At 71.7% G+C, this 228,643-nt stretch carries 212 protein-coding genes, 3 tRNA genes, 1 pseudogene and 1 riboswitch (2 of these 217 running past the window's edge); of the genes and pseudogenes, 124 read left to right on the top strand and 92 right to left on the bottom strand.

The window, feature by feature from the left end; all coding sequences use genetic code 11:
- The 4 genes from LQK89_RS15470 to glmM all read left to right on the top strand — a co-directional run.
- On the top strand, window positions 1-2,920 hold the 3' portion of the coding sequence (locus LQK89_RS15470) for an ExeM/NucH family extracellular endonuclease (RefSeq protein WP_231049631.1). Its footprint begins 140 nt before the window's first position; 2,920 of the gene's 3,060 nt are visible here — the last part of the coding sequence; its start codon lies beyond the left edge, outside the window; the stop codon is at window positions 2,918-2,920.
- A gap of 349 nt (window positions 2,921-3,269) precedes the next feature.
- Complete coding sequence (gene rplM, locus LQK89_RS15465) at window positions 3,270-3,716, top strand: 50S ribosomal protein L13 (RefSeq protein ID WP_058743226.1); 447 nt, start codon at window positions 3,270-3,272, stop codon at window positions 3,714-3,716.
- 36 nt (window positions 3,717-3,752) lie between these two features.
- Entirely contained in the window at window positions 3,753-4,238 is a 486-nt protein-coding gene (gene rpsI / locus LQK89_RS15460) for a 30S ribosomal protein S9 (RefSeq protein ID WP_058743227.1), read from the top strand.
- Between the two features lie 22 nt (window positions 4,239-4,260).
- On the top strand, window positions 4,261-5,634 hold the full coding sequence (glmM, locus tag LQK89_RS15455; protein ID WP_174777349.1) for a phosphoglucosamine mutase: 1,374 nt from the start codon (window positions 4,261-4,263) through the stop codon (window positions 5,632-5,634).
- Between the two features lie 103 nt (window positions 5,635-5,737).
- Here the strand turns inward: glmM and coaA are convergent, their stop codons facing one another.
- Window positions 5,738-6,682: a type I pantothenate kinase gene (gene coaA, locus LQK89_RS15450; protein ID WP_114849366.1), complete on the bottom strand. Its 945-nt coding sequence runs from the start codon at window positions 6,680-6,682 to the stop codon at window positions 5,738-5,740.
- Between the two features lie 125 nt (window positions 6,683-6,807).
- The gene (locus LQK89_RS15445; protein WP_058743048.1) at window positions 6,808-7,293 is read right to left on the bottom strand and encodes a glutathione peroxidase; all 486 of its coding nucleotides are present in this window, start codon (window positions 7,291-7,293) and stop codon (window positions 6,808-6,810) included.
- A gap of 70 nt (window positions 7,294-7,363) precedes the next feature.
- Between LQK89_RS15445 and glmS the strand changes: the two genes are divergently transcribed.
- Genes glmS through tsaE form a run of 5 tightly spaced genes read left to right on the top strand, consistent with a single transcriptional unit; the run spans window position 7,364 to window position 12,446 of the window.
- Window positions 7,364-9,211: a glutamine--fructose-6-phosphate transaminase (isomerizing) gene (glmS, locus tag LQK89_RS15440; RefSeq protein WP_231049630.1), complete on the top strand. Its 1,848-nt coding sequence runs from the start codon at window positions 7,364-7,366 to the stop codon at window positions 9,209-9,211.
- A gap of 7 nt (window positions 9,212-9,218) precedes the next feature.
- Entirely contained in the window at window positions 9,219-9,599 is a 381-nt protein-coding gene (locus tag LQK89_RS15435) for a holo-ACP synthase (RefSeq protein WP_058743050.1), read from the top strand.
- The gene (alr, locus tag LQK89_RS15430; protein WP_231049629.1) at window positions 9,596-10,699 is read left to right on the top strand and encodes an alanine racemase; all 1,104 of its coding nucleotides are present in this window, start codon (window positions 9,596-9,598) and stop codon (window positions 10,697-10,699) included. The genes LQK89_RS15435 and alr (LQK89_RS15430) overlap by 4 nt, the downstream gene beginning before the upstream one ends.
- The gene (gene alr, locus LQK89_RS15425; protein WP_231049628.1) at window positions 10,696-11,895 is read left to right on the top strand and encodes an alanine racemase; all 1,200 of its coding nucleotides are present in this window, start codon (window positions 10,696-10,698) and stop codon (window positions 11,893-11,895) included. The genes alr (LQK89_RS15430) and alr (LQK89_RS15425) overlap by 4 nt, the downstream gene beginning before the upstream one ends.
- Window positions 11,892-12,446: a tRNA (adenosine(37)-N6)-threonylcarbamoyltransferase complex ATPase subunit type 1 TsaE gene (gene tsaE / locus LQK89_RS15420; protein WP_231049627.1), complete on the top strand. Its 555-nt coding sequence runs from the start codon at window positions 11,892-11,894 to the stop codon at window positions 12,444-12,446. The genes alr (LQK89_RS15425) and tsaE overlap by 4 nt, the downstream gene beginning before the upstream one ends.
- 21 nt (window positions 12,447-12,467) lie before the next feature.
- On the opposite strand, the gene LQK89_RS15415 is transcribed toward tsaE, so the two are convergent.
- Complete coding sequence (locus tag LQK89_RS15415; protein ID WP_231049626.1) at window positions 12,468-13,217, bottom strand: glycoside hydrolase family 16 protein; 750 nt, start codon at window positions 13,215-13,217, stop codon at window positions 12,468-12,470.
- A 186-nt stretch (window positions 13,218-13,403) separates the two neighbouring features.
- Between LQK89_RS15415 and tsaB the strand changes: the two genes are divergently transcribed.
- The 4 genes from tsaB to LQK89_RS18070 all read left to right on the top strand — a co-directional run bounded on the left by tsaB (window position 13,404) and on the right by LQK89_RS18070 (window position 16,513).
- Window positions 13,404-14,030, top strand: a complete 627-nt coding sequence (tsaB, locus tag LQK89_RS15410; RefSeq protein ID WP_231049625.1) for a tRNA (adenosine(37)-N6)-threonylcarbamoyltransferase complex dimerization subunit type 1 TsaB — start codon at window positions 13,404-13,406, stop codon at window positions 14,028-14,030.
- Window positions 14,027-14,575, top strand: coding sequence for a ribosomal protein S18-alanine N-acetyltransferase (gene rimI, locus LQK89_RS15405; protein ID WP_231049624.1), 549 nt, complete (start codon window positions 14,027-14,029; stop codon window positions 14,573-14,575). The genes tsaB and rimI overlap by 4 nt, the downstream gene beginning before the upstream one ends.
- A gap of 16 nt (window positions 14,576-14,591) precedes the next feature.
- The gene (gene tsaD / locus LQK89_RS15400; protein WP_442874069.1) at window positions 14,592-15,680 is read left to right on the top strand and encodes a tRNA (adenosine(37)-N6)-threonylcarbamoyltransferase complex transferase subunit TsaD; all 1,089 of its coding nucleotides are present in this window, start codon (window positions 14,592-14,594) and stop codon (window positions 15,678-15,680) included.
- 116 nt (window positions 15,681-15,796) lie between these two features.
- On the top strand, window positions 15,797-16,513 hold the full coding sequence (locus LQK89_RS18070; protein WP_269145904.1) for a DUF4190 domain-containing protein: 717 nt from the start codon (window positions 15,797-15,799) through the stop codon (window positions 16,511-16,513).
- A gap of 68 nt (window positions 16,514-16,581) precedes the next feature.
- Here LQK89_RS18070 and LQK89_RS15385 read toward each other — a convergent pair whose 3' ends face one another.
- A complete protein-coding gene (locus LQK89_RS15385) occupies window positions 16,582-17,784 on the bottom strand; it encodes a class I SAM-dependent methyltransferase (protein WP_231049622.1) in 1,203 nt (400 codons plus the stop codon).
- 158 nt (window positions 17,785-17,942) lie between these two features.
- Here LQK89_RS15385 and groES point away from each other — a divergent pair, with 158 nt between their 5' ends.
- The gene (gene groES / locus LQK89_RS15380; RefSeq protein ID WP_058743061.1) at window positions 17,943-18,239 is read left to right on the top strand and encodes a co-chaperone GroES; all 297 of its coding nucleotides are present in this window, start codon (window positions 17,943-17,945) and stop codon (window positions 18,237-18,239) included.
- A 148-nt stretch (window positions 18,240-18,387) separates the two neighbouring features.
- Window positions 18,388-19,350 (top strand): EamA family transporter RarD, encoded by a 963-nt coding sequence (rarD, locus tag LQK89_RS15375; RefSeq protein ID WP_231049621.1) that lies wholly within the window; start codon window positions 18,388-18,390, stop codon window positions 19,348-19,350.
- Window positions 19,351-19,460: 110 nt separating this feature from the next.
- Here the strand turns inward: rarD and LQK89_RS15370 are convergent, their stop codons facing one another.
- The 3 genes from LQK89_RS15370 to guaB form a co-directional block, all read right to left on the bottom strand.
- The gene (locus tag LQK89_RS15370) at window positions 19,461-20,795 is read right to left on the bottom strand and encodes an ABC transporter substrate-binding protein (RefSeq protein ID WP_141863117.1); all 1,335 of its coding nucleotides are present in this window, start codon (window positions 20,793-20,795) and stop codon (window positions 19,461-19,463) included.
- 304 nt (window positions 20,796-21,099) lie between these two features.
- On the bottom strand, window positions 21,100-21,969 hold the full coding sequence (locus tag LQK89_RS15365) for a hypothetical protein (protein ID WP_231049620.1): 870 nt from the start codon (window positions 21,967-21,969) through the stop codon (window positions 21,100-21,102).
- 179 nt (window positions 21,970-22,148) lie between these two features.
- Window positions 22,149-23,651, bottom strand: a complete 1,503-nt coding sequence (guaB, locus tag LQK89_RS15360) for an IMP dehydrogenase (protein ID WP_175326920.1) — start codon at window positions 23,649-23,651, stop codon at window positions 22,149-22,151.
- Window positions 23,652-23,981: 330 nt separating this feature from the next.
- Between guaB and LQK89_RS15355 the strand changes: the two genes are divergently transcribed.
- The 7 genes from LQK89_RS15355 (at window position 23,982) to LQK89_RS15325 (ending at window position 31,762) form a co-directional block, all read left to right on the top strand.
- On the top strand, window positions 23,982-25,511 hold the full coding sequence (locus LQK89_RS15355) for a branched-chain amino acid ABC transporter permease (protein ID WP_231049619.1): 1,530 nt from the start codon (window positions 23,982-23,984) through the stop codon (window positions 25,509-25,511).
- Window positions 25,512-25,523: 12 nt separating this feature from the next.
- On the top strand, window positions 25,524-26,510 hold the full coding sequence (locus LQK89_RS15350) for a branched-chain amino acid ABC transporter permease (RefSeq protein WP_058741288.1): 987 nt from the start codon (window positions 25,524-25,526) through the stop codon (window positions 26,508-26,510).
- On the top strand, window positions 26,503-27,390 hold the full coding sequence (locus tag LQK89_RS15345) for an ABC transporter ATP-binding protein (protein WP_231049618.1): 888 nt from the start codon (window positions 26,503-26,505) through the stop codon (window positions 27,388-27,390). Before LQK89_RS15350 ends, LQK89_RS15345 begins: the two co-directional genes overlap by 8 nt.
- Window positions 27,387-28,193: an ABC transporter ATP-binding protein gene (locus LQK89_RS15340; protein WP_058741286.1), complete on the top strand. Its 807-nt coding sequence runs from the start codon at window positions 27,387-27,389 to the stop codon at window positions 28,191-28,193. Before LQK89_RS15345 ends, LQK89_RS15340 begins: the two co-directional genes overlap by 4 nt.
- A gap of 192 nt (window positions 28,194-28,385) precedes the next feature.
- On the top strand, window positions 28,386-28,592 hold the full coding sequence (locus LQK89_RS15335; RefSeq protein WP_152999442.1) for a hypothetical protein: 207 nt from the start codon (window positions 28,386-28,388) through the stop codon (window positions 28,590-28,592).
- A 9-nt stretch (window positions 28,593-28,601) separates the two neighbouring features.
- A complete protein-coding gene (locus LQK89_RS15330; RefSeq protein WP_058741284.1) occupies window positions 28,602-29,723 on the top strand; it encodes a GuaB3 family IMP dehydrogenase-related protein in 1,122 nt (373 codons plus the stop codon).
- A 116-nt stretch (window positions 29,724-29,839) separates the two neighbouring features.
- Window positions 29,840-31,762: a glycerol-3-phosphate dehydrogenase/oxidase gene (locus LQK89_RS15325; RefSeq protein WP_231049617.1), complete on the top strand. Its 1,923-nt coding sequence runs from the start codon at window positions 29,840-29,842 to the stop codon at window positions 31,760-31,762.
- 55 nt (window positions 31,763-31,817) lie between these two features.
- Here the strand turns inward: LQK89_RS15325 and LQK89_RS15320 are convergent, their stop codons facing one another.
- Window positions 31,818-32,324 (bottom strand): hypothetical protein, encoded by a 507-nt coding sequence (locus LQK89_RS15320; RefSeq protein WP_141863113.1) that lies wholly within the window; start codon window positions 32,322-32,324, stop codon window positions 31,818-31,820.
- A 73-nt stretch (window positions 32,325-32,397) separates the two neighbouring features.
- Here LQK89_RS15320 and LQK89_RS15315 point away from each other — a divergent pair, with 73 nt between their 5' ends.
- From LQK89_RS15315 to guaA, 5 genes are read left to right on the top strand one after another with little or no spacing between them, the layout of a single operon-like run.
- Window positions 32,398-32,928, top strand: coding sequence for a cation:proton antiporter regulatory subunit (locus LQK89_RS15315; RefSeq protein ID WP_058741281.1), 531 nt, complete (start codon window positions 32,398-32,400; stop codon window positions 32,926-32,928).
- Between the two features lie 3 nt (window positions 32,929-32,931).
- Window positions 32,932-34,431: a cation:proton antiporter gene (locus LQK89_RS15310; RefSeq protein WP_231049616.1), complete on the top strand. Its 1,500-nt coding sequence runs from the start codon at window positions 32,932-32,934 to the stop codon at window positions 34,429-34,431.
- A gap of 5 nt (window positions 34,432-34,436) precedes the next feature.
- On the top strand, window positions 34,437-35,213 hold the full coding sequence (locus LQK89_RS15305) for an SURF1 family protein (protein WP_231049615.1): 777 nt from the start codon (window positions 34,437-34,439) through the stop codon (window positions 35,211-35,213).
- 10 nt (window positions 35,214-35,223) lie between these two features.
- On the top strand, window positions 35,224-35,670 hold the full coding sequence (locus LQK89_RS15300; RefSeq protein ID WP_022906980.1) for a DUF3817 domain-containing protein: 447 nt from the start codon (window positions 35,224-35,226) through the stop codon (window positions 35,668-35,670).
- The gene (gene guaA, locus LQK89_RS15295) at window positions 35,667-37,247 is read left to right on the top strand and encodes a glutamine-hydrolyzing GMP synthase (protein ID WP_231049614.1); all 1,581 of its coding nucleotides are present in this window, start codon (window positions 35,667-35,669) and stop codon (window positions 37,245-37,247) included. Before LQK89_RS15300 ends, guaA begins: the two co-directional genes overlap by 4 nt.
- A 265-nt stretch (window positions 37,248-37,512) precedes the next feature.
- Here the strand turns inward: guaA and LQK89_RS15290 are convergent, their stop codons facing one another.
- Entirely contained in the window at window positions 37,513-38,388 is an 876-nt protein-coding gene (locus tag LQK89_RS15290) for a Bax inhibitor-1/YccA family protein (RefSeq protein WP_174777366.1), read from the bottom strand.
- Between the two features lie 238 nt (window positions 38,389-38,626).
- Here LQK89_RS15290 and LQK89_RS15285 point away from each other — a divergent pair, with 238 nt between their 5' ends.
- Window positions 38,627-39,640 carry a glycerophosphodiester phosphodiesterase family protein gene (locus LQK89_RS15285; protein ID WP_231049613.1) on the top strand — a complete coding sequence of 338 codons (1,014 nt, stop codon included), beginning with the start codon at window positions 38,627-38,629 and terminating at the stop codon, window positions 39,638-39,640.
- On the opposite strand, the gene LQK89_RS15280 is transcribed toward LQK89_RS15285, so the two are convergent.
- Window positions 39,614-39,910 (bottom strand): hypothetical protein, encoded by a 297-nt coding sequence (locus LQK89_RS15280; RefSeq protein WP_231049612.1) that lies wholly within the window; start codon window positions 39,908-39,910, stop codon window positions 39,614-39,616. The genes LQK89_RS15285 and LQK89_RS15280 overlap by 27 nt on opposite strands.
- Window positions 39,911-40,073: 163 nt before the next feature.
- Here LQK89_RS15280 and LQK89_RS15275 point away from each other — a divergent pair, with 163 nt between their 5' ends.
- The gene (locus LQK89_RS15275) at window positions 40,074-42,530 is read left to right on the top strand and encodes an ATP-dependent helicase (protein ID WP_231049611.1); all 2,457 of its coding nucleotides are present in this window, start codon (window positions 40,074-40,076) and stop codon (window positions 42,528-42,530) included.
- Between the two features lie 81 nt (window positions 42,531-42,611).
- Here LQK89_RS15275 and LQK89_RS15270 read toward each other — a convergent pair whose 3' ends face one another.
- The 12 genes from LQK89_RS15270 to LQK89_RS15215 all read right to left on the bottom strand — a co-directional run bounded on the left by LQK89_RS15270 (window position 42,612) and on the right by LQK89_RS15215 (window position 51,811).
- Entirely contained in the window at window positions 42,612-43,106 is a 495-nt protein-coding gene (locus tag LQK89_RS15270; protein WP_231049610.1) for a GNAT family N-acetyltransferase, read from the bottom strand.
- Window positions 43,107-43,279: 173 nt separating this feature from the next.
- Window positions 43,280-43,915 (bottom strand): pyridoxal 5'-phosphate synthase, encoded by a 636-nt coding sequence (locus LQK89_RS15265; RefSeq protein ID WP_231049609.1) that lies wholly within the window; start codon window positions 43,913-43,915, stop codon window positions 43,280-43,282.
- A gap of 18 nt (window positions 43,916-43,933) precedes the next feature.
- Window positions 43,934-44,587 (bottom strand): NUDIX domain-containing protein, encoded by a 654-nt coding sequence (locus LQK89_RS15260; RefSeq protein ID WP_231049608.1) that lies wholly within the window; start codon window positions 44,585-44,587, stop codon window positions 43,934-43,936.
- On the bottom strand, window positions 44,584-46,155 hold the full coding sequence (locus LQK89_RS15255) for a nicotinate phosphoribosyltransferase (protein WP_231049607.1): 1,572 nt from the start codon (window positions 46,153-46,155) through the stop codon (window positions 44,584-44,586). The genes LQK89_RS15260 and LQK89_RS15255 overlap by 4 nt, the downstream gene beginning before the upstream one ends.
- Window positions 46,152-46,988: a phosphoribosyltransferase family protein gene (locus LQK89_RS15250; protein WP_144803934.1), complete on the bottom strand. Its 837-nt coding sequence runs from the start codon at window positions 46,986-46,988 to the stop codon at window positions 46,152-46,154. The genes LQK89_RS15255 and LQK89_RS15250 overlap by 4 nt, the downstream gene beginning before the upstream one ends.
- Window positions 46,989-47,015: 27 nt before the next feature.
- Complete coding sequence (locus LQK89_RS15245; RefSeq protein WP_231049606.1) at window positions 47,016-47,912, bottom strand: YrhB domain-containing protein; 897 nt, start codon at window positions 47,910-47,912, stop codon at window positions 47,016-47,018.
- Window positions 47,909-48,646 (bottom strand): hypothetical protein, encoded by a 738-nt coding sequence (locus tag LQK89_RS15240; RefSeq protein WP_231049605.1) that lies wholly within the window; start codon window positions 48,644-48,646, stop codon window positions 47,909-47,911. The genes LQK89_RS15245 and LQK89_RS15240 overlap by 4 nt, the downstream gene beginning before the upstream one ends.
- A complete protein-coding gene (locus LQK89_RS15235) occupies window positions 48,643-49,047 on the bottom strand; it encodes a hypothetical protein (RefSeq protein WP_174777374.1) in 405 nt (134 codons plus the stop codon). Before LQK89_RS15235 ends, LQK89_RS15240 begins: the two co-directional genes overlap by 4 nt.
- A complete protein-coding gene (locus LQK89_RS15230) occupies window positions 49,040-49,570 on the bottom strand; it encodes a hypothetical protein (protein ID WP_174777375.1) in 531 nt (176 codons plus the stop codon). The genes LQK89_RS15235 and LQK89_RS15230 overlap by 8 nt, the downstream gene beginning before the upstream one ends.
- On the bottom strand, window positions 49,567-51,093 hold the full coding sequence (locus LQK89_RS15225; protein WP_231049604.1) for a scabin-related ADP-ribosyltransferase: 1,527 nt from the start codon (window positions 51,091-51,093) through the stop codon (window positions 49,567-49,569). The genes LQK89_RS15230 and LQK89_RS15225 overlap by 4 nt, the downstream gene beginning before the upstream one ends.
- Window positions 51,094-51,095: 2 nt before the next feature.
- A complete protein-coding gene (locus LQK89_RS15220) occupies window positions 51,096-51,428 on the bottom strand; it encodes a DUF6507 family protein (protein WP_231049603.1) in 333 nt (110 codons plus the stop codon).
- 86 nt (window positions 51,429-51,514) lie between these two features.
- Window positions 51,515-51,811 carry a WXG100 family type VII secretion target gene (locus tag LQK89_RS15215; RefSeq protein ID WP_174777378.1) on the bottom strand — a complete coding sequence of 99 codons (297 nt, stop codon included), beginning with the start codon at window positions 51,809-51,811 and terminating at the stop codon, window positions 51,515-51,517.
- A gap of 107 nt (window positions 51,812-51,918) precedes the next feature.
- On the opposite strand from LQK89_RS15215, the gene LQK89_RS15210 reads away from it, so the two are divergent.
- Entirely contained in the window at window positions 51,919-56,334 is a 4,416-nt protein-coding gene (locus LQK89_RS15210; protein WP_231049602.1) for an FtsK/SpoIIIE domain-containing protein, read from the top strand.
- Between the two features lie 44 nt (window positions 56,335-56,378).
- Here LQK89_RS15210 and LQK89_RS15205 read toward each other — a convergent pair whose 3' ends face one another.
- The 7 genes from LQK89_RS15205 to LQK89_RS15175 all read right to left on the bottom strand — a co-directional run bounded on the left by LQK89_RS15205 (window position 56,379) and on the right by LQK89_RS15175 (window position 61,397).
- Window positions 56,379-56,642, bottom strand: coding sequence for an RNA 2'-phosphotransferase (locus tag LQK89_RS15205; protein WP_231049601.1), 264 nt, complete (start codon window positions 56,640-56,642; stop codon window positions 56,379-56,381).
- 110 nt (window positions 56,643-56,752) lie between these two features.
- Window positions 56,753-57,358, bottom strand: coding sequence for an FHA domain-containing protein (locus LQK89_RS15200; RefSeq protein WP_174777380.1), 606 nt, complete (start codon window positions 57,356-57,358; stop codon window positions 56,753-56,755).
- Window positions 57,358-57,981: a hypothetical protein gene (locus LQK89_RS15195; protein WP_231049600.1), complete on the bottom strand. Its 624-nt coding sequence runs from the start codon at window positions 57,979-57,981 to the stop codon at window positions 57,358-57,360. The genes LQK89_RS15200 and LQK89_RS15195 overlap by 1 nt, the downstream gene beginning before the upstream one ends.
- A gap of 5 nt (window positions 57,982-57,986) precedes the next feature.
- Window positions 57,987-58,826: an oxygenase MpaB family protein gene (locus tag LQK89_RS15190; RefSeq protein WP_231049599.1), complete on the bottom strand. Its 840-nt coding sequence runs from the start codon at window positions 58,824-58,826 to the stop codon at window positions 57,987-57,989.
- On the bottom strand, window positions 58,823-59,191 hold the full coding sequence (locus LQK89_RS15185; protein ID WP_231049598.1) for a hypothetical protein: 369 nt from the start codon (window positions 59,189-59,191) through the stop codon (window positions 58,823-58,825). The genes LQK89_RS15190 and LQK89_RS15185 overlap by 4 nt, the downstream gene beginning before the upstream one ends.
- Window positions 59,192-59,235: 44 nt before the next feature.
- Window positions 59,236-59,529 carry a hypothetical protein gene (locus tag LQK89_RS15180; protein WP_058741266.1) on the bottom strand — a complete coding sequence of 98 codons (294 nt, stop codon included), beginning with the start codon at window positions 59,527-59,529 and terminating at the stop codon, window positions 59,236-59,238.
- Between the two features lie 236 nt (window positions 59,530-59,765).
- Window positions 59,766-61,397 (bottom strand): RecQ family ATP-dependent DNA helicase, encoded by a 1,632-nt coding sequence (locus tag LQK89_RS15175; RefSeq protein WP_231049597.1) that lies wholly within the window; start codon window positions 61,395-61,397, stop codon window positions 59,766-59,768.
- Between the two features lie 199 nt (window positions 61,398-61,596).
- Here LQK89_RS15175 and sucC point away from each other — a divergent pair, with 199 nt between their 5' ends.
- From sucC to LQK89_RS15130, 8 genes are all read left to right on the top strand, one after another.
- Entirely contained in the window at window positions 61,597-62,766 is a 1,170-nt protein-coding gene (gene sucC, locus LQK89_RS15170; protein WP_231049596.1) for an ADP-forming succinate--CoA ligase subunit beta, read from the top strand.
- A 14-nt stretch (window positions 62,767-62,780) separates the two neighbouring features.
- A complete protein-coding gene (gene sucD / locus LQK89_RS15165; RefSeq protein WP_058741263.1) occupies window positions 62,781-63,668 on the top strand; it encodes a succinate--CoA ligase subunit alpha in 888 nt (295 codons plus the stop codon).
- 205 nt (window positions 63,669-63,873) lie between these two features.
- Complete coding sequence (locus LQK89_RS18065; RefSeq protein WP_269145903.1) at window positions 63,874-65,913, top strand: cell division protein PerM; 2,040 nt, start codon at window positions 63,874-63,876, stop codon at window positions 65,911-65,913.
- A gap of 31 nt (window positions 65,914-65,944) precedes the next feature.
- A complete protein-coding gene (gene purN / locus LQK89_RS15150) occupies window positions 65,945-66,538 on the top strand; it encodes a phosphoribosylglycinamide formyltransferase (protein ID WP_231049595.1) in 594 nt (197 codons plus the stop codon).
- Window positions 66,535-68,169, top strand: a complete 1,635-nt coding sequence (purH, locus tag LQK89_RS15145; protein WP_231049594.1) for a bifunctional phosphoribosylaminoimidazolecarboxamide formyltransferase/IMP cyclohydrolase — start codon at window positions 66,535-66,537, stop codon at window positions 68,167-68,169. The genes purN and purH overlap by 4 nt, the downstream gene beginning before the upstream one ends.
- Before the next feature lie 668 nt (window positions 68,170-68,837).
- Window positions 68,838-70,661, top strand: a complete 1,824-nt coding sequence (locus LQK89_RS15140; RefSeq protein ID WP_231049593.1) for an ABC transporter ATP-binding protein — start codon at window positions 68,838-68,840, stop codon at window positions 70,659-70,661.
- 131 nt (window positions 70,662-70,792) lie between these two features.
- On the top strand, window positions 70,793-72,601 hold the full coding sequence (locus tag LQK89_RS15135; RefSeq protein WP_231050814.1) for an ABC transporter ATP-binding protein: 1,809 nt from the start codon (window positions 70,793-70,795) through the stop codon (window positions 72,599-72,601).
- Between the two features lie 37 nt (window positions 72,602-72,638).
- Window positions 72,639-73,061: a DUF805 domain-containing protein gene (locus LQK89_RS15130; protein ID WP_174777392.1), complete on the top strand. Its 423-nt coding sequence runs from the start codon at window positions 72,639-72,641 to the stop codon at window positions 73,059-73,061.
- A 25-nt stretch (window positions 73,062-73,086) separates the two neighbouring features.
- Here LQK89_RS15130 and LQK89_RS15125 read toward each other — a convergent pair whose 3' ends face one another.
- Entirely contained in the window at window positions 73,087-73,413 is a 327-nt protein-coding gene (locus LQK89_RS15125; RefSeq protein ID WP_204622201.1) for an MGMT family protein, read from the bottom strand.
- Window positions 73,414-73,435: 22 nt separating this feature from the next.
- Window positions 73,436-73,891, bottom strand: a complete 456-nt coding sequence (locus LQK89_RS15120; RefSeq protein ID WP_058741256.1) for a GNAT family N-acetyltransferase — start codon at window positions 73,889-73,891, stop codon at window positions 73,436-73,438.
- 101 nt (window positions 73,892-73,992) lie between these two features.
- Here LQK89_RS15120 and LQK89_RS15115 point away from each other — a divergent pair, with 101 nt between their 5' ends.
- Window positions 73,993-75,243 carry an ROK family transcriptional regulator gene (locus tag LQK89_RS15115; protein ID WP_058741255.1) on the top strand — a complete coding sequence of 417 codons (1,251 nt, stop codon included), beginning with the start codon at window positions 73,993-73,995 and terminating at the stop codon, window positions 75,241-75,243.
- Between the two features lie 143 nt (window positions 75,244-75,386).
- On the opposite strand, the gene LQK89_RS15110 is transcribed toward LQK89_RS15115, so the two are convergent.
- Window positions 75,387-75,815, bottom strand: coding sequence for a hypothetical protein (locus tag LQK89_RS15110; protein ID WP_231049592.1), 429 nt, complete (start codon window positions 75,813-75,815; stop codon window positions 75,387-75,389).
- Between the two features lie 181 nt (window positions 75,816-75,996).
- Here LQK89_RS15110 and LQK89_RS15105 point away from each other — a divergent pair, with 181 nt between their 5' ends.
- From LQK89_RS15105 to LQK89_RS15065, 9 genes and pseudogenes are all read left to right on the top strand, one after another.
- Window positions 75,997-78,414, top strand: a complete 2,418-nt coding sequence (locus LQK89_RS15105) for a lamin tail domain-containing protein (RefSeq protein WP_231049591.1) — start codon at window positions 75,997-75,999, stop codon at window positions 78,412-78,414.
- Between the two features lie 84 nt (window positions 78,415-78,498).
- A complete protein-coding gene (locus LQK89_RS15100; protein ID WP_058741252.1) occupies window positions 78,499-79,341 on the top strand; it encodes a PhzF family phenazine biosynthesis protein in 843 nt (280 codons plus the stop codon).
- Window positions 79,342-79,626: 285 nt separating this feature from the next.
- Complete coding sequence (locus tag LQK89_RS15095) at window positions 79,627-80,988, top strand: extracellular solute-binding protein (RefSeq protein WP_231049590.1); 1,362 nt, start codon at window positions 79,627-79,629, stop codon at window positions 80,986-80,988.
- A 109-nt stretch (window positions 80,989-81,097) separates the two neighbouring features.
- On the top strand, window positions 81,098-82,048 hold the full coding sequence (locus LQK89_RS15090) for a carbohydrate ABC transporter permease (protein ID WP_083519854.1): 951 nt from the start codon (window positions 81,098-81,100) through the stop codon (window positions 82,046-82,048).
- 71 nt (window positions 82,049-82,119) lie between these two features.
- Window positions 82,120-82,950 (top strand): carbohydrate ABC transporter permease, encoded by an 831-nt coding sequence (locus LQK89_RS15085; protein WP_373286859.1) that lies wholly within the window; start codon window positions 82,120-82,122, stop codon window positions 82,948-82,950.
- A gap of 60 nt (window positions 82,951-83,010) precedes the next feature.
- A complete protein-coding gene (locus LQK89_RS15080; RefSeq protein WP_231049589.1) occupies window positions 83,011-86,127 on the top strand; it encodes an alpha-mannosidase in 3,117 nt (1,038 codons plus the stop codon).
- A 348-nt stretch (window positions 86,128-86,475) separates the two neighbouring features.
- Window positions 86,476-87,438 (top strand): hypothetical protein, encoded by a 963-nt coding sequence (locus tag LQK89_RS15075; RefSeq protein ID WP_058741249.1) that lies wholly within the window; start codon window positions 86,476-86,478, stop codon window positions 87,436-87,438.
- A gap of 70 nt (window positions 87,439-87,508) precedes the next feature.
- Window positions 87,509-88,249: a histidine phosphatase family protein gene (locus tag LQK89_RS15070; protein ID WP_231049588.1), complete on the top strand. Its 741-nt coding sequence runs from the start codon at window positions 87,509-87,511 to the stop codon at window positions 88,247-88,249.
- Window positions 88,239-88,373: pseudogene (locus LQK89_RS15065) on the top strand (NAD(P)H-hydrate dehydratase); the annotation flags it as partial. The gene LQK89_RS15070 and the pseudogene LQK89_RS15065, both read left to right, overlap by 11 nt.
- A gap of 255 nt (window positions 88,374-88,628) precedes the next feature.
- Here LQK89_RS15065 and LQK89_RS15060 read toward each other — a convergent pair.
- Window positions 88,629-89,066 carry a YdeI/OmpD-associated family protein gene (locus tag LQK89_RS15060; protein WP_144803967.1) on the bottom strand — a complete coding sequence of 146 codons (438 nt, stop codon included), beginning with the start codon at window positions 89,064-89,066 and terminating at the stop codon, window positions 88,629-88,631.
- A 205-nt stretch (window positions 89,067-89,271) separates the two neighbouring features.
- Here LQK89_RS15060 and LQK89_RS15055 point away from each other — a divergent pair, with 205 nt between their 5' ends.
- The 4 genes from LQK89_RS15055 to LQK89_RS15040 are packed head-to-tail and all read left to right on the top strand — an operon-like array spanning window position 89,272 to window position 93,380.
- A complete protein-coding gene (locus LQK89_RS15055; protein WP_231049587.1) occupies window positions 89,272-90,414 on the top strand; it encodes an ABC transporter substrate-binding protein in 1,143 nt (380 codons plus the stop codon).
- A 4-nt stretch (window positions 90,415-90,418) separates the two neighbouring features.
- Window positions 90,419-91,441 (top strand): ABC transporter permease, encoded by a 1,023-nt coding sequence (locus LQK89_RS15050; RefSeq protein WP_231049586.1) that lies wholly within the window; start codon window positions 90,419-90,421, stop codon window positions 91,439-91,441.
- 32 nt (window positions 91,442-91,473) lie between these two features.
- A complete protein-coding gene (locus tag LQK89_RS15045) occupies window positions 91,474-92,313 on the top strand; it encodes an ABC transporter permease (RefSeq protein WP_231049585.1) in 840 nt (279 codons plus the stop codon).
- On the top strand, window positions 92,310-93,380 hold the full coding sequence (locus LQK89_RS15040) for an ABC transporter ATP-binding protein (protein ID WP_231049584.1): 1,071 nt from the start codon (window positions 92,310-92,312) through the stop codon (window positions 93,378-93,380). Before LQK89_RS15045 ends, LQK89_RS15040 begins: the two co-directional genes overlap by 4 nt.
- Before the next feature lie 78 nt (window positions 93,381-93,458).
- Here the strand turns inward: LQK89_RS15040 and LQK89_RS15035 are convergent, their stop codons facing one another.
- Window positions 93,459-93,938, bottom strand: a complete 480-nt coding sequence (locus LQK89_RS15035) for an NUDIX hydrolase (protein ID WP_114849416.1) — start codon at window positions 93,936-93,938, stop codon at window positions 93,459-93,461.
- 58 nt (window positions 93,939-93,996) lie between these two features.
- On the opposite strand from LQK89_RS15035, the gene nagB reads away from it, so the two are divergent.
- Window positions 93,997-94,782, top strand: coding sequence for a glucosamine-6-phosphate deaminase (nagB, locus tag LQK89_RS15030; protein WP_144803979.1), 786 nt, complete (start codon window positions 93,997-93,999; stop codon window positions 94,780-94,782).
- Between the two features lie 120 nt (window positions 94,783-94,902).
- Here the strand turns inward: nagB and LQK89_RS15025 are convergent, their stop codons facing one another.
- Entirely contained in the window at window positions 94,903-96,072 is a 1,170-nt protein-coding gene (locus LQK89_RS15025; protein WP_231049583.1) for a MalY/PatB family protein, read from the bottom strand.
- Window positions 96,073-96,100: 28 nt separating this feature from the next.
- A complete protein-coding gene (locus LQK89_RS15020; RefSeq protein ID WP_144803983.1) occupies window positions 96,101-97,039 on the bottom strand; it encodes an SDR family oxidoreductase in 939 nt (312 codons plus the stop codon).
- A gap of 124 nt (window positions 97,040-97,163) precedes the next feature.
- On the opposite strand from LQK89_RS15020, the gene LQK89_RS15015 reads away from it, so the two are divergent.
- Window positions 97,164-97,994 (top strand): helix-turn-helix transcriptional regulator, encoded by an 831-nt coding sequence (locus tag LQK89_RS15015; protein WP_174777407.1) that lies wholly within the window; start codon window positions 97,164-97,166, stop codon window positions 97,992-97,994.
- 46 nt (window positions 97,995-98,040) lie between these two features.
- Here LQK89_RS15015 and nagA read toward each other — a convergent pair whose 3' ends face one another.
- From nagA to LQK89_RS14985, 6 genes are all read right to left on the bottom strand, one after another.
- Window positions 98,041-99,222: an N-acetylglucosamine-6-phosphate deacetylase gene (nagA, locus tag LQK89_RS15010; RefSeq protein WP_231049582.1), complete on the bottom strand. Its 1,182-nt coding sequence runs from the start codon at window positions 99,220-99,222 to the stop codon at window positions 98,041-98,043.
- Window positions 99,219-99,635: a YrdB family protein gene (locus LQK89_RS15005; RefSeq protein WP_231049581.1), complete on the bottom strand. Its 417-nt coding sequence runs from the start codon at window positions 99,633-99,635 to the stop codon at window positions 99,219-99,221. Before LQK89_RS15005 ends, nagA begins: the two co-directional genes overlap by 4 nt.
- A 6-nt stretch (window positions 99,636-99,641) precedes the next feature.
- On the bottom strand, window positions 99,642-100,532 hold the full coding sequence (gene purU / locus LQK89_RS15000) for a formyltetrahydrofolate deformylase (RefSeq protein WP_231049580.1): 891 nt from the start codon (window positions 100,530-100,532) through the stop codon (window positions 99,642-99,644).
- A gap of 124 nt (window positions 100,533-100,656) precedes the next feature.
- A complete protein-coding gene (locus LQK89_RS14995) occupies window positions 100,657-101,982 on the bottom strand; it encodes an MFS transporter (RefSeq protein WP_269145925.1) in 1,326 nt (441 codons plus the stop codon).
- 102 nt (window positions 101,983-102,084) lie between these two features.
- Window positions 102,085-102,504 carry a MarR family winged helix-turn-helix transcriptional regulator gene (locus LQK89_RS14990; RefSeq protein WP_174777412.1) on the bottom strand — a complete coding sequence of 140 codons (420 nt, stop codon included), beginning with the start codon at window positions 102,502-102,504 and terminating at the stop codon, window positions 102,085-102,087.
- Window positions 102,505-102,565: 61 nt separating this feature from the next.
- The gene (locus tag LQK89_RS14985; protein ID WP_231049578.1) at window positions 102,566-103,024 is read right to left on the bottom strand and encodes a MarR family winged helix-turn-helix transcriptional regulator; all 459 of its coding nucleotides are present in this window, start codon (window positions 103,022-103,024) and stop codon (window positions 102,566-102,568) included.
- A gap of 60 nt (window positions 103,025-103,084) precedes the next feature.
- On the opposite strand from LQK89_RS14985, the gene LQK89_RS14980 reads away from it, so the two are divergent.
- Window positions 103,085-103,957, top strand: coding sequence for an NAD(P)H-binding protein (locus LQK89_RS14980; protein WP_231049577.1), 873 nt, complete (start codon window positions 103,085-103,087; stop codon window positions 103,955-103,957).
- Between the two features lie 39 nt (window positions 103,958-103,996).
- Here the strand turns inward: LQK89_RS14980 and LQK89_RS14975 are convergent, their stop codons facing one another.
- On the bottom strand, window positions 103,997-104,473 hold the full coding sequence (locus tag LQK89_RS14975) for a DUF2017 family protein (RefSeq protein ID WP_231049576.1): 477 nt from the start codon (window positions 104,471-104,473) through the stop codon (window positions 103,997-103,999).
- On the bottom strand, window positions 104,470-104,769 hold the full coding sequence (clpS, locus tag LQK89_RS14970) for an ATP-dependent Clp protease adapter ClpS (protein WP_058740975.1): 300 nt from the start codon (window positions 104,767-104,769) through the stop codon (window positions 104,470-104,472). Before clpS ends, LQK89_RS14975 begins: the two co-directional genes overlap by 4 nt.
- A gap of 37 nt (window positions 104,770-104,806) precedes the next feature.
- A riboswitch (ZMP/ZTP riboswitch) is annotated at window positions 104,807-104,892 on the top strand.
- 59 nt (window positions 104,893-104,951) lie between these two features.
- Here clpS and glyA point away from each other — a divergent pair.
- The gene (gene glyA / locus LQK89_RS14965) at window positions 104,952-106,235 is read left to right on the top strand and encodes a serine hydroxymethyltransferase (RefSeq protein ID WP_331000590.1); all 1,284 of its coding nucleotides are present in this window, start codon (window positions 104,952-104,954) and stop codon (window positions 106,233-106,235) included.
- 23 nt (window positions 106,236-106,258) lie between these two features.
- Window positions 106,259-107,170, top strand: a complete 912-nt coding sequence (locus LQK89_RS14960; RefSeq protein WP_058740979.1) for a tetrahydrofolate dehydrogenase/cyclohydrolase catalytic domain-containing protein — start codon at window positions 106,259-106,261, stop codon at window positions 107,168-107,170.
- Window positions 107,171-107,314: 144 nt separating this feature from the next.
- On the opposite strand, the gene galK is transcribed toward LQK89_RS14960, so the two are convergent.
- Together galK and galT are read right to left on the bottom strand one after the other, a co-directional pair.
- Window positions 107,315-108,451: a galactokinase gene (galK, locus tag LQK89_RS14955; RefSeq protein ID WP_231049575.1), complete on the bottom strand. Its 1,137-nt coding sequence runs from the start codon at window positions 108,449-108,451 to the stop codon at window positions 107,315-107,317.
- On the bottom strand, window positions 108,448-109,545 hold the full coding sequence (gene galT, locus LQK89_RS14950; RefSeq protein WP_231049574.1) for a galactose-1-phosphate uridylyltransferase: 1,098 nt from the start codon (window positions 109,543-109,545) through the stop codon (window positions 108,448-108,450). The genes galK and galT overlap by 4 nt, the downstream gene beginning before the upstream one ends.
- A gap of 64 nt (window positions 109,546-109,609) precedes the next feature.
- Here galT and LQK89_RS14945 point away from each other — a divergent pair, with 64 nt between their 5' ends.
- Together LQK89_RS14945 and LQK89_RS14940 are read left to right on the top strand one after the other, a co-directional pair.
- Window positions 109,610-110,464 (top strand): DeoR/GlpR family DNA-binding transcription regulator, encoded by an 855-nt coding sequence (locus tag LQK89_RS14945; RefSeq protein ID WP_231049573.1) that lies wholly within the window; start codon window positions 109,610-109,612, stop codon window positions 110,462-110,464.
- Window positions 110,461-111,396: an aldose 1-epimerase family protein gene (locus tag LQK89_RS14940; protein ID WP_231049572.1), complete on the top strand. Its 936-nt coding sequence runs from the start codon at window positions 110,461-110,463 to the stop codon at window positions 111,394-111,396. The genes LQK89_RS14945 and LQK89_RS14940 overlap by 4 nt, the downstream gene beginning before the upstream one ends.
- 84 nt (window positions 111,397-111,480) lie before the next feature.
- Here the strand turns inward: LQK89_RS14940 and LQK89_RS14935 are convergent, their stop codons facing one another.
- The 3 genes from LQK89_RS14935 to LQK89_RS14925 all read right to left on the bottom strand — a co-directional run bounded on the left by LQK89_RS14935 (window position 111,481) and on the right by LQK89_RS14925 (window position 113,677).
- A complete protein-coding gene (locus LQK89_RS14935; RefSeq protein WP_231049571.1) occupies window positions 111,481-111,801 on the bottom strand; it encodes a hypothetical protein in 321 nt (106 codons plus the stop codon).
- A gap of 187 nt (window positions 111,802-111,988) precedes the next feature.
- Window positions 111,989-112,387, bottom strand: a complete 399-nt coding sequence (locus LQK89_RS14930; protein WP_231049570.1) for a hypothetical protein — start codon at window positions 112,385-112,387, stop codon at window positions 111,989-111,991.
- A gap of 222 nt (window positions 112,388-112,609) precedes the next feature.
- Window positions 112,610-113,677 (bottom strand): DUF5677 domain-containing protein, encoded by a 1,068-nt coding sequence (locus LQK89_RS14925; protein ID WP_231049569.1) that lies wholly within the window; start codon window positions 113,675-113,677, stop codon window positions 112,610-112,612.
- A gap of 248 nt (window positions 113,678-113,925) precedes the next feature.
- Here LQK89_RS14925 and LQK89_RS14920 point away from each other — a divergent pair, with 248 nt between their 5' ends.
- Entirely contained in the window at window positions 113,926-116,484 is a 2,559-nt protein-coding gene (locus LQK89_RS14920) for an NACHT domain-containing protein (RefSeq protein ID WP_231049568.1), read from the top strand.
- A gap of 595 nt (window positions 116,485-117,079) precedes the next feature.
- Here the strand turns inward: LQK89_RS14920 and LQK89_RS14915 are convergent.
- Both LQK89_RS14915 and LQK89_RS14910 read right to left on the bottom strand, forming a co-directional pair.
- Window positions 117,080-117,508: a hypothetical protein gene (locus tag LQK89_RS14915; RefSeq protein ID WP_231049567.1), complete on the bottom strand. Its 429-nt coding sequence runs from the start codon at window positions 117,506-117,508 to the stop codon at window positions 117,080-117,082.
- A gap of 46 nt (window positions 117,509-117,554) precedes the next feature.
- Window positions 117,555-117,770 (bottom strand): hypothetical protein, encoded by a 216-nt coding sequence (locus LQK89_RS14910; RefSeq protein WP_231049566.1) that lies wholly within the window; start codon window positions 117,768-117,770, stop codon window positions 117,555-117,557.
- 322 nt (window positions 117,771-118,092) lie between these two features.
- Here LQK89_RS14910 and LQK89_RS14905 point away from each other — a divergent pair, with 322 nt between their 5' ends.
- Window positions 118,093-118,509 carry a hypothetical protein gene (locus tag LQK89_RS14905; RefSeq protein ID WP_231049565.1) on the top strand — a complete coding sequence of 139 codons (417 nt, stop codon included), beginning with the start codon at window positions 118,093-118,095 and terminating at the stop codon, window positions 118,507-118,509.
- A 223-nt stretch (window positions 118,510-118,732) separates the two neighbouring features.
- Window positions 118,733-119,647, top strand: coding sequence for a site-specific integrase (locus tag LQK89_RS14900; protein WP_231049564.1), 915 nt, complete (start codon window positions 118,733-118,735; stop codon window positions 119,645-119,647).
- A 56-nt stretch (window positions 119,648-119,703) separates the two neighbouring features.
- On the opposite strand, the gene LQK89_RS14895 is transcribed toward LQK89_RS14900, so the two are convergent.
- Both LQK89_RS14895 and LQK89_RS14890 read right to left on the bottom strand, forming a co-directional pair.
- Window positions 119,704-119,776: transfer RNA gene (locus tag LQK89_RS14895), tRNA-Lys, on the bottom strand.
- Window positions 119,777-119,832: 56 nt separating this feature from the next.
- Complete coding sequence (locus LQK89_RS14890; protein WP_174777420.1) at window positions 119,833-119,994, bottom strand: hypothetical protein; 162 nt, start codon at window positions 119,992-119,994, stop codon at window positions 119,833-119,835.
- A 127-nt stretch (window positions 119,995-120,121) separates the two neighbouring features.
- On the opposite strand from LQK89_RS14890, the gene LQK89_RS14885 reads away from it, so the two are divergent.
- The 3 genes from LQK89_RS14885 to LQK89_RS14875 all read left to right on the top strand — a co-directional run bounded on the left by LQK89_RS14885 (window position 120,122) and on the right by LQK89_RS14875 (window position 122,796).
- On the top strand, window positions 120,122-120,751 hold the full coding sequence (locus LQK89_RS14885; protein ID WP_058740977.1) for a hypothetical protein: 630 nt from the start codon (window positions 120,122-120,124) through the stop codon (window positions 120,749-120,751).
- 552 nt (window positions 120,752-121,303) lie between these two features.
- On the top strand, window positions 121,304-121,903 hold the full coding sequence (sigK, locus tag LQK89_RS14880; RefSeq protein WP_058740969.1) for an ECF RNA polymerase sigma factor SigK: 600 nt from the start codon (window positions 121,304-121,306) through the stop codon (window positions 121,901-121,903).
- Entirely contained in the window at window positions 121,900-122,796 is an 897-nt protein-coding gene (locus tag LQK89_RS14875) for an anti-sigma factor (protein ID WP_231049563.1), read from the top strand. The genes sigK and LQK89_RS14875 overlap by 4 nt, the downstream gene beginning before the upstream one ends.
- A 159-nt stretch (window positions 122,797-122,955) precedes the next feature.
- On the opposite strand, the gene pstB is transcribed toward LQK89_RS14875, so the two are convergent.
- From pstB to LQK89_RS14845, 6 genes are all read right to left on the bottom strand, one after another.
- Window positions 122,956-123,735 (bottom strand): phosphate ABC transporter ATP-binding protein PstB, encoded by a 780-nt coding sequence (gene pstB, locus LQK89_RS14870; protein ID WP_144804007.1) that lies wholly within the window; start codon window positions 123,733-123,735, stop codon window positions 122,956-122,958.
- 50 nt (window positions 123,736-123,785) lie between these two features.
- Window positions 123,786-124,871, bottom strand: a complete 1,086-nt coding sequence (gene pstA, locus LQK89_RS14865) for a phosphate ABC transporter permease PstA (protein WP_058740966.1) — start codon at window positions 124,869-124,871, stop codon at window positions 123,786-123,788.
- Between the two features lie 13 nt (window positions 124,872-124,884).
- The gene (gene pstC, locus LQK89_RS14860) at window positions 124,885-125,832 is read right to left on the bottom strand and encodes a phosphate ABC transporter permease subunit PstC (RefSeq protein ID WP_058740965.1); all 948 of its coding nucleotides are present in this window, start codon (window positions 125,830-125,832) and stop codon (window positions 124,885-124,887) included.
- A 126-nt stretch (window positions 125,833-125,958) separates the two neighbouring features.
- Entirely contained in the window at window positions 125,959-127,071 is a 1,113-nt protein-coding gene (locus LQK89_RS14855; RefSeq protein ID WP_058740964.1) for a phosphate ABC transporter substrate-binding protein PstS, read from the bottom strand.
- Between the two features lie 302 nt (window positions 127,072-127,373).
- Window positions 127,374-128,321, bottom strand: a complete 948-nt coding sequence (locus tag LQK89_RS14850) for an NUDIX hydrolase (RefSeq protein WP_174777423.1) — start codon at window positions 128,319-128,321, stop codon at window positions 127,374-127,376.
- Window positions 128,318-130,483 carry an RNA degradosome polyphosphate kinase gene (locus LQK89_RS14845; protein ID WP_058740962.1) on the bottom strand — a complete coding sequence of 722 codons (2,166 nt, stop codon included), beginning with the start codon at window positions 130,481-130,483 and terminating at the stop codon, window positions 128,318-128,320. Before LQK89_RS14845 ends, LQK89_RS14850 begins: the two co-directional genes overlap by 4 nt.
- A gap of 263 nt (window positions 130,484-130,746) precedes the next feature.
- Between LQK89_RS14845 and LQK89_RS14840 the strand changes: the two genes are divergently transcribed.
- From LQK89_RS14840 to LQK89_RS14805, 8 genes are all read left to right on the top strand, one after another.
- Complete coding sequence (locus LQK89_RS14840; RefSeq protein ID WP_058740961.1) at window positions 130,747-131,028, top strand: hypothetical protein; 282 nt, start codon at window positions 130,747-130,749, stop codon at window positions 131,026-131,028.
- A 129-nt stretch (window positions 131,029-131,157) separates the two neighbouring features.
- Window positions 131,158-136,458 carry a DUF6531 domain-containing protein gene (locus tag LQK89_RS14835; RefSeq protein WP_231049562.1) on the top strand — a complete coding sequence of 1,767 codons (5,301 nt, stop codon included), beginning with the start codon at window positions 131,158-131,160 and terminating at the stop codon, window positions 136,456-136,458.
- Window positions 136,459-136,481: 23 nt separating this feature from the next.
- A complete protein-coding gene (locus LQK89_RS14830; protein WP_144804009.1) occupies window positions 136,482-136,913 on the top strand; it encodes a hypothetical protein in 432 nt (143 codons plus the stop codon).
- 114 nt (window positions 136,914-137,027) lie between these two features.
- A complete protein-coding gene (locus LQK89_RS14825) occupies window positions 137,028-137,480 on the top strand; it encodes a hypothetical protein (protein WP_231049561.1) in 453 nt (150 codons plus the stop codon).
- A 325-nt stretch (window positions 137,481-137,805) separates the two neighbouring features.
- The gene (locus tag LQK89_RS14820) at window positions 137,806-138,237 is read left to right on the top strand and encodes a hypothetical protein (protein ID WP_231049560.1); all 432 of its coding nucleotides are present in this window, start codon (window positions 137,806-137,808) and stop codon (window positions 138,235-138,237) included.
- Entirely contained in the window at window positions 138,230-138,520 is a 291-nt protein-coding gene (locus LQK89_RS14815; protein ID WP_231049559.1) for a hypothetical protein, read from the top strand. Before LQK89_RS14820 ends, LQK89_RS14815 begins: the two co-directional genes overlap by 8 nt.
- Before the next feature lie 1,075 nt (window positions 138,521-139,595).
- Window positions 139,596-139,982 (top strand): hypothetical protein, encoded by a 387-nt coding sequence (locus tag LQK89_RS14810; protein ID WP_231049558.1) that lies wholly within the window; start codon window positions 139,596-139,598, stop codon window positions 139,980-139,982.
- A gap of 92 nt (window positions 139,983-140,074) precedes the next feature.
- Window positions 140,075-140,797 (top strand): hypothetical protein, encoded by a 723-nt coding sequence (locus LQK89_RS14805; protein ID WP_231049557.1) that lies wholly within the window; start codon window positions 140,075-140,077, stop codon window positions 140,795-140,797.
- A 90-nt stretch (window positions 140,798-140,887) separates the two neighbouring features.
- On the opposite strand, the gene LQK89_RS14800 is transcribed toward LQK89_RS14805, so the two are convergent.
- Window positions 140,888-141,853, bottom strand: coding sequence for a hypothetical protein (locus tag LQK89_RS14800; protein WP_231049556.1), 966 nt, complete (start codon window positions 141,851-141,853; stop codon window positions 140,888-140,890).
- Window positions 141,854-142,115: 262 nt separating this feature from the next.
- Between LQK89_RS14800 and LQK89_RS14795 the strand changes: the two genes are divergently transcribed.
- The 3 genes from LQK89_RS14795 to LQK89_RS14785 all read left to right on the top strand — a co-directional run bounded on the left by LQK89_RS14795 (window position 142,116) and on the right by LQK89_RS14785 (window position 150,750).
- Window positions 142,116-144,896 (top strand): hypothetical protein, encoded by a 2,781-nt coding sequence (locus LQK89_RS14795; protein ID WP_231049555.1) that lies wholly within the window; start codon window positions 142,116-142,118, stop codon window positions 144,894-144,896.
- Entirely contained in the window at window positions 144,893-146,362 is a 1,470-nt protein-coding gene (locus LQK89_RS14790; protein WP_231049554.1) for an ABC transporter substrate-binding protein, read from the top strand. Before LQK89_RS14795 ends, LQK89_RS14790 begins: the two co-directional genes overlap by 4 nt.
- 107 nt (window positions 146,363-146,469) lie before the next feature.
- Window positions 146,470-150,750 (top strand): FtsK/SpoIIIE domain-containing protein, encoded by a 4,281-nt coding sequence (locus tag LQK89_RS14785; protein ID WP_231049553.1) that lies wholly within the window; start codon window positions 146,470-146,472, stop codon window positions 150,748-150,750.
- Between the two features lie 154 nt (window positions 150,751-150,904).
- Here the strand turns inward: LQK89_RS14785 and LQK89_RS14780 are convergent, their stop codons facing one another.
- From LQK89_RS14780 to LQK89_RS14770, 3 genes are read right to left on the bottom strand one after another with little or no spacing between them, the layout of a single operon-like run.
- The gene (locus LQK89_RS14780) at window positions 150,905-152,911 is read right to left on the bottom strand and encodes a serine/threonine-protein kinase (RefSeq protein WP_231049552.1); all 2,007 of its coding nucleotides are present in this window, start codon (window positions 152,909-152,911) and stop codon (window positions 150,905-150,907) included.
- Window positions 152,912-152,956: 45 nt separating this feature from the next.
- Window positions 152,957-153,853, bottom strand: a complete 897-nt coding sequence (gene mshD / locus LQK89_RS14775; protein ID WP_231049551.1) for a mycothiol synthase — start codon at window positions 153,851-153,853, stop codon at window positions 152,957-152,959.
- Entirely contained in the window at window positions 153,853-154,536 is a 684-nt protein-coding gene (locus tag LQK89_RS14770) for a winged helix-turn-helix domain-containing protein (protein ID WP_058741557.1), read from the bottom strand. The genes mshD and LQK89_RS14770 overlap by 1 nt, the downstream gene beginning before the upstream one ends.
- 154 nt (window positions 154,537-154,690) lie before the next feature.
- Here LQK89_RS14770 and LQK89_RS14765 point away from each other — a divergent pair, with 154 nt between their 5' ends.
- The 3 genes from LQK89_RS14765 to ygfZ all read left to right on the top strand — a co-directional run bounded on the left by LQK89_RS14765 (window position 154,691) and on the right by ygfZ (window position 156,775).
- Window positions 154,691-154,972 carry a hypothetical protein gene (locus LQK89_RS14765; RefSeq protein ID WP_141863002.1) on the top strand — a complete coding sequence of 94 codons (282 nt, stop codon included), beginning with the start codon at window positions 154,691-154,693 and terminating at the stop codon, window positions 154,970-154,972.
- Window positions 154,973-155,108: 136 nt separating this feature from the next.
- A complete protein-coding gene (locus tag LQK89_RS14760) occupies window positions 155,109-155,711 on the top strand; it encodes an FABP family protein (protein WP_058741555.1) in 603 nt (200 codons plus the stop codon).
- Window positions 155,711-156,775, top strand: a complete 1,065-nt coding sequence (gene ygfZ / locus LQK89_RS14755; RefSeq protein ID WP_231049550.1) for a CAF17-like 4Fe-4S cluster assembly/insertion protein YgfZ — start codon at window positions 155,711-155,713, stop codon at window positions 156,773-156,775. The genes LQK89_RS14760 and ygfZ overlap by 1 nt, the downstream gene beginning before the upstream one ends.
- Before the next feature lie 24 nt (window positions 156,776-156,799).
- Here ygfZ and LQK89_RS14750 read toward each other — a convergent pair whose 3' ends face one another.
- The gene (locus LQK89_RS14750) at window positions 156,800-157,573 is read right to left on the bottom strand and encodes a class I SAM-dependent methyltransferase (RefSeq protein WP_231049549.1); all 774 of its coding nucleotides are present in this window, start codon (window positions 157,571-157,573) and stop codon (window positions 156,800-156,802) included.
- A gap of 44 nt (window positions 157,574-157,617) precedes the next feature.
- Between LQK89_RS14750 and LQK89_RS14745 the strand changes: the two genes are divergently transcribed.
- Window positions 157,618-158,364, top strand: a complete 747-nt coding sequence (locus tag LQK89_RS14745) for a phosphoglyceromutase (protein ID WP_058741552.1) — start codon at window positions 157,618-157,620, stop codon at window positions 158,362-158,364.
- A gap of 68 nt (window positions 158,365-158,432) precedes the next feature.
- Here the strand turns inward: LQK89_RS14745 and LQK89_RS14740 are convergent, their stop codons facing one another.
- Entirely contained in the window at window positions 158,433-158,978 is a 546-nt protein-coding gene (locus LQK89_RS14740) for an AAA family ATPase (protein ID WP_114849456.1), read from the bottom strand.
- A 132-nt stretch (window positions 158,979-159,110) separates the two neighbouring features.
- Complete coding sequence (phoU, locus tag LQK89_RS14735; protein WP_058741550.1) at window positions 159,111-159,782, bottom strand: phosphate signaling complex protein PhoU; 672 nt, start codon at window positions 159,780-159,782, stop codon at window positions 159,111-159,113.
- A gap of 158 nt (window positions 159,783-159,940) precedes the next feature.
- Between phoU and LQK89_RS14730 the strand changes: the two genes are divergently transcribed.
- Window positions 159,941-161,107 carry a sensor histidine kinase gene (locus LQK89_RS14730; RefSeq protein ID WP_058741549.1) on the top strand — a complete coding sequence of 389 codons (1,167 nt, stop codon included), beginning with the start codon at window positions 159,941-159,943 and terminating at the stop codon, window positions 161,105-161,107.
- Entirely contained in the window at window positions 161,104-161,784 is a 681-nt protein-coding gene (locus LQK89_RS14725; RefSeq protein ID WP_058741548.1) for a response regulator transcription factor, read from the top strand. Before LQK89_RS14730 ends, LQK89_RS14725 begins: the two co-directional genes overlap by 4 nt.
- Window positions 161,785-161,934: 150 nt before the next feature.
- On the opposite strand, the gene LQK89_RS14720 is transcribed toward LQK89_RS14725, so the two are convergent.
- Window positions 161,935-162,537, bottom strand: a complete 603-nt coding sequence (locus tag LQK89_RS14720) for a hypothetical protein (RefSeq protein ID WP_231049548.1) — start codon at window positions 162,535-162,537, stop codon at window positions 161,935-161,937.
- Between the two features lie 159 nt (window positions 162,538-162,696).
- Here LQK89_RS14720 and LQK89_RS14715 point away from each other — a divergent pair, with 159 nt between their 5' ends.
- Genes LQK89_RS14715 through rlmB form a run of 4 tightly spaced genes read left to right on the top strand, consistent with a single transcriptional unit; the run spans window position 162,697 to window position 166,873 of the window.
- Entirely contained in the window at window positions 162,697-163,179 is a 483-nt protein-coding gene (locus LQK89_RS14715) for a CarD family transcriptional regulator (protein WP_017888066.1), read from the top strand.
- A gap of 13 nt (window positions 163,180-163,192) precedes the next feature.
- Window positions 163,193-164,395: a 2-C-methyl-D-erythritol 4-phosphate cytidylyltransferase gene (gene ispD, locus LQK89_RS14710; protein ID WP_231050811.1), complete on the top strand. Its 1,203-nt coding sequence runs from the start codon at window positions 163,193-163,195 to the stop codon at window positions 164,393-164,395.
- 29 nt (window positions 164,396-164,424) lie between these two features.
- On the top strand, window positions 164,425-165,834 hold the full coding sequence (gene cysS, locus LQK89_RS14705) for a cysteine--tRNA ligase (RefSeq protein WP_231049547.1): 1,410 nt from the start codon (window positions 164,425-164,427) through the stop codon (window positions 165,832-165,834).
- 28 nt (window positions 165,835-165,862) lie between these two features.
- A complete protein-coding gene (gene rlmB, locus LQK89_RS14700; protein WP_058740486.1) occupies window positions 165,863-166,873 on the top strand; it encodes a 23S rRNA (guanosine(2251)-2'-O)-methyltransferase RlmB in 1,011 nt (336 codons plus the stop codon).
- A gap of 286 nt (window positions 166,874-167,159) precedes the next feature.
- Here rlmB and LQK89_RS14695 read toward each other — a convergent pair whose 3' ends face one another.
- Window positions 167,160-168,458, bottom strand: a complete 1,299-nt coding sequence (locus tag LQK89_RS14695) for a DUF4032 domain-containing protein (RefSeq protein ID WP_058740491.1) — start codon at window positions 168,456-168,458, stop codon at window positions 167,160-167,162.
- A 116-nt stretch (window positions 168,459-168,574) separates the two neighbouring features.
- Window positions 168,575-169,675: an ABC transporter ATP-binding protein gene (locus LQK89_RS14690; RefSeq protein ID WP_058740485.1), complete on the bottom strand. Its 1,101-nt coding sequence runs from the start codon at window positions 169,673-169,675 to the stop codon at window positions 168,575-168,577.
- A 248-nt stretch (window positions 169,676-169,923) separates the two neighbouring features.
- Between LQK89_RS14690 and LQK89_RS14685 the strand changes: the two genes are divergently transcribed.
- Window positions 169,924-170,853, top strand: coding sequence for a DsbA family protein (locus LQK89_RS14685; RefSeq protein ID WP_231049546.1), 930 nt, complete (start codon window positions 169,924-169,926; stop codon window positions 170,851-170,853).
- Window positions 170,854-170,880: 27 nt separating this feature from the next.
- Here the strand turns inward: LQK89_RS14685 and ypfJ are convergent, their stop codons facing one another.
- The gene (gene ypfJ / locus LQK89_RS14680) at window positions 170,881-171,771 is read right to left on the bottom strand and encodes a KPN_02809 family neutral zinc metallopeptidase (protein ID WP_231049545.1); all 891 of its coding nucleotides are present in this window, start codon (window positions 171,769-171,771) and stop codon (window positions 170,881-170,883) included.
- A 60-nt stretch (window positions 171,772-171,831) separates the two neighbouring features.
- Here ypfJ and LQK89_RS14675 point away from each other — a divergent pair, with 60 nt between their 5' ends.
- The gene (locus LQK89_RS14675) at window positions 171,832-172,776 is read left to right on the top strand and encodes a 2-deoxy-5-keto-D-gluconate 6-phosphate aldolase domain-containing protein (RefSeq protein ID WP_231049544.1); all 945 of its coding nucleotides are present in this window, start codon (window positions 171,832-171,834) and stop codon (window positions 172,774-172,776) included.
- A gap of 30 nt (window positions 172,777-172,806) precedes the next feature.
- Here the strand turns inward: LQK89_RS14675 and LQK89_RS14670 are convergent, their stop codons facing one another.
- Window positions 172,807-173,613, bottom strand: coding sequence for an NAD(P)H-hydrate epimerase (locus LQK89_RS14670; protein ID WP_231049543.1), 807 nt, complete (start codon window positions 173,611-173,613; stop codon window positions 172,807-172,809).
- On the opposite strand from LQK89_RS14670, the gene LQK89_RS14665 reads away from it, so the two are divergent.
- Entirely contained in the window at window positions 173,612-174,403 is a 792-nt protein-coding gene (locus LQK89_RS14665) for an alpha/beta fold hydrolase (RefSeq protein WP_231049542.1), read from the top strand. The genes LQK89_RS14670 and LQK89_RS14665 overlap by 2 nt on opposite strands.
- A 148-nt stretch (window positions 174,404-174,551) precedes the next feature.
- A complete protein-coding gene (locus tag LQK89_RS14660) occupies window positions 174,552-175,583 on the top strand; it encodes an aldo/keto reductase (protein WP_114849466.1) in 1,032 nt (343 codons plus the stop codon).
- Window positions 175,584-175,819: 236 nt separating this feature from the next.
- Here the strand turns inward: LQK89_RS14660 and LQK89_RS14655 are convergent, their stop codons facing one another.
- The 4 genes from LQK89_RS14655 to msrB form a co-directional block, all read right to left on the bottom strand.
- Window positions 175,820-177,064, bottom strand: a complete 1,245-nt coding sequence (locus tag LQK89_RS14655; protein ID WP_231049541.1) for an ArnT family glycosyltransferase — start codon at window positions 177,062-177,064, stop codon at window positions 175,820-175,822.
- Window positions 177,064-177,213, bottom strand: a complete 150-nt coding sequence (locus LQK89_RS14650) for a hypothetical protein (RefSeq protein WP_231049540.1) — start codon at window positions 177,211-177,213, stop codon at window positions 177,064-177,066. Before LQK89_RS14650 ends, LQK89_RS14655 begins: the two co-directional genes overlap by 1 nt.
- A gap of 107 nt (window positions 177,214-177,320) precedes the next feature.
- Window positions 177,321-177,396 (bottom strand) — tRNA-Thr (locus tag LQK89_RS14645).
- A 33-nt stretch (window positions 177,397-177,429) separates the two neighbouring features.
- Window positions 177,430-177,831, bottom strand: coding sequence for a peptide-methionine (R)-S-oxide reductase MsrB (msrB, locus tag LQK89_RS14640; protein ID WP_058740477.1), 402 nt, complete (start codon window positions 177,829-177,831; stop codon window positions 177,430-177,432).
- Window positions 177,832-177,893: 62 nt separating this feature from the next.
- Between msrB and LQK89_RS14635 the strand changes: the two genes are divergently transcribed.
- The 7 genes from LQK89_RS14635 (at window position 177,894) to LQK89_RS14605 (ending at window position 183,794) form a co-directional block, all read left to right on the top strand.
- Window positions 177,894-178,361, top strand: a complete 468-nt coding sequence (locus LQK89_RS14635; RefSeq protein WP_231049539.1) for a GNAT family N-acetyltransferase — start codon at window positions 177,894-177,896, stop codon at window positions 178,359-178,361.
- Window positions 178,358-179,368, top strand: coding sequence for a DUF2332 family protein (locus LQK89_RS14630; RefSeq protein WP_231049538.1), 1,011 nt, complete (start codon window positions 178,358-178,360; stop codon window positions 179,366-179,368). Before LQK89_RS14635 ends, LQK89_RS14630 begins: the two co-directional genes overlap by 4 nt.
- Window positions 179,369-179,466: 98 nt before the next feature.
- Entirely contained in the window at window positions 179,467-179,766 is a 300-nt protein-coding gene (locus LQK89_RS14625) for a DUF3263 domain-containing protein (RefSeq protein WP_231049537.1), read from the top strand.
- On the top strand, window positions 179,763-180,359 hold the full coding sequence (locus LQK89_RS14620; protein WP_231049536.1) for a LytR C-terminal domain-containing protein: 597 nt from the start codon (window positions 179,763-179,765) through the stop codon (window positions 180,357-180,359). The genes LQK89_RS14625 and LQK89_RS14620 overlap by 4 nt, the downstream gene beginning before the upstream one ends.
- 192 nt (window positions 180,360-180,551) lie before the next feature.
- The gene (locus LQK89_RS14615; RefSeq protein WP_058740472.1) at window positions 180,552-180,755 is read left to right on the top strand and encodes a cold-shock protein; all 204 of its coding nucleotides are present in this window, start codon (window positions 180,552-180,554) and stop codon (window positions 180,753-180,755) included.
- Window positions 180,756-181,007: 252 nt separating this feature from the next.
- Window positions 181,008-182,627 (top strand): chaperonin GroEL, encoded by a 1,620-nt coding sequence (gene groL, locus LQK89_RS14610; protein WP_058740471.1) that lies wholly within the window; start codon window positions 181,008-181,010, stop codon window positions 182,625-182,627.
- A gap of 261 nt (window positions 182,628-182,888) precedes the next feature.
- Complete coding sequence (locus tag LQK89_RS14605) at window positions 182,889-183,794, top strand: endonuclease domain-containing protein (RefSeq protein WP_231049535.1); 906 nt, start codon at window positions 182,889-182,891, stop codon at window positions 183,792-183,794.
- Between the two features lie 105 nt (window positions 183,795-183,899).
- Here LQK89_RS14605 and LQK89_RS14600 read toward each other — a convergent pair whose 3' ends face one another.
- From LQK89_RS14600 to LQK89_RS14580, 5 genes are all read right to left on the bottom strand, one after another.
- Window positions 183,900-185,588 carry a sensor histidine kinase gene (locus LQK89_RS14600; protein WP_058740469.1) on the bottom strand — a complete coding sequence of 563 codons (1,689 nt, stop codon included), beginning with the start codon at window positions 185,586-185,588 and terminating at the stop codon, window positions 183,900-183,902.
- A 61-nt stretch (window positions 185,589-185,649) separates the two neighbouring features.
- Entirely contained in the window at window positions 185,650-186,345 is a 696-nt protein-coding gene (locus LQK89_RS14595; protein WP_058740468.1) for a response regulator transcription factor, read from the bottom strand.
- A gap of 55 nt (window positions 186,346-186,400) precedes the next feature.
- Window positions 186,401-188,095, bottom strand: coding sequence for a DNA repair helicase XPB (locus LQK89_RS14590; protein ID WP_231049534.1), 1,695 nt, complete (start codon window positions 188,093-188,095; stop codon window positions 186,401-186,403).
- Between the two features lie 74 nt (window positions 188,096-188,169).
- On the bottom strand, window positions 188,170-189,933 hold the full coding sequence (locus LQK89_RS14585) for a helicase-associated domain-containing protein (RefSeq protein ID WP_231049533.1): 1,764 nt from the start codon (window positions 189,931-189,933) through the stop codon (window positions 188,170-188,172).
- Between the two features lie 28 nt (window positions 189,934-189,961).
- Window positions 189,962-190,261, bottom strand: a complete 300-nt coding sequence (locus LQK89_RS14580) for a hypothetical protein (protein ID WP_058740465.1) — start codon at window positions 190,259-190,261, stop codon at window positions 189,962-189,964.
- Between the two features lie 55 nt (window positions 190,262-190,316).
- On the opposite strand from LQK89_RS14580, the gene LQK89_RS14575 reads away from it, so the two are divergent.
- Complete coding sequence (locus LQK89_RS14575; protein WP_058740464.1) at window positions 190,317-190,694, top strand: cold-shock protein; 378 nt, start codon at window positions 190,317-190,319, stop codon at window positions 190,692-190,694.
- A complete protein-coding gene (locus tag LQK89_RS14570) occupies window positions 190,694-191,350 on the top strand; it encodes a DUF3027 domain-containing protein (protein WP_231049532.1) in 657 nt (218 codons plus the stop codon). Before LQK89_RS14575 ends, LQK89_RS14570 begins: the two co-directional genes overlap by 1 nt.
- Window positions 191,351-191,473: 123 nt before the next feature.
- On the opposite strand, the gene serC is transcribed toward LQK89_RS14570, so the two are convergent.
- A complete protein-coding gene (gene serC, locus LQK89_RS14565) occupies window positions 191,474-192,592 on the bottom strand; it encodes a phosphoserine transaminase (RefSeq protein ID WP_058740463.1) in 1,119 nt (372 codons plus the stop codon).
- A 222-nt stretch (window positions 192,593-192,814) separates the two neighbouring features.
- Between serC and LQK89_RS14560 the strand changes: the two genes are divergently transcribed.
- From LQK89_RS14560 to argG, 6 genes are all read left to right on the top strand, one after another.
- Complete coding sequence (locus tag LQK89_RS14560) at window positions 192,815-193,510, top strand: metal-dependent transcriptional regulator (protein WP_231049531.1); 696 nt, start codon at window positions 192,815-192,817, stop codon at window positions 193,508-193,510.
- 301 nt (window positions 193,511-193,811) lie between these two features.
- The gene (locus LQK89_RS18125; RefSeq protein WP_331000554.1) at window positions 193,812-194,777 is read left to right on the top strand and encodes a C40 family peptidase; all 966 of its coding nucleotides are present in this window, start codon (window positions 193,812-193,814) and stop codon (window positions 194,775-194,777) included.
- Window positions 194,778-195,154: 377 nt separating this feature from the next.
- Window positions 195,155-195,649: an HNH endonuclease gene (locus LQK89_RS14550; protein WP_231049530.1), complete on the top strand. Its 495-nt coding sequence runs from the start codon at window positions 195,155-195,157 to the stop codon at window positions 195,647-195,649.
- A gap of 278 nt (window positions 195,650-195,927) precedes the next feature.
- Window positions 195,928-197,031, top strand: coding sequence for an epoxide hydrolase family protein (locus LQK89_RS14545; RefSeq protein ID WP_231049529.1), 1,104 nt, complete (start codon window positions 195,928-195,930; stop codon window positions 197,029-197,031).
- Window positions 197,032-197,044: 13 nt separating this feature from the next.
- Window positions 197,045-197,119 (top strand) — tRNA-Arg (locus LQK89_RS14540).
- Between the two features lie 95 nt (window positions 197,120-197,214).
- Entirely contained in the window at window positions 197,215-198,657 is a 1,443-nt protein-coding gene (gene argG, locus LQK89_RS14535; RefSeq protein ID WP_058740458.1) for an argininosuccinate synthase, read from the top strand.
- A 103-nt stretch (window positions 198,658-198,760) separates the two neighbouring features.
- Here the strand turns inward: argG and LQK89_RS14530 are convergent, their stop codons facing one another.
- Window positions 198,761-199,915 (bottom strand): AI-2E family transporter, encoded by a 1,155-nt coding sequence (locus LQK89_RS14530; protein WP_058740457.1) that lies wholly within the window; start codon window positions 199,913-199,915, stop codon window positions 198,761-198,763.
- Between the two features lie 343 nt (window positions 199,916-200,258).
- Between LQK89_RS14530 and LQK89_RS14525 the strand changes: the two genes are divergently transcribed.
- On the top strand, window positions 200,259-200,426 hold the full coding sequence (locus tag LQK89_RS14525; protein ID WP_231049528.1) for a hypothetical protein: 168 nt from the start codon (window positions 200,259-200,261) through the stop codon (window positions 200,424-200,426).
- A gap of 450 nt (window positions 200,427-200,876) precedes the next feature.
- A complete protein-coding gene (gene nadE / locus LQK89_RS14520) occupies window positions 200,877-201,704 on the top strand; it encodes an ammonia-dependent NAD(+) synthetase (RefSeq protein ID WP_231049527.1) in 828 nt (275 codons plus the stop codon).
- A 94-nt stretch (window positions 201,705-201,798) separates the two neighbouring features.
- Here the strand turns inward: nadE and LQK89_RS14515 are convergent, their stop codons facing one another.
- Window positions 201,799-202,248 carry a hypothetical protein gene (locus tag LQK89_RS14515; protein WP_174777459.1) on the bottom strand — a complete coding sequence of 150 codons (450 nt, stop codon included), beginning with the start codon at window positions 202,246-202,248 and terminating at the stop codon, window positions 201,799-201,801.
- A 149-nt stretch (window positions 202,249-202,397) separates the two neighbouring features.
- Between LQK89_RS14515 and LQK89_RS14510 the strand changes: the two genes are divergently transcribed.
- From LQK89_RS14510 to LQK89_RS14475, 8 genes are all read left to right on the top strand, one after another.
- On the top strand, window positions 202,398-204,389 hold the full coding sequence (locus LQK89_RS14510; RefSeq protein ID WP_231049526.1) for an MDR family MFS transporter: 1,992 nt from the start codon (window positions 202,398-202,400) through the stop codon (window positions 204,387-204,389).
- A gap of 210 nt (window positions 204,390-204,599) precedes the next feature.
- Window positions 204,600-205,940: an enolase C-terminal domain-like protein gene (locus LQK89_RS14505; RefSeq protein WP_231049525.1), complete on the top strand. Its 1,341-nt coding sequence runs from the start codon at window positions 204,600-204,602 to the stop codon at window positions 205,938-205,940.
- A gap of 75 nt (window positions 205,941-206,015) precedes the next feature.
- A complete protein-coding gene (locus LQK89_RS14500; RefSeq protein ID WP_231049524.1) occupies window positions 206,016-207,251 on the top strand; it encodes an ABC transporter substrate-binding protein in 1,236 nt (411 codons plus the stop codon).
- 107 nt (window positions 207,252-207,358) lie between these two features.
- Entirely contained in the window at window positions 207,359-208,330 is a 972-nt protein-coding gene (locus tag LQK89_RS14495) for a carbohydrate ABC transporter permease (RefSeq protein WP_175325280.1), read from the top strand.
- Window positions 208,323-209,240 carry a carbohydrate ABC transporter permease gene (locus LQK89_RS14490; protein WP_083519734.1) on the top strand — a complete coding sequence of 306 codons (918 nt, stop codon included), beginning with the start codon at window positions 208,323-208,325 and terminating at the stop codon, window positions 209,238-209,240. Before LQK89_RS14495 ends, LQK89_RS14490 begins: the two co-directional genes overlap by 8 nt.
- A gap of 34 nt (window positions 209,241-209,274) precedes the next feature.
- Window positions 209,275-210,600 carry an alpha-L-fucosidase gene (locus LQK89_RS14485; RefSeq protein ID WP_144804067.1) on the top strand — a complete coding sequence of 442 codons (1,326 nt, stop codon included), beginning with the start codon at window positions 209,275-209,277 and terminating at the stop codon, window positions 210,598-210,600.
- Window positions 210,600-210,920, top strand: coding sequence for an L-rhamnose mutarotase (locus LQK89_RS14480; RefSeq protein ID WP_058740450.1), 321 nt, complete (start codon window positions 210,600-210,602; stop codon window positions 210,918-210,920). Before LQK89_RS14485 ends, LQK89_RS14480 begins: the two co-directional genes overlap by 1 nt.
- Window positions 210,917-211,867 carry an aldo/keto reductase gene (locus LQK89_RS14475; protein ID WP_231049523.1) on the top strand — a complete coding sequence of 317 codons (951 nt, stop codon included), beginning with the start codon at window positions 210,917-210,919 and terminating at the stop codon, window positions 211,865-211,867. The genes LQK89_RS14480 and LQK89_RS14475 overlap by 4 nt, the downstream gene beginning before the upstream one ends.
- 139 nt (window positions 211,868-212,006) lie before the next feature.
- Here LQK89_RS14475 and LQK89_RS14470 read toward each other — a convergent pair whose 3' ends face one another.
- The 5 genes from LQK89_RS14470 to LQK89_RS14450 form a co-directional block, all read right to left on the bottom strand.
- A complete protein-coding gene (locus LQK89_RS14470; protein ID WP_174777466.1) occupies window positions 212,007-212,684 on the bottom strand; it encodes a FadR/GntR family transcriptional regulator in 678 nt (225 codons plus the stop codon).
- 124 nt (window positions 212,685-212,808) lie between these two features.
- Window positions 212,809-213,552 (bottom strand): SDR family NAD(P)-dependent oxidoreductase, encoded by a 744-nt coding sequence (locus LQK89_RS14465; RefSeq protein WP_058740447.1) that lies wholly within the window; start codon window positions 213,550-213,552, stop codon window positions 212,809-212,811.
- Window positions 213,552-214,406: a fumarylacetoacetate hydrolase family protein gene (locus tag LQK89_RS14460; protein ID WP_231049522.1), complete on the bottom strand. Its 855-nt coding sequence runs from the start codon at window positions 214,404-214,406 to the stop codon at window positions 213,552-213,554. Before LQK89_RS14460 ends, LQK89_RS14465 begins: the two co-directional genes overlap by 1 nt.
- 48 nt (window positions 214,407-214,454) lie before the next feature.
- Window positions 214,455-215,498, bottom strand: a complete 1,044-nt coding sequence (locus tag LQK89_RS14455; RefSeq protein WP_231049521.1) for an amidohydrolase family protein — start codon at window positions 215,496-215,498, stop codon at window positions 214,455-214,457.
- A gap of 167 nt (window positions 215,499-215,665) precedes the next feature.
- The gene (locus LQK89_RS14450) at window positions 215,666-215,929 is read right to left on the bottom strand and encodes a glutaredoxin family protein (RefSeq protein ID WP_114849559.1); all 264 of its coding nucleotides are present in this window, start codon (window positions 215,927-215,929) and stop codon (window positions 215,666-215,668) included.
- Between the two features lie 73 nt (window positions 215,930-216,002).
- Here LQK89_RS14450 and LQK89_RS14445 point away from each other — a divergent pair, with 73 nt between their 5' ends.
- Window positions 216,003-216,995: a PrsW family intramembrane metalloprotease gene (locus LQK89_RS14445; RefSeq protein ID WP_083519732.1), complete on the top strand. Its 993-nt coding sequence runs from the start codon at window positions 216,003-216,005 to the stop codon at window positions 216,993-216,995.
- Between the two features lie 41 nt (window positions 216,996-217,036).
- Here LQK89_RS14445 and LQK89_RS14440 read toward each other — a convergent pair whose 3' ends face one another.
- A complete protein-coding gene (locus tag LQK89_RS14440; protein WP_231049520.1) occupies window positions 217,037-217,759 on the bottom strand; it encodes a hypothetical protein in 723 nt (240 codons plus the stop codon).
- 322 nt (window positions 217,760-218,081) lie between these two features.
- On the opposite strand from LQK89_RS14440, the gene LQK89_RS14435 reads away from it, so the two are divergent.
- The 6 genes from LQK89_RS14435 to LQK89_RS14410 all read left to right on the top strand — a co-directional run bounded on the left by LQK89_RS14435 (window position 218,082) and on the right by LQK89_RS14410 (window position 224,373).
- Window positions 218,082-219,782: an adenosylhomocysteinase gene (locus LQK89_RS14435; RefSeq protein WP_231049519.1), complete on the top strand. Its 1,701-nt coding sequence runs from the start codon at window positions 218,082-218,084 to the stop codon at window positions 219,780-219,782.
- Entirely contained in the window at window positions 219,779-221,152 is a 1,374-nt protein-coding gene (locus LQK89_RS14430; RefSeq protein ID WP_231049518.1) for an amidohydrolase family protein, read from the top strand. The genes LQK89_RS14435 and LQK89_RS14430 overlap by 4 nt, the downstream gene beginning before the upstream one ends.
- A gap of 68 nt (window positions 221,153-221,220) precedes the next feature.
- On the top strand, window positions 221,221-221,724 hold the full coding sequence (locus tag LQK89_RS14425) for a cupin domain-containing protein (RefSeq protein ID WP_229666866.1): 504 nt from the start codon (window positions 221,221-221,223) through the stop codon (window positions 221,722-221,724).
- Window positions 221,725-221,856: 132 nt separating this feature from the next.
- Window positions 221,857-222,678 (top strand): ABC transporter substrate-binding protein, encoded by an 822-nt coding sequence (locus tag LQK89_RS14420; protein ID WP_174777475.1) that lies wholly within the window; start codon window positions 221,857-221,859, stop codon window positions 222,676-222,678.
- Window positions 222,679-222,682: 4 nt separating this feature from the next.
- Window positions 222,683-223,561 carry an amino acid ABC transporter permease gene (locus LQK89_RS14415; protein ID WP_231049517.1) on the top strand — a complete coding sequence of 293 codons (879 nt, stop codon included), beginning with the start codon at window positions 222,683-222,685 and terminating at the stop codon, window positions 223,559-223,561.
- Window positions 223,562-223,602: 41 nt separating this feature from the next.
- Complete coding sequence (locus LQK89_RS14410) at window positions 223,603-224,373, top strand: amino acid ABC transporter ATP-binding protein (RefSeq protein ID WP_442874068.1); 771 nt, start codon at window positions 223,603-223,605, stop codon at window positions 224,371-224,373.
- Window positions 224,374-224,493: 120 nt separating this feature from the next.
- Here the strand turns inward: LQK89_RS14410 and LQK89_RS14405 are convergent, their stop codons facing one another.
- A complete protein-coding gene (locus LQK89_RS14405) occupies window positions 224,494-225,459 on the bottom strand; it encodes an NAD(P)H-quinone oxidoreductase (protein WP_231049516.1) in 966 nt (321 codons plus the stop codon).
- A gap of 109 nt (window positions 225,460-225,568) precedes the next feature.
- Between LQK89_RS14405 and LQK89_RS14400 the strand changes: the two genes are divergently transcribed.
- Window positions 225,569-226,072 carry a hypothetical protein gene (locus tag LQK89_RS14400; protein WP_231049515.1) on the top strand — a complete coding sequence of 168 codons (504 nt, stop codon included), beginning with the start codon at window positions 225,569-225,571 and terminating at the stop codon, window positions 226,070-226,072.
- A 128-nt stretch (window positions 226,073-226,200) separates the two neighbouring features.
- Here the strand turns inward: LQK89_RS14400 and LQK89_RS14395 are convergent, their stop codons facing one another.
- Complete coding sequence (locus LQK89_RS14395) at window positions 226,201-227,076, bottom strand: aldo/keto reductase (RefSeq protein ID WP_141862935.1); 876 nt, start codon at window positions 227,074-227,076, stop codon at window positions 226,201-226,203.
- Window positions 227,077-227,224: 148 nt separating this feature from the next.
- On the opposite strand from LQK89_RS14395, the gene LQK89_RS14390 reads away from it, so the two are divergent.
- Window positions 227,225-227,968, top strand: a complete 744-nt coding sequence (locus tag LQK89_RS14390; protein WP_231049514.1) for a DUF6891 domain-containing protein — start codon at window positions 227,225-227,227, stop codon at window positions 227,966-227,968.
- A gap of 12 nt (window positions 227,969-227,980) precedes the next feature.
- On the opposite strand, the gene LQK89_RS14385 is transcribed toward LQK89_RS14390, so the two are convergent.
- Window positions 227,981-228,643, bottom strand: the 3' portion of a protein-coding gene (locus LQK89_RS14385) for an FAD-dependent oxidoreductase (RefSeq protein ID WP_231049513.1). The gene runs 579 nt beyond the window's last position; 663 of the gene's 1,242 nt are visible here — the last part of the coding sequence; its start codon lies beyond the right edge, outside the window; its stop codon occupies window positions 227,981-227,983.

Genomic DNA, 228,643 nt, shown 5'->3' with positions numbered 1-228,643 from the left:
CGGCAGCGCGAACCAGCCCTTCACGAACAAGTTCGTCGAGCTCGAGAACCCCACCGACGCGGCCGTCAGCGTCGACGGCTGGTCGCTGCAGTACCGCTCCGCGACGAGCACAGCGGCACCGTCCGCGACGAACGTCGGCAAGCTGTCCGGCTCCGTCCCGGCGCACGGCTCGTACCTCGTGCAGATGGGGTCGAACGGCACCGTCGGCCAGGCACTGCCGACCGCGGACGCCGTGACCGGCCTCAACCCGTCGGGCTCCTCCGGCACGCTCGTGCTCTCGGACGGCCAGACGCCGCTCGCGCTCCCCGCCGGCACGGTCGCCGCGGGGACGGCCGGCGTCGTCGACGTGCTCGGCTACGGCACCTCGAACACGTTCGAGACGGCTGCCGCGACCACGGGCACGGGCAACACCGTCCCCGACGCGCTGACCCGGACGGACGCCGCGGACACCGACGCGAACGCCCTGGACTTCTCGCTCACCGCGACGATCACCCCCCGGAACGCCGGCGGCCAGGGCGGCGGCACGACCCCGACCGACCCGGGCACCCCGACCGACCCCGGGACGCCGACGACACCGGCCGAGCAGGTCACCATCGCGCAGCTGCAGGGCACCGGCGCGTCCTCGCCCTTCGTCGGCAAGAGCGTCACCACCGACGGCGTCGTCACCGCCGTCTACGCGACCGGTGGTCTGAACGGCTACACGGTGCAGACCGCGGGGACCGGCGGTGCGCTCGACCTCGCCACCCACACCGCGTCGGACGCCGTCTTCGTGTTCTCCGCGTCGACCGTCGGCAGCGTCGCGATCGGTGACGCCGTGCGCCTCACCGGCACGGTCGCCGAGTACAACGGCCTCACCGAGCTCGAGGTGCCCTCGACCTCCGGCCTCACGAAGCTCCCCGCAGCCGGTGTCGTGCAGCCGGTCCCGGCCACGCTGACGTTCCCCCGCACCGACGCGCAGCGCGAGTCGCTCGAGAGCATGCTCGTCGCACCGCAGGGTGACTACACCGTCGCCGACAACTACACGACGAACCAGTACGGCGAGGTCACGCTCGCCACCGGGACGAAGCGGCTCGTCCAGCCGACCGAGGTCGCCCGTCCGGGCAGTGCCGAGGCTGCCGCGGTCGCCGCCGACAACGCCGCCCGCAAGGTGGTCCTCGACGACGGCGCGAGCACGAACTTCCTCAGCGCCGCGAACCAGTCGGTGCCGGTGTCGTGGCTCACCCAGGGTCCGGTGACGGTCGGTGCCGCGACGACCTTCACGAAGCCGGTGGTGCTCGACTACCGGAACGACGCGTGGAAGTTCCAGCCGACCACGCCGATCACGGGCGCAACCCCCGCAGCGGACCTGCCGGCGACGTTCTCGAACGTCCGCACCGCGGCACCCGAGCAGGTCGGCGGCGACCTCAAGCTCGCCGGCTTCAACGTGCTCAACTACTTCCCGACGACCGGCGACCAGCTCACCGGGTGCACGTACTACACCGACCGTGACGGCGACCCCGTGACCGTCCGCGGCGGCTGCGACGCCCGTGGCGCTGCGAACGCCGACGACCTCGCCCGCCAGCAGGTCAAGATCGTCAAGGCGATCAACGGCCTGGGCGCCGACGTGGTGTCGCTCGAGGAGATCGAGAACTCGGCCCGCTTCGGGCAGGATCGCGACGCGGCCGTGGCGACGCTCGTCGCCGCGCTGAACGCCGCGACCGGTCAGGACACCTGGGCGTACGTGAAGTCGCCCGCGAAGGTGCCCGCGAGCGAGGACGTCATCCGTCTCGCGCTCATCTACAAGCAGGACCGCGTCGCGCCCGTCGGCGAGTCGACGATCCTGGACGACCCGGCCTTCGTCAACGCCCGCCAGCCCGTCGCCGACGCGTTCCGCCCGGTCGGCGGCACCGCGGACGACGACTTCCTGGTGATCGCGAACCACTTCAAGTCGAAGGGCTCCGGCGCCGGGGCCGACGCCGACCAGGGCGACGGGCAGGGCGCGTCGAACCAGTCGCGCGTCCGGCAGGCCACGGCGCTCGCCGCGTTCTCGACCGCGGAGCAGGCGAAGTACGGCACGGACCGCGTGTTCATGCTCGGTGACTTCAACGCCTACAGCGAGGAGGACCCGATGGTCGTCCTGCGGGACGCCGGCTACACCGACCTCGGCCCGGCCGCGGACGCGTCGGAGTACTCCTACGTGTTCAGCGGCTTGAGCGGCTCGCTCGACCACGTGCTCGCGTCGCCCGCCGCGCTCGAGGACGTCACGGGCGTGGACATCTGGAACATCAACTCGGTCGAGTCGGTGGGCCTCGAGTACAGCCGCTACGACTACAACGTCACGGACCTGTACCGCGACGACGTGTACCGCGCGAGCGACCACGACCCGATCCTGGTCGGGTTCGACGTGACCTCCGGCGACACCACCGAGCCCGGTGACGGGGACGGTGACGGCGGCACCCCCGGCAACGGGAACGGCGGCGGCAACGGCACCGGCAGCGGCGGCGGGATCGGCACCGGAACGCCCGTCGCCCCGGACGCCGACTCGCTGACGGACGGCAACCGCGGCGGCGTCACGGGCCCGGCCTCGGCCCGCGCCGGCGAGACCATCACGGTCGGCGTCGGGACCGCCCGCGCCGGTGAGCGCATCTCGGTCTGGCTGTACTCCGAACCCGTGCTCCTCGGCACCCCCGTGGTCGCCGCCGACGGCACCGTCCGGGTCACCGTGCCGGCCGGCACCACGACCGGGGCGCACCGCCTCGCCGTGACCGCCGCGGACGGTTCACTGGTCGGTTGGACACCGATCCGCATCGACCCCGCCACGGGCGCACTCGCCTTCACCGGCACGGAGCTCTCCGGCGGGATCGCGGCAGCGCTGCTCCTGCTCGCCGCCGGCACCGGCGTGCTCGTCGCTCGCCGTCGTCGGACGGCACGCGCCGCCTGACACGTCGCGCTCGAGCCCCACAGGGACGTCCCCGCTGTCGACCGACAGCGGGGACGTCGTCCGTCGCGGGGGCGCGCACGGGTCCGCCCCGGATGCGGTGGGCAGCGCGGGTCACGACGCGACCGAGCGGCGGACGGGAGGCGCGTGGCGGGCCCGCCCCGTGCCTCCAGGCCGACGCGTGGTTGCCGTGGTGAGCCGCGTCGGGTAGGCTCTCTCCTTGGTCTGTGCGCCCCGTGCGCCGGACAGTCAGATGAGCCCTCCACCGGGCAGTTCCGCGTGCATCGCACGAGGAACACCCACCGGAGCGGGATTCACGGACTCCTCACCTCGACACGAAAGCAGCACTCCTGTGACTCGTACGTTCTCCCCGAAGCCGGCAGACGTCCAGCACGACTGGATCGTCATCGACGCGACTGACGTCGTCCTCGGCCGCCTCGCCACCCACGCTGCGGCGCTCCTGCGCGGCAAGCACAAGGCCACCTTCGCCCAGCACATGGACATGGGTGACCACGTCATCATCATCAACGCGGACAAGGTCGCCCTCACCGGCTCCAAGCTCGCGAAGAAGGTCTACTACCGTCACTCGGGCTACCCGGGCGGCCTCACCGCGACCTCCTACCCGGAGATGCTCGAGAAGCACCCGACCCGCGCCGTCGAGAAGGCGATCCGCGGCATGCTGCCGAAGAACACCCTCGGCCGTGAGCAGCTCAAGAAGCTGAAGGTCTACGCCGGCCCGGAGCACCCGCACGCCGCGCAGCAGCCCAAGGCGTACACCTTCGACCAGGTCGCACAGTAGTTCCGGCCACGACGACTTCAAGGACTGATTCAACTCATGGCACAGATCGCTGACTCCCTCGACCAGACCCCGGAGAGCTTCACGACCGAGAGCGCGCCCGTCGCGTCCGAGGCCGCTCCCCGCCAGATCCTCAACGTCTCGGGCGGTGCCGTCGGGCGCCGCAAGGAGGCCATCGCACGCGTCCGGCTCGTCCCCGGTGGCGGCACCTTCACGGTGAACGGCCGCACGCTCGAGGACTACTTCCCGAACAAGCTGCACCAGCAGCTCATCAACGACCCGTTCAAGGTGCTCGAGCTCCTCGGCGCCTACGACGTCACCGCCCGCATCACCGGTGGTGGCCCCTCGGGCCAGGCCGGTGCGCTCCGCCTCGCCATCGCGCGTGCGCTGAACGAGATCGACCGCGAGAACAACCGCGCCACCCTCAAGAAGGCCGGCTTCCTCACCCGTGACGCCCGCGTCATCGAGCGCAAGAAGGCCGGTCTCAAGAAGGCCCGCAAGGCGTCGCAGTTCTCGAAGCGCTAGTCGCCTGGCGAACCCGATCGCAATGCCGCGTCTGTTCGGTACCGACGGTGTTCGTGGACTCGCCAACGGCGAGCTGACGGCCGCGCTGGCTCTGGGTCTCGCCCAGGCCAGCGCGGCCGTGCTCACGCACGGACACCATGCGGACGCCCGCCGGGCGTCCGGTCGACCGCGCCCGCGCGCGGTCCTGGCGCGCGACCCGCGCGTCTCCGGCGAGTTCCTCGGTGCCGCGGTCGCGGCCGGGCTCGCCTCCGCCGGCGTCGACGTGCTCGACGCCGGGGTCATCCCCACCCCCGCGGCGGCCTTCCTGGTCGCCGACATCGACGCCGACTTCGGCGTGATGATCTCCGCGTCGCACAACCCGGCGCCGGACAACGGGATCAAGTTCTTCGCCACGGGCGGCCGGAAGCTCCCGGACGAGGTCGAGGACCGCATCGAGGCGGCCATGCACGACCAGTCCGCACCGACCCCGACCGGCGGCGACGTCGGCCGGATCACGCGCTTCGCCGACGCCGAGGACCGCTACGTCGTGCACCTGCTCGGCACGCTTCCGCACCGGCTCGACGGCATCCACGTCGTGCTCGACTGCGCGAACGGTGCCGCAGCCGGGGTCTCGCCCGAGGTGTTCGTCAACGCCGGTGCCCGGGTGACGCTCATCGGCGCCGACCCGGACGGCATGAACATCAACGACGGCGTGGGCTCGACGCACATCGACAACCTCGCCGCCGCGGTGCTCGAGGCCGGAGCGGACGTCGGCATCGCGCACGACGGCGACGCCGACCGGTGCCTCGCGGTCGACGCCGCCGGCAACGCGATCGACGGCGACCAGATCATGGCGATCCTCGCGCTGTCCCTGCAGGAGCGGGGGCTGCTGGCCTCCGACACGCTCGTGGCCACCGTCATGTCGAACCTCGGACTCAAGCGGGCCATGGCGGACGCAGGCATCACGGTGCTCGAGACCGGCGTGGGTGACCGCTACGTGCTCGAGAAGATGACCGAGGGCGGGTTCTCGCTCGGCGGCGAGCAGTCCGGGCACATCATCTTCAGCGACCACGCGACCACCGGGGACGGCGTCCTGACGGGGCTGCACCTCGTCGCGGAGATGGCGCGCACGGGCAAGACCCTGCAGGAGCTCGCGTCGTGCATGACCGTGTTCCCGCAGGTGCTGCTCAACGTCCGCGGGGTCGACCGCCACGGGCTCGACGACCAGGGGGTGCAGGACGCGGTGACCGCCGCCTCTGCCGCACTCGGGGACGCCGGACGCGTGCTGCTGCGTCCGTCGGGCACCGAGCCCGTCGTGCGCGTGATGGTCGAGGCCGCCTCGCAGGACGAGGCCCAGCGCGTCGCCGAGGAACTGGCGGCCGTCGTGTCCGACCGGCTGGCGCTCGACGCCGCGTAGGGCGTCAGAGCTTCCGCGAAACGCCACGAGGGCGGTTCCTCGCAGCGGTAGTCCGCTGCGAGGAACCGCCCTCGTTGCGTCTTGCGAGCGGGCGCCCGGCGGTTCAGATCTTGCGGAGCAGCACCGACGACACCTCGTGGTTCGCGCCCTTGCGGAGCACCAGGGTCGCCCGGGAGCGGGTCGGCAGCACGTTCTCGAGCAGGTTCGGCTCGTTGATCGCCCGCCAGACGTCGGTCGCGGTGCGCACGGCGTCCTCGCGGGACAGCGAGGCGAACCGGTGGAAGAACGAGTCCGGGCTCGAGAACGCCTGCTCCTGCAGGGCGAGGAAGCGGTCGACGTACCAGGACTCGATGTCCCGGGTCTTCGCGTCGACGTAGATCGTGAAGTCGAACAGGTCGGACAGGGCGAGCCGCCCGTGCACCGGCGGCGCGAGCACGTTCAGCCCCTCGACGATGAGGACGTCCGGCTGCCGCACCACGATCTCGGCGTCGGGCACGATGTCGTAGACCAGGTGCGAGTAGTACGGCGCCCGCACCTCGGCCGCGCCGCTCTTCACCTGGCTCACGAAGCGCAGCAGCGCCCGCCGGTCGTACGACTCCGGGAAGCCCTTGCGGTCCATGATCCCGCGGCGCTCGAGCTCGGCGTTCGGGTACAGGAACCCGTCCGTCGTCACGAGCTCGACGCGCGGGGTGTCCGGCCAGCGCTTCGTCAGCTCGCGCAGCAGGCGGGCGACGGTGGACTTGCCGACCGCGACGGACCCCGCGACCCCGATCACGAAGGGCGTGCGTCCGGCGCGTTCGCCCAGGAAGCGGCTGGTCTCGGCGTGCAGGTTCCGTGCGCCGGCCGCGTAGAGCGTGAGCAGCCGGGACAGCGGCAGGTACACGTCCTGCACCTCGCGGATGTCGAGCCGGTCCCCGAGGCCGCGCAGCTGCACGATCTCGGTCTCGGTGAGCGACAGGTGCTCCTTCGGCGCGAGCTGCGACCACTCGTCACGCGGGATCTCCACGAACGGGGTCGGGTGCGCGACGGTGGCTTCCGGGATCGGCATGGGCACGAGCGTACCGACGGGAGGCGCGGATCACGTCAGCCGACCGGCCCGCGTGATCCGTGCCTCCCGTCCGGTGTGGCGGTGCGCGTCCGGCGGACGCGCGCCGGTCGGGCGGACCGAGCCCGTCAGGCGGGCAGGGCCGCCTCGATGGCGGCGACGACCTCGGGGGCGTCCGGCTTCGTCGTGGGACGGAACCGGGTGACCGTGCCGTCCGGCGCGACCAGGAACTTCTCGAAGTTCCAGCTGACCCGGCCGGCCTTGCCGGACGCGTCGGGGGTCTCCTTGAGCGCCTGGTAGAGCGGGTGTGCGCCCTTGCCGTTCACCTTGACCTTCTCGGACATCGGGAACGTGACGCCCCAGGTCGTGGAACAGTACTCGTCGATCGCCTCGGACGAGCCGAGCTCCTGCAGGAACTGGTTGCTCGGGAAGCCGAGCACCGTGAAGCCGCGCGGCCCGTACTGCCGCTGCAGTGCCTCGAGCTGTTCGTACTGCGGTGCGAGCCCGCAGCGGGACGCGACGTTCACCACGAGCACGGCCTTGTCCGCGAACTGCCCGAACGTGGTCTGCTCACCGTGCAGCGTCGTGATCGCGATGTCGTCGAAACGTCCCATGGTCCAAACGGTATCCCCAGTCCTGCGAGCGTGCAGGGTTGCTCCCCAGGCAGACCGTAGGATCGGTCGCATGTGTGGAATCGTGGGCTACGTCGGTACCAAGAGCAGCCAGGAGGTCCTCCTCGGCGGTCTCCGTCGTCTCGAGTACCGCGGCTACGACTCGGCCGGGATCGCGGTCGTCGACGGGTCGCACGACCTGGCCTCCGCGAAGAAGGCCGGCAAGCTGCAGGCCCTCGTCGACGAGCTCGCCGAGCACCCGATCGCGGACGGCGGCACGGGCATCGGGCACACCCGCTGGGCGACGCACGGCGGCCCGACCGACGGCAACGCGCACCCGCACCTGGCGGACGGCGGCAAGCTCGCGCTCATCCACAACGGCATCATCGAGAACTTCGCCCCGCTGAAGGACGAGCTCCTGGCCGAGGGCGTCACGTTCACGAGCGAGACCGACACCGAGGTCGCCGCGCATCTGGTCGGCCGGGCGTACCGCGAGACCGGTGACCTGACCTCCGCCATGCAGCAGGTCGTGCAGCGGCTCGAGGGTGCGTTCACGCTCCTCGTCGTGCACGCCGACCAGCCCGGCGTCGTCGTCGGTGCCCGCCGGAACTCGCCGCTCGTGGTGGGGCTGGGCGACGGCGAGAACTTCATGGGCTCGGACGTCGCGGCGTTCGTCGCGTACACGCAGCGTGCCCTCGCGATCGGCCAGGACGAGATCGCCACGATCCGTCCGGAGGGCGTCGAGGTCGTGCACTTCGACGGCACCCCGGCCGCCCCGGAGGAGTTCGAGGTCAGCTGGGACGCCTCGGCCGCCGACAAGGGCGGCTGGTCATCCTTCATGGCGAAGGAGATCAGCGAGGAGCCCGAGGCCGTCGCGAAGACGATCCTCGGCCGCGTGCACGACGGCGCGGTGACGCTCACCGACCTCGACCCGATCGCGGACCGCCTGGCCACCGTCGACCGCGTCATCGTCATCGCCTGCGGCACCGCCGCCTACGCCGGCATCCTCGGCAAGTACGCCATCGAGCAGTGGGCCCGCGTCCCGGTCGAGGTCGAGCTCGCCCACGAGTTCCGGTACCGCGACCCGGTCCTCGACGAGCGCACCCTCGTCGTCTCGATCAGCCAGTCCGGCGAGACCATGGACACGCTCATGGCCGTGAAGTACGCGCGGGAGCAGGGCGCGCAGGTCCTGTCGATCTGCAACACCCAGGGCGCCACCATCCCGCGTGAGTCCGACGCGGTGATCTACACGCACGCCGGGCCCGAGGTCGCAGTGGCCTCGACGAAGGCGTTCATCGCCCAGGGCGTCGCGCTCTACCTGCTCGGGCTGCACCTGGCGACCCTGCGCGGCACGCTGACGGCCGAGCAGATCGCGGAGCAGGTCGCCGAGCTCGAGGGGCTCGCGCCGAAGCTGCAGCAGACCATCGACGACGCCGCCGGGGTCAGCGAGCTGGCGAAGTGGATGGCGGACACCCGCAGCGTGCTGTTCCTCGGTCGGCACGTCGGCTACCCGATCGCGCTCGAGGGTGCGCTGAAGCTCAAGGAGCTCGCGTACATCCACGCCGAGGGCTTCGCCGCCGGTGAGCTCAAGCACGGTCCGATCGCGCTGATCGAGCCCGGTCAGATCGTCTTCGTCATCGTGCCGTCCCCCCGCGACCCGCGGTCCCTGCACCCGAAGGTCGTCTCGAACATCCAGGAGATCCGCGCCCGCGGCGCCCGGGTGATCGCGATCGCCGAGGAAGGCGACGCCGCCGTGCTCCCCTTCGCGGACGAGGTCCTGCGGATCCCGCTCGCGACGCCGCTGTTCGAGCCGCTCCTCGCGGTCGCGCCGCTGCACATGTTCGGCATGGAGCTCGCCGCGGCCAAGGGCCTCGACGTCGACCAGCCGCGCAACCTCGCGAAGTCGGTCACCGTCGAGTAGTCGCACGATGATCATCGGCATCGGGGTGGACGTCGTCGACCTGGACCGGTTCGAGCGGGTGCTCGACCGGACCCCGGCGATGCGCACGCGGCTGTTCACCCCGTCGGAGCTCCTGCGCGACGGCGAACCGCGACCGAGTGCGTCGCTCGCGGCCCGGTTCGCCGCGAAGGAGGCGCTCATCAAGGCCTTCGGGTCGAGCGCCGGGCTCAGCTGGCAGGACCTCGAGGTCGTCTCCGACGACCAGCGGAACCCGTCGCTGACGCTCCGGAGCGGGGCGCAGGACGTCGCCGACCGGCGCGGGGTGTCGAGCGTGCACCTGTCGCTGTCGCACGATGGTGGGATCGCCACGGCGTTCGTGGTCATCGAAGGGGCAGGGGACAGGGTGTGAGTGCGTTCACCGGCATCACGGTCGACCGGGAGGCCTTGATCGCCAACTACGCGACGGTCGCCGAGCGGGTGGCCCCGTCCGGCGTCATCGCGGTCGTCAAGGCGAACGGCTACGGCCACGGCGCCGTCGACGCCGCCCGGGCCTTCGTGGACGCCGGCGCGGAGTGGCTCGGCGTCGCCGACCTCGACGAGGGCATCGCGCTCCGACAGGCCGGCATCGACGAGGGCGTCCGGATCCTCGCGTGGCTGCACGCCCCGGACGAGGACTTCCGCCGCGCCGCCCGGTACGACGTCACGCCCGCGGTGTCGAGCGTCGACCAGCTCGCCGCGGCCGCCGACGCCGAGGTCCCGGTCGTGCACCTCTGCGTGGACACCGGCCTGAGCCGCAACGGCGCGGTGGAGTCCGAGTGGGCCGAGCTGTTCGCGACGGCCGGTCGGATCGCCCGCGGCGGTGGCCGGACGCGGATCGAGGGCCTCATGTCGCACCTGTCGAACGCGTCCCGCGCGGACGACCTCGACCAGGACGCCGCGTTCCAGCGCGCGCTCGACGGTCTCGCCGCGAACGGCGTCGTGCCGGAGGTCGTGCACCTCGCCGCGAGCGCTGCGAGCATCGCGGTGCCGGAGACCCGACGGGACGCCGCACGGGTCGGGCTCGCGCTGTACGGGCTGAGCCCCTTCGCCGACCGCTCGTCCGCCGACCTCGGGCTCCGGCCCGCGATGCGCGTGACGGCCGCGGTGCTCCGCACGGTGCCGGTCCGTGCGGGCGAGGGCGTCAGCTACGGCTACACCTGGCGTGCCGAGCACGACACCCGCCTGGCGGTGATCGGGCTCGGGTACGCCGACGGCTTCGACCGGGCGTCCGGCGGACACGTCTCGGTGCGGATCGGCGACCGGCGGTTCCCGGTCGTCGGACGGGTCGCGATGAACGCGATGCACATCGACGTCGGAGACGCGGACGTGCAGGTCGGCGACGAGGTCGTGCTCTGGGGCGACCCGGCCGACGGCGACCCCGCGATCGAGGAGTGGGCGGACGCGATCGGCACCATCAACTACGAGGTGGCCGCACGGGTGGGCCGCAGCGTGGAACGGAGGACGACGTGAACGCGCCGCTGCGCCGGGCCCGGATCGACCTCGACGCCTACCGGTCGAACCTCGACCTGGTCCGGGAGTGGATGGACCCGGTCGAGGTCATGGCGATCATGAAGGCCGACGCGTACGGCCACGGTCTCGAGCCGATCGCGCTCGCCGCGGTGGACGCCGGGGTCCGGTGGATCGGCGTGCTCACGGTCCCCGCTGCCCTGCGCCTGCGGGCGATCGGCGTCGGCGAGGACGTCCGGCTGTTCACGTGGCAGCACGACCCGGCACTCGACTTCCGCGACGCGATCGACTCCGCGGTGGACCTCGGCGTCTCGAACGCCGCCGAACTGCAGCGGGTCGTCGACGCGGTCGACCAGCGCCCCGCGCGCGTGCACCTCGGCGTCGACACCGGGCTGCACCGCGACGGCGCGACCGCGGAGACCTGGCCCGACCTCGTCGCGCTGGCGGTCGACGCGCAGCGTGCCGGACGCATCGAGGTCGTCGCCGCGTACACGCACCTCGCCGAGTCCTCGGACGACGACGACAGCGCCGCCGTCGCATTGTTCGACGCAGCGGTCGAGCAGGCCGAGGACCTCGGGCTCGACGTCCCGATGGAGCACGTCGCCGCGTCACTCGCCGGCCTCGAACGCAAGGAGTTCCGGAAGGACATGGTCCGGATGGGGGCGAACCTGTTCGGGATGCCCGGGGCCGACGGCGTCTCCGCGGCGGACCTCGGGCTCGAGCCCGTGATGACCCTGACGGCCTCGGTCGCGAAGACCAAGCGGGTCCCGGTCGACACCGGGGTCTCCTACGACTACACGTACCGCACGACCAGTGAGACGACCCTCGCGCTCGTGCCCGTCGGCTACGCGGACGGTGTGCCACGCCGGGCGCAGGGGCGCGTCGAGGTGTCGATCGGCGGCCGCCGGTACCCGATCGCGGGCCGGGTCGCGATGGACCAGTTCCTGGTCGACGTCGGCGACGACGAGGTCCGGGTCGGCGACCCCGTCGTGCTCTTCGGGACGGGTGAGCACGGTGAGATGACGGTCCTGGAGTTCGGTGCTGCGGTCGACTCCATCGGCGAGGAGGTCACGTGCCGCATCGGCGCCCGCGTGCCCCGCGAGTACGTCGGCCACGAGGTCGAGGGCCGCGTCGGCTCGTGGCTCCGCGGCGACCACCACCACCGCGGCGACCACCAGGTGCACGGGACGCACGCGTGACCGCCGCGCCCCGGGTGCTGCTCGACACGACGGTGTCGACGACCGACGAGATGTCCGCGCTCGGCGCCCGGCTCGCCGGCGTGCTGCGCGCGGGGGACCTCGTCGTCCTGACCGGACCGCTCGGTGCCGGGAAGACCACGATGACCCGCGGCCTCGGTGCCGCGCTCGGGGCACGGGGGCAGGTGTCGAGTCCGACGTTCGTGCTCGCCAGGACCCACCCGACGACGGCCGGCCCCGACCTGGTGCACGTCGACGCCTACCGGCTCTCCGACCCGGTCGAGCTCGACGACCTCGACCTCGACTGGGACGGTTCGATCGTCGTCGTCGAGTGGGGTCGTGGGTTCGTCGACGGGATATCGGACGACGTGCTCGACGTCGAGATCGTCCGGGCGACCGGTGGCGATGCCGGATCCTCCGGCAGCCCGGGCAGAACCGGCGCATCCGGCGTCGCCGCGTCCGACGAGCCGCTCGACCCGGACGACGTCCCCGACGAGCCGCGTCGGGTGATCGTCACCGCGACCGGCCCGCGCTGGGCCGACGTCACGCTCTGACCTCGCCCGCCGCAGCCGGGCTCAGGGCTTCCAGGAGGCGATGGACACGTAGTCGATGTACAGGTGCCCGGCCTTCCCCCAGTTCCCGGTCTGGAACATGAAGCGGTGCGGCGTGGTCGGCACGTCCCGGGTGACGGTCTGCAGGACCCGACCGTCGACCGAGTAGGTGACCGAACGCCCAGGGATCCACTGCACCGAGTACGTGTGCCAGCTCCGCCAGGACACCTTGGTCGAGAGTGCCACGGCCGAGGCCTCCTTGCCGGGCGTCATCGAGTGGTGGAAGGCGTAGGGGACCTGGTCGAAGTTCCCCTCGGGGAAGTCCATCTCGCCGTCCGCCCACACGTTCGACTTCGGCCAGACGATGAACGCCGCCCCGTTCCCGTCGCCACCCGTCGCCCGCGCCCGCACGGTGAAGGTCCCACCGACGTAGTCCCAGGCGCCGCGCTGCGTCCCGAAGGTGCCGGCGGCACCGTGCTTGCCGTCGAGCGTGACGTCGAGCACGCCCTCGTGCGCGCTGACCTGCGAGCCGGACCAGTACTTGCCGTCGCCCATCCCGTCCGGGTAGGGCTGCCACGCGTTCGCGTACCGCTTCGCGAACGGACCGTTGGCGGCCGCAGGCGTGGTGAAGTCCTCGCGGAACGTCTGCGTGAACGTCCCGGTCGGCTTCGCCGGTGTCCCCGCCTGGGCGACGGACCCGGTCGTGAGCGGCGCGGCGACGAGGACCGCGGTGAGGAGGACCGTCGCGACGGACGCCCTGGTGGTGCGCTGCATGTGCTGCTCCCTCGGGCGCGGACCGTCCCTGGGCCCGCACCGCGCAGACCGACCCGAACGGCCTGCACGGTGGATTGTCGGCTTCCGAGCGTCGACTGGGAGCGGTCGGGGATGCCCCAGTGCAGGGGCAGAACGCCCGCTGTCCGCACTTCGGGTGACCGGCCGTCGGACGCCTACGATGGACGGGTGCTCCTCGCCATCGACACGTCCGCCGGTACCTCCGTCGCCGTGGTCGACCCCGCCACCGGGCGCGCGGTCGCCGAGCGCAGCACCGACGACTCCCGTCGGCACGCCGAGGTGGTCGGCCCCTTCCTGGCCGAGGTCCTGACCGAGGCCGGCATCACCGGCGCCGACGTGACGGGCGTCGTCGCCGGCACGGGGCCCGGCCCCTTCACGGGCCTCCGCGTCGGCATCGCCGCCGCCCGCACCTTCGCCGCGGCACGCGGCGTCCCCGTCCTGCCCCTCGTCAGCCACGACGCCGTGGCCGCCGACCAGTCGGCCGACGGCCCGTTCGTCGTCCTCACGGACGCGCGCCGCCGCGAGGTCTACTGGAGCGCCTACGACGAGACCGGGACGCGGGTCGCGGGTCCTGGTCTCGCGAAGCCCGCGGACCTGGACGAGGCGATCCGTGCCTCCCGTCCGGACGCGGTGGGCTGGGACCGCGTGACGGTCGCGACCATCCCGGCCTGGAGGCTCGGGGCACTCGCCGCGGACCGGCTCGCGTCCGGCGCGCCGTTCGCGGACGACACCCCGCTCTACCTTCGCGACCCCGACGTGACGATGCCGGGATCGCCCAAGCGGGTGGTCCGATGAGCGAGCTGCCCGACGGGCTGCGGTTGCGCCGGGCGGTCCCGCAGGACCTCGACGACGTGATGTGGCTCGAGCACGCCTCGTTCCCGACCGATGCCTGGTCGGCGGCGCAGATGGCCGGCGAGCTGTGGTCCCCGCACGGGTACTACGTCGTGCTCGAGACCACCGACAGCGGGGCGCCCACCGTCATCGGTTACGCGGGGCTGTCGTCGTTGGCGGGGAACCCCGTCGCGGACGTGCAGACCATCGCGGTCGCGGCCGAGCACCGGGGGAGGGGCCTCGGCAAGGTCCTCTTCACCGAACTGCTCGACGAAGCCCGCCGTCGCGACGTCCACGAGGTCTTCCTCGAGGTCCGCGCCGACAACCCGGTGGCACAGGCGATGTACACGGCCGCCGGCTTCGAGCAGATCGCCGTCCGTCCCCGCTACTACCAGCCGGACGGCGTCGACGCGTGGGTGATGCGGGCGACGCTCCCGCAGCGCCCGGCGACGACCGCATCGACCGGCATCGGACCCATCGGACAGGAGACCCTCGGTGAGCGCGACTGAACCCCTGGTGCTCGGCATCGAGACGAGCTGCGCCACGGATGACGACACTGCACCGGGGTCGGGTCCCCTGGTGCTCGGCATCGAGACGAGCTGCGACGAGACCGGAGTGGGCATCGTCCGCGGGACCACCCTGCTCGCGAACGTCATCGCGTCGAGCATGGAGGAGCACGCCCGGTACGGCGGGGTCGTCCCGGAGGTCGCGGCCCGTGCGCACCTCGAGGCGATGACCCCGACCCTGCACGAGGCGCTCCGGCGCGCGGGCGTCACGCTCGACGAGCTCGACGCCGTCGCGGTCACCGCCGGCCCGGGCCTCGCGGGTGCCCTCATGGTCGGCGTCGGTGCGGCGAAGGCCCTCGCGGTCGCCACCGGCAAGCCGCTGTACGGCGTGAACCACCTCGTCGGGCACGTCGGCGCGGACGTGCTCCGGGCCGACGACTCCGCGATCGAGCTGCCGACCGTCGCGCTCCTGGTCTCCGGCGGGCACACGTCGCTGCTGCTCGTCCGCGACCTGGTCGGCGACGTCGAGCTGCTCGGCGAGACGATCGACGACGCCGCGGGCGAGGCGTTCGACAAGGTGGCACGGCTCCTCGGGCTGCCGTACCCCGGCGGCCCGCAGATCGACCGCGCCGCTGCCGACGGCGACCCGACGGCCATCCGGTTCCCCCGGGGCCTGACGCTGCCGAAGGACATGGCGGCGCACCGCTACGACTTCTCGTTCTCCGGGCTGAAGACCGCCGTCGCACGCTGGGTCGAGAAGTGCCGCGACGAGGGTCGCGAGGTGCCGGTCGCCGACGTCGCCGCGAGCTTCCGGGAGGCCGTGGTCGACGTGCTCCTGACGAAGGCGCTCGCCGCGTGCCGGGACACCGGCGTCGACCGACTGCTGCTCGGCGGTGGCGTCGTCGCGAACGCGCGGCTGCGGGCCGTCGCCGAGGAGCGGTGCGCGGCCGCCGGGGTCGCCCTGCGCATCCCGCCGTTCGACCTGTGCACCGACAACGGCGCGATGATCGCGGCGGTCGGGGCGCGGCTCGTCGCCGAGGGGCACGCGCCGAGCGACCTCGGGTTCGCGGCGGACTCGACGCTGCCGGTGACGACCGTCCAGGTCTGACGCCCGTCCTGGTCCGACGGAGGGTCGGGCAGCCCGGGGCGCTGAACCCGCCGCGGGTCCTTGTGGGAGGATTCAGGTCGGGCGTCGACCGACCAGGCGCCGAGAGGGGTGGACCGGTGTCCGATCAGAACCAGTGGCCGAAGCCGGACGAGTCGTCGAACGCGTCGAACTCGACCGGGTCCTCGAACCCGACGTCGAGCGCGTCCGGATCCCAGGCGCCGCAGTCCGCGCCCCAGTCGGCTCCGCAGTACCCGTACTCGGCACCCGGCCAGCAGCAGAACCCGTACGGCCAGCCGCAGCAGCAGTCGAACCCGTACGCGGCACCGCACCAGCAGCAGTCGAACCCGTACGCCCAGCCGAAGCAGCAGCCTCAGCAGCAGTCGAACCCCTACCAGCAGCCGTCCGGCGGCCAGTACGGCCAGCAGCAGGGCGGCCAGTACGGTCAGCAGCCGAGCAACCCGTACGCCCAGCAGCAGCCGCAGTCGAACCCGTACGCGGCGTCCTACGCCTCCACCGGGTACCAGCCCTACGCGCAGCGCCCGAAGACGAACACCCTCGCGGTGCTCTCGATCGTGTTCGGTCTCGGGGCGATCCCGCTGTTCTTCATGGCGATCCTGCTCGGCCCCGCCGGCGCGATCCTCGGCCACATCGCCCTCGGCAAGATCAAGCAGAACGGTGAGGGCGGCCGTGCCCTCGCCCTGACCGGCATCATCGCCGGGTGGGTGATGACCGGCTTCTGGATCCTCTGGATCATCGCGCTCGTGGTCATCGCCGGTCTCGGCAACTCGTACTCCGATCCCTACGGGTACGACTCCGGCGCCTTCGTCGGCTGACGAACCCGGACGACCACGGCGACGGGCCCCGCGCAACCACGCGGGGCCCGTCCTCGTCCGTGGCGTGCTCAGCCGGCCACGTCGACGAGCCGCTCGCACAGGATCGCCGTGTGCCGTCCCTCCAGGCGGGTGAGCACGAGCGTGACCGCGCGCCGGCCCCGCAGCCGCAGCCGCTTCCGGAACTGCGCCGGGTCGACGTCCACGCCGCGCTTCTTGATCTCGACGGTGCCCACGTCCTCCGCCGCCAGGCGTGCCGCGAGCTGCTTCACGTCGAGCGGCATCGTGTCGAGCACCCGGAAGCCCTGCGCGAACGGCGTCGCCACCGCACGGTCCGAGGTCACGTACGCGATGCCCTCGGACAGCATCCGCCCGTCGAGCGACCGGGCGAGGTCCCCGATCAGCCGCGCGCGGATCACCGCGCCGTCCGGCTCGTACAGGTAGTCGCCGACGGGGCCGACCTCGACGTCCTCGGTGTCCCCGGGCGCGGTCAGCTCCGCGGTGCCGTGTGCGCCGATGACCGTCGCGGCACGTCGGATGCCCGGGCGGGCGAGGGGGCCGGACCAGAGCACGAGCTCGACGACCTCGCGGTCGACGGAGACCCACTGCGCCTCGAGCGTGTCCGGGATGAGGTCGCGGTCGATCCCCGGCCCGAGCTTGACGCCCGTCGGGGTGGTCGTCGCGGCCGCGAAGACCGTGTCGAGCGACGGCGACCAGTCGTCCGGGTCCGCCAGCCGTCGGGTGTTCGCGTGCCCGGCGGTCCGGCGAGCCGGGTCCATCCACACGCCGTCCACCCGAGCGAGGTCGAACCCGGCCGCGTCGCCGAGCTCCACCCGGGCGTTCGGCCACGGCGCGAGGTTGTGCGTCGCGACGGCCGCCGTGACCTCGTCCCGGTCGACCGCGGTGACGTCGAGGTCGAGCGCGGCCATCGCCAGCGCGTCGCCGCCGATCCCGCAGCCGAGGTCGGCGACCCGCGTGAGTCCGGCGCCGACGAAGCGTCCGGCGTGCAACGCGGCGACCTGCAGCCGGGTCGCCTGCTCGAGTCCGGCCTCGGTGAAGAGCATGCGCCCGGCGAAGTCGCCGAACTTGCCGCGCGCCCGCTGTCGGAGTCGCGCCTGGGTGAGCACGGCGGCGACGAGTCCCGGGTCGTGGCCCTCGGCGCGGAGCCGGGAGACGACGCGGACGATCTCGCCGCCGTCGGAGATGCCGGGGGTACGGTCGAGCAGGGCCATCCCCTCGGGGGTCAGCAGCTGTGCGAGATCGGCGGCGTCCACGCCTCGATCCTCCCAGGTCGCCGAGAGGGCCGGAGCCGCCTGGCACTCGGATTGACCGAGTGCCAGACTGTCCCTAGACTCGCGTTGGCACTCTCCTGTGCGTAGTGCCAACCGGTTCCCATCTGTACCGAGTCAGTACCGAGAAAGAAGAGGTCACCGTGGCCGTCACCATCAAGCCGCTCGAGGATCGCATCGTCATCCGCCAGGTCGAGGCGGAGCAGACCACTGCTTCCGGCCTGGTCATCCCGGACACCGCGAAGGAGAAGCCCCAGGAGGGCGAGGTCGTCGCCGTGGGCCCCGGTCGCATCGACGACAACGGCAACCGCGTGCCGCTCGACGTCGCCGTCGGCGACAAGGTCATCTACTCGAAGTACGGCGGCACCGAGGTCAAGTACTCGGGCGAGGACCTGCTGGTCCTCTCGGCTCGCGACGTCCTCGCGGTCATCGAGCGCTGACACCCAGCTCCTGACGAACGCCCCGCACGGCTCCGGCCGGCGGGGCGTTCGTGCGTGCGGATCGCGTCCGGCGGGCGTCCGGTGCGCCTTCCGGCCGGGAGGCACGGTGCCGGTCCGTCGCGTCGGTCCGGCTTCCTAGGATGGTTCCGTGAGTGAACCGACCCCGACGCGCCCCGCCCGCTCCGAGGCATCCGTCGGTGTCGTCCAGGCGATCGTCGCGTACGGGCTGTGGGGACTCATGCCGCTGCTCTTCGCGGCGATGGCCCCCGCCGGCGCGTTCGAGATCGTGGCGTGGCGGATCGTCTTCGGGCTGGTCTTCTGCGCCGTCGCGATCGCCGTCACCCGCTCGTGGCTCCGCACCCGCTCCCTGCTCGCCCAGCGCGGGGTGATGCTCGTGATGGGCCTCGCGGCCGTCCTCATCCTGGTCAACTGGACCGTGTACGTCGCCGCGACGACGACGGGCCACACGGTCGAGGCCGCCCTCGGGTACTTCATCAACCCGCTCGTGACGATCGCCCTCGGGATCGTGGTGCTCCGCGAACGGCTCCGTGCCGCGCAGTGGGCCGCGGTCGGCATCAGCGTCGTGGCCGTCGTCGTCATCGCGGTCGGCTACGGCCAGGTCCCGTGGATCTCACTGACGCTGGCGTTCTCGTTCGGGTTGTACGGGCTGGTGAAGAAGCGCGTCGGCGGGACGGTCGACGCGCTGAGCGGGCTGACGATCGAGACGCTCTGGCTCCTGCCGATCGCCGTGGGCGCGCTCGTCGTGCTCGGGGTCACCGGGCTCGGCGGTGGGGTGACCTTCACGAGCGAGGGCTGGCCGCACGTCCTCGTCACGGTGCTGACCGGGCCCGCGACGGCCGTGCCGCTGCTGCTCTTCGCGTCCTCGGCGCGGCGGGTGAGTCTGTCCACGCTCGGGTTGACGCAGTACCTCGCGCCGGTGATGCAGCTGCTCGTCGGGGTCGTCGTGCAGCACGAGGCGATGCCGCCGGCGCGCTGGATCGGCTTCGGGATCGTGTGGGTGGCGCTCGTCGTGCTCACGGTCGACAGCTTCGCGGCGGCTCGGGCAGCCAGGCGCCGGACGCTCGTACCCACGGCGGCCGAGCCGGTCTGACGGGACCGACCCGTGCCTCCAGGCCGGCGCCGACCGTCCGCCGGAGTGGCGGGCGCACGCAACAGTCCCCCGCGGATGATCCGCGGGGGACTGTCGTCCTTGCAGGGGTGTTACTTCGAGACCGAGCCCTGGATGGCGCTCTGGTACACGGGCTTGTTGTCACCGTCGAACTTGTAGATGCCGATGTAGGCGCTCGACGGGTCGTTGTTCTCGTCGAACGGACCGATGCCGGACGGGCCGGTGTAGTGGATGTCCTTGCCCTCGTCGAGCAGCTTCTTGCAGTCGGCGAAGGTGGTGCACTCGGTCCCGCCGTCGGCGCCGGACACCGCGGCCATGTTCTTCTGGATGGTGCCGGAGTCGGTGCCCTTGCCCTTCACCGCGGCGAGTGCGGCGAGCGTCGTGGCGTCGTAGGACTCGGCCGCGTACGAGTAGTCCGCGAGCGGCTTGCCGGCGGTCTTCTGGTAGTAGTCCGACAGGCGCTGCTTCAGCTCGTCCTTCGGGCTCGCGCCGGGGATGGTGCCCTGTGCGCCCTCGAGGGTGCCCTTGTCGAAGTCCTTCGAGTAGTCCGCGGTGTTGCCGTCGGACATGTAGATCTTCGCCATGTCCGCGTTCTGCGACTTGAGCTCGGGGATGATCGACTTCGTCTCGTCGAAGGCGAGCACGACGATGGCGTCCGGCTTCGTGGCGAGCGCCGCGGTGACCTCGGACGAGAACGTCGTCTGTCCGGGCGGGAACTCCTGGCCCTTGCCCTTGCCGCCGTAGACGACCTGGCCGCCCGAGGCCTCGATGGCCTTCTGGACGGTGTCGCGGAGACCCGTGCCGTACGTGTCGTTGAAGACCAGGAACGCGACCTTGGCGTTGCCGTCACCCGTGACGAGCTGGCCCAGCGCCGAACCCTGCACCGAGTCCGGCGGAGCGGTCCGGTAGTAGTACGACGAGTAGCCGGAGAGCGAGGTCGCCGTGTTCGCGGGCGAGATCTCCACGATGCAGTTGCTCGTCAGCTGGTCGATGACGTTGAGCGTGACGCTCGAGGACTCGGCGCCGATCGCGACCGGGACCTTGGCGTTCACGAGCTTCGTCGCCGCCGAGCTCGACACGGTCATGTCGTTGCTGTCGCCGGAGTCCGTCGCCGGGTCGATGCTGACGTCCTTGTCGAGCACGCCGCCCGCGGCGTTGATGTCCTCGACGGCCAGGCCCACACCGGATTCGGCCGGCGGGTTCAGGTACGACAGGGTGCCGGTGAGGGGCAGGATCGTGCCGATCTTGAGCGCGTCCGTGCCCGGGGTGTCCGGTGCCTTGCAGCTCGCAGCCGGGTCCTTCTTCGCGCCGCTGGCCGAGGCGGAGGAGTCGGTGCCGGCGCTGCCGGTGGTGGAACACGCGGCGAGGAGGAGCGCTGCCGCTCCCGCCACTGCCAGTGCCGTGGTGGCACGGGTGGTTCTGGTCATCCGTGGAGCCCTTTCTCTGCGCGTGAGGCGTCCGACATCGGGTCGAGTGCCGCACCTCCGCGTGGGTTGCCGAGAAAACTAGGGCCGATGTGTTTCGCGTGTGTGTCCGTCGACCTCCCCTGGACGTTTCGTTACAGACCCGTGACTAATCTGAACGGCTGCACCGGAACCCCTGATGAGGAGTCCGTCCGGACGGTTCCGCACCCTGCCGCCGAGATCGCAAAACGCAACTTGGGCGGTTTCTCGCAGCGGTACTGCGCTGCGAGAAACCGCTGAGGTTGCGTTTTGCGGGCGGGCGGGCGGGTCACGAGCCGGTCGGGAGGCCCGTGGTGCGCAGGAGCGCCTGCAGGCGTCCCGGGGTGCGCACCTCCGGCCACCCCCAGCGGACGACCTGACGGACCTCCGGTCGGAGCAGGAGCGCCTGCTCCCGGGACTTCTCACGTCGGACGGCATCGACGCCGTCGTACTTCTCGAGGCCGTCGAACTCGCCGACGACGCCGGCCCTCGGCCACCAGAAGTCGGTGCGGAAGGGCCCGAACCGCTGTTGGAGCACGGGCGGCGGGAAGCCATCCTCGTCCAGGCGCACCCGGCTCACGGACTCGCCTGGAGAATCGGCCAGCGGGTCCGCGAACCGGAGCGCCCGCCGGGCCTTGGTCATGCCCCGCGGCGTCGGCCACGCGGCGAACGCCCGCCGCAGCTCCGGGACGCCGGTCGACCCCTCGCGGAGGACGTGGTCGAGGACGGCGACGGCGTTCTCGTAGGAGGTGCTCCGCGCCAGGTCGACCACGGTGCGGACGAGGGACGTCACCCGGCGCCCGTCGACGACCGCGATCTCGGTCGACTCGAGCGGTGCAGCGTGCCGGACGACCCTGCGGCCGGAGTGCGTCGTCCCGAGCAACGAATCGGTGACGTGCGCCCGGCCGTCCGGACGATCGACGTCGGGCAGGCCCCAGAGCAGGGCAGCAGAGCGGTGCGAGACCACGCGCCACTCACCGACGGAGGTGAGCACCGCCTCCAGTTCGATGCGTGCGCGCTGCCGGACGGAGGCCGCGCGCCAGTCGGCTGCGTCGACCGCGACCCCGTGCGTCACCCGGACGAACTCGCCGCGGCGGATGCGGTGCTGCGCGTCCCGGTCGTCCGACGTCAGCAGGATGAGGCGCGGTGGAGTGTCCATCGCTCGAGCGTCGCCGTGCCGACGGCGGCGTAGGGCGCCGGGCCGCGATCTGTGGAGAGAGCTCGCTGACCCCGCAAGACGCAACGACGGCGGTTCTCGCAGCGGAATGGCGCTGCGAGAAACCGCCGAGGTTGCGTTCCGCGGGCCGAGCGGTCGAGCCGGGCCGGGCCGGGCCGGGGTCAGCCGCGGTAGTTCGGGGCCTCGACGACCATCTTGATGTCGTGGGGGTGCGACTCCTTGAGCCCCGCGGCCGTGATGCGGACGAACTTGCCGCGGGCCTTGAGCTCGGGGACGGTGCGGCCGCCGACGTAGAACATCGACTGACGCAGGCCGCCGACGAGCTGGTAGACGGCGTTCGCCACGGAGCCACGGTAGGGGACCTGGCCCTCGATGCCCTCGGGGATGAGCTTCTCGTCCGAGGGGACGTCGGCCTGGAAGTAGCGGTCCTTCGAGTACGACGTCTTCTCGCCGCGGGTCTGCAGGGCGCCGAGGGAGCCCATCCCGCGGTAGGCCTTGTACTGCTTGCCGCCGACGAACACCAGGTCGCCGGGGGACTCGTCGGTGCCGGCGAGGAGCGAGCCGAGCATCACGGTGTCCGCACCCGCGACCAGGGCCTTGGCGATGTCGCCCGAGTACTGCAGGCCGCCGTCGGCGATGACCGGCACGCCGGCCTCCCGCGCGGCGAGTGACGCCTCGTACACGGCGGTGACCTGCGGCACGCCGACACCCGCGACGACGCGCGTGGTGCAGATCGAACCAGGGCCGACGCCGACCTTGACCGCGTCGACACCGGCGTCGATGAGCGCCTGCGCACCCTGACGCGTCGCGACGTTGCCGCCGATCACGTCGATGCCGTCGAACGAGGCGTCCGCCTTCAGGCGACGGACCATGTCGAGGACGCCCTCGCTCTCGCCGTTGGCCGTGTCGACCACGAGCACGTCGACGCCCGCGTCGCGCAGGGCCTCGGCGCGCTGCCAGGCGTCACCGAAGAAGCCGATGGCCGCGCCCACCCGCAGGCGGCCCTCGTCGTCCTTCGTGGCGTCCGGGTACTTCTCGCTCTTGTCGAAGTCCTTGACGGTGATGAGTCCGCGGAGCTTGCCGTCGGCGTCCACCAGGGGGAGCTTCTCGATCTTGTGCTGCGCGAAGATCGCCACGGCGTCCTCGGGGTCGATGCCCTCGAGCGCGGTGACGAGCGGCGCCTTGGTCATGACGTCGCGGACGAGCGTGGTGGCCATCTCGAACGGGGCGACGAAGCGCATGTCCCGGTTCGTGATGATGCCGACGAGCGTGCCGTCCGACTCGACGACCGGCAGGCCGGAGACACGGAACTGGCCGCAGATCGCGTCGACGTCGGCGACGGTCGCGTCCGGGGTCGTGGTGACCGGGTTCGTGATCATGCCGGACTCGGAGCGCTTGACCTTGTCGACGTACGCCGCCTGGTCCTCGATCGACATGTTGCGGTGCAGGATGCCGATGCCGCCCTGACGAGCCATCGCGATCGCCATCCGGGCCTCGGTCACGGTGTCCATCGCGGCGGAGAGCAGCGGGACGTTGACCGAGATGCGCTTGGTGAGCCGGGACGTCGTGGACGCCTCGCTCGGGATGACGTCGGTGTGTCCCGGCAGGAGCATGACGTCGTCGTACGTGAGTCCGATGAATCCGAACGGATCCGGCTGGTCCATGGGTCCCCTTCGTGGGCGAGGTGAAGTGGTGGGCACCGGGGCGCGTCGTCGGGTTCCCGATGGGCCATGGTAACGCGCGCGGTACACGTGCCATTCCGAAGGCCCCGCCAGGCAGACCGCACAGACACGCCCGAGCCGAGCCGCGCCCGGCCGTGTCCGGGTGCGCGGGACGATTCCTGAGAATCCTGTACCGGCCGGACGGGCGGATTGGTGCGGATCGACAGGGCATCGGTCACGAAAGCAGCACGATTTGTGCAGGAGACGTGACGGAAACACGGGGGACACAAAAAATCCCTAGGGTCCTCGACTATCCGAACGAGAGGCTCATCCGTGGGTTCCATCACTCCCCCGGGGTCAGCGCTCATGCGCCGGCTCCGCCGCGGGGCTCCAGGTCGCAGTCGCCTGGTCCTCGCCGCCGTGCTCTTCCTCGCCTTCCTCGCCACCTTCGCCGTCGACTGGGCAGTGTCGCCCGCGGCGGAGGCGGCGACGAGCACCACCAGCAGCACCAGCAGCACCAGCAGCGTCACCGCCGGCAGCGTCACCGCCGGCAGCGTCACCGCCGGCAGCGTCACCGCCGGCAGCGTCACCGCCAGCAGCAGCAGCCCGGCCAGCGCCCCAGCGAGCGCCCCGGCCAGCACCGGGCCCTGCACCGTGAGCCCCACCAACGGCTGCATCCGGGGCACCATCCTCGACTCCGAGCGGAAGCCCGCGAAGGGCATCGACGTCGACGTGTCCGGCCCCGGCGGCTTCGCGCAGACCGCGTCCACCGACGACACCGGCCGCTGGTCCGTGAGCGTGACGACGGCCGGTCAGTACACGGTGAGCGTCGACCAGGGATCGCTGCCGAAGGGCCAGTACCTGACGAACGCCGCGGACGCCGACCGCAAGGTCAACGCCACGCTGAACGCCAACGTCGGGCAGATCTTCCAGCTCTCCGACCAGCAGGGCGCGACGACCGACACCGACTCGTCGAGCCTGACGTTCGCCCGGGCCTGGCAGCAGCTCGCCTCCGGCATCCGGCTCGGCCTGCTCATCGCCCTCGCGTCGGTCGGCCTCTCGCTGATCTACGGCACGACCGGCCTGTCGAGCTTCTCGCACGGCGAGCAGGTGACCCTCGGCGGTCTGCTCGCCTACGTCTTCGCGAACCAGCTCGGGTGGAACATCTGGGTGACCGGGATCGTGGTCACGCTGCTCTGCGCGGCCACCGGCTACCTGCAGGATGCTGCGATCTGGAAGCCACTGCGCCGCAAGCGGATCAGCCTGACGCAGCTCATGATCGTGACGATCGGTCTGTCGATCGCCGCCCAGTACGCGTTCCAGTACTTCTTCGGTGCCTCGACGGTCCGCATCCAGCAGGGCAACCCGGAGACGGTCACGTTCGCCGGACTCACCCTGACGGTGCAGTCCTACGTCGCGATGGCGATCGCGCTCGTCGTGCTCGTCGGAACCGGGCTCTTCCTCGCGAAGACGCGCTTCGGCCGGGCCACCCGCGCGGTCTCGGACAACCCGGCGCTCGCCGCGGCGTCCGGCATCGACGTCGACCGGGTGATCCGGTTCGTGTGGACGCTCGCCGCCGGTCTCGCGGGCCTGTCCGGCGTGATGCTCGGCCTCGTGCTGAACGGCGTGAACTGGCAGACCGGTCTCCAGCTGCTCCTGCTCATGTTCGCGTCGGTCACGCTCGGCGGCCTCGGCACCGCGTACGGCGCCCTCGTCGGCTCGATGATCATCGGCATCGTCGTCGAGCTCACCAACCTCGTGCTCCCCGGCGACTTCAAGTACGCCACGGCGCTCGTCATCCTCATCCTCATCCTGCTGTTCCGGCCGCAGGGCATCTTCGGTCGCGCCGAGCGCATCGGCTAAGGGAGCTGCGACATGGACTACATCCTGAACCTGCTCAGCTCGCTGACGCAGGAGGCCCTCGCCCCCACCACGGCGGCGTTCGCCCTGGCCGCGATCGGCCTGAACGTGCACTTCGGCCTCACCGGCCTGATCAACATGGGCCAGGCGGCGTTCCTGCTGCTCGGCGCCTACGGCTTCGCGATCTCCATCACGAACGGCCTGCCCTTCGTCGTCGCCGTGCTGGTGGCGCTCGCCGTCGCGATCGTCTTCGCGGTGATCCTCGGCATCCCGACGCTGCGGTTGCGCGGCGACTACCTGGCGATCGTGACGATCTCCGGCGCCGAGATCATCCGCATGGTCGGCCGCTCGAGCCTGCTGACCAGCACGACCGGCGGCTCGAACGGCATCGCCGGCTCGGCGTACCGCGACCCGTTCAACGCGCTCAGCCCGCTGCCCGACGGCACCACGAGCATCCTGTGGTTCACGTACTCGAACAACGGCGTCAACGGCTGGTGGATCCGCATCGCGGCCTGGGGCCTCGTCGCCCTGTTCACCCTGGTGCTCTTCCTGCTCATGCGCAGCCCGTGGGGCCGTGTCGTGAAGGCCATCCGCGAGGACGAGGACGCCGTCCGCTCCCTCGGCAAGAACGTCTACTCGTACAAGATGCAGGCGCTCGTGTTCGGTGGCGCGCTCGGTGCGGTCGCCGGGGTGATCTACGTCCTGCCGAGTTCGGTGCAGCCGGACGCGATGGGCCGGTCGATGACCTTCTTCATCTGGACGGCGCTCATCCTCGGCGGCGCGGCGACGGTCTTCGGTCCGGTCCTCGGGGCCGTGCTCTTCTTCGTGGTCCGCCTGTTCATCCGGACCCTCGCGGGGGACTTCATCCCCGACTCGATCATGAACGCCCAGCAGGCCGAGCAGTTCTCCTACGTGCTCGTCGGCGTCGCGCTCATGCTCCTCATCGTGTTCCGTCCACAGGGACTCCTCGGCAACAAGAAGGAGCTGACGTTCAGTGTCTGAGCCGTACGCCCACAGCAAGACCGACCCGATCCTCACGGTCGACACGGTCACCCGCCACTTCGGGGGCATGACCGCGGTCGACGTCGACCACCTCGAGGTGCAGCGCGGCACCATCACGGCGCTGATCGGCCCGAACGGTGCCGGGAAGACGACCTTCTTCAACCTGCTCACCGGGTTCGACAAGCCGAGCCCGGGCGCCCGCACGACGTTCGACGGCACGACCCTGCAGAAGACCAGCGCGACCCACATCGCGAACAAGGGCATGGTCCGCACGTTCCAGCTGACGAAGGCGCTGAGCCGCCTCACCGTCATGCAGAACATGCTGCTCGGCGCCCGCGACCAGCCCGGCGAGAACTTCTTCGCCGCCCTCGTCAAGCCGCTCTGGTCGAAGCGCGAGCAGGAGATCACCGCCAAGGCCGAGGACCTGCTCGCCCGGTTCAAGCTGCTCGAGAAGAAGGACGAGTACGCGGGGTCCCTCTCCGGCGGCCAGCGGAAGCTGCTCGAGATGGCCCGGGCGCTGATGTCCGACCCGACGATGATCATGCTCGACGAGCCGATGGCCGGCGTGAACCCCGCGCTGACCCAGTCGCTGCTCGGGCACATCAAGTCCCTGCGCGACGACGGCATGACCGTGCTGTTCGTGGAGCACGACATGCACATGGTCCGGCACATCTCGGACTGGGTCGTGGTGATGGCCGAGGGCAAGGTCGTCGCCGAGGGGCCGGCCGACACCGTGATGGACGACCGCGCGGTGATCGACGCGTACCTCGGTGCGCACCACGACACGGACCTGGGCGACGACGCGCTCCTCAACGAGGAGACCTACGAGGAACTCGCCGAAGAGGTCAAGGAAGAAGACGAGCAGGAGGCGACCCGATGACCGACGCAACGAACGCAGCCGACGCGAGCCGCGCCTCCAGTCCGTCTCCGGTGGCCACCCTGGACCGCGAGCCGGTCCTCAGCGCCAAGAACCTCGTCGCGGGCTACCTGCCCGGGGTCAACATCCTGAACGGCTGCGACCTGGACTGCTACCCGGGCGAGCTCATCGGCATCATCGGCCCGAACGGCGCCGGGAAGTCGACGCTCCTCAAGGCGCTGTTCGGTCTTGTGTCCATCCGCGAGGGATCGGTCACGCTGCAGGGCGAGGACATCACGAACCTCCGGGCGAACAAGCTCGTGCAGGCCGGCGTCGGCTTCGTCCCCCAGACGAACAACGTCTTCCCCTCGCTCTCCATCGAGGAGAACCTGCAGATGGGCCTGTACCTGCGCCCGAAGAAGTTCGCGGAGCGGCTCGAGGTCATCTACGACCTGTTCCCCGTCCTCGGTCAGCGTCGCACGCAGCGGGCGGGGTCCCTGTCCGGTGGTGAGCGGCAGTCCGTCGCGATGGCGCGGGCCCTGATGATGGACCCGAAGGTGCTGCTGCTCGACGAGCCCTCCGCGGGACTGTCGCCGGTGCGCCAGGACGAGACCTTCATCCGCACCCGCAGGATCAACAAGGCCGGGGTGTCGATCATCATGGTCGAGCAGAACGCGCGACGCTGTCTGCAGATCTGCGATCGTGGGTACGTGCTCGACCAGGGGCGGAACGCGTACTCGGGCACCGGGCGGGAGCTCGCCGACGACCCGAAGGTCATCGAGCTCTACCTGGGGACGCTCGCCAAGGACGTCGACGAGGCGCGCTAGCGTCACGTCGACACACGGGTACCGCTGTGGGGGTGGTACCCGTCCCGGACGGGGTCGCGCTGGCTGCTGTCGCGCCGCGCGGCCCCGTTCCACGAACCGGTCCGGTCACGCGCGCCGTCCCGGGCCGGGCGCGTGGTGCGGAACCGGCCTGGAGGCACGACCCGCCCCCGCCACTCGGCTAGCGTGACGCGGGTGCGCACCCCCGGCCCCCTCGTGCTCGACGCCCTCGTCTGGGTGGTCTTCGCCGCGCTCTTCGTCGGCGCCGCCCTGCTCGTGAAGGTCGCCGCGGTGCTCCTCGTCGTCCTCGTCGTGCTCGCGCTCCTGCTCGGGCTCGTCCTGCGGGTGCTGCGGAACCGGCGGGCCCGACGCACCCGCCCGCGGGACGGGACCGCCCGCTAGGCTTGCCCGGTGACTGAAGTCGAGATCGGTGCAGGCAAGCGCGGCCATCGGGCGTACGCGTTCGACGACATCGCGGTGGTCCCTTCGCGGCGCACCCGCGACCCGCACGACGTGAGCGTGCAGTGGTCGATCGACGCGTTCACGTTCGCGTCGCCGATCCTGTCCGCGCCGATGGACTCCGTGTCCTCGCCGGCGACGGTCATCCAGATGGGCAAGCTCGGGATCCTCGGCGTGCTCGACCTCGAGGGCCTCTGGACCCGCTACGAGGACCCGACGCCGTTCTACGAGGAGATCAAGACCCTCACCGACGGCAACGTCACCCGTCGCATGCAGGAGATCTACTCGGAGCCGGTCAAGGCCGAGCTGATCACCGCGCGCCTGGCCGAGATCCGCGCCGCCGGGGTCCCGGTCGCCGGGTCGCTCAGCCCGCAGCGCACGCAGGAGTTCTCGCAGACCGTCGTCGACGCCGGGGTCGACCTGTTCGTCATCCGCGGCACCACGGTCTCCGCCGAGCACGTCTCCCAGAACCAGGAGCCGCTCAACCTCAAGAAGTTCATCTACGAGCTCGACGTCCCGGTGATCGTCGGCGGTGCCTCGACGTACACGTCGGCGCTGCACCTCATGCGCACCGGCGCCGCGGGCGTCCTCGTCGGCTTCGGCGGCGGTGCGGCGTCGACCACCCGTGCGGCGCTCGGCATCCACGCGCCGATGGCCACCGCGGTCGCGGACGTCGCCGGTGCCCGTCGCGACTACATGGACGAGTCCGGCGGTCGGTACGTGCACGTCATCGCGGACGGCGGTCTCGACACGGCAGGCGACATCGTCAAGGCCATCGCGGTCGGCGCGGACGCGGTCATGCTCGGCACCGCCCTGGCCCGCGCGACCGAGGCCCCCGGTGGCGGCTTCCACTGGGGTGCCGAGGCGCACCACCCGGAGCTGCCCCGCGGCCGCCGGGTCGAGGTCGGCCAGATCGCCCCGCTCGAGAACGTCCTGAACGGCCCGACCCCGTCGTGGGACGGCCGCGCCAACCTGGTCGGCGCCCTGCGTCGGTCGATGGCCACCACCGGATACTCCGACGTCAAGGAGTTCCAGCGAGTAGAAGTGGTCGTGGCGCCGTACCACCAGCAGTGACGGCGGTCCCCGTGCACCTGCGCGGGTGACGTCCCGGCGCCGACCGTGCCGGGCCTGGCCCGGCGCAGCACGCGCGCGGAGGCCGGCTCCGTGCGTGGACCCGCACGGAGGCGACGATGGCGAAGGCACCCACCAGCACGAGCACCGGCACCAGCACGGGCCCCGGACCGGACGGGCGGAACGCCGCTCCCGGGCGGGGCGTGCCGTCGAGCGGCGGCGTCGGGTTCGACCCGTCCGCGAAGCTCGGGCCGGACGAACGCGCGGCGACGATCGAGGCGCTGAAGACCAAGGAGCTCGACGTCCTGGTCGTCGGCGGCGGCATCGTCGGTGGCGGCAGCGCGCTCGACGCCGTGACCCGCGGGCTGAGCGTCGGGATCGTCGAGGCCCGCGACTGGGGATCCGGCACGTCGAGCCGCTCGTCGAAGCTCGTGCACGGCGGCATCCGCTACCTCGAGCAGCTCAACTTCGCGCTCGTCCGCGAGGCCCTGATCGAGCGCGGCCTGCTCCTGCAGCGCATCGCCCCGCACCTGGTGAAGCCGGTCCGCTTCCTGTACCCGCTCAACCACCGCGTGTGGGAGCGCTTCTACATCGGCATCGGCATGGCGATGTACGACGTCTTCAGCTGGTCCGGCGGCCGTCCCCCGGGGGTCCCGCACCACCGGCACCTCAGCCGCAAGCAGGTCCTCCGGAACATGCCCGGACTGAGGAAGGACGCTTTCATCGGCGGCATGACCTACTACGACGCGCAGGTCGACGACGCCCGCTACGTCGCGTCGCTCGTCCGGACCGCCGCCTCGTACGGGGCGCTCGCGGCCAGCCGGGTCCGGATCGAGGGGTTCATCAAGGTCGGGGAGCGGGTCGTCGGGGCGCACGCGCACGACATCCAGACGGGCGAGAAGTTCGACATCCGGGCGAAGCAGGTCGTCAACGCCACGGGCGTCTGGACCGACGACACCCAGGCGATGATCGGTACGCGCGGGCAGTTCAAGGTGCGGGCGTCGAAGGGCGTGCACCTGGTGATCCCGCGGGACCGCTTCCAGTCGAACACCGGCATGATCCTGCGCACCGAGAAGAGCGTGCTGTTCGTCATCCCGTGGGGCCGGCACTGGCTCGTCGGCACGACGGACACCGACTGGAACCTCGACAAGGCCCACCCGGCGGCCACCGCGGCGGACATCGACTACATCCTCGAGCACGTCAACAAGGTGCTCGCGGTCCCGCTCACCCGCGAGGACGTCGAGGGCGTCTACGCCGGGCTCCGGCCGCTCCTGGCGGGGGAGTCCGACCAGACCTCGCAGCTCAGCCGCGAGCACGTCGTCGCGCACACCGTCCCCGGGCTCGTCGTCGTGGCCGGCGGCAAGTGGACGACCTACCGCGTGATGGGCAAGGACGCCATCGACGAGGCCGTCGCCGCGATGGACGGCAAGATCCCGGCGTCGACGACCGAGGACATCCCGCTCGTCGGTGCCGAGGGCTACCCGGCGGCCTGGAACCGCCGCGGCCGCACCGCCCGGTCGTACGGGCTGCACAAGGTCCGCATCGAGCACCTGCTCAACCGGTACGGCACGCTCGCGACCGAGGTCCTGGCGCTCGTGAAGCAGGACCCGTCCCTCGGTGAGCCGCTGCCCCAGGCCGACGACTACATCGGCGCCGAGGTGGTCTACGCGGCCTCGCACGAGGGTGCCCTGCACCTGGAGGACGTCCTCGCCCGCCGCACCCGCATCTCGATCGAGGCCTGGGACCGCGGCGAGTCGGCGGCGCCGGTCGCGGCGAAGCTCATGGCCGACGTCCTCGGCTGGGACCAGGAGACGACCGAGAACGAGGTCGCGAACTACCTGAAGCGCGTCGCCGCGGAGCGCGAGTCGCAGCTGCAGCCCGACGACGAGTCCGCGGACCGCGTGCGGCTCGAGGCGCCGGACATCGCGTTCGGGTTCGACGAGGACGACGTGGTCGTCGGCGGCGGCCGGTCGAGCGGCGCCGAGGGCGCGAAGGCGTCGGACGAGCAGGCCGTCGGTGAGAAGACGAGCGAACCCAAGTAAGCACGAGACGGACGGGAGGCACGTGGCGGGCCCGCCACGCGCCTCCCGTCCGTCGTCAGCCTGCGGTCCGCGACCGGCGCGCGGTCCGCACCGCCGTCGCGACGAGCACCACCGGGATGCCCGCCAGCGCGACCAGGCTGACGGTGAAGAGCACCTGCCCGGACCACGCGTGCACCGCGCCGGAGACCCCGAACGCGTCGGCGACGTCCATCCCCAGGAAGAACCCGCTCTGGAACACGGCCGCTGCACCGAACGCGAGCAGCGCGAGGTGGCAGACCGCGACGACCGGGAGCGGCATGCGCTGCCGGAGCCCCACGACCGCGACGCCGACCGCCATCGCGACCCCGGTGCCCGCGCTCACGAGCACGCCCACGACGTCCTGGGTCGTGCTGAGCCCGATCGCGTCGACGCCCGCGTAGATCGAGCGGAGCGACCGACCCGGGACGGCGGCGAGCGGATCGAGCACCAGGGCGTGCACCGCGAGCAGTGCCGCGTACCCGATCACGAGCACCATCCCGCCGACGGCCGTCACCCGCGTCCACGCCGTCCGAGTCCACCCCATCCCCGCACCCTACGGCCGGAATGCCGGGAACCAGCCGGTGGTTATCATCGGGGTACTCACCAAGGGAGCCATCATGGTCGACGTCCATCGCGTCAAACTCCCCGGAGTCGGCGTGCTGCACAGCTTCTACACCGACGACGGTGGCAAGTGCGGGGTCATCACGCACCGGTCGGGGCACTCCGACCTCATCTCGTTCGCCGACGTCTCGGACGGCGCGGACAAGTCCGAGAAGGTCTCGCTGCGCCTGAGCGAGGACGAGGCGCACACCCTCGCCGAACTGCTCGGCGGCACCCGCATCACCGAGGGCCTCGACAAGCTCGACGAGATCCCCGGCCTGTCGATCGACTGGTTCAGCGTGGACTACGACGACGCGATCGCCGGCAAGCCCCTCGGCGACCTGCACGACTCCGGCTTCATCGGCCTCACCGTCGTCGCGGTCGTCCGCGGTGACAGCGCGAACCCCGCGCCCTCCTCCGACTTCGTCGTGTTCCCCGGTGACACCATCGTCGTCGCGGGTGCTCCCGAGAAGGTCGCGAAGGCGTTCTCCTTCTACCGCAGCGGACAGCTGGCGGCCGCGGCCGCCGAGGCGCCGCCCGGGAGCTAGCCGGTGCACCTGGGTGGTGAGCTGCTGACCATCGGCGGCCTGTTCATCATCGCCTACGTCCTCGGACGCCTGGGCAAGACCATCGGTCTGCCCGCCATCCCGATCTACATGGTCGTCGGGCTCATCGCGAGCCCGCACACCCCGTGGATCGGGCTGAGCGTCGAGTCCCACACGATCGAGCTGATCGCGACGTTCGGACTCGTGCTCCTGCTCTTCAACCTGGGGTTGGAGTTCGACCAGGAGGAGTTCTACGGCAACGCCGGGAAGCTCCTGGTCTCCGGCGGCACGTACGTCGCCATCAACATGGGCATCGGGTTCGCCTTCGGGTTCTCGCTCGGCTGGGGCACCCGAGAAGCCCTGATCATCGCGGGCATGACGGCGACGTCGTCGAGTGCGATCGTGACGAAGCTCCTCATCGAGCTGCGGCGCCTGGCGAACGACGAGACGCCGATGATCCTCGGCGTCACCGTGATCGAGGACGTCTTCATCGCCATCTACCTGGCGATCGTCTCCGTGGTGCTCTCCGGCGACACGAACGTCTGGGGCGTGGTCGGCAAGCTCGGACTCGCGTTCGGGTTCCTCGTCGTGATGTTCACGCTCGCCCGGTTCGCCGGCAAGTGGGTGTCGAAGATCTTCGCCACCCGCGACGACGAGCTGTTCACCGTGCTGTTCTTCGGCCTCGCCGTGATGTTCGGCGGCATCGGCGACCTGCTCGGTGTGACGGACGCCATCGGTGCGTTCGTGATCGGCCTGCTCTGCGGCGCGACCCGCTACCGGGACCGCATCGAGCAGCTCGCCCTGCCGATGCGCGACGTGTTCGCGGCCTTCTTCTTCGTGAACTTCGGGCTCGGCCTCGACGTGTCCACCTTCGGTGAGGTGCTCTGGCCCGTCCTCGGCGCGATCGGCATGACGGTCGTGCTGAACGCGGTCGCGGGGCAGATCGTCGCCCGGATGAACGGGTTCAACGTCCAGCAGGGGATCAACACCGCGGTCATCCTGGTGAACCGTGGCGAGTTCGCGCTGATCCTCGCGACGCTCTCGGCTGCCGCCGGCCTGGAGGAACGGATCACCGCGTTCGCGGGCCTGTACGTCCTCGTCATGGCCGTCCTGGGACCGCTGCTCGCCGCGAACTCGGACCGGATCGGCCGCCTCGTGGTGCGCCCCGCCCGTGTGGCGCGGCTGCGCCAGCGCCTGCGCGCGCGGCTCGGCGGCTCCGGGGCGCGCGGCTCGGGTGCCGGGATCCCGGCGGGGCCGTCGCTCGACGCGGCGATCGACACCGCGGCCGAGGCCGGCGTCGCCGACCAGGACGCGGCCGCCGCGGCTCGTCGTGCCGAACGCGACCGGCAGTTCGCGGAGGAGTTCGCCCTCGTGGAGGCGGCTGGTAGGGAAGAGCGCGACAATGGAGCGTCCGACCCGGCCACGAGCGACCCCGTCACGTCGCCGGTCGACGTCCCCACCGAGCGCCCGAAGCGCCCGGCCCGCCAGCGTGACCCGGAGTACTGATACAGATGTGGGCCGTTGCCCGACGACCGAAGTGGATCGCGCTGCTCGTGCTGGCGCTCGTGCTCGCGGGGGTGTTCGCCGGGCTGGGCAAGTGGCAGCTCGAGCGGAGCATCGCGAACGGCACCCCGCTGCCGGAGACCACCGAGACGCAGAAGCCGCTGCAGGACGTGACCCAGCCGGGGCAGGCCGCATCGGAGACGATCGCCGGGCAGAAGGTCAGCGTCACCGGTCGCTTCGTCGCCGGTGACACCACGCTGCTGACCGGCCGCTCCGGCGGCGGGACGTACCAGACCGTCGGCCACCTGGTCGACGCGGCGAGCGGCGCGAGCGTGCCCGTCGTGATCGGGTGGGCGGACGAGCGTCGCGCGGCCGAGGCCGGCGGGGAGCGCGTGGCCGACGGCGCCGAGCTCACGGTCGAGGGCCGCTACTACCCGGCCGAGTCGCCCGACCAGGACGCGTACACCAAGGGTGAGTTCTCGGCGGTGGCGCCGGCACGGTTCGTGAACACGTGGAAGGCGTTCGACGACCGGATGTACATCGGCTACGTCGTCGCCGACGGCAGCACCGCGAAGGCGGCCGACCTCGGCACCATCGCCGACCGGGCCCCCACGCGCGAGGTCCAGTTCGACTGGCTCAACCTGTTCTACGCGATCGAGTGGGTCGTCTTCGCCGGCTTCGCCGTGTTCCTCTGGTACCGCTTCGTGAAGGACGCCTGGGAACGTGAGCAGGAGGACGCTCAGGACGCCGCAGCGGCCACCGAGCCCGCTGCGGCGCACCGGTAGGATCGAGTCCATGGCTCTGACCGTCCGAACCCGCGACATCCCGAAGATCCCGGGGGCCGTCAAGTGGTACCGCGTCTCGGCGTACATCACCGGTGTGCTGCTGCTGGCCCTCGTCATCGAGGTGATCATCAAGTACACGCCGCTGCAGCTCGAGATGCAGCTCGGCAACGGGCCGTTCTTCGTGCCGAACGGCACGGCCGGCGAAGCACCGGGCACGTTCAACCTGTCGATCGCGATCCTCATCGCGCACGGCTGGCTGTACGTCCTCTACCTGTTCACGGACTTCCGCCTCTGGAGCATCATGCGCTGGAAGCCGTCGCGCTTCCTGCTCATCGCCCTCGGCGGCATCATCCCGTTCATGTCCTTCGTGGTCGAGCACCGCATGCAGCAGAAGGCCATGGACACCTACCACGAGCTGACCGCTGCCCAGCAGCGTGAGAAGGAGGCCGCTCGGTGAGCGAGACCGACCAGCGACCCGTCCTCGTCGTCGACTTCGGTGCGCAGTACGCGCAGCTGATCGCCCGACGCGTGCGCGAGGCGAACGTCTACAGCGAGATCGTCCCGCACTCCATCACCGCGGACGAGGTCAAGGCGAAGGACCCGGCGGCCATCGTGCTCTCCGGCGGCCCCTCGTCCGTCTACGAGGAAGGCGCTCCGGCGCTCGACGGCGAGATCCTCGACCTCGGTGTCCCCGTGCTCGGCATCTGCTACGGCTTCCAGGCCATGGCGAAGTCGCTCGGTGGCGAGGTCGCCCAGACCGGCCAGCGCGAGTACGGCGCGACCGACGTCACCGTGACCGGGACCGACAGCGTCCTGCTCGGCGACCAGCCGGCGTCCCAGGTCACGTGGATGTCGCACGGCGACTCCGTGGCGAAGGCGCCGGAGGGCTTCGACGTCCTCGCGTCGAGCGCCTCGACCCCGGTCGCCGCGTTCGCGTCCGACGAGCGCAAGCTCTACGGCGTGCAGTGGCACCCCGAGGTCAAGCACTCCGCGTTCGGCCAGGCCGTCCTCGAGAACTTCCTGCACCGTGCCGCCGGACTCCCGGGCGACTGGAACTCGAACAACGTCATCGAGGAGCAGGTCGCCCGCATCCGCGAGCAGGTCGGCTCCGCGCGGGTCATCGCCGGGCTCTCCGGCGGCGTCGACTCCGCCGTGGCCGCGGCCCTGGTGCACAAGGCCGTCGGCGACCAGCTCACGTGCGTCTTCGTCGACCACGGGCTCCTGCGCGCCGACGAGCGCAAGCAGGTGGAGGAGGACTACGTCGCCTCGACCGGTGTCCGGCTCGTCACGGTCGACGCGGAGCAGCAGTTCCTCGACGCCCTGGCCGGTGTGAGCGACCCGGAGCAGAAGCGCAAGATCATCGGCCGCGAGTTCATCCGCACGTTCGAGGCGGCGGCCGAGGCCCTCGTGCTCGAGGCGCGCGGAGACGACGAGGCCGGCGAGGTCAAGTTCCTCGTGCAGGGCACGCTCTACCCCGACGTCGTCGAGTCCGGCGGCGGTTCGGGCACGGCGAACATCAAGTCGCACCACAACGTCGGCGGACTGCCGGAGGACATGACCTTCGAGCTCGTCGAGCCGCTGCGCACGCTGTTCAAGGACGAGGTCCGTGCGGTCGGTCGCGAGCTCGGGCTCCCCGAGGTCATCGTCGGCCGCCAGCCGTTCCCCGGCCCGGGGCTCGGCATCCGCATCGTGGGCGAGGTCACTGCGGAGCGGCTCGACCTGCTCCGTGCCGCGGACAAGATCGCGCGCGAGGAGCTCACCGCGGCCGGCCTCGACGAGGAGATCTGGCAGTGCCCGGTCGTCCTGCTCGCTGACGTCCGCTCCGTGGGTGTCCAGGGTGACGGCCGTACCTACGGTCACCCGATCGTGCTCCGTCCGGTCTCGTCCGAGGACGCGATGACCGCCGACTGGACGCGCCTGCCGTACGACACCCTCGCGAAGATCTCGAACCGCATCACGAACGAGGTGCCCGACGTCAACCGGGTCGTGCTCGACGTCACGTCGAAGCCGCCGGGGACGATCGAGTGGGAGTGACCCCTCCCTGACCTGCCGAGGGCCCGGTGCGCGCTGCGTGCCGGGCCCTCGTGCGTGCGGGTGGGGCGCCGACCGTGCCACTTCTGTCACGCTCGGGGCCCGCCGCCGACCGGAAGCGCACACACGACGACACGCACGCGGCATGTCCTGCACGCTCGCGGCGCGCGCTGGGCCACCCGGTGCCCGCGCTGGCAGAATCCGCCCCCCGGGAACGCCGAAGGGCCCCGGCGGTGCCGGGGCCCTTCGGTCGTGGTCGAGCGGCGCGCTAGTTGCGCTGGCTGCTCGCGATGATGGCGAGGATGCGCAGGATCTCGAGGTACAGCCACACCAGGGTGACGATGAGCCCGAACGCTGCTGTCCACGCGTAGATCTTCGGGGCGCCGCGCTGGACGCCGGTCTTGATCTGGTCGAAGTCGAGGACCAGCGAGTACGCCGCCATGATCACCACGAAGATGCCGATCAGCACGCCGAGCGGGATGCCGAAGACCGTCACACCGAGGAGTCCGAACGCGGTGTTCGTCACACCGGTCCACATCAGGACGAGGTTCACGAGCGAGAACGCCATGTAGCCGACGATCGCGACGAGGAAGAAGCGCGTCGCCTTGGGCGTCGCACGGACCTTGCCGGACGTGAACAGCAGCAGCGTGACGGCGAAGACACCGAGGGTGCCGAAGACCGCCTGCGTCACGATGCCGTCGAACGCCGAGTTGTAGTAGCCGGAGATACCACCGACGAACAGCCCCTCGAAGAACGCGTACGTCAGGACCAGTCCCGGCGACGGCTTCTTCTTGAAGGTGTTCACGAGCGCGAGCACGAAGCCCACGACCGCGCCGACGATCCAGACGATCGGGGGCAGGTTCCACCCGGCGACCGCGCCGACGAGGAGCACGCCGAAGGCCAGGAGCGTCTTGACGATGGTGTCCTCGTACGACATCCGGTCCGTGTCGACGGTGTTCGCCGACGGGCGGTCGTACATGTACTGCAGCTGCTCGGGCGTCATGCCGCCCTGCTGCGGGTACTGCCCCTGCTTCGGGGTCTGTCCCCAGCCCGCCTGCTGCTGACCAGCGCCGCTGACGCCCCAGGCGCCACGCCCCTGGTCGTTGAAGGCGGGGGACTGGTCGAAACCGGGCTTGAAGGCCATGGTGTCCTCTTCCTTGGAGATTCGAGTCCTCTCAGCCTAGAGGCGCTGTGCCGCGGAAGGCTGAGGATTCGCGGCGAGCGGAAGCGGGTCCTGACGGTCCCGACAACCGAAGACTATGGGGGTGGTCTGCGAGCGCACCCCGAGCCGGCCGAACGATCGCCGATCACCTGCGACGGCTCGCAGCAGCGGCCGGTCGCGCGACACCGCCCGGTCACGGCGGGGCGGTACGGTTCGGCGCATGACCCGTGTGATCGCCCACCGCGGCGCGTCCGGCCACCGGCCCGAGCACTCCCGGAGCGCCTACGAGCTCGCCGTCGAGCTCGGTGCCGACGCCATCGAGCCGGACCTCGTGCCGACGCGGGACGGCGTGCTCGTGCTGCGCCACGAGAACGAGGTGTCCGGCACGACCGACGTCGCGGACCGTCCCGAGTTCGCGCACCTGCGGACGACGAAGACCGTCGACGGCCAGGTCGTCACCGGGTGGTTCACCGAGGACTTCACGTGGGACGAGCTCCGCACGCTCCGGGTCCGCGAGCGCCTCCCGGCCCTGCGGCCCGCGTCCGTGGCGTACGACGGGCAGGAGGGCGTGCTCCGGCTCGAGGACCTGCTCGGCATCCTCGACGCGGCACCGCGGCCGGTCGGGCTCGTCGCCGAGGTGAAGCACGCCACCTTCTTCGAGCAGGCCGGCTTCCCGATGGCGCAGCTGCTCGACGACGCACTCGGGGCCGCCGGCTGGCGCGGCGACGACCGCCTGACGGTCGAGTCGTTCGAGAAGACGGTGCTCCGGCAGCTCGGCGCGCGGGGGACCGGTGGCCGGCTCGTGTACCTCCAGGAGGCTCGTGGCAGCGCCGCGGACGAGGTCGCCGCCCACGGGTCGGCGGCTCCGTCGTGGGCGTCCGAGCGGACCGACGAGGCCCTGGCCGGCTTCGCCGCGGAGTTCCACGGGATCAGCGTCGACCTGAAGACCCTGATGGCGGGCACCGACACCGCGGCCGTGGACGACCCCCGACCGGTGCGGAGCGCGATCGTCGACCGGGCGCACGCGGCGGGGCTCGCGGTCTACACCTGGACCCTGCGGCCGGAGAACCGGTTCCTGCCGGCGCCGCTCCGCCGGGGCGGGGACGTCGCCGCACACGGGGACTGGGAGCGCTGGTTCACCTCGGTGCTGCGGACCGGCGTCGACGGTGTGTTCGCGGACCACCCTGACCTCGCGGCGCGGGCCCGGTCACTGGTCGGCGGCAGCGCGGACTGAGACGTCGGGGTGTCCCGCGGGCCCGACGTCGACCGGGTGCCCGGTACGACGCGCGGCGACCGCGGCTGCAGTGCTCGCCGCGACCCCGACGACCGCGGGGAAGCCGGGTATCGGTCCCCACAGCGGGCCCCAGGACGCGGGCGGCACGATGATGCAGAGCGCCGCGAGGGCACCGGCGAGCACCGCGTGCGCGACGACGTGCACGCCACGAGGGAGCGCGTGCCGCGCGAGCGCCCAGCCGAGCAGCCACGTGCACAGACCATCCAGCACCAGCTCCGCTCGACGAGCGCCACGGCGTCCCAGGCGGTCCACGTCCTCATGCCCGACAGCCTGGACGCTCGAGGGACGCACCCGGGTCCCCGAGGACCGCGCTGTGTCCCGCGGTCCATCGACCGCTGCGGCTGTCGGAGGGCGCGCCTAGACTGACCCGGTCATGACGATCGTGCTCGAGCCCTTCGACCAGTCCCCCGAGCCGGGCGCGGGCAACCGCGCCGGCGGGTACGACGACCCCTTCACCGCGGGTCTCAACCCCCAGCAGAAGGAAGCCGTCGAGTACCGCGGCGAGTCCCTGCTCATCGTGGCGGGCGCCGGCTCCGGCAAGACGAGCGTGCTCACCCGCCGGATCGCCCTGCTGCTCGCCAACCGCGAGGCGTGGCCGTCGCAGATCCTCGCGATCACGTTCACGAACAAGGCCGCGGCCGAGATGCGCGAGCGCGTGCAGGCCCTCGTCGGGCAGGCTGCCGAGGGCATGTGGATCTCGACGTTCCACTCGGCGTGCGTGCGGATCCTCCGTCGCGAAGCGGAGCGGTTCGGGTTCCCGCAGTCGTTCACCATCTACGACTCCGCTGACTCCCGCGCGCTCCTCAAGCGGATCATCAAGGAGCTCGAGGCGGACTCGCTCGGGCTGACCGTCGGGGCTGCGGCGTCGAAGATCTCGAAGCTCAAGAACGAGCTGCAGGACATCGACACGTACGCGCGCAACATCAACGCGAACGACCCGCAAGAGGTCATGTTCACCGAGGTGTTCCGTCGGTACACGAACGAGCTGCGTCGGGCGAACGCGTTCGACTTCGACGACCTCATCGGGCAGACGGTGTTCCTGTTCCGGGCGTTCCCCGAGGTCGCCGCGCTGTACCAGCGACGCTTCCGGTTCGTACTGGTCGACGAGTACCAGGACACGAACCACGCGCAGTACGCCCTCATCCGCGAGCTCACGCGACCGGTGCCCGTCGAGCAGGTGGACAAGCTCGAGGACGCCGGCCAGCACGTCGAGCGCATGCGGGAGGCCGACGGGTCGATCGCCCCGGCATCCCTGACGGTCGTCGGCGACTCGGACCAGTCGATCTACGCGTTCCGCGGGGCCGACATCCGCAACATCGTCGAGTTCGAGCGGGACTTCCCGAACTCGAAGGTCATCCTGCTCGAGCAGAACTACCGGTCGACGCAGACCATCCTCGACGCCGCGAACGCCGTCATCGCGAACAACTTCGACCGGCAGGCCAAGAACCTGTTCACCGACGTCGGCGCCGGCGACAAGATCATCGGGTTCACGGGCTACACCGGTCACGACGAGGCCCAGTTCGTCGCGGACGAGATCCAGCGGCTGCACGACGACGGCACGTCCTACCGCGACATGGCCGTCTTCTACCGCACGAACTCGCAGACCCGTGCGCTCGAGGAGATCTTCATCCGCGCGGCGATCCCGTACCGGGTGCTGGGCGGCACCAAGTTCTACGAGCGCGCCGAGATCAAGGACGCGATGGCGTACCTGATCACCGTCGCCAACCCGGCCGACCCGCTCTCGCTCCGCCGCATCCTCAACGTGCCGAAGCGTGGCATCGGTGCGGTGACCGAGACAGCGCTGCAGCGGTACGCCGACGAGCACGAGACGTCGATGCGCGACGCCCTGCGGCACGCGGACGAGCTCGGGTTCGGCCCGAAGGTGCGGACCGCGATCACGTCCTTCGCGGCGCTACTGGACGACGTGGCCTCGCGCGCGGCGACGCAGCCGGTCGTGGACACCCTGACGCAGCTGCTCGACGGCTCTGGGTTGCTCGAGAACCTGCGGAAGTCGCCCGACGCCCAGGACGCCGCGCGCGCCGACAACATCGACGAGCTCGTGGCCGTGACGCGGGAGTTCCAGAAGAACAACCCCGAGGGCACGCTGTCCGACTTCCTGACCGAGGTGTCCCTCGTCGCGGCGGCGGACGAGCTCGACGACTCGTCGGGCACCGTGTCGCTCATGACGCTGCACACGGCGAAGGGCCTGGAGTACGACGCGGTGTTCCTCACCGGCGTCGAGGAAGACCTGCTCCCGCACCGGATGTCGGCGAACGAACCGGGTGGTCCGAGCGAGGAACGCCGACTGTTCTACGTCGGCATCACCCGGGCCAAGAAGTCCCTCTTCCTGTCGCTGGCGATGACCCGCGCGCAGTTCGGTGACGTCAACGTGGCGATGCCGTCCCGCTTCCTGCAGGAGATCCCCGAGGGGCTCATCGAGTGGAAGCAGTCGCCCGGCATGGCGAACAGCCGCGGTGGCACCGAGCCCCGGGCCCTCAACGCCCGGCGCGGCGGTGGGCTCGGCGGCGGTCCGTCCGGCGGGGGCGGCTACCGCGGTGGTGGCGGCTTCGGTGGTGGGTCGTACGACCGTGCGGCAGCTGCGGCGAAGACCCGTCCCAAGACGGAGTGGGCGAACCGGGTGTCCGGGCAGGTCCGGGACAACGGCGACATGGAGCTCGCCCCGGGCGACCGGATCTCGCACGTCGACTTCGGTCACGGCACGGTGTCCGCGGTCACGGGCCAGGGCGCGAAGCGCATCGCGGAGATCGCGTTCGACTCCGCGGGGCGCAAGAAGCTCCTCATCAAGATCGCGCCCATCGAGAAGCTCTGACGCCGAGGCGCACCGCTCCGGGGAGCTCGACCCGAGGCGCTCGGTCCGGACGAAGCCAGCGCTGACCGCGCGGACCGCACGTCAGCGCACCATCCGGACCGCGTCCATGCCGCTCGGTCCGATCGGCACGTGCTTCGCGGCACCGTCCCGCTCGAAGCCGTTCCGGCGGTAGAAGGCCTCGGCGCGCGGGTTGCCCTCCGCGACCCAGAGGAACGCCGGCTCGGCACCGACCGCGGCGTCGAGCAACGCCTGCCCGGCGCCGGACGCGTGGTGGGCGGCGAGGACGTAGATCCCCTCGAGTTCCCGGTCCCGCACCGCGGGCTCCTCGCGCCCGGGGCCGGCGGACGCCCACCCGACGACGGCGCCGCCGCGCTCGGCGACCACGACGGTCAGGCCCGGCTCGACGACCAGTCCCTCCCACCGGGCTGCCCGGGCGTCGACGTCGAGCGCGGCCAGGTACGCCGCGGGCAGCAGGTGCGCGTACGCCTCCTGCCAGGCCCGCACGTGCACCTCGGCGATCGCCCGGGCGTCCCCCGGCTCGGCCGGTCGGACGGTCACTGGGCCTGCGTTCCCCATCCGCCGACGCTACCGCGCGCCGGCACCGCCGTGTCGAACCAGATTCCCGACGTCGAACCAGGTGCCGGCCGTGGTTCGACGTCGGAAACGTGGTTCGGAGCCGGAGCCGGAGCCGGAGCCGGAGCCGGAGCCGGAGCCGGAGCCGGAGCCGGAGCCGGAACCCCGGCGCCCCGCTACGGCTGCAGCCGCGCCGCGTCCCAGCCCTCGCCCGCGCGGACGTACTGCAGCCGCCGGTGCATCCGGTCGCGGCTGCCGTGCCAGAACTCCACGACCTCGGGCTCGAGCCGCCACGCGACCCACCCCTCCGGGCGCGGGACGGCGTCATCGGTCTCGGACAGGAGCACGTTCGCGTCGTCGATCAGGTCCTGCAGGGTCCGGGGCTCGAGCACGGCGGACTGGTCGGCGATCGCGGTCGCGGCGCGGGACTTCGGCGAGCGGTCGGCGAACAGCGCGTCGGACTCGTCGTGGGAGAGCTGCACCGCCCGGCCCTCGAACCGGAGCTGCTGCATCGTCTCGCGCCAGTACACCTGGAGCGCGGCGTGCGGGTTCTCGGCGAGCTGCCGCCCCTTGGGGCTGAGCGTCGAGGTACCGAACACGAGCCCACGGTCCTCGAGTCGCTTCACGTCGACCGTGCGGGCGCTCACCCGGCCGTCCGCCCCCGCCGTCGCGAGGGTCATCGACATCGGCTCGGACACGTCGCGCGATGTGGCGTCGTCCAGCCACTGCCGGGCCAGGTCGATCGGGGACGACGGCGGCGCGTCGAACTCGGGCAGGTGCAGGGAGTCGTCACCGGACAGCGAAGCGGACATGGCACCAGCCAACCGCGCTCAGTCCGCCCACGTCCAGGTCGCCGGGGGACGTCCGCCCCGCGTGCCCGTCGTCGCGGGTGCGGTGGCCCGCACGAGCGCCGGGTTCGTCCGCAGGGAGCGGTTGAGGTTGCCGGCGTCTGGTGCGCTGCCGTGCAGCGCCGCGTGCAGCTGCGCCGCCGCGGACGTCGGGAACACCTCGCCTAGCAGGGCGCGCGTCAGCGGGACGTCGCGCCACAGCCGGGTCCGCACCTGGTCGACGGCCGTCCGGACGATCGCGTCGTGGTCGAACGGGAGGCGCGGGTCACCCTGGTCGGGTCGCCGCCAGACCGCGGGCGGTGCGTCCACCCCCGGGTCGACGACCGCGAGGAACGCGATGCTGATGGCGGTGTCCCGCGGGTCGCGGGACGGGCCGTCGAACGCACCGACCTGCGCGAGGTGCCGGACCGCAGCCGCGTCGATCCCGGTCTTGGTCCGCAGTGCGCGTCGCGCGCCGTCCACGAGGCGTTCCGCAGCGTCCAGGAGCACGCCGGGGAGTGCCTCCAGGCCGGCGAACGGGTCGTACGCCCGCCGCGCGGTGGCGACCCGCAGACCGTCCGCCGTCGTGAACGACACCGGGACGACGTCGATCGCGATGAGCGGTTGGTCGCGGGCCACCGTGGCGACGTCGGTCACACCGTCGCCCGGCGGGCGGCCCGGGCCGCCCGCTCGGTGCGGAGCACCTGTCGGACGTCCGCGAAGGACTGGTGGACCTGGAAGCGGCCGTCGACCCAGACCGGCTGGAGGAGGCTCGTGGCCTCGTCCTCGGGCGTGGCCTGGTCGGTCTGACGGATCTCGCCGTCCGCGTCGCGGTGCAGCGCGATGCGGCCCTTCGCGCTCTTCTTGCCGCTGCCGGTCTTCGGGTCCTTCTGGATGTCGACCGGCTGGCCGTCGACGAGCGCCCACGTGGCCTTCACCGCGCTGCCGAGGTTGTCCCGGGTCATGTACTGGTACGTGTACGAGCCGATGCCGAGCACGATGTTGTCGCTCGCGTAGCCCTTGGCGGCCAGGCGCTCGTAGATGCGGCGCGCACGGTCGAGCGTGATGCTGTCGCCGTAGATCACGCCGATGTGCTGGTCGAGGACCTTGTAGCCCTCCGCGTTGACGGTGTGACCGAACAGCTCGTCGAGGAGCTCGACGACGCCCTTCTCCTCGTGGGTGCGGCCGTCGCGGAGGAGTTCGTCCCGCGGGACGCCGTGCACCGTGCCGGTGACGATGTCGACCGGGTCGCCCGAGTCCGGGCGGATGACGAGCTTGCCGTCGCGGGCCGTGATGCGGTCCTTGAGCTGCGGGAGCGTCTCGGTGATGACCTTGAACAGGTCGAAGCCGTCGCTCACCGCCGAGACGATGCCCGTCGGGTAGACGTCGAGGATCTGCTCGAAGGTCTCGAGCTCGCCGTCGGCGCCCCGGACGCACATCACGCTGTGCTCGGTGGCGGGCACGCTCGCCGCGACCCAGCCGTTGTCGCCGGGGTAGTAGCGGTCGATGAAGTCGAGCGAGGGCATCGAGTCGGTGCCGAGGAACGAGAGCAGGTGCCCGGCACCGCCAGCGGCTGCGGACTCGATGCTCGACTGCCCGCGGAACGAGAAGTCGTGCGCGGCGAAGTCGATGCTCGCCGGGTCGGCGCCGGTGCGCTCGGCCCACTCCTCCATGAGGTCGCGGTAGGCCAGGGCCTTCGTCGCGACGGTGGACGGGTGCCAGATCGAGGCGGACAGTGCGGTCTCGATGTAGTTCGGGAGCCAGAAGAACTCGTCGACGGTGTTCTCGACCGTCAGGGTGGCGACGCCGATCGGCGCGAGGGTGCCCTCCGGGAGCGCGCGGATCTCGAGCGGCAGGTAGCCGAGGCGGTGCAGGGCGCGGACGTGGTCGACCCCGATGTGGTTCGGGCCGAAGTAGCCCTGCAGTGCCTGCTCGAACAGGTCGGCGACGGTGTCCTCGTCCGCGGCGAAGAACGGTGCCCACGCCTCGACGAGGTACCGCTGCACGAACGCCTGCAGCCCGAAGACCACGGCGTGCGTCGACTCGGGCATGTGCGCGTTCGAGCGGTTCGTCCAGTTGATCAGGATCCGGGTCGTTCCCTGCGGGTAGACCTGCCGGTGCGAGTGCTTGTAGCCGTCGACGGCGAGCAGCGGGGCGATCGGGCTCGCGGTGGTGGTGCGGGGCTCGAGGCCCGTCGTCGTGGTGGTGCTGTCGGTGTTCGTCATCGGATCTCCTTCGTGAGGTACGGGCGGAGCGGGACGGTCCGCAGACCGGGAACGGTGTTCTGGGCCGGGTAGCTGTCGGTCGTGACGATCTCGCCGAAGTGCTCGGCGAGCTGCGGAGCCCGGCCGGAGAACACCCCGTGCGAGACCCAGAGGCCCAGGCGCTCCTTCGGCAGGCCGGTCGAGCCGGCGAGGCCCGTGAACGTGCCGCCGCCGTCGCAGATGTCGTCGACGACCAGGAACCGGCCGTCCGCCGGGAGTGGCTCGCACGTGAAGCCGTCGAGCTTGCCGGTGTCCGGGTTGCGGTGCTTCTCGGCGCGGTACAGCGGCAGCCCGCAGGACTCGGCGACCGCGGTGGCACGGGCGACCGCGCCCTTGTCCGGCGCGATGATCCCCGTGTACGCGTCCCCTTCGACGTCGAGCACGGCATCGCGGACGACCTGCTCGCTCGTGACCACCGTGAGGTTGTCGACGAGGTCGACGATCACGGGGGAGTGCGGGTCGAAGGCGATCACCTGGTCGATGTGGAAGCCGTTGAGGACGTCCGCGTAGACCTTCGCGCCGAACGGGAGCCCACGGTCCTGGCGGGCGCCGGGCAGGTACGGGACGAGGGCGACGGACCTGCTGCCGCGCTGCCGGACCGCGTCCGCCCACATGCCGAGCATGACGAGGTCGTCGCCGCTGGTGCCGCGCAGGGTCGCGATCTCGGTGGCCGCCCCCGCGTCGGCGTCGTCCACGATCTTGACGTGGGCTTCGCCGGCGGGGAACCGCATGGTGGAGAACGTCGGTGTCGTCGGTGTGCCCTGGGCGTCCCAGGTGCTGAGTTCGACTGCCATGACCCGACCGTACCACGGTATTTGTCGCTATGACAAGAAAGAGTCGATGATTCGCTGACCGGCCTCGGCGAGCTGGGCTTCGATGCTCGTCGCGGTGTGGAGCCGGAAGGACGGCGAGCCGTCCTTCGGCACCACGAACGGGCCGTTCCCGACGAGCCGGAGGAGGACGTCGCCGGTCTCGTACCAGGCTCGGCTGTCGAAGAGCACGATCCACCAGTCCTCGGTCTCGACGTGGGCACGGTCCCAGACGAGGTCCCGGACGTCGGCGTGCTCCGCGACGAACCGCTCCCGAGCATCCGCGAGCGTGAGGTCCGGGCGAGCCGTGACGGCCGTTCGCCCCGCAAGGGTGACTCGTGCAGCGCGGCGCCACCGAGGCGGCACGGCGTCGAGCGACGTGACGACGAGGACCTCGGGATGCGGACGAGGGCCGAGTTCGACTGCGGCACGCGTCACCCACGACTCCGGATCCGGATCGACGACCAGGGTCAGGCTGTGCGTCGACGGTGCCGCAGCGAAGAGCTCGAACGCGGCGTCCTGTGCGGACACCCGTACGACCGCCTCCGCCCAGATGCCACGCGACGCGGTCAGTGCCGACGCATGGATCGCGCTCGACGCGTACGGCAAGAGCTGCCGCTGACGTCCTGGCCGCTCCGTGACCGAGAGGCCCTCCGCGGAACCCGAGGCAGCGTCCACCTGGACCGCGTAGCGCCCGCTGCGCTCGTCTGCTGCCAGGTCCTTCCGGCGGACGACACGGGTCGCGACGCCGCGGTCAGCAGGACGGTCGGCAGCGATCGTGTAGGCGAACACTGCCGAACGGCCCCGGTCGAAGGGCAGCCGCACTGGCTGGCCTCGGTCGTCGACGGCGAGGTGCAGCTCGTCCGGGACGGGCACCGCAGGCAGGACGCTCGAACGGCTCGTGGTCACGTCCACGGTCCTTCTCGGCGACGCTGCTCCGCGCTCGACCGTCGAGCCCAGCGGAGCTCCGCTCGAACCCAGCGTCGCCGGTACGCGGGGACGAGGTGGTCGGCACGCGGGTGGGAGGCGAGGGAGAGCACCTGGTCGAAGTAGTCACGTGCACCGTTCCGGAACCACGCTGCACCGGGACCCAGCTGTTCGACGAAACGCCCGGTGTGCGGCCAGTGGGAGAACTCGCCGTCGAACGACGGGTGGACCGGGAGCCGCGTGTGGACGAGCGACGCCCGCTCGGCCAGCCACTGCGTGTCGATGGGGTGGTCGAGGAGGCTGCCGTAGGCCCAGCGAGGTTCCGGCGACAGACCTCCCCGGAGGTCACCGCGACCGTCGAGTCGATGATCGAGGACGAAACGATGTCGACCCCCGACGTGCTCGTCGATGTCCGGGTGGAGGACGTCGAGGATCAGTGCGAGGGCAGCCGCGGGGGCGACGTACGGCGCCGTGTCCGTTCCGGCCCAGTCGCCGTCCTCGACTCCGTCCCGCTCGATGATGAGCCGCCCGTCCTCGGCGAACCGGCGGTCCCGGACCGGGCCGACCCAGATGAACGACGGCGCTCCGTCCAGGGCGACGTCGGCTCCTCCGGGGAACGGGCCGCCCGCCGCGGCGACCGCGACCTTCTGCGGGCTGGGCACGACGGCATGGGGCTGCCGCTGCTCCAGGGTCGTGTGCGAACTCCGGAGGGTCATGACCGCTCGCGGAGACTCGCGAACCACGCCTCGGTGGCTGTTCGCTGCTCGTCGACCGTCGCGAGGTCCTCGTCGTTCGGCGCGAGGGCGTCACGGGTCGGGAAGTCGGCAGGCAGACCGGATCGCACTCGGTACACCTGCGTTCCGGCGCTCATCTGTCGGCTCATCCGGCTCACGACGGCGTCTCTGCGAGCGCCCTCCACCGCGAGCAACCAGCCGGAGGCCTCCAGCGCTCGCCGGACACTCTCGAGCGCGGAGAAGACGTCCGACCCGTGTCCTCGCCAGCGCTCGTCGCCCGAAGCGACGGTGATCACCTGGTCGGTCCCCGCTGTCTCGTGGGTCACGAAGGCCAGTCGGCGCTCACCCGACCCGATGAGCTCCCGCTCGAGCGTCTCACGCACGCGGTGTCGCCGGGACGAAGAGCGCCGCCGGCAGCAGCGCGGTGCCGAGGGGGTGCGGGTTCACCTCGAGCGCGATGCCGTTCGCGGCGACGTCCACGAGCGCAGACCCGCTCACCGTGCGGAAGTCCGCCTCGATGTCCGCGTGGTGGGGTGCGGAGGAGAAGGCCTGCAGGCGGCGGGGACGATCACCCTCGGCATCGAGCACGTAGAACCCGGCCGAGTCCGGACCGAAGACGTCGAACTCGAGCAGTCGGAAGGCCGCGACGAACTCGTCGGGGCGCACCTCGTCGCGGCTGAGTCCGGCGAGCAAGGTCACGAACTCGTCGTCGGCGACCTCGGCCATGCGAGCGACCGGGCTCTGGACGTAGTTGGGATTCGCGCGGAACGCACCGGCCGGCCGACCGTCCGGTCCACGCTCCCACGCACCGAGGATCGCGGTCGGTGGTACCTCGCCGGCGGGATCGTAGGCCGGGTCGATCTCGTAGATCCAACCGCTCACGGTCTGCCCGGTGCGGTTCGTCATGACGTTCCCTTCCCGATGAACTGGGCGAGTCTCGAGGGGTTCGGGATCCATTCACCCAGCTGCCCACCGGGGAGGACCGGATGTGCTCCGGTGACGTACTGGGGTTGCACCCCTCCTGGGAAGGCTATCTCCTGCTCGTGCGGGAACGGCGAGCGTGCCCCGAGCGTCGCGTTCACGTCGACACCGTGCCCAGGGTCCGCGATGGTGTAGCGGTAGTCCGTCGGCCATTGCTTGAAGAGCGACGGATCGGTCGTCGTGCTGACGTACTGCGACGGCGGGTTCCGGGCGGCGTACTCCCACAGGTCGACGTCACCGTCCGGGCGGTGCGGGGTGAACCCGTGTTCGAAGATCTCCGAGGGGTCGCGGTTGTCCGACCGCCAGAGCGGACGTGTGCCCCCACGGACGCGGAGGCGGACAGCGTCACGGATCGCGATGTACGAGCGCCGACCGCGAGCAACGGCATCGGTCGCGCGCGCGACGACCACGCGCCCTGATGCGAGGACGCGCTTCCCGGCGCGAGCCATCCCCGCCATGCCGCGTGCGATGCCGCCCATGCCTCGGGCGTACTTGCCCACGCTCGCCAGGCGTCCGAGGGCACCGGCCGCGGGGACGCAGTCGATGAGGGCGAAGGCGAGGTCCCACCCGTCGGCCGTGCCCTGGCTCATCTTGTACAACGTGTCCGCGAGGACCACGAGCGCGATCGCGGCGATGATCAGTGTCCAGGGGCCGGGGATGATCATCGCGATGATCCCGCCGACCGCGACGACGACCTTCGCCACCGACACGATCGTCTCCCACGCCTCGGACCCGAAGACCTGATCCCAGAAGGACTGCTTCCCCAGGCCCGCGTCGGCGGCCTCACCGATCTTCGTCGCGGTACGCCGCTCCCCGTCCTCCCAGTCCCCGCGGGCGTCGGCGACGAGTCGTTTCGCGGCGTCGATCCGGGACTGCGCCGCGGCGATGTCGCCCTGCGCACTCGAGACGGAACCCTGCGCGACGGCGGTGTTGTCCGACGCGGCCCGCACCTGCGCCGGCGTCGGCACCTCCACCCCGTCAGGCACCTCCGACCCGGCCGGGTACTGGTCGGCGACCTGCGACAGGCTCCGGGCGGCGGTCTGGTAGTGGGACAGGGTCGACTGCGCATCCGACAGGCGATCCTGTGCGGCGGTGAGGTCCCCGGCGGCGTCCTTCGCGTCCGCGAGGGCACCATCAGCCCGGTACTGGGTGTCATCGACCACGTCCGCCCACCCCGACAACGCCGACGCAGCGAGCGCGTACGAGTCGACGAGCTTGGACAGGTCCGACGGGGTGTCCTGGATCGCGTCGACGAACACGTCGGCGGCTTCGCCCTCCCAGTCGGTCAGCCACCCGGAGCCCTTCACCGAGTTCAGGCGCGTGGACGCATCGGACGCGGCGTCGGAGATGCGCTGGTACTCCCGGCTCATCATCCGGATCGTCGCCGGATCACCCTTGACCGGGTCATCACCCTGATCGACGACGTCCCAACCGGTGGGGCGTGCCACGGCTACTGCGCCCGAGCGGCAGCGGGACCGCCGCCGCCGCCGTTCTCGTCGTTCACCTGCAGCGCGTGTGCGAGCTGCGCGTCGGTCTCGGTGTAGGTCTGCACCGAGGAGCCGAGCATGTCCGCCAGGGCCTTCGCGGACTCGCTGATCTTGTCGCGCTTGTCACCCCAGCGGTGGTCGAAGTCGTGCAGCGCGCTCTGCACCGTGCCCGACCCGATCTCGTCGTCGGATGCGTCGACACGCTTGTGTGCCTGCTCGAGCGTGCTGTGCACGGTCGTCAGGTCCTGCTGGAGCTCCCCGAGCCCCGTGAGGTCGACGAGCAGTCTGTCCGCCACGAAGTGTCCCCTCCCGGATCACGGACCACGAACCACGTCGACCCTGTGCCCCACGGGAACCGCGGGGCACAGGGTCGACGACGATGTCAGCCCTTGAGGCCGGAAGCGAGCGACTCGTCGGTGTCCGACAGGGTCTGCGACGCCTTGGAGAGGAACGAGGAGAGGCCGTCGAGACCCTGGATGGTCTGCGTGACGCCGCGGTTGAACTCGTCGTAGGACTCACCGAACGCGACGGACGACTTGTCCGTGACGTAGCCGTCCGAGATGAGCTGCTGGATCTTGCGCTGGAGGGCCGACAGACGGTCCTCGATGTCGGCCTGGCCGGCCTTGAGGTCCGAGGCCGCGGCCTCGAGGTCTGCGTACGAGACGTTGATGTTCGCCACGGTGTGACTCCCTTTCCCCGGAGTTTCGAGATGACCCCCCAACGGGGCGCACGAGAGGGGACATTACCATCGTGACACCAGGTGTAGTCAACGCTACGGGGGAAGACATGGCCTTCACGTTCACGATGGTCGACCGGGAGAGCGGCCAGACCGCGAACGTCTACGTCGACGGCGACGACACGCGACCGGTCGGCGACGTCGTGGCCGAGGCCGAACGGCTCATCGCGACCGACGTCACGACCTCCGGCCGCACCCCGACGTACTTCGTCGGCGAGCGGCCGCTCGACCTGCGCGCCCCGGTCGCCGAGTCGGGCGTCCGGTCGGGCGTCGTCGTGTCCCGCAGCACCGAGCAGGTCCCGCCGGCACCCCTCCGACCGCTCACCGACGCCGAGGTCCGGATCGTGTCCGGACTGCACGCCGGGACCGCCGTGCGCGTCTCGAACGGCACCGTGGTCGTCGGGACCCACCCGTCCGCGCACGTCCGCGTCCCGGTCGGCGCGACCGGTGCCGCCGTCGCCGAGGCCGACGGCACCGCGGCCGTCCCCGCCGTGGCGCTCCTGGTGACCGTGGCGGCCGACGGTGTCCGGGTCCGCCCGGCGAACGGGTTCGCGGGGGCCCTGCTCGACGGCGTCCCCGTGACCGAGGACGTCGCGTGGCCGGAGTCGTCGTTGCTGTCGGTCGGCAGCGTGCTCCTCGGCGTCGCCCGACCGGCGGACCGCGGCGCGCACCTGTCACTCTCCGACGACGGCTCGGCGCTCGAGTACAACCGCCCGCCGCGGCTCCTGCCCCCGGACGAGCACACCCGCTACCAGCTGCCGGCACCGCCGACCGAGCCGCCGGCCCGGGCGCTGCCGATCCTGATGGCGCTCGCCCCGATGGGCATGGCGGTCATGTTCGTGTCCACCACGGGCCGCTGGATCTACCTGCTCATCGCGCTGCTCTCGCCGATCCTGATGATCATCACGGGGCTGCAGGGCCGTCGGCAGGGGAAGAAGACGTACCGGCAGCGCGTCGCGGAGTACGAGGACACCAAGGCGAGGATCGAGGCGGACGCGACCGAGAGCCTCCAGTCCGAACGCGCGCGCTGGATCGCGAGCGCCCCCGACCCGGCCGTGGTCTACGACACCGCGGTCACGCCGCTGCCCCGTCTGTGGGAGCGGCGGCGCACCGACCCCGACCACCTGCTGGTGCGCGTCGGGACCGCGACCCAGCGGTCCGAGGTGACCATCGAGGACCCGGAGCAGCTCTCCCACAAGCGGACCGTCGCCTGGGACGCGGCCGACGTGCCGGTCCGGATCCGGCTCGCCGAACGGGGCGTGATCGGCATCGCCGGACCCGACGACGACGCCCGTCGTCTCGCGAACTGGGTCGTCGCGCAGCTGGCGACCCTGCAGAGTCCGAAGGACGTCTCCTTCACGCTCCTGACGGACAGCACCCGCACGGCGCTGTGGGAGTGGATGTCGTGGCTGCCGCACGTGCGCCGCACCGGCGCCGACCAGCCCATGACGAGCATCGCGACCGACGCCGCGTCGACCGCACGCGCGATCGCCGAGCTCGTCGCCCTGATCGAGGCGCGGAAGGAGGCCGGCATCGGGAAGAAGACCCCGCCGGCCGACGAGGTGGTCGTCGTGATGGACGGGGCGCGTCGCCTCCGCGCGATGCCGTCGCTCGTGCAGGTGCTCAAGGAGGGGCCGGCCGTCGGCGTGTTCAGCGTGTGCCTCGACCTGGACGAACGACTGCTGCCCGAGGAGTGCGACGCCGTCGTGGTCGTGCACGACGACCGGCTCCGGGTCACCCAGCAGCGCACCGAGCGCATCGACGACGCCCGACCCGACCTGGTCGACCAGGACTGGCTCGAGTGGGTCGCCCGCTCGCTCTCCCCGATCGTCGACGCGAGCCCGGACGTCGAGGACGGCGCGATCCCGTCGTCCTCGCGGCTGCTCGACGTGCTCGGGCTCGAGCCGCCGACGTCCGACGCCGTGCAGGCGCGGTGGCTCCTCGGCGGCCGCAGCACGACCGCCGTCGTGGGGGAGTCGATCGACGGCGCGTTCGCGATCGACCTGCGGAACGACGGGCCGCACGGACTGGTCGCCGGGACCACCGGGTCCGGCAAGTCCGAGCTGCTGCAGACCATCGTCGCGTCGCTCGCCGTGGCGAACCGGCCGGACGAGATGAACTTCGTGCTCGTCGACTACAAGGGCGGCGCCGCGTTCAAGGACTGCGTGGACCTGCCGCACACCGTCGGCATGGTCACGGACCTCGACACGCACCAGGTGGAGCGGGCGCTCGAGTCGCTCGGCGCCGAGCTGCGGACGCGGGAGCACGCGCTCGCGGAGGTCGGGGCCAAGGACCTCGAGGACTACCAGGACCTGCAGGCCAAGCGCGCGGGTACCGACCAGGCGGTGCCGAGCATGCCGCGGCTGCTCATCGTCATCGACGAGTTCGCCTCGCTCGCCCGGGAGCTGCCGGACTTCGTGAAGGGTCTGGTGAACATCGCCCAGCGCGGCCGGTCGCTCGGCATCCACCTGATCCTCGCGACCCAGCGCCCCGGCGGCGTCGTGTCCCCGGAGATCCGCGCGAACACCAACCTGCGCATCGCCCTGCGGGTCACCGACCAGTCGGAGAGCCAGGACGTCATCGGCGCGAACGACGCCGCCCGGATCGCGAAGGCGACGCCGGGTCGCGCGTACGTGCGGCTCGGCGCCGCCTCGCTGCTGCCCTTCCAGTCCGGTCGCGTGGGCGGCCGGCGGCCCGGCAGCGACGGCCTGGAGGCACGCCCCGCGTTGGTCCGGGAGCTCGCCTTCTCGTCGCTCAGCCAGCCGGCGCCGCGTCCGGCCGCCGTCGAGGTCGCCGCGACCGACGTGGAGGTCACCGACCTGAGCGTCCTCGTCGGCACCATCCGCGAGGCGACGCGTGCGATCGGCACACCCCCGCAGCGGAAGCCCTGGCTGCCCCCGCTCCCCGGCGTCGTCGGTCTGGACGACGTCGAGGCCGTCGGGACCGACGACCTCGGGCCGCTCGCCGTGGCCTGGGGCATCGAGGACCACCCGGCGGACCAGCGCCAGCGGCCCGCGGTGTTCGACCTGGACGAGGACGGGCACCTGTTCGTCATCGGGTCGCCGCGCTCCGGCCGCAGCCAGACCCTCCGGACGCTGGCCGGCGCGATGGCACTGCGACTCGGCGTCGGGGACGTCCACATGTACGGCATCGACTGCGGCAACGGGGCGCTGCTCGCGCTCGCCGGGCTCCCGCACTGCGGGGCCGTCGTGCAGCGGCACGAGCCCGAGCGGGTGTCGCGGCTGCTCGGCATCCTGCTCCGCACGGTGCAGGAGCGGCAGGCTGCGTTCGCCGCCGGCGGGTACTCCTCGATCGCCGAGCAGCGGTCCGACGAGCACACCACCTCGCTGCCGCACGTCGTCGTGTTCCTGGACCAGTGGGAGAGCTTCACGGCGACGCTGGGCGACGCCGAGAACGGGGCGCTGCACGACGCCGTCCAGACCCTGCTGCGCGAGGGCGTCGGGGTCGGCGTGCACCTCGTGGTGTCGGGTGACCGGACCCTGACCTCGGGGCGGATGTCGAGCCAGGTCGAGCGGAAGCTGCTCCTCGCGCTCGCCGACCGCGGGGACTACAACTACGAGGGCATCAACGGGAAGAAACTGCCGGAGGAGATCCCGCCGGGCCGCGGCTTCCGGAACGCGACCGCGACCGAGACCCAGGTCGCGGTGCTGCCGGGCGGCCTCGGCGGACGCGACCAGGCCGCGGCGCTCCGCGACGTCGGTGCCGAGGTGCGGCGCCACGTGCAGCCGGGCACGCCGAAGCCGTTCCGGATCGACGTGCTGCCGCGGTCGATCACGCTCGACGACGCGTTGCAGCACCTGCCCGAGGAGCACGCCGTGCCCGGTCGGGTCGCGCTCGGCGTCGGCGGGGACGAGCTCACGCTGTTCACGCACGACTTCGTGCAGGACACCCCCGTGTTCATCGTCGGCGGCAGCGCGCGGTCGGGCAAGAGCTCGGCGCTCCTGGCGATGGCGCAGCACGTGCTCGCCTCGGGCGGAGCGGTCGTCGCGGTCACGCCGCGGGACTCCGTGCTGCGCGGACTCGACGGCACCGCGGGCGTCTCGCTCGTGACGGACGCGGGGATCGGCGCCGAGGGGCTGTCGGCGCTCGTCGACGCGACCGCGGACCGGTTCACGCTCCTGCTCGTGGACGACGCCGAGGCGCTCAAGGAGAGCCCCGCGGAGCCGGTCTTCCGGGCCGTGATGGACTCCGACCGCGGGCGCTCGGTGGGCCTGGTGATCGCCGGCGACGTCGAGGGCGTGGCGAGCGGGTTCCGCGGGTGGCAGGTCGACGCGAAGAAGGCGCGGCGGGGGATGCTGCTCGCGCCGCTCAGCACCGTCGACGGGGACCTGATCGGCACGAAGCTCTCGAAGAGCCTCGTGACGCAGGACCGCGTGGTCGGTCGGGCGCTGCTGAACGACGCCGACCAGGTGCTGCGGCTCGTGCAGGTGCCGGGTCGGGCCTGACCGGCCCGCGCCGGTCGGCCCGTGCCTGGCCGGCGGGTGCCGGCTCAGGCGCCGACGGCCTCGATGAACGTCGCCGGCACGGCCAGGGCGAGGGTCACGCGGTCGTGGCCCTCGGCGAACTCGACCCCGGCGGCATGCGCCGCTGCGGCGTCGATCCGCAGCAGCACCGGGTGCGGGTCCTTCCGACGCCCGGCCTGCAGCGCGAGCTCCGGATCGGTGGTGAGGTGCGCGTACTGCCGCCCCATCGGCAGCAGGCCGTCCCGGAGGATCGCGGTCGCGGCGTCGGGCGAGGCCGCGTGCCACAGCACCGGCTGCGGGGTGATCGACCGCTTGACGATCCGCCTTGCTGGTCACTGTGTCTCGTCGTGCCACCGGATCAGTCTTCCTCGGATTCCTGTTCGGTGAGCCAGGTGGTACTTCAGCCCCGCAGCGCCTCGTCCACCAGCCCCACCACCGGCTCCGCCCGCAGCGTGTGCCCGCCGAACACCACGGTGTCCCCCGGCGCGACGACCGTCCGCTGCGCCGGGGCCAGCACGGTCGTCGGGACCCCGGGGCGGCGGAGCTCCACGCCGTTCGCCGACCCCGCGTCGAGCACCCAGAAGGACCCCTCGGCGCCGAACCCGAACTCCAGGTGCGTCCGGCTCAGCAGCCGCTCGGGGTCCGCGAGGGCGATGACGTGGTCGTGTCCGCCGTCGGGGTGCGCGCTCGCGGGGTCGCGGCCGATCAGCCCCGTCCCGGACACCGTCACGCGCTGTTCGTCGTCGAGCACGAGGACCGCGCCGGCCCGCTGCCGCGCGGGACCGGCGTCACGCCCGGCGGCGGCACCGCCGAGGGGGCGCTCCGGCAGGCGTGCGACGGTCGCCCGGACACGGTCGGCGGAGGCCCGCGGCGCCGGCGGGGGTGTGAGCACCGCGCGGGCGAGTTCGCCGCGGTCGGCCATCCGGGCGAGGTCGGCGTCGGTGACGTGCTCGACGACCGGCTCGGCGGGGCGCCGGCGGCGCCGGCGGAACGGCCAGATCCGCATCAGACGGCTCCGTCGCCGTGGCCAGGGTCGCCGACGGTCGCGGAGTCCAGGAGCTCGAACGTGTCGGTCACGGTCTCGAACAGCTCCAGGAGCGGCTCGGCCAGGTCGGTCGCGGGCGAGGACACGCTCACGAGCGCCACCTGACCGTCCGCGGGCACGAAGGTCTGCATGAGCACGACGTCGAACGAGCCGCGGTCGTCCGGCGCCTGCACGGTCGAGACACCCCACACGCGCGGGACCCGACCGACCCGGGGGACGTCGTGCACGTCGACGTGCATGCCGTCGTCGGCACCGCCGAGTGCCGCCACGTGGTCGGTCAGGCTGCCGAGCGGGTCCTCGGACCCCGTGGGTGCGGGGAGCACGCTGACGGTGAGTGCCCCGGAGACGATGCCGTCCTCGCTCGGCTCGGCGAAGGCCGCGCAGTACCGTGCACCGCTGTCCCACGCCGACCGGGCGAAGCGGCGGAGCACCCGGACGATCTCGGTCCGGTGGTCCCACAGGTCGCGGTGCTCGACGATCCGCTCCTGCACGAGGGCGCTGATCCGGTCGTCGCGGCGGTCCGGTTCGACGGGCAGCTCGAACCAGGACCGGGGGACCGTGATGGCGAAGTGGTCGGCCGGCATGCCCGCTACCGTACCGCGCGGTACCGGGCGGCCGTCCGGTGCATCGCCCGCAGCAGCAGGGGCCCCGGGAGCCGCAGGAGCGCCGCCGGCACCGCGCGGCGGACACCCCGGACGAGCCGGACGGCCCGTCGGAAGCGCCGCTGTTCGCGCGGTCCCCAGGGGAACCCGTACGCAGTGCGCAGGGCTCCGGGCAGCATCCCGACCGTGACGATCCGGACGAGCGGCATCGCGACCCGCACCCACGCGGGGGCGAAGCGCGGGTGGAGCAGGTCCCGGACGATCCCCCTGGCGTCGTCGGTGACGGTGAGCGTCGGCAGCGTCGCGGCCCAGTACCGGTCGAAGTCGGCGACGTCGCGGAACCAGTCCGCGGCTGGCACCCGCAACGCGGTCGCGATCGGCGCGTAGGCCGCGAGCACGTCCTCGGCCCGGTCCGGACCGAGCGGGTCGCCGAACAGTTCGTGGGCGCGGCGGGCGGAGTCGAAGAGGGTCGCCGCGACCCACAGCTGCCGCTCGACGTCGTCCGCGCCGGCGACGGGCCGGTGCGCGTGCTCGACGAAGGCGGTCGCCACGGCGGCGTCGGCGTCCGTGCCGATCACGACCGCGTAGACGAACATCAGGGTGTGGGCGAGCCGCTGCTGCGGTCGCCGCGCGAAGTCGGAGTGCCGTCGGACCCCCGCCGCGACGACCGGGTCCGCGATCTGCAGCAGGACGGCGCGGCCGCCGGCCGCGACGGGCGTGCTGTCGGCCAGCCAGTCCCGCAGGGCGCGGTCCGCGACCCGGCCGGTTGTCGGACGGGAGGCACGCCACCGGTCGTGCGCCGTGCCTCCAGGCCGTCGACCGGTCACGTCGCGGACCCGCGCCCGCGCGCCCGCAGCACCGGGACCACGTCCAGGAGGACGGCGGCGACGAGACCGACGCCACCGGCGACCGCCGCCGCGGCGACGCGGGCGGCGACGGCGTCGCCGGTGGCGGAAGCAGACGCGAGCAGGGCAGCGACGAGCCAGATGGCGGGGAGCGGCCAGGCGCGGGTCGGGCAACCGGTCACGACGGCGATCACGATCCCGGCGACGGCGAGCGCCACCCACGTGGCCGGGCCGTCACCGCGGACGAGCGTGTGCGCGCCGGCGGCCACCAGCAGGAGCGCGGCGAGGGTGAGCAGCCTCGCGATCGCAGGGACGCGGCGGACGGCGGCACGGACACGGCGGAGCACGGGCGGCAACCTACCGTCCCGTGCTCCGTCGCTGCCGTGCTGCGTCAGAGCGGCTTCGTGCCGAGGTCGCCGCCCAGGTCCGGACGGTCCTCGTCCTCGTCGTGCTCCCAGAGGTCCGGGGAGCCCTCGCGCGGGGCGCCGCCGGTGGGGCCGTCGTCCGAGCCGTCGCCGACCTGCGGCTCGACGGTCTCGCCCGCGACGGCGTCGTTCGTGACGGTCTCCAGGGACTCCTCGGACTCGTCGACCTCGTACGGCCCGACGTGCTCGCGGTCCACGTCGTCGGCGCGGCGCTCCTGGGCGTCGAAGTCGTCGACGGGGCTGATGCCGGGGTCGCTCATGGTGGCTCCTTGTCGTTCGCCCGATCGGGCGCGTTCGGTGGTCCTCCTGTGTACGCCGGGCGCCTGACGGGGCGTCCGGGATGCGCACTCCCGGCCCGGCTTCGCGTCGCGTTCACCCGGCGGACACCTGCGGGACACGGACGCGGGGCACACTCGCCGTGCTCGGGGGAGTGGAGCGCGGTCGCCGACGGGTGGTCGAGCGACCGCGCCTTCCCCCTGTGCTCGGTGTCCCGGGTTCAGACCCGCTCGAGCAGGTGCCGCTCCTCGACGTCGGCCAGTGCCAACGTCTTGTACCCGGCCGACTCGAAGAAGACGGTCACCCGGTCGTCCTCGGTGCTCATCACGGTGCCGTGGCCCCACTGCGCGTGCTCGACGGCCGACTCCGGCGGCCAGACGTCGTCGTGCGCACCGTCGGCGCCGTGCGCCCCCTGCTCGTAGGCGCTGCCCGACGTGCAGGTGTCGCAGTTCCCGCACGGCTCGGCGAGCTCGCCGCCGAAGTAGCCGAGCAGGAACTGGCGGCGGCAGCCGGTGGTCTCGGCGAACCGCCGCATCATCGCGATCCGGGACTGCTCGACCTGCTCGCGCTCCTCGGCGCGGGTGGTCGCACGCTTCGCGGCCTCGGCGGCGGAGTGCGGCGCGTCCGCGGCGCGGGTGATCCCGTCGGCGCCGTCGTCGAGCACGCCGGCCTCGACGAGGGTGTTCACCGCACGGCCCGCGGTCCGGGGCGACAGGCCGGACGCGTCGGCGAGGGCCGACCGGGCGATCGACCCGTCCGCGGGGACCGCGTCGAACACGGCGCGGAGCGACGCGGGCTTCGGGGTGCCGGTCGCGAAGAACCGGCGGAGGCCCAGGTCCTCGGCGCGGTAGTGCAGGGTCGCCGTCGCCGGGGCGCCGTCCCGTCCCGCACGGCCGATCTCCTGGTAGTGCGCGTCCACGGACTCGGCGACGTCGGCGTGCAGCACGAACCGGACGTCCGGCTTGTCGATGCCCATGCCGAAGGCGCTCGTCGCGACGACCACGTCGACCTCGCCGTCGTGGAAGGCGTGCAGGACGGCGTCACGGTCCCGGACGCGCATGCCCGCGTGGTACGGCCGGGCGTCCTTGCCGCGGGCACGGAGGGCGTCGGCGTACTCGTCGGTCTCCTTCCGGGTCGCGACGTAGACGATGCCGGTGCCGGTCGCGGCTGCGGCCTGCTCGACCACGGCCGCGCGCTTCTCGTCGGCGTCGGCGTAGCGCTCGACCTCGATGCGGATGCCCGGTCGGTCGAACCCGGCGGACAGCACGAGCGGGTCGCGCATCCCGAGGCGCGCGACGACGTCCTCGCGGACCGGGGCCGAGCCCGTCGCGGTGAGGGCGAGGACCGGCGGGCGGCCGAGGCGCTCCGCAGCCTCGCCGAGGGCCAGGTACGCGGGGCGGAAGTCGTGTCCCCACGAGGACACGCAGTGCGCCTCGTCGACGGCGAGCAGGGAGACGCCCGCCGCGGCCAGTCGCTCGACGACGTCGTCCTTCGCGAGCTGCTCCGGCGCGAGGAACACGTAGCGGACCTCCCCGGCGGCGATCGCGTCCCAGGCGTCCTCGACCTCGGCGGCCCGCTTGGCCGCGTTCACGGCCACGGCACGCGGGGCGTCCGGGTGCCGCTGCAGACCGACGACCTGGTCCTCCTGCAGCGCCACGAGCGGCGAGACCACGACCACGAGCCCGTCGAGCGCGAGCCCGGCGACCTGGTAGATCGCGGACTTCCCCGAGCCGGTCGGCATCAGGGCGAGGGCGTCGCGGCCGGCCAGGACGGCGTCGATGACCGTGGCCTGGGCGTCGCGGAGGTCCCAGCCGAAGACGTCGGCGGCGCGGGTACGGAGTGCGGTGTCCATCGGGCCCACCGTGCCCGGGTGCGGCTGGAGGTCCTCCCCGCGTGGCGCGTCGCGGCCATCCGGATCCGCGCACCGGGCGTCCACGCTGCGGCAGTAGGGTGGTCGCGGCCGTTGTCTCGACATCGAGCGACCCTCGACGTTGAGTGCGCGACCCGATGACCGATGCCGATCGCACGAACCGTGCGGGAAGAAGAACAGCGTGGATCTTTTCGAGTACCAGGCCAGGGACCTCTTCGAGTCCTACGGCGTCCCTGTGCTGCAGGGCATCATCGCCGACACCCCTGAGGAGGCGAAGGCAGCGGCCGAGAAGATCGGCGGCGTGGTCGTCGTCAAGGCCCAGGTGAAGGTCGGCGGCCGCGGCAAGGCCGGCGGCGTCAAGGTCGCGAAGACCCCGGACGAGGCGTACGAGCACGCGCAGGCGATCCTCGGCCTCGACATCAAGGGCCACACCGTCCAGCGCGTGATGGTCGCCCAGGGCGCCGACATCGCCGAGGAGTTCTACTTCTCGGTGCTGCTCGACCGGGCGAACCGCTCGTACCTGTCCCTCGTCAGCGTCGAGGGCGGCATGGAGATCGAGCAGCTCGCGGTCGAGAAGCCCGAGGCGCTCGCCCGCGTCGAGGTGAACCCGCTGACCGGGATCAACAAGGAAGCCGCGCTCGACATCGCCCGCCAGGCGAACTTCCCGGCGGAGCTGCAGGACCAGGTCGCCGACGTCTTCGTGCAGCTCTACGACGTCTTCGCCGGCGAGGACGCCACCCTGGTCGAGGTCAACCCCCTCGTCCGCACGGGCGACGGCCAGATCCTGGCGCTCGACGGCAAGGTCTCGCTCGACGAGAACGCCGACTTCCGGCACCAGGAGCACGCGCAGCTCGAGGACACCGCGAGCGAGGACCCGCTCGAGGCCAAGGCGAAGGCCCACGGCCTGAACTACGTCAAGCTCGACGGCCAGGTCGGCGTGATCGGCAACGGCGCGGGGCTCGTCATGTCGACGCTCGACGTCGTCGCCTACGCCGGTGAGCGCCACGGCGGCGTGAAGCCCGCCAACTTCCTCGACATCGGCGGCGGCGCCTCGGCCGAGGTCATGGCGAACGGCCTCGACGTCATCCTCGGCGACCCGCAGGTCAAGAGCGTGTTCGTGAACGTCTTCGGCGGCATCACCGCCTGCGACGCCGTCGCGAACGGCATCGTCGCCGCGCTCGGCATCCTCGGCGACGCGGCCACCAAGCCGCTCGTCGTGCGCCTGGACGGCAACAACGTGGACGAGGGCCGTCGGATCCTGGCGGAGGCCGCGCACCCGCTGGTCACCGTCGCCGCGACCATGGACGATGCGGCCGAGCAGGCCGCCGAGCTCGCCGCGGCCGCGGCGTAAGGAGCACCAGAGCAATGTCGATCTTCCTCAACAAGGACTCGAAGGTCATCGTCCAGGGCATCACCGGCGGTGAGGGCACGAAGCACACCGCGCTCATGCTCAAGGCCGGTACGAACGTCGTCGGCGGCGTGAACGCCCGCAAGGCCGGCACGACCGTCACGCACGGCGACGTCGAGCTGCCCGTGTTCGGCTCGGTGCGCGAGGCCATCGACACCACCGGTGCCGACGTCTCGATCGTGTTCGTCCCGCCGGCGTTCGCGAAGGACGCCGTCATGGAGGCCATCGACGCCGAGATCCCGCTCGTCGTCGTCATCACCGAGGGCATCCCGGTGCAGGACTCCGCCGCGTTCTGGGCGCACGCCAAGGCCCTCGGCGGGAAGACCCGCATCATCGGCCCGAACTGCCCCGGCATCATCACCCCCGGGGAGTCGCTCGTCGGCATCACCCCGGCGACGATCACCGGCAAGGGTCCGATCGGGCTCGTGTCGAAGTCCGGCACCCTGACCTACCAGATGATGTACGAGCTGCGTGACCTGGGCTTCTCGACCGCCATCGGCATCGGCGGCGACCCGGTCATCGGCACGACGCACATCGATGCGCTCGCCGCGTTCGAGGCAGACCCGGAGACCACCGCGATCGTGATGATCGGCGAGATCGGCGGCGACGCCGAGGAGCGCGCGGCCGACTACATCAAGGCGCACGTCACGAAGCCGGTCGTCGGCTACGTCGCGGGCTTCACCGCGCCCGAGGGCAAGACGATGGGCCACGCGGGCGCCATCGTGTCCGGTTCCGCGGGCACGGCCGAGGCGAAGAAGCAGGCCCTCGAGGCCGCGGGCGTGAAGGTCGGCAAGACGCCGTCCGAGACGGCCGCGCTGCTGCGCGAGGTGGTCGCCGCCTCGTAGGCGGTCCGGTCACCCGACCCCACGACGCAACGGGAGGCACGGTGCGGGCTGGCACCCCTCCCTCGCAGGCTCGGTCGGCGCGCCCCGCGCAACGCTTCGCGTTGCCGCTGAGCGGGGCGCGCCCGTCCGTCCGTGGTCGCGTGGATGTCCACGGGTGCCGCGCGGCTCGCCCGCGCCGGCCCGGGCGGCACGTACCCTGGCCCGGATGAACCGCCTGGGAACCGCACTGCTGGCCGCCGTCGAGGCGATCGTGACGGTCGGCGTGGGCATCGGCATCGCGCTCGTCCCGCTGACGCTCCTCTGGGGGTTCGAGTACGGCCTGCAGGTCGACTGGGACGTCTTCTGGAAGGCGACCGGCAGCGTCTGGCTCGTCGGCCACGGTGTCGACGTGACCTTCCGGCTCGGTTCCGCGGTGGCCGGCGCGTCCGGGGTGGACGGCGCCGCCACCCCCATCCACGTGTCCCTCGCGGCGCTCGGGTTCGCGGTCGTGACCGCCTGGCTCGGCGGTCGGGCCGGACGACGGTTCGCCGAGACCGAGCACCGGACGACGGGCCTGCTCGTCGGCACCGGGGTCGTCGCGGCCCTCGGGCTCGCGGTCGCACTGTCCTCCCGCTCCGCGGCCACCGACCCCACCGTCTGGCAGGCCGTCGTGCTGCCCGCGCTGTGGTTCGCCGTCCCCGCGGTCGTCACGTCCGAGGTCTGCCGCGTGCGCCGCGGGCTGCCGGCGGACCCCCTCGCCCGTCGGGTGCTCGCGCTCGTCGACCGCATCCCCGGACGGTGGCGCACGCTCGCCGGGTTCGGGCTCCGCGCGGGCACGGCCGCCACCGCGGTGGTCGTCGCCGTCGCGGCGCTCCTGGTCGGGCTGGTCCTGCTCGCCTCGTTCGCCGACGTCATCGCCCTGTACGAGCGCTCGCACGCGGGGGTCGTCGGCGGCATCGCGCTGACCGTCGGGCAGCTCGCCTTCGTGCCCGACCTGGTCGGCTGGGCCACCGCGTGGCTCGTCGGACCCGGCTTCGCGATCGGCACCGGCTCGAGCGTCTCGCCGATCGGCATCGTGCTCGGCCCGATCCCCGGCCTGCCCGTGTTCGGCGCGCTCCCCGCGGCCGGCCACACCTTCGGTCTGCTCTGGGTGCTCGTGCCCGTCGTGGCGGGGTTCGTCGTCGGCGGTCTGCTCCGGCCGCGGCTCGTGCGGGCGCTCGGCGCCGACGACTCCGCGCTGTACCGGGCGCTCGCCGGGGTGGCGACGGGCGTGGTCGCCGGGCTGCTGACCGGCGTCGCCACCGGGCTGACCGCCGGGTCGTTCGGGCCCGGTCGTCTCGCACAGGCGGGTCCGGACGGACTCGTCGTCGGGTTGTTCGCGGCCCTCGAGGTCGGCGTGCCCGCGGTCGTCGCGCTCGCGATCGGCAGCGACCTCGTCCGGCTGCCCGAGCGCGGCTGGGGCCGGGAGCGCTGGCACGAGGCGGACGACGACGTCCCGGCGGACGAGACCGCTGCCGACGCCGCTGACGATGCGCGGGCCGGATCGCTCCTCGCGGCCCTCGACGACGCCGGCGCGGGACGGTCCACGCAGTCGCACCGGTTCGTGGTGCACGAGGCGCACGACGCCGCCACCCGTGCCGCGGCGGACGACCACCCGACCGAGCCGATCCACGACGAACCGGCACCGGCGGACGAGCCGACGCCTTCGCCTCCGCCGGCACCGGCCCCGTCTCCGTCACGGGAGCCGTCGCCGGAGCCCGAGCCGGAGTCCGACGCGGTGCCGCTCCCGGCCTGGGCGCGCACGGACGCCGTCGCGGCGGAGCGCATCGAGCCCGCTCCGTCGTCGCACGGGGCGACCGCGCCGTCCCGCGGCGGTGTGAGCAGCCTGCGCGACCGACTCCGGGGCGCCGCCGACGGCGTCCGGAGCCGTGCCGGGGACCTGCGCGACCGCGTCACGGGTTCGGGCGCCGACCGCCCCGGGGGCCCCGCGGACGAACCGCTCCCGCACGCGCCGGGCACCGAGCAGCAGCCCGCGTTCCCGTGGAGCACCGAGGAGTTCGTCGCCGGCCGGCACGACGACACCGGCACCGACCTGACCGACACCGACCTGACCGACACCGACGTGGACGGCAGCGTCGTGGACGGCACGGGATCCGAGGGCACCGCGGAGCCGGCGCGGACGGCCCGCCCTCCGCGCTGGGACACGACCGACCAGATCGCCGAGGACGAGCTGCCCTGGTGGCGCCGTCCGAAGCACGACGCGTAGTCCTCCGCGCACCGCCGCTAGGCTGGTCCCCGTGCTCGAACTGGTCGTCCTGATCTCCGGTACCGGGTCGAACCTGCGGGCACTGCTCCAGGCGGCCACCGATGCCGAGTACCCCGCACGCGTCGTCGCGATCGGGGCCGACCGCGACGCCGAGGGCCTGGGGCTCGGCGAGGAGTTCGGCATCCCGACCTTCACCGTCCCGTTCTCCCGCTTCACCACGCGCGAGGAGTGGGGCGCCGAACTCGCCGCCCAGATCCGCCCGTGGTCGCCCGACCTGCTCGTGCTGTCCGGCCTCATGCGCCTGCTCCCGCACCAGGTCGTGTCGGAGTTCGCCCCCGCGATCATCAACACCCATCCGGCGTACCTGCCCGAGTTCCCCGGCGCGCACGGCGTCCGGGACGCGCTCGCGGCCGGGGTCGACCAGACCGGCGCGAGCGTGATCCAGGTCGACGACGGCGTCGACACCGGGCCGATCCTCGCCCAGGAACGCATCCCGGTGCTGCCGGGCGACACCGAGTCGACGCTGCACGACCGCATCAAGCCGGTTGAACGCCGACTCCTCATCCAGACGATCCTCGACATCGCCAACGGCACCACCGACCTGAAGGGCACCCCGAGCGCATGAGCGTGCACGCCGCCGATCCCAGCCTCTACCGCCACCGCGACGTCGTCCCCGTGCGGCGCGCGCTCGTCTCGGTGAGCGACAAGAGCAGCCTGCTCGAGCTCGCCGGGGCCCTCGCCGACGCCGGTGTGGAGCTCGTCTCGACGGGCAGCACCGCGCAGACGATCCGCGACGCCGGGTACGCCGTGACCGACGTGTCGAGCGTGACCGGGTTCCCGGAGTCGCTCGACGGCCGCGTCAAGACCCTGCACCCGGCCGTGCACGCGGGACTCCTCGCCGACCTGCGCCTGGCGTCGCACGAGCAGCAGCTCGGGGACCTCGGCATCGCGCCGTTCGAGCTCGTCGTGGTGAACCTGTACCCGTTCGTCGAGACGGTGGCCTCGGGCGCCGACGCGGCGACGGTCGTCGAGAACGTCGACATCGGCGGCCCCGCGATGGTCCGGGCGTCCGCGAAGAACCACCCGAACGTGGCGATCGTCGTCTCGCCGTCCTCGTACGCCGAGGTCGTCGAGGCCGTCCGCGCCGGGGGGACGACGCTCGAGCTCCGGAAGCGCCTCGCCGCGCAGGCCTTCGCCCACACCGCCGCCTACGACACCGCCGTGGCGTCGTACTTCGCGACCGACGTGGTCGAGCAGGCCGCGGCACCGACGGTCGACGGCGACGTCGCGACCCCCGGCGCGTTCGACGGCGAGCTCCGGCTGCAGGCCGAGCTCCGTGCGACCCTCCGCTACGGCGAGAACGCCCACCAGGCGGCCGCGCTGTACACGACCGCCGACGGCACGGGCATCGCCCAGGCGACCCAGCTGCACGGCAAGGAGATGTCGTACAACAACTACGTCGACGCCGACGCCGCCGTCCGGGCCGCGTACGACTTCGACACCCCCGCCGTCGCGATCATCAAGCACGCGAACCCGTGCGGCATCGCGATCGCCCCGGCCGACGCCCTCGACCCGATCGCCTCGGCGCACGCGGCAGCCCACGCCTGCGACCCGCTGTCGGCGTTCGGTGGAGTCATCGCGGCGAACCGCCCGGTGACGAAGCAGATGGCCGAGACGGTCAAGGACATCTTCACCGAGGTCGTCGTGGCCCCCGGCTTCGACCCCGAGGCCCTCGAGATCCTGTCGCAGAAGAAGAACATCCGCCTGCTCACGCTGCCGACGGACTTCGCGCTCGCCGAGCACGAGGTGAAGCAGATCTCCGGCGGCTTCCTCGTGCAGGACGCCGACCGCTTCACCGGCTTCGACCAGTCCACGTGGGACCTCGTCGCGGGGGAGCCGGCGGACGACGCGACGCTCGCCGACCTGGCCTTCGCGTGGAAGGCCAGCCGCGCGGTGAAGTCGAACGGGATCCTGCTCGCCGACCGCGGCGCGAGCGTCGGCGTCGGCATGGGCCAGGTCAACCGGGTCGACTCCTGCCACCTGGCCGTCACGCGCGCTGGCGAGCGGGCCGCGGGGAGCGTCGCCGCGTCCGACGCCTTCTTCCCGTTCGCCGACGGCCTGCAGGTGCTGCTCGACGCCGGGGTCCGCGCGGTCGCCCAGCCGGGCGGCAGCGTCCGCGACGCCGAGGTGATCGCGGCGGCGCAGGCGGCCGGCGTGACCATGTACTTCACGGGCGAGCGCCACTTCTTCCACTGACCGACGCCGACCGACGCCGACCGACGCCGACCGACGCTGACCGACGCCGACCGACGCCGACCGACGCCGACCGGCGATGATCGACCCGCTCGGACGGAATCGACACCGCGTCCAACAACAGGAATCTTCCTCGGATCCGTTGCGCGACACGTCCGCCCGGGAATAGTCTGCAAGGCTCCGCAACAGGTGCTGACGATCCCCGACGGATCGGCGGCAGCGCGGACACAACGGTGACGAAGACGACGACTGGAGTGACGATGGACACGACGACCGGCACAGTGGCGACGGCTGCCCGGACGGGTCTCGTGTCCCTCGTGGGGACCACTCCCGCTCCGCGACCCCGGTACCGCGCGCACATGCCGCGACGGACCCCGGCCGCGGCCGCCGTCTAGCCAGGCCCCTCCCACGGCCCCGTGCCCGACGACCGCCGTCGGCGAGCACGGACCACCCGCTGAGAACCCGGGGGACCACTGCGTCCCCCGGCGCCCTCCGGCCCGGTCGACGTCACGCGACGTGACGGCGACGGCGCGCGACCACGCGCCCGGCCGACGACCACCACGCAACGCCCACCGTGCCTCCCGGCCGGACCGCCACCCACCGACGTGACCAGTCGGCGGCAGCGGCGACCAGACCGGGCGGACGCGGCACGACGCACGAGGACGCAACCCATGTCCAAGACGCCAGACCAGGCGCGCCCGTCCACCGACCGTCCCTCCACGCTGCGCGCGCTCGCGCGCATCTGGCCCTACGTCCGACCGCACAGCGGTCGCCTGCTCGGCGGCATGGCCGTCGCGATGGGCGCCTCGCTCGTGGCCCTCGCCATCCCCTACGTCCTGCAGGGGCTCGTCGACGGCCCGCTCTCGAGCGGCGACCGGAACCTCATCCTGCCCGCCGGGCTCGCCGTCCTGGCGCTCGGCGTGCTCGAGGCGTTCTTCATCGCCGCCCGTCGGCGGATGGTGATGCGTCCCTCGACGCGGATCGAGTCGAGCATGCGCAACGCGCTGTACAACAAGCTGCAGGACCTGCCGGTCGCGTTCCACGACCGCTGGGAGTCCGGGCAGCTGCTGTCCCGCTCGGTGTCCGACCTGTCGCTCATCCGACGCTGGCTGGCCTTCGGCGTGGTGCTGCTCGTCGTGAACAGCGTCACGATCGTGGTGGGCTTCGTCGTGCTGTTCAGCTTCGGTTGGCTGCTCGGCCTGGTCTTCCTCGTCGCGTGCGTGCCGATCTGGGTCACCGCGATCCTGTTCGAGCGCCGCTACTCGATCATCACGCGCCGCTCCCAGGACCAGGTCGGCGACCTCGCGACGAGCGTCGAGCAGTCGGTGCACGGCATCCGCGTGCTCAAGGCGTTCGGCCGGGGCCGGTCGAAGCTCGACGAGTTCACCGAGCAGGCCGAGGCGCTGCGCGGCACCGAGATCGAGAAGTCCCGGGCGATCGCGGGCCTGTGGCTCTGGCTGCTCCTCGTGCCGGACGTCGCCTTCGCGCTCTGCCTGCTCGCCGGCATCTGGCTCGCGTCGCAGGGCGAGCTCACCGTCGGGCAGCTCTTCGCGTTCTTCGCGACCGCGACCGTGCTGCGGTTCCCGATCGAATCGATCGGCTTCCTGCTCTCGATGATGTTCGACACCCGCACGGCGGTCGACCGGTTCTTTGAGGTGATGGACTCCGAGAACACGATCCAGGACCCGGAGCACCCGCGGACGATCGCCGAGCCGCACGGTGCGCTGTCGTTCAACGACGTGCACTTCCGGTACCAGGACTCGCCTGCGCAGTTCCCGGACCTGGTGAACGGCGTCCAGCTGGAGCTCCAGCCGGGCGAGACCATGGCGCTCGTCGGCCTCACCGGGTGCGGCAAGACCACGCTGCTCTCGCTCGTGCCGCGGCTGTACGACGTGACCGGCGGCTCGATCACGATCGACGGCGTCGACATCCGCGACCTCACCAGGGAGGAACTCCGGCGGCACATCGGCGTCGCGTTCGAGGACGCCACGCTCTTCTCGACGAGCGTGCGGGACAACGTCCTGCTCGGTCGCCCGGACCTGTCCGGCGACGAGGCGGAGCGGATCATGCGCGAGGCGCTCGAGATCGCGCAGGCGTCCTTCGTCGACGAGCTCCCGGAGGGCGTCGACACCCGCGTCGGGGAAGAGGGCCTGTCGCTCTCCGGCGGTCAGCGGCAGCGTCTGGCGCTGGCCCGGGCGATCGCGGCGCGGCCGTCGGTGCTCGTGCTCGACGACCCGTTGTCGGCGCTCGACGTCGACACCGAGGCGCGGGTCGAGGCCGGGCTCCGCCGGGTCCTCGCGGACACCACGTCGCTCATCGTCGCCCACCGCCCGTCCACCGTGACCCTCGCCGACCGCGTGGCCCTCATGGAGAACGGCCGGATCACCGCCGTCGGCACCCACTCGGAGCTGATGGCCACCAACGAGCACTACCGCTACGTCATCTCCTCGCTCGACGAGGACGATGCGCCCGCCCGAGAGGAGGCGATGGCATGAGCCAGCAGACGGATCCCACGCAGGGTGCGACCCCGCAGGTGGTCGACCCCCAGCCGGGAGGCACGGTGCCGGTCGCGCACGCCGGCACCGGCACGCAGGCGGCCGAGGCAGCAGCCCCCGTCACCGCGTCGATCACCGTGCACGGGGTGCGCGGCGAGGAGCGCAACGACTTCACGAAGGCGGAGAGCGCGCGGCTGCGCCGACGCTCGCTCGCGCTCCTCGGGTCGCTCGCGGCGCCCCTGAAGGCGCGGCTCTGGGGCATCGCGGTCGTCGTGGTCGTCTCGACCGCGGGGCAGGTGGCCGGCCCGGCGCTCGTCGCCTGGGGCATCGACAACGCCCTGCCCGCCGTGCTCGACCGGTCCGACTGGACCCCGGCGTTCGTGGTCGTCGCGCTGTACGTGACGATCGCGGTCGTCGGTGCGGTGCTGACCGCCTGGTACACCGTGCTCGCGGCGCGGATCAGCCAAGCGATCCTGCTCGACCTGCGGAAGCGCGTGTTCCTGCACACGCAGCGGCTCTCGCTCGAGTTCCACGAGACGTACACGTCCGGCCGGATCATCTCCCGCCAGACGAGCGACCTCGACTCGATCCGCGAGCTGCTCGACTCCGGGCTGAACCAGCTCATCCAGGGCGTGCTGTACATGGTGTTCACGGCGATCGCGCTCGTCGTGCTCGACCCGACGTCCGGGATCGTCCTCGCCGTGTCGCTCGTGCCGCTGTGGTTCCTGACCCGGTGGTTCCAGAAGCGGTCGCAGACGCTGTTCCGCGCCACCCGCACGACCTCGGCGCGGGTCATCGTGCACTTCGTCGAGACGATGACCGGGATCCGGGCCGTCCAGGCGTTCCGGAAGGAGTCGCGGAACAAGGACGAGTACGGCGGCTACGTCGAGACGTACCGCCAGGCGAACTCGAAGGTGTTCAACCTGTTCGGGACGTTCGACCCCGGACTGGTGCTCATCGGCAACGCGTGCCTCGCGGCGGTCGTCATCGTCGGCGGCTACCGGGTCGTCGGCGGGTCGCTCGAGATCGGGGCGCTGCTCGCCGTCGCGCTCTACGCCAAGCGGTTCTTCGACCCCGCCGAAGAACTCGCGATGTTCTACAACGGGTACCAGTCGGCCTCGGCGGCGATGGAGAAGATCTCCGGCGTCCTCGAGGAGCAGCCGTCCGTGCCGGACCCGGTGAAGCCGACGAAGCTGCCGGACGCCTCGGGGCGGATGGACTTCGACGGCGTCGAGTTCGCGTACAACGCCGACAAGGTCGTGCTGCCCGAGTTCACGCTGCACATCCCGGCGGGGCAGACCATCGCGCTCGTCGGGTCCACCGGTGCCGGGAAGTCGACGCTCGCAAAGCTGATGGCGCGGTTCTACGACCCGTCCGCCGGGGCGGTGCGGCTCGACGGCGTCGACCTGCGCGACCTCGACCCGAAGGACATGCGCCGCGCGATCGTCATGGTCACGCAGGAGGCCTACCTGTTCTCCGGCTCGGTGGCGGACAACATCGCGCTCGGCAAGCCCGGTGCGACCCGTGCCGAGGTGGAGCGGGCGGCGAAGGCCGTCGGCGCGCACGAGTTCGTGATGGCGCTGCCGGACGGGTACGACACCGACGTGAACAAGCGCGGCGGTCGGGTGTCGGCCGGGCAGCGCCAGCTGCTCTCCTTCGCCCGGGCGTTCATCGCCGACCCGAAGGTGCTCATCCTCGACGAGGCCACCGCGTCGCTCGACATCCCGTCCGAGCGGCTCGTGCAGGAGGGGCTCGAGACGCTGCTCGCCGACCGGACCGCGGTGATCATCGCGCACCGGCTGTCGACCGTGGCGATCGCGCACCGGGTGCTCGTGATGGAGCACGGCCGGATCGTCGAGGACGGCACCCCGGCGGACCTCATCGCGGGGACCGGCCGGTTCGCCCAGCTGCACGCGGCCTGGCGCGACTCGCTCGTGTGACGCCCGTCGGGCTGCACGCACGTGGTTGTCTTGGGACATGAGCAACGACAGCGTGCAGCCCGGCGGCGTCGCCCTGCGCGACCCCTTCTACGGGGCACCCTTCACCGAGGCGGTCCGGCGGTTCTGGCGGAAGTACACCGTGTTCACCGGCCGGGCGTCCCGCTCGGAGTTCTGGTGGTGGTGGGTCACGTCGTTCGTGGTCGGCCTGGTGCTGCAGCTCGTGCCGCAGGCGTTCACCCCGGGCTCCCCGGTGCTCGAGAACCCGGTCGGCTCGTACCTGTTCGTGCTGTGGGGGCTCGTCACGCTGATCGGCTCGCTCGCCCTCGGCGCCCGGCGCCTGCACGACGCGAACCTGTCCGGCTTCTGGCAGTTCCTGCACGTCGTCGTCGGGATCGGCTCGCTCGTGCTGCTCGTCATGTTCCTCCTGCCCAGGAACCCGAAGGGCGAGCGCTTCCACTGACCCCGTTGCCGGCGGGCGGCGCGGTTCAGAACGGGTCGTCCGCGTCCGTGGTCGGCGACCAGCGCGCACGACGCATGTCGATCCTCCAGGCCGAGGAGCCCTGCACGAGCGGCGTCCCCTCCGCCCGGTAGTGCTCGAGCGCGCGGGCTTCGTGCCGGACCGGCGGCAGTCCACCGGACCGCACCACGCGCCACCACGGCAGGTCAGAGCCCTCGTGCGCCATCACCTTGCCGACCGCACGCGACGCACGCGACCCCAGGGCGGCGGCGACGTCGCCGTACGTCATCACGTGCGCTGGCGGTATCAACCGGACCACCTCGGCGACGGCGGCACCGAAGTCCGACTCGTCCACACCGGCCCCCTGGCTGGCGGGACTACAGGGACAGTGCGGCGAAGTGGTCGCCGTACTGCGTCTCGCGCACGACCGAGAAGCCCAGGGCGCGGAAGAACGCCTCCGGACCGACCTCGCCACCGGGCTCGTACACGACGGTCAGGCGCCCGAACCCGCGGCTCCGTGCCTCGTCCGCCAGGCCGTGCACGGCGAAGCGCCCGACACCACGACCCTGGGCGTCGCCGGCGACGTGCACGCGCCAGATCGCGCTCCGGAGCTCTTCGTCCGCGTTGTCCTCGTCGAAGGTGCCGACGATCACGCCGACGACCCGGTCCCCGTCCAGCACGACGCGGGTCCAGGCCGAGCTGGGCTTCACGTCGGACTCCGCGACCGCGTAGGTCTGCGGCTGCACGAACTCCTCCTGCCCCGGCTTGAGCGTCAGGGAGTTCGCTGCGGCGGCGGTGGACGCGGAGAGTTCTTCGAGGCGCAGGTCGGACATGGGGTCAGGCTAGCGGTGCTCCCCGACCGGGGGCCAGGACGGTGACACGACCGTTGCACGTCCGTTGCAGCGCCGTCCGGACCGCGCGGTATGGTCGCGGGATGGTGGAGCACCGGCGTGGGGCGAACCTGCCGTCGATCGGCGGGTTCAACCGCACCGTCGTGCTCGACGCGGTCCGCCGGTCGCCGGACGGCCTGAGCCGCGTGGAGCTCGCCGCCCGCACGGGCCTGAGCGCGCAGACGGTCTCGAACGTCACCCGGTTCCTCATCGAGGCGGGGATGATCGTCGAGTCGGGCACGGTCGTCGCCGGGCGCGGGAAGCCGCGGACGATCCTGCGGCTCGAGGCCTCGAGCCGGTACGCCGTCGGGGTGCACGTCGACCCCGCGGTGGTCACGTACGTGCTGCTCGACCTGGCCGGCACGGTGCTCGCCGAGACGACGACCTCGACACCGTCCGCCGAGGACCCGGACGAGGTCGTCCGCACCATCGCGACCGCCATCGACGGCCTGGTCGCGGGTGCGGGCATCGCGGTCGAGGCGGTGCTCGGCGTCGGCATCGCGAGCCCGGGCCCCATCGACGTGGACGCGGGCGTCGTGCTCGACCCGCCCTTCCTGCCCCGGTGGCGCGACGTCCCGCTGCGCGACGCGCTCGCCGAGGCCACCGGGTTCCCGGTGCTCCTCGAGAAGGACGTCACCGCCGCGGTCGTCGGCGAGATGTTCCTGGCGGGGGAGTCGTCCGCCCGGAACTTCGCGTTCGTGTACTTCGGCACGGGGTTCGGCGTCGGACTCGTCGTCGACCACGAACCGGTGCGCGGGGTCGGCTCGAACGCCGGGGACGCCGGGCACATCATGGTCGATCAGGGCGGCCTCGCGGGCACCCCGGACGGATCGGGTGCGCGGGGTGAGGTCGGGGCTGCCGTCGCCCCCGACCGGCTCGTGGAGGTCGCTCGCTCACGGGGGTTGGCACTCGGCGATCCCGCACGCGAGGACGACGCCGCCGCCGTCCAACGGGCGTGGGCCGCGCTCGGCGAGGCGATCGACGCCGACGACCCGGTCGCGGTGACGCTCGCGGCCGAGGCCGGCACCGTGATGGGGAACGCCGTCGTGCTCATCGTGAACCTGCTCGACATCGACCGTGTCGTGTTCGGCGGTCCGTTCTGGTCGCGGATCGCGCCCGTCGCCCTGCCGGCCGCCCGGCAGGCGGTCGTCGGGTCGCCGCTGCTGGTGCCGAAGCACCCGGTGGTGGTGCAGGACAGCGGTCGGGGCGCGGACGTGGCGGCCGTCGGCGCGGCCTGCCTGGTCCTCGACGCGGCACTGTCACCGCGCGCGAGCGCGCTGCTGATCCGGCGCTGACGCCTGGTCGGCGCTGACGCCTGGTCGGCGCTGACGCCTGGTCGGCGCTGACACCTGGTCGGCGCTGACGCCTGGTCGGCGCTGACGCGGACGGGAGGCACGGTGCCGGTCTGGCGCGCGCCTTCCGCTGGTCAGGGTGTGGGTCAGGCGGCGTCGAGCACCTTCCGCCAGGTCGCGGTCAGGGTGTCGTACTCGTCGTCCGACAGGAGGTCGCGCACCCCGGTGGCGAGGACCGCCGACCGGACGGCCTCCTCGGCCCCGGCGCGGTCGCGGAGGTGCGCGTCGGAGTGCTTCACCGCTCGTCCGGCCGCCTGCGCGGCCTCGATCTCGTCGACCCGGCCGGCGGCACCGGCGGCGTCGAGCGCGTGCTGCCACGCGGCGAGCAGGTCGGCGTTCGTCACCATGCGGCCGTCTGCCCCGCCCTGGATCGCGAGCGACGCGCTCGCCTCCGGCACGACGATCTGCTCGTCGGCCTTCCAGGCGACGTCGAGGGCCTCGGCCTCCTCGGCGGTGATGCGTCCTGCGCGGTCGATCATCGACTGCAGTGCGGTGTTGGTGGTGTCGTCCGTCACGGTTCCCTCTCCGACCGAGCGTGCTCGCGGGGTCCGCTCCATCCTGTCGGCGTCCCCTGAGAAGCGGCACCGGTCACCGCCCGGGGCGCGACACCTGTCGTTCACCTGGTCGCCACCGGACGGACGCCGGGATGCTGAACAGTCGTGCAGGTCCCCCCGACCTCCCTGAGAAGGACCCTGCATGCGCACCCCTGCCCTGCGGCTCGGCGCCGGCCTCGCGACGGGCATCGCCCTCGCCGCCGGAGTGCTGACCGCGACCCCCGCCGTCGCCGCGGTCGGTGACGACGACCCCACCGTCGGCGCCCGCGTCACCACCGGGCCCGCCGCCGGACTCGCGATCAACGAGGTGGAGTCGAACGCCGACGACACGGACTGGGTCGAGCTGGTGAACACCTCGTCCGCCACGATCGACCTGAGCGGCTGGCGCTTCCTCGACTCCGACTCGTCGCACGCCGCGTACGTGCTGCCGCAGGGGTCGACGGTCGCCGCCGGCGGGTACCTCGTCGTCGACCAGGAGACCACGACCCGCCCCGGCTTCGACTTCGGGCTCGGCGGTGCCGACGCGGTCCGGCTCTACGACACCGCCGGTGCGCTGACGCTGCGGTACGCGTGGAGCACGCACGCGGCCGTCACGTACGGCAGCTGCCCGGACGGCTCCGGCACGCTCGTCGACACGACCGCGTCGACCAAGGGGAAGCCGAACGACTGCTCGTCGCCGGTCCGCATCAACGAGGTCGAGTCGCAGGACGGCACCCCGGGCGACTGGGTCGAGCTGACGAACGTCGGGACGACCACGGTCGACCTCGGCGGGTACGTGCTCCGGGACAGCGAGGACGACCACGCGTGGACGATCCCGGCGGGCACCACCGTCGCGCCGGGCGGCTTCACGGTGCTCGACGAGGCCCGGTTCGGCTTCGGGCTCGGCAAGGCGGACGCCGTCCGGCTGTCCGACCCCCGGGGCGTCCTGGTGGACTCGTACTCGTGGACGGCGCACGCCGCGACGACGTACGGACGGAACCCGGACGGGACCGGTGCCTTCGCCGAGACCGCCGAGCCGACGAAGGGCGCGGCGAACCGCTTCGCGGGGTCCGTGACCGCCGAGGCGTGGCCCGGCGGCCCGGACGAGACCGTCCTGGACGCCGAGGACACCTTCGCCGGAGACCTGAGCGGCCTCGACTGGGCACCCTCCGCCACCTCGGCGGACGGTCAGCTGTGGGCCGTGCAGAACGGTGACGGCCTGCTCTACCACCTGGCCCCGGACGGTCGGGGCGGCTGGGCGCCGACGAACGCCGCGGGCGTCGACCTGCGGTACGCAGACGGCACGGGAACGCCCGACGCCGAGGGCATCACCGTCACGGCCGACGACCCCGGCGCGGTCTACGTGTCGACCGAGCGCGACAACGACGTGTCGAAGGTGAGCCGCCCCGCGGTCCTGCGCTTCGCGACCGCCGACGGCTCCGAGTCGGTGCTGCGCGCGACGGACGAGTGGAACCTCGCCGAGGACTTCCCTGGTCTCGGCGCGAACGCCGGGCTCGAGGGCGTGACCTGGGTGCCGGACGCGTGGCTGACGTCCCACGGGTTCGTCGACCAGCACACCGGTGCGGCCTACGCGCCCACCGCGTACCCCGGGCACGGCGAGGGCCTCTTCCTGGTCGGGGTCGAGGGCACCGCGAGCGTGTACGCCTACGCGCTGATGGACGACGGGGCGTTCCAGCGCGTCGCCACGATCGCGACGCCGTTCTCCCTCGTCGCCGAGGTGCAGTTCGACCCGACGCTCGACGCGCTCTGGGTCGTCTGCGACGAGGCCTGCTCCGGGCGCACCGCGCTCTTCGACGTGCAGGACGGGGCGTTCACGCTCGCGACGCTGTACGAGGCACCGGCGAACGCCGACCGAGGGGTCGCCAACGAGGGCTTCGCGATCTCGGGGCGGTGCGTGGACCACGCCCGAGCCACGTTCTACGCCGACGACAACGACACGGACGGATTCTCGCTGCGGACCGGGACGTACCCGTGCGACGCGTCGACGGAGCCGGGTGACGGCGGGACGCCCGCGCCTGGTGACGGCGGCACGCCCGCTCCGGGTGACGGCGGCACGCCTTCGCCGGGAGCGGGTGGCGGAACCCCGACGCCGACCCCGACCGTCCCTGGCCCGACCACCCCGACCACCCCGACGGCCCCGGTCGCGCCGGACGCCTCATCGCTGACGGAGGGGAACCGCGGCTCGGTGTCGGCGCCGTCGGTGGTCCGAGCCGGGTCCTCGGTGACGATCTCCGTCGGAGCGCAGTACGCCGGTGAGCGTGTCGCGGTCTGGCTGTTCTCCGAGCCTCGACTCCTCGGGACGCCGGTCGTCGCCGCGGACGGCACCGTGACGGTGGTCGTCCCCGCCGACGTCCCGGCCGGGCAGCACCGCATCGTGGTCACGGCGTCCGACGGCACGGTGCTCGGCTGGACGGCCGTGACGATCGACCCGGTGACGGGTGCGCTCGCCTTCACCGGCGCCGAGCTGAGCGGAGGGATCGCTGCGGCGCTCCTGCTCCTGGCGGCCGGGACCGGTGTCCTCGTGGCCGGGCGTCGCCGGTCGGTCGTCGCGCAGGCCTGACCCGCTCCACCGCTCGCCGACGCCCCCGTCGTCCTTCCGGACGGCGGGGGCGGCCGCGTCCGGGTCGCGCGGTAGCGTCGGGGGATGCGCACCGAGGTCCTCCGCTACACCGCGTTCGCCGCCGAGCCCGGGGGCGGCAACCCCGCGGGGATCGTGCTCGACGCGGCAGGGATGACCGACGACGAGATGCTCGCCGTCGCACAGCGGGTGGGGTACCCCGAGACCGCCTTCGTCGTCGCGCGGACCCCGGACGGCGCCCGCGTGCGCTACTTCTCGCCGGCCGCCGAGGTCCCGTTCTGCGGGCACGCCACCGTCGCCACCGCCGTCGTGCTCGCCGAGCGCGACGGGACCGGAGCCCGGGTGTTCTCCACCGCTGCCGGGGACGTCGCGGTCGACGCCACGACCGCACCCGACGGCAGCGTGCAGGTCGCGATGACGAGCGTCGAACCCGACACCCGGCCGATCGACCCCGTGCGGTGGGAGCGGCTCGCCGCCGTGCTCGGACTCGTCGACGGTGACGTCGCCGAGGGCTTCCCCGTGCTCGAGGCCTTCGCCGGCAACTGGCACCCGGTCGTCGTCCTGGCCGACGAGGACCTGTTCCACCAGTTCCGGTTCGACCCCGCGGCGCTCGCCGCCCTGAAGCACGAGTACGGGTGGGCGGGCACCGTGACCGTCCTGCACCGCACCGGCCCGCTCGCGTTCGAGGCACGCAACCTGTTCCCCGCCGGCCGCATCACCGAGGACCCGGCGACCGGTTCCGCGGCGGCGTCCACGGGCGCCTACCTGCGTGCGATCGGCGCGGTGTCGCCCGGGAGCCGCGTCGTGATCCGGCAGGGTCGACACGTCGGGCGTCCGAGCGTGCTGCTCGTCGACGTGCCCGAGTCCGGCGGCATCACGGTGATCGGCGGCGCCACGCCCGTCGCCTGACCCGGCTCCGGGTGCACGTTCCTTCCCATCGCAGGCGCAATGGGAGGCACTTCCGCGCGTAGGGGGTCGTTGCACCCGCCCTCCGACGCGCGGATCGCCCTCCGACGCGCGGATCGCCCTCCGACGCGCGGATCGGCCTCCCACGCGCGGATCGGCCTCCACCTCGCGCGCCCGCGCCGTGACCGAGCCGTGACGAAAAGTGCTTGACACGATTAAGTCCACACGCTGTACTAATCCTGCGCGCGGGTGACGGAGCCCGCGGACATCCCGTGCAAAGGAGCACCGATGAAACGCCGCACCCGAATCATCGCCGGCCTCGCAGCCGTGGCAGTCGCCGCGGTCGGGCTGGCGGGCTGTTCCAGCTCGGGCTCTGCCTCGAGCGACACCATCAAGATCGCGTACCAGAAGTTCGGTGCCTTCCAGCAGCTCGATGCGCAGATGAAGGAGGTCAAGACCGAGTACGAGAAGGCGAACCCGGGCAAGAAGGTCACCCTCGTCCCGATCCAGGCCCAGGGCAACGACTACTACACGAAGCTCGCGCTCATGAACAAGGCGCCCGCGACGGCCCCGGACGTCATGTACGAGGACACCTTCCTCATCAAGTCCGACGCCGAGGCCGGCTACCTGCTGCCCCTCGACGACTACGTGGCGAAGTGGAAGGACTGGGACCAGTTCTACGACAACGCCAAGCAGGCCGGCCAGGGTGACGACGGCAAGATCTACGGCGTCTCGATGGGCACGGACACCCGGGCGCTCTGGTACAACAAGGACATCTTCAAGAAGGTCGGCCTGCCCGTCCGGTGGGAGCCCAAGACCTGGGACGACGTGCTCGCCGCCGCGAAGACGATCAAGGAGAAGGACTCGGGCGTCATCCCGTTCAACATCTACTCCGGCAAGGCGCAGGGCGAAGCGTCCACCATGCAGGGCTTCGAGATGCTCCTGTACGGCGCGGAGGGCGACGGCAACACCCTCTACAAGGACAAGAAGTGGGTCGTCGGCTCGAAGCAGTTCGAGGACTCCCTGAAGTTCGTGAAGGACGTCTACCAGGGCGGCCTCGGCCCGACCCCGCAACAGGCGCTCGACACCAACGTCGGCACGACGATCGCGCAGACGTGGCTGCCGCAGGGCAAGCTCGCGATCGACCTCGACGGCTCGTGGCAGTCCGGCACGTGGCTCGAGTCCGGCACCGCTCCGTGGAAGGAGTGGAACGACGTGATGGGTCAGGCGGCCTTCCCGACGCAGAACGGTCAGGAGCCCGGCTACAACTCGATGTCCGGTGGCTGGACGCTCGCGGTCGGCAAGAACTCCAAGAACCCGAAGGCGGCGTTCGACTTCATCTCGACCTTCCTGAGCAAGGACGGCTCGCTGAAGTACGACACCGAGAACAGCCAGATCGCGGTCCGCAAGGACGTCGCCGAGGACCCGGAGTACACCGGCGCCAACCCGACGTTCAAGTTCTTCTCGGGGCTGGTGCAGCACACCAACTTCCGTCCCGCGACGAGCGACTACTCGCAGGTCTCGAACGCCATCCAGGTCGCGATGGAGTCCGTCATGACCGGGCAGCAGACACCCGCTGAAGCCGCCAAGGCCTACGACCAGTCGGTCGAACAGGTGGTCGGCCAGAAGAACACCGTCGACGTCGGATAGTCAGCCGGCCACACGACGGACTGGAGGCGCGGTGCCACACCGCCCCGTGCCTCCAGTCCGTCCCTCCCCACCTTCGGAACCCTCTGGCGCACCCGAAAGGCAACCACCCGTGTCCAGCACCCCCCTCGCGCCGACGCTGTCGGCGCCCGGTGCGCCGAAGCGCACCGATCCGCCGACGCCGCGTCGACGGCGCTCCCTGCGGAAGGCGACCCGAGCGGTCCCGCTCCTGCCGGCCGTCGTCCTGCTCGTCATCTTCCTGCTCGGCCCCGTCATCTCGTCGTTCTACGGGTCCTTCACCAACTCCGCGCTGACCGGCGCGAGTGCCGCGAACCAGCAGTTCGTCGGGCTGAAGAACTACGTCGAGCTCTTCCAGGACCCGGACTTCCCGAAGTCCGTCGTCCTGACGATCGTGTTCCTGCTCGCCTCGGCGGTCGTGGGCCAGAACGTCCTCGGGCTCGGCCTGGCGCTCCTCATGCGCAGCGCGAACAAGGTGGTCCGAGCGATCGTCGGCACGTTCGTCGTCGCGGCGTGGGTCCTGCCGGAGATCGTCGCCTCGTTCGCGGCGTACGCGTTCTTCAACGACACCGGCACGCTCAACACGTTCCTGGCCTCGATCGGGATCAGCGGGCCGAACTGGCTCTACACGTACCCGATGCTCGCCGTGATCCTCGCGAACATCTGGCGCGGCACCGCGTTCTCGATGCTCGTCTACTCCGCCGCCGTGCAGGAGGTGCCCGAGGAGATCACCGAGTCCGCCGAGATGGACGGCGCGGCCGGCTGGCAGCGACTCGTCTACATCACGCTGCCGGTCATCCGCCGGTCGATCTCGACGAACCTCATGCTCACGACGCTGCAGACGCTGTCGGTCTTCACGCTCATCTTCGTGATGACGGGCGGTGGCCCCGGCACGAACTCGTCGACGCTGCCGATCCTGGCGTACCAGGAGGCGTTCAAGTTCTCGCAGCTCGGTTTCGGGACCGCGATCGCGACGATCCTGCTCGTGGTCGGCGCGGTGTTCTCGATCATCTACATCAAGGCCCTCAAGCCGGAGGTGGACTGACCATGGCGCTCACCGCCGACCGTCCCGTGTCCAACGTCACCCGCTCGGTGACGGCCCCCGGCGCGCTGCACATGACCTCACCGCGCGGCCGCACCATGCGCTGGGTGTCGAACGTCGTGCTGCTCGTCATCGCGGTCTGCTTCGCGGTGCCGCTGCTGTGGCTCGTGCTCGCCTCGTTCGACACGCAGGCGTCGCTGTCCGTGAAGCTCCCGACGCAGTTCACGCTCGACAACTTCACGAAGGTGCTCACGCCCGAGCTGTCGTTCATCCCGCTCGGCAACAGCCTGCTGCTCTCCGGTGGGACCGCGGTCGTCACGGTCGTCGTCGCGATCCTCGCCGCGTACCCGCTGTCCCGCTACAAGATGCGGGTGAACAAGCCGTTCCTGTACAGCATCCTGTTCGGCACCGGCCTGCCCATCACCGCGATGATGGTGCCGGTCTACGCGCTGTTCGTGTCGCTGAACCTGATCGACAACGTGTGGGGCTGCATCTTCTTCCTCGCCGCCACGAGCCTGCCGATGGCGATCTGGATGGCGAAGAACTTCATGGACTCGGTGCCGATCTCCCTCGAGGAGGCCGCCTGGACCGACGGCGCCTCGATGTTCACCACGCTGTGGCGGATCGTCATCCCGCTCATGCGCCCGGGCATCGCCGTCGTGTTCATCTTCGTGTTCATCCAGGCGTGGGGGAACTTCTTCGTCCCGTTCGTCCTGCTGCTCTCGCCCGACAAGGTGCCCGCCGCGGTGAGCATCTTCAACTTCTTCGGGCAGAACGGAGCCGTCGCGTACGGGCAGCTCGCCGCGTTCTCGATCGTCTACTCCGTGCCCGTCATCGCCCTCTACGTCCTCGTCTCGCGCGGCCTCGGCGGGGCGAACGCCCTCGCCGGCGGCATCAAGGGCTGACCGCGCCCACGCACTCCGGGCCCCACGCCCGACCGTCCCTGCTGGAAAGGAACCACCTCCATGCACCACGACGAACCGCTCGTCGAAGCCCGCATCGCCCGTCTCGTCCGGGACCGCATCGACCCCGCGGTGCTCCGCCGCTCGGCCCCGGTCACGATCGAGGCCTGGCAGGTGCCGGACGAGCCCGTGCCCTTCGCCGAGGCCGTCGCCGCCGAGTACACGCCGTTCCACGTCGGTGACGCCTGGGGCGGCCGGCCGTGGGGGACGACCTGGTTCCGGGTCCGCGGCACCGTGCCGTCGGACTTCGGGGCCGACCCCGGCACGACGGTCGAGCTCCGCGTCGACCTCGGCTTCTCGAAGCGCCAGCCGGGCTTCCAGGCCGAGGGCCTCGCGTGGCGACCGGACGGCACGACGATCAAGGGCATCGAGCCGCTGAACGACACCCTGCCGGTCGAGCCCGGCCCGGACGGCTCGTTCGAGCTGTACGTCGAAGCCGCCGCGAACCCGGACATCGGCGGCGACGACTTCCAGGGCGCGACCCCGCTCGGATCGCGGTCGACGGCCGGAACGGAACCGATCTACCGCCTGCGGGCACTCGAGCTCGTCGAACGCGACGACACCGTGTGGGAGCTGCAGCAGGACTTCTGGGTCCTCCGGGGCCTGATGGCCGAACTGCCCACGGACGGCACCCGCGGCGCGGACGTCCTGCGCGGACTCGAACGCGCGGCGGACACCCTCGACCCCGACGACGTCGCCGGCACCGCAGCCGCCACCCGCGAGGTCCTCGCACCCCTCCTGGCCGTCGGCGCCGCGGGATCGGCCGGGCGCGCGATCGCCGTCGGGCACGCGCACATCGACTCCGCCTGGCTCTGGCCGGTGCGCGAGACGATCCGGAAGTGCGCGCGCACCTTCTCGAACGTGCTCGACCTGATGGACCGCGACCCGGACTTCACGTTCGCGTGCTCCTCGGCGCAGCAGTACGCCTGGATCCGCGACGGCTACCCGTCGATCTGGGAGCGCATCAAGCAGCGCGTCGCCGAGGGCCGGTGGATCCCGGTCGGCGGCATGTGGGTCGAGTCGGACACGAACCTTCCCGGCGGCGAGGCCCTCGCCCGGCAGTTCGTCGCCGGCAAGCGCCTGTTCCTCGAGGAGTTCGGCGTCGACACCCCCGAGGCCTGGCTGCCCGACTCGTTCGGCTACTCGGGCGCGCTTCCGCAGATCGTCCGCGCCGCCGGCTCGAAGTGGTTCGTCACGCAGAAGCCCTCGTGGAACGAGACGAACGTCATCCCGCACACCTCGTTCCACTGGGAGGGCATCGACGGCTCGCGCGTCCTGACGCACCTGCCCCCGGCCGACACCTACAACTCGGACGTCTCGCCCGAGGACCTGCACCGCGGGGAGCGTCAGAACAAGGAGCGGGGCGTCGCGAACACCTCGATGCTCCTCTACGGCTTCGGTGACGGCGGCGGTGGTCCCACGCGCGAGATGGTCGCCGCGGCCCGCCGGCAGCACGACCTGGACGGCTCGCCCCGCGTCGACCTCGGCACCCCGGCGCAGGTGTTCGAGGAGCTCGAGCGCGTGCTGCCGGAGCCCGCGGTGTGGTCGGGCGAGATGTACCTCGAGTTCCACCGCGGCACGTACACGTCGCAGATCCGCACGAAGCAGGGCAACCGCCGCTCCGAGCACCTGTTGCGCGAGGCCGAGCTCTGGGCCGCGACCGCCGCGGTCCGGCACGGCGCCGAGTACCCGTACGACGAGCTCGAGTCGGTCTGGCACACCGTGCTCCTGCAGCAGTTCCACGACATCCTGCCTGGTTCCTCGATCGCCTGGGTCTACGAGAACGCCGAGGCCGAGTACGCCCGGGTCGCCGAGGTGCTCGAGGAGCTCATCGGCACGGCGACGACCGCGCTCGCGAGCGGCGGGGCGACGGCGCTCGCCGGGGTCGGCGCAGCGCGGGCAGGTGCGGGCGTGGGCGCGCTGCTCGACGCTCCCACCGAGGCCGGAGCGGCCGGCGGCGCTTCCGGTGGCGGCGCTGACGGTGTCGTGCGCTTCAACGCCTCGCCCGTCACCGCGGGTGGGGTGACCGCCCTGGGTGGTTCCCCGTCGTCCGCGGCGGAGGCCGTGCCTCCCGTCCGGAGCGGTGACCGTTTCGTCTTCGAGACCGGCGTCGTCACGGCGACCATCGACGCAGACGGCCACGTCGTCTCGCTCGTCGAGCGTGCGACCGGACGCGACGCCGTCGCGCCGGGCGCCGTCGCCGCGCAGTACACGGTGTTCCGGGACACCCCGAACCAGTGGGAGGCGTGGGACATCGACCGCGCCTACCAGCGGAACGGGACGGTCCTGTCCGCGACGGGCGTCGAGGTCGACGGGACCACGCTCGTGGTGACGCGGCCGTTCGGCTCGTCGTCGGTCACCACCCGCTACTCGGCGGTGGCGGGCCAGCCCGAGCTGCACATCGAGACCGAGGTCGAGTGGCACGAGCGGCAGAAGCTCCTCAAGCTCGCGTTCCCGCTCGACGTGCGCGCGGCCTCGGCGTCGAGCGAGATCCAGTTCGGGCACATCGACCGGCCGACGCACCAGAACACGTCTTGGGACATGGCGCGCTTCGAGACGTCGGCGCACCGGTGGGTGCACGTCGCCGAGCCGGGCTTCGGCGTCGCGGTCGCCAACGACTCGACGTACGGACACGACATCACCCGCTCCACCCGTGCCGACGGCGGCACCACGACGCTCGTGCGCGAGTCCCTGCTCCGCGCGCCGACCTTCCCGGACCCGCACGCCGACCAGGGACACCACGTGTTCCGCACGGTGCTGCGCGTCGGGGCCTCGGTGCTCGACGCGGCGGACTCCGGCTACCGGCTCAACCTGCCGGTGCGGTCGGTGCCGGGGTCGGCGACCGTCGACCCGCTCGTGACGGTGTCGTCGCCGCAGGTGTTCGTCGAGGCGGTCAAGCTCGCCGAGGACCGCTCCGGGGACGTCGTCGTGCGGCTGTACGAGGCGACCGGCGGACGCGCTGCGGACGTCGGGGTGTCGTTCGGGTTCGACGTCGACGCCGTCGAGGCGGTGGACCTGCTCGAGCGGCCGCTCGGGTCGGGGACGTGGGAGGCGGGGGAGCCCGTCGTGCTCACGCTGCGCCCGTTCGAGATCGTCACGCTGCGGGTGCGGCGGGGCTGATCGGCGGGCCGGCCGCGCAGGACCGCGGCGCCGGGCGGGGTCGGGTGCCCCCGCCCGGCGCCGTGTTGCGTGGGGGTGGTCCCGATCCTGATCCGCGCGTCCGCCGATCCGCGCTTCCGCCGATCCGCGCGTCCGCCGATCCGCGCTTAGGATGCCGATCCGCTCGTCGGGTGCCGATCCGCGCAAAGGAGGTCAGAAGTTCCTGCCTCTCATGCGCGGATCGGCATCCCAGGTCGTCTGCGATGGGCTCGATCGTCACTCCTCCACACGGGCAACGGCCTGGAGGCGCGTCCACAGCCCGCCCCGTCGCTCACCGACGAGCGTCGTCAGACCGCGATCGTGGTCGGTATGGAGACACCACTCGCGATCTTCCGGGCGAGCCCGCTGCAGGACGCCGGGCGGTCCGGAGCCACGTTGCGGCGCCGGGCTGCCTCCCACGGCCCTGACCGTCTCGTCCGCGTCGGACCGAACGCATTCGTCCGTGGTGCGGACTGGGACGCCGCCGGTCCGCGCCGGCGGTACGTCACCCGCGTCTTCGCCCGCCTGGGACGACGGAGCGTCGCCGCTGTCGGCTCCCATGCCTCGGCGGTCGCGGTGCACGGACTGCCCCTGCCGGGCCCGTGGCCGGACGACGTGCACCTCACCGTCCCGAAGTCGCACTACCGGAGCGGCACCCGGGGGCTGGTCCTGCACACCAGACCGGTCCCGTCCGCGCACCTCGTCGAGCACGGCGGCGTGCGCTTCACCTCCGTCGCGAGGACCGTGGCGGACATCGCCCTGCTCGGCGACGTCCGGACGGCGGTGGTGGTCGCCGACGCTGCACTGCGCGCCGGAGTCGAGCGGGCGAGCATCGTGCAGGCGCTCGGGGGCACTGCGAAGGACCGGGGTCGTGCCGTCGCCACTCGTGCCGTCGAGCTCGCCGACCCGCGGTCGGGTTCGGCCGCCGAGTCACTGGCACGGGTCGTGTTCCGTGAGATGGGCCTGCCGAAGCCGGTGCTCCAGCAACCCTTCGTCGTCGGAGGGCGCCGGTACGAGGTCGACTTCTGGTTCCCCGAGCAGGGCGTCATCGTCGAGGTGGACGGCCGAGCGAAGTACACGCAGGAGCGGTTCCTCGCGGGCCGGACCGCCGACCAGGTGTTCATCGACGAGAAGCGCCGACACGAGGCACTGCTGACGGTGCCGGGTGTCCGACGCATCGTCCGGATCGAGTGGCGCGACCTGTGGGACCTCGACGCGCTGACGAGACGATTTCGTGCAGCGGGCCTCCCCTGCGCGGTCCGGCCGGTGCGCAGCGCACGAGGTGTCGCCTGACGCAGCATCGGTGGGCGGAGTGAGCCCGGAGCGGTGAGGGAGCACAGCGGCGCCTGGCTAGCGTGACGCCATGGCTGTCAGGGAGATCTGGCTCGTGCGCCACGGGGAGTCGGAGGCGAACGTCGCTGCCGCCCGCGCCGAGGCCGACGGAGCAGACGTGATCGACGCGGGGCACCGGGACGCCGACGTCCCGCTGAGTCCGCTGGGGCGGGAGCAGTCGCGTGCTCTCGGGCGCGAACTCGCGGACCGCGGCGTCGACGACGTCCCGGTACGCCTCTGGGTCTCGCCGTACCTGCGCGCTCAGCAGACGATCGACCTCGCACTCCGGGCCGGCGGGTTGGACGAACCCGGACGGCGGGTCGACGAGCGGCTCCGGGACCGAGAGCTCGGCGTGCTCGACCTGCTCACCGCGCAGGGCGTCCGGAACCGCTGCCCGGACGAGGAACGCCGTCGTCAGTGGCTCGGCAAGTACTACCACCGCCCGTCCGGGGGCGAGTCGTGGATCGACGTCATGCTGCGCCTCCGCTCGCTGCTGCACGACGTCGACCGGCTCGACGAACCCGAACGACTGCTCGTCGCCGCGCACGACGCCGTCGTCATGCTCACCGTGGCCGTCTGTTTCGACCTGGACGAACCCGCGCTGATGTCGTTCGCGGCCGAGCACACCGTGGCGAACGCCTCGCTCACACGACTCCGGCGGGACGCCCCCGGGGCCCCGTGGACGCTCGAGGAGTTCTCGGCCGTCGGGCACCTCGACGACGACGAGGTCACCGAGCACAGCGGGCGGAAGGACGACACCCGTGTCTCCTGAGCCGATCACGCCGAACGCCCTGCGGGACTGGCCGCTGCCGGAGCCCGGTGCGGGCAAGTACGGCCGTGGCCAGGTCCTGGTCATCGGCGGCGCGGCTCGGACCCCCGGGGCAGCGATGCTCTCGCCGTGCAGGTCGGGCCGCTCGGCTACCTGGCGAGCGAGCTGCTCACCGAGATCCCGCGCGTGCTGGTTGAACTCGGCGGCTGACCCGTCAGAACCGCCGGGCGTTCGAGCCCATCGCACCCGACATCGGAGGACGTTCCGCGCACAGGGGGCAGGAACGAACGACACCCTACGAGCGATTCGGTCTCCTACGCGCGGATCGGCCGACCTCGCGCGGATCGGTGCGGCAGCCCGGCGATCACGCACCCGGCCCCGCTCAGCCGCGCAGGGACTCGACGGCCTTGTCGATGCGGCGCTGGCGGGTCTCGGGGGCCTTCGCCTGCACGACCGGGTCGACGAGCGCGCGCTGCCGTGAGTTCGACAGGGTCTCGAAGGCGGCACGGACGCCGGCCTCCTCGAACGCCGAGGCCAGGTCGTCCGGCACCTCGACCGAGCGCGGGAGCGTGTCGACCTCGAGCGTGACCTCGACGGTGTCCCCGGCGGCGACCCCCGCGGCGGTGCGGTGCTCGGCCGACAGCGGGACGAGCGACTGGCCGCCCATGACCCCGATCGTCGACCGGTAGGTGTAGCCCCCGTCGATCGTGACCACCACGGCCGGTCGACCCCCGGCGCCGAGCGCCGCGACGACCTCCGGGGGGACGGGCAACCCGGTGGCGGTCTTCCGCGCCTGCAGGACCGTCGTCGTGAACTGCATCCGTGCCTCCGAGAAGATGGCGCGCCAGCGGCGCGAACAAGCGAAACCGTACAGCCGCACCCGCTGTTCCGCCACCGTTCACCACCGCAGCACTGCTCGGAAACCGGCCCCGTCCACGATCGTCCAGAACGCGGCGCCGCCCCCACCGGCCCGCCCGAACCGCACCCGCAGCACCCCACCCCACAGCACCCGAAAGGCGCACCCCGTGCAGCACACCCGCACCCTGGCCGGCCTCGCCCTGGCCGCCGCCGCAGTCGTCACCCTCGCCGGCTGCTCGGCGACGAGCAGCGCGTCGACGTCGAGCGACACCGACTGGAAGACCGCGACGAGCGCCCAGTCCGCCGGCGGCATGGACGCCCTCGTGAAGGCAGCGAAGGCCGAGGGCAAGCTCAACGTCATCGCCCTCCCGCCGACCTGGGCGAACTACGGCAAGATCATCGCCGGCTTCGAGAAGAAGTACCCCGGCATCACGATCAACTCGGCGAACCCCAACGGGTCGAGCGCCGACGAGATCGCCGCCGTGAAGTCGCAGAAGGGCCAGTCCACCGCCCCCGACGTGCTCGACCTCGGCAACGCGGTGATGCAGCAGAACCTCGGGCTGCTCACCGACTACAAGGTCGCGAACTGGTCGGACATCCCCGACACCCTCAAGGACGAGGACGGCAAGTGGACCCGTGACTACACGGGCCTGATGTCGATCGGCTACGACTCCTCGAAGATCAAGGAGGCGCCGAAGGACCTGAACGACCTGCTCGGCAGCGAGTACAAGGGGAAGGTCTCGATCGCGGGGGACCCCACGCAGGCGAACCAGGCCGCCTCCGCGGTCTACCTCGCAGCGCTCGAGAACGGCGGCTCCGCGGACGACATCACCAAGGGCGTCGAGTTCTTCGGCAAGCTCAAGCAGGCCGGCAACTTCCAGAACGTGCTGCCCTCGCAGGCGACGGTGGCCTCGGGTGAGACCCCGGTCGTCGTCCAGTGGTCGTACAACAACCTCGCGTGGGGCCCGGCGGCCGGTGCATCGGGGAACAAGAACTGGAAGACGGTCGTCCCCGAGGGCCAGGCCCTCGGCTCGTACTACTCGCAGGCGATCAACAAGGACGCCCCGCACCCGGCGGCCGCGCGGCTCTGGCAGGAGTACATCGCCAGCCCCGAGGCACAGAACCTGTACCTGCAGGCCGGTGCCTTCCCGTCGACCCTCGCCGCCATGGAGCAGTCCGGCAAGGTCGACAAGGACGCCCTCGAGCAGGCCGGCGGCATGCCGAAGGACTACGTCGAGCTGACGGACGCGCAGGTCACCGAGGCCGCGAAGGTCCTGGCGGCCAAGTGGTCCGCCACGATGGGGTCCTAGTCCCGTGACCACGGCACCAGCGGCGGGAGCGCGCAGCACCGGGACGCCCGGCCCGGGACCGGGAACGGTGGGCACGGCCCCCGTCACCGCGGGCCCGGCCGCCACGAGCACCGCCCCCGCCGCCGGTGCCGGCCTCGGGACCCGCACCACCACCAAGTCCGCGGCGAACCCCCGCGCCCGCCGCGGCCCCGGCCTCGCCTGGCTCGGGCTCACCCCCTTCGCCGTCTACGTCCTGCTGTTCCTCGCCGTGCCGGCCGTCATCGCGGTCAGCAGCGGGTTCTTCACGGGCGACGGCGCGTTCACCCTCGCGAACCTCGCCGCGTTCGCGGATCCGTCCGTCCTCCGTGCCTTCGGCGGCTCGTTCGGCCTGTCCGCCGTCTCCGCGGTGCTCGGTGCCGTGATCGGGGCCCTCGTCTGCTGGGCGCTCGCCGCGCTCCGACCGGACGGCCTGGTCCGCTCGATGATCGACGCCGCCGCGAGCGTCCTCGCCCAGTTCGGCGGCGTGATGCTCGCGTTCGCCTTCATCGCCACGATCGGCGTCCAGGGCCTGGTCACCACGTGGTTGGTGTCCGCGACGGGTGTCGACCTCAACGCGAACGGCGCGTTCCTGTACACGGTCCCCGGACTCGTCCTGCCGTACGTCTACTTCCAGGTGCCCCTCATGGTCCTCACGTTCATGCCCGCCCTCGAGGGCGTCAAGGCCCAGTGGGGCGAGGCCGCGGCCACGCTCGGCGCCTCCCGCGCCACGTACTGGCGTCGCATCGCCCTGCCCGTGCTCGCGCCGGCCTTCTGGGGATCGCTGCTGCTCCTGTTCGCGAACGCGTTCTCGTCGTTCGCGACCGCCGCGGCGCTCATCTCGCAGGGCGGCATCGTCCCGCTGACGATCCGCGCCCAGCTCACGAGCGAGACGATCATCGGCCTGCAGAACGTCGCCGGGGTGCTCGCGCTCGGCATGGTGGTCGTGATGGCGGTCGTGATGGGCGCCTACTCGCTGCTCCAGCGACGGGCTGCGCGGTGGCAGCGATGACCGCCGTCGGCACGCGTCCGTCCCGTGGTCGGGTGAGCCGGCCGGGAGGCACGCCCCGCGTCCGCCGCTTCGGCGTCGCCCCGTCACGGGTCACCGCCGCGATCGTGCTCGGCGTGGTCGGCCTCGTGTTCGCCGTCCCGCTCCTCGCGCTCCTGCAGTTCACGTTCCGGCAGGGCACCGACGGGTCGCTGACGCTCGCGCACTACGCCGCGATCCTCGACCCGGCGAACGCGGGCACCTACCAGCCGGTGTTCGACGGCCTGTCCGCGTCCCTGCTCATCGCCGTCATCACGGTGGCGATCGTGCTGTTCGTCCTCCTGCCCGCGCAGGTCGTCACGGCACTGCGGTACCCGCGGCTGCGGCGGGTGCTCGAGTTCGTCTGCCTCGTCCCGATCACGGTGCCCCTGATCGTGCTCGTCGTCGGGTTCATCCCCGTGTACCAGGTGGTCGCGCAGCTCCTCGGCTCGGACGCGTGGACGCTGTCCTTCGCGATCGGGATCGTGGCCCTGCCGTTCGCGTTCCGCCCGGTCGCGACCGCGCTGACCGCCGTCGACGTCACCACCCTGTCCGAGGCGGCCCGCTCACTCGGTGCCTCGTGGTGGACCGTGACGTGGCGGATCCTGCTGCCGAACCTCCGCCGCGGCATCACGGCCGCGTGCTTCCTCACGATCACCGTCGTCCTCGGCGAGTACACGCTCGCCTCGTTCCTGTCCCGGACGACCTTCCAGACCGCGCTCGTGCTCGTCCAGCAGACCGACCCGTACGTCGCCGCGGTGTTCTCGCTCGCCGCACTGCTGTTCGGGTTCGTGCTGCTCGTCCTCATCGGCCGCGTCGGGACGTCCCGCCGGTCCCGCTCCAAGGAGTCAGCATGACCGTCACCGCGCCCGCCGCCCCGTCGTCCCTCGTCACCGAGGGCGCGACCGTGGAGCTCGAGGCCGTCGAGAAGCACTACGGCACGCACCGCGCCCTCGCCGGGCTGTCCCTCCGCATCGAGCCGGGGGAGTTCGTCTCGCTCCTCGGCCCGTCCGGCTGCGGCAAGACCACGGCGCTCCGGGCCCTCGCCGGGCTCGAGGCGATCGACGCCGGCGCGATCCGCATCGACGGCGTCGACGTCGCGCAGACCCCGGTGAACCAGCGCGACATCGGGATGGTGTTCCAGCAGTACTCGCTGTTCCCGCACATGACCGTGCGCCAGAACGTCGCGTTCGGCCTCGAGATGCGGAAGGTCCCCGCCGCCGAGCGTCGCGCCCAGGTCGTCGACGCGCTCGACATGGTGCACCTCGCCGAGTTCGCGGACCGGTACCCGCACCAGCTCTCCGGCGGTCAGCAGCAGCGCGTCGCCCTGGCCCGGGCGCTCGTCACCCGCCCCCGGGTCCTGCTGCTCGACGAGCCGCTCTCCGCCCTCGACGCCAAGGTCCGGGTTTCCCTGCGCGACGAGATCCGCCGCATCCAGAGCGACCTCGGCATCACGACCGTGTTCGTCACCCACGACCAAGAGGAGGCGCTCGCCGTCTCCGACCGGATCGCGGTGATGCACGCCGGGGACGTCGAGCAGGTCGGGACGCCGGAGGAGCTGTACCGCACCCCGACCTCGGCGTTCACGGCGGACTTCGTCGGGCAGTCGAACCGGCTCCGCGGGGACCTGCGCGGCGGCGACGTGTTCGTGTACGGCTTCCGCGTGCCGGCGCTCGACACCGGGGCGGCCGACGGCCCGGTGCTCGCCTACGTCCGGCCGGAGGACGTCGCCTTCGCGTCCGACGGGGTCACCGGCACCGTCGTCGCGTCGAGCTTCCTCGGGTCGATCCGGCGCACCACGGTCCGGCTCGACGACGACACCGTCGTGACCGTCCAGCACGAGGTCGGCGACCGCCGCACCGCCGGGGACGCCGTCGCGCTCCGGCTGCTCGGCGCCCCGGTGGCGACCGCCCCGATAGCGTAGCCCTCGGGGGCGCGACCCGCGCCGTCGTCTCCGGGAGGCGCGTGGCGGGCCCGCACCGCGCCTCCCGTCCGGTGCGCGTCAGCGCTCGAAGCGCGCCGCCTGCTCGCCGGACAGTGCTGCAGCGACCCGCGCCCGCATGTCCGCGCTCATCGCGGGCAGCGCGTCGAGCGGCGCCCAGAACGCCTCGGTGTTCTCGCCGTCGGCCGGGGCCGGCGTGCCGGACACGTACCGGCACGTGAAGACCAGGTCGAGGTACTGCGCACGGTCCCCGTTCGGGTACGTCATCTCGGGCAGGACCTGCACCCACGCCAGGCGTTCGGCGACCGCGACGACGTCGGCCTCCTCGAGGACCTCGCGCTCGGCCGCCACCGCGGGCTCCTCGCCCGGGTCGACGATCCCGGTGACCGGGGTGTACGCCCCGGTGTCGGCACGTCGGACGACCAGGAGTTCGCGGTCGGCGCCCTCGCCACGGGTGACGACGGCGGTCACGCCGGTCAGCCAGAGCAGGTCGGTGCCGATCTTCTCGCGCAGGGACAGGACGTACTCGGGGGTGGGCATGCCCCCACGCTACCGACGAACCCTGTCGCGAACTGGTCATGACCAGTAGGGTGGGCGCGTGGAGATCATCATCCTGTCCTCGCCGGCCGAGGTCGGTCGCGTCGCCGCCGCCAAGATCGCCTCGGTCGTCGCCGAGAAGCCGTCGGCCGTCGTCGGGCTCGCCACCGGGTCGAGCCCCCAGGGGATCTACGCCGACCTGCGCCGTCGCGTGCAGGCCGGACAGGTCTCGTTCGCCCAGGCCCGCGGGTTCGCCCTCGACGAGTACGTCGGCATCCCGCTCGACCACCCCGAGTCGTACGCGTCCGTGATCGCCCGCGACGTCGTCGAGCCGCTCGGCTTCGACCCCGCGCGCGTCCGCGTGCCCGACGGCCGGGCCACCGACCTGGCGTTCGCGGCCAAGGAGTACGACGCCGCCATCCGTGCCGCCGGCGGGGTCGACGTGCAGATCCTGGGCATCGGCGCGAACGGGCACATCGGGTTCAACGAGCCGACCTCGTCGTTCGCGTCCCGCACGCGGATCAAGACGCTCGCGCCGTCCACGCGCGAGGCGAACGCCCGGTTCTTCGACTCGCTCGACGACGTCCCCACGCACTGCATGACGCAGGGGCTCGGCACCATCCTCGAGGCACGTGAGCTCGTGCTCGTCGCACAGGGGGCGGCGAAGGCGGACGCGGTCGCCGCGGCGGTCGAGGGGCCGCTGTCGTCGTTCGTGCCGGGGTCGGCGCTGCAGCTGCACGAGCACGCCACCGTGGTGGTCGACGAGGAAGCGGCGGCCGGCCTGCAGCTCGCCGACTACTACCGGTACACGTACGACCACAAGCCGGAGTGGCAGCGGTTCGAGTGACGCCCCGGGCCTGGCCCGGGCCCGCAAAACGCAACGTCGGCGGTTCCTCGCAGCGGTATGTCGCTGCGAGGAACCGCTTCCGTTGCGTCTTGCGGAGGCTGAGCGCCCGGCGAGCAGGGATCAGCGGGCGGCGGACAGGCGCGCGAGGCCCTCGCGCAGCGTCTCCTCGGAGCAACCGAAGTTGAGCCGGGCGTGCCCGGTGCCCTGGCGTCCGAAGTCCCGCCCGTTCGACAGCGCCACCTTCGCCCGGTCGACCAGGAGTCGAGCGGGCTCGTCGCCCCACGGCAGCGCCCGCAGGTCGAGCCACGCCAGGTAGGACGCCTGCGGCTGCCGGTACCCGGCACCGGGCAGTGCCGTCCCGAGCTCCTCGGCCAGGACCCGTCGGTTCGCGGCGAGCTCGGCCAGCAGCGACGCCAGCCAGGGTTCACCGTCGCGGAACGCCGCCACGCTCGCGGTGTAGCCGAGGATCCCGGTCCGCTCGACGACCTCGACCGGCAGGCCGTCGAACCACCCGCGGGCACGGTCCGATGCGCCGACCATGAGCGCGCACTTCGTCCCGGCGAGGTTCCAGGCCTTGCTCGCGCTCGTCAGGGCGACCCCGTGCTCGACCGCCTCGGGCCCGCAGGTCAGGAAGGGCGTGAACACCGCGTCGGCGTGGGTGAGCGGCGCGTGGATCTCGTCGGACACCACCACGGCGTCCCACTCCGCCGCGAGCCGGGCCAGCGCGACGAGCGACTCCCGGGCGTGCACGAGGCCGAGGGGGTTGTGCGGGTTGCAGAGCAGGACCGTCCGGGCACCCGCCGCGAGCGCCGCGGCGATGCCGTCCAGGTCCATCCGCCAGCCAGCCGTCGTGTCGTACGGGTCCGGGTCGCCGGCCGGCGGGAGCAGTGGGACCTCGGTGACGGTGCCGCCGGCCTCGCGCACGTAGTCCCAGAACGGCGGGTAGACGGGCGGCATCACGACGACCTGGTCACCGGGGGCGACGACCCGGCGGAGCACCTCGACCGCCGCGACCGAGACGTCCGTCGTCGTGCGGACGAGGTCCGGGTCGACCTCCCACCCCCACCGGCGGTCGGCGAAGTCGGCGAACACCTCGGGGAGCACCCGCGTGTGCCCGACGTACCCGGTGTCCCCGGTCGTGACGGCCCGCACGAGGGCGTCCCGGATCGGCTCGGCGGGCATCGAGTCCATCTCGGCGACGAACATCGGCAGCACGTCGGCGGGGTACGCGGTGTACTTCTCGCTGGTGCGGTCGCGGTGGGCATCGAACGGCGAGACCATGACGCTCATGTGCCCAGCCTGGCACCGCGGGCACCGGTCAGGCGAACGTCGCGCCGGTCAGCTCCGCGGACAGGTCCCACACCCGTGCCGCGTCCGCCTCGCTCCGCAGCGGTCGCCAGAGCGCGTGCCGGCCCGGGGCGCCGCCGACGTTCCCGGGGCCGAGCGGGCCGTGGAGCGCGCCGTCGCGGCCGGCCGGGTCGGTCGCCGCGAGCAGTGCCGGCAGACCCGCCGTGTGCGCGGTCCCGACCAGGAGGCCCCGCGCCGACAGCCACCGGATCGCCCGGACCGACGCGGTGTCCCCGGAACGGCCGAGCTCCGGACGGGCGGCGAGCAGGCTCGTCGGCGCGACGCCGGGGTGCGCGAGGGTGCTCGTCACACCCCAGCCGTGCCGGCGGCTGCGTCGGGCGAGTTCGAGCCCGAAGAGCCCGAAGGCGACCTTCGACTGCTGGTAGGCCCGCATGCCGTGGTAGCTGCGCTCCCAGTTCGGGTCGTCCCAGTGCACCGAGCCGCTCCGCGCCGCGACGCTGATCTGGGAGACGACGTGGCCGCGCGCCGCGCGCAGCAGGGGGAGGAGCCCGGCGACCAGGGCGACGTGCCCGAGGTGGTTCGTGCCGAATTGCAGCTCGAAGCCGTCCTGCGTGGTCTGCCGCTCGGGCGGGGTCATCACGCCCGCGTTGCCGATGAGCAGGTCGACGGGGGTCGCCGCGTCCACCATCGAGCGGGCGAAGGTGCGCACGGAGACGAGCGACGACAGGTCGAGCGTCCCGAGGGTCACCGACGCGCCGGGGTGCTCGCGGAGCACCTGGGCCCGCGCGGCCTCGCCCTTGGCGGTGTTCCGGACCGGCAGGACGACCGCCGCACCTGCTCCGGCGAGGGCGGTGGCGATGCCCAGGCCGATCCCGTCGCTCGCACCGGTCACCACGGCGGTCTGCCCGTCCAGGCGGGGGAGGGAGATCTCGATCGGTCGTCTCGGCACGGTGTGCTCCTCGTCGTCGGCACCCGGTCGTCCCGGGTCGTCCCCAGCGTGCCGCGGCGCCGATCGTCGAACCAGGACCTGCCGGACCGTGGCTCCGGCGTCCGTGTCCCGCGATGATGGGCACGTGATCGATCGACCGGGACTGGGCGCCTTCCTCCGCCGTCGCCGAGCGGCCCTGCAGCCCGCCGACGTCGGCCTGCCACCGGGCCAGCGTCGTCGGACCGACGGCCTGCGGCGCGAGGAGGTCGCGACGCTCTGCCACATGTCGGCCGACTACTACGCCCGGCTCGAGCGGGGCACCGGGCCGCACCCGTCCGAGCAGATGGTCGCCGCGATCGCGCAGGGACTGCACCTGAGCCGGGCCGAGCGGGACCACGTGTTCCGCCTGGCCGGGCACCGGCCGCCGGACCAGGGCGCCGGGACGGACCACGTCGGCCCGGGCATGATGCGGATCTTCGACCGGCTCGTCGACACCCCGGCCGAGGTCGTGTCGGAGCTCGGTGAGACCCTGCTGCAGACACCCCTGGCGGCGGCGCTGTTCGGGGACGCGCGCGAGCGGCAGGGTCGCGCTCGGTCGATCGGGTGGCGGTGGTTCACCGACCCGGAGGCGCGGGCGCTGTTCCCCGTGGAGGACCGGGACGCCACGGGTCGGCTCTACGTCTCGTCACTCCGCGAGATCGCTGCGCGTCGGGGCCCCGGGTCGACCGCGGCCGGGTTGGCCACGGCGCTGCTCGAGCGTTCGGAGGAGTTCCGGGTGCTCTGGGACGAGCAGGAGGTCGGGCTCGTCCCGGGTTCGGTGAAGCGCTACGACCACCCCGACGTGGGGCGGCTCGAGCTGCAGTGCCAGATGCTGCTCGACCCGGAGCAGGCCCACGTGCTGCTCGTCTACACGGCGGAACCGGGGACGGTGAGCCACGAGCGGCTCCGCCTGCTGTCCGTCCTCGCACCCGCCTGAACAGGCACCGCCCGCTCGTCATCGCCGTGTCGTCAGCGCCGTGTGGTCAGGGCAGGTGCTCCCCGGCGCCCCATACCCGCTGCACGTGCAGCTCGGGCGACAGCGCGACGAGGTCGGCCGCGTACCCGGGCGCGATCCGACCCAGCCGGTCGCCGAGCCCGAGTGCGGCGGCGGGCACGGCGGTGAGCGCACCGACGGCGTCCGGCAGCGACGCCGCCGCTTCCGAGACGGCGAGCCGCAGCGCACGGTCCTGGGTCAGCGTGGACCCGGCGATCGTGTCGGTGCCCGCGACGTGCGCCACGCCGTCGGTGACCGTCACCGCCAGTGACCCGAGCGCGTACGAGCCGTCCGGCGACCCGGCCGCGGCCATGGCGTCGGTGATGAGCGCGACCCGTCCGGGTGCCCCGCGGAGCAGGACCCGGGCGACGGCGGGGTGCACGTGCACGCCGTCGAGGATGAGCTCGAGCGTCACCCGGTCGTCCTCGAGCGCCGCGGCGATCGGGCCCGGTGCCCGGTGGTGCAGCCCCGGCATGGCGTTGCACGCGTGGGTGAGCAGCGTGGCGCCGGCGTCGAACGCGGCACGGGCCTGGTCGTACGAGCAGACGGTGTGCCCGACGGCGACGACCACCCCGGCGTCGACGAACCGGCGGACGGCGTCGATCGCGCCTGGCAGCTCCGGCGCGATCGTGACCTGACGGAGGACCCCGGCGCCGGCGTCGAGCAGGGCGTCGACGACGTCGGGCGTGGGGTCGACCAGGAACGACTCGTTGTGCGCGCCCTTGTTGTGCGGCGAGAGGAACGGCCCCTCGAGGTGCGCCCCGAGGACGAGCGGGTCGGTCGCGGCGACGGCGCGGATGCGCTCGAGGGACGCCACGAGCGAGGGCAGCGGGTTCGCGACGAGGGACAGGACCGAGCGGGTCGTGCCGTGTGCGCGGTGCACGGCGAGCGCGGCGTCGAACGCGTCGTCCTCGTAGGCTGCGCCGGCACCCCCGTGGCCGTGCAGGTCGACGAACCCGGGCGTCAGGACGGCGTCACCGAGGTCGAGCACCTCCGTCGCCTCGGGTGCCCCGGTGCCGGAGCCGACCGCCTCGATGACGGCACCGGCGAGCAGGACCCAGCCGTCCGCCGTGGACCCGGCCGCGTCGACGACGTGTGCGGCGCGGACCAGGGTGCGCCGTGCCTCCAGGCCGGAGCCCGGGACGGAACCCGAGCCCGACACGTCGCTCACGCCGTCTCCCGACGGAACGCGACCACCCCGGACAGCGCGGCCACCACGATGAAGACCAGCCCGACCACCGGGTGCCCGAGCGACACCCACGCCGCACCGGCTGCGATGACGAGCGCGACCTCGACGATCACCTTGCCGACCACGTCGGTGTCGATCGGCGACCGCGGCGCCCGGAACAGGAACCACACGACCGCGGCGAACAGCGGCGCCCCGACCATGAACAGCACGCCCGGGAACGGGAACGGCCACGCCAGGTAGCCCCAGTACGCGAGCGACGCCAGGCCGAACGCGCACACGACCACCCGCAGCACGGTCCACGCGGACACGGGCCGGGCCGGGCGACGGGGCGCGGTCGGCTCGGTGGGCGGCGGGACCTCGCCCCAGTCGACCGGGCTCTGCGGTGCGTTCGTCATGTGGTCCTACTTGAAGATGATCGTGCGGGCGCCGTCGAGGAGCACGCGGTCCTCGGCGATCCAGCGCACCGCCTGGGTGAGCGTGCGGGACTCCTCGTCCTGACCGATGGACACGAGTTCGGACGGGTCCTTGGTGTGGTCGACCCGAACCACGTTCTGCTCGATGATCGGGCCTTCGTCGAGGTCGCTCGTCACGAAGTGGGCCGTCGCACCGATGAGCTTGACGCCGCGGGCGTGCGCTTGCCGGTAGGGATTGGCGCCCTTGAAGCCGGGCAGGAACGAGTGGTGGATGTTGACCGCTCGGCCCTGCAGCGCCGCGCAGAGCTCCGGCGACAGGATCTGCATGTAGCGGGCCAGGACGACGAGCTCGATGTCGTGCTCGTCGACGGCGTCGAGGATGCGCTGCTCCATCGCCTGCTTCGAGGCCGCGTCGGTGACGGGCCGGTGCTCGAACGGGACGGAGTAGAACGACGCCAGGCCGGCGAGCTCCGGGTGGTTCGACAGGACGAGCGGGACCTCGATCGGGAGCTGCCCGCCGCGCTGCCGGTAGAGCAGGTCGTTCAGGCAGTGCCCGGCCTTCGACACGAGCACGAGCGTGCGCATCGGTCGGCCGACGACGTCGAGCTGGACGCGGGCGTCGTAGCGTTCGACCACGGGGGCGAGTGCCTGCTCGAAGGCCGCCCGGGTGACGGGGGCCATGACCTGCAGGCGCATGAAGAACGTGTTCGTGTCGGCGCTCGAGAACTGCTGCGACTCGGTGATGTTGCCGTTCGCCGCCACGACGGCTCCGGACACGGCGTGCACGATCCCGGGACGGTCGTCGCAGACGAGCGTGAGGGTCCAGTGCGTCGGGGTCTGGTGCGCGGGCGTCTCGTGCGCGGGGGTCGGGTCGGTCACCGGAACAGGCTACCGGCCGGGGCGGGCACGTTCCGGCGGGGATCGGACGCCGGGACATCACGGCCGCCGGGCAGCCGCCGCGGACTGACGGGAGGCCCGTGGCCCGTCCGCCCCGCCGCCCCCGTCAGCGCGTGGTCGCCCGGGCGAGCGCCCGGTCCGCGAGCGTCAGCACGCTGAGGAGCACGCCGACCCCGAGCATCACCCACGCCAGCACGTGCAGGTCCGGCGTGGTGGGCGCCTGCCCGAACACGCCACCGATCAGCGAGGACGCCGCGATCGCGCCGATGTAGATGCTGGTCCGCGACAGCCCGGCGGCCGTCCCGATGTACTCCGACGGCACCACCTTGTACAGCGCCGCCTGGTTCGACACGGACGCCAGGGCCTGCGGCACCCCGAACAGCGCCGGCACCACGAGCAGCAGCACGAGGGGCGACCCGGCGTGCAGGAGCAACAGGAGCCCCGCACCGAGCAGCGGGGTGAGCGCCGCGACGACGAGGGGCCCGCGGATCGCGGTCCTGCGGGCGACGAGGAAGGACACGACCCCGGCGACGACCGCGGCGGGCAGCTGCAGGTACCCGGCGACGTCGCTCGGGTAGCCCGCCACGTCCTGCACCCACTGCGAGAACCCGTAGGTCATCGTGTACGCGAGCAGGTACGTCAGGAACAGCCGCGCGTACGTCCGGGACAGCGCACCGTTCCGGACGAGCAGCCGGACGTCGACGAACGGCTGCGCCGCACGGAGCTCCCACCGGACGAGGGCGACGACGAGCACGACCGCGACGGCGAGCAGCCACCAGAGCCCGGCGGCCAGGTCGAGCAGGAACACGAGCAGGGCCGAGACCGCGCCGGTCATCAGCAGCATGCCGACCGGGTCGAGCGCCGTGCGGACCGGCACCCGGTCGGTGTCCTGCGGGCGGAGCCGGTCGGAGGGCAGCCACAAAGCCGCGACGACGATCCCGAAGACCGCCAGGGGGACGTTCACCAGGAAGATCGCGTGCCACCCGAACGCCGCGATGAGCGCACCGCCGAGGGGTGGTCCGGCGGCGGCGGACACGAGCGAGGTGATCGACAGCGCGCCGAGCACGAGGGGCGGTGTGGGCTTCCCGATCCGCGCGGAGTGCTGGCGCAGCGTGGTGAGCGCCGCCGGGTACGCGGACGAGGTGCCGATGCCGATGAGCACGCGCGCGGTCACCGCACCGCCGAACCCGGTCAGGGCCTCGGGCACGACCCCGGCGACGCCGACGACGACGAGCCCCGTAAGAAAGACCTTCTTCGGCCCGAACCGGTCGGCGAGCTTCCCCATCGTGGGCTGGGCGACCGCGCTCGCCAGGTACAGGGCGGCGACGAGCCAGATCGCCTGTGACGCCCCGATGCCGAGGTCCCGCGAGATCGGCGCGAGGGCGACGGAGACCATCGTCGTGTTGATCGGGTTGAGGAGCGGCCCGACCAGGACCGGGATCAGCAGCTTCGGGCCGAAGCCGCTGCCGCCGTCCGGGGACGCGACGGTGGGCGTGGGGGAGGTCGAGGTGGACGTGGTGGGGCTTCTTCCGGGTCAGGCTTCGGTGAGCGGGGTGAGGATCTCGAGCGCGCGGGCGACGGTCCGGCGGTCGTCCTCGGGCAGCGCCGCCAGCCGGTCGGCGAGCACGCGGGTGCGGGTGGCCCAGGCGTCCTCGCGCGCGCGGGAGCCGGTGTCCGTCGCGCGGACGAGCGTCCGGCGGCCGTCGTCCGGGTCCGGTCGGCGCTCGACCAGGCCGAGGTCGACGAGTGCCTGGACGGTCGCGCCCATGGACTGCGGACGGACCCCCTCGGCCCTGGCGAGGTCGGCGACGGTGGACTCGCCGTGGCGCAGCAGCCGGCCGAGCGCGGCGGTCTGCGAGGCGGTCACCTCGTCGGCCTTGCCGGTGAGCAGGGTCCGCCGGATCCGCCCGTGCAGGGTCAGCAGGTCGCCGGCGAGCTCCTCGGATGATTCCACACCGGAACGGTACTCCTTCCGCAGGAGAACTTGCAAGGCTGCCTTGCGATTCCGTCGGTGCTCAGGCGAGACCGTCTGCTCGCGCGCTGACCGTCCCGTCGGTCGTGAAGGGGCGCAGGGCGCGCGCTACCGTCTCGCCGCCGTCGGGGAACCACGCGTTGCTGGCCCGGACGCGTGGCCAGGCCGCGGCGAGCAGCTCGCGTCCGGCGTCCGTCAGGTGCAGCCGGGAGGCTCGTCCCCGTCCGGGTGCAGCGCCCCGCGCCACGAGTCCCCGCGTCGCGAGCGCCTCGACCAGGCTGCCCATGCTCTGCGCGCGGACCCCGACCGCCCGCGCGAGTTCGGCCTGGTTGAGCTCCTCGGCGGCGGCGAGCTGCACGAGGGCACCGAAGCCGACGGGGGTCAGGCCGAGGGGTGCGAGTTCCTCGTCGAGGCGGCGGGCGAGCTCGCGTGCGGCACGGACGACCGTCCACGCGGCGATCGCGTCCACGTCGTCGTGGGTCACCGAGAAGTCGCTGGACACGCACCGATGGTACCGGCGTAGCGTCGAGTAACAGGAAACTGATACCAAAGGAGGAGCACCGTGACCGAGACCATCGCCATCACCGGGGTCACCGGCGACGTCGGCGGGAAGACCCTCGAGCTGCTGCACGCCGAGGGTGTCCAGGTCCGTGCCGTCGTCCGCCGTCAGGACCAGGCCGAGCGGCTCCGTGCGCGGGGCATCGACGCGCGGCTCGCGGACCTCGACGACCTCGACGCCCTGACCCGGGCGCTCGACGGCGTCGACCGGTTCTTCCTCGTCACCCCGGTCAGCGAGCGGCAGGCCGAGCAGGGCGCGACCGGCGTCCGGGCGGCCGAGCGCGCGGGGGTCCCGCGGGTCGTGCACCTGTCCGGGGGCGACGCCGCCGAGCACTCGCCGATGCCCTGGGCCGCCGCGGCCTGGCGCACGGACCGGCTGCTCCGCGCGAGCGGGACGGCGTGGACGATCCTGCACCCGTCGGCCTTCATGACGAACCTGCTGCCCTCCGCGCCGGCGATCCGTCGCGGCTGGTTCCCGCACACCACCGGCCGCGGCCGCGCCGGGTGGATCGACACCGCCGACATCGCCCGCACGGCCGCGACCGTGCTGACGACGGACGGGCACGACGGCACCGAACCGGTGCTCACCGGCCCGGCGTCCCTCGACGCGCACGGCATCGCCGACGAGCTGACCGCCGGCCTCGGGCGACGCGTCCGGCCCCTGCACCTGCCGAGCCGCGTGTACCGCGCGGTGGTCCGTGCCGGCGGCGTGCCCGCCTGGCAGGCCGAGGGCCTCCGCCAGCAGTTCGGGCGGGTGCTCCGACGGGGCCTCGACGGCGTCGACGTGATGCGTGACGACGTCACCCGGATCACCGGGACCGCGCCGCGCCCGCTCCGGGCGTGGGCGGCCGACCACCGCGACGACCTGCTCGGGTGAGGTGCGGGGCGGACGTGCCCCGTGCCTCCCGGCCGGTCGTCAGCGCGCGGACGTGAGCGTCGCGACCAGGTGTTCCTGCACGAACCCGAGCCAGTCGTAGACGTCCCGGAGGCCGACACCGGCGTCGCCGGTGTACGACGACTCCTCGGTCGCGGCGTCCACGATGCCGAGCCGCTCGGCGATGGTGAGCCGGAGGTCGGTCAGGCAGCGGAGCCAGGCCTGCTCGTCCTCCTGGGTGAGCACGCCGTCCCGCGCCCCGGTCGCCCACGCCAGGACGACCCCCGCGTTCGTGGTCTTCTGCGCCAGCAGGTCCGACCGCGTGTACTGCGCGAACTCGGCGCTCGCCTCGGGGTCCTGCGGGTAGGCGTCCGGGAACATCCGCGACGCGACCGGGTCGTCCGACAGGTCGCCGTCGAGCACCTGCTGCAGCTGCTCGGTCAGGCTCGCGAGCAGGGCGCGCTCGCCGGAGGACAGGCCGAGGTGCACGCCGTCCCGCCGTCGCACGAACGGGATCACGCGTCCGCTCCCGGCGCCCGCTCGACCGTGGCCTGCAGGCCGAAGCCGTGCATCGCCTCGACGTGGCGCTCCATGGCCTCGCGCGCCCCGCTCGCGACGATCGCCCGACCGTCGACGTGCACCTGGCGCATCAGGTGGTCCGCGCGGTCGTGGCTGAAGCCGAAGTAGCTCTGGAAGACGTACGTCACGTAGGACATGAGGTTGACCGGGTCGTCCCACACCACCGTCGTCCACGGCACGTCGTACCGGGCGCGGAGATCGGTGCGCTCGTCGAGCTCCGGGCTGCTCAGGGTCATGCGACAAGGGTGACACGAACCGACCGGCTCGGTACGATCGACGGGTCGCGACTGGCGTTGGATGGGTCACCATCGGGGAGCGACACCTGACACGGAGCGCGGCCGTACGCCTGGGCCGCGCCCACCCGTCCACCTCGTCGTGCACGCGCGCGACGGAACAGACAACGAGGAGTCCCGTGTCCATCACCGATCTGCCCGCTGCGTCCGCGCAGTCGACGTTCAACGCCCCGCTCAGTGCGGTCGACCCCGAGATCGCCAAGGTGCTCGAGCAGGAGCTCGGCCGCCAGCGCGACACCCTCGAGATGATCGCGTCCGAGAACTTCGTCCCGCGCGCCGTGCTCGAGTCGCAGGGCTCCGTCCTGACGAACAAGTACGCCGAGGGCTACCCGGGCAAGCGCTACTACGGCGGCTGCGAGTTCGTCGACGTCGCCGAGCAGCTCGCCATCGACCGGGCGAAGGCCCTGTTCGGCGCCGAGTACGCGAACGTCCAGCCGCACTCCGGCGCCAGCGCGAACGCCGCGGTCCTGCACGCCATCGCCTCCGCCGGGGACACCATCCTGGGCCTCGAGCTCGCGCACGGCGGTCACCTGACCCACGGCATGAAGCTCAACTTCTCCGGCCGCATCTACAACGCCGTGTCGTACGGCGTCGACCCGGAGACGTTCGAGGTCGACTACGACGACATCCGCGCGAAGGCCGTCGAGCACCAGCCCAAGGTGCTCATCGCCGGCTGGTCCGCCTACCCCCGCCAGCTCGACTTCGCGAAGTTCCGCGAGATCGCGGACGAGGTCGGCGCGACCCTCTGGGTGGACATGGCGCACTTCGCCGGTCTCGTCGCCGCGGGCCTGCACCCGTCGCCCCTGCCGCACGCGCACGTCGTGTCGTCGACCGTGCACAAGACCCTCGCCGGTCCGCGCTCGGGCATCATCCTGTCCAACGACGAGTCGCTCTTCAAGAAGCTCAACTCGGCCGTGTTCCCGGGCCAGCAGGGCGGTCCGCTCATGCACGTGATCGCCGCCAAGGCCACCGCGTTCCTGCTCGCCGCGCAGCCCGAGTTCAAGGACCGCCAGGAGCGCACCCTCCGCGGTGCCCGTCTGCTGGCGGACCGCCTCACGCAGGCCGACGCGAAGGCCGCCGGCATCGACGTCCTCACGGGCGGCACCGACGTGCACCTGGTGCTCGTCGACCTGCGCGAGTCCGAGGTCGACGGCAAGCAGGCCGAGGACCTGCTGCACCAGGTCGGCATCACCGTGAACCGCAACTCCGTGCCGTTCGACCCGCGCCCGCCGATGGTCACCTCGGGTGTCCGGATCGGCACCCCGGCGCTGGCGACCCGCGGGTTCGGCGACGCCGAGTTCACCGAGGTGGCGGACATCATCGCGCTGACGCTCATGCCGAACCCGGACATCGCGGTGCTCTCGGCCCGGGTGAAGGCGCTGGCCGACGCGTTCCCGCTGTACGCGTGAGCGCCGCGCCCTCGATCGCGCCCCTGCCGCGCGAGCGCTGGGCGGGTGAGGGCAGTGCCGTCCGCATCGACGGCACCGCCCTCGCCGCCCGCACGCTCGACGACCTGAAGGTCCGCATCGACCGACTGCACGACCACGGCTTCCGGCCCGGTCTCGGCACGATCATGGTCGGCCAGAACCCGGGCTCGGTGTCGTACGTCGCCGGCAAGCACAAGGACTCGGCGCAGATCGGGCTCGACTCGGTCCGCATCGATCTGCCCGAGACCGCTTCGGCGGCCGACATCCGTGCGGCGATCCTGCAGATGAACGACGACCCTCGGGTCACCGCGTTCATCGTGCAGCTCCCGCTGCCGCAGGGCATCGACCCGATCCCGATGCTCGAGCTGATGAACCCGGCGAAGGACGCCGACGGCCTGCACCCGACGAACCTCGGAGAGCTCGTCCTCGCGGTCCCCGGTGGTGCCGGGACGATCGACGCCCCGCTGCCGTGCACCCCGCGCGGCATCGTGGCGATGCTCGAGGCGTACGACGTCCCGATCCGGGGCCAGCACGTCACGATCATCGGGCAGGGGCTCACCGTCGGCCGCCCGCTCGGGCTGCTGCTCACCCGGCTCGAGGCCACGGCCACGCTGACGCACTCGCTCACCGAGGACGTCGCCGCCGAGTGCCGTCGCGCGGACATCATCGTCGCCGCGGCCGGGGTCGCCGGACTGGTGCAGCCGGACTGGGTGAAGCCGGGAGCGGCCGTGATCGACGTGGGCATCAGCCGCATCGTTGACCAGGACACGGGCAAGGCGAAGCTGCACGGCGACGTCGACCCCGCGGTGGCGTCCGTCGCGGGGTTCCTCTCGCCGACGCCGGGCGGGGTCGGGCCGATGACCCGGGCGATGCTCATGAAGAACGTCGTCGAGGCCGCCGAGCGCCACCTGCACTAGGCGGCGCCGCTGCCGGTTGCTACCGCGGGGCGCTGCCGCCGCGGACGGGCCCTTCGCACAACCGTAAGCAGCTCGCGCCACGGATCTCCGTGGCGCGAGCTGCTTGCTGTTGTGCGGAAGCGCGGGCGCCGCGCCCGCCGCGCGTCAGTCGCGCCGGGCGCCCTGCGCCGCGTGCACCGTGAACACGTTCGGCTCGCGGTACCCGGCCGCGGCGAAGGCGGCCGTGACGGCGTCCGTGATCGTGCCACGGGCCTCCTGGTCGACCAGCGCGATCGCCGCACCGCCGAAGCCGCCACCGGTCATCCTCGCGCCGACCGCACCGTGCGCCATCGCGGTCTCGACCGCCAGGTCGAGCTCCGGCACCGAGATCTCGAAGTCGTCGCGCATCGACTCGTGCGAGGCGACGAGCAGCGACCCGATCGCCCGCGGTCCCTGCTCGCGCAGCGTGCGCACCGTGTCGAGGACGCGCTGGTCCTCGGTCACGATGTGGCGGACGCGACGGAAGGTCTCGTCGTCGAGCAGCTCCTGCGCCCGGGGCAGGTCGTCGACGGACACGTCGCGCAGCGCCTCGACGCCCATCGCCGCCGCGCCGCGCTCGCACGAGTCGCGCCGCGCCTTGTAGCCGCCGGTGGCGTGCGCGTGCTCCACGCGGGTGTCGATCACCAGGACCTCGAGTCCGTTCGACTCGAGCGCCAGGTCCACCACGGCGGTGTCGAGCGTCCGGCAGTCCAGGAACACGACCGCGTCCTGCTCGCCGAGGAGCGACGCCGACTGGTCCATGATCCCGGTCGGGGCACCGACGGCGTGGTTCTCGGAGTACTGCCCGACGCGGGCCAGCTGCTTGCGTGAGAGGCCGAGGTCCCACAGGTCGGTGAACGCCAGCGCCACGCCGCACTCGATCGCGGCGCTCGACGACAGGCCCGCGCCGACGGGGACGTCCGACTCGATGAAGACGTCGAAGCCGGACTTGCCGGACAGGTCCGCCCCGGCCTGCTCGCGGAGCGCCCACGCGATGCCGAAGACGTACGCCGACCAGCCGCTCATGCGGGACGGGTCGAGTTCGTCGAGGGAGAGCTCGTGCACCGCGTCGGGCTCGAACGCCGACGCGACCCGGAGCAGACGGTCGTCCCGCTGCCCGATGGACGCGACGGTCCGCCGGTCGATCGCGAAGGGCAGGACGTACCCGTCGTTGTAGTCGGTGTGCTCGCCGATCAGGTTGACGCGACCCGGCGCGGAGTACCGCACCGACGGCTCGTACCCGTAGACCTGCTGGAACGTCATGCGCGTTCGATCCCTCCTCGGATGAACTCGGCCGCCTTCTCGGGCACGAGGTCCCCGATCCAGGCGCCCATGGCGGCTTCGCTGCCGGCCAGGAACTTCAACTTGTCCGCCGCCCGACGCGGCGAGGTGATCTGGAGCATCAGGCGCACGGTGTCCCGCGCGACGTGCACGGGGGCCTGGTGCCAGGCGGCGATGTACGGCGTCGGGGTGTCGTACAGCGCGTCGAGTCCGCGGGTCAGGCGCAGGTGCATCGACGCGAGCTCGTCCTTCTCGGCGTCGGTCAGCCCGGCGAAGTCCGGCACGTGCCGGTGCGGGAGCATGTGGACCTCGATCGGCCAGCGCGCGGCGAACGGCACGAACGCCGTGAAGTGCTCGCCCTGCAGCACGACGCGCTCCGAGGCCCGCTCGTTCGCCAGGTGCTGCTCGAACAGGTCCGGACCGAAGCGCTCGATCGACGCGAGCAGGCGCTGCGTGCGCGGGGTGACGTACGGGTACGAGTAGATCTGCCCGTGCGGGTGGTGCAGCGTGACGCCGATCGCCTCGCCGCGGTTCTCGAACGGGAACACCTGCTGGATGCCGGGCAGGGCCGAGAGTGCGGCGGTGCGGTCCGCCCACGCCTCGACCACGGTGCGGGCACGCGACTCCGAGATGGACGCGAACGAGCCGCTCGTCTCGGGGGAGAAGCACACGACCTCGCACCGGCCGACCGACCGCAGCTGGCGGTTCAGGCCGACGTCGGACAGCGACTCGAGCGACTCGGGGGCGTCCTCGGCCTCGAGCAGCGGGCCGAACGACGGTGACCGGTTCTCGAACACCGCGACGTCGTACCGGCTCGGGATCTCGGAGGGGTTCGCGGCCGTCTGCGGCGCGAGCGGGTCCTGGTCGGCGGGCGGCAGGAACACGCGGTTCTGTCGGCTCGCCGCGATCGACACCCACTCGCCCGTCAGGACGTCCTGCCGCATCCGCGCGGTCTCGGGTCGGGGGTCGAGGGCACGCTCGTCGATGCTGCGCTCGGCGGGCAGCTGCGTGTCGGCGTCGTCGAAGTAGATGAGCTCGCGGCCGTCGGCGAGCGTCGTCACGCGCTTGGTGATCACCGGACGAGCCTAGCGCCTCTGCGAAGCGTTGCGAAAGTCTCCGTAAGTGCGCGAAACTGCAGCCGTGAGCGCTGACGACCTGTCCTTCCTCGCCGGCGCCCTCCCGGCACCCCTGCGGCAGGACCGCATCGTCTCCATCGTCGAGGGAGCGCCCGGGCTCGTCCGGACCGCCGCCCTGGCCGCGGCCCTGGGCACGAGTGAGGTGACGGTCCGCCAGGACCTCGCCGCGCTCGAACTGGAGGCACGGATCCGGCGGGTGCGCGGCGGTGCCGTCCGCCTCGGGGTCATCTCCGGCGAGCGGCCCCTCGAGGAGACCGCGATCGAGCACCAGGTCGAGAAGGCGGCCATCGGCCGCGCGGCGGCCGACTTCGTCCGCTCCGGCCAGTGCGTCGTGCTCGACGTCGGCACGACCCCGGCCGCGGTGGCGACGGCGCTCGTGGCGCGGACGGACCTGACCGACCTGACGATCGTGACGAACTCGCTCACCACGGCCCTCGCGCTCGAACCCGCCGTGCCGCGGTTCACCGTCGTCGTCACCGGCGGGACCCTGCGGCCGCTCCAGCACTCGCTCGTCGCGCCGTTCATGGGCGCCGTGCTGCCCGCGATCGCCGCCGACGTCGCGTTCATCGGCGGCACCGGGCTCGACGTCGAGCACGGTCTGACGAACGTCAACCTGCCGGAGACCGAGGCGAAGCGGATGCTCGCCGCGACGGCCCGGCGTACCGTCGTGGTGGCGGACGGCTCGAAGTTCGGCCGGGCACACCTCGGTGTCGTCCGTCCGCTCCAGGACATCGACGTCGTCGTCACCGCCGGCACCACGGCGGACGCGGTCGCCCCGATCCGGGCGGCGGGCGTCCGGGTCGTCGTCGCCGACGGGGACGGCACCGCAGCACCAGACGGAAGGAAGGCGACCGCATGACCGCAGCAGCACCCACCGGGGAGCAGTACCACCTCCGGCACGCCGGACAGGACGGGGTCGTCGAGGCCGTCGTCACCGAGGTCGCCGCGGGCATCCGCGAGCTCCGGGTCGCGGGCTTCGACCTGACCGAGCCCTTCCCCGTCACCTCGGCCCCGCCCGGCGCGGACGGCATCGTGCTCGTGCCGTGGCCGAACCGGGTCGCCGGCGCCGTGTGGGAGCTCGACGGGAAGCGGCAGCAACTCGACGTCTCGGAGCCGAAGTACGGCAACGCCTCGCACGGCCTGCTCCGGTTCTCGCCGTACCGCGTCGTCGCGCAGACCGAGTCGGCGATCGAGCAGCAGGCCACGGTCCACCCGCAGCACGGCTGGCCCTTCACGCTCGAGACCCGCGTGCACCACGAGCTCGTCGAGGACGGCATCCGGGTGACGCACACGATCGTCAACCGCGCGGGCGTCCGGGCGCCGTTCGCGGTGGGGGCGCACCCGTACCTGCGGGCGGGCGACACCCCCGCCGAGGACCTCGTCGTGACGCTGGACGCCGCGACCGCCTTCACGGTGGACGCGCAGAAGATCCCGGACGGCACCGTCGCCGTCGAGGGCACGCCCTACGACCTGCGCGCCGGTGTACGGGCCGGGGACGCCGACCTCGACACCGCCTACCGGGACATCACCCCGGACCAGGACGGCGTCCGCCGCACCACGTTGCACGGCCCCGAGGGCGACGGGGTCGAGCTGTGGCAGGACGCGTCGTTCCCCTACGTCCAGGTGTTCACCTCGCGCGAGTTCCCCCGCGGCGACGGCACCGGGCTCGCGGTCGCGGTCGAGCCGATGACCGCGCCGGCGAACGCCCTCAACTCCGGCGAGGGGCTGCGCTGGCTCGAGCCGGACGAGTCGTGGACCGGTACCTGGGGCATCCGCCGCGTCTGGTCCTGACGGCCCGGTCGGGCCGGCGCACACACGAACGACGAAGGCCGCCCCGGCAGGGGCGGCCTTCGTCGTGTCGTCGTGTGTGGCGCGTCAGGCGCGGCGCATCCGGAGCGCCTCGACCGCCAGTGCCTCGGTGCCGTAGCGGCCGACCTCCTGCGCCCACGCGGGGTCGTCCCCGCGCAGTGCGACGTAGTCCTTGCGCTGCCGGCAGACGTAGCCGAGGACGGTCTGCGCGTTCGCGACCTCGATGAAGTCCTTGCGGATGTGGCGGGTGCTGACCTGCGCGTTGCGGCGCAGGGTGTCGAGCAGGAGCTGGTTGCTCATGCTGGTGTTCGTCGCTGCCGTGAGCTCGACGATGCGGCGCGCGTCACCGGTGGTGCTGGTCTGCGTGGCGTCGATGGGCTCGGTCACGGTGTACCCCGTTCGTTCTGTCGTGGTGCTGTGCTGCAGGACCCGGTGATCGGATCCGGGCATGACACTATCGGCGTCCCGCCAACAATCGGCTGAACGACGACTGAACTGTGCAGAGGACGCGCCATGAACACGCTGTGGACGCGTTGTACCCCACGCCAGCCGCACGGGGGCCGGGCAGCAGTGCTCAGCGAAGCGTGATCTCCTCGACCGTCGCGGTCACGGTCTGCGGATCGGCGCTCGAGTACCGCGCGGCGCACGACCAGCGGACCTCGGTGCGCTTCCCGACCTCGTCGCGCTGGACCGAGGACGTGCCGGCAACGTCGAGCACGGTCGCCGTCGACGAGCTGTCCGACGCCTCCTGGACCCCGGAGCCGCGCGTGTCGACGACCTTCCAGGGCGTCTCGTCGTACTGGTCCCGCCACCAGGCGACGATCGCCGGCCCCATCCGCTGCTCGCACGCTGCCCGTGCGACCCCCTGCACGGCGTCGTCCGGCTGTGTGCACCCCGTCAGGCCGACGGACACGAAGGCCCCGAGCGCGAGCGCGACCGCGGTGCCCGCAGCGGTGTGGATGCGCGTGACCACTGCACTCCTCGCGACGGCGTCGACGGTGTCGGTGTCGGCAACACGGTGGGCCCCGTGGGGCTCGAACCCACGACCCTCGGATTAAAACTAGCCCGCTATCAGGAGTAGCCGCACTCTTCCGATGGTTGCGGGACCTTAGCCGGGACGGCTGCATCACGTATCGATGGCTTCTGTTCCAGACCTAGGTATGTTCGGGGATAGTTCGGGACCGATATACGTCGCCTACGCCGACTCGCCTGCCTGGAAGTCCTGCTCCGCGGCCTCCACCTCTGACTGCCTGTTGTGAAGAGCAGTCAGCGCCTGCTGGGTGAGGTGCCGCACGCCTGCCAACAGCAAGGTTCCATCAGAGTCGACTTGGCCCTCGTCCGCGATTGACGACGGGACAGCGAGTTGCAGCATGACGTTGAGCAGGTCGCAGGCCAGCTCGGCCGGGAGGCCTAGGCCGAGGTTCGTCGGGCCCGCGGCGAACATCTGTTCATCACCGCGCGTGACAAGTCCGTGGCTCCAACCCTCGGAGTCGGCGTGGACGTGGGAGCTGGACAACCGGTAGATGACTTCGAGCCGAGGAGTGACGAGCTTCGACAGCTTTGTGAAACTCACTCGTTCTCGAGCCTTGAAGATCGGTTGCGCCCATCCGTATGGCTCCGCGAACTTTGGACCGAACTCGGCGAGCAGTTCGTCGTGCGCCGTACTCAGCAACCCCATCGTCGATTCGTCGAACGGGTCGTCTTCGAGGATGCCGCTCGCAGAGATCTGAACCGCCGAGTCCCGATTGAACACTTCGTGGTGCCGGGCATAACGCTCGATCAACTCCGGGTGCTCTCCGTCCGGGTGTCCGTGGATTGCAAGTACGGCGGCTGTGACGGCGAGTTCCTGCAACGTCCGAGCGCGAGCCGTCGCCCCACCCGGGAAGCCCCCTTCCAGGAGCCAGGTGATCTCGCTGAATGTTGTGAGGGCGCGAGCCATGAATCCCCGTATGACCCAGTGGTAGTCGGCGAGCGCGTCGATGTCGGCCCGGTCCTCGTTGTCCGCTTCCATCCGGCCAATGACCTTGTCCATTGCCTCGGATCCCCAGTCGGCCGCTTCGATCGCCGAGATGTACACCCTGAAGAGACCTGTGAACGCATCGTCATGAGTCAGCTTGAGACGTTGCCGGAAGGCATCCGTCTCGCCGCGCACGTCATGGGCGTCCTCCGCCCAAAGCCGGTCGAGTGCGGCCTTGTACCGCGCTAGTTCGACGGGATCGATGTCGCCGTCAGTGCTTCCGAACTTCAGCTCGATGTCGGACACGTCTTCTCTCCCCAAGTCTGCCGCTAGCCGTTCCTCGATGATGTCTACGCCCCGTCCTCGTCGAACTCCGCGACTTGGTGCAACCACTCGAAGCACGCTTGCATCCCTCGGCCACGACTAGCGGAAGCGAGAGCCAGAGTTGGTCGACCTCCTCAGTATCGCCTTGTGTCCTCCAAACGACGCGTCCCAGAGGGACCCAGAGTCGAGGGAGACTCCCGTTTTCGCTCCATCGGTGCCAAGATGACTACGTGCCGACTTTCACTGCCGAAGACCTGCCCATCGCTGTCGCTGAGTTGCTGAAACTCAACCATTTCCAGGTTGAGGGACCTGTGAAGGTGAACGGGGCGGAGATCGACCTCGTCGCGACGCCATTGGGAGATCCGTTCGCGGCGAAGATGTACATTGAGGTAACTCTCGAATACGTAGACAACGAGAAGTACGGCAAGGACCTCACCAAGCTTTCTATGGTGCGCGAGATGGACGCTAGTTCGCGGTGCCTGATCGTGAGTGCGAAGGGCTTCACGATCAATGTGAAGGAGCGCGCTGCTGCTACACGAATCATGACCATGACCTACGACGAGCTCTTCGCGCGATTCGAGCGCTTTGAGCCCTACGTCGAGCAATTCACTGGCAGCGGGAATCTGGCAAAAGATCTGCAAGAATTGACTCGTGTTTATCAGCCGCCTAGATTCAGTGACGCGCACGGGAGTCAGGAGGCGCTGCCCTGGCTCGACGCATGGCTAGAGCGTGACAACAAAGATGAATCGTGGCTCATCGTCGTCGGCGAGTATGGCACGGGAAAAACCGCGCTGACACGCGTGCTTCAGGAGCGCTGGCTCAAGGCATATAAGCAGAATCCGCTGCAGCCCATTCCTCTTCGAATCGAATTGGGCAACTTCACTCGACAGTTCGACGCGCAAGGGCTGCTGCACCACTTCCTCGATCACAATGGACTGTCTCATGTGCCGGTGGACTTCTTATGGTCGCTGATTCGCAGTGGGCGAGTGATCCTACTGCTGGACGGCTATGATGAAATGGCGCAGTACCTCAACCAGAGGGAAAGACGTGAATGTCTCCGAACGCTCGCGGAATTGACGAGCGGTGGAGCGCGTGGGCTTCTAACAAGTCGACCAAACTACTTCTCGGAGGCGGAGGAATTCGCCCTCTTCGATCATCTTTATCGAACCCTCGAACTGCGCTCTGGTTATCTCTTGCAGGAAGCCGAGGAACTCAAGGCGCAAGAGGCGGAGATCGACGGTTTCATCGAGCGAAACCTTCTCGAACGCTATGAGCGGTCGCTGCAAGATCTGTCGCCCGAACAGACCGAGGTTCTCGTCCGCAGCATCTTGAACTCACAAGCCGACGTGGCAGACACTGTGGTTGCAATCCTTCGCCGTGTGTTCCGCGCAACTGAGGAGGGTAGTGAAATCGCGTTGTCCGGCAAGCCAGTGATCATCAGTTACCTTGTTGAGGTTGCGGCGAACCTGGTGGATGTATCGGTGGAGCGTCTCACTGAATGGGATATCTACACGCTGGTGTTGGACAAGCTCGCATTGCGCGACCTGAACCAGGCGGGACTCGTGAGTGTCGAGGACAGGCGGCGTTTCCTCCAATCGCTGGCTGTGTGGCTGACTCGGACGGGGAACCGCTTCTGTAGCGAAAGCGATTTTCGGGGGCTGGTCGAGAAGTTCTTCTCGAGTCATCTCAAGCGCGTCCAGCAGGGTCAACGCGAGAGCGAGATTGAGTCGCTCTTCGAGGACCTACGTCGCTCGGGTAGCTTGAGTCGCGACCCTCTAGCCAACAAGGGGTGGAAGTTCTCGCACAACTCCTTGCGAGAGTTTCTAGTCGCAGAAGCCCTTATCGAGGATTTGACGTCGAAGCGTGCGTTGATCACGGCGATCCCAGTTTCCGACGCCATGCGGACTTTCGTCACTTCCCGGGGACGGGCTACCCTGGAAGAACTGCTGGCGATGCTGACCGCCGCGTGGTCGGCTCGAGACGGGGGTCAGCAGCCGGGTGCCTACCTGTCCGTTCTTTACCAGGGTATCGACAGGCTCCTGCGGCCAGCCGACGACCCGGCCTGGCACCCACTGAGGGCCGTTGCGGGGCCGCGGCCAGACCTGGCTGGCGTGCAACTCAATTTCTTGGTCATCTCCGACGAAAGTCGTCCGGCTCAAGTCCAAGGTGTCAACTTCTCACACTCTGATCTCTCAACGGTGTCGCTTGACTATGCCAATCTAGACGGGGCGAAGTTCGATGGTGCGATCCTTGACGGTGTCTCCTTCCGGTCTGCAGTGCTTGACGGAGCTTCGTTCAAGGATGCGCTCCTTGCGGATGTGTCTTTTTCAGGCACTTCCTTGCGGGGGGCTGATTTCACCGAAGTCGACGACTCACTTTCCGTGCTCGTCGGAGATCTTCGTGCCGACTCGCCGCGTGTCCGCCTGTCGGGCGAAGCAGCGTTGGGCTACCTCAACTTCAACGGGGCGCTCACTAAAGCCATTGATCCGATCCTGGTCTGGTCGCATCACGCCACCTTCGGAATCGTGTCAAAAATTGTCGCCAAATTCATGGAAACTCCACAACGCCAGCGTCGAGGGCTAGTCCAGCGAGGAGTAGCATCACAAAACCCGCAGTTTGCAGCCCGTTTTGTCTCTATGCTCGAGGCTCAAGGTTGGATCCGCACGCCTGGAGGGCGACCGGAAATCGTCGAACTGACATCGACGGGGCGCACTGCTCTCGGGCCTCTGGCCAGCGGCTCTGCGCTGCATCCCCGCATCGAGGAGTTCCTTGTCGAGGAGCTTCGGTGATTTCTCGTCATGGCGATGACCGGCCGACCGATGGTCGATCAACTGAGTTCGACGCTGCGGTCGTACTTCATGCAACTGCCGTTCGGTAGGAGTTGCGCAGTTAGCTATTCGTCGGGCTTTCGTCGCATGAACCCGCCCCGATGGTTGTATCGCTGTCCGGGAGGGGGGGGGGGGGCTCGGGGGCTTCGGCCGTACAGCTGCGGCCTTCCCCTCGGATCTCCCAGACCCGCGCGCACCTCGAGCTGCAGCACGAAGCGATCGTGACAGCGCGCTCCCGGGGGGGGCTCCCGACGATCGCTCCGAGGACGAAACGCTCGAGACGGAGCGAGGGCACGACCCCCCTCCTTTAGCTAGGGGTCGTGCCCTCATTGGTCCTTCGACCGACTGGCGAAGGGTGGTGTGCTGAGTAATCAGGCGGCCCAGCCGGGAGCTGACCTCAGCGCGGTGTGTTCCGGGTCCTGCGATGGGCAGATGCCCCCGCGAATCCCTTCGACAGGCGAGGTGCATCCTGCCGCACGGCACTCAGGGTGCGAAGGGATGGACCTCGTCGGTTAGGTCGTGACTGGTTGGGAAGTGAAGGGTGCCTCTCCCTGCTTTAAGTGCCCCCTCTCATCCCGGCCTGTCCTGTCCAGTCCTGTTCGTCGAACGATTCGTCGATCGAATCGTCGTCGGAGTCGGCGGCCAGGGACACGAGCTCTCGGGAAGGCCTCTGAGGGAGCCCCCGCTTCGCCCGGTTCTGCTTGTTCACGGCTTGCTGCCGGATCACGGCTTCGCGGGACCTCTGGTAGCGAGCATGGTGGCGGATCAGGTAGAAGCCTCCGTCTTCGGACCACCATCCGTGCTCGACGAGTTCGGCTGCGGCCTCAGGGTTCTTGCCAAACCGTCGAACTTCTGCCTTGGGGATGCGAAGGTCAAGCAGCTTGCGGTTGGACCAAACGAGCCCTTCGAGGTGGAGACGGAACGCGGCGTCGGACAGGTTCCACGTGTCGTCAGTGAAGTCGTCTGACAGCTTGGTCCAGGTCACTCGGCCCCGCCTCGTCGACGGTTCACCCGGGGCCTCAAGGCGACGGTCACGGCCACTCCGTCGACTGGGGGCGTTCGGCGAGCGCCGCCGCCTCGAAAAGGCGGACAGCGAGGCGCCGGGCCGCGTCCGGCTCCATCAGCACGACGCTGCCGGAGCAGAGGATGTCGACGCACCGCGCTTCCGGGCGAGCCAGGGCGCGAGCGGTCGGCTTGCGATCGCTGTCGTTCGAGAAGTGCTGAGCGATAGGCTGGTAGTAGTTCACGAGATCTCCGAAAGTGGTGTTGTGATCGTCGCCCCTGAGGTCCTGGCCGACCTCGGGGGCATTGTCTGTGTGTGGGGCCGCTACGCGACGGCCGAGAGGCCGTCGAGCCACGCGAGGACGTCGGCCTTGCGGTAGCGGACCGCGCCGCCGAGCTTGGTCACCTGAGGCCCTTGCCCCTCGACCTTCCAGCGCGCCAACGTCTGGATCGAGATCCCCGTGAACTGCGACAGTTCGGAGCGATGACCTCGACCTTGCTCCCGACGGGACGACCCTGTTGAAGCCGTATGAAGCCGCCAAGTGGTTCTCAGGTGCTCTCCCTGCCGTGGCCCGCGAGTTCGCCGACGAGCACCAGGACCTCGCTGACGACTACTACGACGTCGCCGACGTGGTGGCCTTGACCGATGAGATCGCGCGCGACATCGCAGCGTTCGGGGGGTCCCACGCTCAACTCGTTCTCGCTATCCGTGACGGTGCTGACAGCACTGCCAAGCGGCTGGAGGAAGCGGAGGCGCGGTTGAAGGAGCTTGCGAACCTCCGAGATCACTTCAGACTGCACTACCCGCAGGCGTCGATGCCAGCTCTGCCCGCCGCTCTGGAGTTCATCGACGAGCCGCGTCGCAACTGGAAGGCGCTCCCGATCGAGGGCTTGACCACGGATGACGACGTTGAGGAGGCCCGCAAGTCTCTGCCCGGCTATCGCATGCTTCGCGGCGAGGAGGCACCAAATGGCAAGGCCTAGGACCCCGATCGGCGCACACGGCGTCGTTCACACCCAGCGCGTGGGCACCGCTTGGCGTGCGCGCACGCTCTACCGATTCCAGGACGGGAAGCGACGTCAGGTCGAGCGGACCGGTTCGACCGCGGCGAAGGCGACTGCGGCCCTCAAGCGCGCGCTTGTCGAAATCGAGACACCGATGTCCTAAGGGGTCACGCGGGCCACTTCGCTCTCGGCTCTCGCTGCGTTGTACCTCGACCTGAAGGTTGAGGCAGGACTGAAGCCCCGCTCCGTCGAGACCTACCGGCACAACATCAGGAAGATCATCCTGCCCATGATCGGTGATCTCACGGTGGGAGAGCTCACCACCCTGAGGACCCAGCGCTTCCTGACACAGGTGGCGAAAGTCAATGGACCTGGCTCAGCGAAGGGGTGCCGTTCTGCGCTCTCGGGGATGATGGCGCTCGCCGTCTCCAGCGACGCCTTGCCCTACAACCCTGTCGCAGGGGTGGAGCGCATCCAGAAGGGGCCGTCACGTGCCGCAGAGGCTCTGCCTGCGGACCGCATCTCCGAGTTCCGGGCCGCAATCCGCGGTGACGCTGAGATGCGACGTCTCGACCTCGTCGACCTGTGGGAGTTCATGCTGCACACCGGCAGTCGGATCGGCGAGGCGACGGCACTGACATGGGATCGAGTCGACCTCGACGCGAGCAAGGTCGCCCTTGGTCCGAACGTTGTACGCATCATCGGTGAGGGCCTCCGCATCCAGGGGCAGGGCAAGTCCATGGCGTCGATGCGGACCATCTCGATGTCCGAAGGGCTGACCCAGATGCTCCGGGCGCGACGATCGACCGTCATCGAGACCCCGGAGGGACTCGTGTTCCCCTCCGTGCTCGGCAAGTTGCGCGACCCGTCGAACACGGAGGCAGACTGGCGCGCGAACCGAGACAGATTGGGCTTCCCTGGCTTCAAATCACACGGCTTCCGCAAGACCGTGGCCACGGTGCTCGACCAGGCTGGGCTGAGCGCCCGCGAGATCGCCGAGTTCCTCGGGCACGAGAACCCGAGCCTCACGCAGGACGTCTACATGAGCCGCACCGCCGGTACGGTTAGGGCGGCAGCTGCCCTCGACTCACTGCTCGCACGGGCTACTGCGGCGTGATTGTTCGGGGAAAGTTCGGGATGCGGTGCGACTGACACCTTCAATCCCTGCAACTGTGGGCCCCGTGGGGCTCGAACCCACGACCCTCGGATTAAAAGTCCGGTGCTCTACCGACTGAGCTAGAGGCCCTCACCCGCAAGGCTAGCGCGTGAGGAACCCCTGCTCCGGAACGGACGGGGGACGGGTCAGCTGCGTCGACCGGTCAGGGTGCGCAGCAGCCACAGGACCAGCGCGACGACGAACAGGACGATGCCCACCCAGAGCAGGAACTTCAGGCTCGCGGCGAAGCCACCGACGAACAGCAGGATGACCGCGATCACGGCCAGGATGACGAGCAGGGCGTTCATGGATGGTCCTCTTTCCGACGTCCGACCAGGGGTACCTCCCCGCCGGAGCAAGGTACGCCGATCGACCCGGTTGCGTTCAGGGCGAACGGCACTCGTGGGCGTCACCGGCCGCGCCTACACTCTGCGGGTGCCTCGCGATCACCACCGTCCCGTCCACTTCACCGACCAGGAGTTCGCCGCGATCCAGGGCGGTGACGACCCGGCCGTCGTGAACCGCGTCGCGCACGAGACCGCGAACGCGCTGCTGCACCGTGTGCGGCAGGACCCGGACCCGGCGGTCGTCGAACGCCTCGTGACCTACACGGACGTGCACGGCATCGACGCGATCGCCGAGCTGTGGGCACGGGTGGGCGCACACACCCTGCCGGGGGCGCTCTGGCGGATCTACCTGGTCCGCACCGTGATCCGGCAGAACCCCGAGGAGATCGCCTACTTCTTCCAGCGCGGTGCGGAGCGGATCGGCACGATCGACCAGGCCGTCGCGGGTGCCGAGCAGCCGACGGGCCCGGCGGAGATCCTGACCCTGGCGGACCGGATCCTGCACGGCCTGTACACGGGGGACCTCGCGGTCGCGCTCGATCGCGGTGCCGCGTTCTGCCGGCTGACGGCGGCCGGGGCGACCTCGGTGGCGGACGACGCCGACCTGACCGCCGGCGACCGTGCGAGCGAGCTGACCCGGCGGGCGCTCCGCCTGACGGAGCTCGCGGCCGACCTGACCGAGGCGGCGGCGCTCTGGCGTCGCGACAGCCTCGACTGACAGCCGGCGGCACACCGACACGAGTCGCGGCACACGGCGGCGGACGCGGCACACGGCGCCGGAACGGCTCCGGACAGCAGAAGACCGGGCCGCAGAAGCGCCTCTCGGCGCGAGGCCGCTCGAAGCGGCGAATTTTGGAGCCCGGGGCTTGCTGCGGCCCGGCGACACCGAGTCTACGAGAACCGTCCTGAGCACGTGGCCGTGTTCACTCTCGACGGACACGACCACCACCCGGGCGTGCCCTGGACACCGGCACGGGCGAAGCGTGCGCCGGAGCGACGGCACAGCGTCCGAGCGCTCCTCGAACTCCGGGCAATCCGCTCGGAGGAGCGCGCCGAACAGAGGGTGTGACGCTCCTCGCGGACGTCACGGCGGGGTCCGTGCGACCCGGTCCGGTACCCGCCGGTCAATTCCCTGCGGGCCGTGCGGCCCCGCTCACGAGCACGACCCGCCGCGAGGACCCCGACCAGACGACGACCCGCTCCCACAACGGTCCCTGTGAAGCACCGGCACCGCGGGTCACGAACGCACCGAGAGGAGGCGAAACCTGCAATGCTTGCCCTCGTGGAACGCGACACGGAAGCCTGGAGCTCGGCCGAGCCCGCTCCCGCCTCGCCCGACGACCTGCTCGCCCGCGTCGCCGGCGGCGACCAGGCCGCCTTCTCCGACCTGTACGACGCCCTCTCCGGACGCGTCCTCGGCCTCGTGACCCGGCTCCTCCGGGACCGCGCGCAGTCGGAAGAGGTCACACAAGAGGTCTTCCTCGAGGTGTGGCAGCAGGCGACACGCTTCGACCGGTCGCGGGGCACGGCGGCCAGCTGGGTCCTCACCATGGCGCACCGCCGGGCGGTCGACCGGGTCCGCGCCTCGCAGTCCTCGCACGACCGGGACACCAAGATCGGCATCCGCGACCTCGAGTCCGGGTACGACCAGGTGTCCGAATCGGTCGAGATCCGCATCGAGCACGAGCGGGTCAGCCGGGCGCTCGGCAAGCTCACCGAGTTCCAGCGCCAGGCGGTGCAGCTCGCGTACTACGGCGGCTACTCGCACAGCGAGATGGCCGAACGGCTCGGTGTCCCGATCGGCACCGTCAAGACCCGTCTCCGTGACGGGATGATCCGACTCCGAGACGAGATGGGGGTGACGTCATGACCGAACACCACGACGACCCTGCCCTGCTCACCGGGTCGCACGCACTCGACGCCCTGTCGGACGAGGAGCGCGCGCTGCTCGACCACGCCCTCACCACCTCGCCGGCGCTGCAGGCCGAGACCGACTCGCTGCGCGAGACCGCGCTGCAGCTCGCGTACGCCGTCGAGCCGATCGAGCCGCCCGCGTCGCTCAAGGCCTCACTGATGTCCCAGATCGCGCGGACGCCGCAGGCAGACGCCGCTGCTCCGGCAGACGGTGCCGACAGCGCGGCGGTCACCGCCGACGCACCGGTGGACGACCGGGAGGCACGACCCACCCCCGTCACGTCGGTGGACTCCGACTCGTCCGACGCCACGGACACCCGGTTCGCAGGGGGCCGCGCCGCCGCCACGGCTCGCCGACGCTGGTTCCAGCGTCCGGCCGCCGCCCTCGGTGCCGCGGCTGCCGTCGCGGTCGTGTTCCTCGGTGTCGGCCTGGGCATCGGCGGTGTCGTCGGCACGGGTGAGCAGCCCGGCCCGGGCACCACGCAGGCGTCCGGCACGCTCGACTCGATCTACGCCGCGTCGGACTTCCAGCGGACCACCGCGAAGATGCCCGGCGGCGGATCGGCCACGGTCGTCTGGTCGCACGAGGTCGGCAAGTCGGCCGTCATCCTCGACGGCGTCCAGGAGGCGCCGGCCGGCAAGACCTACGAGCTCTGGTACATCGGCTCCGAGGGCACGAAGGTCGTCCCGGCTGGTCTGCTCGACGGTGCCCGTGACGGTGTCCACACCGCCGTCCTCGACGGCAAGCTGAGCAAGGGTGACTCGATCGGCATGACCGTCGAGCCGGCCGGAGGTTCCGACCAGCCGACCTCCGCGCCGGTCATGGCCGTGCCGACCACCCAGGCGTAGCGACCTCGCAGGTCCGACGACCTCGCACGACGGAACCCCGGGACCACGTCCCGGGGTTCCGTCGTTCCCGGCGCGACCGTTGCCAGCGCAACCGAGGAGGCCCGGTGCGCGTCCGTGGCGGACGTGCACCGGGCCTCCAGGCCGTGTGTCAGGTGGGGGTCACCCGAAGCGACCCGAGACGTAGTCCTCGGTCGCCTGCACCGACGGGTTCGAGAAGATCGTCGCGGTGTCGTTGTACTCGATGAGCTTGCCGGGCGCGCCCGTGCCCGCGATGTTGAAGAACGCGGTCTTGTCGCTGACGCGCGACGCCTGCTGCATGTTGTGCGTCACGATCACGATCGTGAAGTCCTTCTTGAGTTCCTCGATGAGGTCCTCGATCGCGAGCGTCGAGATCGGGTCGAGGGCCGAGCACGGCTCGTCCATCAGGAGCACGTCGGGCTGCACCGCGATCGCACGGGCGATGCAGAGGCGCTGCTGCTGCCCACCGGACAGGCCCATGCCGGGCTTCTCGAGGCGGTCCTTGACCTCGTTCCACAGGTTCGCGCCCTGCAGGGAACGCTCGACGACCTCGTCGCCCTCCGACTTCGAGATGCGCTTGTTGTTGAGCTTCACGCCGGCCAGGACGTTGTCGCGGATCGACATCGTCGGGAACGGGTTCGGGCGCTGGAACACCATGCCGACCTGGCGGCGGACGAGCACGGGGTCGACCCCGGCGCCGTAGAGGTCGTCGCCGTCGACCTTGACCGAGCCCTCGACGTACGCGCCGGGGATGACCTCGTGCATGCGGTTGAGCGTGCGGAGGAAGGTGGACTTGCCGCAGCCGGACGGACCGATGAACGCGGTCACGGTGCGGGGCTCGATCGTCATGTCGACGCCCTCGACCGCCTTGAACTTCGAGTAGTAGACGTTGAGGCCGTCGACCTCGATGCGCTTGGACACGTGGTTTCCTTCGGGGTGGGTGGTCGTTGCCGCGTCGCTGCCGGGTCGGGCTAGCGGGGGAGCTTGGGAGCGAAGAGGCGGGTGATGAAGCGGGCCAGCAGGTTGAGCACCATCACGATCAGGATGAGCAGCAGCGCCGCGGTCCATGCCCGGTCGACGAACGGCACCGGGTTGGCGCCCTGCTGCGAGTACTGCGTGTACGCGAACACCGGCAGCGTCATCATCGGGTCGCGGAACAGGTCGTAGTTCATGCTCGCGGTGAACCCGGCGGTGACGAGCAGCGGGGCCGTCTCGCCGATGACGCGGGCGATCGAGAGCATGATGCCCGTCGTGATACCGGCGAGGCTCGTGGGGAGCACGACCTTGAGGATCGTCAGGTACTTCGGGACGCCGAGCGCGTACGAGGCCTCGCGGAGCTCCATCGGGACGATCTTCAGGACCTCCTCCGTGGAGCGCACGACGATCGGGATCATCAGGACGCTCAGCGCGACCGAGCCGACGAGACCGAAGCGGGCGCCGGGGCCGAGGAACAGCGCGAACAGCGAGTAGGCGAACAGACCGGCGACGATGGACGGGATGCCCGTCATGACGTCCACGAAGAACGTGATGCCGCGGGCGAGGGCGCCCTTGCCGTACTCGACCAGGTAGATCGACGTGAGCAGACCGATCGGGACCGAGATGAGCGCCGCGAACAGCGTGATCTCGAGCGTGCCGACCAGGGCGTGGACGGCGCCGCCGCCCTCGGAGATCACGCCGCGCATCGAGTACGAGAAGAACTGCGCGTCGAAGCGTGCCAGGCCGTCCGCCAGGACCGTCCAGAGCAGCGACACGAGCGGCAGCACCGCGATCACGAAGGCTGTGACGACGAGCGAGGTGATGAGGCGGTCGACGGCCTGTCGGCCACCCTCGACGATGCGGGAGACGACGACGATGAGCACGTCGAACAGGACCGTGCCGAGGAACAGCGCCGCGACGACGTTGAAGTCCTTGACGGCGCCGCCGGCGTTGAGGAGCGCGAAGACCAGGATCAGGGCGACCCAGGAGCCGACGAGCAGGAGCCACGGGACCGACTTGTGCAGCTTGCCGTTGGCGTAGACGTTGCCGGCCATGCCGGACTGACGGAGGGCGAGGGACATCGGGCGTGACCTCTCAGGAGACCCGCTTGCGCACGATGTAGCGCGCCAGCATGTTGATGACCAGGGTGATGACGAAGAGGATCAGGCCGGACGCGATGAGCGCGTTCAGGGCCGTGCCCGAGGCCTCGGCGAACTGCAGCGCGATGTTCGCGGCGATCGTCGAGGGGTTCAGCGAGGTCAGCATCTGGAAGGTGACGTTCGTCGAGACGGAGAGCACGAGGGCGATCGCCATGGTCTCGCCGAGGGCGCGGCCGAGGCCGAGCATGATCGCCGAGACGATGCCGGACTTCGCGAACGGCAGCACCGACAGGCGGATCATCTCCCAGCGCGTGGCGCCGAGGGCCAGGGCGGCCTCCTCGTTGAGGCGCGGTGCCTGCAGGAAGATCTCACGCATCACGGCGGTCATGATCGGGATCGCCATCACGGCGAGCACGATCGAGGCGGTCAGGATCGTGCGGCCGGTGCCGGACACCTGGCCGGAGAACAGCGGGAACCAGCCGAGGTACTCGTTGAGGAACGCGTAGAAGGGCTTCACGAACGGCGCCAGCACCACGATGCCCCACAGGCCGTAGACGACCGACGGGACCGCGGCGAGCAGGTCGATGACGTAGCCGAGGACCGGCGCGACCCGACGCGGCGCGTAGTGCGAGATGAAGAGGGCGATCCCGAGCGCGAGCGGCACGGAGATCACGAGCGCGATGAGCGCGGACCAGACGGTGCCGAAGACGAGCGGACCGACGTAGTCCCAGAAGCTCGTCGCGTTGTTCGGCAGCTGGCCGACCTTGGCGCTGAAGGCGGGGATGCTCTGCCAGACCAGGAAGGCGGCGACGAGCACGAGAACGAAGAGGATCAGGCTGCCCGCGATGACGGAGGCGGCGGAGAAGACCCGGTCGCCGACGCGGACGACGGCCTTCGGCTTGGGGGAGACGGTGGCCCCTGGCTGGGCCGGTGCGGTCGTCATGGGACTCCTGTCGGAGGATCACCCGGGATCGGGGGAGCGGGGAGGTGGGGAGGTGCTGCCGTGACGGGCGAGTGCCCGGACGCCGATCGAGGTGGGTGGGATCGGCGTCCGGGCGCTCAGGGAGTGCTACTTGATGGTGGCGACGGCCTTCGCGGCCTTCTCCGCCAGGTCGGACGAGAGGGCGGCCGACTTGGCCTCCTTCGCGGCCGCGTCCTGCGCGTCCTTCGAGACGACGTAGTCCAGGTAGCCCTTCACGAGCTTGCCGGTGTCGGCGTCCTTGTACTCCTGGCAGGCGATCGCGTAGGAGACGAGGACCAGCGGCCACGCACCCTCGGCGGTGTCCTTGCGGTTGATGTTGATCGCGAGGTCGTTCTCCGAGCGGCCCGACACCGTGTCGGAGTCGGCGACGACCTTCGCAGCACCCTCGGCCGAGATCTCGGTGGCCGTCGAGCCGACCATGAGCTTGGCCTTGTCGAGGTCACCCGCGCCCGAGTCGTCGATGTAGGTGATCGCGTTCGAGGCGCTCGCCATGGCCGAGGCCACACCCGAGGTGCCCTTCGCGCTGTCGCCGACCTGGTAGGGGAAGGTCTGGCTGGGGGCCTCGGTCCAGACGTCCGACGCGTTCGCGGAGACGTACTCCGAGAAGTTCTGCGTGGTGCCGGAGTCGTCCGAGCGGTGGATCACGGTGATGTTCGCGTCCGGCAGGTCGACGCCCTTGTTCAGGTCGGCGATCTCGGAGGCGTTCCACTTGGTGATCTTGCCGGAGAAGATGCCCGCGATGGTCTTCGCGTCGAGCGTCAGCTCCTTGACGCCCTCGACCTTGTAGGCGATGGCGATCGGGGAGATGTAGACCGGGATGTCGATGGCCTTCGAGTCCGCGGCGCACTTGGCGAACGAGCCCGAGAGCTCCTCGTCCTTCAGCGCGGCGTCGGAGCCGGCGAAGTCGGCGGCACCCGAGATGAAGTTCTTGCGGCCGGCGCCGGAGCCGTCCGGCGAGTAGTTCACCGTGACGCCGGAGGCGACGTTCTGGAAGCCGGCGGCCCAGGTGGCCTCGGCGGTCTGCTGTGCCGACGAGCCCGAGCCGGTCAGCGTGCCCTTGAGCGACGAGTAGTCCGTGCCGGAGCTCGACGTAGCGGAGGCTCCAGCGCCCGCGCCGCCTTCGTTCGAGGCGCAGGAGGACAGCGCGACGGCGCCGACGACCGCGATCGCCGCGACCGTGCCGATTCGCTTGATGTTCACAGGGGTCCCTTCGGGAATGTCAGTGCAGGTTGGGACCGCTGCTGGTCCCGGGGGCCGGTGCTGACCCGGGAGCGACTGTAGGGACGCGAGGTGACGGGGATCACGACCGCTGGTGAACGGGAGGTGAACGAGGGGTTGTGTCCGACGGGGCGCCGTGCGGCGCTCGCGCGTCGGGTGCAGGATCGGGGTCGGCGTGCGTGGGGTGGACGCATGCGCATGCATCGGCCTGGAGGCGCGGGGTGCGGCCGCCACGGGCGTCGCGTGGGTGGGTGGTCGGCGCTGGTCGCTGCGCCGACTCGTCGTCAGGCCGGGACGGTGTTGCGGTGCGTCTCGACGGCCACGAGTCGGTCGCCCGCGATGTGCATCACGGCGAAGTCGCCGACCGACAGCATCGCGGCACGGCGGAGGTCGAACCGACGGTCCTCGCCCGCGGTCGACGCGGCGATGCGCGCGATGATGTCCGGCAGGACGGGGCCGTGCGAGCAGAGCACGGTCGACTTCGCCTTCTCGAGGCGTCGACGCACCACGCCCTTGACGTCCGCGGCGCCGCGGTCGTGGGCGTCCTGGCTGATGTCCGGGGTCGCCGAGACGCCCACCTTCGTGCGGGCGGACAGCGGCTCCACGGTCGCGAGGCACCGGGCAGCCGTGCTGCTGACGATCTTCTTCGGCCCGAACGCCGCGACGGGTGCCGCGGCGGCCCGCGCCTGGTTCCGGCCGACGGGCAGCAGCGGTCGGGTGGCGTCGGGGCCGTCCCAGTCCGAACCCGGGACGGTCTTGGCGTGCCGGAGGGCGATGAGGGCGAACGTCCGGTGTTCGCCGGCCGCCACGCGGTCGGCGAAGCGGTCGAGGATAGCGACGTCGCGTTCGTAGGTCAGCCGCGAGCGGGCCTGGTCGATCGTGACCCACTCGATCGCCGCGACCTCGTCGTTCGGACGGAACGTGCCGGCGCGGTCGTACTCCTTGCCGGAGACCCGGGCCGACCAGTAGTGCACGACCTTGTCGCGACCGCTCGGCAGGACGTACTCCGCGGTGCCCAGGGGAGCGCCGAGGTGCACGCGGTAGCCGGTCTCCTCCTCGATCTCGCGGACTGCCGTCGTCGGGACGCTCTCACCCGGGTCGACCTTGCCCTTGGCGAAGGAGACGTCGTGGTGGTGGTCGCGGTGCACGAGCAGCACGAGCGGGACGCCCCGGTGCTCACGCCAGACGACCGCGCCCGCCGCGACGACGGGCCCCGTGGGGCCGCCGCTCACCGAGCCGAGCGCTTCCGGGCCGAGATCTTCCGCATGAGGACATTCTGCACGTCGTCGAGTGGGCGGCCGTCCGGGTCGGTGGAGTGCCGCGTCCACTCGCCGTCGGACTCGAGGTGCCACGAGCTCGTCGTCTCGGCCATCGCCAGGTCGAACATCTCCTGCACCTCGGCCACGTGCGCCGGGTCGGACAGGCGCACCAGGGCCTCGACGCGGCGGTCGAGGTTGCGGTGCATCATGTCGGCCGAGCCGATGAAGACCACCGGGTCGCCGTCGTTGTGGAACGCGAACGCCCGCGAGTGCTCGAGGTACCGCCCCACGACGCTCCGGACGCGGATCGTCTCGCTGACGCCCTCGATCCCGGGCTTGAGCGAGCAGATGCCGCGGACCCAGACGTCGATCGGGACACCGGCCTGGCTGGCGAGGTAGAGCGCGTCGATGACCTGCTCGTCGACCATCGAGTTGACCTTGATCCGGATGCCGGAGGGCTTGCCGGCCGCGGCGTTGTCGGCCTCGGCCTGGATCCGCTTCACCAGGCCCTTCCGCAGGTGCAGCGGCGCGACGAGGAGCCGCTTGAACTTCTTCTCGATCGCGTAGCCCGACAGCTCGTTGAACAGACGCGTGAGGTCCTTGCCGACGGTGTCGTCCGCGGTGAACAGACCCATGTCCTCGTAGATGCGCGAGGTCTTCGGGTTGTAGTTGCCCGTCCCGATGTGGCTGTAGTGGCGGAGCGTGCCGCCCTCCTGCCGGATCACGAGCACGAGCTTCGAGTGCGTCTTGAGCCCGACCAGGCCGTACACGACGTGCACGCCGGCCTTCTCGAGCTTCCGCGCCCAGCCGATGTTGTTCTGCTCGTCGAACCGCGCCTTGATCTCGACGAGGGCGAGGACCTGCTTGCCCGCGGCGGCCGCGTCGATCAGGGCCTCGACGATGGGGCTGTCGCCGGACGTGCGGTAGAGCGTCTGCTTGATGGCGAGGACGTTCGGGTCCGCCGCGGCCTGCTCCAGGAACGCCTGCACGCTCGTGGCGAAGGACTCGTACGGGTGGTGCACGAGCACGTCGCGGGAGCCGATCGCGCGGAACAGGTCGGGCTTGGTGTTCGGTTCGCCTGGCTGGAACTGCACCGGGGTCGTCGGCACGTGCTTGGGGTAGTGCAGGTCCGGCCGGCTGATCTTCGCGATCTCGAACAGGCCGCCGAGGTCGAGCGGCGACGGCAGTCGGTAGACCTCTTGCTCGGTGATGTCGAGCTCGCGCACGAGCAGGTCGAGGGTCACCGGGTCCATGTCCTCGGTGATCTCGAGACGGATGGGCGGACCGAAGCGGCGGCGGAGGAGCTCGCGCTCGAGTGCCTGGATGAGGTTCTCGGCCTCGTCCTCCTCGATCTCGACGTCCTCGTTCCGCGTCACGCGGAAGACGTGGTGCTCGAGGACCTCCATCCCCGGGAACAGATCGTCGAGGTGGTTCGCGATGAGGTCTTCGAGGGGGATGAACCGCATCCGCCCGCTGCCGTCGTCGGGCAGGGCGATGAAGCGCGAGAAGTTCTGCGGGACCTTGAGGCGCGCGAACTCTTGCCGCTGCGACTTCGGGTTGCGCACGCGCACCGCGAGGTTGAGCGACAGCCCGGAGATGTAGGGGAAGGGGTGCGCCGGGTCGACCGCGAGCGGCATGAGCACCGGGAAGATCTGCTCGTTGAAGTACTCGCGCATGCGGAGCCGATCGGCCTCGTCGAGGTCGGACCAGTGCTCGACGTGGATGCCCGCGGCGTCCAGGTCCGGCTTGAGCGAGTTGATGAACGCGTCGGCGTGCCGGTCCTGCAGCTCGTGCGCCTTCTTGGCGATGTCGCGCAGGACGTCGCTCGGCGCACGACCGACGTTCGTCGGCACCGCGATGCCGGTGTCGATGCGACGCTTCAGGCCGGCGACCCGGACCATGAAGAACTCGTCGAGGTTGGACGCGAAGATCGCCAGGAAGTTCGCCCGTTCGAGCAGGGGCTGCGTCCGGTCCTCGCCCAGCTCGAGCACGCGCTGGTTGAACCGGAGCCAGCTGAGCTCGCGATCGAAGTAGCGGTCCGACGGCAGCGACTCGTGCTCGATCTCGACGACCTCGTCGAAGTCGTCGAGGTCGGGAGCGACGGAGTCGCCGTCGAGCTGCGGTTCGGTGTCCATGTCGCCATCCTGCCACCCGGGGTCTCCGCGGGGGAGCGGGGCGGTGGACGCTGGGGAAACCGGGCGTGAACGACGGCCCTGTGGAGGAGTGTCGGGAACGCTCCAAAGAGTGAGCATCGCTCGACCCCCGAACGGGGGGAGGAAACGTCACGAAATACGAACGGTGACATTGTCGGGTGTTCGTGGGTATGGTGGGCCGCGTCAGAGCCTCCGGGGGGATTCCACTGCGCGGGGGTGCAGCTACGAAACGAAAGAGGTTCACCATGTCGCGTGTGCTCTCCACCGAGCAGGCCAAGTCCGCCATCCGCCAGATCCAGTCGATCGTGAACGGCGGGTTCACCGACCAGATCTCGCAGCTCGACGCCCAGGGCCGCATCCTGTCGGACTCGAACGTCTGGGACGGCCCGCTCGCCTCGACGTTCCGCGGTTCGACCTGGCCCGAGACGAAGGCGGCGCTGGACAAGGCCAAGACGGAGCTCGAGCAGCTCCGCACCCAGCTCGACAAGATCTCGCAGGACATCTTCACCGCGGGCGGCGGCGCGTAGCCACCACTCGACGCCCGGTCCGCCACCTCGGCGGACCGGGCGTCCGCGGTCCGGGGTGGGCCGCGGACGGAGCTCGACCTGCTCCACCAGCACAGCACGACCAGCACGATCACCATCGGGGGACGGATCATGGGCGACCTGCACGGCAACGAACCGGTCGAGTTCGACAACGGCACGGCCGACGCGCTGAGCCAGGCGCTGAACGGTGCGGCGGAGTCGATCGAGGGGCAGGCCGGCAGCCGCCAGGCGTACGTCAGCACCGCCTCCCAAGAGTTCCGCGGCCACTTCTCCGAGCTCTTCGCCGCGAACGCCCAGACCGCCAGGAGCGACGGCTCCGCCATCGCCGCGAACCTGCGCACCGTGGCCGGCTGGGTGGGCCAGATGAAGGCCGCCGCGGAGCGCGAGAACGCCCGACGCAAGACGGCCCGCGACTGGTACGAGCACCACGAGAACCGCTGGGTCGGCGAGGTCGTCGCGGACTGGGTCACCGGCAACGACCAGCCGCCGGAGGTCCACCACGAGGACCCGCCCCGGTTCGCCGACGCGACCGGCCCCGCGACCCCGCGGCAGACCCCGGCGCCCGGCTCCGGTGGCGGTGGCGGTGGTGGCACGTCCTCCGCCCGACCAGCCGACCTCCGCTCGTTCGCCGACGGGAGCCGGGGACTCGACCAGGCCCTCGAGGGCAAGCCCGCGATGCTCCGCGGCAAGCTCGCCGACTTCGCGGACCGCTGCTCCTGGGGGCGGATCGACGCCACCGGGCTCGTCACCGCGTTCGACCAGTGGTTGCAGGCGAACAGCCAGGACGTGACGTGGGCCACCACGATCGCCGACGCCTTCGCCGCTGCCGGTGGCGAAGGCGCGGTGTCGAGCGTCGCGGACTCGGCGCTCGCCGCAGCACTGCAGGCGGCTGGCGTCTCGGCGACCCGGTCGGACGTGCAGTTCGACCCGCCCTCCGCCTACGGCGCCCAGCCGACCACCGGCTACTCGATGGACCCCGTGAACACGACGACCGGCAACTTCGTCGAACCGGAGACCGACCTCGGCTTCACCGGCGCGAGCGCTTCGCTCGCCCTCACCCGCATGTACAACTCGCTCGACGAGCACGTCGGGCTGTTCGGCCCCGGTTGGGCCTCGGTCCTCGAGACCCGACTCGAACTCGACGACGAGGGGGCGTCCTTCGTCGGCGCGGACGGGCGGCAGATCCGGTTCCCGCGGGCATCGGACGGCTGGGAGCGCGGCGTCGGTGAGAACCGGTGGCTCGCGGTCGAGGGCGACCGGCTCGTGGTCCGCGACAACCGTGGCGGGCGCATCGACTTCACGCCGTCCGGCCTCTGGCTGGGCGAGCGCTGCGGTCCCGGGACCGGTGTCCTGGTCGAGCGCGACGCCGACGGGCTCATCAGCCGACTCGTCCACGACCGCGGACGGTCGATCGACGTCGAGTACCTGGCTGGCCGGGTCGCCGTGGTGCGGAGCTCCGACGGGCGCCGGGTCGAGTACTCGTACGACGACCGTGGGCGACTCGTCGCGGTCACCGACTCTGTGGGCACACGCCGCTACGGGTGGGACGACCACGACCTCGTCCTGACCGTCACGAGTGCCGCCGGGGTCGTCGAGGTCGACAACACCTACGACGAGCGCCGCCGCGTCGTCGAGCAGGTGAGCCCGCACGGTCGCGCCGTCCGCTTCGCCTACCTGCCCGGCCGGGTGACCGTCGTCTCCGACCACGACGGCTCGCGGTCGAACTCCTACATCGCGGACACCAGGGGCCGGCTCGTCGGCGTGCTCGACTCCGACGACCACCGGCAGTCGATGAGCTACGACCGGCACGGGAACCTCGTCTCCGTCACCGAGCGGGACGGGTCGGTCACCGTCCACGCCTACGACGAGCGTGGGCGTCGGACCCGGACGGTCACCCCGACCGGCGGCGACCTCACCTACGGACACGACGACCAGGACCGGACCACGACCGTCGTCGCCGAGTCCGGCGGCGTCGTCACGTACGAGTACCGCGGCGACGACCGGGACCCGTCCGTCATCACGGACCCCGTCGGGGGCCGCACCGAGCTGACCTGGTCGGACGGTGTGCTGACGCGGGTGGTCGACCCGACCGGCGTGGTCCTCGTCCTCGAGCACGACGAGCACGGCGAACTCGTCGCCACCACGAACGCCCTCGGCGACACGGCCCGCATCGACCGCGACGCCGCCGGGCGTCCGACCGTGGCGACCAGCCCGTCGGGGGCCCGCACCGAGTACCGCCACGACGCCGCCGGACTGCTGGTCGAGCGCCGTGACCCGGACGGCGCGGTCTGGCGCTTCGAGCACGCGACCGGTGGACGCATCTCGGCGGTCACCGATCCCCTCGGCGGGCGCACCGCGTTCGAGTACGGCCCCGACGGCGAGCTCCACGCGACCACGGACCCGCTCGGTCGCCGGGTCGTCCGCACCTTCGACGACCAGGGCAACCTGGCGACCCTCGCCCTGCCGGGTGACGCGGTCTGGACGTTCGCGCACGACGCGTTGTCGCGCCTCCAGGCCGTCACCGATCCGACGGGAGCGACCTGGAGGCGCGAGTACGACGCGAACGGCGTCCTGACCGCGACCGTCGACCCGACGGGCGTCCGTCAGGACGTGAGCCGGGACCCCGCCGCCGGTGTCGCCAAGCTGCAGGACGCGTTCTCGACGACGACCGTGCGCTTCGACGCGTTCGGGCGCCCCGTCGAGTCGACCAGTCCGGACGCCGGATCCGAACTCGTCACCTACGACGCGGCCGGACGCCCGGTGGAGCTCGTCGACGGAGAGGGCGGGCTGACGCGGATCGAGCGCGACCTCGCCGGCCGCGTCACCGCGGTCGTCGCGCCGTCCGGCGCGCGCACGACGTACGAGTACGACGCCTGCGGGCGCCCGTCGGCCGCCGTGGACGCCACCGGTGCGCGCACCACGCTGACCTACGACGCCGACTCCCGGGTCGTCGCGCGGACACTCCCCACCGGCGAGGTCGCTCGGACCGCGTACGACCCGGTGGGGCGCGTGGTCGAGCAGACGACACCCGGAGCGGGGACGAGCCGGTTCCGTTGGGACACGGCCGGGAGGCTCGTCTCGGCCCACGACGCACGCTTCGGTCGGCGCCGGTTCCGCTACGACGCCGCGGGTCAGGTCACCGAGGTGGTCGACGGGCTCGGCGGGGTCACCCACCACGAGTACGACGAGCGCGGTCGGGTCATCGCGACGACCGACCCGGCCGGAGGCGTCACCCGGCGCGAGTACGACGAGGCCGACCGCCTCGTCGCGGTCACCGATCCGCTCGGCCGGCGCACCAGCGTCCGTCGTGACGCCGCGGGCCGGCGGGTCGAGCAGACCGACCCGGACGGGCGGACGACCGCCTGGACGTACGATGCAGCGGGACACGAGCACCAGGTGCTGGTCGACGGTCAGCTGCAGACCGAGGTCGACCGTGACCCGGTCGCCCGCACCGTCGTGGTCACTGACCACACGCGAGGCGCTGGTCGCACCGTCGACCACGAGCTCGAGTACGACCGGCGCGGGCTCCTCGTCCGCCGCAGTCGCGGTGGGGCCGCGATCCGGTGGGAGTACGACGCCGACGGGCACCGGGTCGCCCGTGTCGACCCGTCCGGCCGCCGGACCACATGGGTCCGCGACGCGGTCGGTCGGACGACCGCGCTCGAGCGCGACGGGCTCGGAGCCGCGACCTTCCGACACGACGCCGCGGGTCGGATCGTCGAGGCGGTCACCGGTGAGCTCGTGCAGTCGTGGTCGTACGACCGCGGCGTGCTCGTCGCCCACACCGCGACCTCGCCCGAGGGCGTCACGACGACCCGCACCGAGCGGGACGCCGACGGCCGCATCACCGCCGTCGACGGCCCGGACGGGCGGGTGGAGCACCGGTACGACGCCGCGGGCCAGCTCGTCGCCGCCGGTGACGCACGCTGGGAGTACGAGGCCGGCCGACTGGTCCGCCAGGTGGTCGACGGGGTCGAGACGCGCTTCTCGTACGACCTTGCCGGCGAGCTCGTCGCCTCCGAACAGGACGGTGCCCGCACCGAGTACCGCTACGACGAACTCGGTCGACGCATCCGGCGGACCGACCCCGACGGCTCGACGGTGGAGTACGCGTGGTCCGACCTCGGGACGCTCGCCGCGGTCGTCGAGCGCGACCCCACCTACGCCGAGACCGGTCGGGTAGACGTCTGGACGGACGGCCTCGGCGAGCTGGCCGACGTCGGCGGTGCCGAGGCGTGGTGGGACTCCGCGGCGAGCGTGCCGGGGATCGTCTCGCTCGGCGGCACGAGCGTCCTGGACATGCCGGGCGGGGTCGTCGCCATCGACGATGCCTGGACGACCGTGGGGTGGCGCAGCGCGCGGGCCACCGCTGCCGACGACCCGTGGGCGGTGCTCGCAGCGGTCGGCGGGTCGGGGCTCCCCGCAGGCGTCGGGCTCACCGCGGACGGCGGCGTGTCCATCGCTGGACTCGAGTGGCTCGGAGCGCGGGTGTACGACCCCGTGGCGCGGGGCTTCCTGTCGACCGACCCGCTCGCGCCCGTGCTCGGGGCAGCGTGGGCGGCGAACCCGTACTCCTACGTCGGGAACGACCCCGTGCACGCGGTGGACCCGCTCGGGCTGCGGCCGGCGACGGATGCGGACCTGCAGGCGTACCGGGATGCGAACCAGGGTGCGCTCGCGAACCTGCGGGACTGGGCTGACGAGCACTCCGAGGTCATCTCGAACATCGCCATCGGCGTCGGAGTGGTACTCGCCGTGGGCGCGATGTTCACTCCGCTCGGGCCGGTCGTCGCACTGGCCGTGGCTGCTGGCTCGGGAGCAGCGCTCGCGGGCGGCCTGTCGATCAAGAAGAACCGCGGCGACGACGGGCGCGTCGACTGGGGCAAGGTCGGCCTCGACACGCTGATCGGCGGAGCAGCAGGTGCCGCAGGCGGAGGCGCCGCGATCGGCCTCGCGAAGGCGGCCCCAGCCGCTTCAGTCGCATTCGGGTCGGGAGCACGCGGGGTTGCTTCGCAGGTGTTCTCTTCGGCTGGCCGGGGCGCCATCGCCTCCGGCACTTCGGGCGCGGTCAACAACATCGGCGACTACGCGGTGAACGACGAGATCCGCGACAAGAACCTGCTCGGATTCGCCACAGCTGGCGCGACAGGCTTCGGGACCGGCGCAGCATCGAGCCTCGCGGTGGGTCGGGCCGCAGGGCCTCTTGCCGAGGGGCTCGGCGTCACCTCGCCGCTCGGCAAGGAGACTGTCGGCAACCTCGTGTCGATGGGCGTCGGCGGGATCAGCGCCACCGTCAACGAGGCAATTCGCCCAGGTGGCGACACGTCGATCGAGAACCTGGTCCAGACCTTCGGTACGGGCGCGGCGCAAGGTGGGGACGGTCCCACAGTCGGTGTTCATCGGAGATGGTGAGCGCAAGGAGGTACGTTCCGAACATGGCCGATGGGAAACCAGTCGTGACGCGAAGGAAACGAGTAGTCGCGATCGCCATCCTGTTGCTCGTCATCGTCATCCCGGCCCTGTTGTTCTTCGTCATCCCGCTCGGTATGAAGGTCTACGACGACGGTCATCGGATGTCGGTCTCTTGTGGGATCCGAAGCGCAACCACCGGTTCGGAGTCGAGCGGGTCCCTCAAGGGCGGCGGAGCGTCGGGGTCACAGGTGGTCGTCGTGACCGATCAATGCGGCAAGATCCTGCTGCAGGACGGAGTCAATCGGTTCAACGCTGACAGGATCGCTGGAGAGCTCTCCGGTGCTGATCGCGTTCGGTTCACTGTCGGCGCCGCGTCGTACGACATGCGCGCGGTGACCGCTGTGTTCGGGGTGTCGCCGACTGCGTACGCCTACGAGGTCGAACCACGCGGGTGAGTCCGCCGGACAGGGACATCCCATCAGCTCTCGGTCGACGTGGAGTCGCGTCAGCGGGGAGCCGAAGGTCCGGATGTCGTCCCTGCGGGCGGCGCGCACAGAGGGTGAGGAACCATGCCCAGCAACACGGCCGCGACGAAGAGCAGCGCTGCCAAGAAGACGCCAGGTCAGATTGCGCGGGACCGGCTGATCGCAGTCCTCATCCTTCTCGGCGTGGTCGGGGTGCCGGTGCTGGTATTCGGCTTCGGTCCGACCATCCTCGGTACATACGATGATGGGCACTCGATCGACGTGACGTGCCGTGTCGACTCCGCTGTCGGTGAAATCTCATCCTCGCGCTCGACGAAGGGCGCTGGTGGAGCGGAGGTGCAGGTCGCATTCAAGACCTCCTGTGGGAATCTGCTGTACCAGGACGGCGTCACGCGCGCGAACATGACCCGCATCGCGGGGGAAGTCGTAGCGGGCGAACGCTACCGCTTCTCGGTCGGTGGCGGCTCGTTCGAACTACGTGGATTCCTGAAGTTCTTCAAGATTACTCCCGTCGTTGGTTCCTTTTTCCGAGCGTGAGGTGAACCTTGAAGTGAACTGGAAGCAGGTCGGGGTGGACGCATCAATAGTCAGCGGAGTCAGCGGAGTCAGCGGAGTCGGCGTCATCGCGGCGGCGGGCCTGTCCGAGCTCGCTTCCCTCGACGGGAGAGCTGCAAATTCTGTTGTCCGGCGAATTTGTCCGACGGTCTTCTTGTCAACAGGAAGAGCTGCCTCGGCATCGGTGGCTTCCGGCGCAAAGACCGGTGCCGTCGACTACGGCATGAACTCCGATGGGTAGCCGAATGCCATTGATGGCCATGTTCAGTCCGTGGCCCAGGGATTCGGGACTGGCGTGCGATTGCGTGTGATCGAGAGCAAGGGCACAGGAGCACCGTCAAGAGGATCGATGCGCGCAAGAAGGATCATCTTCGGATCCTGGTTGCTAGGGGCAGCCCTCGTCATCTTGGTGATTCTCGTGGCTCCGATCAGTCTGAAGGCCTACGATTCTTCACACCCGATCACGGTGCATTGCCTGGTGCGTTCGGCGATATCGGGTGATGGTTCGTCTCGATCGGTCCGAGGGGTAGGGGCTACATACAATCAAGTGCGCATCGACTCCCCTGATTGCGGAACGCTGTTCATCCGAAGACACGTGACCTCGGGCAATGCGCCGAAGATTGCAGAGAAATTTCAATCCGGGCGCGAATACGAGTTCGTCGTTGGTGCGGCATCTTATCGTTTCAGAGATCAGCTTCGGATGATCAATCAGTCCATTGAAGTTCAGCCCCATGACTGAGCCCGGACACGTCCTACGTCACGACGTCCCATTGATCGAAGATGAGCAGGTACGGCTAGCGGTGCTCGCCTCGGAAAGAGCCCTGGTGCACGGCGCGGTCGCTGATCGTGAGGTCCCGCTCCAGGACGGAGTCAATCGGTTCAACGCTGACAGGATCGCTGAAGAGCTCTCCGCTGCTGATCGCGTTCGGTTCACCATTGGCGGCGTGTCGTACGACATGCGCGCGCTGACCGCAGTGTTCGGGGAGTCGCCGACTGCGTACGCCTACGAGGTCGAGCCGTGAGGGTGATCCTGCCGGGCAAGGAGGTCTCATCGGCCCTCGGCCGTCACGGACTCTTCGATGTGGTCGTCCGACGGCTCATGACCGGCGGGTGCGAAACAGTCACGAACCCGCAGAAGAACGGACGTGGAGGATGACCCCGCGTACCCCGCGACCCCGGCCCTTGTTCCTCGATGTCCTCGCGGCTCTTGTCTGTCTCGCGATCGCGTGGTGGCGGACCTCGAGCCTGAAACACCAGCCGATGCCGTTCGGACTGGTCTTGGCGTCCTCGGCGGCGGCCCTGTACAGCGTGGGGATCGGCTGGTGGGCGCGGAGCGGTCGACGACGGTCGTTCTCCGTCGTGGGACTGCTGGTGGTCGTCGTCGTGTTCGTGCTGCTCGTGGGTGCGCCGCCGCGACTCGCTGGCACGCGGTGGGCTTGGCTGCTCACCTCGTTCGCAGGGGTCATCATCGGGTCGGGTATCAGGGAACGGGTGGTTGCGCGCGCTTCCGCGGTGGACCCGAAGCGCGGCCGCAGGCGCCCAGGAGGTCGATGATCGTGCGGAGAGCCGTGGACAGGAACAGGGTCGATCGGAGACCCGATCGGGCGCTCGACCGGAAGCTCCTCCTGGGGTACTTCTCGCTGCTCATCCTCGCCCTGCTGGTCGCGGCATTCTGGGCGACCGTGATCATGAGTCGATCGAACGCCCTCGTCGCTACTGGTGTCGCGTCAGTAGCTGTCCTGCTGGGTTTGGTGGGTGGGCGGAGTCGTCGCCGAGGCGCTCGCGGAGTCACGATGCTCGTCCTCCTCGCCGGCCTCATCACGTTCTCCGCACTGGCTGGCCGTGGGCACTCGTACCAGTTCGCGTGGCTCTTCCCGGCATTGACGGGTCTGTTGCTCGCGAGGCCCGAGTGGCCGTGGTGGCGAAGTGACCGCGGAAGAAGCCGATGCAGCGGAGGCGTCCTCGGCGCGGCGCCTGCTGCTGATCCCAGGAGGAGCCGCGAGGTCCGCCGAACAGAGCGTCCTGAGCACGGAACGGAGTACCGCCTTGCCAGCACCTGAACCGCAGTCGCGACCCCCGAAGAATCGGAACAGGCTCGTGTTCGGTCTCCTCGGTGCCGCCGCCTTGTTCACGATCCTCGTGTTCACCTGGAACCAGGGACTCAAGGCGTACGACAGGTCTCATGTCATCCGCGTGGACTGCCTCGTCACTGCCGCGGAGCCGGAGGTCGGCGGATCCACTTCAGGCCGAGGGTCCGGAACCCTGTTCGACCAGATCACCGTCGACTCACCCGACTGCGGATCGCTAACGATCCGTCGAGGGGTCACCGGCGGGAACAAGCAGCAGCTTGCAGAGCGTCTCGGGACGCAGGAAAGGTGGTCGTTCCGGGTCGGAGCGGGGTCCTTCGAGCTGAGGTCCGTCCTCCATCTCCTCGGAGAGCCGGTCCTTGCGCAGGGCTTCTCGGAGATCAGGGAGCACGAGTGAGAACCCGCCGTTCGGGTGGTGCGGTGAAGTAGAGAGCGCGCGTCTACCGTCCCCTGACCAGCGGTTCGATCACGGGCAACATCCTGCTCGTCGTGATCGCCGTCGGTGCGGCCTTCGTGCTCGGGCTCTCGCAGGTGAGTCTGTCGGTCGTCCTGCTCAACCTCGCCATTGCTGTGGCAGGAGCGGGCGTGCTCGCGTTCATCGGTTCGGGTCGGGCGATCGCGGGCATGGTCCTCCTCTTCTTCCTTGGCCCGGTCCTCACGCGGTTCGTGCTCGATGGCGCGCAGATCTCCGTCCGGGTCTGGTTCCCGGGCATCGTCGCCGGCTGGGTGCTGGGCGCCCTGGTGCGTCGGGTCCAGGACCGTGGGCTGCCCGCAAGCGGCGTCGCGGAGCGGCCGGTCCTCCACTGGTGGGTTCGTGGGCGGCACTACGAGGAACGCGACCCGACTCTCGAGCAGGTCGAGGCCAAGGTCCGAGCGCTCGACGGCCGGGACCGAACGCTCGTCATCATGCATGACGGAGCGCGGGAGCTGGATATCTGTGGCGACGCTGCGACCGGCATCATCGTGTTCCGAACCGAGGACTCAGGTGACGAATCCCGCTGGGGAGTTCCGCTCGGCGCAGAAGTCGACGACGACGATCGGGCCGAGACCGCGATGGGGGACGTCTCCGCACCGGTGGCCCGTGGCCTGCTCGTCGACGCACGTGAAGCGTCGTCCATCGCTCGGGAGTTCCACGGCGGGAGGAGTGTCGCCGGGCCGGCAGGAACCTTGCGTGGGCAAGCCGTGATGTCCGTCCGCCCCTCGCTTCCGTGAAGCGCGCAGCGTCGTTCGCGCGTCGCAAACGGTGCCCGCGCGGACCGCACCGTGCCTCCAGGCCGGTACTCGCTGGACAGCCTCCGATGGTCAGCGCGGAAGACCGCTGACCCACTTCCGGAACGTGCGGGCATCAGCGTCGCGAAGTACTGCTGTCGGTACCTCCTGCGCATCGCGGAGGAGGACGAGGCTTTCCGGCGGCAGACCAGCCACCTGTCGACCCCTGAGCGACGTCGGGTCGACGAGCGCGGGGCTCGCGAGGAACGCGAGCGGCTGCGAGTCGGACTCGGCCACCGCCTGCCGGCCGTCGACGAGCGCCCGGACGTCCGAGGTGTGCAGCACGACCGCGTCCCCACCGATGAACAGTCGGATGACCGGACGCGGACGATCCCCTTGGCTGAGCGGGACGTTCGTCCAGTCGGCGCTGGCCGAGACGCCGCGCCACGGCGGGACCGGGAGGGTGTCCGGCCCGAACGCCGCGGGGGCGGGAGCGCTGTCGCGCACGACCCGCTCCTGCAGGTACGCGTCGAGTTCCGCGTACCCCCGCGCCAGTCCCATCACGTGGAACAGCCGTCGTCCGTCTGCCGAGCGCCCCTGGACCCCGCCGTACTGGTTCGCGAGCGGCGCCAGGGTGGCGATCTCGCGCAGGTCGACCCGGCGCTCCTCGTGCAGTCCCTGCCGGACCAACAGGTGGTCCTCCATCGCCAGGATCCGGGTCCGCCGCATCGAGCTCGCGAGCACGATGCCGCCGGTGCCGGCGAGGACGAAGACCACCGCCACGACGACCATCGAGAGCGGGGCGCCCTCGGCGGCGAGTCCGATCACCACGACGCCCAACAGCCCGCCGACGACGAGCAGCACGATCGCCAGGACGCGGATCACCAGCCACTGCCAACGGCGCAAGCGCACGGTGACGAGCGCGCCGCCCTCGGTCGGCAGCTTCTCGCCGCGGGCTCGCCGACGCCGGTCGCTCCGACGCGTCGCGCTCGTCACGCCCCACGTGATGCCGATCGCCGCGACGAACGCGATGCCGACGGACACGACTGAGATCCACATGTTCGTTCCCCCTGTGATCGGATGACCAGTCAACCGCTCGTGAGGGTGGACTGGTCATCCGATCGTGCAACTCCGAGCGCTTGGAGCACTCGGCGTTCCCCCCATCAACGAAGTGCAGAGTATCAATTCCACGGGATCCGTCAAACCGGACATCGCGGTGCTGTGGCCCGAACGGGGGTGCTGTGACCTGTGGATGGACGAACCCTCACGGTATTTCAGCGACTAGCATCGGACGCGCTGTCGATTCTTGAGGGGGACGATCGTGGAACTGACGCGCGCCGGGGGAACCGGAGCACGACCGGGTGGTCGGCTGGCCGGGGTGGTCGCGGTGTCGGCCGTCGTCGCGCTGACGTTGGCCGGGTGCACCGCCGACCAACGGCAGGTCGACGATCCGTCCCGGCTGCTGCAGACCGTCGACACGACGCTCACCCCGAACGGCTCGGTCCGCGCCATCTCGGACACGACGATCGCGGTCGGAGCGGACGGGTCCTCGTCGACGACCACCGACCACGACGTCGCAAAGGCGGCGGGCGACCTGCCCCTCCGCATCACGACGCAGTACACGACGACCAAACGCTCCGGGACCGACCTGTCGGACCTCGACGGCTACTCCGGCCGGGTCGAGGTCGACCTCACGATCGAGAACCTCACGGTCCGGTCCCAGAACCTGACCTACGACGTCGCGGGGTCCTCCCGTACGACCCCCGCTCTGGTCGGCGCCCCGTTCTCCGTCGCCGCGTCGACCGTCCTGCCGGGTGTCGCGCCGGACCGCATCGTGACCCAGGGGGTCGACGGCGGTGCCGCGACCGACGGCGTGGTCAGCACGAACGCCGACGGCGACGCCGTGGTGCAGTGGGGGCGGCTCCTCGCACCGCCGACCTCGGGCGCGAGCAGCACGCTCCACCTCGTCGCCGACGTCAAGGACTTCTCGGCCCCCGCGTTCGACGTCGCCGCCCAGCCCGGGCTGACCACCGACCTGTCGACGGAGGGCGTGCTGAACGGGGCGTTCGGCTCGCAGACGGACTCGGAACTCGCGCTGCAGCGCCGGACCATCGACCTCATCGCGCAGGTGAACGAGGTCCTGGCCCGAGCCGGCGGGACCATCACCGAGGTGCGGACGAACCTCGAGTCCACCTCCCAGACGCTCGGTGTGCGCACCGCGGAACGCCTGCAGGAGAGCAGCGCGTCCCTCGCGAGCACGATGCAGTCGCTCGCGGGCGAGCTCGGCTCGCTCAACGGGGACCTCGGCGCGACGGTGCAGACGACGCAGTCGACCGTGCTGCAGCAACTCCAGCAGACGACGAGCAGCCTCGACGCGCTGCTCGGCGACACCTCCGGCAGGGCGCCCGCACCGGTGCTCGACGAGGACGGTTGCAAGTCCACCGTGCAAGCCGGGCACGCTTCCACCAGCGTCTACGGCAACCTGTTGCGCGTCTCCTCCCAGCTCGAGGGCTACGCGCAGGCGAGCGAGCTCTGCAAGCAGCAGGTGAGCACGCAGTTGGCCGCGTCCGTCGGACCGGCTGCCCCGGACGCGACGAGCTGCGCCAGCCAGGAGGATCGTGGTTCGTTGACCTGCGCGCTCTTCCTCTCCGCGCAGTCGGTGACGTCGACGGTCGCACTGTTGGCAACGCAGGGTGCGGCCCTCGCTGACAGCCTCGAGCCGGAGAAAGCGGCCGAAGCTGTCGAGAAGTTCCGAGCCTTTGAAGCATCGCTCGACGCGTTGGTGGATCAGGCCGGTTCCACCTCCGGATCGCTGCAGACATCGCTCCGCGACCTTCGGACTTCGCTTGCCGGCACCAGGACCTCGCTCGACACGGTCCGAGCTGATGTCCAGAGCGTCCACGACAAGGCATCCGCTGCCAGAGCGCTCATCGGAGCTCCTGGCGACTTCACGCTGAGCGGGACGATGCAGGCGCAGAACGCGGCACTGGTGGCGAAGATCTGCGGTCTCGTGACGGACGAATCTCCGTCGCCGGTGCTGACTCCGCCGACGTCCGGTCTGACGCCGGAGCAGGCGAACGACCTCGTACGCTACTTGTCGACCCAGTCCTGCCCGAACGCAGACGGCTCGACCACACCCCTCACGTCGCCGATCCCGTTCCCGCAGCCCATGTCCGTTCGCCTCGCGGGACAGGCCGATGCTTGGCAGGCGATCATCGACGAGACCGGGAGCGACGCGGCGGCCGGAGGGCTGAGTGCCTCCGTCCCCGCACTCGGTCAGTCGCTGGACAGCATCCAGACGGCGATCGATGCGGTCGCGGATGCTGGGTCGGGCTCGGGTGGGGCCGAGCAGCAACTCGAACGGCTGCGTACGAGCATCAGCGAGGCACGGGCGCGGGCCAACACGGTCGGCGGGGACCTCGAGGATCTCAAGACAGCACAGGACGACGTCGAGCAGAAGCTGCGCGATGCGGCCGCAGAGTCCGAGGGCAGGCTCAAGGATCAGATCGAGTCCCTGGTCGACGAGCAGGTCCGGAACGTCAGCGACACCGCCGGGCAGAGCCAGCAGGCCGTCGAGCAGGCGTTCGACCAGTCGATCGCCGGACTCCGCACGACCTCGGGCGAGGTCACGAGCGACTCGAAGGGCACCATCGACGAGCAGAAGGGCGCGCTCGAACAGCAGAGCAGCAGCCTGGCGTCCGCGGTGGACAGCCAGACGGCCGCGAGCCTCCAGCGCATCGACGCGAGCACGAGTGCGTCGGTCCGGGACGTCCAGGGCGCCAGCACGCTGCTGACGGGTGACCTCAACCGCGTGATGCTCGACCTCGGCGACCGCAAGGTCAACGGCTCCGGCATCCTCGGCGCCATGGCGACGAGCGCCGCCAAGTCCGACTCCGCCGACTACCAGCTCGCCCTGGCGTCGCAGAACGCGGCCGGCTACGCGAACGTCCGCGCCGAGGACGTCGCCGGCATCCTGCTCCAGCAGCAGCAGTTCCGGTCGTCGCTCGACGCGGCCGCCAAGCTCCCGGCGTTCCGGCTCGACGTGCCGTCGGGCGCGACCGCCACGACGCTCTACGCCTTCCGGATCGGAGCCGACCGATGAGCCGCACGACCGAGCAACCGGCACCGGGACAGCAGCCAGCACCGGAACTGCAGTCTGCCGAACCGTCCGGCGCCGAACCGTCCGGCGCCGAGCAGTCCGGCGCCGAACAGCCGACGAACGACCGCACGACGCGACGCCGTCGGCGGACGATCCTCCTCGTGGTGCTCGCGGTCCTCGTCGTCGCCGCCGTGGTGATCGCCGTCGTCGCCGTGCGCTCCGCCGCTGAGACCCCGGCCGAGGCCGTCGCTGCCACCGCGCCCGTACCGGTCCGGGTCGCCCACGTCCCCGACGGCACGAAGATCGGCGTCGTCGTGACCCTCGGCGACGGCGAGGGCTCCGAGTGGGCCGATGCCGCGCAGGGTGCCCTCGTCGCCCAGCGACGGCTGCAGCTCGGTGGCACGACGGTCCAGCTCGTGGCGCAGGACGACGCCGGTTCGACCGACGGCGCACGTGCCGCGGTCGAGGCGCTCGCGAAGCAGGGCGTCGCGGGCATCGTCGTCGCCTCTTCCGGTCGCCACGTGGACGGCGCGTTCGCGGCTGCGTCGTCGGCCGGGATCCCGGTCGTCGCCCCGTACGCGGCCGGCTCGGACGACGCCTGGTCGACGGCGCCCTCGACGGACTCCACGGCGTCCGCGATGCGCTCGGCACTCGGCTCCGCGAAGTCCCCGCTGCTGGTCGACCTCGGGGGCGGAGCACCCTCCGGCCTGCAGGTCGCGCACGTCGTCGATGCGGTCCGCGACGCCGACACCGCCGCGCTCGCGACCACGATCGCCGAGCGCACGGGTGTCGCCGCGCAGACCGCCGACACCACGACCGGTTCCGGCGCCGATGCCCCGGTCGCCGCGGACTCCGACGCCGTCGTGCTCAGCGGCCCTGCGGCACGACAGGGTGCCCTCGTCGCGGCGCTCCAGTCCGCGGACGTCACCGCCCCGATCATCCTCACCGCGGACGCCACGAGCCCGACCTTCGCGGCCGCGCTGACCCAGGCCGGCGGCAGCCTGAGCGGCGGCTTCCGGACGGTCGGGGTCGAGACGGACGACGCCCGTGCCCTCCACCCGGACGCCACCGGTCGGTCGATGTCCGCCTTCCTCGGCGGTCTCCGGGTCCTCGCGGACGACGCCGACGCGAAGAACCTCACCGGCGACCGGCCGTTCTCGTCCGTGGCTCCCGTCGCGGACGCCCGGAGCCACGACGCCGTCATCGCCCTGGTCCGCGCGGTCGGGACGGCCCGGAGCGACGAGCCGTCCGCGGTCGCCGACGCGCTCGCGACCCTCGACCTCTCCGGCAGTGACGGGCTCGCCGGACCCGATCTGGTGTTCCGCACGCACGAGGCGATGCGCAGCCCGGCCTCGGTGCTCGCGTCGTCCGCGCAGGACCTCGGCCTCCGACCGGCGGCCTCGGACGACTCCGCGGACGCCAGCGGATCGCCGTCCCTCGTCTGGTTCGCCGACGACACGGAGCGCTGACCGCCACCGCGAAGCGCTGACCACCACCGCGAAGCGCTGACCGACCGCACGGACCGCTGACGAACCACACGAAGCGCTGACCGACGACACGAACGGAGAGGCACGGCATGCGGGTGCTCATCGAGCTCGACGACCGACGCGAGACCGTCGAGGTCGACGGATGGACGGGGGTGGCCACCCTCGGCGCGCTCGTCGCCGCGACCACCGGCACCGTCCTCGACCCTGCCACCCCGCTCGCCGTCGACGGCCACCACACCAGCTCGGACACCCCGCTCCGCGACCTCGTCCTGCTCGAGGGCTCCCGGATCGCCCGCACGGCGCAGGAACGCCCGCGCACGGTCGACGGCTGGAGCGTCACCCTCGCCGGAGGGCTCGACGCCGGCCTGGTCCTCGCCGTGCCGCGGAACCGGAAGCTCGTGGTGGGGCGAGCGCCGCAGGCCGACGTGGTCCTGCCGACCGAGAGCGCATCGTGGGAGCACTGCACTGTCGAGCGCGAGGGCGACGGGGTCCGGGTGCGCGACGCCGGCTCGACGAACGGGACGATCATCGGCGGCGAACGGATCGACGACGAGGGCGTCCTGCTCACCCGCACGACGAGCGTCATCGTCGGCGGCGCCGTGCTGCTGGTCCGCCCGGAACTGCCGGAGACCACCGTGCCGCCGGCCGGATCGCTGCCGAACCTCACCCCGGCCGCGACGGCACCGTTCAACCGTCCGCCGCGGCCCGGTCGGGTCGGGGACGCCGAGACGGTCGTCCCGCCGACGCGGAAGGACGTCGCTCCCGCGTCGAAGTTCAGCTGGATCACGGTGGCGGCACCGCTCGTCCTCGCGGGCGCGATGGTCCTGCTCCTCGGTGACGCGCGCTTCGCCCTGTTCGCCCTGCTCAGCCCCGTGACGGCGATCGGCATGTGGTTCGAGCAGAAGCACCGCCGCGCCAAGAACCTCAAGGAAGAGGAGACGCGCTTCGCCGCGGCGGTCGAGACGTTCCGCGGCGAGATCACGGCCGCGGCGGCGGTCGAGGCCGCGCGACGGCAGGAGCTCGTCCCCGATCCTGCCACCGTCGTCCGCCGTGCCGCGCTGCCGACGACCGCGCTGTGGCAGCGCCGCTCGGACGACGACGACTTCCTCAGCCTGCACGCCGGCACGGGTGACGCGCCGTGGCGACCCGAGGTCGACCAGCGCGCCGCGACCACGAAGCTCGAGGACGAGGCCAAGGCCGCGATCGCGGACAGCCGGCTCACCGCGGCGCCCGTGGTGACCGACCTGTCGGACGCCGGGGTCGTCGGGATCGTCGGCGACCGTGACGGCGCCCTCGCCCTCGCGCGCAGCCTGCTCGCCCAGGCGACCGTGCACTGCGGGCCCGCGGACCTGACCGTCGGCGTCTTCTGCGACCGCGGCCGCGAGACGGACTGGTCCTGGGCCTCCTGGCTGCCGCACACCCGTGTGGCCGGCAGCAGCACCGGGGCGCGCTGGATGTCGGCGCAGCGCGACCAGAGCGCCGCGGTCCTCCGCGGCCTGCGCGAGTCGCTCGACGAGCTGCCCACACCGAACCTGCTCGTCGTCGTCGACTCCGAGGTCCTGACCGAGGGCCGTGACGCCCCGGCGCGCAACCTGCTCGGCCAGGGACGGACGGTCCCAGGGGTGTCGCTGCGTCCGGGGGAGCGTCGGCAGCGCGTCAGCGGCATCGTCATCGCGTCGAACGAGCAGCAGCTCCCCGCCGCGTGCACCACGATCGTCACGGTCGCGGCGGACGCAGCCGCGACCGTGTACCGGCCGGAGGACCGCACCCGCGTCGAGGACGTCGTGCTCGCGGGGCTGTCGACGGAGACCGCCGAACGGACCGCCCGAGCCGTGGCGCACTTCGACGACCCCGAGCTCACCGTGCCCGGCGCCTCGCTGCCCGCGCTCGTCCGCCTGCCCGAGCTCCTCGCCGTGACCCAGCGCCGCGGGGCCGGCGACACCGCGCTCGACCCGTCGAGCCCCGAGGCGATCCGCGCGGCGTGGGACGCGCGGACGGGCGTCTCGACCCCGATCGGCTCGTCCGAGGGTGGCGTGCTCGAGATCGACCTCGTCCGCGACGGCCCGCACGGCCTGGTCGGCGGGACGACGGGCTCGGGGAAGAGCGAGTTCCTCCGGTCGTTCGTCGCCGGGCTCGCCGCTCGGAACGACCCGACCCGCCTGAACTTCCTGCTCGTCGACTTCAAGGGCGGCGCCGCCTTCGCCGCGTGCGAACGGCTCCCGCACACGATCGGCACCATCAGCAACCTCGACGAGCAGCTCGCCGACCGTGCCATCCGTGCGCTCGAGGCCGAGCTCGAACGACGCCAGCGTGTCTTCGCGACCGCGGGGGCCGACATCGACAACCTCGACGCCTACCTCGCCACCGGTCCGACCGAGCCGATGCCGCGGCTGCTCTTCGTGGTCGACGAGTTCGCCATGCTCGCGAAGGAGTTCCCGGACGTCCTCACGTCCCTCGTCGCGATCGCCGCGGTCGGCCGCACGCTCGGTGTGCACATGGTGCTCGCGACGCAGCGTCCCGCCGGTGTCGTGAGCGAGGACATCCTGGCGAACACGAACCTCCGCGTCGCCCTGCGCGTCCAGAGCCGCGAGGACTCGACGAACGTGATCGGCGTCCCGGCCGCGTCGGCGATCGGCCGCCAGCAGACCGGTCGCGCCTTCGTGAAGCTCGGGCAGGACGACATCACGCCGGTGCAGACGGCCCTGGTGACCGGCCGCGCCCGCGACCAGCGCGAGGACCAGCCGGTGACCGCGCGCCCGACCGACGTGTTCGGCGTCCCTGCGCCGATGCCCACGCCGGCGCCGAGTGCGTCGGACGAGACCGACCTCGACGTCCTCATCGACGCGATCCGGCGGGCGAACGACGCCGCCGGGTACGCGCCGCCCCGCCCGATCTGGCCGGAGGCACTGGGCGACCGCGTCGACCTCGACACGCTGCCCGTCAGCAGCGCGACCACCCGAACCGAGCGGCAGGTCGTCGTCGCCCTCGCCGACGACCCCGACCACCAGCGCCAGGTCCCCGCCGGCTGGGACCTCGACGAGGGCAACCTCATGCTCATGGGCATCCCGGGCAGCGGCACGAGCACGGCCCTCGCGAGCCTCGCCCTGCGCCTCGCCGCCACCCACGACCCCGCTGACCTCGACCTCCTCGTCCTCGACATGGGCGCCGGCGACCTCGCGCCCCTCGCGCGGCTGCCGCACACCACCGCGTACGTCGGCTCCGGTCCGGGCGCCGGGGAGCTGCAGGCGCGCTTCCTCCGCCACCTCCGCGCGGACCTCGAGCGCCGACGGGCCGCCCCGGGCGGTCGGCGAGCGGTCGTGCTCATCGACGGCCTCGCCGCCCTCCGCGACGAGTACCAGGACTTCGAGGGGCAGCTGCTCCTCGACGCACTGCACCGCGTCTACGCCGAGGGCCCCGCGCTCGGCATCTCGTTCGCCGTGTCGACGACCCGCGCCAAGGCGGTGCCGTCAGCGATGGACGAGGTCACCACCCAGAAGTGGCTGTTCCGCCTCGCGGACCCGTACGACTACTCCTCGATCGGCGTCCGCCCGAAGGACGTCCCGCCGCCCGTGCCCGGTCGCTTCATCGACTCGACGATGCGCCTGCAGAGCCACGTCGCGACGCCGACCGTGCCGCTCGACCGGGCCGTCGCCGACGTCGTCGCCGCGTGGCCGGAAGCGCCGACCAAGACCAGCGCCGTCGGACGACTGCCGGACGCCGTCCGTGTGGGCGACCTCGCCGAACCCGCCCGGTTCGACGCCGAGCCCTGGCGCCTCCCCGTCGGCATCGCCGAGGACGACCTCGGCACCGCCGTCCTCGAGGTCTACGACGGCGAGCACGTCCTCGTCGCCGGCCCCGCGCGGTCCGGCAAGTCGACGGTGCTCCTCGCCCTCGCCGACCTCGCCCGCTCTGCCGAGGGCGTCCGTCCCGCCGTGTGGGGGATCTGCGACCGACGGTCGCCCCTCGCCGAAGCGCCGCTCGACCGCGTCGCGGTCGGTGCGGACGAGGTCCCCGCACTCCTCGCCGGACTCCGCCTCGAACGCGGGCCGGTCCTGCTGCTCGTCGACGACGCCGAACGGTTCGAGGACGCGGACCAGGGCATCGCGACGCTGCTGACGTCGGAACGACCGGGCCTCTGCGTCGTCGCGGCCGGCCGCTCCGTGGACCTCCGCTCGCTCTACAGCCACTGGACACGACAGGTCCGCAAGAGCCGCTGCGGGGTCCTGCTGCAGCCCGACGTCGACTACGACGGCGAGCTCCTCGGCATCACCCTGCCCCGGCGCGCACCCGTCGCGCTCAGCGCCGGTCGCGGCTACGCCGCGTCGGGCGGGTCGGTCCGCCTCGTGCAGACCGCGTCCTCCGGCGCCTGACCGACCCGGCCCACCGCCGGACGGGAGGCACGGTGCGAGCCCGCCGCGCGCCTCCAGTACCGGGGAGCCACCGCCGGACGGGAGGCGCGGCGCCAGCCCGCCACGCACCTCCCGTCCCAGGGGCCAGGCGCGCCGGGCGATCGAACGCGACGGATCAGTCCCGCGTGGTGATCCCGAACGGCGCGCTCTCGAGGTTCGTGAAGTTCCCCACCGTGGCCCGCACCGTGCACGACGGCGCGACCGACAGCGCCGTCACGACCAGTCCGTCCGACGACACCGCGAGCGCCCCCGAGCACCCGTCGGCGAACCGCACGCCGGACTCGCCGCCGGCGACGTCGGTCAGCATCTGCGACGGGCTCCCGGTCGCCGGACTGCGGTAGAGCGGGTTGAGGTCGTCGGCGCCGCTCGGCCACACCGGCACCAGCGTCACCGGGAGCGTGGTCTGGCTGACCGTGCGGTCGGGCGTGCGGACCTCGACGCCCTGCAGCCGCTGCACCGGGTACGCGGTCCCCGTGACCCCGCGGTCGGTCACCGCGGCCGTGGTCGCACTGCCGGCGGCGTCGAGCCACTCCTGCAGCGCCGCCTGGTCGCGGACGCCGGCGAGCCGGACGCTCGCCTGCACGGTGAGGTCCTGGCCGGCGGGGACCTCGACGTCGTCGAGCGCCCACGAGCACGCGGTGCCGACGCCGGTCAGCGACGGCTGGTTGCGCGCCGCGGAGACGCCCTCGCCGGTCCACGTCACCGCGGGGCACGATGCCTTCGCGGTGGCGCCGGGCACCACCTCGAGCAGGGGCCCGCGGAGCGCCACGGACTGCGCGGCGTAGGTGATCGACAGGGTGACCGTGCCGCGCTCCGGGTCGATCGTCGCCTTGCGGGTCGTGGTCAGCCCGGTCGGCAGCGGCCGGTCCTGCTGGTACGCGCTGCCCGCCTGCGCGGTGGCGGCGGGCGTCGAGGAGCCCCGACCGGCCAGCGCCCCGGGGAGCCACACGACCCCGCCCACGACGAGCGCGGCGACGAGGACCACACCGAGGGCACCGAGCGCCGCCATCCGGTTCGTCAGCCAGTCCGGGCGCTGCCAGCGGCTCCGCGGCGGTGCCTCTGGTTCGCGGACGACGGGCAACGGCTGCCGGGCGAGCGGGCGGATGACGGTCTGGGAGCCGGCCGGGCCGAGCTCCGGCGCGGGGGAGGCGTCCTCGACCGCCGGGGCCTCTTCCGCCGCCGTGTCCGGTCGGACGCCGCGGACGACGGTCGCGGGCCGCTCGACCTCGGCGAAGGACTCCGGGTCAGCGGCCGGGGCGAGGGCCGGGGCCTCCGCCAGCGATCGCGCGAGCCGGCGGAGGGTCGCGGCGGCGTCGGCCGCGGCCGGGCGGGCGCCGGGGTCCTTCGCGAGCAGCGTCGTGAGCGCGGTCCAGAGTGCGTCCGGGACGTCGATGCGGGGCGGGTCCGACGTGACGTGTCGGTAGGCAACGGCGAAGTCGGTGCCGGGGCCGGCGAAGGGCGTGCGGCCGGCGAGGAGCTCGTAGAGCATCACCCCGGCGCCGTACACGTCGGCCGCCGGACCCGCGCGGCCCTGGCTGATCGACTCCGGTGCCATGTACTGCGGCGTGCCGAGGAGCCCGGTGGTCGTGCGTTCGCGGTCCGCCACGACCGAGGCGATGCCGAAGTCCGACACCCGGACGTCGCCCGTCGCACCCGCGGTCCACGCCGTCGCGAGGAGCACGTTGTCGGGCTTCACGTCCCGGTGCGTGACGTCCTGCCCGTGTGCCGCAGCGAGGGCGTCGAGCGTCTCGGCCGTGATGGTCAGCGCGTCGCGGGGCGGCAGCGTGCCGGACGCCCGGAGCAGGTCCCGCGCGGAGCCGCCGTCGACCAGGTCCATGACGATCGCGAGCCGGTCGCCCTCGACCACGAGGTCCCGGACGCGCACGATCGAGGGGTGCTGCAGCCCGAGCAGCACGGTGCGCTCCCGCACGAAGCGCTCGACGATCGCCGGGTCCGCGGCGAGCTCGGCGCGCAGCAGCTTCGCGGCGACGTGCTCGCCCGAGGCGGTGTGCTCGGCACGCCAGACCTCGCCGGTGGCACCCGTGCCGAGCAGGTCGACGAGTCGGTACGAGGCGCCGAGTGGCTCTCCGCGGCCGTACTGTGCCTGGCCCTGCTCCGCCACGATCCCCCCGAGTGCCCCGGTCGACCCCTCGCCGACCGCGCCATGTTACCGGCCGGGACCCGCCGCGTACTGGACGTCGACCGCGTGCTGTGCGAAACCCGATCGGCGGTAGAGCGCGAGTGCCGGCTCGTTGTCGCCCTCGACGTAGAGCGCCGCCGCGGACAGTCCTCGGCCGGTCAGGCGCGAGGCACCGGCGCGCATGAGCACACCCCCGATCCCGCGACCATGCTGGTCGGGACGGACGGCCACGGCGTAGAACTCGCCGAGGTCGCCCTCGACCTTGAGCCAGCACGACCCGACGAGCTCGCCGGCGTCGTCGCGCAGGAGCAGCAGGTCGTCGCCGGAGAACCACGGCTCGGCCTCGCGGGCACGGAGGTCGTCGAGCGTCATCCGCCCCTGCTCCGGGTGGTGCGCGAACGCGGCGGCGTTCAGGGCGAGCCAGGCGGCCTCGTCCTCGGGGTCCCCGGCGCGGAACGCCTCGAGGGTCCAGCCCGTCGGGACCCGGGGGTCGACGGGGTCGTCGGCGATCGGCGCCCGCAGCTGCAGGAGCGTCCGGACGGCGGTCCACCCGTGCCGTCGGGCGAGGGCCCGGGCAGCGGGGTGGTCCCCGTGCGCCCACGCGAGTCGGGGAGCACCAGCCCCGGACGCATCACCGCGGTCACCGGCACCGGACGCATCACCGCGGTCACCGGCACCGGACGCGTCACCGGCGTCACCGGACGCGAGCACTTGCGCGACCAGGGCCGACCCGATCCCGCGACCACGGGCCTCCCGTGCGACCACGAGCTCCAGCTCGCCGTCACGGACCACGGCGACCCCGCGCTCGTCCCCCACGACGTGTGCGCGCCCCGCGCGCACGTCGACGAGCGTCTGGTCGGAGAAGGGCGGGGCCTCACCGGCGGCGGCGGACGCCGCGGCCAGGAGCTCGACGACCGCGAGCACTACTGCCCCGCCAGCCGGTCCGCCTCGTCGTCGTAGACGTTGAAGCGGTAGCCGACGTTCCGGACCGTGCCGATCAGGGACTCGAGGTCCCCGAGCTTCGCGCGGAGTCGCCGGACGTGGACGTCGACGGTGCGGGTGCCGCCGAAGTAGTCGTAGCCCCAGACCTCGCTGAGCAGCTGCTCGCGGGTGAACACGCGGGAGGGGTGCGTGGCGAAGAACCGGAGGAGCTCGAACTCCTTGAAGGTCAGGTCGAGCGGCCGGCCCCGGACCTTGGCGGAGTAGCTCGCCTCGTCGATGACGACGCCGGAGGCCTGGATCTTCGAGCCCGTCTGGGTCTTGGCGGCGCGCCCCGTGGTGAGTCGGATGCGGGCGTCGACCTCGGCCGGTCCTGCGGTCTCGAGCACGACGTCGTCGACGTTCCACTCGTTGTTCACGGCGGTCAGGCCGCCCTCGGTCACGACGAGGACGATCGGCGTCGTCGACCCGCTCGTGGCGAGGATCTTGCACAGGGCCTTCGCGCTGACCAGGTCGGTGCGGGCGTCCACGAACATCAGGTCGCTCTGCGGGGCGTTGACCAGCTGTGCCGCCTCGGCGGGCACGTGGCGGATCCGGTGGCTCAGGAGACCGAGACTCGGCAGGACGTCGCCGGGCGCGGCTGAGGTGAGTACCAGGAGCTGGGCCACAGGACCTCCAGGGCGTGGGGGAGTCGTGCACACATCCTAGTGATGCTCGCGAAGCCGGCCCCCGTCCGGCCGGACGGCGACCCGGCACCGAGAAACGACGCCGGACGCCGGACGCCCCGACGCCGGACACCGTGCGCCTGCCATGATGGTCCGCGTGAGCGAGACGGACCAGCCCCTCGACCAGCGTCGCCTGCGTCTGACCTCCGTGCTGCCCGTCTGGCTGCTCGCCGTCGTCGGCGCCGTGCTCGTCCTGACGCTCACGCAGAAGGACTCCTTCGCGTGGCTGCTCCTCGTGTTCGTGCTGTGCGTGCTCGTCAGCTTCGTGCTGCAGCTCATCACCGCGACGAAGGACGGCCTGGTCGAGCGGATCAGCATCGCCTCCTCGGGGGCGTTCGTCGTCGTGCTCGTCACCGCCGTGGTGCTCCTGGCGCGCTGAGGTCCACCGCGTAGACTCGCGGCATGGATTCGCTGCTTGCGCTCGAGCTGTTCTACGTGGGGCTCCTCGGCCTCGCGTCGCTCGCGATCGCGTTCATCTCGGTCGTCGTCGTCGTGAAGCTGTTCAAGGGTCAGCGTTGATCGAACTGCCGGAGGGCCTGGCGCCCGAACTCGTCCCGCTGTCGTGGCTCGTGGGCGTCTGGGAGGGCACCGGCGTCGTCGAGTACCCCGTGGGTGACGAGGACGAGCCCCGGAAGTACGAGTTCGGCCAGCGCGTGAGCTTCAGCCACGACGGCCTGCCGTACCTCAACTACTCCTCGACGACGTGGCTGCTCGACGACGAGCACACGCCGCTCGCCGCGGAGATGGGCTACTGGCGGATCGATCGGCCGAACGAACCCGGCGACCGCGGTCCCGCGATGCTCATGGGTGACGGGCCGACCCCGTTCAGCACGGTGGAGAGCGTCGAGACGCTCCGCAACACCACCGACGGCTTCGACGTGGAAGCCGCGATCATCCACCCGACGGGCGTCAACGAGCTCTACGTCGGACGCGTCAAGAAGGGCCGCATCGACCTGGCGACGGACGCCGTGATGCGCTCGCCGAACGCGAAGGACTACTCCGCGGCCACCCGGCTGTACGGCCTGGTCGAGGGCAAGCTGTTCTGGGCCTGGGACATCGCCGCGCTCGGGCAGCAGCTCACGTCGCACGCCTCGGGGCAGCTCGCGAAGGTCGACTGATGGCCGTCTTCGCCGAGCGACCCGGCTTCGTCGCGTCCGACGCCGGTCCCGCCGCGCACTTCGGCAACCCCACGGGCGAGCAGCGTGCGCTCGCCGCGGGCCGTGCCGTCGTCGAGCTCGGCCTCGGCGTCGTCACGGTGACCGGGCCGGACCGGCTGACCTGGCTCAACTCGATCACGTCGCAGCTGATCACCGGGCTCGCGCCCGGCACGTCCACCGAGACGCTCGTGCTCGACCAGTCCGGTCGCGTCGAGCACGCCGCGCGGGTCGTCGACGACGGCGGGACGACGTGGCTCCTCACCGAGCCGGCAGACGCCGCACCGCTGGCCGCCTGGCTCGACAGCATGCGGTTCATGCTCCGCGTCGAGGTCGCGGACCGCTCCGCCGACCTCGTCACGCTGGGCCGCTTCGCGGGGTCGGCGGTCGCCGACCCGGTGGTCGAGTGGGTCGACCCGTGGGCGTCCGTCACGCCCGGTGGGTGGGGCTACGCCGCACTGGAGGCACACCCCGCCTCCGACTGGACCCTCCGCATCGACGTGGTCACCCCCGAGGCCGCTGCCGACACGGCCGCGTCCGACGTCCCCGCCGCGGGGCTCCTCGCGCTCGAGGCCCTGCGCATCGCCGCCTGGCGTCCCTCGCTGTCCGACGTCGACGAGCGGACGATCCCGCACGAGCTCGACTGGCTCCGCTCCGCCGTGCACCTGTCGAAGGGCTGCTACCGCGGGCAGGAGACGGTCGCCAAGGTCCACAACCTCGGCCACCCGCCGCGCCGCTTCGTGATGCTGCACCTCGACGGGTCGGACGGTGTGCTCCCCGCGCCCGGCACCCCCGTGGTGTCCGACGGGAAGGACGTCGGCCGACTCACCGCGGCGGCACTGCACCACGAGCTCGGACCGATCGGGCTCGCGGTCGTCAAGCGCTCCCTGGACCCGACGGCGACGCTCGAGCTCACGGTCGACGACGTGGTCGTGACGGCCGCGCAGGAGACCATCGTCCCGCCGGGGGCCGGCGCGACGGCCAACGTGCCGCGCCTGCCCAGGCTCGGAGCCGTCCGGCGCGGCTGAGCAGCGGCGGCCTGCGGCTCGGGCTCAGGCGGGGGCGACGGCCGACCAGGGGACGCTGAGCTCGCCGAGGCGCCACCGGGCCACCCCGTGCAGCACCGGCCATCCACGGTCGCGCATGCCCTGCACCGTCGCGATCCACCGCTGGCGGGGACCGTACGTACCGAGCGGCGCGGCGACGGCCCACGCGCGGTCGAGATCGAGCAGGAACGCGTGCACCCGCTCGCCGGGGACGTTCCGGTGGATGAGGGCCTTCGGCAGCCGTTCGGCGACGATGCTCGGCACCTCGAGGCTGGCGAGGCGCAACGACACCGTGAAGGTGTGCGGCGCGTGCTCGTCGAGGGTGACCCACGACGCGACCCGCCCGACCTCGTTGCACGTGCCCTCGACGAGCGCCCCGCCCGGCTGCAGGCGGTCCTGCATGATCCGCCACGAGTCGACGACGGCGGACTCGTCGTACTGCCGCAGGACGTTGAACGCCCGGATCACTGCCGGACGACGGTCTCCCGGTGTCGGGGTCTCGAACCCGCCGAGCCGGAAGGTCACCCCGTCGCGGGTGCCGGCGTTCGCCAGTGCCACGCGTGCGGGCTCGATCTCGATGCCGGTGACCTCGACGTCCGGACGGACCCGGGCCAGTCGGTCGCGGAGCTCGAGCGTCGTGGTCGGCCGGGCGCCGTACCCGACGTCGGCCACGAGCGGGTCGTCCGTCCGCCGCAGCACCGGGAGCGACGCGATCCACCGGTCGACCCGGCGGAGCCGGTTGTACCCGGTGGTGCCGCGCGTGACGTTCCCGATGGGCATGGGACCAGGCTACGGGGCCGACGCCGCTCGGTAGACTCGGGCGCATGACCTCCACGCTCGTCCTGCTCCGTCACGGCAACAGTGACTGGAACCAGAAGAACCTGTTCACCGGTTGGGTCGACGTCCGGCTCAGCGAGCTGGGCGAGAAGGAGGCGAAGCGCGCCGGCGAGCTCATCGCCGGGTCCGGCATCGTGCCGGACGTCCTGTACACGTCGCTCCTGACCCGTGCGATCCAGACCGCCGACATCGCCCTGCTCGAGGCCGATCTCGCGTGGCTGCCGGTCAAGCGCGACTGGCGCCTCAACGAGCGGCACTACGGCGACCTGCAGGGCAAGGACAAGGCGCAGACGCTCGAGCAGTACGGCGAGCAGCAGTTCATGGAGTGGCGCCGCTCGTTCGACGTGCCGCCGCCCCCCATCGCCGACGACGCCGAGTGGTCGCAGGCCGGCGACCGCCGCTACGCCGACCTCGGCGACCAGCTGCCCCGGACCGAGTCGCTCAAGCTGGTGATCGACCGGCTGCTGCCGTACTGGGAGTCCGACATCACGAAGGACCTCGGTGCGGGCAAGACCGTCCTCGTGACGGCCCACGGCAACTCGCTGCGGGCGCTCGTGAAGCACCTCGACGGCATCTCCGACGACGACATCGCCGGCCTGAACATCCCGACGGGCATCCCGCTCGTGTACGAGCTCGACGACGACTTCCGTCCGACGAAGCCCTCGTACTACCTGGACCCCGAGGCTGCCGCAGCCGGCGCCGCCGCGGTCGCCGCCCAGGGCGCCAAGAAGTAAGCAGCCGCATGCAGAACGCCCCGCCGGTCACCGGCGGGGCGTTCGTCGTCTGCGACGGACCGAGCGGGTCAGACGAAGTGCGACGCGATCTCCTGCACGAGTGCCCCGACGTCGTACGGGTGCGCGGTGTCCACCCGGACGACGGGCACCCCGGGCAGCGCGACCGGACCGGCGTCGCCGTGCTCGTCCCAGAACGCCAGGACGTCGGCGAGGTCGCCGTGCACCTCGTGGCGCACCGGCAGGGTTCCCGGGTCGTACCGGTCGCGCAGCCGGACCTCGGCGGTGGCCCGGTCGACGTCGCACCACACCTCGACGGCGCGCGGTGACGCGGCGGCGGCGAGCCCCGCCTCCAGGCGGTCCCGGTCACGCGACGGCAGCCAGACGGCGTCGAGGACGACCCCGTTCTCGACGGCCCGAGCCATGGACCACATCGTGTCCATCGCGATCCCGCCCAGCGGACGCGAGGCGATCATCGGGCCGACGATGTCCGCGAGCGGCTCCTTGATCCGGTCCTTCGACAGGAAGGGACAGCCGAGCACCTCGGCGAGGGCCGCCCCCACCGTGCTCTTGCCCGAACCGGGCATCCCGTTGACGACGATCGCGACCTGAGCCATGCCACGATCCTCCCGTCCCCCTGCGCAGAGCGCAAAACGCAACGGGGGCGGTTCCTCGCAGCGTCATACCGCTGCGAGGAACCGCCGACGTTGCGTCTTGCGGATGCGACCCGACGCGACGGGAGCGGTGCGTCAGGCGGGGGAGGCCGTCACCGACGCGGCGCCGGCCCAGTCGCCCGTCGCCAGGTACTCCACCTTCTTCGCGATCGACACCGCGTGGTCCGCGAAGCGCTCGTGGTAGCGCGACGCGAGCGTGGCGTCCACCGTGTCGATCGGGTTGCCCTTCCAGGTCTCGCCGAGCACGAAGTCGAAGACGCTGGCGTGCAGCTCGTCGACCTGGTCGTCCTCGTCGCGGATCTCGGCGGAGAGCGCGATGTCCTCGGTGGCGAGCAGGCGGGTGAGCTTCTGCGCCATCGCGACGTCGTGGGCCCCCATCTTCTTGAAGGTGGGGCGCAGGCCCTTCGGCACGACCTTCTCCGGGAAGCGCTGGCGGGCGAGCTGGGCGATGTGCTCGGCCATGTCGCCCATGCGCTCGAGCGACGAGCTGACGCGCAGCGCGGTCACGACGACGCGCAGGTCGCGGGCGACCGGGGCCTGGCGGGCGAGGATGTCGATGGCGACCTCGTCGAGGGCGTTCGCGGCGGCGTCGATCTTGGCGTCGTCGGCGATCACCTCCTCCGCGAGGGCGACGTCGGAGTCGCTGAACGCCTGCGTCGCGCGGGTGATCGCGGACTCGACGAGCCCGGCGATCTCGGTCAGACGCTCTTGGACGTCCTGGAGCTCCTGCTGGAAGACTTCGCGCATGGGGGATGTGCCTCTCTGATGCGTACCGGTCGAGTGTCGTCAGGGCAGGTGAACGAACGGTGACCTGCGGCTGAACACCTCGCGCAGCGGACCCGGAAACACCGTCGCCGGGGGTGAACGGCGTCGGAACCGGACGTGTCCGTCCCTACACTGGCGGCATGGACAACGTGTGGCTCGTGCCACTCTCGATGCTCCTCGGTGGGGTGTTCGGCGCGGGGGTCGTGGTGCTCGTCATCACGGCGGAACGCACCGCCCGTGCCGCCGACGTCGCGGAGCGGACCCTGCCGGACGGCGTCGCCGCGGTGATCGCGACGATGCACAACCCGGCGGTCGTGGTCGACCCGTCGAACACCGTCGTCGCGGCCTCGCCGCAGGCGCTCACGGTCGGGCTGGTGGTGCGGCGGAAGCTCGCGCACCGGGAGCTCGTCGAGCTGGTGGACCGGGTGCGTCGGAGCGGCGAGATGGGGTCGGAGGACCTCGAGCTGCCCCGCGGCCGGAGCGGCGAGCTGATCGGCTACCTGAGCTTCCGGGCGGCGCAGCTCGGCAACCGGTACGTCCTCGTCACGGCCGACGACCTCACCGAGAGCCGCCGCATCGACGAGGTCCGACGGGACTTCGTCGCGAACATCTCGCACGAGCTGAAGACCCCGATCGGCGCGATCGGCCTGCTCGCCGAGACCCTGGTCGTCGCCGCGGACGACCCCGAGCACGTGAAGAAGTTCGCCGGGCAGCTGATGACCGAGTCGGAGCGGCTCGGGGCCCTGACGAAGGACATCATCGAGCTTTCGCGCTTGCAGTCCGTGGACACGCTGGAGAACAGCGAGGAGACATCGATCGACAAGATCGTGCAGGCCGCCGTCGACGCGAACGAGGTCGTCGCGCGCGCCCGGGACATCGACCTGGTCCGTGCGAAGCGCACGAAGCTCCGCGTGATGGGGGACCCGGGGCTGCTGCAGGTCGCGGTGTCGAACCTCATCGCCAACGCCGTGAAGTACTCGCCGGACCACACCCGCGTCGGCGTGGGCGTCCGGTCGGCGAAGGGCTTCGTCGAGATCGCCGTCACCGACCAGGGCGTCGGCATCCCCGAGGCCGACCTCGACCGCGTGTTCGAGCGCTTCTACCGCGTCGACCCGGCGCGCTCCCGGGCGACCGGCGGCACCGGGCTCGGCCTCGCCATCGTCAAGCACGTCGTCGGCAACCACGGCGGCGACGTGCGCGTCTGGTCGCAGCCCGGCAAGGGCTCGACCTTCACGATCCGTCTCCCCGAGGCGGATCCCGACCTCACCACCGCCCTCGAAGAGCAACTGGAAGAGCAGCCATCGTGACCAAGATCCTCATCGTCGACGACGAGCCGGCCCTGAGCGAGCCCCTGGAGTTCCTCCTGCAGCGGGAGGGCTACGAGACCGCCGTCGCGGCGGACGGCGTGACCGCGCTGTCGAAGTTCGACGCGGAGAACCCGGACCTCGTGCTGCTCGACCTCATGCTCCCGGGCCTCAGCGGCACCGAGGTCTGCCGGCAGATCCGCACGCGGTCGAACGTGCCGATCATCATGCTCACCGCGAAGGACTCCGAGGTGGACATCGTCGTCGGGCTCGAGCTCGGCGCGGACGACTACGTGACGAAGCCGTACTCGACGCGGGAGCTGCTCGCCCGGCTCCGGGCGGTGCTGCGGCGTCGGACCGAGGACGACCCGGGCGACAGCGGGATCCTGCAGGTCGGCGGGATCCGGATGGACGTCGAGCGGCACACGGTGTCGGTGGACGGGTCCGAGACGCCGATGCCGCTCAAGGAGTTCGAGCTGCTCGAGCTGCTGCTCCGGAACGCCGGCCGTGTGCTCACCCGCGGGCAGCTCATCGACCGGGTGTGGGGGTCCGACTACTTCGGGGACACCAAGACGCTCGACGTGCACATCAAGCGGATCCGCTCGAAGATCGAGCGCGTGCCGAGCACACCCGAGATCCTCGTCACCGTCCGCGGCCTCGGCTACCGCATCGAGGGCTGAGCCCGACCCGTCGGCCGTTCCTGGTCGCGTCGCCTCGGCGACGCGGCCGGGTCCGGACGGACTGGAGGCCCGGTGCCGGTTCTCGGAACCGGCCCCGGGCCTCCGGTCTGACGCGCTGTCCGGCGCGCGCTCGCTGGAGTGGGCTCTGCGTCAGTTGCCGGAGCTGGTGGCCTCGCCGGTCGGGGTGGCGTAGGTGGACTCGGTGCCGGCGCTCGGCGTCGCGGTGCCCGTGGGGCTCGGCGACGGTGCGAGGCTCTGGTACTCCTCCATCGCGTTGGTCAGCACGGGGACGCTGGCCGAGACGCCCTCGGCGCCGGAGTACGAGAAGTAGGTCTTGACGAGCGAGCCGGGCCGGGCGTCCGCGCCCTCGAAGACGACCGCCTTCGCGCCGGTCTGCTCGGTGCCCTGCGAGTCGCTGCCCTCCTGGGCGCTCGAGCCCTCGCTGCTCGACACCGTCGGGGTGTTCGTGCCGAGGTCGCGGCGGCTGCCGGCGGGGACGACGACCGTCTGGGTGTCGCCGCCGAGCTCGATCGAGAGCGTGATGTCCTCGGACTCGTCGGTGTTGATGACGGTGCCGATGAAGCGTGCGTCCTCGCCGCGGTCGGAGATGAAGAGCGCGTTGCGGATGTCGAGCTTGCCGGTGGTGACGTTCACGCCGTCGGTGATCTGCTTGATCTCCGTCGTGTGCGCCGGCGACATGAACTCGCAGCCGGTGGCGCCGAGCGCGATGGTTGCCGCAACGGCGACGGACACGAGTACCCGAGCTCGCAAGAGATTCCTCCGGAAGATCATGATGGCGGACCGGACGGTCCGGCACCATCCTAGCGATCACCCGGGTGTGGGTCCGCCCCGGCCCCACTACCCGAAACGCCCTTGTGGTAAACTGGGGGTTCTGGGAACGGAGCCTGATACATGCAATTCGAGGTCGGCGAGACCGTCGTCTACCCCCACCACGGGGCGGCAACCATCTCTGAAGTCAAGACTCGCGTCATCAAGGGCGAGGAGAAGGTCTACCTGAAACTCCGCGTCACGCAGGGTGACCTGACGATCGAGGTCCCGGCGGACAACGTCGACCTGGTCGGCGTCCGCGACGTGATCGGCAAGGAAGGACTCGACAAGGTGTTCGAGGTCCTCCGGGCACCGTTCACCGAGGAACCGACCAACTGGTCGCGCCGCTACAAGGCGAACCTCGAGAAGCTCGCCTCCGGTGACGTCATCAAGGTGTCCGAGGTCGTCCGCGACCTCTGGCGCCGCGACCAGGACCGCGGGCTCTCGGCGGGTGAGAAGCGGATGCTGGCCAAGGCGCGCCAGATCCTGATCTCCGAGCTGGCCCTGGCCGAGAAGACCGACGAGGACAAGGCATCGACCGTCCTCGACGAGGTCCTCGCCTCCTAGCGCGACCAGCACCCTGGCGCCACAGCACGACGACTCGACCGCCCTGCTCCCCGGACCCCGGGTGAGCAGGGCGGTCGTCGTCGTCGCGGCCGGCTCCGGGACGCGCCTGGGCATCGGTGACGCGAAGGCCTTCGTGCCCGTCGCCGGCGAACTGATGCTGACCCGGGCGGTGCGGACGGTGTTCACCCTGGCCGAGCCGACCTTCGTGGTCGTCGTCGCGCCGGCCGCCCGGTTGGACGAGTGCCGCGCCCTCGTCGCGGCCGTCGCGGGTCCCGCCGATGCCCTGACCGCCGTGGTCGCGGGCGGCGCCGACCGGCACGCGTCCGTGCAGGCCGGGCTCGACGCCCTGCCCGACGGCATCGAGTGGGTGGGCGTGCACGACGCCGCCCGGTGCCTGACCCCGGCGGCGCAGTTCGCCGCCGTGTTCGAGCGTGCGGTCACGACCGGGGACGGGGCCGTCCCGGCGCTGCCCGTGACCGACACCGTCAAGCGGGTCGAGGGCGACCTGGTGGTCGAGACGGTCGACCGGTCCGCGCTCGTCGGCGTCCAGACCCCGCAGGTGTTCCCGCTGCGGGCGCTCCGGGACGCCTACGCGGCGGCGCAGCGGTCCGAGACCGACGACGCCGGGGTGTTCCGTGCGGCGGGCGGCGTGGTCCGCACGGTCCCCGGGCACGCCGACGCGTTCAAGATCACCACCCGCTGGGACCTCGCACGGGCCGAGGCGATCGTCGCGGACTCGGCGCTGCCCACGGTCCGCATCGGGCTCGGGGTCGACGTGCACGCGTTCGACGACGCATCGCCCTGCCGCGTCGGCCTGCTCGACTTCCCCGGACAGCCCGGACTCTCCGGCCACAGCGACGGGGACGCCGTGGCGCACGCCGTCTGCGACGCGCTGCTCTCCGCCGGCGGGCTCGGGGACATCGGCGGTCGGTTCGGCACCTCCGACCCCCGGTACGCGGGCGCGTCCGGCGACGTGTTCGTCCGCGGGGCCGTCGAACTGCTCGCGGCGGCGGGTCTCGTGCCGACCTCGGTGACGGTGCAGGTGATCGGCAACCGCCCGCGCATCGGGGCACGGCGGACCGAGATGCAGGACGCCCTCGCCGCGGTCGTCGGGGCACCCGTCGCGGTGTCCGGCACGACGACCGACGGGCTCGGGCTGACCGGACGCGGCGAGGGGCTCGCCGCGATCGCGACCGCCGTGGTGCGCCCCGCCTGACCGCCCGTCCGACGTCCTAGGCTGGACGGGTGACCGTTCGCCTGTACGACTCCCGCGCCGCAGCCGTCGTCGACCTCGTCCCGCTGGTCGACGGACAGGTGAGCATGTACGTCTGCGGTCCGACGGTGCAGTCGTCGCCGCACATCGGGCACCTGCGCTCGGCGCTCGTGTACGACGTCTGGCGCCGGTGGCTGACCTACCGCGGCTACCACGTCACCCTCGTGCGGAACGTCACGGACATCGACGACAAGGTGCTCGACCTGGCTGCGGGCACCGACGAGCCGTGGTTCGCCCGGGCGTACCGCGTCGAGCGGGAGTTCACCGCGGCGTACGACGCCCTCGGCATCCTGCCGCCGACGTACGAACCCCGTGCGACCGCGAGCGTGCCCCAGATGCACGACATCATCCAGCGGCTCATCGAGCGCGGGCACGCCTACGCCGCCGCGGACGGCTCCGGCGACGTCTACTTCGACACCGGCAGCTGGGCCGACTACGGCGCCCTGACCCGGCAGCGCCGCGAGGACATGGTCGACGCCGCCGACGCCGACCCGCGCGGCAAGCGGGACCCGCGGGACTTCGCGCTCTGGAAGGGCGCGAAGCCCGGCGAGCCGGCGACCGCGACGTGGGACTCCCCGTGGGGCCCGGGTCGGCCAGGGTGGCACATCGAGTGCTCCGCGATGTCCCGCCGGTACCTCGGTCCGGCGTTCGACGTGCACGGCGGCGGGCTCGACCTGCGCTTCCCGCACCACGAGAACGAGCTCGCGCAGTCGACCGCTGCCGGTGACGGCTTCGCGTCGTACTGGCTGCACAACGGACTCGTGACCGTCGACGGGCAGAAGATGTCGAAGTCGCTCGGCAACTCGATCTTCGCCGCGGACTTCCTCGGCGCCGCTCGGCCGGCGGTCGTCCGGTACTTCCTCGGCGCCGCGCACTACCGCTCGTCGATCGACCACCACGAGGGCTCCCTGGCCGAGGCCGAGGCGGCGTACGACCGGATCGCCGGGTTCCTCGACCGTGCCGCCGGCCGCCTGACCGGGCAGCAGGCGACGACCGCCCCGGGGGTGCCCGAGGCCTTCGCGGCTGCCATGGACGACGACCTCTCGGTGCCCCAGGCCCTCGCCGTGCTGCACGACACCGTGCGCGCCGGGAACGCCGCCCTGGACGCCGACGATGCGGAAGCGCTCGGGGTCGCGTACCATCAGGTGGCCGCGATGGTCGAGGTCCTCGGCATCGACCCGCGAGCGGCCCACTGGTCCGGTGGTGGTCAGGACGTCTCGGCCGCACCGCTCGCCGCGCTCGTCGACCGCCTCGTGCAGGAGCGCGCGGACGCCCGTTCCGCACGGGACTTCGCCACGGCGGACCGCGTGCGCGACGACCTCGCAGCCGCGGGGATCACCATCGAGGACACCGCAGCAGGAACACGCTGGAGCATCGCCTGACAACGGCCGTGCCGGACAGGAGAGAGCAATGAAGAACGTCTCGGGGAGCAAGAAGGGCCGGCCCGGCGCCGTCCGCTCCGGCCGCAAGGGCAACAAGCAGGTCGGCTCCGGCGGCCAGGGCGCGCAGGCGCTCGAGGGGCGCAAGCCCACGCCCAAGGCCGAGGACCGGCCGTACCACCCCGCCGGCAAGCGCAAGGCCGCCAAGGAGCGCTTCGAGGCCGCTCGGGGTCGCCACGGCGCCTCCAGCTCGCCGCAGCAGCGCACCGGCCGCCCGCCGCAGCGGAAGACCGACGACTCGGAGCTCGTGACCGGACGCAACTCCGTGCTCGAGGCCCTGCGCACGAAGACGCCCTCGACGACGCTCTACGTCGCCGCCCGCATCGAGGTCGACGACCGCGTCAAGGAGATCCTGGCGCTGGCGAACCACCGAGGTGTCCCGATCATGGAGATCATGCGGCCGGAGCTTGACCGCATCACCGGGCACGACAGCGTGCACCAGGGCGTCGCGCTCAAGGTGCCGGCGTACGAGTACGCGGTCGCCGAGGACCTGGCCGAGCGTGCGTTCTCCCGCGACCAGGTGCCGCTCATGGTGGCGCTCGACGGCATCACCGACCCACGGAACCTCGGCGCGATCATCCGCTCGACCGCGGCGTTCGGCGGGCACGGCGTCATCGTGCCGCAGCGTCGCTCGGTCGGGGTGACCGCGTCGGCGTGGAAGACCTCCGCCGGTGCCGCCGCCCGCACCCCGGTCGCGATGGCACCGAACCTGACGCAGACCCTGAAGTCGCTCAAGTCGATGGGCCTCTTCGTGCTCGGCCTCGACGGTGACGGTGACGTGGAGCTCGACGCCCTCGAGCTCGCCGACCGGCCGATCGTGATCGTCGTCGGGTCCGAGGGCAAGGGCCTGTCGCGCCTGGTCACCGAGACCTGCGACGCGATCGTCTCGATCCCGATCTCGAGCGCCACGGAGTCGCTCAACGCCGGCATCGCCGCGAGCGTCACCCTGTGGGAGGTCGCCCGGCGCCGACGCGCCCAGTGACGAACGAGCGCTGCGCGGACGAGCGCTGCGCGCACCACCGCGGTGCGCGAGCGCTGTGCGCGCCAGCGCGACCACAGGACGCCCGGTGCCGGTCCACGTGACCGGCACCGGGCCTCCTGTCCGTCCGCCCCGCCCGTCTCGCGCCGCGAGCGTTCACGACGTGCCGTGTGCGGTCCGCCGAGCGTGCACGAAGTGTCGGCTGCGGGCCGCGAACGTGACAGATCTGGCCCGCTCGCGGAACGCGAGCGGGCCAGGCGCGCCCCGGAAGGTGCGGGACGGTGCAGGGTCAGACGCTCGCGCGCCAGTCCTCGACGTCCTCCTCGTCGGACGCTGCGTCTGCGTCGTCGAGGACCGGGATCGGCAGCGTCATGGACGAGGTCGGCGGGTTGATCAGCAGGCGCTCGTCGCGGCGGTGCCGGAGCACGTCGTTGATGTACGCGGTCGTGGCCTCGGGGAGGGAGACCGAACGCTCCTCCTCCTGGGACATGTACCAGCGGTGCTCGAGCAGCTCGTGGAAGACCTCGGCGGGCTCGAGCCGACCGCGCAGGTCCCGGGGAATCGAGCGCACGACGGGCTCGAACACGCGCGAGACCCACTCGTGCGCCACCATCTCCTCGTCGAGCCGGTCCCGGCCGTTGCGCGCCCGGTACGCATCGAGGTCATTGAGCAGCCGCCGCGCCTGGTTCTCGCCCGCGTCCAGTCCGGTCAGGCGGAGCAGCCGGCGCTGGTGGTGCCCCGCGTCCACGACCTTGGGCTGGATCCGCACCTGCGAACCGCCCTCGGTCGTGTGGATCGACAGCTCCTCGATGTCGAAGCCGAGCGCGTTGAGCCGCTCGACCCGGTCGTTGATGCGCCAGCGCTCCTTGATGTCGAACTGCTCGGTGCCGGTGAGCTCCTTCCAGAGCGTCCGGTACTGCGCCACGATGCGGTTCGACACGTCCACGGCGTCGGCGTTCTCGTCGAGGCGCCCACCGGCCTCGAGGTCGAGCAGCTCGCCCGCGATGTTGACGCGCGCGACCTCGAGGTCGTTCTCGCGCTGCCCGTTCGACAGTCCGCCGGGGTAGAGCTTGCCGGTCTCGGCGTCGACCAGGTAGGCCGCGAACGCGCCGGCGTCACGGCGGAACAGCGTGTTCGAGAGCGAGACGTCGCCCCAGTAGAACCCGATCACGTGCAGCCGGACGAGCAGCAGTGCGAGGGCGTCGACGAGTCGCGTCGCCGTCTCCGGGCGGAGGGTCTGCGAGTACAGCGCCCGGTACGGCAGCGAGAAGCGCAGGTGCCGGGTGACGAGCACCGGGTGCAGCGGCTCGCCGTGCTCGTCGACGCGGTTCGTGATCACCGCGACGGGGTCCACGCACGGCACGTCCATGCGCTGCAGCGTCTTGAGCATCTCGTACTCCGCGCGGGCGACCTCTTCGCCGGTCTCCTTCACGGCGGCCACGTACCCGCTCAGGTGCACGAAGCGGACGAGGTGCCGCGAGATGCCCTTCGGGAGCGCGACGATGACGTCGTCCGGCCAGTCCTCGAGCGGCAGGTCCCACGGCAGGTCGAGGAGACCGGGGTCGACGGTGGCTGCGGTGATGGACATGGAGTCGGGCACGGTTGGCTCCTGTTGGTACGGGTGGCTCCTGCTGGTCCGGGCGGCTGGCAGACGGGAGGCGCGGTGCCAGCTGGCACCGCGCCTCCTGTCCGGCTGTTCCAGCGTCAGGCGCTGACGACGGCCTTGTCGTCGAGACGCTCGCCCGACTCGGTGTCGAAGGCGTGGACGTGGCCCTGCTTCGGCGCGATCACGATCGTGTCACCGATCGAGGGGTGCGAGCGACCGTCGACACGGGCGACGATGTCGGCGCGCTGGCCGTTCACGTCGGCGTGACCGTACAGGTAGCCGTCGGCACCGAGCTCCTCGACGACGTCGACCGTGACCGGCAGACCCTCGCCCGAGGTCGAGACGATGACGTCCTCGGGACGGATGCCGACGGTGATCTGCCCGGCGCGCGCGTTCGACAGCGTGTCGCGGTCGATCGCGTGGTTCAGCGTGCCGAACTTGATCCCGCCCTCGACGACGTCGGCCGGGAGCAGGTTCATGGCGGGCGAACCGATGAAGCCGGCGACGAACACGTTGTTCGGCTTCTCGTACAGGTCGCGCGGGGTGCCGACCTGCTGCAGGATGCCGTCCTTGAGCACCGCGATGCGGTCGCCCATGGTCAGCGCCTCGGTCTGGTCGTGCGTGACGTAGACCGTGGTGACGCCGAGGCGACGCTGCAGCGAGGCGATCTGCGTGCGGGTCTGGACGCGGAGCTTGGCGTCGAGGTTCGACAGCGGCTCGTCCATGAGGAACACCTGCGGCTGACGGACGATGGCGCGGCCCATCGCGACGCGCTGACGCTGACCACCGGAGAGCGCCTTCGGCTTGCGGCCGAGGTACTGCTCGAGGTCGAGGAGCTTGGCGGCCTCCTGCACGCGGGTGGCGCGCTCTTCCTTGCCGACGCCGGCGATCTTGAGCGCGAAGCCCATGTTCTCGGCGACGGTCATGTGCGGGTACAGCGCGTAGTTCTGGAAGACCATCGCGATGTCGCGGTCCTTCGGCGGGACGTCGGTGACGTCGCGCTCGCCGATGCGGATCGCACCGGAGTTGACCTCTTCGAGGCCGGCGAGCATGCGCAGCGAGGTCGACTTGCCGCAGCCGGAGGGGCCGACGAGGACGAGGAACTCGCCGTCGGCGATGTCCAGGTCGAGGGAGTCGACCGCGGGGCGGTTGCCTCCGGGGTAGAGACGGGTTGCCTTGTCGTAGGTGACGGACGCCATGAGCGTTCGATCCTTCCTTCACCGGCAGGTACGTGCCGGACGATCCGTTGTGAAGCGGTTGCCCGTGGGGGCCCCGGATGGTCGCCGTCGACCATCGATGCTCATACAACACGACTTCCCCGCGCAGCGCCAGTGCCCCGGACGACCTGGTTGGCTGGTCCCAGGAAGGACCACTACGATCGGCGGGTCCGTCCGGCGTGCGGGGGAAGCCGTGCGGACACCAGGATCGACGTGAGGACCATCGACGCATGACCAACCGCCCCGAGGGTGACGCACGCGCCGCGCGCAACGAACGACGAGAGGCCGCCAGACAGCGCGCCCAGCGGATCCGGACGCAGCAGAAGCGCCGGCAGCGCGGGACCCGGCTCGGCCTGCAGATCGGCCTGGGCGTCGTGCTCGTCGCGGCGGCGGCCGTCGTCACGCTGGTGCTCGTCGACTCGACGCAGCCCGCCGGCCCCGGACCCGCGAACATGTCGCAGGGCGGCATCACCATCGGGCAGGACCTGAAGGCCGTGGGGTCGGGTTCGTCCGCTTCCGCGGACGCCTCGCCGTCGGCCGACCCGAGCGCGACCGCGGCGCCGAGCGTGCGCATCACGATTTACGTCGACTACCTCTGCCCGACCTGCGGCCAGTTCGAGAAGGCGAACGGCGACTACATCGCGAGCCTCGCCGAGTCCGGTGCCGCCACGGTCGACATCCACCCGATCGCGACCCTGTCGAACCGGTCGCAGGGCACGAAGTACTCCCTCCGGGCCGCGAACGCCGCCGCGTGCGTCGCGGACCGCTCGCCCGACCAGTTCTACGCCGTGAACCAGGCGCTCTTCGCCCGCCAGCCGGAGCAGGGCACCGCGGGGCTCACCGACGCACAGCTCCAGCGCATCGTCACCGGGGTGGACGGGATCCGGGACGCCGGTGCGATCCGGGACTGCATCGCCGACCAGACCTTCGCGAAGTGGGTCGACGAGCGGACGACCGCGGTGACGGGTGGCGACGTCCCGGGTTCGGACCTGCAGGACTTCCCCGGTACGCCGCTCGTGCTCGTGAACGGCAAGCAGTACGAGCTCACCTCCCCGATCACCAACGACGACTTCCGCACGTTCGTGGTGTCCGCCGCGGGGGCGACCGAGGGCACGCCGACGCCGACGCCGAGCGCGTCGGCCACGCCGTCCGCCGAGTAGCCGCCCGCTCGGACTCGGGGCCCGCTGCTACAGCGCAGACCCCGGCACGCTGAAGGTGTCGCACCGGGTCGCGCCCTGCTCGTACCCGCGCGTGAACCACGCCTGGCGCTGCGCGCTCGACCCGTGCGTGAACGAGTCCGGGTCGACGCTGCCGGTGGCCCGCTCCTGGATGCTGTCGTCGCCGACCGCGCTCGCCGCCGACAGGGCGTCCCGGATCTGGTCGCTCGTGATCGGCTCGAAGAAGGTCTGCCCGTCGGCGTCCTTCGTCGTCGCGGCCGCGCCCACCCAGGCGCCCGCGTAGCAGTCCGCCTGCAGCTCGACGCGGACGCTCCCCGACGACGCTCCGGTGCCGGACCGGTCGGTCGCCGCGAACGTGCCCTGCAGCTGCTGCAAGTGGTGGCCCCACTCGTGTGCGACGACGTACATCTGCGCGAGCGGTCCGCCGGACGAACCGTAGCGGGACTGCAGGTCGTCGTAGAACGCGGTGTCGAGGTATATCGAGCGGTCCGGCGGGCAGTAGAACGGCCCCGTCGCGGCGGACGCCTGCCCGCAGCCGGTGCCCGTCGAGCCGTCGAACAGCACGAAGCCCGGGGTGGTGTAGCCCGTGCCGAGGTCGCGGGACTCCCGGCTCCAGTACGCGTCGAGCGACTCCGCGGCGCCCTCCATCCGGCACTCCACGTCGAGGTTCGCGTCGCGGCCGGTCCGGCACCGGGACGCCGCGTCGACGGTGTCGCCCTGCTGCTGGATCTGGGTGGTCCCGTCGCCGCCGAGGAACGGGGTGAGGTCGACGCCCGTGAACTGCGCGACGAGGAACACCACGATCGCGCCGATGCCCACCGCGCCGCCGCCGATCGCCGCCCCGCGACCGCGGCGCTGCACCTTGCCGCCGGACAGCTTGGAGTCGTCGTTGAAGGTCATGCGCCAGAACGTACCCGCTCGCCGGGTCGGCGCGGAGGGACGGCGAGCAACATGGCCGGCATGGCCGACCTCGACGAACAGCACCCCCTCTTCCTCTTCGCGATGGACCAGCGGTCCTCGCTGCTGGAGCACACCTACGGCGACGACTCCGGTGAGCCGGCCGACGAGGCCGACGCCGAGCGGGTCCGCGCCGGCAAGCAGCTCGTCTACCGCGGTGTGCTCGCGGCGCTGGCCGCCGGCGCGTCCCGGGCGCGCACGGGCGTCCTCGTCGACGAGCGCTACGGCGCCGACGTCGCACGGCTGGTCAAGGAGGCCGGGCTGGTGCTCGCGATGCCGGTCGAGCGGTCGGGTCGGGAGTGGTTCGAGCTGGAGTACGGCGACGACTGGGTCGCGCACGTCGACGCGTTCGACCCGGACTTCGTGAAGGTGCTCGTCCGCGACAACCCCGGCTTCGACTCCGACGAGCGCGCCGCGCAGGCCGATCGGCTCGCGGGGGTGTCCCGAACCCTGCACGACGCCGGGCGGCCGTTCCTCGTCGAGCTCCTCGTCCCCGCGACGGACGAGCAGCAGCAGGACGGCGGGACGGACTACGACCGCGACGTCCGCCCCGGGCTCGTCGTCGAGGTCGTCGGCTACCTGCAGGAGCACGGCGTCGAACCGGACGTGTGGAAGCTCGAGGGGCTCGACCGCACCGAGGACGCCCGACGCGTGGTCGAGGCCGTCCGCGCGGGTGGCCGGGACGGCGTGCAGTGCATCGTGCTCGGTCGGGACGCCCCGGAGGAGCAGCTCGACCACTGGCTCCGGACGGCAGCTCCGGTGGACGGGTTCGTCGGGTTCGCGATCGGGCGGAGCAACTGGGAGGACGCGCTCGACGACGTCGTGCACCAGGGCCTCGACGACGAGGGCGCCGAGCGGCTGATCGCGGCGAACTACCGGCACTTCGTCGACACCTGGCTCGAGGCGCGGCCCGACGTGGTCGACGGGGTGGACGCCGGCGGGCACTGATCCGGCGACACCGTCCCGGTCCCGGGCCGGTCAGGTCCGGACGAGGGGCTCCACGGCCGCGAGCTCGTCGCCGATCCCGACGTCGACGAGTTCGATGCGCCCGGCGAGGGTGGCACCGGGCCCCCGCAGGAGCCCCGCCTTCACCGCACCGAAGGTCACCGTCACGTCGGCGTGCAGCACGTTGTCGTCGGCCACGCCGCCCGTGTCGACGTCGATGCCGCTCGGCACGTCCACGGCGACGACGTACGGCGCGCGCTGGTCGCGGGCGAGCTCCCGGACCGCGTCGACGACCTCGCGGGCGGGGGAGCGCAGCGCGGTGGCGCCCTGCACCCCGATGCCGAGGACGCCGTCGAGCAGCAGGTCGGTCCGCTCCGCGGCCTCCGTGGTCACCGCCGCGAGTCGCTCGCCGTCCGGCACGACCGCCGCCCGCAGCACGTCGGCAGCGCCGGCGGCCGCGTCCCCGCCACGGGGCGGGGTCGGACCGGCCAGGAGGCGCGCCCCGGCACCCAGCGCGGCTGCCAGGCCCGCCTCGTGCACACGTCGGCCGACGCGCACGATCGCCACGTGCCTCCCGGCCGTCGCCAGCCGCGCCGCCGCGAACAGGGCGTCACCGCCGTTGTCGCCGCTGCCGGCGAGGACCAGCACCGAACCGGGCCCGTCCTGCGGACGGATCGCGGGGTCGTCGAGCAGGTCGCCCACGATCCGGGCCAGGCCGTCGGCCGCCCGCTGCATGAGGGGCTCGCCCGCCTCGAGGTGCGGCCGCTCCGCCGCCCGGACCTGATCGCCGCCGTAGCCGTCCATGTCGACCACCATGCCCCGGTAGCCTGGTCGCGCCATGTCACTCGTCCCCGAAGCGCCCCGACCCCGTGCCGTGATGTCCCCGGACGGGCTGAAGCTCGCCACCTACGACTTCGGTGACCCGGATGCCCCCGTCGTCGTCGCGGTGCACGGCTTCGCGTCGAGCGCGGTGCTCAACTGGCACGCCTCCGGCTGGACCCGCGACCTCGTCCGCGCCGGCTACCGGGTCGTCGCGCTCGACCAGCGCGGCCACGGAGCATCGTCGAAGCCGCACGACCCGTCCGCGTACTCGATGGACCTGCTCGTGGCGGACGTCACCGCGGTCATCGACACCTACCTGCTGTCCGACGTCGCGTACCTCGGGTACTCGCTCGGCGCCCGCGTCGGCTGGCACACCGCCGAGCGGATCCCGGACCGCGTGACCCGCGCCGTCTTCGGCGGCATCCCGGACGCCGACCCGATGCGCCGGGTGGCCGTCGACCAGGCGAAGGCGTACATCGCCGACGGGACCCCCATCGAGGACCGCGTCACGAACGAGTACCTGCAGATGGCCTCCGGGGTGGAGGGGAACGACCTGCGGGCCCTCGTCGCGATGGTGGAGGGGATGCGGGACAGCATCGAGCCGACGCCCGAGAACGCACCCGCGCAGCCGATCCTGATGGCCGCGGGCAGCGAGGACGGGATCAAGGACAGCGCGGTGCGGCTCGCCGCGGCGGCACCGGACGCGGACTTCTTCGAGATCCCGGGACGGAACCACTTCAACGCCCCGACGTCGCGGATGTTCCGTGAGCGGGCGATCGCGTTCCTCGGGGGCGCAACCACGCGGTGACACCGTTCGGCGCGCCGACGTCGCGGGCGTTCCGCGACGCGGCGATCGCGTTCCTCGGAGCCTCCGCGGACTCCTCGGTGTCCGGCGGCCGCTGACAGGTATTCGTGGGTCCTCGCTGACGCAGACGCCCGCGCGTAGCGTCCCGGCCATGGACTACAGACTCCTCGGCAACAGCGGGACATCGGTGTCGACGCTGACCCTCGGCACCATGACGTTCGGCAGCGAAGCCGACGAACCCACCTCGCACCAGATCCTCGACACGTTCGTCGCCGCGGGCGGCACGCTCGTCGACACCGCGGACGTGTACTCCGGCAACGAGTCGGAGCGCATCATCGGCCGCTGGCTCGCCGCGCACCCGACCGAGGCGCAGCAGGTCGTCCTCGCCACCAAGGGGCGCTTCCCGCAGGGTGACGGCCCGAACGACCTCGGCCTGTCCCGTCGGCACCTCCGGGTCGCCCTCGACGCCTCGCTCGAGCGACTCGGTGTCGAGCACATCGACCTGTACCAGATGCACGCGTGGGACGCCCTCACCCCGATCGAGGAGACCCTGCGCTTCCTCGACGACGCCGTCTCCGCGGGCAAGATCGGCACCTACGGCTTCTCGAACTACCTCGGCTACCAGGTGACGAAGGCCGTGTACGAGGCGAAGGCCCACGGCTGGGCGCCGCCGGTCACCCTGCAGCCGCAGTACAACCTGCTCGTCCGCGACATCGAACACGAGGTCGTCCCCGCGTGCCTGGACGCCGGCATCGGCCTGCTGCCGTGGTCGCCCCTGGCCGGCGGCTGGCTCTCCGGCAAGTACCAGCGCGACGAGGCCCCCACCGGCGCGACCCGGCTCGGCGAGAACCCCCAGCGCGGCATGGAGGCGTGGGAGGCTCGGAACGGCGACGAGCGCACGTGGCAGGTCCTCGACGCGGTGTCCGCCGTGGCCGACGCGCACGGGGCCTCGAGGTCGCAGGTCGCCCTCGCGTGGCTGCTCGCCCGTCCGGCGGTGACGAGCGTCATCCTCGGCGCCCGGACGGTGTCACAGCTCGAGGACAACCTCGGTGCCGCCGACCTCGTGCTGACGGACGACGAGCTCCGGACGCTCACCGACGCGAGCGCCCCGCGGATCGACGACTACCCGTACGGCACGGCGGGCGTGGCGCAGCGCGAGCGTCGCATCACCGGCGGCCGCTGACCCCGGGCGGCTGCCTGCGGGAACGCAGTCGCGGTGGCCGGATCCTGCACATCCGTGCGGGAAGCCGCGAAGAGTCACCGATCTGTGGACACGTCCCCCGTTCTGGTGTCATCCTCGACACACGGCCGGCTGGTTACCGCGTCGAGCGCCCGGAACGCCCCCTGATCCGCGTTCCACGCGCCGAGAGCCCGAGCGATCCGTCGCTCGGGCTCTCGCCGTCCACCGGTGTCGCTCGGTCAACGCGGGACCACCTGCCACCCTCCCGGGGTCAGCTGCAGGCGTCCGTCGGGAACGAGCACCTCGACGTCGTCCAGGTGCACGACCCGGACCAGGTCGGGGTGCGCCGCCGCGAACGCCGGGAGGGCCGGGTCGAGCCCGTACCGCGGGTCCTGCCCGATGACGACCAGGTCGAACGGTCCGGCCGCCGGGTCGCGCGTCTGGTCGTGCCCGACGAACGCGGCGACCGAGGACGGCGACTGCCGTTGGGCGAGCACGAAGGCGTCCTCGCGGTGGGTCTGCGCGAGCACCTCCGGCAGCCGGCCGATGCCCGTCGCGTGCATGGTCCAGGTCGCGATCGACAGCCGGACGGACGAGAACCCGGCTGCGGACACGAGCGCCAGGGCGACGACGAGGCCGGCCACGCGCCACCAGGTCGGGCCGCGCAGGGTGCCGAGTCGGCCGATGCCGATCGCTGCGAGCACGACCACCATGGGGACCCAGGCGATGTAGTACTCGCCGAGCGCCACGTCGCTGACCGCCAGGAAGAACACCACGAAGGGGACGGCCGCGAGGGCGACCCAGAGGACCAGCCGGGACGGGTGGAGCACCAGGGCGGCGAGGACCCCGACGCCGAGGACCGTGCACACGACGGTGCCGGTGCCCTGCCACATGTACCAGAGGTTCGCCCACCACGGGGAGTGCCGCGTGATGATGCCGGCGACCTCGACCAGGTGCCCGTCGACGGCGTGCTGCCGCTGGAAGGCGATCATCTCGGTGATAGTGGAGACGACCCCGAACGGCAGGTACGGCACCACGACCGTGGCCGCGAACCCGGCCAGGAACAGCGCACCACCCCAGAGCAGCGCCCACCAGCGACGGAAGAGCACGGGGAGGAGCAGGAACGCCGGCACGAGCAGGACGCCGATCTCCTTGGACGTCACGGAGAGTCCCGCGGCCAGCCCGGCGGCGAGCACCCACCACCAGCGGCCACCGGTCGCCCACCGCCAGCCGCACCACATCGCCACGACGCCGAACGCCACCATCGGACCGTCGAGGAGTGCCAGACGGTCGATGCGACTCGGGTCGTCGAGGATCCCGTGCGGCGGCAGCCACCAGAGCGCCGCGGCGAGCAGCCCCGTCCACCACCCGACGTCGCGCCGCAGCCACACGAACAGCACGAGACCGGTCAGGAGTCCGAGGACGGCGACCGCGATCCGCGCCGACGTGACGCCCTCGCCGAACACCAGCTGCGTCAGGCCCATCAGGTACTTCGGGTGGGCGGGTGCTGCCGGTTCTCGCTGAAGTCGCCGTGCAGGTAGCCCCATCCGGGCTGCTGGTAGGCCGGTTCGTCGGTCTGGACGTTGCCCTCGCCGAGCCGCCACAGGTCCTGGTACACCGCCCACAGTGCCACGACGGCGAAGACGCTCCAACGGGTCCACGGCGCCGTCGCCAGGGGGAGCCACCGCGACGGTCGTCGTCGGGGCCGCATCGGAGCGGGTGCGGTGGCCGTTGCGATCATGGGGCCGGCAGCGGGACTCGAACCCGCAACCCCCGTATTACAAGTACGGTGCGCTACCAATTGCGCCATGCCGGCTGACGCGCCCACTCTACCGGGGCGCGTCGGGGGTCACTCCGCGGCCTCGAAGTTCAGCGAGATCGAGTTCATGCAGTAGCGGTCGCCGGTCGGGGTGCCGAAGCCGTCCGGGAAGACGTGCCCCAGGTGGCCCCCGCAGTTCGCGCAGCGGACCTCGGTGCGGACCATGCCGAGGGACTTGTCCTCGATGAGCTGGACGGCCTCGGGGCGCACCGACTCGTAGAACGACGGCCAGCCGCAGCCGGAGTCGAACTTCGTGCCGCTCTTGAACAGCTCCGCTCCGCAGGCCGCACACGTGTAGACGCCGGCGCGCTCCTCGTCGAGCAGCTCACCGGTCCACGGGCGCTCGGTCCCGGCCTGCCGGAGGACGGCGTACTGGTCCGGGGAGAGCTCCTCGCGCCACTGGGCGTCGGACTTGTCGACGTTGTACGTCATGTGTTCCTCCTGCTTCCGGCCGGGTCGACGGGCTGCCCGGCCACCTCAGTAAACTCGCCACGATGTCCGAGCATTCCGTGCGCCACGCCCGCTGGGACCGTCTGACGACGGACGAACTGTACGGCATCGTCGTCCTCCGGAACCGCGTGTTCGCGCTCGAACAGCGGGTCACGGCAGAGGACTTCGACGGCCGCGACCGCCACCCGGACACCGAGCACTGGTGGTTCGGAGCGGACGACGATCCGGTCGGGTACCTCCGGCTCGTCCGCCCGGCCGCGGGGGAGCCGCACCCCGACGGCACCCCAGCACCGGCGTGGGTCGTCGGTCGGGTCGCGACGCACCCGGACCACCGCGGGCAGGGGGTCGCCGACCGGCTGGTCGGCGCGGTGCTCGCCGCCCACGGCGACGAGCCGTTCGTGCTGCACGCGCAGGAGTACGTGGCCGGGCTGTACGAGCGGCACGGGTTCGCCCGCTTCGGCACCCCGTACGACGAGGCCGGCATCCGCCACGTCGGCATGTACCGACCGTGACCGGGACGCGGGAGCGGTACGCCGCCTACGCGGAGCGCATCGCCCCGGTCTCACCGTCGTACGCGGCCTGGGCACGCTCGGTGGACGACGACCTGGTCGCGCTCCTGGAGGCGGTGCCGGAGCAGCAGCGGCAGCCCGAGCTGGTCTTCGCGGTCGCCCGGCGGCTCGGCGCGGACCCGGCGGACCCCGGTGCGCTGCGCGCGCTCGGACGGGAGGCACGCCCCACCCTGGTCACGGCCCTCGCCGCCGCCACGGTGCAGGCCAACGACCCGCGTCGCCTCGGTCCGGTCGTCCCTGTCCTGCAGGCGCTCGCCGCGGCGACCGAGCGGCCGCTGGGGCTCGTCGACGCGGGCGCCGCTGCCGGGCTCTGCTCGATCCCGGACCGCGTGACGCTCGACCACGTGCCCGGTGACGGGGTGCGCGACGAGCGGGTGCGGGTGCACACCGCGGTCGCGGAGCCGTCGATCCTCCTGACGGTCGCCGTCTCCGGCGCCGTGCCCGCGCCGCGTGCCACGCCGATCCGGATCGGTGCACGCGTGGCCCTCGACCCGAACCCGATCGACCTGGCCGAGCCCGGCGCGTTCGACCGCCTGGTCGAGGCCGTCCCGCCCGAGGCGACGGACCGCACCGCCCTGATGGGTGCGGCGGCGCGCGCGACGCTCGCCGTGCTTCCCGTCCGGATCCGGGGCACCCTGCCCGGTGACCTGGACCGCGCACTGGATGCCCTGCCGGACGACTGCGAACCGGTGGTCCTGACGACCGGGACGCTCGTCTACGTGCCCGGCGCGGACCGGCAGCGGGTGGTCGACCGGCTCCGCGAGCGCGGCGTGCGCTGGGTCGCACTCGAACGGACCGGGATACTGCGCGGCGTGGCCGCCACCCTGCCCGGCGACGTCGACCCCGGCGACCCGGACGCGTTCGCGACCCTGTCGCTCGACGGCGTCGCGCTCGCGGTGTCCGACCCGTTCGGCGTCCGCGTGCGGTGGTTCCGCGCGCCCGCAGCCTGAACGCGGGCTTCGCGACAGTCCAGGCGCGTGCCAGGGTCGGCGTGCCCGCCACCCCTACGATGTGCGAGACCCGTTACCCCACCGTGACCGGAAGTGCCGTGACCACCATCCCCGCCGACGAGCTCAGCGAGCTCGACAAGCACGTGCTCGCCTTCGAGCACGAGCGGGCGCGGCACGACCGCACGAAGGAAGCGGAGATCCGGGTCGAGTTCGACATGTCGCCGGCGCGCTACTACCAGGTGCTGAACCGCGTGATCGACCTGCCGGCGGCGCTCGCGTACGACCCGCAGCTCGTGACCCGACTGCAGCGGCTCCGGCACGCCCGCACCCGTGCCCGCGCGGCGCGCTCCTTCGTCGCCTCCGGCACGACGACCGATCCCCGTGAAGAGGAACGATGACCCAGAGATTCCCGCGAGACCGGTTCGACGACGTCACCGACGGCCCCCGGGTCGGGGCGCACCGCGGTGCCCGGCGTCGTGGCCGCGGCTGGATCGCGTTCGCCTGGGCGGCGCTCGCCACCGGGGTGCTCGTGCTCATCGGGGTGCTCGTGCTCGCGCTCCTCAACGGCAGCTACTCGTTCCCGGGGTCGACGTCCTCGCCGGCTGCGTCCTCGTCCGCGTCCGCCTCGGCCCCGGCGACCGGTGAGCCCTCCGGCGAAGCGACCCCGTCGCCGTCCGAGACCCAGGCCCCGACGGCCGCGACCCCCGCCGAGCAGGGTGCCACGAGCTTGGTCGTCCTGAACGGCACATCGACCACCGGGCTCGCGGCGAAGGGCGCGGCCGCGCTGCGGAACGCCGGCTGGCAGGTGCGCTCGACCGGGGACGCCGGGACGACCGGCACCACCGCGACGATCGTGTACTACCAGCAGGAGTCGCAGGCAGCCGTGGCGCAGGGCGTCGCGCAGGCGCTCGGGGTCTCCGCGGTGCAGCAGTCGGCGGCGTTCCCGAACGCCGACGTGACCGTGGTGCTCGGCGCGGACTACGCCGGCTGACACGCTCCCCGCGCCGGGTTCGTTACGGCGGTGTTTCCGGGACGTTGAATTCTGACGGAATCGGCGTGAAAGGGCGTCACAACCCTTGCCACGCCGCGCTTGTTCGGTCAGAGTCATCGCCAGACGACGGCCTGTCGTCCGCACCAACGACGACCCGTCGTCTGCACCAGCACCACCAGGGAGCAAGAGATCATGGCCAACGGAACCGTGAAGTGGTTCAACGCCGAGAAGGGCTTCGGCTTCATCACCGTCGATGGAGGGGGCCAGGACGTGTTCGTGCACTACTCGGCGATCGACATGTCGGGCTACAAGGTCCTCGAGGAGGGCCAGGCGGTGACGTTCGACGTCGGCACCGGCGCGAAGGGGCCGCAGGCCGAGTCGGTCCGCCCCGCCTGAACCGCGACACCCGGAACGCGCCGTCCCCTCGGGGCGGCGCGTTCGTCGTCCCGGGTGTCCGTCGTGCCGGGCGCGGCCGTGTGGTGCCGGGCGCGACCGCGTCGTGTCGGTGCGTGTCCTGGGAAGACGACCCGTGCCTCCCGGCTGTGTTGCACTCGACCTCGTCGAGTGCCAGAATCGGCGTTGGCACTCGCTCACGCTGAGTGCCAGCACGACCCCCATGACGACGTCCGGGAGGGACGAGAAACTCACATGGCTAAGATCATTGCTTTCGACGAGGAGGCCCGTCGCGGCCTCGAGCGCGGCCTGAACACCCTGGCCGACGCCGTGAAGGTGACGCTCGGCCCGCGCGGCCGCAACGTCGTCCTCGAGAAGAAGTGGGGCGCCCCCACGATCACGAACGACGGTGTCTCCATCGCCAAGGAGATCGAGCTCGACGACCCGTACGAGAAGATCGGTGCGGAGCTCGTCAAGGAGGTCGCGAAGAAGACCGACGACGTCGCCGGTGACGGCACGACGACCGCGACCGTCCTCGCCCAGGCGCTCGTCCGCGAGGGCCTCCGCAACGTCGCCGCCGGTGCCGACCCCGTGTCGCTCAAGCGCGGCATCGAGAAGGCCGTCGCCGCCGTCTCCGACCAGCTCCTCGCCAACGCGAAGGACATCGAGACCAAGGACCAGATCGCCGCGACCGCGTCGATCTCGGCCGCTGACTCCACCATCGGCGAGCTCATCGCCGAGGCGATCGACAAGGTCGGCAAGGAAGGCGTCGTCACCGTCGAGGAGTCGAACACCTTCGGCACCGAGCTCGAGCTGACCGAGGGCATGCGCTTCGACAAGGGCTACCTGTCGCAGTACTTCGTCACGGACCCGGAGCGCCAGGAGGCCGTCTTCGAGGACCCGTACATCCTCATCGTCAACTCGAAGATCTCCAACATCAAGGACCTGCTCCCGGTCGTCGACAAGGTGATCCAGGCGGGCAAGCAGCTCCTCATCATCGCCGAGGACGTCGACGGCGAAGCCCTCGCGACCCTCGTCGTGAACAAGATCCGCGGCATCTTCAAGTCCGTCGCCGTCAAGGCCCCGGGCTTCGGCGACCGTCGCAAGGCCATGCTGCAGGACATCGCGATCCTCACCGGCGGCCAGGTCATCTCGGAAGAGGTCGGCCTCAAGCTCGAGAACGCGACCCTCGACCTGCTCGGCAAGGCCCGCAAGGTCATCATCACCAAGGACGAGACGACCATCGTCGAGGGTGCTGGCGACGAGGACCAGATCGCCGGCCGCGTCAAGCAGATCCGCGGCGAGATCGAGGCGACCGACTCCGACTACGACCGCGAGAAGCTCCAGGAGCGTCTCGCGAAGCTCGCCGGTGGCGTCGCCGTCATCAAGGCGGGTGCCGCGACCGAGGTCGAGCTCAAGGAGCGCAAGCACCGCATCGAGGACGCCGTCCGCAACGCGAAGGCCGCTGTCGAAGAGGGCATCGTCGCCGGTGGTGGCGTCGCCCTCATCCAGGCGTCCGTCGCGCTCGACTCGCTCTCCCTCGAGGGTGACGAGGCGACCGGTGCGAACATCGTCCGCGTCGCGATCGACGCACCGCTCAAGCAGATCGCGCTGAACGCCGGTCTCGAGCCGGGCGTCGTCGCCGCCAAGGTCCGCGAGCTCGAGTCGGGTCACGGCCTCAACGCCGCGACCGGTGAGTACGTCGACCTCGTCGCCGCGGGCATCATCGACCCGGCCAAGGTCACGCGCTCGGCGCTGCAGAACGCTGCGTCGATCGCCGGTCTGTTCCTCACGACCGAGGCCGTCGTCGCCGACAAGCCCGAGAAGGCCCCGGCCATGCCGGCCGGCGACCCCACGGGTGGCATGGACTTCTAAAGAGTCCTGACGGAAGGGCCCCGCACGCTGTGCGTGCGGGGCCCTTCCGCGTGCGGGGGCGGGTGCCGCCGAGCGGGCCACTTCTGTCGCGGTGGACGTCGCGGGGCGACCGGTTCTGCCCAGTCCGCGTTCTGCACGCGGCATGTCCTGCCCGCTCGCGGCGGGCGCATGGCTTCGCACAGGAGGCCCGTCCTCCGTCGTTCTCCACAGTCACGGCTCCGCGGGGCTGGTTGTGTCAGTGCACGGCCGATGATCGTCGGCATGTCGAAGCCCCGCTCGCTCCCGGTCCCGTTCGGCCAGACCGTGTTCGCCGTCGCGGACGCGCTCCGAGCGGGCATCGGCAAGGAGCGGTTGCGGCGCACCGACCTCGTCGTCCCGGTCCACGGCGTCCGCGCTCCCGCGGGAGCCGAGGTCGGGCAGGTCGAAGCGTTGTCGGTCGTGCTCCGCGACGGCCAGCGCTTCAGCCACACCACCGCGGCGGGCATCTGGGGCGCGCCGCTCCCTCGCGGCGCCGGCATCGACGACGTCGTCCACGTCTCGTCCGACGGCACGGTCGCCATGCGCCGCCGTGGGGTGGTCGGCCATCGGCTGCCGACGTCGGACGTGCGCGACACCCCGCTGGGCCGGGCCAGTAGCCCGGCGCAGAGCTGGTTCGAGTGCGCTGACCTCCTCTCCGCCGCGGATCTCGTCGTGCTCGGCGACCACATGGTGCGTCGCGATCATGCCCTGGCCACGCCCGACGACCTCGCCGCGTCGATCGTGCCCGGGGCCCGCGGCGTCCGGACCGCGCGCGCAGCGCTCGAGCGCATCCGCGTCGGTGCGGAGTCGGCGATGGAGACGCGGCTCCGGCTCGGGGTGGTCGATGCCGGCTTCCCGGAGCCGGAGCTGAACGTCGACGTCCTCGACGCCGCCGGAACGTTCCTCGGCCGCGTCGACATGGCGTGGCCCGAGTACCGCATCGCGCTGGAGTACGACGGCGACCACCACCGCGATCAGGACACCTGGCGCCGAGACCAGCGTCGCAGCAACGGCTTCACCGTCAACGGGTGGCTCGTCATCCACGCGACCGCGGTCGACGTCGCACGTCCGGCGGTGCTGTTCGAGCGGCTCCGCCGTGCCTTCGCCGATCGAGCGGGCAGGACACGCCGCACGCGATCCGCCGGCTGAGCGATTCCGGTCGGGCGACGGCGACGAGAGGCCCACATGTGGCACGCTCGGCGCGCGGCGGGAGGCCGCGCGGGGCGGGGCGCGCGGGCCGCGCCGGCGGCGGTGTCAGGCGGCGGGCGTCGGGGTGTAGTCGCGGGGGAGCAGGGGGAGCCAGACGCGGAAGGTGGCGCCGCCGCCCTCGGTGTCGAAGACCTCGACCGACCCGTGGTGCGCCTGCACGATGCCGGAGACGATCGCCAGGCCGAGCCCCGAACCGCCGGTGTCCCGGGCCCGCGAGGTGTCCGCACGCCAGAAGCGCTGGAAGATCTTGTCGCGGAGCTGCGGCGGGATGCCCTCGCCGTGGTCGATCACGTCGATGTGGGCCATCCCGCGCTCGTCGTCCACGCCGATGCCGATCTCGATCGGGTCGTCGTGCTCGGTGAAGCGCATCGCGTTGCCCATCAGGTTCGTGACGACCTGGCGGATCTTGTTCTCCTCCGCCAGCACGATCGGCGGGCGGGCCGGCAGCACGATCGTCGGCAGCGGGGTGGTCTCGTCGGTGGGCACGCCGCCCTCGACGCCCATCGCCCGCGTCCGACGGGCACGCAGCCGCGCGATGGTCTGCCGCGAGAACGCGATCGGCCCGGTGGTGTTCGCTGACGGGGGTGAACCGGGCACCTCGCCGGTGTCGCCCTTCGCCAGGGTCGGTCGCACGGGCTGCGCGACGCTCACCCCGGTGACGGAGTCCTCGACGAGCACCTGGATCTCGCGGTCCGGGTTCGACGCCATCGTGTCGAGGGCGGAGTCGCGGGCGATCGCGACGAGGTCGACCGGTCCGAGCTCCAGCGGCTTCGACTCGTCGATGCGCGCGAGCTGCAGCAGGTCCTGCACGAGCAGGCCCATCCGCTGCGCTTCCTTCTCGATGCGCTCCATGGCCTGCGCCACGTCCTCCTCCTTGCGGAGGGCACCCATCCGGTACAGCTCGGCGTACCCGCGCAGGGACACGAGCGGCGTCCGGAGCTCGTGCGAGGCGTCGCCGACGAAGCGGCGCATCTGGTCGATCGTGCGCTCGCGGTCCTCGAACGCCGAGTCGATCCGCTCGAGCATCGCGTTGAGCGAGCGGTTGAGGCGGCCGACCTCGGTGTTCGGGGTGTCCGCCTCGAGACGCTGGTTGAAGTCGCCGGCGGCGAACCGGGCGGCGGTGTCCTCGACGTCGCGGAGCGGGTCGAAGGTGGCCGTGACGAGGAGCCGGGTGAGCATCGCGCCGAGCAGGATCACCGAGATGCCGAAGCCCAGGAAGATGACCGTGAAGCGGGCGATGGTCTGGTCGGTGTCCGCGCTCGACACCGCGACGAGCACGTAGCCGGTCTCCGAGGTGCCGCTCGACTGGTTCTGCAGCGACGCCGGGATGATCTGCGCACGCCACTCGTGGTTGTGCTGGCTGTCGTACAGCGAGAAGCGCTGCGAGCTCTGCGCGGCTGCCGAGAAGTCGAGCGAGCGGATGTCCGGCCGGCTCGACGCCTTCGTCTGGCAGATCTGGTCGCCGCGGGAGTCGTACGCCGCGACGTAGGCGCTCTGCGACAGGACGACGGACAGCTTGCAGTACTGCTCGCCGTCGCTGATGTTCTGGCCCTCGAGCTGCTCCGTCGTCTGCTTGACGTTGTTGTCGAGCTGCGACATCAGGTACGTCGACAGCACCGTCATGGTGCCGAGTCCGGCGACGAGGAGCCCGAGCGCGACGAGCAGCACCGTGATCCCGGTGATCTTCGTGCGGAGGGAGATCCCGTCCCACCAGCGGCTCATTCGCGTGTGCATGCTGTCCCGAGGATAAGCGGCGGGCGTCCGGTGGAACCGGACGCCCGCCGAGAGAGCGACCCTAGGACGCCTTGGTCGCCTTCAGCATGTAGCCGAACCCGCGCTTCGTCTGGATGATCGGCTCGCTCGAGTACTGGTCGAGCTTGCGGCGCAGGTACGAGATGTAGGACTCGACGATGCCGGCGTCGCCGTTGAAGTCGTACTCCCACACGTGGTCGAGGATCTGCGCCTTCGACAGCACCCGGTTCGGGTTGAGCATGAGGTAGCGGAGGAGCTTGAACTCGGTCGGGGACAGCTCGATCTGCGCGTCGCCGATCGTGACCTCGTGCGTGTCCTGGTCCATCGTGAGCTCGCCGGCGCGGATGATCGCGTCCTCTTCGTCGTTCATCGTGCGACGCAGGATCGCCTTGATGCGCGCGACGATCTCGTCGAGCGAGAACGGCTTCGTGACGTAGTCGTCGCCGCCGACCGTGAGGCCGGTGATCTTGTCCTCGGTGTCGTCCTTCGCGGTGAGGAACAGGATCGGGGAGGTGTACCCGGACGAACGGAGGCGCTTGGTGACGCCGAAGCCGTTCATGTCGGGGAGCATCACGTCGAGGATGATCAGGTCGGGTTCCTCTTCGAGCACGGCCGAGATCGCCTGTGCCCCGTTGCCGACCGCACGGACGGCGAACCCGGCGAAACGCAGCGAGGTCGTGAGGAGGTCGCGGATGTTCGGTTCGTCGTCGACGATCAGGATCTTGGGGCCATCGGTCATGGACACATCCTCTGACCGTTCCCTAGAGGTTTCCTGGGAGCGGATCGTGTGCCGGCTACGCGGCTGCCTGGACCTGGTCGGCGTCGAGGATCGTGTACGCGTACCCCTGCTCCGCGAGGAACCGCTGCCGGTTCTGCGCGAAGTCCTGGTCGACGGTGTCCCGCGTCACGAGCGTGTAGAACGACGCCGGCAGACCGTCCTTGTTCGGGCGCAGGAGCCGGCCGAGTCGCTGGGCCTCTTCCTGACGGGACCCGAAGGAGCCGGACACCTGGATCGCCACGGTCGCGTCGGGCAGGTCGACGGAGAAGTTCGCGACCTTCGAGACGACCAGGACGTCGATGTCGCCCTGCCGGAACGCCCGGAACAGCCGCTCGCGTTCGTCGACGGGCGTCGCCCCGGTGATCTCCGCGGCGTCGAGCGACTCCGCGAGCGCGTCGAGCTGGTCGATGTACTGCCCGATCACCAGGATCTGCTCGCCGCGGTGCTTCTCGATGAGCTCCCGCACGACCGGGGTCTTCGCCGGTGACGTCGCGGCGAGCCGGTAGCGCTCGTCGTCGCCGGACGCGGCGTACTCCAGTCGGTCGGCGTGCGGCAGGTCGATCCGCACCTCGTAGCAGGCGGCGGGGGAGATGTAGCCCTGGGCCTCGATCTCCTTCCACGGGGCGTCGTAGCGCTTCGGCCCGATGAGCGAGAACACGTCGCTCTCGCGGCCGTCCTCGCGCACGAGCGTCGCGGTCAGGCCGAGCCGACGGCGCGCCTGCAGGTCCGCCGTCAGCTTGAACACCGGCGCGGGGAGCAGGTGGACCTCGTCGTAGACGATGAGGCCCCAGTCGAGGGCGTCGAGGAGCGACAGGTGCGTGTACTCGCCCTTCCGGCGGGCGGTGAGGATCTGGTACGTCGCGATCGTGACCGGGCGGATCTCCTTCGACGTGCCCGAGTACTCGCCGATGTCGTCCGCGGTCAGGGTCGTCCGGCGGAGCAGCTCGTCGCGCCACTGCCGCGCGGACACGGTGTTCGTGACGAGGATGAGCGTCGTCGCCTTGACGGTCGCCATCGCACCGGCACCGACCAGCGTCTTGCCGGCGCCGCAGGGCAGCACGACGACGCCGGAGCCCTGCGCGAAGAAGGTGTCGACCGCCTGCTCCTGGTACGGCCGCAGGTGCCACGACGCCGTGTCGAGGTCGATCGGGTGCGGCTGCCCGGGCGTGTAGCCGGCGAGGTCCTCGGCCGGCCAGCCGAGCTTCACGAGCTCCTGCTTGACCTGGCCCCGTGCCCACGGCTGCAGCTCGATCTCCGAGGACGACCGCTGGTCGCCGAGCAGCGGCTTGATCCGCTTCGAGCGGGTCACCTCGGCGAGGACGGACGGGTCCTCGGCCGTCAGGAGCAGCACCGGCTGGCGCTCGAGCTCCTCGGTCGGTGAGTTCGCGATCGCCGGGGCGTCCGGACGCTCCTCGCGCCGGATCACGAGCCGTCCGTAGCGCGACACCGTGTCGCGGATGTCCACCGTGACGCTCTGCGGGACCGGGAACTTCGCGAAGCGCTCGAGCGTGCCGATCATCGACTCGGCGTCGTGCCCCGCGGCCCGTGCGTTCCAGAGCCCGAGCCGCGTGATCCGGTACGTGTGCACGTGCTCCGGGGCGCGTTCGAGCTCGGCGAAGGCGGCGAGCTCGTGCCGCGCGTCCTCGGCGTCGGGGTGCGCGACCTCGAGGAGCACGGTGCGGTCGCTCTGCACGATCAGCGGTCCGTTCATGACGGATCAGCCTAGGCGTCGCGGCTGCGAGCTGCCGTGCCCGGCCCGGACGCTGCGCGTCGCCGCCCTCGGCGTCACGCCTCGCTCTCGACCGCCACGACGAGCGACAGCGGCAGCGTGCGTTCGACGTCGACCGCCGTGTCCCGTCCGCGCACACGGCCGGCCGCGACGGAGGTCGGGACGATCGAGACGGGTCGTTCGGATCCGTCCGGCATGCGCACCGTCAGCCGGATCGGGGTCTTCCCCCGCACGGCCAGGTCGATCTGCCGGCCGAGCCACTCCTGCTCCGGCTCCGCCTCGCCGCGCTCGGTCGTCAGCCGCAGCCGCTCGACGAGTGCGTGCGCCGCCTGTTCCGGCGTGCGTCCGGCGGCACGGCGACGGACGGGAGGCACGCCCTGCGTCGCGGGGCGGGCTGCGGCCGTCAGCACGGCCGGGTAGCGCTGGTCCTCGAGCGCTGCGTGCACCACGTGCGCCGGGTGCCGGGTCACGAGGGTCGTCAGGTCGGGCCGCTCCCACGCGAGCTGGCGGAGCTCGGCGTCGACCCCGACCAGGTCGAGCTGGTCCGGCGTGCCGTGCACCCGGGTGCCGACCCCGCCCGGTCCGACGTCGACGACGATGCTGCCGTCGCGTCCGGCGACCTGTTCGACGAGGTAGCCGAGCGGCTGCGGCACGCCCGTGGCGGACAGCCGGTCCAGCAACGCGAGGAGCTCGTCCTTCGTGCTGCCGGCGCGGAGGGCACGGCGGACGGACTCCTCGGACACGCGGTACCGGGCCGCGAGCCCCGGGGCCTCGAGGTCGGCCACCGACCGGAGGGCCGCGTCGTCGGCGGGGGAGAGCGGCCCGGGAGCGATGACCGTCAGGTCGTGCTGCAGGTACACGCCCTCGACCGTGGGTGGCAGGTCGGCGGCCGCGGCGTCGGTGTCCCCGTCGAGCACGGCCCGACCGGTCGTGGTGAGCAGGCCGTCGACCGCGAGCCCGATGGACTCCGCGGTGCCGGCCACGACGAGGAGCTCCGCGTCGAGCCACCGCGCACCGGCCGGGTACGCCCAGCGCCCGAGCGCGACGAGGTCCCGCAGGTCGTCGCCGGCGCTCTCGAGCACGTCGTGCACCGCCGGGTCGAGGGCGTCCCACCAGCGCCCGGCGAGCCCGACCCATCGGTCCGGCCACGGCGCGACGAGCCAGTCGTCGCCCGCCGGTGTGGTGTGCCAGAGCCCTTCGCCGGGGTCGGCGAACCCGACGCGGGCGAGGAGCGCGAGTCGATCGGGCACGACCTCGGGATCGGTGCCGGTGCGCTCGCCGAGGGTCCTGGCGAGCGGCGTCCCGATCCCGCCCTTCACGAGCTCCTTCACGCTCCCGGCGCGGACGGCGCGCAGGAGCTCGGCGAGGACGGTCATCGTCGCGAAGGCGCGTTCGGCACCCGTGGCGCGCGCGCGATCGGGGTCGGCCGCCTGCGTGTCGTCGGCCGACCGCCGGACGCGGGACGGGCCTCCTGTCCGGTCCAGTGCCACGAGGTCGGGGTGGGCGGCCAGGCGGGCCGCGACCGCGTCGTCGATGCCGCCGGACGCATCCGCCAGGCCGAGCGCGACGGCGGGGGCGAGTGCGTCACCCGCCTCGCCGTCCCGCAGCGCGAGCAGCGCGGCACGGGGCAGGTGCTCGAGTGCGGCGTCGACGGCGTCGTCGGTCCGGAGCGCCTCGGCCAGGTCGAAGAAGTCGGCGGCGTGCTGCGGACCGGAGTCCGCGAGGACCGCCGCGGGCAGCCGTCGTGCCACGACGAGTCGTTCGAGGTCGTCGTCGGGCGTCGCGCGCAGGCGTGCGGCGAGGTCTGCGGTGGTCGTCATCGTCCGCCGCTCCGGTCGTCGCCGGTCCTCAGCGTGCCGACCGGTTCTCGCGGGCGCGCTTGGACCAGGTGAGTCCGAGGAGGACGAAGACGAGCACCATCCCGATCGGCAGACCGATCAGCGGGATCGCCATGATCACGGGCCAGGGCATCGAACCCTGGGCGCTCGGGACGGTCAGCCACATCACGATCATGGCCGCGATGCACAGGAAGGCGGCGATGAAGATGCCCCCGACCATGAACCCGAGGACGCGTTCGGTACGATTGAACGTCACCGAGGAGTCCGCTGCGTCGCGGGGGGTCCCGGTGGATCGGGTCGGCTTGGCCATCGGCCCAGGATATCCGACGCACCACGGCCGTTCCACGACCACGAGGAGTCCACGCATGCCCACCGGCAAGGTCAAGTTCTACGACGACCAGAAGGGGTTCGGGTTCATCTCCGGAGACGACGGTGAGTCCGTGTTCCTGCACGCGTCCTCGCTGCCGGACGGTGTCACCTCGGTCAAGCCCGGGACGCGGCTGGAGTACGGCGTCGTCCAGGGCAAGAAGGGCTCGCAGGCACTGTCCGCCCGCCTGCTCGAGCCCGCACCGTCGCTCGCGAAGATGTCCCGCCGATCGGCCGACGACATGGCCGTCATCGTCGAGGACCTCGTGAAGGAGCTCGACCGCATCAGCGGCGACCTCCGGCACGGCCGCTACCCGAAGAACGGCGAGCGCATCGCCGCGATCCTGCGCCATGTCGCAGACCAGCTGGACGCCTGATGGTGGACGTCACGGAGCTCGCGCGGAAGGCGCTGCTCGAGGTCACGCCGGAGTCCACGGTGGGGCAGCCGGTCGGTACGGTCGACGAGGGCGACGGGGTCGTCTCGGTCCAGTTCTCGAACCGGATGCCCGGGTACCCCGGCTGGCGCTGGACCGTCTCGGTCGCGCAGGTCGAGGGTGACGAGCCGACCGTGCTCGAGGTCGAACTCCTGCCGGGTGACGGCTCGCTGCTCGCGCCGGAGTGGGTGCCGTGGTCCGAGCGGCTCGCCGAGTACCGGGCGGGGCACGACGACGCGGAGGCGGAGTCGGACGAGGACGACGACGAGTCCGACGAGGACGACGACGAGTCCGACGAGGACGACGACGAGGACGCGGACTACGAGGACGCGGACGACGACGAGGCGGACGACGACGAGTCCGACGACGACGACGCGTTCGGCGACGAGGACGAGGACGACCTCGAGGAGTCCGACGACGACGAGCTCGACGGGGTCGACGTCGACGGGGCGGACGAAGACGACGACGAGGAGCCCGCTCCGGTGCGCTCCCGTGGCGCCCGACGTCGTGCCGCGCGGGTGCGTCCCGTCGACCCGGACGACGACCTGGAGCTGGACCGGCTCGACCCGACCGAGGTCGACCCGGACCGGCACGCCTGACGCCGGTCTCCGGGTGGCGGCCTCCGACCTCCGCAAGACGCAACGAGGGCGGTTTCCCGCAGCGACATCCCGCTGCGAGGAGCCGCCCTCGTTGCGTTTTGCGAGCCAGCCAGCCCGCGGGGGTCAGCCGCGCAGGGCCTGCACGACGAAGTCGATCGAGCGGACGAGCTGCGCGACGTCGTCCGGGTCGATCGCCGTGAAGGTCGCGACGCGGAGCTGGTTGCGCCCGAGCTTCCGGTACGGCTCGGTGTCGACGATGCCGTTCGCGCGGAGCGTCGCCGCCACGGCCTTGGCGTCGATCGCGTCGTCGAGGTCGATCGTCGCCACGACCTGCGACCGGTGCGCGGGGTCGGTGACGAACGGCGTCGCGTAGTCGACCGACTCCGCCCAGTCGTAGATCGTCGCGGACGACGTCTTCGTGCGGGTGTCCGCCCACGCGAGCCCGCCGGACTGGTTGATCCAGGAGACCTGGTCGTCGAGCATGAGCAGGGTCGCGAGCGCCGGGGTGTTCAGCGTCTGGTCGAGCCGGGAGTTGTCGACCGCGTTCTTGAGCGACAGGAACTCCGGCACGTAGCGGTCGCTCGCAGCGATCCGCTCCACGCGCTCGAGCGCCGCGGGGGAGAACAGTGCGAGCCACAGGCCGCCGTCCGAGGCGAAGTTCTTCTGCGGCGCGAAGTAGTAGACGTCGGTCGCGCTGACGTCGAAGGCCGCACCGCCGGCGGCGCTCGTGGCGTCGACGACGGTCAGGGCACCGGGGTCCCCGGCCGCGCGGACGACGGGGGCCATCACGCCCGTGGACGTCTCGTTGTGCGGGTACGCGTAGAGGTCGACGCCCTCGACCGGCTCGAGTGCGGCGAGGGAGCCACCGGGGGCCTCGACCACGTGCGGGGCCTCGAGCCACGGGGTCGCCGTGGCCTTGGCGAACTTCGAGCCGAACTCGCCGAAGGACAGGTTCTCCGCCCGGCGCTCGACGAGCCCGAACGCGGCGGCGTCCCAGAACGCGGTCGAGCCGCCGTTGCCGAGGACGACCTCGTAGCCGTCGGGGAGCTGGAACAGGTCGGCGAGCCCGCGGCGGACGCTGCCGACGAGGTCCTTGACGGGCTTCTGCCGGTGGGACGTGCCGAGGATCGTCGCCCCGCGCGTCACGAGGGACTCGAGCTGCGCGCCGCGGATCTTGGACGGTCCGCAGCCGAAGCGGCCGTCGGTCGGGAGGAGGTCGGCGGGGATGACGATGTCTGCCATGGAGCGATCCTAGCGAGCGGTGTCCCAGCCCAGCCGACCCTGCACCGGCCGGACGGGGCGGGCGCGGGGCGTGCCTCCGGGCCGGTCGCCACGTGCCGGGCGGGACCCGGACGCTCGTGACGATCCCTCGGGACGGTCTGTCCCCTGACGGGTGTCGGTCCGTCGCTGTCACCGTGAACAAGTAGTGTGGGGCGCGCTGGAACCGGACCTGAGAGGCGGACCGTGACCGATCTCGTCGACACCACGGAGATGTACCTCCGGACGATCCTCGACCTCGAAGAAGAGGGGATCGTCCCGCTGCGTGCGCGCATCTCCGAGCGCCTCGGTCACTCGGGTCCGACGGTCTCGCAGACGGTCGCCCGGATGGAGCGCGACGGGCTCGTCGTCGTCTCCGGCGACCGGCACCTCGAGCTCACGACCGAGGGCCGCTCCCGTGCGACCCACGTGATGCGGAAGCACCGGCTCGCCGAACGCCTGCTGGCCGACGTGATCGGGCTCGACTGGGCGTTCGTGCACGACGAGGCCTGCCGCTGGGAGCACGTGATGAGCGAGCAGGTCGAGGTCCGCCTGCTCGAGATGCTCGGCAACCCGACCGAGTCGCCGTACGGCAACCCGATCCCCGGGCTGGCCGAGATCGGCGGGCCGACGGCGCCGGGGTTCCTCGACGGCGTGCGGAACATCGTCGCCGCGACCGAGGGCACCGACGCCGTCGCGACCGGGATCGTCCGCCGTCTGGGCGAGCCGGTGCAGTTCGAACCGGAGCTCCTGCACCAGCTGCGGACCGCCGGTGTGATGCCGGGTCGGGTCGCGAGCGTGCAGCGTGCGGGGGCCTACGTGGCCGTCCGGGTCGAGGGCGAGGAGTCGGGCATCGAGCTCCCGACCGAGGTCGCCCAGCACGTCTACATCGAGCACGCCTGACCGCCGCCCGGCCCGCCCGCGAACATCCCCGAGCCTGAGAAACCGCACAAGGTCACTTGGACGACAGGCCCCTGATCAGGGATTCGTCATCGTTCCGTTACCGAACCGCCGTTTCATCTCGACACGGTAACGACGCCCACGTACACTCGTCGAGTCCCGGGTCGCCCACGAGGCCCAGGACCCGTGGCAGGACGTCTCGCGCCCGTCTCCTGCCTCGATCGGAAACGATGACGAACGGATGGGGTTGCACGACCGGGAACACCCGCCCGGCCGTGGTGACGAGACGCCGGAGACACCACTCTTGACGCAGACCGGTTCCGCCGCGGACGGCCAGACCCCCGCGAACCCGACGAACACCGCGAACGCCACCCCCACGGCAGCCGCCCCGCTCACCCGGCGGGCAGCACGCCAGGCCCCCGCGACCACCTCCACCGTCCGCAAGGTGACCCCGGTCCGCGACGCGCCGCTCCCCGGCGGTCGTCGTGCCGCGCAGGCCGCCCTCGCCGCCGAGAAGACGAAGGCGAGCGCCACCGCCCGCAAGCGCCGCTTCCTGGCGCCGGTCGTCCTCACCGTCGCGTGCGGCATGTTCGGCACCGTCGCGGTCGCCCCGGCGTTCGCCGCGACGCAGCAGACCGGCTCCGCCGCCGCCACCGCCCAGCGCGAGGTCCGTGCGACCCAGGCGCAGGAGTTCTCCGTGTCGGACGCCGTCGCCCTCGCCGGCACGAACCGCGACGGCTACGGCGCCACCTCGCAGGCGACCCTCGACCAGGAGGCCGCGCAGAAGGCCGCAGCGGACGCCGCCGCCGAGGCAGCGAAGCAGGCCGCGGCGACGCAGGCCGCCCGTGCCGCGACGGCGAAGCAGTACTCGTCGTACAGCGGCCCGAGCGCCGAGCAGATCGCCGCGACCTCGGCGAACACCCCGTTCTCGCTGCCGGCCGTCGTCGCGACCGCCAAGCAGTACATCGGCACGCCGTACGTCTTCGGCGGGGCGGACCCGTCCGGCTTCGACTGCTCGGGCTACGTCATGTACGTCTACGCGCAGTACGGCATCAGCCTCGCGCACTCGGTCCCGCTGCAGGACGCGGCCGGCACCACGATCCCCGAGTCCCAGGCGCAGCCCGGCGACATCGTCGTCTTCAACGACGGCTCGCACGACGGCTTCTACATGGGCAACGGCATGATCATGGACGCGCCGAAGCCCGGCGGCAAGGTGTCCATCCGCCCGATCTGGACGAGCAGCTACCACATCGTCCGCTTCGGGATCTGACCCCGGCCCCACCCCCGCGGTGACGACCCGTGTGTCGTTCCCGTGAACACTCCCGGAAACCGGCCCGCACACCCTCGTGCTGGGCCGGTTCCTGACGTAGCCTGATGCTGCACCGGTCCGAACACGGCCCGACCACGGGAGACCTCATGTCAGCGATCCGCACGACCCGCACCACGGGTCGGCGCGCGCTCGTGGACATACGGTCCACCGCCCCCTGCGTGCACCATCACGCCCTGACCTGACGAGAGCACTGCCCATCCGGGTGGTGCTCTTCGTGGTTCCGGGCGTGGTCGCAGACCGCGGTCCCACGTCGGCGTCGCTCGGTCCGACGCACCCGCAGCGCCTGGAAGCCGTCCAGGCACGTCGGAAGGGAACCCATGCGCACTCTCGTCCTCAACGCCGGTTACGAGCCCCTCGCGGTGATCTCGGACCGACGGGCCCTCGTGCTGGTGATGAACCAGAAGGCCGCCATCGTCACCGCCGACGCCGAGCACCCGGTCACCGGGTCGACGTCGTCGTTCGACCGTCCGTCCGTCATCATCCTCACCCGCTACGTGCGCATCCCGCACGCCCGGCTCGTGCCCGTCTCGCGCCGCGGGGTCCTCCGGCGCGACGCGAACCGCTGCGCGTACTGCGACCGGCACGCGACGACGATCGACCACGTGCAGCCGCGGTCCCGCGGCGGGCAGGACTCGTGGGAGAACCTCGTCGCCTGCTGCCTGGCGTGCAACAACACCAAGGGCGACCGCACCCCGCAGGAGATGGGCTGGCGACTCCGGTTCCCTCCGAAGGCGCCGCACGGTGCCTCGTGGGTGGTGCGCGGCATCGAGCGGCCGCAGTCGGAGTGGGACGAGTACCTGGTCGCCGCGTAGCGGCGGCTGCTGACGCAGCCACGGGCGGACGGGAGGCACGGTGCGGCGCCGCCACGTGCCTCCCGTCCGGCGGCGGTCGCGCCCGCCGACCGTGGTGGGCCGATCCGCGCGTGGTGGGCCGATCCGCGCGTGGTGTGCCGATCCGCGCGTGGTGGGCCGATCCGCGCGTGGTGTGCTGATCCGCGCGTGGTTGGTCGGGCGTTCCTGCACACCTTGCGCGGAACTTCCTCCGATCGCGGGCGTGATGGGAAGGAACGTGCGGGCGTAGCGTGCGCTGCATGAGCGAGACGCCGGAGATCGACGACGCCACCATCGCGGACCTCCGGGCACGCCTCCGGGCGACCCGCTGGCCGGACGCCACCGGTGTGGACGGCTGGTCGCTCGGCGTCGACCTCGACGAACTCCGCCCACTCGTGGCGTACTGGGCCGACGGGTTCGACTTCGACGCGCACCGCGCCGCCCTGGCCGCCCTGCCGTCGCGTCTGGTCGAGGTCGACGGCATCCGGGTGCACGTGCTGCACGCGCGGTCCGGACGGGACGACGCGATCCCGCTGCTGCTCGCGCACGGTTGGCCGGACTCCGGGTGGCGGTACCGGAAGGTGCTGCCGATGCTCGTCGATGCAGGCTTCGACGTCGTCGTCCCGGACATGCCCGGCTACGGGTTCTCCGACGCGCCGCCGCAGGTCCTCGACGCGCGGCAGGTCGCCGGGATGTGGGCGGACCTCATGACGACGCTCGGGTACGAGCGCTTCGCGGCGTCCGGCGGCGACATCGGCACGCACGTGGTCCGGTACCTCGCGCTCGACCACCCCGACCGGGTCGTCGCGGTGCACCGCATCGACGGCGGACTGGCGTGGCCGGGGCTCGACGCCTCGGCGCTGTCGCCGGCGGAGCGGGCCTTCGTCGACGAGACGGCACGGTGGCGGACCGACGAGGGCGCCTACGCGATGCTGCACCGGACGAAGCCGCAGACCGCGGCGGTGGGGTTGACGGACTCGCCGGCGGGCCTGGCGGCGTGGATCGTCGAGAAGCTGCGGTCGTGGAGCGACTGCAGCGGGGACCTGTGGTCGGTGTACACGCGGGACGAGGTGCTCGCGCTGCTGACCGAGTACTGGGTGACCGCGACGATCGGGTCGTCGATGCGGATGTACCACGCGAACGCGGCGATCCCGGCGGAGCAGCTGGCCAGGCGGGTGGAGGTGCCGTCGGGGTTCTCGGTGTTCCCGGGGGACCTCGTGCGGGCACCGCGGGAGTGGCTCGAGCGGACGACGAACCTCGTGTACCACCACGAACTCGACCGGGGCGGCCACTTCGCGCCGGCCGAGGTGCCGGAGCTGTACGTGTCCGAGGTCCGGACGTTCCTGGAGCCCTACCGCCGCTAGAGTGGACGAGCCAGCCTCTGTAGCTCAACGGAAGAGCAGTTCCGTCCTAAGGAAACGGTTGGGGGTTCGAGTCCCTCCAGGGGCACCAGGTGCACCAGGGCCGCCAGAGCACCAGGACACGATCGATCCACAACCGTCGGCCCGGACGGTAGTGCGGCCCGGCGGACCCGTACGATTGTCCCCGTGTCCAAGGTCCTGAGCAGTCTCCCCGTCGGCGAACGAGTCGGCATCGCGTTCTCCGGAGGTCTCGACACCTCCTGCGCGGTCGCCTGGATGCGCGAGAAGGGAGCGGTGCCCTGCACGTACACGGCCGACATCGGCCAGTACGACGAGCCGGACATCGACGCCGTCCCCGGTCGCGCCCACGAGTACGGCGCGGAGATCGCCCGCCTGGTCGACGCGAAGAGCGCCCTGGTCGAAGAGGGCCTCGTCGCGCTGCAGACCGGCGCCTTCCACATCCGCTCGGGCGGCAAGACGTACTTCAACACGACGCCGCTCGGCCGCGCCGTGACGGGCACGATGCTCGTCCGGGCGATGAAGGAGGACGGCGTCGACATCTGGGGCGACGGCTCCACCTACAAGGGCAACGACATCGAGCGGTTCTACCGCTACGGCCTGATGGCCAACCCGCGGCTCCGCGTCTACAAGCCGTGGCTCGACTCCGAGTTCGTCGAGGAGCTCGGCGGCCGCAAGGAGATGAGCGAGTGGCTCGTCGCGCGCGGCTTCCCCTACCGCGACTCCACCGAGAAGGCGTACTCGACCGACGCCAACATCTGGGGTGCCACGCACGAGGCGAAGAGCCTCGAGGAGCTCTCCAGCGGGCTGGACATCGTCGAGCCGATCATGGGCGTCGCCGCCTGGCGCGACGACGTCGACGTCGCGACCGAGGTGGTCTCGGTCCGCTTCGAGGCCGGTCGCCCGGTCGCGATCAACGGCGTCGAGTTCCCGGACGCCGTCGCGCTGGTGTACGAGGCGAACGCCATCGGTGGTCGGCACGGCCTCGGTGCGTCCGACCAGATCGAGAACCGCATCATCGAGGCCAAGAGCCGCGGCATCTACGAGGCGCCGGGCATGGCGCTGCTGCACATCGCCTACGAGCGGCTGCTCAACGCGATCCACAACGAGGACACCGTCGCGGCTTACCACAACGAGGGTCGTCGCCTCGGCCGTCTGATGTACGAGGGCCGATGGCTCGACCCGCAGTCCCTCATGCTGCGCGAGTCGCTGCAGCGCTGGGTCGCGTCGGCCGTCACCGGCGAGGTCACTCTCCGCCTGCGTCGCGGGGACGACTACACGATCCTCGACACGACCGGGCCCGCGCTGTCGTACCACCCGGACAAGCTCTCGATGGAGCGCGTCGGGGACGCCGCCTTCGGGCCGGACGACCGGATCGGGCAGCTCACGATGCGGAACCTCGACATCGCGGACTCGCGCGCGCGGCTCGAGCAGTACGCGGCGGCCGGCCTGATCGGCGGCGCGACGGGCGAGCTCGTCGGGCAGCTGCAGGCGGGCGAGGCCGAGGAGATCCTCGGCGGCGCGGTCGTGACCTCCGACGCGGACGACGCGCTCGGGCGGGCGACGGACGCCGCGTCCGAGGGCGCTGCGTTCGACTCCGGGACCGACTGACCCGTCCCGTCGACTCGACGCCGGACACGACGAAGGGGAGCCACCGCGGCGTGCGGGGGCTCCCCTTCGTGGTGCGTGGGCGGCGTCGGTGCCGCGCCCCGCACTACCGCCGCTCGGCGGTCTCCGGGCGTTTCTGCCGCCACGGCAGCGCCGGCTGCCCCGGGCCGTCCCACACCTGCACGGCGCCCCAGGCCGCGGCCAGCAGCGGCACCGAGATGATCGCGCCGGTGATGCCCGCGAGCACCGTCCCCGCGGTCAGGCCGATCAGGATGACGAGCCCGTGCAGCTTGAGCGTCTTGCCCATCAGGACGGGCTGGAGCAGGTTGCCCTCGAGCTGGTTCACGAGCACCACGATGCCGACGACGATGAGCGCGGCGACGGGGCCGTTCGCGACGAGGGCCACCAGGGCGGCGAGGATGCCGGCGGCGGTCGCACCGACGATCGGGATGAACGCCGTGATGAAGACGACGACGGCGAGGGGGAGCGCCAGCGGGACCCCGACGATCGCGAGCCCGACGCCGATGCCGATCGCGTCGACCGCGGCGACGCTGGCCGTGCCCCGGACGTACCCGCCGAGGGTCTGCACCACGCGGTCGCCCACGCGGCGCGCCCGCTCGTAGCGGGCACCGGTGAAGGGTCGGAGGAGGAACTCCCAGATCGCCGGACCGTCCTTCAGGAAGAAGAACAGCACGACGATCATCAGCACGAGGCCGGTGAGGAAGTTCGCGGTCGCCGAGGCGCCCGCGAGTGCGCCGGAGCCGAACTGCGAACTGGTCAGGAAGCCCTGGACCCCGTCGACGACCTGGTCCACCTGCTGGTCGGAGATCGCGAACGGCAGGTGGTCGACCGCGTCCTGGAGCTGCTGGAACCCGCTGATCGCGGACTTCTGCAGGTCCGGCCACTGGGCGATCACGGCGACGACGATGAGCCACCCGACGAGCCCGAGCACGACGAGCACACCGAGCAGCACCGCGAGGGTCGCGAGCACCGACGGCACCTTGTGGCGTCGGAGCCAGGAGACCACGGGGTGCATGGCCGACGCGATGATGAGCGCGAGGAGCACCGGGATGGTCACGACGCTCAGCGTCGCCGCGGCGTAGACGATGCCGATCGCGACGACGAGCACCACGATGATCTGCAGGCAGCGGGTCGCGAGGGTGCCGAACGGGTCGGCCCACCTACGGGCGAAGACACCGGGTGCGGCGTCGGGGCGGGCGGCGTCGGACTGGGCGTCGCTGGGACGGCCGAACAGGGGCATGGGGCTCCTCGTGGTCGTGCGGAGCCACCACGCTACCGGCGCGGCAGCACCTCGGCAGGGTCGCCGCTAACCGCACCCACCTGGACGCGGTCCACCGTCACTCCTACCCTGGAGTCACCGGGTTCTCCTCCAGGTTCCCGTCGTCACGATGCCCTCGCGGTCCGCGAGGTCTGGCACAGCGGGACGGCCCGGTCGGATCCGAGGTCTGCAACTCCTCGACGAAGGGCTGGTCCGCAATGACCGCCACGTACTGCTCGTGCACCGCACACCCCCTCGACTTCTCGGCGGGTCAGACCCGCACCCCGGTCACCTCGTTCGCCACGACCGCCCTGCAGGTGCTCTCGTGACGGCCCGCATCCCGGAGGACTGGCACCGGCACGGCCTCCGGTCCCCGGACGAGGTCGCCGACATCATCTCCGAGCGGATCGGTGGCGCCTCGGACCCGTCCGCGCCCGCCGGCGCGGAGCACGACGAACCGTCGTACGCCGACTTCCTCGGCGAGCAGGTCTGACCCGAGCGCGACCGACGACGCGACGCGACGCGACCACCCAACGGACGGGAGGCACGGTGCCAGCTGGCACCGTGCCTCCCGTCCGTCAGTGCGGCCCGTGGCTGTCACTAGCCGTTCCGCGCGGATCCTTGTAGATTGCTCACGTCTCCGCGAGCCCGGCGGAGGTGCCTCCACATCACCGGTGGAGCGCGGATCAGCGGGGGGCACGGGGTGACCCGTGGCCGCCGGAGAGCGAGGACCCGAGTGCACGACCACGACACCCACCCCCTGGACCGGCACGTCGGCCCGCCCCACGTCGAACGTTTCCGCCTGACCCGCGGCGACGAGACGTTGCGCGTGGTCTGCACCTGCGCGATCGGGACGGACCACGACAACACCATCCGCCCGGAAGGAGCCGCGACCTCGCGGTGAATCCGTGCCGTCCGCGGCCCCGCGCGCGATACTGGAGCGGTGCGTGAACTCCAAGCCGCCATCGCCGCGGACCTCGACGTCCAGCCGACCATCGACCCGGAGCAGGAGATCGCCCGACGCGTCGGGTTCCTCCGGGACTACCTGACCACCACGGGTGCGAAGGGCTTCGTCCTCGCCGTCAGCGGCGGTCAGGACTCCACGCTCGCCGGGCGGCTGACGCAGCTCGCGGTCGAGGGCCTGCGCGCCGACGGGCACCCGGCCGAGTTCGTCACGGTGCGCATGCCGTACCGCGTGCAGGCCGACGAGGACGACGCGCAGCTCGCCCTCCGCTTCATCGCGGCGGACCCGGGCATCGTCGTGAACATCGAGCACGGGGTCGACGGGGTGGTGCAGGACACCACGGCCGCCGGCGTCGAGCTGAGCGACTTCGTCAAGGGCAACGTCAAGGCGCGCATGCGGATGGTCGCGCAGTACGCGGTCGCCGGGCAGCGCGGGCTCCTCGTCGTGGGCACGGACCACGCGGCCGAGGCGGTCACGGGCTTCTTCACGAAGTACGGCGACGGCGGCGTGGACCTCACCCCGCTGACGGGCCTCACGAAGACCCAGGGGCGGCAGCTGCTCGAGCACCTCGGGGCGCCCGCCCGACTCTACGAGAAGGCGCCGACGGCCGACCTGCTCGACGACCTGCCCGGCCAGACGGACGAAGCGAACCTCGGCCTGACCTACGCCGAGATCGACGCGTACCTGCAGGGCCACGAGGTCCCGGACGAGGTCGCCGAGGCGATCGAGGCGCGCTACCGCGCGACCGAGCACAAGCGCCAGGTCCCGGCGACGCCGTTCGACGCGTGGTGGCGCCAGGGCTCCTAGTCACCAGGAGGGCGCCGGGTCACCACCGGGGCCACGGACAGGAGGCACGGTGCGGGTCGGTCCCGCACCGTGCCTCCTCGTGTGCTCGGGCTGGTCAGCCGTCGTCGCCGTCGTCTCGTCGCTGCGGGCGCCCGGCGTCCTCGCGCTCGCCGGGACCTGCGTCCGTCCCCGGGTCCGCCTCCGTCGGCTGCGGCGCGCTCGCGGCTGCGGCGTCCCGCTCGGCCGCCAGGCGCTGTTGCCAGACGACGCTGCGGGCCGCGCCCTCGAGCACGTCGTCGACGCTGCTGCCGGTCTTCGCCGCGAGTGCGCCGCTCAGTCCGGCGGTCAGGGTGCCGCCAGCCGATGCCAGGCGCTCGACGACCTGCTCCTGCCGGTCCGTCAAGGGTTCGTCGACCATGCTGTCGATCGTCTCGCGGATGTTCTCCTCGCTGGCGTCGAGTGCGCCGTCGTCCCCGGCGTGCAGGGCGGCGGCCTCGCCGACGACGACGAGTCCGAGCCGTGCGGCGTCGTCCTCCGGGCGTGGGTGTTCGTTCGCGTCGGTCATGGCGGGGACGGTACGCCGCGCACCCTGGACGCGCTGCGCACTCGTCGTGTGCCTGAAGAAGCATGCAGACAGGGCAACTTTGCGCTGTTGGCAAAGGTGCCGCGTGTGTAAAGTTGCATGGTCTGCAAGAGGAAGTCCCAGGAGGATCGATGTCCACTGCCACCGCACCCGTCGAGGTGCAGCGCGTCCGACGGGAGGCCTCGCCAGCCGCACCCGCGAAGCCGATCATGACGCACCGCCAGATCCTGCTCGTCATCTACGGGCTGATGGCGGGCATGTTCCTGTCCTCGCTCGACCAGACGATCGTCGGCACCGCGATCCGCACCATCGGTGACGACCTGCACGGGCTCGACCAGCAGGCCTGGGTCACGACGGCGTACCTGATCGCGTCGACGATCACGACGCCGATCTACGGCAAGCTCTCCGACGTCTTCGGCCGCCGACCGCTCTACATCTTCGGCATCAGCGTCTTCGTGCTCGGTTCGCTGCTCTCGACCTTCTCGACCTCGATGGTCATGCTCGCCGCCTTCCGGGCGTTCCAGGGCATCGGTGCGGGCGCGCTCATGTCGCTGCCGCTCGCGATCATGGGCGACATCCTCGCGCCCCGGGAGCGTGCGAAGTACCAGGGCTACTTCCTCGCCGTGTTCGGCATCTCGTCGGTCATCGGTCCGCTCATCGGTGGGCTGTTCGCCGGTGCGTCCTCGATCCTCGGGGTCACCGGGTGGCGCTGGGTGTTCCTGGTCAACGTCCCGATCGGCATCGGTGCGCTCCTCATGGTGATCGCGTTCCTGCACCTGCCGAAGTTCGGCGACGCCGCGCGGAAGCCGCGCATCGACTGGTGGGGCGCGACCGCGGTGATCGTGGCCCTCGTGCCGCTGCTGCTCGTGGCCGAGCAGGGCCGCACCTGGGGCTGGGCCTCCGCCGGCTCCGTCGCCTGCTACGTCGTCGGCGGGCTCGGGATCGTGGCGTTCCTGGTCGCGGAGACGCTCATGCGCGACGACGCGATCATCCCGCTCAAGCTGTTCCGCTCGGGGACGTTCTCGATGGCCACGGTCCTCGGGTTCCTGGTCGGCTTCGCGATGTTCGGCGCCATGCTGACCATCCCGCTGTACCTGCAGATCGTCACGGGGCTCACCCCGACGGAGTCCGGCTTCGCGACCCTGCCGATGATCGGCGGCCTGATGATCGCGTCGATCGCCTCGGGCCAGATCGTGGCGCGCACCGGCCGCTACCGGGTGTTCCCGGTGATCGGGACCGCGCTGGTGTCCGCCGGCTACGTCGTGCTGACCTTCATGACGATCGACAAGCCGCTCTGGTTCCTGATGATCGGCATGTTCCTCATCGGCCTCGGCCTCGGCCAGCTCATGCAGAGCATCACCCTCGCGTCGCAGAACTCGGTCCAGCCGCGCGACATGGGCGTGGCGACGTCGTCGGCGACGTTCTTCCGGCAGATCGGCGGGACGCTCGGCACCGCGGTGCTCCTCAGCGTGCTGTTCTCGCTCATGCCGACGAACATCACCGCGGCGACCGCCGACAGGGCGAACCTGACCGGCGCGCTCGACGCGGCGCTGAACCCGACCGTCGCGAGCGCGGAGGCCAACCGCGGCGTGATGGACCAGCTGTGGACGCCGATCGTCACCCCGCTCGAGCAGCAGGTGCAGTCCGGCCTCGACCAGGCCACGGCGAAGGTGACCGCGGCGACCGCCGGCGCCCCGGAGGCCGTGCGGCAGCAGGCGCTCGCGGCCGCGGCCGACCAGGCGCACGCGTCCGTGCAGGGTGACCGCCTGGTGGTCGACTGGTCGGACACCGCGCAGCGCACCTACTGGGTCGACCAGCTCGCGCCCAAGCTGTCCGACGCGATCTCGTCCGGGTCCGGCAAGGGCGGGAGCGCCACCGCGGAGACGAGCGACACCTCGTTCCTGAACGGTGCGGACCCCGCGCTGACGAAGCCCTTCATGACGGGCTTCAACGCCTCGGCGGTCACCGTGTACTGGGTCGGCTTCGCGGTGATCCTGCTCGCGTTCGTCCTGAGCTGGTTCTTCAAGGCGCCCCCGCTCCGGAAGAGCTCGGCGCTGCAGGAGCAGGCCGACCGGGCCGGTGCGGCGGAGGACCTCCCCGCGACGGCGGCGGTCCGCGCCTGACCCGATCGCGAGCTGGTGCGGCCCCGCCCGGATGACGCGGTCCGCAGAACGCCCCGTGGCAACTGCCACGGGGCGTTTCTCGTGTCATCGGTAGGACGACTACGCCGGTCGAGACCGCAGAACGCGGATCGATCGGCTCTTGACAGCCGATACATCCGATGTTTCGATGTCCTCGTTCGGTCGACGGCGACCGGACGGGCAGGAGCAACGATGAGCCGCATCACCGGTCTGCGGGTCCGGGACATCCGGTTCCCGACCTCGCGGGAGCACGACGGGTCGGACGCGATGAACCCCGACCCCGACTACTCCGCGGCGTACGTGGAGGTCACCACGGACGCCCGCGACGGCCTGACCGGTTCGGCGTTCGTGTTCACGATCGGCCGGGGCAACGAAGTGCAGGAGGCCGCGATCGCCGCGCTCCGCGGGCACGTCGTCGGCCGCGACGCCGAGGCACTGCTCGCCGACATGGGCGGCACGTGGCGGAGCATGGTGCACGACTCGCAGCTGCGGTGGCTCGGCCCGGAGAAGGGCGTGATGCACATGGCCATCGGCGCGGTGGTGAACGCGCTGTGGGACCTGAAGGCCAAGCGCGCCGGACTGCCCCTGTGGGCGCTCCTGGCATCGATGTCGCCGGAGGACCTGGTCGACCTGGTCGACTTCCGGTACCTGACCGACGCGATCACCCCGGCCGAGGCCCTCGAGCTGTTCCGCGCCGCCGAGCCCCTCCGTGCGGAACGCCGACGCCGGCTCGAGCAGACCGGCTACCCGGCGTACACGACCACGCCCGGCTGGCTCGGCTACGACGACGACAAGCTCGCCCGCCTGTGCCGCGAGGCGGTGGCCGACGGCTTCACCCAGATCAAGCTCAAGGTCGGCGGCAGCGTCGACGAGGACGTCCGACGTCTCCGGATCGCCCGGCAGGTCGTCGGCCCGGACGTCCGGATCGCGATCGACGCGAACCAGCGGTGGGACGTCGACGAGGCGGTCGAGTGGATCGACCGGCTGCGGGAGTTCGACATCGCCTGGGTCGAGGAACCGACGAGTCCGGACGACGTCCTCGGGCACGCCGAGATCGCCCGCCGCATCGCCCCGGTGCCGGTGGCGACCGGGGAGCACATGGCGAACCGCGTGATCGCGAAGCAGCTCATCCAGGCGGACGCGATGCGGGTGCTGCAGATCGACGCCACCCGGGTCGCCGGCGTCAACGAGAACGTCGCGATCCTGCTCCTCGCCGCCAAGCACGGCGTCCGGGTCTGCCCCCACGCGGGCGGCGTCGGGCTGTGCGAGGCGGTGCAGCACCTGTCGATGTTCGACGCGGTCGCGCTCTCCGGGGCGCTCGAGGACCGCTGCATCGAGTTCGTCGACCACCTGCACGAGCACTTCGTGACCCCGGTCGACGTCCGCGGCGGCCGCTACTGGCCCCCGACCGCCCCGGGCGCCGGCACCGAGATGCTCTCCGACTCCCTCGACGCCCACACCTACCCCGACGGCCCGGTCTGGTCGGCGGCCTCGGCCGCCGACCCGGTCCGCGACACGATCCGCGTCGCCTGAGCCGGACACTTCAGACCGACTCGCCAGACCAACCCCGACACACCCCAGCACCACCACGACGAAGTGGAGACACCGATGCGACGACGTTTCATCGCGGGGCTCGCGGCAGCAGCTGCCGTGACCCTCGTGCTGACCGGCTGTTCCTCCGGCAGCAGCGCCGGCGGCGGCCAGACCGAGGACTCCCTGACCTGGTCCATGTGGATCGCCGGGAAGGAGGACCAGGCCGCCTGGCAGAAGGTCGCCGACACCGTCAAGAGCGACGACGGGATCACCCTGACGATCCAGGGTGCGCCGTTCGAGAACTACTTCACGAAGCTCAGCACGCAGCTCAGCGGCGGCAGCGCCCAGTGCGTCGTGAGCATGCAGTCCCTGCGCGCGGCGAACTACACCTCGTCGCTCCTGCCGCTCGACGAGCTGGCGAAGAAGGACGGGCTCGACCTGTCCGCGTTCGACAGCACCGCGCTCGACGGCATGAAGGTGGACGGCAAGCTCTACGGGCTGCCGTACGACACCGGGCCCATCATGATGTTCTACAACCGGGACCTGTTCAAGCAGGCCGGCGTCGACGAGCCGAAGCCCGGCTGGACCGTCGACCAGTTCGAGGCCGCCGGCGCCGCGCTCAAGGCGAAGGGCATCACCGAGTTCGGCTCCACCGTCAGCGACCTGAACCTCGAGTCGATGATCTACGGCTACAACGGCGGCCGGGTGATCACCGAGGGCGGGAAGATCGACGCCACGGACGCGAAGTTCGCCGAGGGCCTGGACTGGCTCGGCAGCCTGGTGAAGAAGGGCTACGCCACGCAGGCGTCGTCCGACTCGTCCCAGTCGAGCAACGACTTCGCCGCCGGCAAGGTCGCCATGTACACCGACGGTCCGTGGTCGCTCATCAGCCAGAAGGCCAAGGTGCAGTTCGACCTGGGCGTCACGACGCTGCCGAGCGGCACGTCCGGCCCGTCGACCTTCGCGGCCGGCTCGGGCTTCGGCATCTCGAAGCAGTGCAAGTACCCGGAGCAGGCGTTCAAGGCCGTCCAGACGATGACGAGCGAGAAGGTCCTGACCTCGCTCGCCGAGGAGGGCCGCGCCTTCCCGGGACGCACCGCCGCCCAGGCGTCGTGGTACTCCAGCGCCGGCATCGAGGGCGCCGAGGAGGCGCTCAAGGCCGCGCTGGCGAAGTCGTCGCCGCTGCTCGGCAACAAGCAGAGCGACCAGCTCTCGCAGCTCTTCACGCAGTACGCCCTGCAGGCGGTCAACGGGCAGGCCTCGGGGAAGGACACCATGTCCTCCATCTCGGGCCAGCTCGGCTCGCAGTGAGCGAGCCCACCACCTGACGGACTGGAGGCACGGGTCGACCCCGCCCCGTGCCTCCCGTCCGCCCCATCCCGCCACCAGGACCGCGTGAACGACGAGGAGGTCGTCGCATGACCACCATCCAGGACCCACCCGCCGCGGCCGTCCCCGCGGTCGCGACCGCGGTGACCGGCCCGACCGCGCCGCGCCGGACCACCGGCGACGCCGAGGGCGTCACCGGCCGCCGCTCGTGGTGGGGTGCCGTCTTCGCGGCACCCCACTCCATCGGGCTCGTCGTCTTCACGGCGTTCCCGATCCTGGCGTCGCTCGTCGTCAGCTTCATGAACTGGCCGATGCTCGGCGAACGCACGTTCGCGGGCGTCGAGAACTACGTCCGCCTGTTCAGCGACCCGGTGTTCCGCACCGTCGCGCTCAACACGACACTGTTCGTGGTGCTCTACGTGCCGCTCAACCTGGTCGTCTCCCTCGGACTCGCCGCGTGGCTGACGCCGCGGATCGCCGGCCGGCACGTCTTCCGTGTCCTGTTCTTCATCCCGACCATCACGCCGATCGTCGCGAACGTCGTCGTCTGGCGGATGCTGTACCAGCCCGACGGCGCCATCGACGCGACGCTGCAGTCGACCATCGGCGTGCACGCGCCGAACTTCCTGGCCGACCAGCACTGGGCGATGCTCGCGATCGTCGCGATGAGCGTCTGGCAGGGCTTCGGCTACAACATGCTGATCTTCTCGGCGGCGCTCGACGCGGTCCCGGAGAACCAGATCGAGGCGTCGCAGCTCGACGGTGCGAACGCGTGGCAGACGTTCTGGGCGATCAAGTTCCCGCTCATCTCGCCGTCGGTGTTCTTCGCGACGATGATGACGCTCATCACCTCGTTCCAGGTGTTCACGCAGCCCTTCGTCCTGACCAAGGGCGGACCGGGCACCGCGACCGAGACCCTGGTGCAGTACATCTACAACACGGGCTTCCAGAACCAGCAGCTCGGCCTCGCCTCCGCCGGTGCCTGGGTGCTCTTCGTCATCATCCTCGGGATCACGGCCGTCCAGTTCCTCGGACAGAAGCGGTGGGTGCACTATGAGTGAAGCGGTCCGCTCGCGCCTCGGCGCGACCACATCGAACCGGACGGTCAACCCCCGCGCGGTGGCCCGCACGAAGTCGGCGCCGCGCCCCGGCCGGGTCCGGCACGCGATCGGGTACGTGCTGCTCTGCCTCGTCGCGCTGCTGTTCGTCTCGCCGCTCGTGTACATGGTCGCGACGAGCCTGAAGCCAGCCGACCAGGTGTTCACCACGCCGCCGACGCTCTGGGGGCGCTCGCTCGAGTGGGACAACTACGTCCAGGCGTTCACGTACCTGCCGTTCGCGCGGTTCATCCTGAACGGGATCCTCGTCGCGGTGGCCGGCACCGCGATCAACGTGACGGTCGCGGTCCTGTCCGGCTACGCGTTCTCGCGGCTGCGGTGGCGCGGGCGGAACACGGTGTTCGTGCTGTTCCTGGCGACGCTGATGATCCCGCAGGACGTCCTGGTGATCCCGATGTACGTGATGATGCAGGGGTTCGGGTGGGTCGACACCTTCCAGGCGCTCATCATCCCGTGGGCGTTCACGGCCCTCGGCGCGTTCCTGGTGCGGCAGTTCTTCCTGACCGTGCCGCAGGAGCTCGACGACGCGGCGCGCGTGGACGGCGCGGGACCGATCCGCACGTTCTTCTCGGTGATGCTCCCGCTCGCGCGGCCGACCATGGCGGTGCTCGCCGTCTTCTCGTTCATCTCCTACTGGAACTCGTTCCTGTGGCCGCTCGTCGTCGTGAACGACGTCGAGGCGCACGGGACCATCCCGCTCGGGCTCCAGCAGTTCTTCGGCCAGCAGGGTTCCGAGTGGAACCTGGTGATGGCGGCGTCGGTGATCTCGATGCTGCCGACGGTCGTGCTGCTGGTCCTGCTGCAGAAGCACCTCGTCAAGGGCATCGTCACCTCCGGCCTCGGCGGCCGGTGACCACCTCCACCTCCACGAAAGGAACACCGGTCCCATGACCATCACCGCACCCGCCCAGCCGCAGCCCGACACCGATGCCTCCGGCCTGCCCGCGTGGTTCAGCCACGACCGGTTCGGCATGTTCATCCACTGGGGCCTCTACGCGCTCCCGGCTCGCCACGAGTGGGTGAAGAACTTCGAGCGGATCACCGACGAGGACTACCAGAAGTACTTCGACCACTTCGACCCGGACCTGTTCGACCCCGCCGACTGGGCCCGCCGCGCCCGCGAGGCCGGGATGAAGTACGTCGTGCTCACCACGAAGCACCACGAGGGCTTCTGCCTGTGGGACACCGCCCTCACCGACTACAAGTCCACGAACACCCGCTTCGGACGGGACATCGTGCGCGAGTTCGTCGACGCCGTCCGCGCCGAGGGGCTCCGGGTCGGCTTCTACCACTCGCTCATCGACTGGCACCACCCGGACTTCACGATCGACGGCGTGCACCCTCGTCGGGACGACAGCCCGGAGGAGATCGCCCGGCTCAACGAGGGCCGGGACATGGCCCGCTACCGCGAGTACCTGCACGGGCAGGTCGAGGAGCTGCTGACCGGCTACGGCCGGATCGACTACCTGTTCTACGACTTCTCGTACCGGGACAACGACCACGAGGACCGCTGGGGCGGCAAGGGCCGGGACGACTGGGGCTCCGAGGAGCTGATGGCGCTGACGAAGCGGCTGCAGCCCGGGATCATCGTCAACGACCGCCTGGACATCCCCGGCGACCTCGTCACGCCCGAGCAGTACCAGCCGGACAAGCCGATGGAGGTCGACGGCGTCCCCGTGCCCTGGGAGGCGTGCCAGACGCTCAACGGCTCGTGGGGCTACGACCGCGACAACCTCAACGTCAAGAGCGTCGACCTGCTCGTCCGGATGCTCGTCGACGGGGTCTCGAACAACGGGAACATGCTGCTCAACGTCGGCCCGACCGGCCGCGGTGAGTTCGACGGGGTGGCGCGGAGGGCGCTCGAGGGCATCGGGGAGTGGATGCGCCGGCACGACCGCTCGGTGTACGGCGCCGGGCCGTCGTCGTACCGCGCGCCGGCCGGCACCGTGTACACGCAGCGGGGCGACCGGCTCTACCTGCACCTGCTCACCTGGCCGTTCGAGCACGTGCACCTGCCCGACCTCGCCGGCAAGGTGGCGTACGCGCAGCTCCTGAACGACGCGTCCGAGGTGCACTTCCGCGAGATCCCGCCGGGCACCCGCGCGCAGAACACCGGACTCGGCGGCCAACCAGCGGGGACGCTGACCCTGACGCTGCCGATCGTCCGCCCCGACGTGGCGGTGCCGGTCGTCGAGCTGTTCCTCCGCGACTGATGCAGCGGATCCTCTCCCGCACCCGGCTGCGCGCCGGACACGAGGCCGAGTACGAGCGGGTGCACGCCAGCATCCCGCCCGAGCTCGCCGAACGCCTGCGCGCCGCCGGGGTCGCGAACTGGAGCATCTGGCGCGACGGCCAGGACCTGGTCCACCTCATCGAGGTCGAGGACTACCGTGCGATGCGACGGGCACTCGCCGACGACCCCGTGAACGCGGCGTGGCAGGCCGTGGTCAACCCGCTGCTCGAGGCGGACGACGACTACTCCGGCAACGACGACGGCGTCCCCCTGGTGTGGACGCTCGAAGGGCAGGCATGAGCGACGTGGACCTGGACCGCGGGCCGTTCTGGTTCGGCGGGGCCGGCATCGGGAACCTGTTGCGGGAGGTGTCCGACGACGACGCCCGTGCGACGGTCGACGCGGCGTGGGACGTCGGCGTCCGCGGCTTCGACACCGCCCCGCACTACGGCCTCGGGTTGAGCGAGCGGCGGCTCGGGGCGGCGCTCGCCGGACGGCCGCGGGACGAGTACGCGATCTCGACGAAGGTCGGGCGGCGGCTCGTGCCCGGGCCGGGCGACGGGGTCGACGACGACGGCTTCGCGGTGCCGAACGACCTCGTCCGGCAGTGGGACCCGACCGCCGACGGGGTCCGTCGGTCGCTCGACGAGTCCCTCGACCGGCTCGGCCTCGACCGGGTCGACATCGCGTACCTGCACGACCCCGACGTGTACGACCTGGCGGCCGGGCTGACCCAGGCGCTGCCGGCGCTCGCCGCGCTGCGGGACGAGGGCGTGGTCCGGGCGGTCGGCGTCGGGTCGAACTCGGTGGCTGCGGTGACGGCCGCCGTCGAGACCGGGCTGTGCGACGTCGTCATGCTGGCCGGGCGGTACACGCTGCTCGAACAGCCCGCCGCCGCGCTGGTCGACCGGTGCGCCGAGACCGGCGTGGACGTCGTCGCGGTCGGGGTCTACAATTCCGGGCTGCTCAGCCGTCCGCTGCCGGCGCCGGACACCACGTACGACTACGCCCCGGCCCCGCCCGAGCTGGTCGAGCGGGCGCGGGCGCTCGCCGCGGTGTGCGAACGGCACGGCGTCACGCTGCCCGAGGCCGCGCTGGCGTTCCCGCGTCGTGCCGAGGCCGTCCGAGCCGTGGCGGTCGGTGCGCAGTCGGAGGACCAGGTGCGCGAGAACGCCGCCCGGGCCGCTGCGACGGTGCCCGAGTCGCTGTGGGACGAGCTGCGCGAGGCATCGTTGCTCCCGGCCTGACCCGGCGTGCAGCGGGCCGTGGCCGCCCGCCCGGCATCGCACCCCGCCGCGGACGTCGCACCCCGACCAGACGGGGCGCGATGTCCGTCCGGGGGTGCGGCGCAGACCGCGCCGGAGGGCTCCGCAGCGACGGGCCCGGTCACTCGAGGGAACGGCGGAGCCAGCGCTCGACGCCCTCGACGTGTGCGACCACGAGCGACTGCACGAGCTGCGGGTCGCGGCGACGGATGGCCTCGACGATGGCCGCGTGCTCGTCGAGCGTGCGCTGGACGGAGCCGTTCTGCGTCAGGCCCCGCCAGACCCGGACACGGACGGTCTTGCTCGACAGGGCGTCGAGCAGGCCGGACAGGTACCGGTTGCCGCCGATGCCGGCGATCGTGGAGTGGAAGTGCAGGTCGTGGGCGACGAGGTCCTCGACGCCCGTGTCCTCGCCGACGCTCTGCATGAGCACCGCGAGGTCGTCGACCTGCTGTTCGGTCGCGCGGGCGGTCGCGAGCACGGCGGCCGCGGGCTCGAGGATGCGCCGGACCTCGAGCAGGTCGACGAGGGACCGGTCGTGGTGCATGTCGACGACGAACGACACGGCCTCGAGCAGCACGTTCGGCTCGAGGGACGTGACGTACGTGCCGTCGCCGCGACGGACGTCGAGCACGCGGATGAGCTCGAGGGCCTTCACCGCCTCGCGCAGGCTGTTGCGGGACAGACCGAGCGATTCGCTCAGTTCCTTCTCCGGAGGGAGGCGCTGCCCCGGTCGGAGCTCACCGCTCACGATCATCTGCTGGATGCGTGCGATCGCATCGTCCGTCAACGACGCCACGTCACCACCTCCTGCTGCAGCCCGGCAGCGCCGGGTCGACGGGCCGGACCGCGTACGCGTCCGGACACGCCGAATCTAGCCGACCCGTGCCTCCCGGCCGGCCCCGCCCGCCACGCGCCGTCCGTCACGCGGGTCGGAGACGGAGGGCCTGCATGCCCCCGTCGACCGCGAGGTCGACCCCGGTCGTCGACCGCGCGCTGGGGCTGCTCAGGTAGGCGACCGCCTCGGCGACCTCCTCCGCCGCGACGAGGCGACCGTGCGGCTGCCGTGCCTCGAGCGCGGCACGCTCCGCCTCGGGGTCCGCCGCAGTCGACAGCAGCCGGGCGACCCACGGGGTGTCCGCGGTGCCCGGGTTGACGGCGTTCACGCGGATGCCCTCGCGGAGGTGGTCGGCGGCCATCGCGCGCGTCAGGGCGGCGATCGCGCCCTTCGTGGCCGAGTAGAGCGCGCGCTGCGGCAGCCCGGCGGTCGCGGCGATGGAGCAGGTGTTGACGATCGACGCGGCCGTCGACGCCCGCAGGTGCGGGAGGCACGCGCGCGAGAGCCGCACCGCGCCGAGCACGTTGACCTCGTACACGCGCCGCCACTCGTCGTCCAGGTTGTCCTCGACCGTGCCCTGCGCGCCGATGCCCGCGTTGTTGACGAGCACGTCCAGTCCGCCGAGCTGGTCGACGGCAGCCGCCACGGCGGCCCGGACGGACTCGTCCGACGACACGTCGCACGTGACGGACGGCGCCGACGGGGACGGCTGCAGGTCGAGCACGACGACGGTCGCGCCGCGCTCCTGCAGTGCCGCGACGATCGCGGCGCCGATGCCGGAGGCGCCGCCGGTGACGACGGCGCGGAGTCCCTCGTGCGTCCCGGGCATCACGCAGCCCCCATCGTCTGGCGCTGCGTGCCGAGGCCGTCGATCGAGCACTCGACCACGTCCCCCGGGCGGAGGTACGGTGCGCCACCGCCGAGGGCGACACCCGCCGGGGTGCCCGTGTTGATGACGTCGCCGGGCTGCAGGACCATGAACTGCGACAGGTACCGGACGACCTCGACCGGGTCGAAGACCATGTCCGCGGTGGTCCCGTCCTGCCGGACCTCGCCGTTCACGGTCAGGCGCATCCGCAGGTCGGCGGGGTCGACGGCGTCCGCCGTGACGAGCCAGGGTCCGAGGGGGTTGAAGGTCTCGCAGGACTTCCCCTTGTCCCACTGCCCGCCGCGCTCCAGTTGGAACGCTCGCTCGGAGACGTCGTTCGCGACGGCGTACCCGGCGATGCACGCTGCGGCGTCGGCGGCGGAGGCGCAGTAGCGCGCGGTCCGCCCGACGACGACGGCGAGCTCGACCTCCCAGTCGGTCTTCTCGCTGCCACGGGGGACGAGCACGGTGTCGTCCGGCCCGACCACGGTGGACGGGTCCTTCATGAAGACGATGGGTTCGGTGGGGATGTCGGCGCCCGTCTCCGCGGCGTGGTCCCGGTAGTTCAGGCCGATGCAGACGACCTTGCCCGGGCGGGCGACCGGGGCGCCGCGGCGCATGTTGTACGCGCCGGTGAGCTCGGGCAGGTCGCCGGCGTCGCGGGCGTGCCGGACGAGCTGCGCGGGGCCGGGGTCGCTCGCCAGGAACGCTCCCGTGATGTCGGAGGTCAGGCTCCGCAGGTCGAGGACCCGGCCGTCCTCGTCGATGGCCACCGGGATCTCCTCGCCGATCGGGCCGAGTCGTGCGAACTGCATCGTTCCCCGTTCCTCTGGGTGTGCGCGACCGGACGTCGCGCAGACATCCTATGTCTGGCTGGGGTGCTCGACAAGGTACGTCCTGGTGGCGGTGCCGGCGAACACGGTGTCACGCTCGGTGGGGGAGAGGTCGGCGAGGGCGGCCTGCGTGGTGGCGAGCACCGTGGCGTGGTCGGCGACCAGGGTGGAGACGGGCCAGTCCGAGCCCCACATCGTGCGGTCCGGGCCGAAGTGCTCGACGGTCTCGCGGAGGTACCGGTGGACGGGGCGCTCCCGCCAGTCCGGGCCGGCCTCGGTGAGGAGTCCGGAGGCCTTGACGACGACGTTCGGGCGGGCGGCGAGGTCGCGCATGCGGGAGCGCCAGGCGTCGGCGGGGCCGGGGTCGCCGGGGCCGCGGTCGGGGTGGGCGGCGGCGGCACGCAGCTCGGCGGCGCGCGGTTCGCCGGCGCGCGGTCGGGTGGTGCGCGGTTCGTCGGCGATGGCCGGTTTGCCGGCGTGGTCGAGGACGAAGCGCCCCTCGGGGACGGCGTCGACGAGGGCGAGTGCAGCCGCGTGCTCCCGGGCGCGGACGAGCAGGTCGAACGCGAGTCCGGCGGCGGCGACGGCACGGACACCGCGGACCACCTCGGGGCGGGCGAGCCAGCCGGGGTCGGGTTCGTCGTGGGCCTGGTGCCGGATGCCGACCAGGCGGGGCCCGGGGTCCGCACCGCGGGGGCCGGCGCTGTCGGAGCCGGCGCCGCCGGGGCCGGCGCCGCCGGGGCCGGCGCCGCCGGGGCGGGCGCCGCCGGGGCGGGCGCCGCCGGGGCGGGCGCCGTCGACCAGGGCGGCCAGTCGGTCGGCGACGTCCGGTGCCGTGAGGTCGACCCAGCCGACGACCCCGACGACCGGGCTGGGCTGGGTCAGGAGCCACTCGGTCTCGCCGGGGTCGTGCGCCGCCTGCACGACGATCGTCCGGTCGATGCCGGCGGCTCGCGTGAGGGCGCGGAGGTCGAGCGTGTCGAAGCGGCGGCGGAGCGGGGCGACCGAGTCGTCCATCCAGGGGTACGGCCGGTCGGACGGGTCCCAGAGGTGGTGGTGAGCGTCGATGATCACGAGCTCATCCTGCCGGATTCATCCGATGTCCGCGCGGCGGTGCGCGCTCCCGACCCGCGGGCTGGTGGCGTGGCCGAGTCTCGCGCTGGACGACGAGTCTCGCGAATGCGCGGCCGGGACTCGTCGCTCAGCGCGAGACTCGGGCCGCGCAGAGCCCGCGGCCGGCGTCAGACCACGCCGGACGCCTCGAGCTCGCCCTGGAGTTCGGCGTCCGACGGCTCCACGAAGTGCTTGCCGTTCGGGAGCACCACGACGGGGATGTTCTTCCGCCCGCTGATCGCCTCGGCGCGGTCGGCCGCCGACAGGTCCGCCTCGACGTCCACGTACTCGTAGTCCACGCCGAGCCGGTCGAGCAGCGCCTTCGACCGCCGGCAGTCGCGGCACCAGTCCGCGCCGAACATCGTCACCTTGTCGAACGTCTCGTCAGTCATGTCCACACAGTACGTCCGTACAGGTCCGGACATTCCCGCGGCATCGGCGGCGCGGCCGGAGCACGATGGCCGCATGACCCTGACGACGGACGTCGCCGTCCACCCGCACCACCGCCACGGCTGGTGGTGGAAGACCCTGCTCGCCGGCTTCCTGCTCTGGGCCGTCACCATCGTCGTGACGGTGGTGACGCTGAACACCAACCTCGTGCCGACGATCATCCTGCTCGGCAGCTTCCTCGTGCCGTTCACGGTCGTCCTGTTCGTGATCGAGCGGGTGACCGGGACCGTGAGCACGATGCAGCTCGTCACGGCGTTCTTCGTCGGCGGGATCCTCGGCGTGCTCGGTGCCTCGCTCCTCGAGGCCGACCTGCGCCAGGGCGCCTTCATCTACGTCCTCGTGGGCTTCGTCGAGGAGTTCGTCAAGGGCGTCCTGCTCCTGTTCGTCGGTTGGCGCGTCCGCCCGAAGACCGCCGGCCAGGGTGCCCTGCTCGGCGCGACGATCGGCGCGGGCTTCGCGGCGTTCGAGTCCGCCGGGTACGCCTTCAACGCGGCGATCACCGAGCGCGGCATCGACCTGGTGTCCCTGCTGCAGACCGAGGTGGTGCGGGCCGTGCTGTCGCCGGTCGGGCACGTGCTCTGGACCGCGATCCTCGGAGCGGTGCTGTTCGGCGCCGCGCGGGGCGGGGCGAAGCTCCGCTGGTCGTGGTGGATCCCGGTCGCGTACGTCGTCGTCTCGGTGCTGCACGGACTGTGGGACAGCAACAGCACCCTGTCGACGCTCCTGGCGTTCGTGTTCACCGGAACGCCCCTGTCGGCGGCGCAGACCGGGACGGTGCCGCCCGGGCTGGCCTCGCTCGCGACGACGCTGTACGTCGTCGGGTTGCTCGTCGTGACCCTGATCGGCGTGGTCGTCCTCGTCGCGGTGCTCGTGCACCATCACCGCCGGGACGGCAGCCCCGAAGCCGTGGCGTGGTCTCGGTCGTCCGCGCCGGCATGGTCGGTCAGCAACGCGGGTGCGGAGGATCGGGATTGGCGGTCGACGCCACCCCGGCTGCCTGGGCAGTGATGCGTCCGGCACGGGGTCCGATCCTCCGCTTCCTGCGCTCGCTACTGGCTCGCGCGGACCACACAGCTCGCGACGACGCCCGTCGGGAAGCCGATCGACGCTCCGATGCAGACCGCGCACGCCGTGCCGGCGGTCACGATGCAAGCGGCACCGCACACCCCGGCGAGGATGGCGAGGACCCAGGCGTTCACGTTCTGCTTGCTCAGGCAGTCGTTGAGCTTGGCCCAGAACCCGGCCGACGCGCGTGACTGCTGTGCGGCGAGCGCGACGCTCTTCTCTGCCTCCGCAGCGGTGATCGACTTCGAGAAGCGCAGTTCGCGGTCCTGCCAGACCTCGAGGCTCCCGCCGCCCTCGCCGTCCCCTCGGAAGGCGAACTCGACCGTGGTCGTCAAGCGACCAGCTGCGTCGAAGAAGGAGGATCGGCTCGAGATGGTCTCCAGCCCTGCCCCCTTCAGGCCGATCCTGACGACGGAGCCGCTGCCGTTCGCGAGCACCGTCGCGGTGGATCCGTCGAGCGTCGCTCCGCTCGACGTTCGGTGATCATCGAGAGCAGCTCGACGGACCGCCGCCTCACGTTCTGACGCGGGGAGCTCGTCGAGTCGGTTCTGGACGAGGGCTTGCTCGAAGTCCGCGATCTCAGCCGCGCGGTCTCGGACGGCCGCTGCCTCGGCTGGGACCGGACTCAGTGTCGTCGCGATCATGGCGATCGCGGCACCCCCGACGAGGAAGGCCGTGAACCGCTTCGAGAGCGCTGCAGTGTTCATCTCCTGTGGTGGATGGCAAGGGTCACCATCGCCGCCAGGGAGGCCAGGGGCACCGCCGCACTCCAGGCGACGATCGCCTGGTCTGGCATTGCTGCGCCCACGGCAGCCAATCCTGCTGTCATCAGCAGCAGTGCGGCTGTGAGCCGTTTCCCTCGGTGATCTCTGCGCATCATCTCCTCCGCGCTCAACGATCGAAGACCGGTCCCGCGGCGTCAAACATCAGGAATCAGATATTCACACCAGCCGAGCGTGTCGCGCGGGTCCGGCCAGGGCGAGCGACTCCCCACCCCGCCCCGCCACCCCCGCCCCCTACGATGTCCCCATGCCGCAGCGACCCGACCCCGCCCGGGCCGCGTGGGCCTCGGCAGCCGTCCGCCGCTTCGCCGCCGCGACGAACCTGCTCGTCGCCGCCCGCACCTACCGCATCGTCGGTGGCGACCCCCGCGACACCGCCGCGCTCGACGCCCTGCTGACCGGACTCGGCGCCCGTCCGGCCGAGTCGCACGAGCCCGTCGACCAGCTGTGGTGCCTCGGGGACCCCGCCGAGTCGACCGCGGCCGTCGAACGCGAGGCCGACCGCCCCCGCGGCGCGACCCTCGTCGTGGTGGACGCCGGCCGGTACGTCCCCGCCGTCGACGAGGACGCCTTCGGCCCGGTCGCCCCGGCACGCCCCGGGGTGCTCGCCGTCCCGGCACTGTCCGACGACGTGTTCCTCGTCTCGACGGGCCGCGACCCCGAGGACGACCCCGCCGCGGCAGCCCGCATCCGCTGGGCCCGGCGCTCGATGCCGGTGTCGCGCGCGGTCGCCGCCGAGCTCCGGGACGGCGGCCTGCTCCGCGGCACCCGGGTCGGGGTGTCGATGGTGCTCGAACCGAAGACCGCGGTCCTCGTGCTGCTCCTGCGGGACGCCGGCGCCGAGGTGGTCGTCTACGCGCACGCCGACGAGACCGACGACGCGGTCGCGCAGGCGCTCCGGGACGCGGGTGTGCCGGTGCACGCGTCGAGCACGGCGACGACCGCCGAGCAGAAGACCCTCGCGCTCGCGATGCTCGACACGCGTCCGCACGTCCTGCTCGACGACGGCTCGCACCTCGTCCGGCTCGCCCACCAGGAGCGGCCGGACCTGCTGCCGACGATGCTCGGCGCGGCGGAGGAGACGACGAGCGGCCTCCGACCGCTCCGCACGATGGCGGCGCGCGGCACGCTCGGCATCCCCGTGGTCGCCGTGAACGACGCCCGCAGCAAGACCTTCTTCGACAACCGGTACGGCACCGGGCAGTCGACGGTCGCCGCGACGCTCGACCTGGTCGACGGGCTCGCGTCGTCCGCGCACCGCGTCCGGCCGGGAGGCTCGGCGGTCGTCGCCGGGTCCGGTCCCGTCGGCGAGGGGGTCGCCCAGGTGCTCCGCGCCTTCGGCTTCCGGGTGACGGTCGCCGAGGTCGACCCGGTCCGGGCCCTGCAGGCCCGGTTCGCCGGCTCCGCGGTGGCGCCGCTCGTCGACGCGGTGCGGGACGCCGACCTGGTGATGAGCGCGACCGGGGTGCCGGACACGATCGACCACGCGGTGCTGCGGGCCGCAGCGGACGGCGCGGTCGTGTCGGTCGCCGGCGGGGTCGACCACGAGGTCGCCGTCGAGGACGCCCTGGCCGCCGGGGCGACCCGTGTCCCCGAGGCGCCGGGTGTGGAGCGGCTGACCTGGCCGGACGGCCACCACGTGCTGCTCCTGGCCGGGGGCGCCGGGGTCAACACGAGCGCGGCCGAGGGCAACCCGGTCGAGATCATGGACCTGTCCTTCGCGGTGCAGCTCGGGGCCGTGCGGATGCTGCTCGAGCACGGTGACGAGCTCGAGCGCGCCGTCGTGCCGGTCGACCCCGCGGTGGACGAGGCGACCGCCCGCGCGGCGCTCGCCGCCTGGGGGAGCCGCTCCGATCCTCCCGTCCGTCCCGCTGGCCACCTGCCGGACCGCGAGCCGGACGTCCGCACCCACCGCTTCGGCGACCCGTCGACGGACCACCGGCCGTGAGCGCCGCGCACCCGACCGTCGTCCACTCCGCCCGCGTGGTGGTCCCGATGACCGCGCCGCCCATCGCCGACGGCGCGGTGGCGGTCCGCGACGGTCGGATCCTGCACGTCGGCGACCGCTCCTGGGTCGTCGACCAGCTCGACGGCCAGCCGTTCACCGAGCGGCGGTGGCGGGGTGCCCTGCTGCCCGGGCTCGTGAACGCGCACTCGCACCTGCAGTACACCGGCATGGCGGGTGTCGGGCAGCGGCAGTACCACGGCTTCGAGGACTGGGCCGCCGCGTTCAACGTCGACTACGCCCGGCCGCACGACTGGCGGGCCGAGGCGTCCGCCGGCGCCGAGGCCTCGCTGCTGGCCGGTGTGACGAGCATCGCGGACATCGTCACCGACATCGAGGCAGCGACCGTCCTCGGCTCGTACGGCCTCGGTGGGATCACCTACTGGGAGGTCATGGACCAGGAGAACCAGGCGTGGCAGGAGCACGGCCGCGCCCAGGTCCTCGACGAGCTCGCGCGCATCCCGACCACGCCCGGCGCCGGACTCTCCCCGCACGCGCCGTACTCGCTCGACGTCGCGCCCCTGCTCGAGCTCCCCGACATCGTGCGGCAGCGCGGACTCCGCCTGCACCTGCACCTCGGCGAGGCCGCGTTCGAGGGCGAGCGGACCGCGCTCGGCCCGGTCCCCGGGCTCGAGGGCGTCGACGGTGTCGGACCGGCCGGGGGTGGACACAGCGCAGACTGGCACCTGGCGAACGTCCCGTCCTTCCGGGCGATGCGCGCGCTCGGGTTCGGTGCGAGCGCCACCGCGTTCGTCGACCGGCTCGGGGTCCTCGGGCCGGACTGCCACATCGCGCACGGCGTGTACGTGACCGCCGCCGACCGGGCCCTGCTCCGGGCACGCGGCACCGCGGTCGCGCTCTGCCCGCGCTCGAACGCCGTCATCGGGCTCGACCCGCCCCCGGTCGCGGACTACCTGCGCGAGGGCAGTCCGATCGCGATCGGCACCGACTCGCTCTCGTCGTCGCCCTCGCTCGACCCGATGGCCGACGTCACGGCCCTGCACCGCATCGCCCGCGCGCAGGGCTACGGCCACCGCGACCTGCACGAACGGCTCCTCGCCGCCGCGACCCTCGGCGGCGCGCACGCGATGGGCCTGGCCGTCGGGCCGGACCGCGCCGGGCACCTGGCCGTCGGGGCGCGGGCCGACCTGGCCGTGTTCGACGTCGACGCACGCACCGTGCCGGACGCGCTCGCCGAGCTCGTCGAGGACGGTGCCGGTCGCGCCGTCGCCACCGTCGTCCGCGGGGTGGTCCGTGCGAGCGACGGTGTCCTGCACCCGTTCGACGCCGGCACCCCCGTGCCCGTCCCGTGACCGACCGCGCCCGCGCGCTCGTCCTCCGTCTCCGTCCCCGTCCCCGTCCCCGTCCCCGAGGAGTCCCGATGACCGACACCGCACCCCGTCCCGGCATGGTCCCCCGTCGCACCGTCGACGGCCGCGTGCTCGAGTGGCTCGACGTGCCCCAGCGTGCCGCGGCGCTCGGCATGGACCCGCACCCCGAGGGCGGCTGGTACGTCCGGACGTGGACCTCGCCCTCCGAGGTCGCCACCCCCGCCGGGCAGCGTCCCGCGGCGACGCTCATCCACTTCCTGCTGCCCCCGGGTGAGGCGTCCGCCTGGCACCGGGTGACGAGCGACGAGATCTGGATGTGGCACGGTCCCGACACCGTCGTGCTCGAGCTCGGCGGCAGCGGGGACCAGCCCGAGCCCGGCGACCGCATCACGCTCGGCCCGGACGCCGGCCGGCACCGGCTGCACGACGCGCAGGCGTTCGTCCGCGGCGGGGTCTGGCAGCGGACCCTGCCGAGTGACGGCGAGGTGCTCCTGAGCTGCATGGTCTCGCCCGGCTTCTCGTTCGACGACTTCACGATGGCGGACCCCGCCTGAGCGGACCCGCGCCCGCCTGCCCGGCCCGTCCCGACCGCCCCGCGTGTCACGGGCAGTCGCCGGCGTCGCGCTGGTATCCCACCCGCCGGTACACTGCGTCCTGCCCCCGACCCTCCTGACGAAGGCCCGCCCGTGACCCGCACCCGCCGTCTCTCCCTCGCCGTCGCCACCGCCGCGGTCGCCGCCCTCGCGCTCGCCGCCTGCTCCGCCGGGGGCAGCAGCTCCGCCGACGGCAACGTCACCGCGGGCAAGCTCACGATCGCCACCGGCGACCCGGCGTACTCGCCCTGGGTCGAGGACAACGAGCCGCAGTCCGGGAAGGGCTTCGAGGCCGCCGTGGCGTACGCCGTCGCGAAGGAGATGGGCTACGGCAAGAGCGACGTGGTCTGGAAGCGCAGCACCTTCGACAGCGCGATCGCCCCCGGCCCGAAGGACTGGGACCTCAACGTCCAGCAGTTCTCGATCGACGCCAAGCGCAAGAAGGCCGTCGACATGTCCACGGCGTACTACACGACCACCCAGGCCGTCGTGACCACGACGAAGTCGAAGGCCGCGAAGGACACCACGGTCGCCGCGCTCAAGGGCGACACGATCGGCGTCGCCGCCGGGTCGACGAGCATCCAGAGCGTCAAGGACGTCCTCGGCGTCACCCCGCAGGTGTTCAACTCGAACGACGACGCGGTCCTCGCCCTGAAGTCCGGGCAGATCGACGCCATCGTCACCGACCTGCCGACTGCGTTCTACATGTCGGGCGCCCAGCTCGACGACGGCACGGTCTCGGCGCAGTTCCCGCAGGACGGCACGGGCGACCAGTTCGGCTTCGTGCTGCCGAAGGGCTCCGCGCTGACGAGCAAGGTCGACGAGGCGCTGGCCGCCCTGAAGTCCGACGGCACGCTCGAGCGGCTGCAGACGACCTGGCTCTCCTCGGCGACGAACACCCCCGTCCTGAAGTAGCCCGGTGACCGTCCCCTCAGGCGCCGGCACCCCGGTCGCCACACCAGCGCCGAGCCCGGTGGAGGCCGAGCGCCGGCTGTACCGTCGGCAGCGCGGCCGCCGCTCGGTCGTGGTGTCGGTCGTCTCGACGCTCGTCGTCGTGGTGGTGCTCTGGCTCGGCGTGGTGAACACCCCCGGGTGGGCCGCCGTCCAGCAGTCGTTCTTCGACCCGCAGACGGCCGTCGACGTCTTCCCACAGGTCCTGCTCGGCCTCTGGCTGAACATCCGGATCCTGTTCTTCGCGAGCATCGGCGTCGCGGTGCTCGGGACGCTGCTCGCGGTCGTCCGGGGCCTGCGGAGCCCGGTGGTCTTCCCGCTGCGGATGCTCGCGACGGCGTACACCGACCTGTTCCGCGGCCTGCCGCTCATCATCGTGCTGTACCTGGTCGGCTTCGGCATCCCCGGGCTCGGCATCTTCCCGCGCCAGCCCCCGGAGGTCTGGGGCACCATCGCGATCGTGCTCACCTACTCGTCGTACGTCGCAGAGGTCCTGCGCGCCGGCATGGAGGCCGTGCACCCCTCGCAGCGGCTCGCGGCCCGGTCGCTCGGGCTGTCGCACGCCGGGACGCTCCGGCTCGTCGTGCTGCCGCAGGCGATCCGCAAGGTCACGCCCGCGCTCATGAACGACTTCGTGTCGATGCAGAAGGACGTCGGGCTCGTGTCGATCCTGGGCGCCGTGGACGCGGTCCGCAGCGCGCAGATCGCCCAGGCCGAGGCCTACAACTTCACGCCGTACCTGGTCGCCGGACTCCTGTTCGTCGTGATCAGCCTGCCGCTGATCCGCGTCACGGACGCGGTCGCGCGGCGCCAGCAGCGCCGTGAGCAGATCGGAGGGACCGTGTGACCGAGGCATCCGCTGCGGGGGCGGGCCGCGCCTCCCGTCCGATCACCGGCCTGGAGGCACGTGGTGCGTCCGACGCGTCGGTCCCCGTCCTGGAACTGCGCGGCCTGCGCAAGGCCTTCGGTGGGCACGAGGTCCTGCGCGGCATCGACCTGACCGTGCACCGGCACGAGGTGATCTGCGTCATCGGGGCGTCCGGCTCCGGGAAGTCGACGCTCCTCAAGACCGTGAACCTGCTCGAGGGCATCGACGACGGCGAGGTGCTGCTGCAGGGCATCGACATCGCCGACCCGCGCATCGACGTCGACGCCACCCGGGCGCGCATCGGCGTCGTCTTCCAGCAGTTCAACCTGTTCCCGCACATGCGCGTCCTCGACAACGTGACGCTCGCGTCCCGTCGGGTGCACGGCGTCCCGCGGGCCGAGGCCGAGGCGACGGCCCGGCGGCTGCTCGAGCGGATCGGACTGTCGGACTTCGCGGACGCGTACCCGGACCGGCTCTCCGGCGGGCAGCAGCAGCGCGTCGCGATCGTGCGTGCGGTGGCGACCTCGCCGGAGCTGCTCCTGCTCGACGAGGTGACGAGCGCGCTCGACCCGCAGCTCGTGGGCGAGGTGCTCGACCTGGTGCGCGAGCTCAAGGAGCAGGGTTCGACGATCCTGATGACCACGCACGAGATGCAGTTCGCCCGGAAGGTCGCCGACCGGATCGTGTTCCTGCACCGCGGCGAGGTCGTCGAGCAGGGCGCCCCGGCCGACGTGCTCGACCGCCCGCAGCACCCCGCCCTCGTCGAGTTCCTGGCGCGCGTCCACGCCTGACCCGGCGTCCCGCGTCCCGCGTTCCGGCGTCTGGCGTTTCGCGAAACGCAACGGTGGCGGTTTCTCGCAGCGGTATGTCGCTGCGAGCAACCGTCGACGTTGCGTCTTGCGGGGGCCCTGCTACGGGCGCAGCAGCACCTTCCCGACCACCGCGCCGTCGCGCACCCGGCGGTGCGCCTCGGCGGCGTCGGCGAGCGGCAGCACGCTGTCCACGACGGGTCGGACGCTGCCGTCGGCGACGAGCGGCCAGACGTGCTCCCGGACCGCGGCGACGATCGCGGCCTTCTCGTCGAGGGGCCGGGCGCGCAGGGTCGTGGCGCTGATCGTCGCGCGCTTCCGCATCATCGCGCCGAAGTCGAGCTCGCCCGTCCTGCCGCTGCCCGCCGCGATGACCGCGATGTGCCCGTTCGGCGCCAGGACGGCGAGGTGCTTCGCCAGGTAGTCCGCGCCGACGACGTCGAGCACGACGTCGACCCCGCGGCCGTCCGTGAACGCCAGGGCCCGCTCGACGAAGTCCTCGGTGCGGTGGTCGACGACCAGGTCCGCGCCGAGCTCCTGCGACGCCCGGACCTTCCGCTCGCCGCCGCTCGTCGCGATCACCCGGACACCCATGGCCTTCGCCAGCAGCACGGCGTGCGAGCCCATCCCGCCGGTGCCGCCGTGCACCAGGAGTGTCTGCCCGGCACGCAGACCCGCGATCATCCCGAGGTTCGACCAGACCGTGCACGCCGCCTCGGGCAGCGCCGCGGCCTCGACCAGGTCGACGCCGTCCGGGACCGGGAGCACCTGCGCCGCCGGGACCGCCACGAGCGAGGCGTACCCGCCGCCGGACAGCAGGGCGCAGACCCGGTCGCCGACCGCGAACCCGGTCACCCCGTCGCCCAGGGCACGGACGGTACCGGAGACCTCGAGGCCGAGCACGTCCGAAGCGCCGGGCGGCGGCGGGTAGTTCCCGGCGACCTGCTGCAGGTCCGCGTTGTTCACCCCGGCCGCGGCGACCTCGACCAGGACCTCGCCGGGACCGGCCACCGGGTCCGGGAGCTCGTCGAGTCGGGGTGCGCCGTCGTGTGCCGTGATCGCCTGCATGCCCTCGACGCTAGCCCCGGGACCCGCGACCACCTGTGCGTCCGCCATGTACCGTCGACGGCGACCCGCGCACGACCGAGGCGCGGGCACGGACTCCAGGGGGACCGACATGGCCAGGAAGACCACCGCACTCGCGACCGCCGCACTCGCCGTCGCACTGCTCGCCGGCTGCTCGGCCGGCGGATCGGGCGGCAACGGCGACGGCAACAGCAGCGGGAGCGGCAGCGGCAGCACGGGACAGAGCAGCGCACCGAAGGCGTCGTCGCAGGCGTCGTCCCAGTCGAAGGCCGAGGCCTGCTCCGCCTTCCAATCGAAGGTCGAGGACGCCGCGAAGGGCCTGCAGTCCCAGGTCTCCGCGCTGCAGTCCGACCCGAACGCCGCCGTCGCGAAGCTCAAGGAGTTCGACCAGTCGCTCTCCGACGGCGTCGACGCCGTGCAGAACACGGACGTGAAGCCGAAGGCCGAGGCGTTCCGCTCCGCCTACGACGAGATGCTCACCCAGATCGAGTCGATCGCGAAGGACCCGAAGTCCGCCGACCTCTCCGCCTTCACCGCGACGACGCAGAAGGTCCAGGACGCGGGCACCGAGTTCCAGAAGGTCTGCACGGCCTGACCCCGGGCCGCACGACGACGCCCCGCCCGGCACCACTGCCGGACGGGGCGTCGCTGCGCCGGGGGAGCGGGGACGCGGCAGACGCGCCGCGCAGGACCCCGCGCCGCGCGCGCCGCTGCGCCCGAGTCTCAGGCCGCAGGCCGTGCGGCGTCGAGCCGGGCGACGTCCTCGTCGCGGAGCTTCACGGTCGCCGCGACGACCGAGTCCAGGATCGACTGCGGCCGGGACGCCCCGGGGATCGGTACGACGACGTCGCTCTTCCGCAGCTCCCACGCGAGCGCGACGACCTGCGGGGACACCCCGCGCTCCCGGGCGATGACCGCGAAGTCCTCGTACGCGGTGCCCAGGTCCGCGGCCTTCGCGATGCCGCCGAGCGGGCTCCAGGGCAGGAACGCGATGCCGAGCTCGTCGCACAGCTCCAGCTCGGGCTCACTCGACCGGAACGCGGGCGAGAACTGGTTCTGCACCGACGCCAGTCGCCCGCCGAGGACCTCGTTCGCCGTGCGGATCTGGTCCGGGTCGGCGTTCGAGATGCCCGCCATCCGGATGACCCCCTCGTCGAGCAGTTCGGCGAGCGCGCCGACCGAGTCGGCGTACGGGACCGCGGGGTCCGGCCGGTGGAACTGGTACAGCCCGACGGCGTCGACGCCGAGTCGCTTCGCCGAGGCCTTCGCCGCCTCCTTGAGGTACTCCGGCCGACCGTCCTGCGCCCACGGCCCCGCCTCGGGGCGCAGGTGCCCGCCCTTCGTGGCGATGAGCACGGCGTCCGTGTCGCCGTGGAACTCGCGCACCGCCTTGGCGATGAGCGTCTCGTTGTGCCCCACCTCGTCGTGGCCGGCCAGGTGGTAGGCATCCGCGGTGTCGATGAGCGTGACGCCCGCCTCGAGCGCCGCGTGGATGGTCGCGATGGACCGCCGTTCGTCGGGTCGGCCCTCGATGGACATGGGCATGCCGCCCAGTCCGATCGCGCTGACCGACACGTCTCCGATGACTCGTTGCTTCATGTGGCCAGCATGCGCCCGTCCGTCCGGTGGGTGCCCAGTGTGCGCACGGCCTGGAGGCACGGTGCCCGTCCCGCGGGTCGGCTCGCGTCCGCCGCCCGGTCCGGTCTGGTCGGGTCCGGGGCACGGGGCCGCTCGGTAGCATCGGCGCGTGGCGTTCCGGTGGTGGCGACGACGGCGTTCCGAGGCGACCCCCGACACGACCACTCCGGTACCGGCACCGGCGCCGGCACCCGTCGCGATCGACCCCGTGGCGCTCGCCGAGACGATCGACGCACTCGTCCTGCCCGGCTTCACCCCGTTCGAGGACGTCGTCGAGACGGTCGTCGAGGTGCACGAGGACGAGGTCGACGACCCGGAGACCCTCCGGCCGGTGGTCGAGCGGGCCGTCCGCGACCGCTGGGCCGCGCGCCTGACCGAGCAGCACGCGTGGGAGCCGGGATCCGGACAGTACGAGCGGCTCCGGGACGCCTTCGCCACGCTCCGCGAGCAGGGCTTCGTGACCGGCATGGCGGTCGGCGTCGACCAGGCCGACGGCGTCGCCGAGTGCGCGGACGCCCGGACGCCGGACCCGACCGCGCCGGACAGGCACCGGGAGTGGGCCTACGTGTTCTTCCACCAGCAGGACGCCGAGCGGCTGGCCGAGCCGACTGCGCTGCTGTACCTGGCCTACGGCGCCTTCCGACCGTCGCCCGACCTCGAGCCGGACCACGTCGCGCTCGCGGAGCAGTCCGCCGACGGGCGGGCCGTCCTGGGCCGGCACAGCCGCGTGAGTGCGGCCTCGGCGGTCGTGGCGGCCCTCGTCGACCACGGGCTCGACGCCGACTGGGACGGGCAGACCACGCAGCGCATCACGGTGCGGATCGACCGCTGGCAGAAGCCCCTGCCCGCCTGAGCCCTCCGACCGTCAGCGCCGTGCCCAGGCGGGGGCGTGCTCCGGCAGCGGCCCGAACGCCACCGCCCGTGCGTAGAGGCCCCGCGCCGGGGGCACCCAGCGGGCGAGGAGCACGGGCAGGAGCGGTGGCCCGTCCTGCAATTGCCCGGCGAAGGCGCGCTCGAACACCACCCGGTGCAGGAACCGCTGCGCCGTCTGCACCAGGACGGTCGGAGGCGTCCGGCGGCGTTGCACGGCCCGGAGCACCGGGTCGAGGGCCCGGCCGCGCAGCCCCTGCCGGAGTGCGGGGACCAGGGCGGTGGCCGTCGCGACCGCGTCCTGCACCGCCAGGTTAATGCCGACCCCGCCGGCCGGGGACATCGCGTGCGCGGCGTCGCCGATGCAGAGCAGCCCGGGACGCCACCAGCGACGGAGCCGGTCGGTCCGGACGTCGAGCACGTGCACGTCGTCCATCGACCGGAGGCCCTCCACCCGGTCGGCGAAGTCCGGTCGCAGCCGCGCGATCCGCGCCCGGAAGGCCTCGACGCCCGCGGCGCGCAGGGCGGCGTCCGACCCCTTCGGTGCGAAGTACGCGACCTGGTGGTACCCCTGCCGCGGGAAGGCGAGCAGGACGTCCCGACCGGTGAAGGCCGGCACGAGCGCGGTCGCGTCGTCGTCCTCGTTGCGGGGCAGCCG

It is taken from the genome of Curtobacterium sp. C1 (assembly GCF_021049325.1).
Lineage (GTDB): Bacteria > Actinomycetota > Actinomycetes > Actinomycetales > Microbacteriaceae > Curtobacterium > Curtobacterium citreum.
The sequence above is the reverse complement of the archived record's forward strand: the minus strand, read 5'-3'. Positions and strand labels throughout refer to the sequence as shown.

Coding starts and splice junctions, on each gene's coding strand:
- LQK89_RS14875 (WP_231049563.1), top strand. CDS start 121,900: ATGACCGAACACCACGACGACCCTGCCCTGCTCACCGGGTCGCACGCA.
- purH (WP_231049594.1), top strand. CDS start 66,535: ATGAGCGTGCACGCCGCCGATCCCAGCCTCTACCGCCACCGCGACGTC.
- LQK89_RS14845 (WP_058740962.1), bottom strand. CDS start 130,483: ATGGACACCGAACCGCAGCTCGACGGCGACTCCGTCGCTCCCGACCTC.
- LQK89_RS14695 (WP_058740491.1), bottom strand. CDS start 168,458: ATGTCCATCACCGCAGCCACCGTCGACCCCGGTCTCCTCGACCTGCCG.
- LQK89_RS14595 (WP_058740468.1), bottom strand. CDS start 186,345: ATGACCGATGGCCCCAAGATCCTGATCGTCGACGACGAACCGAACATC.
- LQK89_RS15210 (WP_231049602.1), top strand. CDS start 51,919: ATGGCCTTCACGTTCACGATGGTCGACCGGGAGAGCGGCCAGACCGCG.
- rpsI (WP_058743227.1), top strand. CDS start 3,753: ATGGCACAGATCGCTGACTCCCTCGACCAGACCCCGGAGAGCTTCACG.
- LQK89_RS14635 (WP_231049539.1), top strand. CDS start 177,894: ATGTCCGAGCATTCCGTGCGCCACGCCCGCTGGGACCGTCTGACGACG.
- LQK89_RS15270 (WP_231049610.1), bottom strand. CDS start 43,106: ATGGGGAACGCAGGCCCAGTGACCGTCCGACCGGCCGAGCCGGGGGAC.
- pstA (WP_058740966.1), bottom strand. CDS start 124,871: ATGTCCCTCGCCCTCCGTCAGTCCGGCATGGCCGGCAACGTCTACGCC.
- LQK89_RS14485 (WP_144804067.1), top strand. CDS start 209,275: ATGACCATCACCGCACCCGCCCAGCCGCAGCCCGACACCGATGCCTCC.
- LQK89_RS14825 (WP_231049561.1), top strand. CDS start 137,028: ATGCCCAGCAACACGGCCGCGACGAAGAGCAGCGCTGCCAAGAAGACG.
- LQK89_RS14840 (WP_058740961.1), top strand. CDS start 130,747: ATGTCGCGTGTGCTCTCCACCGAGCAGGCCAAGTCCGCCATCCGCCAG.
- LQK89_RS14685 (WP_231049546.1), top strand. CDS start 169,924: ATGACCAACCGCCCCGAGGGTGACGCACGCGCCGCGCGCAACGAACGA.
- LQK89_RS15255 (WP_231049607.1), bottom strand. CDS start 46,155: ATGACGAACACCGACAGCACCACCACGACGACGGGCCTCGAGCCCCGC.
- LQK89_RS14590 (WP_231049534.1), bottom strand. CDS start 188,095: ATGAACGGACCGCTGATCGTGCAGAGCGACCGCACCGTGCTCCTCGAG.
- LQK89_RS14450 (WP_114849559.1), bottom strand. CDS start 215,929: ATGACTGACGAGACGTTCGACAAGGTGACGATGTTCGGCGCGGACTGG.
- serC (WP_058740463.1), bottom strand. CDS start 192,592: ATGGCAGACATCGTCATCCCCGCCGACCTCCTCCCGACCGACGGCCGC.
- LQK89_RS14530 (WP_058740457.1), bottom strand. CDS start 199,915: ATGCCCCTGTTCGGCCGTCCCAGCGACGCCCAGTCCGACGCCGCCCGC.
- LQK89_RS15370 (WP_141863117.1), bottom strand. CDS start 20,795: ATGACCAGAACCACCCGTGCCACCACGGCACTGGCAGTGGCGGGAGCG.
- LQK89_RS15350 (WP_058741288.1), top strand. CDS start 25,524: ATGGACTACATCCTGAACCTGCTCAGCTCGCTGACGCAGGAGGCCCTC.
- LQK89_RS14690 (WP_058740485.1), bottom strand. CDS start 169,675: ATGGCGTCCGTCACCTACGACAAGGCAACCCGTCTCTACCCCGGAGGC.
- sigK (WP_058740969.1), top strand. CDS start 121,304: ATGCTTGCCCTCGTGGAACGCGACACGGAAGCCTGGAGCTCGGCCGAG.
- LQK89_RS15240 (WP_231049605.1), bottom strand. CDS start 48,646: ATGACCCTCCGGAGTTCGCACACGACCCTGGAGCAGCGGCAGCCCCAT.
- LQK89_RS14785 (WP_231049553.1), top strand. CDS start 146,470: ATGCGGGTGCTCATCGAGCTCGACGACCGACGCGAGACCGTCGAGGTC.
- LQK89_RS14515 (WP_174777459.1), bottom strand. CDS start 202,248: ATGACCGACGCGAACGAACACCCACGCCCGGAGGACGACGCCGCACGG.
- rlmB (WP_058740486.1), top strand. CDS start 165,863: ATGAAGAACGTCTCGGGGAGCAAGAAGGGCCGGCCCGGCGCCGTCCGC.
- LQK89_RS14545 (WP_231049529.1), top strand. CDS start 195,928: ATGAGCGAGACGCCGGAGATCGACGACGCCACCATCGCGGACCTCCGG.
- LQK89_RS15315 (WP_058741281.1), top strand. CDS start 32,398: ATGGTCGACGTCCATCGCGTCAAACTCCCCGGAGTCGGCGTGCTGCAC.
- LQK89_RS14615 (WP_058740472.1), top strand. CDS start 180,552: ATGGCCAACGGAACCGTGAAGTGGTTCAACGCCGAGAAGGGCTTCGGC.
- LQK89_RS14745 (WP_058741552.1), top strand. CDS start 157,618: ATGACCTCCACGCTCGTCCTGCTCCGTCACGGCAACAGTGACTGGAAC.
- LQK89_RS14800 (WP_231049556.1), bottom strand. CDS start 141,853: ATGTGGATCTCAGTCGTGTCCGTCGGCATCGCGTTCGTCGCGGCGATC.
- LQK89_RS14460 (WP_231049522.1), bottom strand. CDS start 214,406: ATGCAGTTCGCACGACTCGGCCCGATCGGCGAGGAGATCCCGGTGGCC.
- ypfJ (WP_231049545.1), bottom strand. CDS start 171,771: ATGACCTTCAACGACGACTCCAAGCTGTCCGGCGGCAAGGTGCAGCGC.
- LQK89_RS15095 (WP_231049590.1), top strand. CDS start 79,627: ATGAAACGCCGCACCCGAATCATCGCCGGCCTCGCAGCCGTGGCAGTC.
- LQK89_RS15115 (WP_058741255.1), top strand. CDS start 73,993: ATGGTGGAGCACCGGCGTGGGGCGAACCTGCCGTCGATCGGCGGGTTC.
- LQK89_RS14550 (WP_231049530.1), top strand. CDS start 195,155: ATGCGCACTCTCGTCCTCAACGCCGGTTACGAGCCCCTCGCGGTGATC.
- LQK89_RS14500 (WP_231049524.1), top strand. CDS start 206,016: ATGCGACGACGTTTCATCGCGGGGCTCGCGGCAGCAGCTGCCGTGACC.
- LQK89_RS15445 (WP_058743048.1), bottom strand. CDS start 7,293: ATGGGACGTTTCGACGACATCGCGATCACGACGCTGCACGGTGAGCAG.
- LQK89_RS14715 (WP_017888066.1), top strand. CDS start 162,697: ATGCAATTCGAGGTCGGCGAGACCGTCGTCTACCCCCACCACGGGGCG.
- LQK89_RS15305 (WP_231049615.1), top strand. CDS start 34,437: ATGTGGGCCGTTGCCCGACGACCGAAGTGGATCGCGCTGCTCGTGCTG.
- LQK89_RS14580 (WP_058740465.1), bottom strand. CDS start 190,261: ATGGCCAAGCCGACCCGATCCACCGGGACCCCCCGCGACGCAGCGGAC.
- LQK89_RS15040 (WP_231049584.1), top strand. CDS start 92,310: ATGACCGTCACCGCGCCCGCCGCCCCGTCGTCCCTCGTCACCGAGGGC.
- LQK89_RS15025 (WP_231049583.1), bottom strand. CDS start 96,072: ATGAGCGTCATGGTCTCGCCGTTCGATGCCCACCGCGACCGCACCAGC.
- LQK89_RS15070 (WP_231049588.1), top strand. CDS start 87,509: ATGGCTGTCAGGGAGATCTGGCTCGTGCGCCACGGGGAGTCGGAGGCG.
- LQK89_RS15140 (WP_231049593.1), top strand. CDS start 68,838: ATGTCCAAGACGCCAGACCAGGCGCGCCCGTCCACCGACCGTCCCTCC.
- LQK89_RS15285 (WP_231049613.1), top strand. CDS start 38,627: ATGACCCGTGTGATCGCCCACCGCGGCGCGTCCGGCCACCGGCCCGAG.
- LQK89_RS14495 (WP_175325280.1), top strand. CDS start 207,359: ATGACCACCATCCAGGACCCACCCGCCGCGGCCGTCCCCGCGGTCGCG.
- LQK89_RS15200 (WP_174777380.1), bottom strand. CDS start 57,358: ATGCGGATCTGGCCGTTCCGCCGGCGCCGCCGGCGCCCCGCCGAGCCG.
- rimI (WP_231049624.1), top strand. CDS start 14,027: ATGAGCGAGCTGCCCGACGGGCTGCGGTTGCGCCGGGCGGTCCCGCAG.
- LQK89_RS15175 (WP_231049597.1), bottom strand. CDS start 61,397: ATGGACACCGCACTCCGTACCCGCGCCGCCGACGTCTTCGGCTGGGAC.
- coaA (WP_114849366.1), bottom strand. CDS start 6,682: ATGCCGATCCCGGAAGCCACCGTCGCGCACCCGACCCCGTTCGTGGAG.
- LQK89_RS15435 (WP_058743050.1), top strand. CDS start 9,219: ATGATCATCGGCATCGGGGTGGACGTCGTCGACCTGGACCGGTTCGAG.
- LQK89_RS15080 (WP_231049589.1), top strand. CDS start 83,011: ATGCACCACGACGAACCGCTCGTCGAAGCCCGCATCGCCCGTCTCGTC.
- LQK89_RS15180 (WP_058741266.1), bottom strand. CDS start 59,529: ATGAGCGACCCCGGCATCAGCCCCGTCGACGACTTCGACGCCCAGGAG.
- LQK89_RS14740 (WP_114849456.1), bottom strand. CDS start 158,978: ATGGCTCAGGTCGCGATCGTCGTCAACGGGATGCCCGGTTCGGGCAAG.
- LQK89_RS14465 (WP_058740447.1), bottom strand. CDS start 213,552: ATGCCCGGGACGCACGAGGGACTCCGCGCCGTCGTCACCGGCGGCGCC.
- LQK89_RS14620 (WP_231049536.1), top strand. CDS start 179,763: ATGACCCAGAGATTCCCGCGAGACCGGTTCGACGACGTCACCGACGGC.
- LQK89_RS14675 (WP_231049544.1), top strand. CDS start 171,832: ATGGCCGACCTCGACGAACAGCACCCCCTCTTCCTCTTCGCGATGGAC.
- LQK89_RS14490 (WP_083519734.1), top strand. CDS start 208,323: ATGAGTGAAGCGGTCCGCTCGCGCCTCGGCGCGACCACATCGAACCGG.
- LQK89_RS15265 (WP_231049609.1), bottom strand. CDS start 43,915: ATGTCCGCTTCGCTGTCCGGTGACGACTCCCTGCACCTGCCCGAGTTC.
- LQK89_RS15130 (WP_174777392.1), top strand. CDS start 72,639: ATGAGCAACGACAGCGTGCAGCCCGGCGGCGTCGCCCTGCGCGACCCC.
- LQK89_RS15035 (WP_114849416.1), bottom strand. CDS start 93,938: ATGCCCACCCCCGAGTACGTCCTGTCCCTGCGCGAGAAGATCGGCACC.
- LQK89_RS14655 (WP_231049541.1), bottom strand. CDS start 177,064: ATGGGCCTGACGCAGCTGGTGTTCGGCGAGGGCGTCACGTCGGCGCGG.
- LQK89_RS14605 (WP_231049535.1), top strand. CDS start 182,889: ATGTCGAAGCCCCGCTCGCTCCCGGTCCCGTTCGGCCAGACCGTGTTC.
- LQK89_RS15320 (WP_141863113.1), bottom strand. CDS start 32,324: ATGGGGTGGACTCGGACGGCGTGGACGCGGGTGACGGCCGTCGGCGGG.
- LQK89_RS14660 (WP_114849466.1), top strand. CDS start 174,552: ATGGACTACAGACTCCTCGGCAACAGCGGGACATCGGTGTCGACGCTG.
- LQK89_RS15120 (WP_058741256.1), bottom strand. CDS start 73,891: ATGTCCGACCTGCGCCTCGAAGAACTCTCCGCGTCCACCGCCGCCGCA.
- LQK89_RS15290 (WP_174777366.1), bottom strand. CDS start 38,388: ATGGCCTTCAAGCCCGGTTTCGACCAGTCCCCCGCCTTCAACGACCAG.
- LQK89_RS14815 (WP_231049559.1), top strand. CDS start 138,230: ATGACTGAGCCCGGACACGTCCTACGTCACGACGTCCCATTGATCGAA.
- LQK89_RS15100 (WP_058741252.1), top strand. CDS start 78,499: ATGCGCACCGAGGTCCTCCGCTACACCGCGTTCGCCGCCGAGCCCGGG.
- galK (WP_231049575.1), bottom strand. CDS start 108,451: ATGACGTTCCAGCAGGTCTACGGGTACGAGCCGTCGGTGCGGTACTCC.
- pstC (WP_058740965.1), bottom strand. CDS start 125,832: ATGACGACCGCACCGGCCCAGCCAGGGGCCACCGTCTCCCCCAAGCCG.
- LQK89_RS14405 (WP_231049516.1), bottom strand. CDS start 225,459: ATGCAGGCGATCACGGCACACGACGGCGCACCCCGACTCGACGAGCTC.
- LQK89_RS15325 (WP_231049617.1), top strand. CDS start 29,840: ATGGCGAAGGCACCCACCAGCACGAGCACCGGCACCAGCACGGGCCCC.
- LQK89_RS14940 (WP_231049572.1), top strand. CDS start 110,461: ATGACCGCAGCAGCACCCACCGGGGAGCAGTACCACCTCCGGCACGCC.
- msrB (WP_058740477.1), bottom strand. CDS start 177,831: ATGACGTACAACGTCGACAAGTCCGACGCCCAGTGGCGCGAGGAGCTC.
- LQK89_RS15075 (WP_058741249.1), top strand. CDS start 86,476: ATGGAGACACCACTCGCGATCTTCCGGGCGAGCCCGCTGCAGGACGCC.
- clpS (WP_058740975.1), bottom strand. CDS start 104,769: ATGACCCTGAGCAGCCCGGAGCTCGACGAGCGCACCGATCTCCGCGCC.
- LQK89_RS14440 (WP_231049520.1), bottom strand. CDS start 217,759: ATGAACACTGCAGCGCTCTCGAAGCGGTTCACGGCCTTCCTCGTCGGG.
- LQK89_RS14510 (WP_231049526.1), top strand. CDS start 202,398: ATGTCCACTGCCACCGCACCCGTCGAGGTGCAGCGCGTCCGACGGGAG.
- LQK89_RS14570 (WP_231049532.1), top strand. CDS start 190,694: ATGGTGGACGTCACGGAGCTCGCGCGGAAGGCGCTGCTCGAGGTCACG.
- LQK89_RS15365 (WP_231049620.1), bottom strand. CDS start 21,969: ATGGACACTCCACCGCGCCTCATCCTGCTGACGTCGGACGACCGGGAC.
- LQK89_RS15005 (WP_231049581.1), bottom strand. CDS start 99,635: ATGACGAACGCACCGCAGAGCCCGGTCGACTGGGGCGAGGTCCCGCCG.
- ygfZ (WP_231049550.1), top strand. CDS start 155,711: ATGGCCGTCTTCGCCGAGCGACCCGGCTTCGTCGCGTCCGACGCCGGT.
- glmS (WP_231049630.1), top strand. CDS start 7,364: ATGTGTGGAATCGTGGGCTACGTCGGTACCAAGAGCAGCCAGGAGGTC.
- sucD (WP_058741263.1), top strand. CDS start 62,781: ATGTCGATCTTCCTCAACAAGGACTCGAAGGTCATCGTCCAGGGCATC.
- LQK89_RS14400 (WP_231049515.1), top strand. CDS start 225,569: ATGGCCAGGAAGACCACCGCACTCGCGACCGCCGCACTCGCCGTCGCA.
- LQK89_RS15340 (WP_058741286.1), top strand. CDS start 27,387: ATGACCGACGCAACGAACGCAGCCGACGCGAGCCGCGCCTCCAGTCCG.
- LQK89_RS14890 (WP_174777420.1), bottom strand. CDS start 119,994: ATGAACGCCCTGCTCGTCATCCTGGCCGTGATCGCGGTCATCCTGCTG.
- LQK89_RS14750 (WP_231049549.1), bottom strand. CDS start 157,573: ATGCCCATCGGGAACGTCACGCGCGGCACCACCGGGTACAACCGGCTC.
- LQK89_RS14435 (WP_231049519.1), top strand. CDS start 218,082: ATGCCGCAGCGACCCGACCCCGCCCGGGCCGCGTGGGCCTCGGCAGCC.
- phoU (WP_058741550.1), bottom strand. CDS start 159,782: ATGCGCGAAGTCTTCCAGCAGGAGCTCCAGGACGTCCAAGAGCGTCTG.
- LQK89_RS15300 (WP_022906980.1), top strand. CDS start 35,224: ATGGCTCTGACCGTCCGAACCCGCGACATCCCGAAGATCCCGGGGGCC.
- LQK89_RS14790 (WP_231049554.1), top strand. CDS start 144,893: ATGAGCCGCACGACCGAGCAACCGGCACCGGGACAGCAGCCAGCACCG.
- LQK89_RS14835 (WP_231049562.1), top strand. CDS start 131,158: ATGGGCGACCTGCACGGCAACGAACCGGTCGAGTTCGACAACGGCACG.
- LQK89_RS14585 (WP_231049533.1), bottom strand. CDS start 189,933: ATGACGACCACCGCAGACCTCGCCGCACGCCTGCGCGCGACGCCCGAC.
- LQK89_RS14600 (WP_058740469.1), bottom strand. CDS start 185,588: ATGCACACGCGAATGAGCCGCTGGTGGGACGGGATCTCCCTCCGCACG.
- LQK89_RS14425 (WP_229666866.1), top strand. CDS start 221,221: ATGACCGACACCGCACCCCGTCCCGGCATGGTCCCCCGTCGCACCGTC.
- LQK89_RS14730 (WP_058741549.1), top strand. CDS start 159,941: ATGGACAACGTGTGGCTCGTGCCACTCTCGATGCTCCTCGGTGGGGTG.
- LQK89_RS14575 (WP_058740464.1), top strand. CDS start 190,317: ATGCCCACCGGCAAGGTCAAGTTCTACGACGACCAGAAGGGGTTCGGG.
- LQK89_RS15415 (WP_231049626.1), bottom strand. CDS start 13,217: ATGCAGCGCACCACCAGGGCGTCCGTCGCGACGGTCCTCCTCACCGCG.
- guaB (WP_175326920.1), bottom strand. CDS start 23,651: ATGGACCAGCCGGATCCGTTCGGATTCATCGGACTCACGTACGACGAC.
- LQK89_RS15230 (WP_174777375.1), bottom strand. CDS start 49,570: ATGACGAACCGCACCGGGCAGACCGTGAGCGGTTGGATCTACGAGATC.
- LQK89_RS15085 (WP_373286859.1), top strand. CDS start 82,120: ATGACCTCACCGCGCGGCCGCACCATGCGCTGGGTGTCGAACGTCGTG.
- LQK89_RS14670 (WP_231049543.1), bottom strand. CDS start 173,613: ATGGCGCGACCAGGCTACCGGGGCATGGTGGTCGACATGGACGGCTAC.
- LQK89_RS14480 (WP_058740450.1), top strand. CDS start 210,600: ATGCAGCGGATCCTCTCCCGCACCCGGCTGCGCGCCGGACACGAGGCC.
- LQK89_RS14665 (WP_231049542.1), top strand. CDS start 173,612: ATGTCACTCGTCCCCGAAGCGCCCCGACCCCGTGCCGTGATGTCCCCG.
- groL (WP_058740471.1), top strand. CDS start 181,008: ATGGCTAAGATCATTGCTTTCGACGAGGAGGCCCGTCGCGGCCTCGAG.
- LQK89_RS15060 (WP_144803967.1), bottom strand. CDS start 89,066: ATGCAGTTCACGACGACGGTCCTGCAGGCGCGGAAGACCGCCACCGGG.
- glmM (WP_174777349.1), top strand. CDS start 4,261: ATGCCGCGTCTGTTCGGTACCGACGGTGTTCGTGGACTCGCCAACGGC.
- LQK89_RS14475 (WP_231049523.1), top strand. CDS start 210,917: ATGAGCGACGTGGACCTGGACCGCGGGCCGTTCTGGTTCGGCGGGGCC.
- LQK89_RS18065 (WP_269145903.1), top strand. CDS start 63,874: ATGAACCGCCTGGGAACCGCACTGCTGGCCGCCGTCGAGGCGATCGTG.
- LQK89_RS14445 (WP_083519732.1), top strand. CDS start 216,003: ATGACCCTGACGACGGACGTCGCCGTCCACCCGCACCACCGCCACGGC.
- LQK89_RS14830 (WP_144804009.1), top strand. CDS start 136,482: ATGGCCGATGGGAAACCAGTCGTGACGCGAAGGAAACGAGTAGTCGCG.
- LQK89_RS14505 (WP_231049525.1), top strand. CDS start 204,600: ATGAGCCGCATCACCGGTCTGCGGGTCCGGGACATCCGGTTCCCGACC.
- LQK89_RS15105 (WP_231049591.1), top strand. CDS start 75,997: ATGCGCACCCCTGCCCTGCGGCTCGGCGCCGGCCTCGCGACGGGCATC.
- LQK89_RS15275 (WP_231049611.1), top strand. CDS start 40,074: ATGACGATCGTGCTCGAGCCCTTCGACCAGTCCCCCGAGCCGGGCGCG.
- LQK89_RS14395 (WP_141862935.1), bottom strand. CDS start 227,076: ATGAAGCAACGAGTCATCGGAGACGTGTCGGTCAGCGCGATCGGACTG.
- LQK89_RS15195 (WP_231049600.1), bottom strand. CDS start 57,981: ATGCCGGCCGACCACTTCGCCATCACGGTCCCCCGGTCCTGGTTCGAG.
- LQK89_RS15250 (WP_144803934.1), bottom strand. CDS start 46,988: ATGGCAGTCGAACTCAGCACCTGGGACGCCCAGGGCACACCGACGACA.